This window comes from Clostridium sp. 'deep sea' (assembly GCF_014931565.1).
GTDB lineage: Bacteria > Bacillota > UBA994 > PWPR01 > PWPR01.
Genome location: NZ_CP063353.1, coordinates 3,171,930 through 3,402,615, shown reverse-complemented (window position 1 = coordinate 3,402,615; position 230,686 = coordinate 3,171,930). Strand labels below are relative to the sequence as shown.

172 protein-coding genes, 3 tRNA genes, 4 rRNA genes, 3 pseudogenes, 3 riboswitches and 1 other annotated feature (2 of these 186 only partly in view) are annotated in these 230,686 nt (G+C 32.3%); of the genes and pseudogenes, 38 read left to right on the top strand and 144 right to left on the bottom strand.

Annotated elements, in window-relative coordinates; genetic code table 11:
* Positions 1-76 carry the final stretch of a pyridoxamine 5'-phosphate oxidase family protein gene (locus tag IMX26_RS15680; RefSeq protein WP_195159297.1) on the top strand. The gene continues 398 nt to the left of window position 1, outside the view, so 76 of the gene's 474 nt are visible here — the last part of the coding sequence; the start codon falls outside the window, past its left edge; the stop codon is at positions 74-76.
* Positions 77-82: 6 nt separating this feature from the next.
* Here the strand turns inward: IMX26_RS15680 and IMX26_RS15675 are convergent, their stop codons facing one another.
* From IMX26_RS15675 to IMX26_RS15660, 4 genes are all read right to left on the bottom strand, one after another.
* Positions 83-508 (bottom strand): hypothetical protein, encoded by a 426-nt coding sequence (locus IMX26_RS15675; protein WP_195159296.1) that lies wholly within the window; start codon positions 506-508, stop codon positions 83-85.
* A gap of 103 nt (positions 509-611) precedes the next feature.
* On the bottom strand, positions 612-1,007 hold the full coding sequence (locus tag IMX26_RS15670) for a hypothetical protein (RefSeq protein WP_195159295.1): 396 nt from the start codon (positions 1,005-1,007) through the stop codon (positions 612-614).
* A gap of 209 nt (positions 1,008-1,216) precedes the next feature.
* Complete coding sequence (locus IMX26_RS15665; RefSeq protein ID WP_195159294.1) at positions 1,217-2,527, bottom strand: hypothetical protein; 1,311 nt, start codon at positions 2,525-2,527, stop codon at positions 1,217-1,219.
* Positions 2,520-3,029, bottom strand: a complete 510-nt coding sequence (locus IMX26_RS15660; protein ID WP_195159293.1) for a sigma-70 family RNA polymerase sigma factor — start codon at positions 3,027-3,029, stop codon at positions 2,520-2,522. The genes IMX26_RS15665 and IMX26_RS15660 overlap by 8 nt, the downstream gene beginning before the upstream one ends.
* A gap of 324 nt (positions 3,030-3,353) precedes the next feature.
* Here IMX26_RS15660 and IMX26_RS15655 point away from each other — a divergent pair, with 324 nt between their 5' ends.
* From IMX26_RS15655 to IMX26_RS15645, 3 genes are all read left to right on the top strand, one after another.
* Positions 3,354-4,601: a MerR family transcriptional regulator gene (locus IMX26_RS15655; RefSeq protein ID WP_195159292.1), complete on the top strand. Its 1,248-nt coding sequence runs from the start codon at positions 3,354-3,356 to the stop codon at positions 4,599-4,601.
* 332 nt (positions 4,602-4,933) lie between these two features.
* Complete coding sequence (locus IMX26_RS15650) at positions 4,934-5,425, top strand: flavodoxin family protein (RefSeq protein WP_195159291.1); 492 nt, start codon at positions 4,934-4,936, stop codon at positions 5,423-5,425.
* A complete protein-coding gene (locus IMX26_RS15645; RefSeq protein WP_195159290.1) occupies positions 5,406-6,047 on the top strand; it encodes an NAD(P)H-dependent oxidoreductase in 642 nt (213 codons plus the stop codon). The genes IMX26_RS15650 and IMX26_RS15645 overlap by 20 nt, the downstream gene beginning before the upstream one ends.
* A gap of 122 nt (positions 6,048-6,169) precedes the next feature.
* Here the strand turns inward: IMX26_RS15645 and IMX26_RS15640 are convergent, their stop codons facing one another.
* The 13 genes from IMX26_RS15640 to IMX26_RS15580 form a co-directional block, all read right to left on the bottom strand.
* Positions 6,170-6,802, bottom strand: a complete 633-nt coding sequence (locus tag IMX26_RS15640; RefSeq protein ID WP_195159289.1) for a hypothetical protein — start codon at positions 6,800-6,802, stop codon at positions 6,170-6,172.
* A gap of 139 nt (positions 6,803-6,941) precedes the next feature.
* Positions 6,942-24,089: a non-ribosomal peptide synthetase gene (locus tag IMX26_RS15635; RefSeq protein ID WP_195159288.1), complete on the bottom strand. Its 17,148-nt coding sequence runs from the start codon at positions 24,087-24,089 to the stop codon at positions 6,942-6,944.
* A gap of 444 nt (positions 24,090-24,533) precedes the next feature.
* The gene (locus IMX26_RS15630; RefSeq protein ID WP_195159287.1) at positions 24,534-35,384 is read right to left on the bottom strand and encodes a non-ribosomal peptide synthetase; all 10,851 of its coding nucleotides are present in this window, start codon (positions 35,382-35,384) and stop codon (positions 24,534-24,536) included.
* Between the two features lie 479 nt (positions 35,385-35,863).
* Entirely contained in the window at positions 35,864-36,553 is a 690-nt protein-coding gene (locus tag IMX26_RS15625) for a 4'-phosphopantetheinyl transferase superfamily protein (RefSeq protein ID WP_195159286.1), read from the bottom strand.
* A gap of 178 nt (positions 36,554-36,731) precedes the next feature.
* Positions 36,732-37,316 (bottom strand): DJ-1/PfpI family protein, encoded by a 585-nt coding sequence (locus IMX26_RS15620; protein ID WP_195159285.1) that lies wholly within the window; start codon positions 37,314-37,316, stop codon positions 36,732-36,734.
* A 472-nt stretch (positions 37,317-37,788) separates the two neighbouring features.
* Complete coding sequence (locus IMX26_RS15615) at positions 37,789-38,739, bottom strand: SAM-dependent methyltransferase (RefSeq protein ID WP_195159284.1); 951 nt, start codon at positions 38,737-38,739, stop codon at positions 37,789-37,791.
* Between the two features lie 381 nt (positions 38,740-39,120).
* Positions 39,121-40,302 carry an IS110 family transposase gene (locus IMX26_RS15610; protein WP_243259194.1) on the bottom strand — a complete coding sequence of 394 codons (1,182 nt, stop codon included), beginning with the start codon at positions 40,300-40,302 and terminating at the stop codon, positions 39,121-39,123.
* A 383-nt stretch (positions 40,303-40,685) separates the two neighbouring features.
* Positions 40,686-40,880, bottom strand: coding sequence for a YwbE family protein (locus IMX26_RS15605; protein WP_195159283.1), 195 nt, complete (start codon positions 40,878-40,880; stop codon positions 40,686-40,688).
* Positions 40,881-41,055: 175 nt separating this feature from the next.
* A complete protein-coding gene (locus IMX26_RS15600; RefSeq protein ID WP_195159282.1) occupies positions 41,056-42,315 on the bottom strand; it encodes a hypothetical protein in 1,260 nt (419 codons plus the stop codon).
* A gap of 482 nt (positions 42,316-42,797) precedes the next feature.
* Positions 42,798-44,390, bottom strand: a complete 1,593-nt coding sequence (locus IMX26_RS15595) for a M56 family metallopeptidase (RefSeq protein ID WP_195159281.1) — start codon at positions 44,388-44,390, stop codon at positions 42,798-42,800.
* A gap of 1 nt (position 44,391) precedes the next feature.
* Positions 44,392-44,769 carry a BlaI/MecI/CopY family transcriptional regulator gene (locus IMX26_RS15590; protein ID WP_195159280.1) on the bottom strand — a complete coding sequence of 126 codons (378 nt, stop codon included), beginning with the start codon at positions 44,767-44,769 and terminating at the stop codon, positions 44,392-44,394.
* A 161-nt stretch (positions 44,770-44,930) separates the two neighbouring features.
* Positions 44,931-45,677, bottom strand: a complete 747-nt coding sequence (locus tag IMX26_RS15585; RefSeq protein ID WP_195159279.1) for a hypothetical protein — start codon at positions 45,675-45,677, stop codon at positions 44,931-44,933.
* A gap of 114 nt (positions 45,678-45,791) precedes the next feature.
* Positions 45,792-46,517 carry a hypothetical protein gene (locus IMX26_RS15580; RefSeq protein WP_195159278.1) on the bottom strand — a complete coding sequence of 242 codons (726 nt, stop codon included), beginning with the start codon at positions 46,515-46,517 and terminating at the stop codon, positions 45,792-45,794.
* 416 nt (positions 46,518-46,933) lie between these two features.
* Between IMX26_RS15580 and IMX26_RS15575 the strand changes: the two genes are divergently transcribed.
* From IMX26_RS15575 to IMX26_RS15565, 3 genes are read left to right on the top strand one after another with little or no spacing between them, the layout of a single operon-like run.
* Positions 46,934-48,388 (top strand): spore germination protein, encoded by a 1,455-nt coding sequence (locus IMX26_RS15575; protein WP_195159277.1) that lies wholly within the window; start codon positions 46,934-46,936, stop codon positions 48,386-48,388.
* Positions 48,354-49,475 carry a GerAB/ArcD/ProY family transporter gene (locus IMX26_RS15570; protein ID WP_195159276.1) on the top strand — a complete coding sequence of 374 codons (1,122 nt, stop codon included), beginning with the start codon at positions 48,354-48,356 and terminating at the stop codon, positions 49,473-49,475. Before IMX26_RS15575 ends, IMX26_RS15570 begins: the two co-directional genes overlap by 35 nt.
* Before the next feature lie 9 nt (positions 49,476-49,484).
* Complete coding sequence (locus IMX26_RS15565) at positions 49,485-50,603, top strand: Ger(x)C family spore germination protein (protein WP_195159275.1); 1,119 nt, start codon at positions 49,485-49,487, stop codon at positions 50,601-50,603.
* A gap of 111 nt (positions 50,604-50,714) precedes the next feature.
* Here IMX26_RS15565 and IMX26_RS15560 read toward each other — a convergent pair whose 3' ends face one another.
* The 6 genes from IMX26_RS15560 to IMX26_RS15535 form a co-directional block, all read right to left on the bottom strand.
* Positions 50,715-51,752 (bottom strand): hypothetical protein, encoded by a 1,038-nt coding sequence (locus IMX26_RS15560; protein ID WP_195159274.1) that lies wholly within the window; start codon positions 51,750-51,752, stop codon positions 50,715-50,717.
* A gap of 360 nt (positions 51,753-52,112) precedes the next feature.
* Positions 52,113-52,718, bottom strand: a complete 606-nt coding sequence (locus IMX26_RS15555; protein ID WP_195159273.1) for a YidC/Oxa1 family membrane protein insertase — start codon at positions 52,716-52,718, stop codon at positions 52,113-52,115.
* 56 nt (positions 52,719-52,774) lie between these two features.
* Entirely contained in the window at positions 52,775-53,005 is a 231-nt protein-coding gene (locus IMX26_RS15550; protein ID WP_195159272.1) for a hypothetical protein, read from the bottom strand.
* Between the two features lie 245 nt (positions 53,006-53,250).
* Entirely contained in the window at positions 53,251-55,173 is a 1,923-nt protein-coding gene (metG, locus tag IMX26_RS15545) for a methionine--tRNA ligase (protein WP_195159271.1), read from the bottom strand.
* 39 nt (positions 55,174-55,212) lie between these two features.
* Positions 55,213-55,437: a binding site (T-box leader), on the bottom strand.
* 15 nt (positions 55,438-55,452) lie between these two features.
* Positions 55,453-56,103, bottom strand: coding sequence for a methyltransferase domain-containing protein (locus IMX26_RS15540; RefSeq protein ID WP_195159270.1), 651 nt, complete (start codon positions 56,101-56,103; stop codon positions 55,453-55,455).
* Between the two features lie 1,041 nt (positions 56,104-57,144).
* Positions 57,145-59,388, bottom strand: coding sequence for a papain-like cysteine protease family protein (locus IMX26_RS15535; RefSeq protein WP_195159269.1), 2,244 nt, complete (start codon positions 59,386-59,388; stop codon positions 57,145-57,147).
* Between the two features lie 236 nt (positions 59,389-59,624).
* Here IMX26_RS15535 and IMX26_RS15530 point away from each other — a divergent pair, with 236 nt between their 5' ends.
* Complete coding sequence (locus IMX26_RS15530) at positions 59,625-60,104, top strand: cupin domain-containing protein (protein WP_243259192.1); 480 nt, start codon at positions 59,625-59,627, stop codon at positions 60,102-60,104.
* Between the two features lie 50 nt (positions 60,105-60,154).
* Here IMX26_RS15530 and IMX26_RS15525 read toward each other — a convergent pair whose 3' ends face one another.
* The 6 genes from IMX26_RS15525 to IMX26_RS15500 all read right to left on the bottom strand — a co-directional run bounded on the left by IMX26_RS15525 (position 60,155) and on the right by IMX26_RS15500 (position 65,467).
* Positions 60,155-61,177, bottom strand: a complete 1,023-nt coding sequence (locus IMX26_RS15525) for a methyltransferase dimerization domain-containing protein (protein ID WP_195159267.1) — start codon at positions 61,175-61,177, stop codon at positions 60,155-60,157.
* A 299-nt stretch (positions 61,178-61,476) separates the two neighbouring features.
* Positions 61,477-62,136: a hypothetical protein gene (locus IMX26_RS15520; RefSeq protein ID WP_195159266.1), complete on the bottom strand. Its 660-nt coding sequence runs from the start codon at positions 62,134-62,136 to the stop codon at positions 61,477-61,479.
* Between the two features lie 149 nt (positions 62,137-62,285).
* On the bottom strand, positions 62,286-62,522 hold the full coding sequence (locus tag IMX26_RS15515) for a DUF6429 family protein (RefSeq protein ID WP_195159265.1): 237 nt from the start codon (positions 62,520-62,522) through the stop codon (positions 62,286-62,288).
* A 203-nt stretch (positions 62,523-62,725) separates the two neighbouring features.
* Positions 62,726-63,031, bottom strand: coding sequence for a hypothetical protein (locus tag IMX26_RS15510; protein WP_195159264.1), 306 nt, complete (start codon positions 63,029-63,031; stop codon positions 62,726-62,728).
* Between the two features lie 469 nt (positions 63,032-63,500).
* On the bottom strand, positions 63,501-65,102 hold the full coding sequence (locus tag IMX26_RS15505; RefSeq protein WP_195159263.1) for a M56 family metallopeptidase: 1,602 nt from the start codon (positions 65,100-65,102) through the stop codon (positions 63,501-63,503).
* A 2-nt stretch (positions 65,103-65,104) separates the two neighbouring features.
* Positions 65,105-65,467, bottom strand: coding sequence for a BlaI/MecI/CopY family transcriptional regulator (locus tag IMX26_RS15500; RefSeq protein WP_195159262.1), 363 nt, complete (start codon positions 65,465-65,467; stop codon positions 65,105-65,107).
* A 489-nt stretch (positions 65,468-65,956) separates the two neighbouring features.
* Between IMX26_RS15500 and IMX26_RS15495 the strand changes: the two genes are divergently transcribed.
* Positions 65,957-67,111 (top strand): M50 family metallopeptidase, encoded by a 1,155-nt coding sequence (locus IMX26_RS15495; protein ID WP_195159261.1) that lies wholly within the window; start codon positions 65,957-65,959, stop codon positions 67,109-67,111.
* A 307-nt stretch (positions 67,112-67,418) separates the two neighbouring features.
* On the opposite strand, the gene IMX26_RS15490 is transcribed toward IMX26_RS15495, so the two are convergent.
* Together IMX26_RS15490 and IMX26_RS15485 are read right to left on the bottom strand one after the other, a co-directional pair.
* On the bottom strand, positions 67,419-70,376 hold the full coding sequence (locus IMX26_RS15490) for a M56 family metallopeptidase (protein WP_195159260.1): 2,958 nt from the start codon (positions 70,374-70,376) through the stop codon (positions 67,419-67,421).
* On the bottom strand, positions 70,369-70,731 hold the full coding sequence (locus tag IMX26_RS15485; protein ID WP_195159259.1) for a BlaI/MecI/CopY family transcriptional regulator: 363 nt from the start codon (positions 70,729-70,731) through the stop codon (positions 70,369-70,371). Before IMX26_RS15485 ends, IMX26_RS15490 begins: the two co-directional genes overlap by 8 nt.
* Positions 70,732-71,030: 299 nt before the next feature.
* On the opposite strand from IMX26_RS15485, the gene IMX26_RS15480 reads away from it, so the two are divergent.
* Positions 71,031-71,399 (top strand): BlaI/MecI/CopY family transcriptional regulator, encoded by a 369-nt coding sequence (locus IMX26_RS15480; protein ID WP_347707870.1) that lies wholly within the window; start codon positions 71,031-71,033, stop codon positions 71,397-71,399.
* Positions 71,400-71,437: 38 nt separating this feature from the next.
* Complete coding sequence (locus tag IMX26_RS15475; RefSeq protein ID WP_243259369.1) at positions 71,438-74,182, top strand: M56 family metallopeptidase; 2,745 nt, start codon at positions 71,438-71,440, stop codon at positions 74,180-74,182.
* Positions 74,183-74,423: 241 nt separating this feature from the next.
* On the opposite strand, the gene IMX26_RS15470 is transcribed toward IMX26_RS15475, so the two are convergent.
* The 6 genes from IMX26_RS15470 to IMX26_RS15445 form a co-directional block, all read right to left on the bottom strand.
* Complete coding sequence (locus IMX26_RS15470) at positions 74,424-75,518, bottom strand: hypothetical protein (RefSeq protein ID WP_195159257.1); 1,095 nt, start codon at positions 75,516-75,518, stop codon at positions 74,424-74,426.
* A 333-nt stretch (positions 75,519-75,851) separates the two neighbouring features.
* Positions 75,852-77,168 carry an ABC transporter substrate-binding protein gene (locus tag IMX26_RS15465; RefSeq protein WP_195159256.1) on the bottom strand — a complete coding sequence of 439 codons (1,317 nt, stop codon included), beginning with the start codon at positions 77,166-77,168 and terminating at the stop codon, positions 75,852-75,854.
* A 23-nt stretch (positions 77,169-77,191) separates the two neighbouring features.
* Positions 77,192-78,028, bottom strand: coding sequence for a carbohydrate ABC transporter permease (locus IMX26_RS15460; protein WP_195159255.1), 837 nt, complete (start codon positions 78,026-78,028; stop codon positions 77,192-77,194).
* Between the two features lie 32 nt (positions 78,029-78,060).
* Positions 78,061-78,951: a sugar ABC transporter permease gene (locus IMX26_RS15455; RefSeq protein WP_195159254.1), complete on the bottom strand. Its 891-nt coding sequence runs from the start codon at positions 78,949-78,951 to the stop codon at positions 78,061-78,063.
* Entirely contained in the window at positions 78,952-80,010 is a 1,059-nt protein-coding gene (locus IMX26_RS15450) for an ABC transporter ATP-binding protein (protein ID WP_195159253.1), read from the bottom strand.
* 1 nt (position 80,011) lies between these two features.
* Positions 80,012-80,578 (bottom strand): CD3072 family TudS-related putative desulfidase, encoded by a 567-nt coding sequence (locus IMX26_RS15445; RefSeq protein ID WP_195159252.1) that lies wholly within the window; start codon positions 80,576-80,578, stop codon positions 80,012-80,014.
* A gap of 399 nt (positions 80,579-80,977) precedes the next feature.
* Between IMX26_RS15445 and IMX26_RS15440 the strand changes: the two genes are divergently transcribed.
* Positions 80,978-81,157, top strand: coding sequence for a CopG family transcriptional regulator (locus IMX26_RS15440; RefSeq protein WP_195159251.1), 180 nt, complete (start codon positions 80,978-80,980; stop codon positions 81,155-81,157).
* 120 nt (positions 81,158-81,277) lie between these two features.
* Complete coding sequence (locus IMX26_RS15435) at positions 81,278-81,574, top strand: hypothetical protein (protein ID WP_195159250.1); 297 nt, start codon at positions 81,278-81,280, stop codon at positions 81,572-81,574.
* Positions 81,575-81,822: 248 nt separating this feature from the next.
* On the opposite strand, the gene IMX26_RS15430 is transcribed toward IMX26_RS15435, so the two are convergent.
* From IMX26_RS15430 to IMX26_RS15420, 3 genes are read right to left on the bottom strand one after another with little or no spacing between them, the layout of a single operon-like run.
* Positions 81,823-82,371, bottom strand: coding sequence for a hypothetical protein (locus tag IMX26_RS15430; RefSeq protein ID WP_195159249.1), 549 nt, complete (start codon positions 82,369-82,371; stop codon positions 81,823-81,825).
* Positions 82,372-82,389: 18 nt separating this feature from the next.
* Positions 82,390-83,262 carry a hypothetical protein gene (locus IMX26_RS15425; RefSeq protein ID WP_195159248.1) on the bottom strand — a complete coding sequence of 291 codons (873 nt, stop codon included), beginning with the start codon at positions 83,260-83,262 and terminating at the stop codon, positions 82,390-82,392.
* A 59-nt stretch (positions 83,263-83,321) separates the two neighbouring features.
* Positions 83,322-83,942, bottom strand: a complete 621-nt coding sequence (locus tag IMX26_RS15420) for a hypothetical protein (protein ID WP_195159247.1) — start codon at positions 83,940-83,942, stop codon at positions 83,322-83,324.
* 127 nt (positions 83,943-84,069) lie between these two features.
* Here IMX26_RS15420 and IMX26_RS15415 point away from each other — a divergent pair, with 127 nt between their 5' ends.
* Entirely contained in the window at positions 84,070-85,848 is a 1,779-nt protein-coding gene (locus tag IMX26_RS15415; RefSeq protein ID WP_195159246.1) for an AAA family ATPase, read from the top strand.
* Positions 85,849-86,172: 324 nt separating this feature from the next.
* Here the strand turns inward: IMX26_RS15415 and rlmD are convergent, their stop codons facing one another.
* Positions 86,173-87,546 carry a 23S rRNA (uracil(1939)-C(5))-methyltransferase RlmD gene (rlmD, locus tag IMX26_RS15410; protein WP_195159245.1) on the bottom strand — a complete coding sequence of 458 codons (1,374 nt, stop codon included), beginning with the start codon at positions 87,544-87,546 and terminating at the stop codon, positions 86,173-86,175.
* A 315-nt stretch (positions 87,547-87,861) separates the two neighbouring features.
* On the opposite strand from rlmD, the gene IMX26_RS15405 reads away from it, so the two are divergent.
* Positions 87,862-88,536, top strand: a complete 675-nt coding sequence (locus tag IMX26_RS15405) for an HD domain-containing protein (RefSeq protein ID WP_195159244.1) — start codon at positions 87,862-87,864, stop codon at positions 88,534-88,536.
* 141 nt (positions 88,537-88,677) lie between these two features.
* Here IMX26_RS15405 and IMX26_RS15400 read toward each other — a convergent pair whose 3' ends face one another.
* Both IMX26_RS15400 and IMX26_RS15395 read right to left on the bottom strand, forming a co-directional pair.
* Positions 88,678-90,054, bottom strand: a complete 1,377-nt coding sequence (locus IMX26_RS15400) for an MATE family efflux transporter (RefSeq protein WP_195159243.1) — start codon at positions 90,052-90,054, stop codon at positions 88,678-88,680.
* A gap of 191 nt (positions 90,055-90,245) precedes the next feature.
* The gene (locus IMX26_RS15395) at positions 90,246-90,689 is read right to left on the bottom strand and encodes a MarR family transcriptional regulator (protein WP_195159242.1); all 444 of its coding nucleotides are present in this window, start codon (positions 90,687-90,689) and stop codon (positions 90,246-90,248) included.
* 438 nt (positions 90,690-91,127) lie between these two features.
* On the opposite strand from IMX26_RS15395, the gene IMX26_RS15390 reads away from it, so the two are divergent.
* Both IMX26_RS15390 and IMX26_RS15385 read left to right on the top strand, forming a co-directional pair.
* A complete protein-coding gene (locus IMX26_RS15390; RefSeq protein WP_195159241.1) occupies positions 91,128-91,853 on the top strand; it encodes a transposase in 726 nt (241 codons plus the stop codon).
* Positions 91,854-91,920: 67 nt separating this feature from the next.
* Positions 91,921-92,454: an IS110 family transposase gene (locus tag IMX26_RS15385; RefSeq protein ID WP_347707912.1), complete on the top strand. Its 534-nt coding sequence runs from the start codon at positions 91,921-91,923 to the stop codon at positions 92,452-92,454.
* A 158-nt stretch (positions 92,455-92,612) separates the two neighbouring features.
* Here IMX26_RS15385 and IMX26_RS15380 read toward each other — a convergent pair whose 3' ends face one another.
* The 3 genes from IMX26_RS15380 to IMX26_RS15370 are packed head-to-tail and all read right to left on the bottom strand — an operon-like array spanning position 92,613 to position 93,866.
* Complete coding sequence (locus IMX26_RS15380) at positions 92,613-93,014, bottom strand: FMN-binding protein (protein WP_195159240.1); 402 nt, start codon at positions 93,012-93,014, stop codon at positions 92,613-92,615.
* An 11-nt stretch (positions 93,015-93,025) separates the two neighbouring features.
* Positions 93,026-93,517 carry a metallophosphoesterase family protein gene (locus IMX26_RS15375; RefSeq protein WP_195159239.1) on the bottom strand — a complete coding sequence of 164 codons (492 nt, stop codon included), beginning with the start codon at positions 93,515-93,517 and terminating at the stop codon, positions 93,026-93,028.
* A 13-nt stretch (positions 93,518-93,530) separates the two neighbouring features.
* Positions 93,531-93,866, bottom strand: coding sequence for a DUF952 domain-containing protein (locus tag IMX26_RS15370; protein WP_195159238.1), 336 nt, complete (start codon positions 93,864-93,866; stop codon positions 93,531-93,533).
* Positions 93,867-94,068: 202 nt separating this feature from the next.
* On the opposite strand from IMX26_RS15370, the gene IMX26_RS15365 reads away from it, so the two are divergent.
* Complete coding sequence (locus IMX26_RS15365; RefSeq protein ID WP_195159237.1) at positions 94,069-95,313, top strand: MFS transporter; 1,245 nt, start codon at positions 94,069-94,071, stop codon at positions 95,311-95,313.
* 44 nt (positions 95,314-95,357) lie between these two features.
* On the top strand, positions 95,358-96,740 hold the full coding sequence (locus IMX26_RS15360) for an aminopeptidase (protein WP_195159236.1): 1,383 nt from the start codon (positions 95,358-95,360) through the stop codon (positions 96,738-96,740).
* A gap of 367 nt (positions 96,741-97,107) precedes the next feature.
* Here the strand turns inward: IMX26_RS15360 and IMX26_RS15355 are convergent, their stop codons facing one another.
* The 4 genes from IMX26_RS15355 to IMX26_RS15340 form a co-directional block, all read right to left on the bottom strand.
* Positions 97,108-98,292, bottom strand: coding sequence for an MFS transporter (locus IMX26_RS15355; RefSeq protein ID WP_195159235.1), 1,185 nt, complete (start codon positions 98,290-98,292; stop codon positions 97,108-97,110).
* Between the two features lie 12 nt (positions 98,293-98,304).
* Entirely contained in the window at positions 98,305-101,757 is a 3,453-nt protein-coding gene (gene uvrA, locus IMX26_RS15350; protein ID WP_195159234.1) for an excinuclease ABC subunit UvrA, read from the bottom strand.
* 373 nt (positions 101,758-102,130) lie between these two features.
* Positions 102,131-102,967 carry a MerR family transcriptional regulator gene (locus tag IMX26_RS15345; protein ID WP_195159233.1) on the bottom strand — a complete coding sequence of 279 codons (837 nt, stop codon included), beginning with the start codon at positions 102,965-102,967 and terminating at the stop codon, positions 102,131-102,133.
* Positions 102,968-103,560: 593 nt separating this feature from the next.
* Positions 103,561-107,265 (bottom strand): M14 family metallopeptidase, encoded by a 3,705-nt coding sequence (locus IMX26_RS15340; RefSeq protein WP_195159232.1) that lies wholly within the window; start codon positions 107,263-107,265, stop codon positions 103,561-103,563.
* Between the two features lie 401 nt (positions 107,266-107,666).
* Here IMX26_RS15340 and IMX26_RS15335 point away from each other — a divergent pair, with 401 nt between their 5' ends.
* Positions 107,667-108,461, top strand: coding sequence for an alpha/beta hydrolase (locus IMX26_RS15335; RefSeq protein ID WP_195159231.1), 795 nt, complete (start codon positions 107,667-107,669; stop codon positions 108,459-108,461).
* A 144-nt stretch (positions 108,462-108,605) separates the two neighbouring features.
* Entirely contained in the window at positions 108,606-109,469 is an 864-nt protein-coding gene (locus tag IMX26_RS15330; RefSeq protein ID WP_195159230.1) for a type II CAAX endopeptidase family protein, read from the top strand.
* 159 nt (positions 109,470-109,628) lie between these two features.
* On the opposite strand, the gene IMX26_RS15325 is transcribed toward IMX26_RS15330, so the two are convergent.
* From IMX26_RS15325 to IMX26_RS15195, 27 genes are all read right to left on the bottom strand, one after another.
* Positions 109,629-110,906 (bottom strand): aminotransferase class V-fold PLP-dependent enzyme, encoded by a 1,278-nt coding sequence (locus IMX26_RS15325; protein WP_195159229.1) that lies wholly within the window; start codon positions 110,904-110,906, stop codon positions 109,629-109,631.
* A 258-nt stretch (positions 110,907-111,164) separates the two neighbouring features.
* Complete coding sequence (locus IMX26_RS15320) at positions 111,165-111,974, bottom strand: type II CAAX endopeptidase family protein (protein WP_195159228.1); 810 nt, start codon at positions 111,972-111,974, stop codon at positions 111,165-111,167.
* A gap of 215 nt (positions 111,975-112,189) precedes the next feature.
* Positions 112,190-112,885, bottom strand: coding sequence for a DUF2812 domain-containing protein (locus IMX26_RS15315; RefSeq protein ID WP_195159227.1), 696 nt, complete (start codon positions 112,883-112,885; stop codon positions 112,190-112,192).
* A 5-nt stretch (positions 112,886-112,890) separates the two neighbouring features.
* Positions 112,891-113,202 (bottom strand): helix-turn-helix transcriptional regulator, encoded by a 312-nt coding sequence (locus IMX26_RS15310; protein WP_195159226.1) that lies wholly within the window; start codon positions 113,200-113,202, stop codon positions 112,891-112,893.
* A 200-nt stretch (positions 113,203-113,402) separates the two neighbouring features.
* The gene (locus tag IMX26_RS15305; protein WP_195159225.1) at positions 113,403-114,773 is read right to left on the bottom strand and encodes a hypothetical protein; all 1,371 of its coding nucleotides are present in this window, start codon (positions 114,771-114,773) and stop codon (positions 113,403-113,405) included.
* 39 nt (positions 114,774-114,812) lie between these two features.
* Positions 114,813-116,021 carry a S41 family peptidase gene (locus IMX26_RS15300; protein ID WP_195159224.1) on the bottom strand — a complete coding sequence of 403 codons (1,209 nt, stop codon included), beginning with the start codon at positions 116,019-116,021 and terminating at the stop codon, positions 114,813-114,815.
* Positions 116,022-116,176: 155 nt separating this feature from the next.
* Positions 116,177-117,379 carry a S41 family peptidase gene (locus tag IMX26_RS15295; protein ID WP_195159223.1) on the bottom strand — a complete coding sequence of 401 codons (1,203 nt, stop codon included), beginning with the start codon at positions 117,377-117,379 and terminating at the stop codon, positions 116,177-116,179.
* A gap of 157 nt (positions 117,380-117,536) precedes the next feature.
* Positions 117,537-118,361, bottom strand: a complete 825-nt coding sequence (locus IMX26_RS15290) for a type II CAAX endopeptidase family protein (protein ID WP_195159222.1) — start codon at positions 118,359-118,361, stop codon at positions 117,537-117,539.
* 177 nt (positions 118,362-118,538) lie between these two features.
* Positions 118,539-119,552 carry a type II CAAX endopeptidase family protein gene (locus tag IMX26_RS15285; RefSeq protein ID WP_195159221.1) on the bottom strand — a complete coding sequence of 338 codons (1,014 nt, stop codon included), beginning with the start codon at positions 119,550-119,552 and terminating at the stop codon, positions 118,539-118,541.
* 225 nt (positions 119,553-119,777) lie between these two features.
* A complete protein-coding gene (locus IMX26_RS15280) occupies positions 119,778-120,365 on the bottom strand; it encodes a hypothetical protein (protein ID WP_195159220.1) in 588 nt (195 codons plus the stop codon).
* A 6-nt stretch (positions 120,366-120,371) separates the two neighbouring features.
* The gene (locus IMX26_RS15275; protein ID WP_195159219.1) at positions 120,372-121,196 is read right to left on the bottom strand and encodes a hypothetical protein; all 825 of its coding nucleotides are present in this window, start codon (positions 121,194-121,196) and stop codon (positions 120,372-120,374) included.
* Positions 121,197-121,210: 14 nt separating this feature from the next.
* Positions 121,211-121,837, bottom strand: coding sequence for a hypothetical protein (locus IMX26_RS15270; RefSeq protein WP_195159218.1), 627 nt, complete (start codon positions 121,835-121,837; stop codon positions 121,211-121,213).
* 11 nt (positions 121,838-121,848) lie between these two features.
* Entirely contained in the window at positions 121,849-122,622 is a 774-nt protein-coding gene (locus IMX26_RS15265; RefSeq protein ID WP_195159217.1) for a DUF6754 domain-containing protein, read from the bottom strand.
* 1,228 nt (positions 122,623-123,850) lie between these two features.
* Complete coding sequence (locus tag IMX26_RS15260; protein WP_195159216.1) at positions 123,851-125,029, bottom strand: acetyl-CoA C-acetyltransferase; 1,179 nt, start codon at positions 125,027-125,029, stop codon at positions 123,851-123,853.
* A 117-nt stretch (positions 125,030-125,146) separates the two neighbouring features.
* Positions 125,147-125,800, bottom strand: a complete 654-nt coding sequence (locus IMX26_RS15255; RefSeq protein ID WP_195159215.1) for a CoA transferase subunit B — start codon at positions 125,798-125,800, stop codon at positions 125,147-125,149.
* 2 nt (positions 125,801-125,802) lie between these two features.
* The gene (gene atoD, locus IMX26_RS15250) at positions 125,803-126,456 is read right to left on the bottom strand and encodes an acetate CoA-transferase subunit alpha (protein ID WP_279324868.1); all 654 of its coding nucleotides are present in this window, start codon (positions 126,454-126,456) and stop codon (positions 125,803-125,805) included.
* A 19-nt stretch (positions 126,457-126,475) separates the two neighbouring features.
* The gene (locus IMX26_RS15245; protein WP_207729295.1) at positions 126,476-127,321 is read right to left on the bottom strand and encodes a 3-hydroxybutyryl-CoA dehydrogenase; all 846 of its coding nucleotides are present in this window, start codon (positions 127,319-127,321) and stop codon (positions 126,476-126,478) included.
* Positions 127,322-127,397: 76 nt separating this feature from the next.
* Positions 127,398-128,177 carry an enoyl-CoA hydratase-related protein gene (locus IMX26_RS15240; RefSeq protein WP_195159213.1) on the bottom strand — a complete coding sequence of 260 codons (780 nt, stop codon included), beginning with the start codon at positions 128,175-128,177 and terminating at the stop codon, positions 127,398-127,400.
* Positions 128,178-128,194: 17 nt separating this feature from the next.
* Positions 128,195-129,439, bottom strand: a complete 1,245-nt coding sequence (gene ablA / locus IMX26_RS15235; protein ID WP_195159212.1) for a lysine 2,3-aminomutase — start codon at positions 129,437-129,439, stop codon at positions 128,195-128,197.
* A 25-nt stretch (positions 129,440-129,464) separates the two neighbouring features.
* Positions 129,465-130,286: a 3-keto-5-aminohexanoate cleavage protein gene (locus tag IMX26_RS15230; protein ID WP_195159211.1), complete on the bottom strand. Its 822-nt coding sequence runs from the start codon at positions 130,284-130,286 to the stop codon at positions 129,465-129,467.
* Positions 130,287-130,292: 6 nt separating this feature from the next.
* Entirely contained in the window at positions 130,293-130,679 is a 387-nt protein-coding gene (locus tag IMX26_RS15225) for a hotdog fold domain-containing protein (protein ID WP_195159210.1), read from the bottom strand.
* Positions 130,680-130,696: 17 nt separating this feature from the next.
* A complete protein-coding gene (locus IMX26_RS15220; RefSeq protein WP_195159209.1) occupies positions 130,697-131,446 on the bottom strand; it encodes an OAM dimerization domain-containing protein in 750 nt (249 codons plus the stop codon).
* A gap of 1 nt (position 131,447) precedes the next feature.
* Positions 131,448-132,995, bottom strand: coding sequence for a lysine 5,6-aminomutase subunit alpha (locus IMX26_RS15215; RefSeq protein ID WP_195161430.1), 1,548 nt, complete (start codon positions 132,993-132,995; stop codon positions 131,448-131,450).
* Between the two features lie 46 nt (positions 132,996-133,041).
* On the bottom strand, positions 133,042-134,655 hold the full coding sequence (locus IMX26_RS15210; RefSeq protein ID WP_195159208.1) for a hypothetical protein: 1,614 nt from the start codon (positions 134,653-134,655) through the stop codon (positions 133,042-133,044).
* Positions 134,639-135,661: a hypothetical protein gene (locus tag IMX26_RS15205; protein WP_195159207.1), complete on the bottom strand. Its 1,023-nt coding sequence runs from the start codon at positions 135,659-135,661 to the stop codon at positions 134,639-134,641. The genes IMX26_RS15210 and IMX26_RS15205 overlap by 17 nt, the downstream gene beginning before the upstream one ends.
* Positions 135,661-136,695: an L-erythro-3,5-diaminohexanoate dehydrogenase gene (locus tag IMX26_RS15200; RefSeq protein WP_195159206.1), complete on the bottom strand. Its 1,035-nt coding sequence runs from the start codon at positions 136,693-136,695 to the stop codon at positions 135,661-135,663. The genes IMX26_RS15205 and IMX26_RS15200 overlap by 1 nt, the downstream gene beginning before the upstream one ends.
* Positions 136,696-136,859: 164 nt before the next feature.
* Positions 136,860-137,041: riboswitch (Lysine riboswitch) on the bottom strand.
* An 80-nt stretch (positions 137,042-137,121) separates the two neighbouring features.
* Positions 137,122-137,304: riboswitch (Lysine riboswitch) on the bottom strand.
* 100 nt (positions 137,305-137,404) lie between these two features.
* Positions 137,405-138,187, bottom strand: coding sequence for a sugar phosphate isomerase/epimerase family protein (locus IMX26_RS15195; RefSeq protein ID WP_195159205.1), 783 nt, complete (start codon positions 138,185-138,187; stop codon positions 137,405-137,407).
* Positions 138,188-138,386: 199 nt separating this feature from the next.
* On the opposite strand from IMX26_RS15195, the gene IMX26_RS15190 reads away from it, so the two are divergent.
* Both IMX26_RS15190 and IMX26_RS15185 read left to right on the top strand, forming a co-directional pair.
* The gene (locus IMX26_RS15190) at positions 138,387-138,944 is read left to right on the top strand and encodes a histidine phosphatase family protein (protein WP_195159204.1); all 558 of its coding nucleotides are present in this window, start codon (positions 138,387-138,389) and stop codon (positions 138,942-138,944) included.
* A 199-nt stretch (positions 138,945-139,143) separates the two neighbouring features.
* On the top strand, positions 139,144-139,977 hold the full coding sequence (locus tag IMX26_RS15185; protein ID WP_195159203.1) for a VanW family protein: 834 nt from the start codon (positions 139,144-139,146) through the stop codon (positions 139,975-139,977).
* Between the two features lie 34 nt (positions 139,978-140,011).
* On the opposite strand, the gene IMX26_RS15180 is transcribed toward IMX26_RS15185, so the two are convergent.
* The 10 genes from IMX26_RS15180 to IMX26_RS15135 all read right to left on the bottom strand — a co-directional run bounded on the left by IMX26_RS15180 (position 140,012) and on the right by IMX26_RS15135 (position 153,517).
* Complete coding sequence (locus IMX26_RS15180) at positions 140,012-140,548, bottom strand: hypothetical protein (RefSeq protein WP_195159202.1); 537 nt, start codon at positions 140,546-140,548, stop codon at positions 140,012-140,014.
* A gap of 8 nt (positions 140,549-140,556) precedes the next feature.
* The gene (locus IMX26_RS18215; RefSeq protein WP_195159201.1) at positions 140,557-142,539 is read right to left on the bottom strand and encodes an ABC transporter ATP-binding protein; all 1,983 of its coding nucleotides are present in this window, start codon (positions 142,537-142,539) and stop codon (positions 140,557-140,559) included.
* Between the two features lie 16 nt (positions 142,540-142,555).
* Positions 142,556-143,677, bottom strand: a complete 1,122-nt coding sequence (locus IMX26_RS15170; protein ID WP_195159200.1) for an ABC transporter permease — start codon at positions 143,675-143,677, stop codon at positions 142,556-142,558.
* Positions 143,677-144,624, bottom strand: a complete 948-nt coding sequence (locus IMX26_RS15165) for an ABC transporter permease (protein ID WP_195159199.1) — start codon at positions 144,622-144,624, stop codon at positions 143,677-143,679. Before IMX26_RS15165 ends, IMX26_RS15170 begins: the two co-directional genes overlap by 1 nt.
* Before the next feature lie 76 nt (positions 144,625-144,700).
* Positions 144,701-146,416 (bottom strand): peptide ABC transporter substrate-binding protein, encoded by a 1,716-nt coding sequence (locus tag IMX26_RS15160; RefSeq protein WP_195159198.1) that lies wholly within the window; start codon positions 146,414-146,416, stop codon positions 144,701-144,703.
* Positions 146,417-147,067: 651 nt separating this feature from the next.
* A complete protein-coding gene (locus IMX26_RS15155) occupies positions 147,068-147,601 on the bottom strand; it encodes a hypothetical protein (RefSeq protein ID WP_195159197.1) in 534 nt (177 codons plus the stop codon).
* Between the two features lie 18 nt (positions 147,602-147,619).
* Positions 147,620-149,611: an ABC transporter ATP-binding protein gene (locus IMX26_RS18210; RefSeq protein ID WP_195159196.1), complete on the bottom strand. Its 1,992-nt coding sequence runs from the start codon at positions 149,609-149,611 to the stop codon at positions 147,620-147,622.
* A 16-nt stretch (positions 149,612-149,627) separates the two neighbouring features.
* Positions 149,628-150,755, bottom strand: a complete 1,128-nt coding sequence (locus tag IMX26_RS15145; RefSeq protein WP_195159195.1) for an ABC transporter permease — start codon at positions 150,753-150,755, stop codon at positions 149,628-149,630.
* Positions 150,755-151,702: an ABC transporter permease gene (locus IMX26_RS15140; protein ID WP_195159194.1), complete on the bottom strand. Its 948-nt coding sequence runs from the start codon at positions 151,700-151,702 to the stop codon at positions 150,755-150,757. The genes IMX26_RS15145 and IMX26_RS15140 overlap by 1 nt, the downstream gene beginning before the upstream one ends.
* Before the next feature lie 72 nt (positions 151,703-151,774).
* Positions 151,775-153,517 carry an ABC transporter substrate-binding protein gene (locus IMX26_RS15135; RefSeq protein ID WP_195159193.1) on the bottom strand — a complete coding sequence of 581 codons (1,743 nt, stop codon included), beginning with the start codon at positions 153,515-153,517 and terminating at the stop codon, positions 151,775-151,777.
* Positions 153,518-153,677: 160 nt separating this feature from the next.
* Between IMX26_RS15135 and IMX26_RS15130 the strand changes: the two genes are divergently transcribed.
* Both IMX26_RS15130 and IMX26_RS15125 read left to right on the top strand, forming a co-directional pair.
* On the top strand, positions 153,678-154,040 hold the full coding sequence (locus IMX26_RS15130) for a DUF3899 domain-containing protein (RefSeq protein WP_195159192.1): 363 nt from the start codon (positions 153,678-153,680) through the stop codon (positions 154,038-154,040).
* Positions 154,041-154,679: 639 nt separating this feature from the next.
* Positions 154,680-155,504 carry a VanW family protein gene (locus IMX26_RS15125; RefSeq protein ID WP_195159191.1) on the top strand — a complete coding sequence of 275 codons (825 nt, stop codon included), beginning with the start codon at positions 154,680-154,682 and terminating at the stop codon, positions 155,502-155,504.
* Between the two features lie 224 nt (positions 155,505-155,728).
* Here the strand turns inward: IMX26_RS15125 and purD are convergent, their stop codons facing one another.
* The 29 genes and pseudogenes from purD to rrf (IMX26_RS14980) form a co-directional block, all read right to left on the bottom strand.
* Complete coding sequence (gene purD, locus IMX26_RS15120) at positions 155,729-156,988, bottom strand: phosphoribosylamine--glycine ligase (RefSeq protein WP_195159190.1); 1,260 nt, start codon at positions 156,986-156,988, stop codon at positions 155,729-155,731.
* Between the two features lie 11 nt (positions 156,989-156,999).
* Positions 157,000-158,526 (bottom strand): bifunctional phosphoribosylaminoimidazolecarboxamide formyltransferase/IMP cyclohydrolase, encoded by a 1,527-nt coding sequence (gene purH / locus IMX26_RS15115; RefSeq protein WP_195159189.1) that lies wholly within the window; start codon positions 158,524-158,526, stop codon positions 157,000-157,002.
* On the bottom strand, positions 158,519-159,175 hold the full coding sequence (gene purN, locus IMX26_RS15110) for a phosphoribosylglycinamide formyltransferase (RefSeq protein ID WP_195159188.1): 657 nt from the start codon (positions 159,173-159,175) through the stop codon (positions 158,519-158,521). Before purN ends, purH begins: the two co-directional genes overlap by 8 nt.
* Positions 159,168-160,211 carry a phosphoribosylformylglycinamidine cyclo-ligase gene (gene purM / locus IMX26_RS15105; RefSeq protein WP_195159187.1) on the bottom strand — a complete coding sequence of 348 codons (1,044 nt, stop codon included), beginning with the start codon at positions 160,209-160,211 and terminating at the stop codon, positions 159,168-159,170. Before purM ends, purN begins: the two co-directional genes overlap by 8 nt.
* Entirely contained in the window at positions 160,204-161,604 is a 1,401-nt protein-coding gene (gene purF / locus IMX26_RS15100) for an amidophosphoribosyltransferase (RefSeq protein ID WP_195159186.1), read from the bottom strand. The genes purM and purF overlap by 8 nt, the downstream gene beginning before the upstream one ends.
* Positions 161,574-163,805 carry a phosphoribosylformylglycinamidine synthase subunit PurL gene (gene purL / locus IMX26_RS15095; RefSeq protein ID WP_195159185.1) on the bottom strand — a complete coding sequence of 744 codons (2,232 nt, stop codon included), beginning with the start codon at positions 163,803-163,805 and terminating at the stop codon, positions 161,574-161,576. Before purL ends, purF begins: the two co-directional genes overlap by 31 nt.
* Complete coding sequence (purQ, locus tag IMX26_RS15090) at positions 163,805-164,503, bottom strand: phosphoribosylformylglycinamidine synthase subunit PurQ (RefSeq protein ID WP_195159184.1); 699 nt, start codon at positions 164,501-164,503, stop codon at positions 163,805-163,807. The genes purL and purQ overlap by 1 nt, the downstream gene beginning before the upstream one ends.
* 2 nt (positions 164,504-164,505) lie before the next feature.
* The gene (purS, locus tag IMX26_RS15085) at positions 164,506-164,754 is read right to left on the bottom strand and encodes a phosphoribosylformylglycinamidine synthase subunit PurS (protein WP_195159183.1); all 249 of its coding nucleotides are present in this window, start codon (positions 164,752-164,754) and stop codon (positions 164,506-164,508) included.
* Positions 164,754-165,467 (bottom strand): phosphoribosylaminoimidazolesuccinocarboxamide synthase, encoded by a 714-nt coding sequence (purC, locus tag IMX26_RS15080; RefSeq protein WP_195159182.1) that lies wholly within the window; start codon positions 165,465-165,467, stop codon positions 164,754-164,756. Before purC ends, purS begins: the two co-directional genes overlap by 1 nt.
* A gap of 20 nt (positions 165,468-165,487) precedes the next feature.
* Positions 165,488-166,795: pseudogene (gene purB / locus IMX26_RS15075) on the bottom strand (adenylosuccinate lyase).
* Position 166,796: 1 nt separating this feature from the next.
* Positions 166,797-167,315 carry a 5-(carboxyamino)imidazole ribonucleotide mutase gene (purE, locus tag IMX26_RS15070; RefSeq protein WP_195159181.1) on the bottom strand — a complete coding sequence of 173 codons (519 nt, stop codon included), beginning with the start codon at positions 167,313-167,315 and terminating at the stop codon, positions 166,797-166,799.
* Positions 167,316-167,659: 344 nt separating this feature from the next.
* Positions 167,660-168,307 carry a tRNA (guanosine(46)-N7)-methyltransferase TrmB gene (gene trmB, locus IMX26_RS15065; protein ID WP_195159180.1) on the bottom strand — a complete coding sequence of 216 codons (648 nt, stop codon included), beginning with the start codon at positions 168,305-168,307 and terminating at the stop codon, positions 167,660-167,662.
* Between the two features lie 79 nt (positions 168,308-168,386).
* The gene (locus IMX26_RS15060; protein ID WP_195159179.1) at positions 168,387-169,460 is read right to left on the bottom strand and encodes a hypothetical protein; all 1,074 of its coding nucleotides are present in this window, start codon (positions 169,458-169,460) and stop codon (positions 168,387-168,389) included.
* A 544-nt stretch (positions 169,461-170,004) separates the two neighbouring features.
* Entirely contained in the window at positions 170,005-170,574 is a 570-nt protein-coding gene (locus tag IMX26_RS15055) for a transposase (protein WP_195159178.1), read from the bottom strand.
* 131 nt (positions 170,575-170,705) lie between these two features.
* A complete protein-coding gene (locus tag IMX26_RS15050; protein ID WP_195159177.1) occupies positions 170,706-172,433 on the bottom strand; it encodes a serine hydrolase in 1,728 nt (575 codons plus the stop codon).
* Between the two features lie 639 nt (positions 172,434-173,072).
* The gene (locus IMX26_RS15045) at positions 173,073-173,357 is read right to left on the bottom strand and encodes a transposase (RefSeq protein ID WP_195159176.1); all 285 of its coding nucleotides are present in this window, start codon (positions 173,355-173,357) and stop codon (positions 173,073-173,075) included.
* 214 nt (positions 173,358-173,571) lie between these two features.
* On the bottom strand, positions 173,572-174,852 hold the full coding sequence (locus tag IMX26_RS15040; protein ID WP_195159175.1) for a HAMP domain-containing sensor histidine kinase: 1,281 nt from the start codon (positions 174,850-174,852) through the stop codon (positions 173,572-173,574).
* Positions 174,852-175,532, bottom strand: coding sequence for a response regulator transcription factor (locus tag IMX26_RS15035; RefSeq protein WP_195159174.1), 681 nt, complete (start codon positions 175,530-175,532; stop codon positions 174,852-174,854). The genes IMX26_RS15040 and IMX26_RS15035 overlap by 1 nt, the downstream gene beginning before the upstream one ends.
* A 17-nt stretch (positions 175,533-175,549) precedes the next feature.
* A complete protein-coding gene (locus tag IMX26_RS15030) occupies positions 175,550-176,314 on the bottom strand; it encodes an ABC transporter ATP-binding protein (RefSeq protein WP_195159173.1) in 765 nt (254 codons plus the stop codon).
* 13 nt (positions 176,315-176,327) lie between these two features.
* Positions 176,328-178,661, bottom strand: a complete 2,334-nt coding sequence (locus IMX26_RS15025; RefSeq protein WP_195159172.1) for an FtsX-like permease family protein — start codon at positions 178,659-178,661, stop codon at positions 176,328-176,330.
* Positions 178,662-179,160: 499 nt separating this feature from the next.
* The gene (locus IMX26_RS15020) at positions 179,161-179,637 is read right to left on the bottom strand and encodes a hypothetical protein (protein ID WP_195159171.1); all 477 of its coding nucleotides are present in this window, start codon (positions 179,635-179,637) and stop codon (positions 179,161-179,163) included.
* Between the two features lie 219 nt (positions 179,638-179,856).
* Complete coding sequence (locus IMX26_RS15015; RefSeq protein ID WP_195159170.1) at positions 179,857-180,249, bottom strand: hypothetical protein; 393 nt, start codon at positions 180,247-180,249, stop codon at positions 179,857-179,859.
* Positions 180,250-180,561: 312 nt separating this feature from the next.
* Positions 180,562-182,379 carry a DUF262 domain-containing protein gene (locus IMX26_RS15010; protein ID WP_195159169.1) on the bottom strand — a complete coding sequence of 606 codons (1,818 nt, stop codon included), beginning with the start codon at positions 182,377-182,379 and terminating at the stop codon, positions 180,562-180,564.
* Between the two features lie 739 nt (positions 182,380-183,118).
* Positions 183,119-185,683: a DEAD/DEAH box helicase gene (locus tag IMX26_RS15005; RefSeq protein WP_195159168.1), complete on the bottom strand. Its 2,565-nt coding sequence runs from the start codon at positions 185,681-185,683 to the stop codon at positions 183,119-183,121.
* Positions 185,684-186,589: a DUF1837 domain-containing protein gene (locus IMX26_RS15000; protein WP_195159167.1), complete on the bottom strand. Its 906-nt coding sequence runs from the start codon at positions 186,587-186,589 to the stop codon at positions 185,684-185,686. It lies immediately after the preceding gene.
* A gap of 606 nt (positions 186,590-187,195) precedes the next feature.
* On the bottom strand, positions 187,196-188,728 hold the full coding sequence (gene guaA, locus IMX26_RS14995; protein WP_195159166.1) for a glutamine-hydrolyzing GMP synthase: 1,533 nt from the start codon (positions 188,726-188,728) through the stop codon (positions 187,196-187,198).
* A gap of 591 nt (positions 188,729-189,319) precedes the next feature.
* Positions 189,320-191,680 (bottom strand): trans-4-hydroxy-L-proline dehydratase, encoded by a 2,361-nt coding sequence (hypD, locus tag IMX26_RS14990; RefSeq protein ID WP_195159165.1) that lies wholly within the window; start codon positions 191,678-191,680, stop codon positions 189,320-189,322.
* A gap of 3 nt (positions 191,681-191,683) precedes the next feature.
* Complete coding sequence (locus IMX26_RS14985; protein WP_195159164.1) at positions 191,684-192,547, bottom strand: glycyl-radical enzyme activating protein; 864 nt, start codon at positions 192,545-192,547, stop codon at positions 191,684-191,686.
* A 217-nt stretch (positions 192,548-192,764) separates the two neighbouring features.
* Positions 192,765-192,881 (bottom strand): 5S ribosomal RNA (rrf, locus tag IMX26_RS14980).
* A 141-nt stretch (positions 192,882-193,022) separates the two neighbouring features.
* Between rrf (IMX26_RS14980) and IMX26_RS14975 the strand changes: the two genes are divergently transcribed.
* The gene (locus tag IMX26_RS14975) at positions 193,023-193,184 is read left to right on the top strand and encodes a hypothetical protein (RefSeq protein ID WP_195159163.1); all 162 of its coding nucleotides are present in this window, start codon (positions 193,023-193,025) and stop codon (positions 193,182-193,184) included.
* A gap of 202 nt (positions 193,185-193,386) precedes the next feature.
* Here IMX26_RS14975 and IMX26_RS14970 read toward each other — a convergent pair whose 3' ends face one another.
* The 8 genes from IMX26_RS14970 to IMX26_RS14935 form a co-directional block, all read right to left on the bottom strand.
* Positions 193,387-193,875, bottom strand: a complete 489-nt coding sequence (locus tag IMX26_RS14970) for a hypothetical protein (RefSeq protein ID WP_195159162.1) — start codon at positions 193,873-193,875, stop codon at positions 193,387-193,389.
* Between the two features lie 384 nt (positions 193,876-194,259).
* Positions 194,260-194,745, bottom strand: coding sequence for a hypothetical protein (locus IMX26_RS14965; protein WP_195159161.1), 486 nt, complete (start codon positions 194,743-194,745; stop codon positions 194,260-194,262).
* 894 nt (positions 194,746-195,639) lie between these two features.
* A tRNA-Asn gene (locus IMX26_RS14960) sits at positions 195,640-195,714 on the bottom strand.
* A 43-nt stretch (positions 195,715-195,757) separates the two neighbouring features.
* Positions 195,758-195,874 (bottom strand): 5S ribosomal RNA (gene rrf, locus IMX26_RS14955).
* Between the two features lie 54 nt (positions 195,875-195,928).
* Positions 195,929-198,854, bottom strand: a 23S ribosomal RNA gene (locus IMX26_RS14950).
* 28 nt (positions 198,855-198,882) lie between these two features.
* Positions 198,883-198,958: transfer RNA gene (locus IMX26_RS14945), tRNA-Ala, on the bottom strand.
* 18 nt (positions 198,959-198,976) lie between these two features.
* Positions 198,977-199,053 (bottom strand) — tRNA-Ile (locus IMX26_RS14940).
* 63 nt (positions 199,054-199,116) lie between these two features.
* Positions 199,117-200,635, bottom strand: a 16S ribosomal RNA gene (locus IMX26_RS14935).
* Together the 16S, 23S and 5S rRNA genes with 3 tRNA genes alongside form the textbook arrangement of a ribosomal RNA operon.
* A gap of 221 nt (positions 200,636-200,856) precedes the next feature.
* Between IMX26_RS14935 and IMX26_RS14930 the strand changes: the two genes are divergently transcribed.
* Positions 200,857-201,045 (top strand): hypothetical protein, encoded by a 189-nt coding sequence (locus IMX26_RS14930; RefSeq protein WP_243259182.1) that lies wholly within the window; start codon positions 200,857-200,859, stop codon positions 201,043-201,045.
* Between the two features lie 231 nt (positions 201,046-201,276).
* Here the strand turns inward: IMX26_RS14930 and IMX26_RS14925 are convergent, their stop codons facing one another.
* Entirely contained in the window at positions 201,277-201,978 is a 702-nt protein-coding gene (locus IMX26_RS14925; protein WP_195159160.1) for an amino acid racemase, read from the bottom strand.
* Between the two features lie 122 nt (positions 201,979-202,100).
* Between IMX26_RS14925 and def the strand changes: the two genes are divergently transcribed.
* Together def and IMX26_RS14915 are read left to right on the top strand one after the other, a co-directional pair.
* Positions 202,101-202,607, top strand: a complete 507-nt coding sequence (gene def, locus IMX26_RS14920) for a peptide deformylase (RefSeq protein ID WP_195159159.1) — start codon at positions 202,101-202,103, stop codon at positions 202,605-202,607.
* 64 nt (positions 202,608-202,671) lie between these two features.
* A complete protein-coding gene (locus IMX26_RS14915) occupies positions 202,672-202,875 on the top strand; it encodes a DUF378 domain-containing protein (protein WP_195159158.1) in 204 nt (67 codons plus the stop codon).
* A 60-nt stretch (positions 202,876-202,935) separates the two neighbouring features.
* On the opposite strand, the gene IMX26_RS14910 is transcribed toward IMX26_RS14915, so the two are convergent.
* The 12 genes from IMX26_RS14910 to IMX26_RS14855 all read right to left on the bottom strand — a co-directional run bounded on the left by IMX26_RS14910 (position 202,936) and on the right by IMX26_RS14855 (position 213,494).
* Positions 202,936-203,493, bottom strand: a complete 558-nt coding sequence (locus IMX26_RS14910; protein WP_195159157.1) for a histidine phosphatase family protein — start codon at positions 203,491-203,493, stop codon at positions 202,936-202,938.
* On the bottom strand, positions 203,457-204,551 hold the full coding sequence (locus IMX26_RS14905) for a histidinol-phosphate transaminase (RefSeq protein ID WP_195159156.1): 1,095 nt from the start codon (positions 204,549-204,551) through the stop codon (positions 203,457-203,459). Before IMX26_RS14905 ends, IMX26_RS14910 begins: the two co-directional genes overlap by 37 nt.
* Positions 204,551-205,285, bottom strand: a complete 735-nt coding sequence (cobS, locus tag IMX26_RS14900) for an adenosylcobinamide-GDP ribazoletransferase (protein WP_195159155.1) — start codon at positions 205,283-205,285, stop codon at positions 204,551-204,553. Before cobS ends, IMX26_RS14905 begins: the two co-directional genes overlap by 1 nt.
* Positions 205,285-206,241: an adenosylcobinamide-phosphate synthase CbiB gene (gene cbiB, locus IMX26_RS14895; protein ID WP_195159154.1), complete on the bottom strand. Its 957-nt coding sequence runs from the start codon at positions 206,239-206,241 to the stop codon at positions 205,285-205,287. The genes cobS and cbiB overlap by 1 nt, the downstream gene beginning before the upstream one ends.
* Positions 206,219-207,745, bottom strand: a complete 1,527-nt coding sequence (locus IMX26_RS14890) for a cobyric acid synthase (protein WP_243259180.1) — start codon at positions 207,743-207,745, stop codon at positions 206,219-206,221. The genes cbiB and IMX26_RS14890 overlap by 23 nt, the downstream gene beginning before the upstream one ends.
* Positions 207,735-208,304, bottom strand: coding sequence for a bifunctional adenosylcobinamide kinase/adenosylcobinamide-phosphate guanylyltransferase (cobU, locus tag IMX26_RS14885; RefSeq protein WP_195159153.1), 570 nt, complete (start codon positions 208,302-208,304; stop codon positions 207,735-207,737). The genes IMX26_RS14890 and cobU overlap by 11 nt, the downstream gene beginning before the upstream one ends.
* An 11-nt stretch (positions 208,305-208,315) precedes the next feature.
* Positions 208,316-209,338, bottom strand: a complete 1,023-nt coding sequence (locus IMX26_RS14880; RefSeq protein ID WP_207729294.1) for an iron ABC transporter permease — start codon at positions 209,336-209,338, stop codon at positions 208,316-208,318.
* Positions 209,339-209,354: 16 nt separating this feature from the next.
* The gene (locus IMX26_RS14875) at positions 209,355-210,257 is read right to left on the bottom strand and encodes a cobalamin-binding protein (RefSeq protein ID WP_195159152.1); all 903 of its coding nucleotides are present in this window, start codon (positions 210,255-210,257) and stop codon (positions 209,355-209,357) included.
* Complete coding sequence (locus IMX26_RS14870; RefSeq protein ID WP_195159151.1) at positions 210,241-210,984, bottom strand: AIR synthase related protein; 744 nt, start codon at positions 210,982-210,984, stop codon at positions 210,241-210,243. Before IMX26_RS14870 ends, IMX26_RS14875 begins: the two co-directional genes overlap by 17 nt.
* Before the next feature lie 2 nt (positions 210,985-210,986).
* Positions 210,987-211,466: an ECF transporter S component gene (locus tag IMX26_RS14865; RefSeq protein WP_195159150.1), complete on the bottom strand. Its 480-nt coding sequence runs from the start codon at positions 211,464-211,466 to the stop codon at positions 210,987-210,989.
* A 101-nt stretch (positions 211,467-211,567) separates the two neighbouring features.
* Positions 211,568-211,700: riboswitch (cobalamin riboswitch) on the bottom strand.
* Between the two features lie 44 nt (positions 211,701-211,744).
* Positions 211,745-212,356: a methyltransferase domain-containing protein gene (locus IMX26_RS14860; protein ID WP_195159149.1), complete on the bottom strand. Its 612-nt coding sequence runs from the start codon at positions 212,354-212,356 to the stop codon at positions 211,745-211,747.
* Between the two features lie 247 nt (positions 212,357-212,603).
* On the bottom strand, positions 212,604-213,494 hold the full coding sequence (locus IMX26_RS14855; RefSeq protein ID WP_195159148.1) for a sugar phosphate isomerase/epimerase: 891 nt from the start codon (positions 213,492-213,494) through the stop codon (positions 212,604-212,606).
* 146 nt (positions 213,495-213,640) lie between these two features.
* On the opposite strand from IMX26_RS14855, the gene IMX26_RS14850 reads away from it, so the two are divergent.
* From IMX26_RS14850 to IMX26_RS14845, 3 genes and pseudogenes are all read left to right on the top strand, one after another.
* Positions 213,641-214,789 (top strand): aldo/keto reductase, encoded by a 1,149-nt coding sequence (locus IMX26_RS14850; RefSeq protein ID WP_195159147.1) that lies wholly within the window; start codon positions 213,641-213,643, stop codon positions 214,787-214,789.
* Between the two features lie 481 nt (positions 214,790-215,270).
* A pseudogene (locus IMX26_RS17705) lies at positions 215,271-215,762 on the top strand (peptidylprolyl isomerase); the annotation flags it as partial.
* A gap of 57 nt (positions 215,763-215,819) precedes the next feature.
* The gene (locus tag IMX26_RS14845; protein WP_207729356.1) at positions 215,820-216,326 is read left to right on the top strand and encodes a peptidylprolyl isomerase; all 507 of its coding nucleotides are present in this window, start codon (positions 215,820-215,822) and stop codon (positions 216,324-216,326) included.
* Positions 216,327-216,422: 96 nt separating this feature from the next.
* Here the strand turns inward: IMX26_RS14845 and IMX26_RS14840 are convergent, their stop codons facing one another.
* Both IMX26_RS14840 and IMX26_RS14835 read right to left on the bottom strand, forming a co-directional pair.
* Positions 216,423-217,481, bottom strand: coding sequence for a M20/M25/M40 family metallo-hydrolase (locus IMX26_RS14840; RefSeq protein ID WP_195159146.1), 1,059 nt, complete (start codon positions 217,479-217,481; stop codon positions 216,423-216,425).
* 130 nt (positions 217,482-217,611) lie between these two features.
* Positions 217,612-217,929: pseudogene (locus IMX26_RS14835) on the bottom strand (GxxExxY protein); the annotation flags it as partial.
* 265 nt (positions 217,930-218,194) lie between these two features.
* Between IMX26_RS14835 and IMX26_RS14830 the strand changes: the two are divergent.
* The 4 genes from IMX26_RS14830 (at position 218,195) to IMX26_RS18200 (ending at position 221,691) form a co-directional block, all read left to right on the top strand.
* On the top strand, positions 218,195-218,734 hold the full coding sequence (locus IMX26_RS14830; RefSeq protein WP_195159145.1) for a peptidylprolyl isomerase: 540 nt from the start codon (positions 218,195-218,197) through the stop codon (positions 218,732-218,734).
* A 623-nt stretch (positions 218,735-219,357) separates the two neighbouring features.
* Entirely contained in the window at positions 219,358-220,383 is a 1,026-nt protein-coding gene (locus tag IMX26_RS14825) for a metalloregulator ArsR/SmtB family transcription factor (RefSeq protein WP_195159144.1), read from the top strand.
* A 25-nt stretch (positions 220,384-220,408) separates the two neighbouring features.
* Entirely contained in the window at positions 220,409-221,053 is a 645-nt protein-coding gene (locus IMX26_RS18205; protein ID WP_195159143.1) for an MFS transporter, read from the top strand.
* Positions 221,041-221,691 carry an MFS transporter gene (locus tag IMX26_RS18200; RefSeq protein ID WP_195161425.1) on the top strand — a complete coding sequence of 217 codons (651 nt, stop codon included), beginning with the start codon at positions 221,041-221,043 and terminating at the stop codon, positions 221,689-221,691. The genes IMX26_RS18205 and IMX26_RS18200 overlap by 13 nt, the downstream gene beginning before the upstream one ends.
* A 106-nt stretch (positions 221,692-221,797) precedes the next feature.
* Here IMX26_RS18200 and IMX26_RS14810 read toward each other — a convergent pair whose 3' ends face one another.
* The 5 genes from IMX26_RS14810 to IMX26_RS14790 form a co-directional block, all read right to left on the bottom strand.
* Positions 221,798-222,118, bottom strand: a complete 321-nt coding sequence (locus tag IMX26_RS14810; protein ID WP_195159142.1) for a nucleoside triphosphate pyrophosphohydrolase — start codon at positions 222,116-222,118, stop codon at positions 221,798-221,800.
* An 89-nt stretch (positions 222,119-222,207) separates the two neighbouring features.
* A complete protein-coding gene (locus tag IMX26_RS14805) occupies positions 222,208-222,771 on the bottom strand; it encodes a nucleotidyltransferase family protein (protein WP_195159141.1) in 564 nt (187 codons plus the stop codon).
* A gap of 584 nt (positions 222,772-223,355) precedes the next feature.
* The gene (locus tag IMX26_RS14800) at positions 223,356-225,359 is read right to left on the bottom strand and encodes a helicase C-terminal domain-containing protein (RefSeq protein WP_195159140.1); all 2,004 of its coding nucleotides are present in this window, start codon (positions 225,357-225,359) and stop codon (positions 223,356-223,358) included.
* A gap of 928 nt (positions 225,360-226,287) precedes the next feature.
* The gene (locus IMX26_RS14795) at positions 226,288-226,659 is read right to left on the bottom strand and encodes a methylated-DNA--[protein]-cysteine S-methyltransferase (protein WP_207729293.1); all 372 of its coding nucleotides are present in this window, start codon (positions 226,657-226,659) and stop codon (positions 226,288-226,290) included.
* Positions 226,652-227,818 (bottom strand): aminotransferase class V-fold PLP-dependent enzyme, encoded by a 1,167-nt coding sequence (locus IMX26_RS14790; protein ID WP_195159139.1) that lies wholly within the window; start codon positions 227,816-227,818, stop codon positions 226,652-226,654. Before IMX26_RS14790 ends, IMX26_RS14795 begins: the two co-directional genes overlap by 8 nt.
* Before the next feature lie 152 nt (positions 227,819-227,970).
* Here IMX26_RS14790 and IMX26_RS14785 point away from each other — a divergent pair, with 152 nt between their 5' ends.
* Complete coding sequence (locus IMX26_RS14785; protein ID WP_207729292.1) at positions 227,971-230,055, top strand: ribonucleoside triphosphate reductase; 2,085 nt, start codon at positions 227,971-227,973, stop codon at positions 230,053-230,055.
* Between the two features lie 8 nt (positions 230,056-230,063).
* A protein-coding gene (locus tag IMX26_RS14780; protein ID WP_195159137.1) for an anaerobic ribonucleoside-triphosphate reductase activating protein crosses the window boundary here: on the top strand, positions 230,064-230,686 show its 5' portion. It continues 64 nt past the right edge of the window; only the first 623 of its 687 coding nucleotides appear in the window; the start codon lies at positions 230,064-230,066; its stop codon lies off the right edge, out of view.

Below are 230,686 nucleotides of genomic sequence, written 5' to 3'. Positions count from 1 at the left end.
AAAAGCAGTAAATAACATTCATGTACTTAAACTTGTAGTTAGTGATTTTACTGCCAAAAGCAAAAAAATAAATTAATAATAACTATCTTACAAATTTAGTTCTTAAGTGATATAACTTTTTTATGCATTTTTTAAAGACTATTTTTATATTTTTTTTGACAAATTTAATTACAAATAATACACAAATAAATTGGATTACTGAGTTTATTACTAAAAAAGCAATCCCAGAATTTCTTAAGTTTGAATAGCCCAATGACTTTACTACTAAAAATGCCAAAACATTATAAACACTAAATCCAGATATAAAGCCAAATACTATTCTGTATTTAAAATTATACTTTAAGGTAATTAACCAAATAACATCAAATGCAAATATAGTCCATAAAACTGCCCAAACAGGAGTAGCAAGTAATACAGCATGAAAAAAGATCATACTGCTAAACATCATAAAGGCATTAAAAGCAACTAAATCTACTAAACATATAACTGCGATTATTATTCTTTTCATATTATGTATATATCCTTAATATTTTGTAAATGGAGCAGTTCAGAAATACTCTATTTTACGACTTATAACCTTTACCATTTGTATTGTAAAGAAGGGTTAATTATTAACCCCATATCCTTGCTCTTTTTTTAAGCTTTTTAACTTTAGATTTAAGAAACATTACTATATAAACTATTAATATAATTTGAATGATATTATAAACAATAAGTTTTGTTGTTTTATTTGATGTTAAGTTACCTAAAGAAGATAATAACGATAAATTTGCTATTAAATTATAAACACTAAATCCCGAAATAAAACTAAAAATTATTCTATGTTTTAGGTTATACTTAAGAGTAATTAACCAAAGTACATCAAAAGCAAATATTGTCCATAATACTGCCCAAATTGGGGCTCCAAGTACTACCCCAGGTATTAAAAGAACAGTACAATAAAGCATAAATGCACAGATTGATATAAACTCTATTAAACATAATACTGCAATTGCAATCCTTTTCATTAGTTGTCCTCTCATGGTCATTACATGCTACCTTTATAATGTATAATTAATTTTTGAAATATCTTTATTTAAGTCAAAAACATTTTAACATATTTTGCTATTGCTTACTATTTTATTTTGCAAAACACTGCTAAAAACTTTGCTAAATTAAACAAGAGAACAAACATTATTATGCTTGTTCTCTTGTTTACAATTGATTTGCTTTAATATTAATTTAATGAAATCATTTTATTGTTAATACTAAGCTCTTTAATATTATTAATATTTATTGGCATTTTGAACAGGTACTTTTTATTAGTTAGCTTGTCTTCAATTGTTACGCTTGAAGAGTAACTTACAATTTCTCCATTATTCATTGTTATTTTTATATTTAAGTCTTCAGCGTTCTTTTGCTCTGTTGTTATATTTAGACCAATAGCAGATATAGATAATTTATTTATATTCATGTTGGCCAATTTAATATTATTAATTACTTTGGTGTGTTTGCTAGGCTCAATTTGAAAAGTAGTCTGCCACTTACCCTCTGTGTAGTGATTGTTTTTAACAAGGTCAGCAACTAGTTGATATTTAGTTAGTTCACTTTTATTAATATTAAAAACGTATTCTTGATATTTTTTACCATACTGAGGTTTACCTGTTTCATTTATATCAAAATATAAGCTACTTCCATATTTTTTATTGTTATTTTTATCTTGTAAATAAAATGTGCCATGGTTATCTATATTTTTATTCCATTTTACTTGAACATGTAAACGTTCATTAATATAACCTATGTTGCTTATGTTAGCAAAATCTATATTGGGAATTTCAGTAGTTAAGTTATTAGGTTTTAAGATGCTTATACTATCCTTTTCATGTAACTCACTTATTAAAAAACCACTGCCACCTGAACAACTATCATCATCTAAATTTATTGTTTTAACTTCATTGTCTATAACTTCATTAAGCTTAATTTCAGTGATAACACTCTTAAAATTCTCTTTTGCACTCAAAAAAGACTCTAATGCAAAAGTAATTTTTTTACTACTTAAGTCTTTACCATTGGCTATTAGCTGAATTGTAGCTGTTTGTGTTTTATAGTTATAGTCCACTAACTCCTGGCAAAAAGAGCTGTAACCAGTGAAATAAAAGTTATATAAATCTGTAGTATTATCTACTCTGTTTTTATCAGTTAAGTCAGTTAAATTTAAGTAGGCAATTGTTGTTTCATCATCACTTAAGGCAGCTATAATCTCCATTTTTATGCCATTATTAACTGCTACTAACTCTACTGGCTTTAACATTTGAGCTAATGGAACACTTACGACACTAAGCAAACGATTAAAGGCTGGTATTTTATTAGCCATAACAGGTACAAAGACTAAAACACATATACATATTATTGCTGCAACTTTTAAAGCCGGCTTAGCTTTAGTGTTATGACTTTTACTTTTATGTTTTATGTCACTCATCAAGTCTTTATTAACAGTTATACTTGCTAATCTTGCATCTATAATTGACGAAAGTTTTTTTTCATTCATTATATCTATTATCCTCCAAACTAATTTTTAGTTTTTCTCTAGCTCGCTTAAGTCGAATAGAAACTGTTGATTCGGGAATATTGAGAACTTTGGCTATTTCTCTTATTTTTAGTTCTTGATAATAATAAAGTAAAATTACCTCTTTGTATTTGTAAGATAACTTCATAATTTCTAATACTAAATCATCGTTTTCCTCCATATTTTCGGTAGCTGTTATGCTCTCTAAACTAACCTCTTCATTTTTTCTTTTCCACCATGAGCTACGTAAATAATTTTTACATACATTTATGGCTATACGCATAATCCAAGTCTTTTCGCTAGAATTACCTTTAAAACTTGAATAATTTTTATATACTTTTATATAAGTATCTTGCAAAGCGTCTTCTGCTAAGTGGATATCTTTAAGATAAATAAAACACATACGCAATATAGAATTGCCATATGTTGTTATTAATCTATTAATCTCTGTTTCAATATTTCTTTCTGGTACCAAAGAAAGCATTACTTAACACTCCTCTCTGTTTATTAGACACATAAAATGTTAATTTTCTTTCATAATTTAAAAATTTTTGAGCTTAATAACTTTATTTTTACTCATAAACTTACTATAAATTATAATGTAGTTAAGTTCTAAGTGTAATTATTGTTATACAAACAATATTATAGAAGGTAAAATTTTATCTCGAATTAGCATAAATAGAGAGGATATTTAACTTACATTAAACTCAAAAGAGTAGTCAAGCCCGTAAAATAACACTAAACATTTGCTTAAGGATACTATAATAACTAAAATATAAGTAATATAAAGTTGCAATGGGGTGTTTTTTTGAGAATAAGTGATTTTGCTAAAAAGAATAATATGAGTGTTGATACCATTAGGTATTATATAAAAGAGCATTTATTACATCCTCTAAAAAAGGGTAATTACTATTATTTTAATGAAAACAATCAAATGGAAATTAGCAAACTGCTAAAGCTAAAATCCTATAAGTTTAGTTTAAAAGAAATAAAGAATTTATTTTTTATAGATAGGCTTAGTGATATAAAGTACTTGGATACAAATACTTTTATAAAAAATATATATTTAAGCAAAAAAAAACAACTCGAATCTGAAATAGCTAGTTTAAATAATGTTAAAAATGACTTAGTTAAAGAAATAGCTAGCTTACCATTAGCAACAACTAAAAAATATAAGTGCTTGGGTTTACCCCTAAGCTTTGTTGAACACCTTAGTTGCCCTTTATGTAATAAGCAACTTATTTTAAACACAGCTGTTATAACGAATAACAGTATTCAACAAGGTGAATCACTCTGTGATTGTGGCTTTAAGCTAAACATCTGTGATGGAATAATAATACCCTATACCAAAAATGTAGAAATTTTAGATCCCTTAGAGAACACTTCAATCAGTAATGTGTTAGATAACTCACCAAGTTCATTTATGGAATTCATGTTCTCTAGTATAGAGCAATTAGTGCAATCATTACTCATAGAAGATTTAAAGCAAAAAATTATACTTGATATAAAAGCAAGTATGGGTATTTTACCTCTTCAGTTTTTAAAGCATAATAGCTCTTTTAAGTACTTTATTCTACTAGATGATGATATTAATAAACTAAGAGTGGCCAAAGATAGTGTTGAGAGTTTATACCAAAACCCTAATATTATATACATTTGCTGTGATTTATATAACTTGCCCATAAGCTACAAATTAATAGATATAGCTATAGACTTTTTAGGTAGTTTTGTTAACGGTTTTAGGTTAAAAGAAAATACCTATAGCTCACTAATGCCCTATTTAAAGCGCAGTTCTATTATTGTTGGTTTATATTTGTACTTTAAAAAATTTGATATGTTAAGCAGACTACCTAACCATTTAACAGGAAATTTTAATGATAAAGCAATTTGTCATTACTTAGAGAGTAACGGATATAGTAATAAATTACCTAAATCCGAAACTTGTTTAAAAGAGGGTAATAATGTTGGTGATTTTTTTAAACCTAATGATGAGGTTTTTGCTAGTATTCGGTTTTATGAAAGGAAAAATACGAGTTTAAAGCCTGACCCCAAATAAGTAATTTACAAGTTATTCGGAGAGACATAGTTAAAAGAAAATACTTTATACCCTATTTAAAGTATTGTTTTATTATTATATGTTTAAATTTATACCTTATTAAAGTTAGTATATCAATAGAGATACCTAGCTGTTTAGTTGATTAGTTGATTTTATTCAGCTTCATGAGAGGCAAAATACTAGTTTAAAGCCTGACCCCGAACAAGTAATTTACCTTAGAGTTAACTCTAGTTGTGCATGTTAATTTTAATTTATTTATGAATTTTAGGTCTTCACATAGACTATACTCCATTGTTTACAATATGGTTAATAACAAAAGGAGAATGGTTTAAGTGAAGACTATTTATATTTTAGATACTATGAACAAGTTTAATCATAACCATAAGATTTACAATCTTAATGAGTTAAAACAAAAAGATTGTTGTGGTTGTTTTAGTTGTTGGTTAAAAACACCAGGAGTGTGTATTTATAATGATTCTACTAGCCTATTGCAAGATTATGTTAGTAGTGATTTAGTTGTAATTATTGCTGATTTGAAATATGGTTTTGTTTCAGGAAAGCTAAAGACCTTTTTAGATAGGTTATTGCCTCTTTATCTGCCCCATAGCAGACCAGAGGAAAATGGCTATAATCATATTCCTCGCTATAGTAAATATCCTGATATTCATTTTTACTATATTGCTGATTTTGAGTTAAGTGAAGAGCAAGAAACCTTTGTAAATTATATTTTAAGAACCTTTACTCAATTTAGGTCAAAAAATATTGTGGTGAAACAAATTACATCTATAAATGAGGTAAAAGCTTATGAAAACTCTTTTGATTAATGGCTCACCTAAAGGAAAAAACTCTACTACCGAAAAATTTATTAGCTACTTTACTAGGTCTTTTAATGAAGCTAATTATGACATTTTACGCCTTAATCAATGTTTTACTTATGATCTTAATAAGCTAAAGAGTTACACTAATATTATTTTTGTAATGCCACTTTATATTCATGCCATGCCTGGACTAGTAATGAAATTTTTGGAGAGGTTACCCATTTTTAATGATAATGAGCTTAAGGTTGGTTTTATTATTCAGTATGGCTTTCCTGAGCAAATGCAAGCAAGTTACTTAATTAGGTATTTCAAAAATTTATCATTAAGACTCAATCTAAATTATATAGGAACTGTATTAAGAGGAGATGCGGCAGGAATTCAATTTATGCCCGATAAAAAAAATCAAAGGCTTTTTAATAGTCTTACTAGTTTAGGCAGTAAGTTTATTCAACATGGTAGTTTTGATGTAGCTCTTAGCAAAGAGATTGCTGAATCGGGTGAAATAATAGGTGTAAAAAAGGCTATTTTGAAGTTAATGTATGCTCTTAAATTGGATGATTTTTTAATAAAATCTGTTTTTAGTGATAAAGAGGCTTATAATATGAGATTTAATCAGCCATATAGTTAAAAGGTGATTAGTGTTTTTGATGCTTAATATCAATATAAACACATTATTATGCTTTACTATTTTAGGTGTAATATTAATAACTTATGGTATTTAATATTACACCCCTTTTGGGGTAAGAATTATTATAGTCTTAAATCAATATTTCCATTACTAAATAGTTTTTTAGTTGTACTAAGTTCTTTAGCTACCTTAGTATTTTGTTTAAATTTCTCAACAGCATTATCAAAGATTCTATTAAACTCATGTGATTTTTTTAGTTCTTCAGGTGTTAGAACACAAAGCCACTGTCCTTTTATACTAGATAACACTATATTTCCCTCAAACCTCACATTGTAATCATAACCACTTATGGTGTTTATAATTGGCTCAATAGTTGCAGTTAGCTTAGTGCTTTTATCTGATTTAGACGTTTTAGTTAAAAAAGATATTAAAGTTTTATATCCTAAGGGTTCTTTTTTCTCTGTTTTGTATCTTTTAAGTACTGTATTTACTTGTTTAAGCAGGGTTTTTCTTGGGGGTGATACTGTTGATATGTATTGCGAACGTAGTCTTTCTTCTTCATAGTTAACTTGGTTAAAGTTATCATTGCTTTTTAACTGAGCCCTTTTTTGAGCTACTTGCTCAATTTGTTTAAGTAGTTTATCTCTTTTAGGTGTTTTCATTGTTTTATGAGGTACAATACTCCAATTTAATTTTACATCAACCCCATAATTTCCATATATCTTTTTATTATTATTTTGAACTGTAAAACTCATAGATATCACCTCTTTCCTATTTTAATTAATTTCGGTATTTATATCTAGTTCTTTAGATAATTCCTCCTCCTACTGTGTTTCTATTAGATTATGTAGTAAAAGCTAAAAGAGGCACATTGCCCCTTTTAGTTGTATTATTCTATTTTTTTGTTAACATTTGTTCTTGCTGTTTATCAATCATTTCTTGTAATTTATCTTTATCTTTTACTACTATAGCTCCTTGACTAGCATCAGGCAGTATCTCATCCATATTACTTAATGGTTTGTACTTTAATCCCATTATTGTCCAAATAAACATCAGTATACCAGTTATTAATAGTGCAAGTCTCTCTGGGCGACTAGCCCCTTCACTTACTAATAGCTTAACAACAGGTATGTTAAAGAAGTCATGCTGTAATAACTTTGGAAAAACATTAACTGTTATATAACTACCTGATAAAAAGCTAATTGGTTGTAAACATTGAACTAACATTCTATTAACAGAGAATACACGTCCTTGTAAATCAAAACCTACCTTAACCTGAATTAAGAACCTCCAGTGTACCTCTAAACAAGCTAGGGAAAAGCATACCCCTAGTGCTCCAATTATTGCAAATATAGGTGTTGGCCTTATTCCAGTAATAAAGATAGCTACAGAGAATGGAGCTACAAATCCAACCATACCTATTGCTCTTCTTTTGAAACCTCCAGTAAATAACATCACTATTGCACCTAGTAACATACCAATTCCTGTAAAAGAGTTTACAATACCATACATATTAATATCTGCATATGATACAACTAGTGGCTGAAGTATAACAGTATATATTCCATATAAGAAGTTCATTACTAAGAAAAATACTACCATAGCTATCATGCTCTTTCTCTTAGCAATAAACCTTAATCCACCTGTTAGTTCTTTTAGAATAGGCTCTTCAGATTTATTAAACATAGTGTCTGGGAAACGCAACTTAAGCATTACCACTATTGCTACTATAAAGCTAACTATATCAATAGCAATTATTCCACTTAATCCGATTCTGCTCATTATTAAACCAATAGATAAACTACCAATTATTGTACCAAATGCCACTGAAAACTGAGCAACACTATTGGCTTGACCCAAATACATTTTTGGAGTTATTTGAGTTATTGCTGCCATATAAGCAGGTTGTCTAAAACATAATGCAATTGAACCTATTACTGTAAATATATAAATATGAGTTACATTCATATTATTCGTTAATATTAACATCAGTAATGCTATTGAGGCAATTGCTGACATTATATCAGTAATTACCATTATTAATCGCCTATCAAAACGATCTACTATCGCTCCTGAAAAGGGTAGTACTACTATTTGTGGAATAACTCTTATTAACATCATAAAAGCAAATCCTGAAATATTTGTTGCCTTAACTAACCAAAACGATGTGGCAAAGAAAGCTAAAGACGATCCCATTTCTGAAATTATTTGCATTATAGCAACTAGTAAGAATAATCGCATACTAGGTACAGGCTCTTTTTTCTTAAGTAGTTTTAGCTCTTTAGGCTTATGTTTTTTAACTTCGGTAATTTCTTCTTCACACACTGGCAAAGCTGCTGCTACCTCAGCTCGAGCCTCGGCTTGTTTCCAATACTTAACCTTTTCATCTATAATAACAGCTACATCATCGGCTTGATTTTTAAAGAAGAAGTGTCCACCATATTTAATAGTTTTTAAGTCAACATCCTCACTAAAAAACTGCCATTCTTTATAACGCTCTTGATAAAATTCAGTTATTCTATCTCCATCACCCACAATACAAGTAAATGGAACTTCAAGTTTTTGCTGATTTTTATTGTTATAAACCTCAGTGTACCACCTAATACACTGCTCGGAGTCATGCTTTAAATTTCGCAGGGTAAACTCGGCTTCTTCTGCGCTAATATCACTTGTTAGTCCGCCTATAGCTCTTAATAAATCTCTATTACCTTGGGTTGTTAGTTGAGATGGGAATATTTTATCCCATACTTTAAAGAACCAATTAGAGATACGTGGAGCTGGGAACATGGCAGCTACAATTACCCCCTGAACCTCCCTGCCTGCTTCTTTTAGTCTATAGGCCATATAGGCTGCCATAGTAGCACCTAAACAATGTCCATAAAGAACTATGGGACCCTTAACAGTCTCTAGTATCTCTTGTAAACATCGCTCTACACTTTCCTCAATTGAGACAAGATCTTCTTCTGGCCTACTAAAATCATGACCTGGTAATTCTACAGCGTATAACGAATAGTATTTAGGTAGTGCATTGGCCAGAGGCTGATAAGATATTGCGCTACCACCCCCGTATGGAAAACACACTAGTGATGCTATTCTTAATCTATCTTTAACAGGATTAGTTAGCTCATTTAGCATTGTTTTTTCTGCTGTTTCATCTTCAGCTTTAGCCAAATGGGCTACTAGTTCGCGAATAGTAGAGTTTTTAAATAATTCCATTACACTTAGTCTATTGCTTATTTTCCGTACTAGCTTTATTGCTTTAAATGAATCCCCACCAACATCAAAAAAGTCATCATCTATTCCAATTTTAGTTAGCTCAAGTATTTCAGCCCAAAGATTAGCCATCTGCTGTTCTTCTTCATTTCGGGGAGCAACAAAGTCCTCACTATTACCTAGTTGTAAGTTAGGTTCAGGTAATGCAAATCTATCTACTTTACCATTGGCGTTTAAAGGCATCTTAGCCAGTTTAACTAAAGCCGCAGGTACCATGTATTTTGGCAACTGATTTTTGAGGTGTTCTTTAAGCTCTGTTTCACTGTAATCTGTTGATTTTGGTACAACGTATGCTACTAGCTTTTTCTCACTAGTGTTATCTTCTTTGGCAATTACAATTGAGTCTTGTACAGTTGGGAAGTTTTTAATAACTGAATCTATCTCCCCAATTTCAATGCGATAACCTCTAATTTTCACCTGATAATCTATTCTACCTAAAAACTCTATATCTCCATTTTCAAGCCACTTCACTAAGTCACCTGTTCTGTACATTTTTTCACCGGCTACAAATGGATTATCAACAAACTTTTTATCGGTTAATTCTGGCCTATTTAGGTAACCTCTAGCTAAACCTACCCCACCAATACACAGTTCACCAGGCACACCAATAGGCTGTAATTTATTTGATTTATCGAGTACGTACACTAAGTAGTTAGCCAGTGGTTTACCAATTGGTATGCTAGTTGTTTGCTTTAACTGGTCTTCATTAACTAAAAATGCAGTGGTATCTACACAACACTCTGTTGGACCATATATATTTGTTATTTTAGGTTTATTAGTGTTAAAGAAAGCCAAAAATTCATTAACAATTTGTACTGGTAACGCTTCACCACCAATTATAAAGTGTTTAACTGGTATATCCTTTAGGGCATTAGTATCATCACCAAGTATTAGTTTAAAGTGCGAAGGTGTACCATCCGAAACATCAATATGATGTTCTATATAATAATCTACTAACATGCTACCCATATAACGACACTCTTCTGGTACTATGTGTAAACAGTGACCACCCAATAAACTGGCAAAAATCTGTTTAACCGAGGCATCAAAAACATATGGAGCAATAAGCGTTATATTTAAACCCTGTCCATATTGATTATAGATGTTTTTGTTTAAGGCTGTTACTAGGTTTATAACACTGCCATGCTGAATCATAACCCCTTTTGGTTTACCTGTAGAACCAGAGGTATATATTATATATGCTAAGTTATGTGGCTGTACTACCTGTTCAAGATTATTTATAGAACCCTCATAGATGTCGTCATTATCTATCTCAAATACTAAGCCCTCAAAAAAGTCGCTAGTAGCCTTTAACTCTTTTTCAGTTAAAATAATATTAGCATTACTATCTTGTAACATATACTTGATACGGTCTTCAGGATATTCTGGTGATATTGGTAAATAAGCACCTCCAGCCTTTAAAATCGCCATTATAGCAATCATCATCTCAGTAGATCTTTCTAGTAAAATTCCTACTATTGAATCTGGCTTAACCCCATTATGTCTTAATAGCCGAGCCAATTGATTGGCTTTTTCGTTTAATTGCTGATATGTTAATTGTTGACTTTCATATACTACAGCAAGTTGTTGAGCATTAGCCTTAGCTAGTTGCTCAAAACGTTCAACTATAGTTATATCACTATTGTAATCTGTTTTTGTATTATTAAATTCAGTTAAGATTTGCTCTTTTTCAGCCAAAGTGAGCATATTAATCTCACCAATAGTTAAATCAGCATTAGCTATTATAGTGTGTAAAATAGCTTTATAGTGCTGTAACATTCTTGATATAGTTTGTTGTTTAAACAGCATTGTTGAATAGTTTAAGTTAAAATAAAGCTCATTATTGTCTTCATATGCTGTTAAAGTCATATCAAATTTAGCTACATCTGCCTCAAATTCATAAGAGGTAACTTTTACAGAGTCCATCTGTAACTGAATATTATCTGTATTTTGTAAAATAAACATTACATCAAATAAGGCATTTCGGCTAAGTTCTCGTTTCACATCTAGTTTTTCAACCAGCTTATCAAATTGATAATCTTGATGTTCATAAGCATTTAAGGAGTTTTGATTAACCTCTTGTAAAAACTGTTTAAAGCTTTTATTAAAAGCCGGATAATTACGCATTGCTAAGGTGTTAATAAATACCCCAACCATATTATATAAATCGGCATGTTGTCTTCCTGCTATTGGCGAACCCACAACTATATCTTCTTGACCACTGTATTTAGCTAACAATACATTATAAGCAGCCAATAATAACATATACAGGGTTACATTATTTTCTTTACATAACTTCTTTAGCTTTAAAGTTAACTGGTTGTCTAGGTTAAAACCTAAGGTACTTCCTTTAAAGTTTTGAGAACTTGGTCTAGCATAATCTGTTGGCAGATTTAAAACTGGAATTTCATCGTTAAATTTACTTAGCCAAAACTCTTCATGCTTCTTCATAGCCTGTGACTCAAGTATTTTATTTTGCCATACTGAATAATCCTTGTACTGTAATTTTATTGCTGGTAATTCAACACCCTGATAATGTTTAGTTAGTTCGTTCATGATAATGCTTAAAGATACTCCATCAGATACAATGTGATGCATATCAAACATCAGCAGATACTTTTCATTAGCTAGCTTCACTAACTTTGCTCTAAACAGAGGTGCTTGTGATAAATCAAAAGGTTTAATAAAGTTATCTACTTTCGACTTTACTACATCTTTTGAATTACTACTAGTCTCTTCATACGCTAGCTTAAATGATGATTGAGGTGTAATTCGCTGAATAATATCGTCTTCTATCATCTCAAAGCTAGTTCTAAAGGCCTCATGGCGCTCTGCGAGCTTGTTAAAGCTATACTTTAGTTTTGCTACATCAACCTTACCCTCTAATAATAAAACTAAAGGTATATTGTAGTTGGTTTCGCTTTTTGAAAACTGATTTAAGGCAAACATTCTCTTTTGAGCCGCAGATACCTCATAGTACTCTTGTTTTTTAACAACTTCAATTTCTGCATAGTTACTCTTTTGAGTTTTACCAATATATAATGCTAGTTTTCTAATAGTAGAATTTCTAAATATTTCACTTACGGTTATTTCTGTTTTAAATTGCTTTTGAATAAAAGCAACAATTTTTATTGCCTTTAAAGAATGTCCTCCCAAAGCAAAGAAATCATCATCAATACCAACCGTATCAATATTAAGAATCTCGCTCCACATTTCAACTAGTCTTTTTTCTGTTTCATTACGAGCTTGCTCATAACTTGCTCCAGTTTCAATCTTGCCTTTAGGAACTGGTAAAGCTTTGCGATCTATTTTACCACTTTGGTTTAAAGGCATTTCGGTTAGAGCCATAAAGTACGAAGGAATCATGTAATCAGGTAAGCTATTTAATAATATCTCTCTTAAACTACCAGAGCTATACTCTTTACTTGCTACATAATAAGCACAGAGATACTTATTGGCATCATTTTCTCTAACCATTACTAAGGCTTCACTTATTCCAGGTATTTGAAGTAGGCTACTCTCAATCTCACCTAATTCAATTCTAAAGCCTCTTATTTTAACTTGATGGTCTACCCTACCTAAAAAATCAATATTGCCATTGGGTAACCAACGTACTAAATCTCCTGTACGATACATTAGTTGATCTTTTACATAAGGGTTAGCTATAAATTTTAAGGCTGTTAATTCTGGATTATTATAATAACCCTGAGCCAACCCATCACCACCTACACATAGCTCTCCATACACCCCAACTGGTACTAATTTTTGGTACTTGTCAAGTACATAAGCAGTTGAGTTTGCTATTGGTGCACCTATTGGAATTGTATTTTGGTTTTCTACAAGGTCATTTATTACATAACAAGTTGAAAATGTGGTGTTTTCTGTTGGACCATAACCGTTTATTATAATGGTATTAGGGTCGTGTTTTTGCACCAAAGCCACGTTTTTAGGAGACACTACATCTCCACCAACTAATAAACATCTCAAACCCTTAAACATTGCTGGGTTATCTTCGCAAAGTTTATTAAACAACGGTGAAGTTAACCACATTATACTTATTTTATTATTTACTAAGTAATCAGCTAGTTTTTCTGCTTGTAATAACACATCCTTAGTTGTAAGGTGCATTTCTAGGCCATTAAACAAAGCACCCCATATCTCAAAGGTAGCCACATCAAAGGTCATGGCACAGGTTTGCAGTAGCTTGTCCTCGGGTTTAAACTCTATATAGTTAGTGTACATTATTAATCTAATAACGCTCTGCTGTTTTACAGCTACACCTTTAGGTTGACCTGTTGTTCCCGATGTATAGATTATATAAGCTAGGTCTTGTGGCCCACTTATGCGTATAGGATTAGTGGTATTTACATGATAACTCTCTTCATTTAGGTTTATTACTGTACCACTAAATTCTACGTTATTTACATACTGCTTTTGTGTTAATAAAATGCAGGCATCACTATTTTTTAGCATGTAGTGAACTCGGGCTTGAGGATAGCTTGGATCTATTGGTAAATAGGCTGCCCCAGACTTCACAATAGCCAATATTCCTACGATTAACTCTAGTGATTTTTCTGCCATTATTGCCACAATGCTGTTTGCTGTAATACCTTGCTCACGTAAATGATGTGCTAAAGAATTGGCTTTATCATTTAACTGAGCGTAACTTAGTTTATTATCCTCAAATACTAAAGCCATTTGCTTTGGAGTTTTATCCACCTGTTCTTCAAAGAGTTGAGCAATTGTTTTATGTTTAGGATACTCTACAGCTGTATTATTAAAGTCAATTAATAATTGTTTTTGCTCTTGTTCACACAACATATTCATATCTGCAATTTTGGTATTACTATTCGCTACTATATCTTTAAGAATATTAATGTAATGAGTCATAAATCTTTGTATGCTCTCTTGTTTAAATAATTTAGTGCAATACTCAAAAGTTAAAGCAACTAAACCATCATACTCATGTGCATCAAGGCTTAAATCAAATTTAGAGATATTAAACTTATAGTTATATGGTTTAGCTTTAATTTGTGGTAGAGCTAATGGTGTAGACTCATTACTTTGAAAATTAAACATTGTATCAAACAAAGCATTCCGACTTAAGTCTCTTTGTATATTAAGTTTATCTACTAACATATCAAACTGATAATACTGGTTTTCAAAGGCATCTAATGAAGTGTATTTTACTTCCTCTAAAAACTGAGCAAAGGTTTTAGAGCCTTTAGGATAGTTGCGAAGAGCTAAAGTATTAACAAACATGCCTACCATTTTGTGCATATTTAACTCTGGCCTACCAGCACTTGCTGTACCAATTATGATATCCTCTTGGCCACTATACTTAGCTAAAAGAATATTATAAGCCGCTAATAAAACCATATTTAAAGTAGCTTTGTTATTTTTTGCTACCTGTTTTAGTTGTTTTGTTAAATGATATGTTAACTTAGTTTGTAAATGACTACCCTTAAAGCTTTGGGTTATCGGTCTCTTAAAATCTAATGGCAAATTTAGTACAGGGATTTCATCTTTAAACTTAGCTAACCAATATAACTCCTGTTGTTTTAAATTGTTAGAGTGTAAAAACTCTTTTTCCCATACAGCATAGTCTTTATATTGCTCTGTTAGTTCTGGTAATTGTATACCTTGATATAACTTACTAAACTCATCTAAAATTATGCCCATAGATGTTCCATCGGATATAATATGATGCATATCTACCATTAACATATGTTTAGTGCTGTTTAATTTAAGTAACTTTACTCTTATAAGAGGAGCTAAAGATAAGTTAAAGGGGCTAATAAACTCTTCAATAACCTCACTAATAGTGTTCTCATTAACCTCTTCAATTTTATCATGTACTACCTTAAAATTAACTTTTGGGTATATTTTTTGGCATACCTCACCATCAACAAGCTCAAAGGCTGTTCTAAATACTTCATGACGATCTATTAATGAGTTAAAGGCCTTTTCTAAGGATTGATAATTTAATTCGCCATTTAATTCAAGTATCATTGGAATATTATAGGTAATATCTTGTTTTGTTACTTGGTTTACAACATACATTCTTTTCTGTACAGAAGATACAGGGTGATATTCATATGTTATCTCGGAGTTTATGCTTTCTTGCACAGCAGCTTCAATTGTTTCATTTTCTTCTGCATTGTCTTGTTCTGGATTTAGGTATTTAGCTAGCTCTGCTATTGTTGTATATCTAAACATGCTACTCACTGACATCTTTAAGCCTAGCTTCGTTTCTATTAACGCAATAATTTTCACTGCTTTTAAGGAATCTCCACCGAGTGCAAAGAAGTCATCGTTAATACCTATTTTATTAACATTTAGTACCTCGCTCCAAATGTCTACTATGTGTTTTTCTGTGTTATTATGAGCCTGCTCATAGCTTGCTCCAGTCTCTATATTACCTTGGGGTGCTGGTAAGGCTTTACGATCTATTTTACCGCTTTCGTTTAAAGGCATTTCAGTTAGTGCCACAAAGTAAGAGGGTATCATGTAATCTGGTAAGCTACTCTTTAGTTTTTCTCTTAAGCTAGTAGCACTATATTCAGTATCAGCTACATAATAAGCACAGAGATACTTTGTTTCGTCTTTTTCTAAATCTATTACTAAGGCTTCGCTTATCCCTGCTATTTGCAGAAGTTGATTTGTAATCTCCCCTAATTCAATTCTAAAGCCTCTTATCTTCACTTGATGATCTTTTCTTCCTAAAAACTCTAAACTACCATTAGGTAACCAGCGTACCAAATCTCCTGTATGGTACATTAATTCACCTGGAACATATGGGTTAGATACAAATTTTTGGGATGTTAATTCTGGGTTATTAAAATAACCCTGAGCTAATCCATCACCGCCTACACATAACTCTGCAAAAACACCTATTGGTACTAGTTTCTTGTAGTTATCAAGAACATAGGCTGTTGAGTTGGCTATAGGTGCTCCTATTGGTATTGATTGCTGCTCATTTACCTGCTCTTCTATTACATAACAGGTTGAAAAAGTAGTATTTTCTGTAGGTCCATAACCATTAATGATGGTAACATTGGGGTCATGTTTTTGTACTAAAGCCACATTTTTAGGTGAAACCACATCTCCACCAATCAATAAACATCTTAATCCTTTAAATATTGCAGAGCTATCCTCACAAAGCTTATTAAATAGTGGCGAGGTTAACCACATAATACTTATGTTGTTTTCTGTTAAGTAATCACCTAATAAATCCCCCTGAAGTAACACATCTTTTGTTGTGAGGTGCATTTCTATACCATTAAATAAAGCCCCCCATATTTCAAAGGTTGCTACATCAAAGGTCATAGCACAGGTTTGTAGCAGCTTATCCTCGGGCTTAAACTCTATAAAGTTAGTGTTCATTATTAGTCTAACAACACTTTGCTGTTTAACAGCTACTCCCTTTGGTTTGCCAGTTGTGCCCGATGTATAAATTATATACGCCAAGTCTTCAGGACCACTTATTATTGGTGGATTTAGGTTATTAGCGTGATGATTTTCTTCATTAAGATTTATCACCGAGCCCTCAAAATCTTGTTCATACAAATATTGCTGCTGGGTTAAAATAATACGGGCTCCACTATTTGATAACATGTAATCTATTCGGGCTTTGGGGTAATCTGGTGCTATAGGTAAATAGGCTGCGCCAGCCTTAACTATAGCCAAAATGCCAACAATAAGCTCTAGTGATCTATCTGCCATTATTGCCACTATACTATTTGCTGATACCTCTTGCTCACGTAGTCTAAAAGCTAAAGCGTTAGCCTTTTCATTTAATTGAGCATAACTTAAGCTATTACCTTCAAATACTAAAGCAGTTTGGTGTGGCGTTTTTTCTACCTGCTCCTCAAAGAGCTGGGCTATTGTTTTGTGTTTAGGATACGGCACTGTAGTATTATTAAAGTCAATCAACAGTTGTTTTTGCTCTTGATTAGATAACATATTTATATCTGCTATTTTAACGTTTTGATTTTTTACTATACTCTTTAAAATATTAATGTAATGGCTCATAAAGCGCTGCATGTTTACTGGTTTAAACAGTTTAGTACAATACTCAAGGGCTAACTTAATTAATCCATCACGCTCTTGTGCTTCTAGAGTTATATCGAATTTTGAAATATTAAAATCAATATCTAAGGCTTTAACCTTAGCATTAGGTAATTCTAAAACATCGGTAGCTACACTCTGAAAAACAAACATAGTATCAAATAAAGCATTACGGCTTAAGTCTCTTTTAATATTTAGTTTGTCTACTAACATATCAAACTGATAATACTGGTTTTCAAAGGCGTCTAAAAATGTAAATTTTACATCTTGTAAAAACTGAGCAAAGGTTTTTGATCCCTTTGGGTAGTTACGAATAGCTAAGGTGTTAACAAACATACCCACCATTTTATGCATATCTAAATTTGGTCGACCAGAGCTTGCAGTACCCACTATAATATCCTCTTGACCACTATATTTAGCTAAAAGTATATTATAGGCTGCCAATAATACCATGTTTAAAGTGCTTCTTTGCTCTTTTGCTACTTGTTTAAGTTGTTTAGTTAATTGATATGTTAATTTTTGGTATATTACATCACCGGCAAAACTCTGTATCTTAGGGCGTTTATAGTCTGTTGGTAAGTTTAGTACAGGAATTTCATCACTAAGCTTATTTAGCCAGTAGTTCTCTTGCTGTTTTAAATAATCCGACTCTAAGAATTCGGCTTCCCATGCAGCGTAATCTCTATATTGCTGTTTAAGAGCTGGTAGTTCTTTACCGCTATATAATGAACTAAACTCATCTAAGATTATAGCCATAGATGTACCATCTGATATAATATGGTGCATGTCTAGTATTAAAATATGCTGGTTTGGTTTTACTTTTAGTAATTTAACTCTTATTAGAGGGCCTTGAGACAAATTAAAGGGCCTAATAAAGTCTTTTATTACCTTATTAACAGTAACATCAGTAGCCTCTTTTAATGTGTCATATACCACCTCAAACTCAGCTGTTGCGCTTATTTTTTGATATACCTCTCCCTCAATAAGCTTAAATGTAGTTCTAAAGGCTTCATGACGCCTTACTAACTCATAAAAAGCTTTATTTAAAGATTGATAATCTAAATCACCATCTATAACAAGTGTTGTTGGAATATTATAGGTAATATCCTGATCAGCCATTTGATACAAAGCAAACATTCTTTTTTGAACTGATGATACAGCATAATCTTGCTCTAAATCAGCATTTTCAACCTTATTAGTTACAATAACCTCTTGTTCTGTATATAAAAGTAGTTTTAGATACTCAGCAAGTTTACGTATGTTTGCATGTTTAAAAATATCACTAATAACAATATTGGTTTTGAGTTTATTGTTTATTAAAGTTACTATCTTTACTGCCTTTAATGAGTCACCACCTAAAACAAAAAAGTCGTTATCAATGCCTATATTGTTTATGTTAAGTACTTCTCTCCAAATCTCTACTAATATTTCTTCTGTAACATTACGTGCTGCTATGTAGCTTTCGACTGTTTTTAAATGATTTGTAGGCTCTGGAAGTGCTTTTCTATCAATTTTACCACTTTGATTTAAGGGTAATTGGGGTAATCTTATAAAATATGACGGTATCATATAATCTGGCAAGTCTTTTTTTAGACTCTCACGTAGCTCGGGTGTACTATATTCATAGTCGGATACTAAATACGCAATTAAGTATTTACTATCTGCTTCTTGCTTTGCTATCACAACGGCCTGCTTAATTGCAGGTAATTGAAGCAGGCTACTTTCAATTTCTCCTAATTCAATTCTAAAGCCTCTTATCTTCACTTGAAAATCTTTCCTCCCTAAAAATTCAATGTTACCATCAGGTAACCAACGTACTAAATCACCTGTATGGTACATTAGTTGACCTGGAACATATGGGTTTTCTACAAATTTTTGGGCTGTTAATTCTGGGTTATTAAAATAGCCCTGGGCTAGTCCATCACCACCTACACATAACTCTGCAAAGACACCTATGGGAACTAGTTTATTGTAGTTATCTAAAACATAGGCTGTTGAGTTGGCAATAGGTGCTCCTATTGGTATTGATTGCTGTTCATTTAATACTTCATCTATTACATAACAGGTTGAAAAAGTAGTATTCTCTGTTGGACCATAACCATTAATTACAGTTATATTAGGGTCATGGTTTTTTACTAAAGCTACGTTTTTAGCTAACACTACATCTCCACCAATTAATAAACATCTTAATCCTTTAAATATTGCGCTATTATCCTCACATAGTTTATTAAATAGCGGTGAGGTTAACCACATGATGCTTATATTAAACTCTGTTAGGTAATCACCTAGTTTATCTGCTTGAAGTAACACATCTTTAGTAGTTAGGTGCATTTCTAAACCGTTAAATAAAGCCCCCCATATCTCAAAGGTTGCTACATCAAAGGTCATGGCACAGGTTTGTAGTAGCTTATCTTGCGGTTTAAACTCTATAAAGTTAGTGTTCATTATTAATCTAACAACGCTCTGCTGTTTAACAGCTACTCCCTTGGGTTTGCCAGTTGTGCCAGATGTATAAATAATATATGCCAAGTCCTCAGGGCCACTTATTACTGCTGGATTTAGGTTATTATCATGGTAATTTTCTTCATTAAGATTTATGACCAAGCCCTCAAATTCTAGTACATGTAAATACTGCTGTTGGGTTAATAAAACATGTGAGCCACTATTTGATAACATGTAATCTATTCGGGCTTTTGGGCAATCTCCTGCTATTGGTAAATAGGCTGCGCCAGCCTTAACTATAGCTAAAATTCCCACAATTAACTCTAGTGATTTATCTGCCATTATAGCTACCACACTATTTGCTGTTATTTTTTGATCTCGTAGTTTATGGGCTAAAGAATTAGCCTTTTTGTTTAGTTGATCATAACTTAAACTACAGCTTTCAAATACTAAGGCAGTTTGATTGGGCGTTTTTTCTACCTGTTCCTCAAAAAGCTGGGCTATTGTTTTGTGTTTAGGGTATTCTACAGCTGTATCATTAAAGTCTATTAATAATTGCTGTTGCTCTTCACTAGTTAATATATTGATATCTGCTATTTGAACACTACTATTTTTAGCTATGTTTTTTAGAATATTAAAATAATGTGTTGCAAACCTTTGCATATTATCTTGTTTAAATAGCTTAGTACAATACTCTATATAGCAGGTTAACTGCTTCTTTTCTTCAGTAATATCTAGGGTAATATCAAACTTTGCTACCTTACCTCTATAGTCAATCTGCTGTGCCTTAACTCCATTAAAGTTTATCTTTTGCTCTCCAGTATTTTGCATTACAAACATAGTATTAATTAATGCACCATGGCTAAAATCTCTGGTTAACTCTAGCTTATTAATAAGGTCTTCTAACTGGTAGTCTTGATTTTCATAGGCGTTAAAGGCATTATTTTTTACTTCTTTTAAGAACTGTGTAAACTCTTTGTGCCCAACAGGTTGATTTCTTAAAGCCAGAGTATTAACAAACATACCCACCATATTTTGTAAATCGGCATGTGATCTACCTGCAGCGGCTGCCCCAACTATAATATCTTCCTGACCTGTGTATTTTGTTAGTAGTACATTATAGGCAGCTAATAACACCATGTATAGTGATGCATTATTACTGTATGCTACTTTTTTTAACTGTTTTTTTAACTGCTCAGGGATAATAAGCTTAATACTATCGCCCTCAAAGCTTTGCACCCTAGTACGAGTAAAATCTGTGGGCAAATTTAACACTGGTATATCTTTATAAGTATTTAACCAGTACTTTTCTTGTTCTTGATAAATACTTGAATGATGTAGTTCTTTTTCCCATGTTGTATAGTCTTTATACTGTACTTTTGCTTTTGTCAGCTCTATGCCGTTGTAAAGTTTGCTTAACTCTTCGGTTAAAATTGATAGTGACACTCCGTCACTAATAATATGGTGCATGTCTATTAAAAGCACCTGTTTTTGTTCATTAAATTTAATCAGTTTGGCTCTTAATAAAGGTGCCTGTGCTAAGTTAAAGGGTTTAATAAAGCTACAGGTTTCTTTTTTTAGCTGCTGTTCTGAGTAATCATTTAGCTCAATATAGTCGAGTTTAAACTCTATTGTTGGTTGTATTTCTTGTACTATTTTATTATCAATAACACTAAAGCTTGTTCTTAATGCCTCATGCCTAGCTATTAGCTTTTTAAAACTCTGTTCTAAATTTTGCTTATCTAAATCTCCCTGCAACTCTAAAACAAAGGGAATATTATAGTTTGTTTCTAAACTCATATTACTGGCAATATATATTCTTTTTTGGGCAGAAGATGCTTCATAGTATTTTTGTGTTTCAACCCTCTTAATATCTGCATAAATAGTACTCTTACAATGCTTTAAGTGATTAGCTAATTTGCAAATAGATGAACTACTAAATATCTCACCTACTGTTAGTGCTAATTTTAGTTCTTTTTTTATTAAATTTATTATTTTTATGGCTTTAAGAGAGTCTCCACCTAGGGTGAAAAAATCATCGTTTATGCCAATTTTGTTTACCTTTAATACCTTTTCAAAGATATTTATTAGGTTTTGCTGCATTGAATTTTCAGCCGCTTTATACTCTATTCCTGTTTCCATATACACATCTGGCTCGGGTAAAGCTTTTCTGTTAATTTTGCCGTTAGTATTAAGTGGCATCTGCTCTAGCTGCTTAAAATAAGTTGGAATCATGTAGTCTGGTAGCTGCTTTGCTAAAAATTCTCGTACTTGATAAATTTTCAACTTACCTTCGGCTTTATAATAACAAGCTAAGTATTTATTGTTGTTTTCATCTAACTTGGCTAATACTACTGTTTGTTTAACTTGAGGGTGTGTCAGTAAAGAGCTTTCTATTTCACCTAACTCAATCCTAAAACCCCTTATTTTAACTTGATAATCTATTCTACCTACGAACTCAATATTGCCATTGGGCAACCAGCGAGCTAAATCTCCAGTGCGGTACATTAGTTGATTTGGCAGCTGAGGATTTGCTACAAATTTTTTAGCTGTCAACTCAGGGTTATTAAGGTAACCCACTGCTAAACCATCGCCACCTACACAAAGCTCACCATTAACCCCAATTGCAACTATCTTGTTATGTTTATCAAAAATATAAGCCGTTGAGTTGGCTATGGGTTTTCCTATGGGGATAGATTGTGATTCATTTATTTTTTCTTTAATTTCATAACATGTAGAAAAGGTTGTGTTTTCTGTTGGTCCATATCCGTTTATAAATGTTAAGTTAGGGGCGTAATTCTGTACCAAAGCTACGTGTTTAGGAGATACAACATCACCCCCTATTAGTAAACATCTTAGGGGTTTAAATATTTTATGATTATCTTCACAAAGCTTATTAAAGAGTGGTGAGGTTAACCACATTAAGGTAATTTTATTGTTAAAAATATACTCACCTAAATCGTCTGCCTGTAGTAAGATATTTTTAGTAATTAAATGTAACTCTACTCCATTTAGTAGCGCACCCCAAATCTCAAAGGTAGCTACATCAAAAGTCATGGCGCAGGTTTGTAAGAGCCTATCTTGCTGTTTAAACTCAAGGTAGTTGCTGTTTTTGACAAGACGTACTACGCTTTGATGTTTAACTGCCACCCCTTTAGGGTTTCCTGTAGTTCCTGAGGTATAAATAACATAAGCCAAGTCATTCACTTTACAACAAGTCTCTAAGTTATGATTAAGTGAGCTATATGATTGGCTATCGTTAAGGTCAATAACTTCTCCTTCGTATTGTAGCTGTTTAAGAAATTTTTGCTGGCTTAATAGTATTTGGGCTTTACTATTTATAAGCATGTAGTTTATGCGTTGCCTAGGGTACTCAGCATCTATTGGCAGATAAGCAGCTCCCGCTTTTATTATTGCTACAATGCCTACCACTAACTCAATAGATCTCTCTGCCATAATTGCAACAATGTCATTATTAGTAACACCTTTATTCTGAAGGGTTAGGGCAAGGCTATTGGCACGCTGGTTTAGCTGTTTAAAAGTAAGCCTGTTGTTCCCCATAACTACAGCTGTATTATTAGGCGTAAGTAAAGCCTGTTGCTCAAATAATTCGGCAATTGTTTTATTTTTAGGGTATGGTTTAGTGCAGCTATTAAAGTCATGTAAAATTTGCTGTTTTTCTTTCGCCGATACCATCTTAAGATTAAAAATACTGAGACGCGGATTTTCTACTATTTCGGTTAGGATGTTTAAGTAGTGATTTGCAAAACTATTAATAGCGAGTGTGTCAAATAGCTCTGCGTTATAGTTAATTGTTATTTTTAAGCCCCTATCCGTTAATTGCGGATTAAATAAAATACCGTATTTTATTTTATTAGTAGCATTTATGTTATTAAAAACAAGATGATGATAACCATCACTACTTACATTTAAAGACTGTTGAAGTTGCTTATCTATCTGCAAACAGTTTTTTGTAAAGCCTTTATTAGTAAAACTATAGTTTAATTGTTTTAGAGATAAACAATTGCTTTTTTTATTTTTAGTTGCTACTTGAAAAGTAATTAATTCTTGATAAGTATATTTATACAATATTGCTGCAAAGGCTGTTAATAAGATATTGTGAGTTGTTATTTTCTCTTGTTCAGCAATTTTTAATATACTTCTACTTAATGTAACCTCTGACATTAACTCTATTGACTTGCTACAGAGCTGATGCGGAGTCTTGGACATAAGTCCTGCACTTAAACACTTTTTCAATTTTTATCACCTACCAATTCAAGTTGTTTTAATTTATATCAAAGACCTAATTAATAAGTCCTAAGATATAGAGCGCTATTTGGCTGTTTATAATGACTAAGTACGTGTACTCTATCTTTAATTTTTGCTGTAAATATTTTTCTTTTTTTAATATATACTGCTTTTTAAAGTAAATTATTATTACTATTAATATGTAAAAAAATTAAGATATATTTTAATTTTACAATTATGAACATATGTGCAATTAAAGAATAATTTGTAAATAGACATTATTATTTTACATATTTCTACATAATGTACATTTTTCCTTTGACGAATTTTGTCTTTTTTTGTTAAATATAAACTTTTATTTAAAATAAACCTAAATTTATGCCAAAAAATAATAAAAAGAATGTTATATTTTACATATAACATTCTTTTTGGTTATTTATGTTATTGGATATTTTATACAACTCGTTTTTCTGACTGCTTTTTATCTATTAGCTTTTGCAGTTTGTCTTTATCTTTTACTATAATTTGACCTTGACTAGCGTCCGCTAAAATATCATCCATATTGCTCAATGGCTTATAATTGAGTCCTAAAACAGCCCAAACCAAGAGTGTTATTCCTGCAATTATTAAAACAAGTCTCATATCTTTGCCAGCTCCCTCTCCCACTATAAAGTTAACTACTGAAGAGTTAAAGAAATTGGTTTGCAATAATGGTTTTAATTTATTTGTAAGCATGTTAGCGGTAAGATAACTAATAGGTGTTAAAATAGAAACCAACATTCTATTAACAGCAAATACTCGCCCTTGTAGCTCTAGTCCTACTTTAACTTGAATTAAGGAACGCCAGTGAACATCTACTATAGCTGTAGAGAAAAATACTCCAAAAAATGCTATTGCAGCAAAAACAGGGTTAGGCCTTAAGCCAGCTATACAAACAGATATGGCTAAAGGAACTACAAAACCAACCATACCTTTAGCTCTTTTTCTAATACCACCTGTTGCCAACATTATAATTGAACCAACTAAAATACCCACACCCATAAATGACCTTACAAAGCCCAGTGTTGTTTCACTGGCATAGCTACTAACTAAGGGTATTAATATTACATCGAATATGCCAAATACAAAGTTAACTAACAAGAAAAACACTACCATTGCTACCATGCTTTTGCGTTTTATTATAAAGTTCCAACCACCTAAAAGCTCTTTTAAAATAGGCTCTTCGGATCTGGTAAACATGGTATTTGGGAATCTTAGCAAACATAATACAGCTATTGCAACTATAAATGATACTAAGTCAATAATCACTAAACCCTTAAAGCCAATTGTTATCATCAGTAAACCACTAAAAATTGGTCCTACTATATTGCCTATTGCCCCCGAAAACTGAGCCACACTATTGGCTTGTGCCAGGTACATTTTAGGGGTAATTTGTGTTACTGCTGCTAAATATGCTGGCTGTCTAAAGCAAGTTGCAATAGATGATAGTACTGTAAAGACATAGATATGCCAGGTTTCTAATCCATTATTATATAAGAGTATTAATATGCTAATAGAGCTTAATGCGGCAATTATATCACCTAAAATTAATATTAAGCGCTTATTAAATCTATCAACAATTGTCCCCGCAAACGGCATTATTATTATTGTTGGTATAATTCTAAATAATAACATGGTGGCAAAAGCAGATAAAGTTCCGGTTTGCTGGAGTATCCACAGGCCTGCACCAAAGGTAGCTATGATAGAACCTACCTCAGAGATTATTTGAACTATTGCCACGGTTAAAAATAGTTGCATGCTGGGCACTACTCGTTTATGTTTTTTCATATTAACTACTTTTTCATTGGTAGCAGCTACCTGATCTTGAACATTAGTATCACAACTTTGCCATAAATTAACCTTATTTTCAATTATGTTAGCCAGCTCGGTAGCCTGACTCTTAAAGAAAAAATGGCCACCATTTTCTACTGTTTTTAAGTCTACATAATCGCTAAAGAATTCCCATTCGTGGTATCTCTCTTGATAAAATTCGGTCATTCTATCTCCATCACCTATAACACAGGTAATGGGTGCCTTAAACTTTGGCTTGTTTTTAGTGTTATAAACCTCACTATACCAGTCTATACACTCTTTTGAATCATGTTTAAGGTTTCTAATAATAAAGTCTGATTCAGCTGGGCTAATATCGCTGGTTAAACCACCAATTGTTCTTAAGAGGTCTTTATTTCCTTTATCTGTTAATAAGCTTGGAAAGATTTTATCCCATATTTTAAAGAACATGTTGGTAATACGCGGTGCAGGGAACATAGCGCCTACAAATACTCCCTGTACTTGCCTGCCTGCTTTTTCTAGCTCATAAGCCAAATAAACAGCCATAGTAGCTCCTAAACAATGTCCATATAATACTATTGGTCCGGTTACTTTTTCTTTTATTTCCTGTAAACAACGATTTGCACTATCTTTAATTGACATTAGTTCTTCGTTAGGTCGACTAAAATCATGGCCAGGTAATTCCACCGCATATAGAGAATAATTAGGGGGTAGGGCATTGGCTAAAGGTTGATAAGATATTGCACTACCACCCCCAAAAGGAAAGCAAATAAGAGATACTTCTTGGTCTTTAGCTGCAATGGCTTTAGTAAACTCAATTAACATGCCTCTCTCACCAGAATTGTCCTGAGAAAGGTAGTTAATTAACTCCCTAATTGTGGAGTTTTTAAATAAATCCATTACCCCTAAACCCTCGCTAACACTGCGTACCAATTTTATAGCCTTAAAGGAGTCTCCTCCTAAATCGAAAAAGTCATCATCAATACCTATTTTTTTAACTCCAAGTATCTCATTCCACTTGTTAGCCATTTCATTTTCAGCTTGATTACGTGGTGCAACATAGAGTTCATCTGCATCTCTTTGTAAGTTTGGCTCTGGTAAAGCAAAACGGTCTACTTTGCCATTAGCATTTAAGGGCATAAAATCTAGCTTTACAAAGGCTGTTGGAATCATATACTTTGGTAATTTATTTTTTAAGTACTCTTTAAGCTTTTTCTCACTATACTGCTGCTCATTTTTAGCAACAACATAGGCAACCAGTATTTTTTCATCATTTTGATCTCTAGCTAATACCACAGAGTCCTTAACTGTTTCATATGCTTTTATTAGTGAATCAATCTCACCTATCTCTATACGATAACCTCTTATTTTAACCTGGTAGTCTATTCTACCCAAAAACTCAAGATTGCCACTAGGTAACCACTTTACCAAGTCGCCTGTTTTGTACATTTTTTCGCCAACTGCAAAGGGATTGTTTACAAATTTTTGGTCAGTAAGCTCTGCACTATTTAAATAACCTCTGGCTAAACCCTCACCAGCTATGCATAACTCTCCAGCCACACCTACAGGCTGTAGTTTATGTGTTTTGTTTAGCACATAAACTTGATAGTTAGCTAATGGATGACCAATGGGAATACTATTCATCCTGCTTAATTGTTGATAATCTACTAAAAATGCAGTTGTATCTACACAGCACTCTGTTGGTCCATAGATATTTGTAATATTGGGTTTATTAGCTTTAAAAAATGCTAAAAAATCCTTAACTACTTGCACAGGAAGTGCTTCTCCACCAATAATAAAGTGTTTTACCGGAATGTTTTTTATATTTTCAGTATTGTCTTCTAAAATTAGTTTAAAATGTGACGGTGTACCGTCGGATACATCTATAGCATTATTAATGTAATACTCAACCAAGTCTGCGCCCATATACCGACACTCTTCGGGTATAATATGCAGACAATGACCCTGCAATAAACTAGCAAAGATTTGTTTTACGGAGGCATCAAACACGTACGGTGCAATTAGGCTTATGTTTAAGTAGTTATGATATTTGCTGTAAATGTTTTTATTTAAGGCTGTGACTAAGTTAATAACATTGCCATGCTCTATCATTACCCCCTTGGGTTTACCTGTTGAACCAGAGGTATAAATTATATAAGCCAAATCACTGGCCGTATTTACTAGGGGCAAATTACTTGAATCTGCCTCATAGATTTTGCTACTGTTTAAATCCAACACAGTTCCGTTAAAGCTTATGTTGTTTATTAAGTGATTTTGGGTTAGTAATACCGTAGCTTTACTATCCTTTAACATGTAGTTCACTCTATCTTTGGGGTACTCTGGCGATATTGGCATATAAGCAGCACCAGCCTTGAGTATTGCCATAATTGCTATCATCATTGTTAGTGAGCGATCTGCTAATAAAGCAACAACTGAATCTGGCTTAATATGCTCTGCTCTTAAAGCTCTAGCTAGCTGATTCGCTTTTTCATTTAGCTCTCGGTAGCTTAGCTTTTTACCCTCAAAAACAACCGCACAATTATTAGGTACCTTTTCAACCAATGCTTCAAAACATTCACAAATCGTTTGTTTTTTAGGGTATGTGGTTTTGGTATCATTAAATTCAATTAGTAGTTGTTGTTTCTCTTTTGCAGACAACATCTCTAATTCAGCCAACTTAATGTGTGGATTATTGGCAACTGCAATTAAGATGTTTTGGTAATGGTTAATAAGCTTTTTTATTGTTTGTTTACTAAATACCTTTGTGGCATACTCTAAATTAAAATAAATACTATTATTTAGCTCTCTTGCCTCTAAGGTTATATCAAACTTAGCTTTGCCTCGCTCAAATGGAAATGGTTTGAGCTTATTATCAGCAATTTCAAGCTCTTTGTTTTCAGTATTTTGGAGAATAAACATGGTATCGAATAAAGGATTTCTACTTAAATCTCGGTTAAGATCTAGCTTTTCAACTAGTTTATCAAATGGATAGTCTTGATTTTCATAGGCCTTTAAGCAGTTTTGTTTTACCTCTTGCAAAAACTCACTATAACTTTTATTGTTATTAGGGTAGTTTCTTATAGCTAGGGTATTTACAAACATACCTAATATTTTAGTTAAATCGGCATGCTGCCTACCTGCAATAGGTGTACCCACTACAATGTCTTCTTGCCCACTGTATTTGGCTAACAGGATATTGTAGGCTGCCAATAATGCCATAAAAATGGTTACTCCGTTTTGCTGACAGACTTGATAAAGGCTTTTACTTAGCTCTTTACTAATATTAAAGCCAATAGTATCTCCTTTAAAGCTCTGATAACTTGGTCGATTGTAATCAGTTGGCATATTAAGCACCGGGACTTCTGTAAACTGATTAAGCCAATATTGTTCATGTTTTTTCATGGCTGGAGAGCTAAGTTTTTTTTGCTCCCAAGCGCAGTAATCTTTGTATTGAAAAGCCAATTCTTCAAGACTTTCGCCTTTATATAAGCTAGTAAATTCATTCATTATAATATCCATAGAGCTACCATCGGAGATTATATGGTGCATATCAAACATTAAAATATGTTTTTCTTCAGCTACTTTTATAAGTTTTACTCTTAGTAATGGTGCTTCATTTAACTTAAAGGGTTTAACAAAATTAAATATTTCAGCTTTTATTAAGTCTTGGCTATTAAGATTTTGCTCTGTGTATTCAATCTTAAAGTTTATCTCACTGTGTATTTTTTGGCTGATTTGATTATTAATTAACTCAAAGCTAGTTCTAAAGGCCTCATGCCTTGTTACTAATTGTTTAAAGCAAAACTCAACCTGATTTTTGTTTAGTTTTCCTGTAAGAATTTTTACTGTGGTTACATTGTAATTAATATTATCTGTTGAAAATTGATTTAAGGCATACATTCTTCTTTGCGCTGATGAAACCGGATAATAATCTTGCACTTGTACGGGCTCTAACGCTATGTATTCACTTTTTACGCTTTTATTAAGATACTCTGCTAACTGCTTTATGTTTGGGTTTTTAAAGATATCACTTACAGTAATGGTTACTAATAGCTCTTTTTCAATAAGAGCTGCTACATTTATAGCCTTTAGGGAGTGACCTCCTAGGGTAAAGAAATCGTCGTTGATACCTATTTTATTTACCCCTAATATCTCACACCATATCTTAACTAATTTTTTTTCAAGCTCCGTATTTGCTTTAACATACTCTATGCCTGTTTTCATATCTGCGGTAGGGTGAGGAAAAAGTTCACGGTTTATTTTACCGTTTTGATTAAGAGGCATTTCAGCTAAGTTTATAAAGTAAGAGGGAATCATGTAATTAGGTAAATCCTGTTTAAGCTCTTGTCTTAACTTTTTGGGGCTATATTTGGTATCAGTCACAATATAAGCACATAGGTATTTGTTACTCTTTTCTCCTCTATCAATTACTAGAGCCTCTTTTATACCAGCTAGCTTTAACAAGCTATTTTCAATTTCAGCTGGCTCTATTCTAAAGCCTCTAATTTTAACTTGATGATCAACTCTACCTAAAAACTCAATATTTCCATCGGGTAACCAACGCGCTAAGTCTCCTGTACGGTACATTAACTGACCTTTTAAACTAGGGTTGTTAACAAATTTTTGAGATGTTAGTTGAGGTTTATTTAGGTAACCTGCTGCTAAACCATCTCCCCCCACACATAACTGACCATATACACCTATTGGTACTAACTTGTTATGTTTGTCAAAGATATAGGCAGTAGAGTTGGCTATGGGTTTGCCAATTGGCAGTGTTTTGTATTGATTAAAGTTATCTTTTATTACATAACAGGTAGAGAAGGTGGTGTTTTCTGTTGGTCCGTATCCATTTATCACTGTTAGCAGTGGGGCGTATTGTTTTACTAGGGCAACATTTTTAGGAGATACTACATCGCCACCTACTAAAAGATAGCTTAATCCCGTAAAGATATTTGGCTTTTCTTCACAAATTTTATTAAATAAAGGAGATGTAAGCCATAAAATATTTATGCTATTACTTAGTAAGTATTCTCCAAGTTTTTCAGCACTTAAAATTACATCTTTACTTGTAAGGTATAGGCTTAAGCCATTAAGTAAAGCCCCCCATATTTCAAAGGTTGAAGCATCAAAGGTAATTGAGCCTGTTTGTAGAATTTTATCCTCTGGTTTAAACCTGATATAGTTAGTATTTTTTACTAACCTTACAACATTTTTTTGCTTTACTGCAACACCTTTTGGTTTACCAGTTGTTCCAGAGGTATAAATAATATAAGCTAGGCTATCGGCAGTTGTTGTTTGCTGTGGATTACAACTACTTTGGCTATAAGATTTTTCATTATTTAAGTTAATTACTGTTCCTTTAAAGCTTTGCTGATTAAGGTATTTTTGCTCTGTTAATAAAACATTCACTTCACAGTCACTTAACATGTAAGCTACACGCTCAGCTGGGTAATCAGTATCTATTGGCAAGTATGCTGCCCCCGATTTTAAAATGGCCAATGTTGCAACTATCATTTCTAAAGAACGATCTGCCATAATTGCAACTATGTTATTTGGTAAAACGCCATGCTTTATTAATCTAAAAGCAAGTTTGTTGGCTCTTTCATTGAGCTCTTTATAGGTAACTTTTTTATGATTATGTACTACGGCTATTTTATTTGGGGTAAGCTGGGTTTGCTGTTCAAATAGCTCACAAAGTGTTTTATTATTAGGGTACTGGGTTTTTGTATTATTAAAGTCTTTTAGGATTTGAGTCTTTTCACTGTCGGAAAGCATTTCTATTTGTGATAACTCTATTGAACAGTCTTTAGCTATTACTTTAAGAATGTTTTTAAAGTGACTAATTAATCTGGTAATGGTTGTTCTTTTAAAAAGCTTTGTACAGTATTCAAAGTTAAATTCTATTACCTCATGTTGCTCATATGCTTCAAGGCTTAAATCAAACTTAGATACATGGTCTTTAAAATGATAGTTTGTTACTTTAACATCTGGCAATTCAAGTTCTTTATTATCTGTATTTTGCAAAACAAAAATTGTCTCTATTAAAGCAGCGCGACTTTGCTCTCTTTGCATATTAAGTTTTTCAACTAACATCTCAAACTGATAGTTTTGATTTTCGTATGCTTTTAAGGCATTTTGTTTTACTTCGTTTAAAAACTCACTAAATTTTTTATGACCATGAGGGTAGTTACGCAGTGCTAAAGTGTTTACAAACATCCCAATCATCTGTTGCAAATCGCTATGTTGTCTGCCTGCTGCTGCTACCCCTATTACAATATCTTCTTGAGCAGTATATTTTGCTAACAAGACATTATAGGCTGCCATTAAAAGCATATATAAAGTTGCCCCACTAGCTTTACAAATATTTTTTAGTTTACGGGTTAAAGATTTGTTAATTTTAAAGCTAACAGTATCTCCCTCAAAGCTTTGAACGTTAGGGCGTTTATAATCTGTAGGCAAGTTTAATACAGGAACTTCATTGTTAAAAATATTGCTCCAATATTCTTCACTTTTTTTTAGTAAGTCACTGTTAGTTACTTTATGCTGCCAAGCAGTGTAATCTTTATACTGAACCCTGGCTGTTGTAAGGTTTTCACCGTTATAAAGCTTGGAGAATTGCTCCATAAGAATTGCTACAGATGTTCCATCAGCTATTATATGGTGCATATCAATCATTAAAGCAAATTTATTTTGTTTAAGTTTTAGTAGCTTAAGCCTTAATAATGGGGCTTGAGCTAAGTTAAAGGGCCTAACAAACTTCTTAACCTCATTATGAACTTGCTGTGATGAATTTGAATTAATTTCAGCATATTGCATATTAAAAGCTACTTGGTCATGAATTCGTTGCATGATATTGTTATTAACAATCTCAAATGATGTTCTTAATACCTCATGTTTATTTATGAGCTGTTTAAAACATAGTTCAATTTTTTGTTTTTGCACATTACCCTCTAAAATCTTAACTAAGGGTAAGTTATAATTGGTATTGTTAGCTGTTTTACTTGCAGCATACATTCTTTTTTGAGCTGAAGATACCTCATAAAGCTCTTGTTTTGCTACCTGCTCTATTGTAAAATACTCACTCTTTTGGCAATTGGCAATGTGCAGGGCAAGCTTTTTAATGCTCGCATGCTTAAACATTGAACTTACAGTTATACTTACTTTAAGCTGTTCTTGTATTGCTGCTATAATTTTTATTGCCTTTAAGGAGTCTCCTCCCAGCACAAAAAAATTATCATTTATGCCTATTTTAGTTATAACTAAAACTTTACTCCATATCTCTGTAAGCTTTTGCTCTGTTAAATTTGTTGCAGATACATATTCTTGCCCAGTTTGAATATCTCCAGTTGGCTCTGGTAGAGCTTTACGGTTAATTTTGCCATTTAGAGTTAAAGGTAACTCAGCTAACTGTTTAAAGTATGATGGTATCATATAGTTTGGTAAGCTTAAAGCTAAGTTTTCTCTAAGAGCTGTTACAGTTATTGCTTTATTGGCAATGTAATAAGCACATAAATATTTAATACCCTCAGCATTTTTTTTAGCTAAAACTACTGCCTGTTTTATAGCCTCAATTTTAAGCAATTGACTCTCTATTTCACCAGGTTCTACCCTAAAACCTCGTATTTTAACCTGATAATCTATTCTACCTAAAAACTCAATTTTACCATTATAATGCCAGCGAGCAAGGTCACCTGTTTTATACATTTTTGTACCCTCAATAAAGGGATTATTAATAAACTTTTCGGCTGTTAACTCTGGCTTATGTAGGTAACCTTTAGCTAAGTTATCACCTGCAATGCAAAGCTCTCCAGCCACACCCATAGGCACTGGGTTTTGATTTTTATCTAAAATATATATTTGAGTATTTAATAATGGACTACCAATAGATACATTATTACCACTTGGTTTATGGCTAAGGTAGTTAAACATGGTGGCACAAATAGTTGTTTCAGTTGGCCCGTAGCCATTAATTATTTGCATGTTAGCATTTAACCTTAAGTATTGCTCTAAAACATAGTCTTTAATAGACTCTACACCTACTAACATTTTATTAAGTGCAATATCCTTATCTTTTATTAAATTATATACTTCCTGTAATATTGTTGGTGGTATATAGGTAAATGTTATTTTTTTATTGACTATAGTTTGGGCTATATTATTAATATTTAGCACAAGATCATTTTCAAATAATACAAGAGTTGCTCCATAACATAGCGGAAAAAAGATTTCAGCTACAGCCACATCAAAAGAGATATTAGTAAGGCTCAAACATTTATCACTGTAGCCTATATTTTTATTGAACCTAATATAAAATGAGTTTAAAAAGTTATGTAAGCTTTTATGGGATACCTCTACCCCTTTAGGTTTACCAGTTGAGCCCGATGTATATATAACGTAGGCTGTATTACTTGAGTTAAGAGGGTTTGGCTTATAAGAGTTAGTGCTATAAGCATTTTTATCGTTAATATCTATTATTTCTTGCTCTATTAATAAGTTATTCAGGAACTTATTCTGGGCTAATACTAGCTTTGTTTTGCTATCCCTTATCATATAATTTATTCTGTTTGAAGGATACAATGGATTAATAGGCATATAAGCTGCACCAACTTTTAGAATAGCTACTATAGCAACAACCGTTTCTAAAGATCTCTCTGCTAATAAGCCTACTATATCATTTGTCTTTACACCTTTTTGCTGTAAATAGCTAGCTAATAAGTTAGCTTTTTCATTTAACTGGGAATAGGTAAGTTGATTATTATGGAATTCAACAGCGATACTATGGGGATTATTGATTACTTGTTTTTCTATTAACTCACATATAGTTTTATCACTTTGGTACTTTTGTTTGTTATTATTAAAATCTTTTAATAAAACTTTTTTTTCTTTAGCAGACAATATATCTATATCACATTGAGCGATATCAGGTTTTTTTACAATTAAGTTAAGAGTATTTAAATACCTACTAATTAATTTTTGAACCTCAATTTTGCTTATCAGGCTCTCATTAAACTTTATTTTTGATTCTATTTGAGAACCATTTTCTGTGTAACTCATACATAAAGCAAACTTAGAGTTATGCCCTACTTCTTCTTTGCAAAAGCCAATATGATGATAATTTGATTCATTAAAACCATTAACAGCTTCTTTTATTTGTTTATTTATGTTAACACAAACACTCAAAAAACTGCTTCTATTAATATCATTTGTGACATTAACATAGTTATACTTATTATTCTTTTTAATGATATTTTCAATGACACACTTTTCTTCACTAGCATATTTACCTAATAAAATACTAAAAGCGGTAAGTAAAAAAACACTTGTTGATATTTTTTCTTTTTCTACAACAGCCTTTATTTTATTTGTAATAACATCATTAATTGTAAACTCGATGCTTGCTGGTGAGAATTCATTCTCGTTAGAATTCTTGATGTGGCTTTTTGCCAAAATAACATCACTCAAAAAATTGCTCACTGGTTTTCACCGTCCTATATTTTTTTAACAGATAGTTATACTACTCCTTATATTTACAATAAGGCTCTAGTCGAAAAAGCCTTAAATAAATATATATTGTGTTTAATTACTTTGAGGTAGCAAAAAATAACAACTGCATATTATATGAGTCTTTTATTATAAATGCTATTTTATTTATCTTTTTTTTGGTAATTATATTATTTAAATCACTTAAGTAACTTTAATAAATCTTTATATTTAGTTATTTAACATATTTTATTTTAATATGAAACTAAATGTATATTTGTTAGATATCTGTTTTAAAGTGTTCGACAAAAATATAATATTTTCCTTTGACGAAATATGTCTAATATTGCTAGATATTAGTTTTTTATATTACATTATCATTAAAATTTACAATTAAATTATTGTAAAAATAAATAATCTGTAATAAATATTTTATTACAGATTATTTTATTAACTTATATGGTATAATTTAACTAATTATTTACATTAATACTTAATTTTAATTTATTTGAATTAATATTATTTAATTGGTAATTATTATTTTGAACTGCACATAAAGCTACTATATGCTTTTTATCTATTAAAAACTGCTTAAAATAATGTTTAGTTTTAAACTGTTGGCTTTTAAATTCTATTATGTCTTTGTTTAAAGTAAATGAAAATGAATCTAAGGATATAGCTAACCCTTTACCTATGGCTTTAATATAACTCTCTTTAAGAGTCCAAATCTTAAAAAAGTACTCTAGTTGTTCACTCTCTTTAGTATTTAGCAATGTTAAATACTCTTCTTTAGCAAAAAATCTCTTAGCTATCTCAAAATCGACTGGTTTAATTTCTTCTACATCTATTCCTACACTATTGTTAGAAATAGCACTAACCACCCAGTTACCAGCATGTGATACGTTAAAATGAATATGGGGGTATTCCGTAAGATACGGTTTTCCATACTCATTTTTAGCAAAACTCTTTTGGTAATTAAGATGATATTGTTTTTTTAAACTATAGCGAACTAAATGCTCAGCTACTAAACTACGTAAAGCATCTTTATAAAATCTAAACTTATTAATCTTTTGCTGTTTTTCTTGGGGCAAAAAACTAAGTAGTTCATTATAAGTATCTTTATTTAAGTCTTCACTTATATTAAAGCTATAAATATTAATCATTTAATTTTCTACCCCTAATATCTCTATTTTCATAATTTTAAACCTGCTAAATAAATATTAACAGCTTTGTAGCTAATAATATAAACTTATAAATTGATTATGATTGCTTATTTGTATATTTTTAACAATTTCCTTGGCAATAATATGTTTTATTCTTTATGCCATAAAAATAGGTTTATTACTTAACTGCATACCAACCTGGTTCAAACTCTAATTGAAGCATTTTTCCGAATTGAATGCCGAATTCAATAAAGCCACAGCCAATAGCCGTTAATAGGTTACCATCAATATGATAAGTGTCTATAGAGCCATCTTCATTTTTTAGCTCTGTAATATCTCTCATATTTTTCATTTGCTGCATGGTAAATCCTTCTTCTAGGAGGCCAGCTTTTAAAACTCCAGCTATGTATTTTTTATTCTGTAACATTCCTGCTTTTAATAATAAGATTGGGGAACTTGAAATACTAGCAATTATTATATTTGGCGAGTCAAATTGTTGTAAAAAGCTTTGTATTTGTTGGTTATCAACTATATCACTAAGATCCATACAGCCTGGTATTAACAATGAATCATATTCACTAATGCAGAGTTGCTTTAATGACTTTGTTCTTTTAACATGTAAACCTTCTTCACTAATAGCATGCTCATTAAGACAAAACACTTCGTATTTTTTATTGCTTTGAGCTAAAACAGATAACGCTACGCTTATTTCATAATTACTAAAAAGATCAAATAATAAAACTGCTGTTTTTTTGTTGTGCATTTCTAACCTCTCCTTTCGTTATCTTATTATACTATATTTTGTTAATTAAATAATTTATTAGTTAAATATAATTTTTCTCTTCTAAAATAAATAAACTTAAAAATCTTATTCTATATGATATAAATAATTATGGCGTAAAACGCAAAGTCAATTTAATGCACGGCTTTCAGAATTGAATCTAAATCAAGGAATAGCCAGAATTATTCATAACATAATACGACCAGTATATGTTATGAATAATTATGGCGTATGACGCCGAGTTAGATTTAATTATGGAAGCGTCCGTGGAAAAAACCCCTAACAGGCTGAACGTATCATTTATCCGTGGCTTTCAGAATTGAATCTAAATCAAGGAATAGCCATAATTATTAAGAACATAATACGAGCCAGTATATGTTATGAATAATTTTGGCGTATGACGCCGAGTTAGATTTAATTATGGAAGCGTCCGTGGAAAAAACCTCTCCCCCCATTATTGACACACCCATACACTCCTGCTAAAACTCCTATTCTTGACTCCTTTACCAATAACACATGTATCTATTATTTCAAACCCTGCTTTTAAAATAGTAGCTGAGATATCTTCACAATGAACAAACACTACTTTTTTAGCAATTTTTTTAGCACTATTTATAATTGTTAGTTTAGTTTCATTATCTGAATAATAATATAGTCCATAAGGCATATCTATAATGGCCACGTCATACAACTCTGTGATATCTTTAATATCTCCACAGCTTACAACCTGTGGATAATTAAAATACTTTAGATTAACATTAGCATGTTTAGCTACCAAATAGTTAATATCTCGTCCCACAATATTGTAGCCAGCAAACAAAGCCTCTAACAACACTGTTCCTATACCACAGCAAGGATCTATTAGTTTTTTAGAAAAGTCTGCCTCACTAGCAATATTAACTAAAGCCTTAGCAGTGGTTATATTTAATGAAGCGGAATAATTATAGGGCTTGTGTTTATGATGTCGCCAAACACCTTTATCTTGATTTAAAACTCCAAAATACCAACTGCCTTGATACTCAGTTATTCCTAAAACTATATCTGGTTCAGTGAATTTTGGGTAACCAATAATATGTAAACCAATTTGTTTGCAATAGCTTTTTCTACTGTGATAACTTGGGCACAAAGTCGATAAAACAACATATTCAACTTTAAAATCATGGTAATTATACTTAGCGTTTTTAATAGTGGTTAGTAAATCGGAAAAAGAGTTAGCCTTATGTAGAATTATTAAACGGAGAGTTATAAATGGACTAATAGCTGGATCAACTTTTTTGATTGTTATAAATACTTGTTCTTTAGCATTTATGTTAAAGAGAGATTTAATCTCTAATTTACAAAGATCATGCTCATGGGCTTTATGTTTAACTTGGTAAAGATACTGTGTTGAACTTATCTCATTCATAAAATACCCCTTTATCCTAAATTGTTTAAAAATTAAACCTCATTATTTAAAATATAATAACAAACCTGTTTTACCCTTATTCAAAGTTTTAAGGGTTTAAACATTTAACAAACAGAAATAACCTAAGCTTTTATTAATCTACCACAAATGACACAAAGCACACGAAGAAAAGACTTTGCAGTAAATTTAATAAGTTAACACTATAGTACACATAAATATAGTTAAAGCTTTTAAAATTAAACTAATACTATTAATGTAACTTTATTTGGAAACCACAAAGACTAACTATGTTAAGTCAAGTGTTAAATTAAAATAATTTTGAACACACACTTAAATAAGAGTAGATTTCTACTCTTATTTTTTATACAGTATTTTAGTTTCCTAACTAGCTTTAAATATTACATTATTTCTAAGCAAGTGATATATTACTCTAATTAATTTTCTTGCAACATGAGATAGAGCAACGAAATAATGCTTACCCTCATTTAGTTTTTTATTGAGATAATCTTTAAACACTGAATCATACATAGCTACTGATCTAGCAGCACTAATTAAAGCTGCTCTAAGATAAGTTGAACCTCGCTTAACCATCTTGCCATTACCTTTGAATTTTCCAGATTGCTTAGTTGAAGGATCTAAACCAGCATAGGCCAAAAGTTTAGAAGGTGAACTAAAGTTATGAATTGAGCCTATCTCAGATAATATGATAGAGCCATACACAATTGAGATCCCTGGTATTGAGAGTATTGGTGAATCAAGCCCTGTCATCATGCCTTTAATTTCTTGCTCGATATTCTTGATTCTTTTCTGACATGCTTGTACTTCTTCTATGCTATATACTAAGTCCATCTCATGTGACTTACAAACTACACCAATAGAGTTTTGAGCTAGTTTTTTTATTTTTATAGCTGTATCTTTTGTATATTTCCCATTAGAATTTTTGGTTAATATATTGGTTAACTTAGTGAGGTGTGCGTTTTTTAGAGACTCAGCAGATGGGTATTCCTTTAGTGCTTCATACATTGATTTTTGATGTATTGAAGGGAAATTTTGCTTTAGTTCTGGAAAGGTACAGCTTAGGATTCTTGTAATAGATATTTTATGAGAACTGCATATTTTTACCCAGCGAGTTCTTATTCTTGTTAGAGATTTAATCTCGTTTATATGGTATGATATTGGGGTGTAGGGCTTGTGGTCTTCAGTGTGCAATATTTTGGCAATCATTTTTGCGTCTATCTTATCTGTTTTTGTTTTGCGAAGGGTCTGAGCTTTTCGATATAGGTTAGTGCTGAGTGGGTTTAGTACTACTAAGTTAAAGCCCTTTTCATACAGGTAGTTACGTATATTATTGCTATAATGCCCTGTAGACTCAAGTCCAATTTTTATCTTGCTCTTATTTACCTTTGGTATCTTGGATAATAGTTTTTCAAACCCTGCTTTATTATTGGCTATTGTAAATACTTCTTCTATTACTTCACCCTCAGAGTTAACAATAAAACAGTCATGTTTTGTACTCGCTACATCAATTCCTACATAGATCATTAATTGACCTTCTCCTTTCATTGATGCTGTTATTCCATCAGCTTTATGTTCTATATCCTTGCTAGAGATAAAACGTCTATGCGTTATCTAACTAATTAATAGTTGTAACATAAAGCTGTGGTTATGGTCTTTGTGAAATAGTCTAAGCTATAGAACACAAGTAATAATCCACAGCATCTGTTACTTTGATTATACGCTATATTTCTAATAGCTTAACCACTCTTTTATTATACAAGAACACTAAGAACACAAAGATGAAAACTTAATGGCTCGCTATAATTATTCTTACTTGATGTACTTCTACTAGCAATTATTATATATTATACTGCAATAATATCCTCTCTTAGAGTATCTCCTTGTGGTTTGTTGTAAAAAATTAAAAAAAATTATATTCAGTTATCAAGTTAGTTAAGTATTTCTTTCACTCTACCTACAATTCCACTTTCTAGTTTTACTTTTATGCCATGAGGATGTTTGGGTGATTTAGTAAGGATTTTTGCAACTACACCTTCGGTCAATTTACCAGATCGTTGATCTTGTTTTTGAACTAGCTTTACGGTTAGTCCTACTTTAATGTTTTCTCTTATAGTTCCACTCATATTGTTTATACCTGCTTATATTATTTTTTCAACATCTTTTTTTAAATAAATTCTACTTTATTATAACAATAGAAATAGCAAAATAACACTCTGTGAGTGTTATTTAAGTTAAATTTATAGTTTTTTGCTTATGTTATGTTTATTATTATATTAATGTAGAAATTATTAAACATCTTTAACTACACTGTTGAGAAAAAGCAGTGAATATATTATTTAGCTCTTTTTCAGTATACTGAACACGTAACTTTCTCTGTAGCTTTTGGTAGTATGGTAATCTTACATGAGAATACTGTTCAATTTTTTTTAAATATGTTTTTGTATACAGTTCTTTATTTTTAGATATGGCTTCGATTATCATCATTTTACAGCTATATTGAATGATTTCTTTTAGTTTTAAAGTCTCGCTAGTATATATTATTTTAGCTTGACTAAATACTACCTCAATATACCTTAATAATTTATTAGTTATTTCATTTAAATTACCTTTTGTTACTCTGTGTGAAAATATCGTTAAATTGTCACTAGCTAAATCCTCTTTAACATCTTGTAAGTCATCTATAAGCTGTAATAATAATCCATAAGAAAATAAAAACTCTTGCTCAGCTACACTTAAATTACCCTTTACTAAATAACCATCAGCCATCACTGATGTACCGCCTTTTTCAAAACTAATATTTAAAATTTCATTTTCACTTGGGGTATTCACAGCTTGCTGAAACATGCTTTTTTCTTGAGCAGCGTGAATTGCGATTAAGCTTTGAGAAACCTGAGGATATTTATGACTTGGAAATTCCTTTTTTATTCTTTGCACTAGTTTATAAATACACTCTTCAAGTTGGCTTTTAGGTTGAATCTTATCATCATATAACCATGCCTTAAACCTGTTATTAAACTCTTTTTTCTCTAGGCTAGTAATATTAACATCATCCAGATAATTATCACTATAAGGATATAACATGCTATATGAAAAAATAGAATCGGTCATCTTTACATCAATATTAAATAGTAACTGTATGCTGTTCATTATCCAAACATTTCTAATTGCCTGAAATATATCATAAAAATGCATATTAGAATCAAATTTTTTGACCTCTGCTATAAATTGCTCAGTGATATTAGCATAACCTTTACCCGAAAAAAACCTAATTAAGCTTTTATTTTTACCAATGATTTTGCTTTCTAGCTTTTCAATTAATGTAAAAATATTTGCACTCAATAAGTCTTTTTCACTTTGGCATTGGGGAATAATTTTAATTTTTTTAGCAAGTTTTTTACTACATTTTTCAATTTCACGCTCGTTTAAAAGCTTATTAAAATAGTTTATTTTGTAATTAAAATCAGGAAAATCACAGCTAGTATTATGCCATAGTGTTATATATGAAGATTTAAGATCCGTTAATTTCGAATTATCTGTTTTAATATTTTTTAAGCCCATTCTTATCGCACCCCAATATTAGCTTAGTAATTTATTACAAGCTCATTTTAAATATATTATTTAGTTAAAATCACCATTAATATAAAATTATCTATTAATATAAATATTACAATAACAACTGTATAAAATAAAAAATTATAGGTAGTAACATTATTTGAATTTTAACATAATAGAGTTTTATTATAGTTAGAATTTGATTAAAATAACATTAAAGAAATTTATAAAAAAGCAAAAGTTACACAATAACAAGAAAATTTTTTAAATAACTAATTAAGTACACTCTATAAATTATTACTCCGCAGCACCTTTATTAATTGTGATTTATATTTTAAAAGAGTGTAAAAACCCATAACAAAAAAACCCTTCTAAAAATTGAAGGGTTACCTAAATATTATTTATTCTATTTTAACCTAAGTAAGTAGCTAAGTTAAATGTGCACTAAGATAAATAATTTACTAAGTTGAGGTTCAGTACAATAAAATTTACTTAGTAATTTTTTTTATAATTTTATCGGCTTCCGATTGCGCTATAGTACCGTCTGCTATTTGCCTGTGATAGTATGATTTAACAGTATCAAGTAAATCTTGCTCTGATTCACAAGGACCAAAAACTTTTTCATTTCCTTTTTCATCTACCACTGTAATAATATAACTTGGGGCTGTTGTAATTTTAGCTTTATTAATTGGAGTAGAAACCATAGCTATATTTTGTTTGCCATTTACGGTTTTAGATACTTTTATACCCACTTTAATATCCTGTAAAGTTTTTTCATAACGCTGTAGAGCTTTATCAACACGCTGTTGAGTCCACACATACCAACCCTCAGTTGGATTCCAGCCTTTTTCACCAATTATCTGCTGTAGGTTTATTTTTTCTTGCTTTAACCATGTTTTGTATTCATCGTAAGTCCACCATACAATATTTGGTATTGTTCGAGCTCTTTTAGGGTCTTGGTTATACATAAATGTATCTCCATCATCTATACTTATTATAACTTGTGATACATCGGTGTTATATAAATCAGTAGCTAAACCATTTTTTTCAGCAAACTGAACACTTTTATTTGCTGTATTGACTGCTTTTTCTGAGACTGCAAAAACACTACCTGTTGCCATTGTGCCTATTAAAATCATAACCAAAACAATAGCTCCACATTTTTTCTTTGTTATATCCATAATAGAGAATATTCTTTTTTTCATGCCTTTAATTCCACCGTAAAAATTTGTGGCAAAAACAGTTTGCATTTTTGATTGATTTTTAATTACCCCAATAATAGTTTCACTATACTGCTGCCTATTAAGGAGATTGCTACCTTTTACTACTTCTGCATCACAAGAAATCTCACATTGATCAGCAATTGCCTTTGCCATTAAATAAACTACAGGATTAAACCAGTGAATGGCAGTTGCCATAAATACAAGACACTTATACCATAAATCCTTTCGTTTAAAGTGTACCAGCTCATGCCTTAAAATAAGCTGTAACTCATCTAAACTAAAGTTAGCTACTGGAAGTAAAATTACAGGCTTAACAAAGCCAATCATCATAGGACTTGTTATACAAGAACATATTTGAATTTCTATATTTTTAGATATTGCCATATCTTGCTTTATATTATGTAATAAACTAAGCAGTTGTGGATCTTTTACCTGCTCACTCCATCTGTTTGCCATTTTAATAAACTTGTAGTGTTTAAATATTTTAGATGTAACAAATAGTAGTGCCCCAACAATCCAAATAAATGCCACTATAGCAGACCAGTTAATAGTTGTAGTTTTTGGATATAACATATCAGAATAAGTATATAAACTTGCATTAGGCTCAGCAACTGTACGTGTGATAGTTATACCCTGCTGTACCTTAGTTGCAACAGGTATGGGATCTATTGTAAATATTGCGGTATTAAAATTAACTCGAAAGGGTATGATAAGCCCTACTATTATCACCAGCCAAGCGTAATAAATCCACTTTGCATCATATTTTTTTGATAGCCACGGAGTTGTAATAATGTAAATAAGAATAAGCACCGACATAGATATAGAGCAAGTTATTAATAAATTTATAAAGTACTGCATATCAGTTTCGCTGCTCTTTCACCCATTTCATTAGTTCCTCTATATCGCAATCACTAAGTTGTTTTCCATCATAAAAAGTATTAACAAAACTAAGAAATGAGTTTTCGTGATAAAGTTTCATAAAGTTTCCAGTTTCGAAGTTAAGATACTCTTCTTTGGAAACCACAGGAAAATATACTCTGTTTTTTCCTCTTTTTTCTGTGCTTAAATACCCTCTCTCTACTAACCTAAGCATTAGAGAAATAATTGTAGGGGCTTTCCACTTACGTTTTTGACCCAATTGCTCCATAACTATATTTGTAGTAATAGGGGGTTCATTAGCCCATACAACCTTCATAATTTCGAATTCTGTATTAGGCAGTTTTTTTAAATTACTCATTATTTAATCTCCTTTTAGACAAGTGACTATAATAACATTTTACACTTGTCAAAAATACATGTCAATAGTTTACAACTAAAAACCTATAAAGCTAATATTACAGTGTCTAAACCCCTCACTTTGCAGGTGAAGGGCTTTAATTTTGCAGATTGCTCTGTATGTTATACTGTTTTAGCTTTATTAACTTCTATTACTAAACCAAATTCTTTTAAATTCTCATTGGCCTCTTCTAATGTTAAAGAGCCATTTGCCACTTGTTCTTCACAGTATTTTTTAACTTCTTCACCTAAGGCTTCCTTAGTATCATAGGGTCCAAACTCAACAGTTTTACCACTATTTAAAATAAGGATACAAGCAAAGGATGATCTAGCTTTTATATGTTCTTTATCTGGCCAATATTCACCAACCATAGCAATAACACAATCATTATCACCAGCTACACATAACGGTTTTGATACTAGTTTACCATTTTTTATATCTTCTAATGTTTGCTCATACATACTAATAGCTTCATTTATCTTTTCTTGAGTCCATGTATACCAGCCATCAGTTGGATTCCAGCCTTTTTCACCAACTATATTTTGTAAATCAATCTTTTCCTGCTCAAGCCATGCTTTGTATTCCTCATAGCTGTAATACTCTAACTCAACAAGGGGATTATCTTTGTAATATTCAGCTTCATTTATCCATGTTTCTCCGTAATCTAAACTGACTTCTTCTTCACCATGTTTATTTAAGCGAGACATTATGATATTAGAATTTTCATCAATATTGTTTTTATCTTTTTCAAAACTATTAGCTGCAAATACTTCATTTGTTCCTATGGCACATATTAAAATTAAACTTAACAGCAATACTGCTGCTTTACTTATTGTTACATATTTAGTTGTTAAGTTTGTATGTTTCATTATTTTTTTTACCTCCAATAACTTAAATGCTAATAATGACTTGTACTACTGTTTGCTCTACAGGTTTACCCCCCCCACTCTTAGGTGAAGGGATTTTTGTTTCACATGTAAATGTTAAATAGTTTTAGAGTCTAGTGTTATATTATGATCTTTTAAAATTTCATTGGCCTCTTCTATTGTTAAAAAGCCATTTGCTACTTGTTCTTCACAATATTTTTTAACTTCTTCAGCCAAGGCCTCTGCAGAATCACAGGGGCCAAATTCAATCACTTCACCATTCTCTAAAGTAAGATAACTACCAAAGCTTGTTCCATAGTTGTCATTCTCACTAATAGAATGTCCATGCATAGATACAATACAGCTATCATCATCACCTTCAATTAAGGGCTTTGATAATAACATTCCATTTTTAATTTTTTCTAATAAGTCTTCATACAGTTTAATGGCTTCATCTGTATGCTCTTGGGTCCAGATAAACCAGCCATCAGTTTGATTCCAGCATCTTTCACCAAGCAGCTTTGGAAATTCTATCTTTTGCTGCTCTATCCATGCTTTATACTCCTCATAGCTATAATACTCAAAATCCATAAGTGGCATATCTTTAAGATAGTCGTCTCCATCAATCCAGGTTTCACCATTATCTAAACTGACTTCTGTTTTACCATCTTTTCCTGTACTGAATATACATGTACTTTGTTCGCCATTGTTTCTATCTTCATGTAAAGCATTAGCTGTAAATACTTCTCCAGCTGCAATGGCACATATTAAAATTAAGCTTAATAGCAATACAGCGGCTTTACTTATTGTTACATTTTTCATAAACAAGTTTTTTTGATTCATTATTTTACTTACCTCCAATAACTTAATGTTATTAATAATTTGCAATTTTAATCAGTTATTCAGTTTTGCATAAATATTTACTGTCTTTAATATATGTAACACTTTAAACCTCTAAGGCATTTATTTTCATCACCACCATTTTAGACAGCTGCCTATATTGATATTTTACATTTGCCTAATATTAATGTCAATAGTTATTGTTACTATTTTTTACTTTTGCCTAAAATAGCCCTTATTGTATTAAATAAAATAAGAGAGTTTACAGTTTTAACAGCTAATTACATACTAAATTCTTGAATTTAAATAATATTTATTCAATATTCACTAATATTATTTATGTGTATAATTACACTGCTTGGTAGCGATACTTATTACTAGAGAAAAACTATACTATATTGGTGTAAATGGTGATAATAATGAAAACAAAGCTTGATAAAAATATAGATTTTATTGTTAATGAACTAGGGGTCAAGAGCCCTGTAATTGTTAAAAACTTTTTTATCGGAAATAAAAATATCTTGAATGCAGCAATAATATATGTAAATGGCTTGATTAATAAAGACATTATAGATAGAGATATCTTAAATCCATTAATGCTTCACGTAAATGAAGATATCTTAAGAGAAACTACTGCAGAATATATCTGTAATAAATATGTACCAATGTCTAATACTGAAATAACAAATGATATATTACAAGTAATAGATTCTATAAAATCAGGAAAGACAGTTATATTAATAGAAGGAATAGAAGACTTTATTTTAGCTGGTACTATAGGTGGAAATTTTCGTTCTATAACTGATCCCCCATCGGAATCAGCTATTAGGGGTTCGAGAGAGGGTTTTGTAGAAAACTTAAAAACCAATATTAGCATAATGAGAAGAAGAATTAAGGATAATAAATTAGCAATAGAGAAGTTTAAGGTTGGAAAACGCTCTCAAACCGATTTAGCTCTTTTATACATAGAAGATATAGTAGATAAGGATGTATTAAATGAAGTCCGAAATAGAATAAACAGTATAGATGTTGATTATGTTAATGGAACACTAGAGCAATTTATAGAAGATAGTACTTATTCTATATTTCCACAAGTATATGGAACAGAACGACCTGATATAGTAAATGCCAATTTAATGGAAGGTAGAATTGCTATTTTACTAAACGGCAATTCTTATGTCCTTACAGTTCCAGCTGTCTTTATAGAGTTTTTTCAAGCAGTTGAAGATTATCATCAAAGAACAATAGTAGCTTCGTTTGCCCGCTTTCTTAGAATAATAGCAGTTATTATTGTAATAACATTACCATCTATCTATCTGTCTCTTTTAAGCTTTAATGTTGAGCTTATTCCAGTAAAATTTGTTAATCCAATTGTAATGTCAAGAGAAGGTATAGCATTATCACCTTTTCTTGAAATATTGTTAATGGAAGTAGTTGTAGAGTTTTTAAGAGAAGGAGGGCTCAGATTACCTCCTAAAGTAGCTACTACCTTAAGCATTGTTGGAGGTATTATCATAGGAGATGCTGTTGTTACATCTAAAATCGCTAGTCCTACTACTTTACTGATAATTGGAGTATCTGTGGTGGCTTCATTTTTAATACCTAATTATGACATGTCACTTAGCATAAGATTTTTAAGATTTCCTATGTTAATACTTGCTAATACATTGGGTTTTTTAGGTATAGCTACTGGTTGCTTTTTCTTAATAGTTCATCTTTTTTCCCTTGAGAGTTTTAAAGTGCCGTATCTTTCATTTAGTCGTAGTGATTTAAAGGATGTATTTATAAGAGCTCCGTTATGGATGATGAATAAAAGGCCTAAGGCTATTCCAAATAATAATGAAAATAGACAGGGAACGAAAAAGCATGAATAATCAAAAAAAACAGCTTTTAACTGCAAATCAACTATTTTTTTTGTTAATAGGTTTTTCTGTTGGACCTGCTTTTTTAAGGTTTCCTAATGCTGTTGTAGAAACAGCAGGCCAGGATGGCTGGATTGCTGCAATAATAGGACAATTATATCCGACATTTGTTGTTCTTATAGGCATCTATTTTATGAAAAAACACCCCAAGGAAAATATACTTGTCTTAAGTGAAAAATACTTTGGTCGTATATTAGGAAGCATATTAAATTTTATTTTTATGTTACAGTTTTTGCTCATTACTTTAACTGTTACCTCAGATTTTGTTAATCTCGTTAGAACTTATATTGTAGATTTTTTATCTCCAATTAAGGTTATTATTATTGGGATTTCTTTAGCAGCGTTTACAGCTTATAAGGGATTAAAGGTTTTAGGAAAAACAAATGAACTAATTGGTTATAGCTTTTTAGTAATATTATTTTCATTAGCAGCTTTAAACGATGGAGAGATAATAAATATTAAACCTGTTTTTGGCTCGGGTTTTTCAAATATTATAAGTACTGCTAGAGAAACTACTTATTTTTATACAGGCTGGGAATCCTTGCTTTTATTTTATCCCTATGTAAAAGACACTAAGTCCTCAATAAAAGCCTCGATAAAGGCCTTAGCAGTAGGTGCAGTAATATGGGTGTGGATTGTTTTTATAACAATAGTATATTTAGGTATTGATTTAGTACCTAAAAGTTATTGGTCTTTTATAATGGTTTATGAAAGCATACACATACCAATTATTAATAATTTTAGATACGTATTAATGTTTGTATGGATTTTAATAATTTTTAAATGTATCGCTAATTTTTATTTTGCTTCTGCTTTTAGCATAAAGCAATTCGTTAAAATAGAAACAAAAAAAATATGCATATATATTTATCCTCTAATGATTTATTTATCATTACAACTCTCAAATAATCTATTAAAGGAAAAAATATTGGAATTTGCATCTCCGGCTTTTATCATTTTTAATTTTATATTTCTTAGTTTAACAGCTTTGTTAATATTAATAAAATCCAAATTAAAACCAAATTCAAAAACAAATTAGGAGGCATTTATGAATAAAAAAATAAAAAAATATGGTGTCATTCTCATTATTTTAGCAGTTATCTACCTCTATTTTGGTTTTGAAAAAGATTTTTTGCCTATTGAGGAGTTGGATATTCCTTCGGGGGTTGGAATTGATTTAGTTTTAGATGAGTTAGGTAATATTGAGTATAGTGTACCTATTTCTTTTTATAATTACGGTGAAGAAGAAAAAATAAGTAGTTTAACACACACAGGATATGGTAGTACTATTCCCGAAACCAGAGAAACAAGACAGCTGATTTCTAGTAAAAAAATGATATTAGGTATTGAAAGAGTTTTAATGTTTAGTGAAGATGCCTCAAGGGCTGGTATAAAAAGCTATTTGGAAATATTTTTTAAGAATCCCAATATAAATGATACCGCACTTGTATCGATATGTAAGGGTAAGTGTGAAGATATTTTAAATTATAAAGTACCAGAGTATCCTAGTGCTGCTGATTATATAGCAGGTATATTAGAGCATTCTACTGAATTTAATTTTTTTTCACATAAATATATTCTTAGTGATGTATTTATTTGTATCGCTTCTGAAGGAAAAAATATTGCTTTACCATATATTGAAGTAAAAGATGACAAACTTCAAATTACGGGTATGGCATTATTTAAGGAAGACAAAATGGTTAAAAAATTAGATATGGATCAGGTAAAAGTAATGAATATCCTAAGAGAAAATAATGTTAAAGGTATGCTTACATTGCAATCAAATCTCAAAGAGTATATCGGCTATTTTGCAAAAACAAAACGAAAGGTAAAATGCGAAAAAAAAGATGAAACATATACTTTTTTCATTGATTTATCTTTTAATGGAGACATAATAGATAATTCTTTGTTTGATGGTATTCATAAAGACGAAGATACTATGAAAAAATTTGAGAAGAATATGAAAGAACATGTAGAAAAAATCTGTAATGATTTTATAACAGATATGCAACAAAATTTAAAGTTTGATTGTCTTAGATTAGGCCACGTTGCTGCAGCTAAATATGGACGACATACAGGTGTTGATTGGAATGAAATAGTTTGTAAATCCACTATAAAAGTTAATGTTAAGATTAAGGTAGATAAAATGGGAAGAGGCGATTATTAGTATCCTCTCCAACATCATTAAATTAACTAAAGGTATATTTTATATAATTTATTTATTAGGGGCTGTAACTTTATATGTTAAAAACAGCTCCTATAATTAATAGTGATTGTTTTAATTATTAACTTCGTGAGCTATCAATAAATAACGAAATGTTAGGTCACATTTTCTTCTTTTACCTTTCCAGTTCTCTTCTAGCATTAATCCACTATAGGCTCCCCAAACCTTAAAAACTTTATGTTTAACAGGTAAATCTAGTATTCCATTATTGTTTAAAACTTTATTGGTAAGCTGATTAAATAAAACATTTAGCCTATTTATTTTTGATACTACCCCTAATTTGCTAAATAATATCATAATAGATATGAATTGATACCACTCAAAATCGGTATAAGCTGTTAAGTCTTTTGAAAAATCAAGCTTAGACATTGTGGCAGGGGCTATGCGCTGACTTTTGTGTTTAATATATATGGTTGGTAGAGGAGAAAGTAAAATTAAGTTTTTTATAGCTTTTGTTACAATATTAATATTTTCACTACTTCTCCAGGAGTTTGTATAAGCCAAAAGTCTTAATTGATATAAATCTGGTAATGCCTTACTCTCTTGTACAAAATATTGACCTTTTTTTAAATCTGAGAATTCTTTGATGTCTTTAACAACTGCTAGATATTTCATACGTTCTAAAGCAATAGCTATTGAGGAATTTTGAATATTATCATTAGCTCTATTAAAAAGTGCTAATAATCCATCTCTTTCATAATCAGAGCCATATAATCCTTTATTGGGGCAAAATATGTCCCAACTGCTATAAGATCTATTATAGTCTTCTCTGTTTAAAGATGCTAATGCTTTAAAAATAAAAGGCTCCGATATTTTTAAGCCAGTTTCTGCTAAAAATCTTAAGGCAACTTCCATAGCTTTTGAGCTTTGAATCTTCACATTTACAGGCAACCAACCACCATGAAAAGCGTTGCCAAAATAGCCATCTTCTTGTTGCCAACTTATTAACTCTAAAACCCGAGGGTCATTTAAAATTAATTTACGATACTGCTCGTAATTATCTTTTTTAAGAATTTCTTTTTCTACTCTATATTTTATAATACAGCCGGCATTATTCATTAAATAGTCAATACTATTCTGAGATAAGTGCATTTTAATACTCCTTATAACTAGTTAACAAGCCTGTTAATGGTTCTTATTTATTAAGCTAAAATTAGGACTTATGCTAATTATTATATCAAAAATTAATCAATTAGTGGTATAATTTTCTAATATTTACTTTTGCTTAATTGATATAGTTGTTTTTTAATCACAATGATACCTCAGTTTTTGTTGGTAACTCAATATCTAAAAAACTTGTTCAAAATAACACCACCCGTTAAACGAGTGGTGTTGTTTTGTAACGTATCTTGAGTTCAACTCTAAAGCCTATAAGTGTAGGGAATCACCACTGTGTGATTCCGTTTTCTTATAAACACTCTTATTTTATGTGGCTGTGTTTACAAAAAATAGCTATTTAATTAACTGCTGCAAACTCCTTATTACTGCTGATGTAATAAAATAAATACCCATAGCTGAGGGCATTTTAGCAACTAACAGTAAAGACATTACAACAGGCATAGCGACTGTTTGGATAGATAGTTTTGCAACATTAACACTTTTTAAGATATTGAACTGCGCTAAAATATTAGGTAGCAGCTGAACTATAATATACAAAATAGGTAATATAAAATACGGATCGGGTAATGTTAATGAACTAACCCATGGTAATAGTTTGGTGCTTGTATCTACAATATTTTTAGTAAATAGCCTATACATAACTATAAATATAGGTAGCTGTAAAAACATTATTAAACAGCCTGAATAAGAGCTAGTACTTGTTTGATAAAGCTTTTGCAGTTCTTCATTCATTTTTACTTCATCATTTTTATATTTTTCTTTAATTTTATTGGCTTTATCTGATAAATCCTTCATGGAATTCATAGATTTCTGCTGTTTTATTGTTAGTGGCAATAAGAGCAGGTTTATTGTTATGGTTACTAATACAATAGTTAAACCATAATCGTGGGTAAGGTTATTAACAGTATCAATTACTGTTTGAAATAAATTTGTTATCATTAAGTTTGTCTCCTTTTAATATTAATTTTAGTTTGTTACTCTAACTAAAATTAATATTAAAATTCAACACAGTATCTCCAAATGTAGTATTTGTTATAACTATTATAATTAACTATATATAAATTATTTAAAATTACATATTTTACAATATTAACAGGCTTAATAAAACTAATTACTGCAATTTTTAGCTTATTAAAACAACCTATGTTAACAAACATATAGGCCAAAATAAAACTAATTGCTATTAATGATGTTATTAAAAACATAAAGTCACAGTTTAAAAACATAAATATCACCTAAGTTTATATACCCATTCATCAATGGTTATTAACATATGTTTATAGTTAGTTACTTAAATACTAGTGTAAAATTACGTAAATGAATGGCACAGAGGCACATTCACTACATGTGTTTTACTGATACTTGAATAATAACAAAGGGGTAGTCAGTTACATAAAAATGACTTCCCCTTTAATAAGTTAAATAATTAGGCATATTTTAAGACTAATAATTATACTACCAAGACCAAATACTACGAAACTACGGTACCACTCTCAATATCTGCTGATACTAATTTTAACTCATCTTTATTAGAGGCAGCCAAGACCATACCTTGAGACTCTACACCTCTTAAGATAACTGGCTTTAAGTTGGCCACTAACACAATTTTTTTACCAACTAAATCTTCGGGTTTATAAAACTTAGCAATGCCTGAGACAACTTGTCTTGTTTCGGGACCTACTTGTAGTTGTAAAACAAGCAATCTATCGGCCTTGGGGTGTTTTTCAGCTTTAATAATTTCTGCTACTCTTAAATCTAGTTTAGTAAAATCATCAAACACTATCTCGGGCTTCAGCTCTAGTTTAGGCTGTTGTACAGCTTTGTATTTAGCTTTAACAGCTTCAACTTCTTTCATTTTTTTGGCTTCATCTATACGTGCAAATAGTACCTCTGCATTACCAACAGAGTTACCTACAACTGTACCATTAAAACTCTTTAGAGACTCTAGCTCGGTAGTTTGAGCATTTATTTGTTTAAGAATACGTTCTGCTGTTTGTGGAATAAAGGCCTTTAACATTACCCCTGCAAACCTAATGCACTCTAATAAATTATAAAGCACAGTACCTAAACGTTCGTGGTTTTCTTCGTCTTTGGCAAGGATCCATGGCATTGTTTCATCTATATACTTATTTGAACGTCTTAACATAACCCAAATTTCTTGTAAAGCATCTGCTACTCTGTAGCAATCCATTAGCTCTTCTACCTTTTTAGGTGTTTGAAGGGCTATGTTAATTAATTCATCATCAAACTCTCCGCTAGCTGTTGGGGCTTGAATTACACCCCCAAAATACTTATTAACCATGGCTACGGTACGTTTTACCAAGTTTCCTAAAATATTAGCTAAGTCGGTGTTAACTCTAGAAATCATCATTTCATAGGTAATTGTGCCATCTATAGCGAAGGGCATTTCTCTTAAAACATAATAACGTACAGCATCTACCCCAAACAAGTTAATTAAGTCATCTGTATAAATAACATTACCTCGTGACTTACTCATTTTTTCTTTGCCTGTCATTAACCAAGGGTGTCCAAACACCTGTTTAGGTAATTCTTCACCCAGAGCCATGAGTATAATTGGCCAATAAATTGAGTGAAAACGCACTATGTCTTTACCAATTATATGCACGTTTGCTGGCCACAACTTTTTATACTGATCCGAAGGTTGCTCTGGATCATAACCAATTGCAGAGATATAGTTAGAAAGGGCATCAATCCATACATAAGTAACATGATTGGGGTCAAACTCAACTGGTATTCCCCAGTTAAATGAGGTTCTGGATACACATAAATCTTGTAACCCCGGTTTAATAAAGTTATTAAGCATTTCATTTTTACGTGTTTCGGGCCAAATAAACTGAGGGTTATTTTCAATATGTTGTTCTAACTGTTTCTGGTACTTAGATAGCTTTAAAAAATACGCCTCTTCACTGGCCTTTTTTACTTCTCTGCCACAGTCAGGACATTTTCCATCTTCAAGCTGCAACTCTGTCCAAAATGATTCACAAGGTGTGCAATACCAGCCTTCATATTTACCTTTATATATATCGCCTTTTTCATAAAGCTTTTTAAATATCTTTTGCACTACAGCCTTGTGTTTAGGGTTAGTTGTTCTAATAAATTGATCATAACTCACATTTACACTATCCCAAATTCGCTGAATTTCACCTGATATTTCATCAACATGTTGTTGAGGTGTTTTACCTGTATCTTCAGCTTGTTGCTGTATTTTTTGACCATGTTCATCTGTGCCTGTTAAAAAGTAAGTATCATAACCCTGTTCACGTTTAAAACGCACCAAAGAATCTGATAAAATTGCCTCATAAACATTACCTATATGAGGAATTTTAGAGGCATATGCTATAGCAGTTGTTAAAAAAAATTTTCCTTTGCTCATATATTACACTCCTTTAAAAAATAAAAAAACCACCATCCCAATAGGGACGGAAGTTTATCCGCGGTACCACCCTAGTTCTGCATAAATGCAGCACTCATTGTGCCTAAACACTGTGTTATATCGCACACAACGTCTTTACCTAACAATAAATGTGTAGTAAAGAGGCTCCAGGGCCATCTTCAGTTTATTTTAATCATTGCCTTTCACCAAACGACAACTCTCTAAAGATTAAGCAAAACCTACTCTTCCTATCAACGCCTTTATATTGAAATTAGTGTATCATTGGCTGGTATGAGTGTCAAGTTTTGAGATTGATTGTTGTTTACACTCTACATAACTTATAGGAAAAGATGCCTTAATAACTGAACTATTTATAATTTCAAAACCATTATTTTTAATAAAACTATGATAACTATGCTCTGACCATTTATTATAAGCTTTAAACCCTATTAAACCAGTTACTTTAGAAAAAATACTAGCCTTTAAGTTGTTGGCATGTACAAATGTTGGGGCATATAGTATGCCATTTGGTGTTAACACTCTATGTACTTCCTGAAGGGCTTTTTGGGGATTAGGCATAATGTGTAAAACATTTGAGATAATAATTTTATTAAATGAATTATCCTTATAGCTTAACTTACAGGCATCTTGTACCATAAAATTAATATTTTTTATTTGTTGAACCTGTGCTTTTTGTTCACAAACATTTATCATTTGTAAAGAAAAGTCAGTGGCTTCTATTTTTTTTAGGTAATTGGCTAAGCCAAATGCAATAATACCAGTAGCTGTACCCAGCTCAAGAACCTTATCTGTTGGTAGGCTTGATTGTTTTATTAACTCAACAATTTTTTTATAGGCAACCTTATCTTTTTTCATGAATTTATCATATATTTTTGCTACCCTATTCCAAACTCTTTTTTCATTACCCATTTTTTCAGCTCATTTCTTATGTTAAGTTTAGTATTATTGATTATCATTATTATATTAACACCATGACTTTAGTAAATCAATCTTAAAAATCATTTCAACTAATTGGGGAGTATGATTTTTAAAGATTGATGTAAAAATATTTGAGGTTTAAAAATCAAGCTTTTAGGAAATAGTTAAGGGATTAGTACCACAAAGGGCACGAAGGGAAAATAAGATGGTATTGCTAAATGGTAATCCTTACGCTTCAGCATCTTAATTTATAGTCAATCCATTTTTTAAGTTTTATTATTAAGCTTCATTTTTATACCACCAGTTAAGTTAAATCAAGAGACTTCTTCGTACCCTTTGTGTTTAAAAACCATTTTATTTAGTTGGGAAGTATGATTTTTAAAGCTTTTATTTAATTACTAATATTTGAGGTTTAAAAATCAGGGTTTTAGGAAATAGTTAAGGGATTAGTACCACAAAGGGCACGAAGGGAAAATAAGATGGTATTGCTAAATGGTAATCCTTACGCTTCAGTATCTTAATTTATAGTCAATCCATTTTTTAAGTTTTATTATTAAGCTTTATTTTCAAACCACCAGTTAAGTTAAATCCAGAGACTTCTTCGTGCACTTTGTGCCCTTTGTGTTTAAAAACCATTGTAATTAATTGGGAAGTGTGATTTTTAAAGCTTTTATTTAATTACTAATATTTGAGGTTTAAAAATCAAGCTTTTAGGAAAGAATTAATGTTTTTATACCACAAAACTCACTAAGGGAAAATAAGGTGTGGCAGGTAAATGTAATCCTTACGTCTCAGCATCTTAATTTATAGTCAATTTAATTTTAGTGATTTAAACAAAAAATTTTATTTATCCTTTTGAAGAGTATGATATTTAAAGATAATGTAGTTTAAAAGGAGCTGTTACTCGTAGTGGCGAACCTCGTGTTCGCCTGAGTAATACCTCAAACAATCAAAATAAAGGCGAAGATCAGCTTCGCCTCTACGATGAGTAACTTGGTACTATTACGCTGTTAATTTATTATACATAACTTACTATTCAAGATCTTCATCTTTTAGTATTTGATCAAAAGTAGGGTCGCTTTGTAAGCTATAAAAGACTTCTCTTGCATCTTGTTTTTGATAGTTATTTAAATTATCATTTAACAACTGTATGAGGCTTAAATTCTCTCCTTCTTTAATGCCTAAAAATACTTTATGTAAACTAGGTATGGTCACAAGCATGTATGTACTTTCATTTTCACACTGTTTTAAGGCAGTAGCTATGTCTTTGCTTAGGTGTGAATCTCCAAGGCTTTTTACCTGCCAACAGTCATTTATTAGTTGAGTTGTAACTGCAGTGACAACTTTGCTTTGATGTTTAACCAAATATATATGCTCATTCATATTAAGAAGTAATTTTGTTGCCTTATCACCTCTACCAAAATCTCTTAGGTGATCATGCCTTACAAAGAAAATATCTAATTTATCAGCTAACTCCAACTCTTCTCTATTTTTGATTAATTGATTAAATCCCATTTCATGATAATTATGTTCATTAACTAATACCATAAACCTATTTAAACCATTAAGAGCCGCTTCTTGAGAGCTATCATATGTAGCGGTTGTTATTACTATTTTATTATTCATAGTTTGGGGTCTCTCCTTGAGTTCATCTTGAGAAATATTATAAGTATCTACGCCATGTAGATGTTTACCTCCACTGACATAATCACCATAAGATATCCATTTAATATTTCCTTTGTTAGGTGGCCAAGGATCATTAACTAAAACCATTTGAGAAAGCTTAGAGTAGCCTTTTGAAACCATTAAATGGCCTCCACCACCAGTCCATTTCCATGAAAATAAAATAGGCTTTTCAGAATTAATTTGCTGTTGAAGTTGTTCAAAACTTAAAGCAGTTCCATACTTAGTTTTTTCATAATGAAAACCCCAATGATGAAGATTTGGATTACCAGGACGTATACACTCTACTGGTCTTGCAAATGTTATACAGCAATCATTACGGTCAAATCGATAGTTTGCCTGTTCACACTGACTAATATCTTTACCTAAATATCTCATGACCATTTGACCACTGGCCGCCCAGCACCACTGATTTGTTTCTTGTGCAATTAAATCTACATCTAAATTTTCAATTATCTCAGGAGCCGCCAAATAACCATTTGTGCCTATATACATTTGATGATTGTGAATATCGAATCTAATCTCATGAAAACTTAGCCCCGGAAGCCCATAACAAACCAATACATGTCCTGTTCGGGCAGCTATTTCATAAGCATAACCATTAGAACCAGCATAAATTTTATTTTCATCGAGTGCTACTGAAACAATTTCATGACCACAATTTGGTAAAGATACGTTAACATTAGCAGATGTACTTGAGAAGTTATTTAAATCTACCAACACAACATAACCCTTTGTACCTGCTATTAAGTGACTTTCACTTATAGCTAATCTTACTTCTTCATTGCCCCTATCTGGTAAGTTATTAGTTTGAACATCACCACCATTGGCATTCATTTTGTATACATATCCGTTAGATCCAGCATAAATATAATTATTATAAAATAATACAGATACAATTTCATGGCCACATCCTGGTAAAGAAATGTTTTTATTGCTATTAATTTGAGAAAAATCGTTTAAACCTATTAAAACTACATAACCATTTGTACCTGCAACTAAATGATTACTAGTTAATGCTAATCTAACCTCTTCGTGGCCCCTATCTGGCATCCAGTTACTTGAGAGAACAATACCTATGTTATTTAATCTATAAACATATCCATTTGAGCCTGCATAAATGAAATTACTATTAATATCATATAAAACAGAAACCTTTTCATGTCCACAACCAGGCAAAGAAACATTAATATTGCAGCTAGTATTACCGAAATTATTTAAATTTACCAATACCACGTATCCGTTTGTACCCACTACCAAGTGTTCATTAGTAATAGCTAAATTTATGTCACAATGCCCTCTATGAGGTAATCCATTAGTAGCAAGGATATTTCCATTTAAATCTAACTTATAAACATAACCGTTTGTTCCTGCGTATAGGCAACCATCTTTTTCTAAAACAGATACAGGCTCATATCCACAACCGGGTAACGATACATTCCACATATATCTTTGTTCATAATCAGTGCTTTGTAATTTTATTGCTTGTACACTTTGTTTCAAAACCAGTTTATTAGGGTCTCTTACCTCCGTTTTTTTAACTAACAGTTTATCTTGTTCAGGCTTCATTTTTTGCTTCTCAATAACTTTCATAATACATCTCCTTATCTGTAATATGTGTGAATACCTTATGTGCAATTCCGTTTTTAGGAATTAAAGATAATTTAAGGCATGTGATTACTTATGTATTCTATATTAGATGATAATATCCTTTGAATTTACAAAAGATAATTGATTTACATCTTTTATATTATTGTTACTGCTTAAGTACAGGCACATTACTCTAAATAAACCATATACTTTAATAGGCTATGAAAGGAAATTATAATATGTACAAGAGTAAACGAAGACGTAAAAAACCTAAGGTAACAAAACGTTGTGAAGTTAAACCACTTGATTTAAAAGATTATGGACCAGAGCCATATGTAGTTGATATAGAAAAAGCTACTAAACAAAATAATAACTTTCGTACTGCTTTATGGACAGGAGATAATTTACAACTTACGCTAATGAGTATACAGCCGGGAGATGACATAGGTATAGAGATTCACCCTGATGTTGATCAATTTATTAGAATAGAAGAAGGAAAAGGTCTTGTAAAAATGGGAGATTGCGAGGATAACTTAGATTTTCAAGAAAAAGTCTACGATGATTACGCTATACTGATACCAGCAGGAAAATATCATAATTTAATTAATACAGGCGATAAACCACTTAAATTATATAGCCTCTACGCCCCACCAGAACATCCTTATGGTACAGTACATAAAACAAAAGCAGACGCAGAAGCTGCTGAGCATAACCATTAAAAAAGCCTCTAAAAAAGCCAAAGGGGACAGTCCCCCTTGGCTTTTTTACTTTATTTTCTAAACACCTCTACATCAAATATTCCTCTTGTAAAGTTTATTGTTTCTCTAGTGAAACTTTTAAATCCACTTTTCAAAGCTGCTTCACTTACTTCTCCTTGGTGTAAATGAAAATTAACACCTTTTAAACAACTTGGCAGCCATGATAAAACCATTGATTCTGGTTTAGTTCCTTCCTCTACAATTCCATCAGAAATAGACATAAATACTCCATTATCATTTAAACTATTATATATTTTTTTAGTTACAACATCTAAATTATCTTTAGCAAAATTAAGGGTTCCAATAGCTAATACAAAATCGTATCGACTTCCAATATCATCATTTAGATAATCTCCTGAAATGGTACTATATCTATCTTCCATGTGATACTCTCTTATACATTCTTTAGCAATCACGATAGTTTCAGGTGTATCAAATATAATTCCTTTAATATCTTGCTTTTCTTGTCCTATGGCTATTCCTATAAGCCCAGGTCCACCACCTAAATCAAGTATTTTTTTAAACCCATTAAATTCTGGTAATTTCTTTATTACTTCACAAATTTCTTTAGAGCGACCTATCCTCTGGCTTTTTTTTAGTGTTGAAGCATAATCACCATAAATTTTATGTGCTTCAAGTCCATTTTTATCTTTATATAAACTCTCAGCACCTTTTTCTACAGCCTTTACAATATCTATATCATCAAATCCTGATAAAGAGTCGTATACAATTATCATATCTCCAGCAAACTCATTTGAATTTCTTGAAAGATATAAATTTGAGATTTCTCTATTTTTATATTTTCCTGATTTTTTTTCAAGTAAATCTATGCTTGTTAAAGCATTTAAGACATGTTCTGTGTTACTAATATCATATTTCATTTTCTCTGCAACTTCTTTTGCTGTTTTAAATTTTTCTAGCTGAGTAAATAAATCAAGCTGAATGGATGAAATAATTACTTTTCTTTTTACTTCGTTTAACCCCATACTAAACAAAAATTCATGTTTTTTATCTATTTTTGTGAAAGGTTTCATATATATTTATTCCTCCTATATGTCAATTATTATAAAAGAGGTTTTTATGTATATGCATACTTGTTTTTTTCTATCCAACAATAATACAGTTAATAAATAATTGGATCTGCAATTCCTATAAATTTAAACTCTATCTTTTACATTTTTGACTTATTTTTAGTATATCAAAAATAGCATTAATTGTAAATGATAATCATTATCAATATTTTATTGTAAGAATGGCTGTAGATTTAAGTTAGTAAAAAAACCAAAGGGGACAGTCCCCCTTGGCTTTTTTCGTTAATTAATATAATCAGTAGTTACAACTGAAAATGTTGAGCAAGTATTTTTAGAGTTTCCTCTTGGCTCGCCCATAATCCTGCTTTTCTTTCAATTGTGAAAAAACTACTTTCTTTAAACTTCATATAATCAGTTCTATTAATCTGCTCAATACACTTAGCAAAATTATCATATGTTTTGCTTGGATTGTCACATTTATTTATTTGATCTAATAGAAACAATTTTTCAGGGTCTTCCCTGTCAAAGAATCTTTGTGCTGATATCTTAGGATGTGACAACATTACAGCTACTTGATGATAATCTGCTATTTCATTTAATATTTCAATGGGCAAATTTGTATCAACAATTACTTTTTGCTTTTGCGAAACTCTAATCAGTTCTGCAATCTCAAATCCAACCAATTCTTCAGAATTACCACGAACCCAGCGTTCATATTCATCTGGGGTACGATTAAGATACTGCTGCCAGCTAGTTTTAGTGTTAAAATAGCTTAAGTTTGGTTGATCTTTTATATTAATAATCTTAAAAATAACATTTGAATTATAGTTTTCTTCACAATGATGAAGCTTATATTTTTCTGATAACATTTTACACATTGTTGACTTTCCTGCGTACGCTGTACCCACAATAAAATATACATTTGAAAGATAGTGTTTTATAATATTTTCTTTTATATTCATTATTTCCTCCTTTATTAAACAACAAAAAGACTTAAAATGACCTAAAGCAATAAAGATTTTATTAACGTAAACGATTGTTATTAAATAATAGAAAAAACATAATATTACTCCTTACAAATATTACCCTAATTTATCAGTATACTTATTTGCTATTCTTCAATGCCATATTTTTTTAACAGCTGTCTTGCTTTTTCAATACCTTCTTCTGTAATGCCAACCGATTTTGCTCTCTTGCTACCAGCAATATAGTCTTGTTCATATAATTTATCTAAAATATTAAAATTATAGCCTTTCCAACTGCGAGTATATTTAAACCCGTATTCATTTTCTTGCCATGAGGTAAGATATAAAAGCATAAGGGTAAGTTCTTTAACTTTATCTTCCATTGCATTTCACCTCCCTAAAATTTTTTATATCTTTGCTTCAACTGCAAACGCTACTTAAATACTCAGAATATTTATCTTGAAACTTTATTAAATCTTTATACTCAGTTATCCAAATAATTATGTAATACTGCTTATAATTACATCTAGTTAATGCTTCATATCTATGATTACCATCATTTAACTCAAATTTACCATCTGCATAATTAATAATTAATAATTAATGGTGGAACATCCCATCCATTCTTTATTGCACTTATCATAGTATTTACATTAGTTTCGAATCCTTTTTTAGAAATTGCAAACTTCATTTTTTCTTCAAAACCACAGCATCTTTCAAACATATTTAAGGGCATTTTTATTGGTCCTATATAGTGCCTATCAAATAACTTTAATCCATCTGAAAATGGCTTATTATTACCTTCTCCACACAAAAAATTATGAATCCAGTTTTCGATATCCTTATCTTTACAAGCTAAAGCACTAATAAGTGTATACTGCTTAAGATTCATTATAACAGCTTCTTTCTGTAATATGTAAGAAAAGAATAGCAATGACTTCGAACAAGTATGGTAGGTTGTTACGTTATATATGGCTGTGAATATCTTATGATGTTATAGTAGTAAAAATCTCACTACCCTCCACAACACCAATTATATATTACTCTCACATAAATAACCATATATAATTTTTAGTACTAGGTAATGTGTTAGTTGATATTTTTTATCTGTAGACCCCATAGAGGTTTGAAAATAAGAAAGTTATTCCCAGCAGTTCATTTCAAAAATTTCAACACGAAGTTGCAGACCTTGAATAAAAACCAATAACCAAAGGGGACAGTCCCCTTTGGTTTATTTTGATATACAACTTAAACAATTTTCGTGGTGTCTTTGTATATTAATTCTCTAAAATACGAAAATGATACATCTTTCGATATGCCATTTTTAACTATTTACTCATTTAGAACACAACCTTTTTGGTCTAATTACTAAACGTTTGTGGTGCTAAGTAATTATCATCCAATATATAATGAGTTGTACCAATTGAATACTCATAAATTGCCAAAAAACCATTGTTAATATTTATAGGTCTGTATAACTTAATTTTTATTTCCTCCCCATTAGTTTTCTTGAAAACAACATTATTACTTGATGAAGAAATAATTTCTCCGCCCTCCACTCCCAAATCTCTGTGAACAAATTCTAACACTACCGATTCGGAACTTAAATGCCAAGTCTGATGCCCTTCCTCAACTTGTTTTTGAATCTTAATTGCCTCTTCATATAAATCTTTTCGCAAATATGATACTATAACATTACACTTGTTTACAAAAGTTTTTCCTCCTTGATTATCAAAAAATAATTGCTCTTGATAGATATATTCTTTAGGCTCAGATGTCTCTGTAATATAAGTAATAACTGCACTTGTACCACTTGCTTTTATTTCATAACTTACCACATATGGACTTGAACATCCTATAACCCACGGATATTCTTCACCATTAATATCAACAAGTGAATTGTAATAATCAGCTTTAGATTCAGGTGACATAAGCTCGTATCTTGCTTTACCGTCACGATTTTTAAGTTCCTCAGCCCATTTTTCAGATATCTCTAGAATATCTCTAGTATCAGAGATTTTTGTAGTATTTATTGGGTTTGTTATAAGCCCAATCCCAATTGCTATTGTAATAATGATCGAGAAAAAAATGACCATAAAACTTGGTTTTTTGTAGTTTAAGACGTTTTTAATCCTCCTTTTTACATTCCCTTCGCTAAAGGCAAGAGGAGTAGCATTTAAAATATGACTTCCCGTAGCTAATGATAATAGCAAATTAGCATACGTTTTTTTATTATCTTCATTCATTTTTTTTAGTACTCGTTCGTCACAAGAAAGCTCCATATCTCTGCCCATTAATATAAATGCAACCCATACAAGAGGATTAAACCAATATATAGCTAATATAAAGAATGATAGTATTTTTATTACGTTGTCTTTTCTCTGAATATGAGTCTGCTCGTGTAATAAAATATAGTTTCTCTCTTCATCGTTCAATCCAGCTGGCAAATAAATCTTCGGTTTTATTAATCCTAATACAAATGGAGTTTTCAAATTCTTAGCTTCTAAAATATTGTTTTCTACTAACTCTGCACTTTTAAGCTGTCTTTTTAAGATCAAAATGGATATGTAGCTATAAGCAAGTATGACTACAATTCCAAAAACCCAAATATATGTCCCTATTTCTGCATAGAATTTTAATGGATTAATACTAGCACCTGTAGCCGATTTAGGTATCAATTGACTTACAAATGAATCAACTGCTTCTATCCCACTATTAATCTGTGAACTTTGCTGATAGATGATATCATGGGGGATTGGCACAGCTTTTGCATTCCACGGCATAAGGCTAAACATACTCTCAAATGAGAATGGAATTATAAGTCGAAAAGCAACCACCGCCCACAAAGCATAGGAAATAACCTTTGGAGCTTTTTTAAGTAGTAACCTAATAAATATAACAAAGAGAATTACATAGCTTCCAGTAAGGCTCATATTTAAAACAGAAAAAAACAAATCACTCATTGTTATACCTCCTTATGTTCATCAATTAACTTTTTCAACTCTTCAGCTTGGCGATTACTTAATTTTTTTGTTCTAATAAAAGCTGTTAGAAATTTCGGTAAGGATCCTCCAAAGGTATCCTCAACAAAACGTATGCCTTGCTTGGCATTATATTCATCCTTATTAATTAAAGATGTAACGGTAGCCTTCTCATTTTGAAAAATGCCCTTTTCACATAACTTCTTCAGTACTGTATATGTTGTGGATTTTTTCCATTTCATATCTTTTTCAGATAACTTCACAAGGTCACCTGAAACAATTGGCTCATTCTCCCAGATTAAGTTCGCAAATTTTTTTTCACTTTCTGTAAGTTTATAATCCATCATGTTATACCCCCTTGGTCTATAAGTTATAGACCCGCAGCTATAAGTCTATATCTTATAGACCAAAATGTCAATATAATTTTACATAAAGTTTGTAACCGTTAAATGTTTGAATACAGAAACACCAATATTGATTTAATAAAACTTTACTTAAATTTAAAGAAACCATGCATTTTGTCATAATTGCTTTCTTAACTAACAATATATACAATCACTAATTGCTGTTTTTATTGTTCTTGTATTTCCGTCACATTCTTAAGTGCAATAAAATACCACAGAACAAATGGGATAATTATTCATTAATGTTTACAATTGTACTCTTGAAGATATTGCTTTACTATTGTAAAATTCATATATTACCAGCGAACTTAGATTTGACACAATATCATAAACTAGGATCCTGTATAAATGTTATAATACTGCATGCAGTCTTAAAATTATTTAACATATAGTTCAAAAATCGTTATAAGGATTTTGAAAGGGATAATAAAAATGAGTAAACAACCAAAAAAGAAAAAGATTGTATGGCAGAAGTACATCGGAATGGCTTTTTTTATAATTATAGGTGCTATATGTGGCTTATTAATAGCAACCTATATGGATTCCAATGCAGCAGAAAATATATCACTTGGAGAAAAGCTACTATCCTATTTCTCTTTAATAGTTGTAATGTTTATTGCAATCTTTCTTCATTTAATCATTCATGAGGCAGGACATCTTGTATTTGGATTGTTGACCGGATACAGTTTTAGTTCTTTCCGCATTATGAGTTTTATGTGGGTTAAAGAAAAGAAGCAAATTAAATTTAAAAGACTTACTATTGCTGGAACAGGTGGACAATGCCTTATGGCTCCGCCCAATCTAGTTGATGGCAAAATACCTGTGGTGCTCTATAATCTTGGTGGCTCATTTATGAACATTATCACAGGGTTAATTTTTCTTAGCCTTTACTTTATTTTTCAAAATGTACCGCTTATTTCTACAGTTATGTTAATGATGACTGCTATTGGCTTTATTTTTGCAATTATGAATGGCGTTCCGATACGAATGGGGCTAGTTGATAATGATGGCTACAACGCTTTTGCATTGAGTCGCAACCCTGATGCCCAACGTTCCTTTTGGGTGCAAATGAAAGTAAATGAAAAACTCACAAAAGCAGTACGACTTAAAGATATGCCTGATGAATGGTTTGCTGTTCCATCAGACGAAAAAATGAAAAACAGCATGGTTGCTGTAATGGGTGTATTTGCTTGTAACCGTATGATAGATAGCCAAAACTTTGCACAAGCATATAAACTCATAAACCATCTTCTTGAAATTGAAAGTGGTATTGTAGAGCTTCATCGTAATTTAATGGTTTGTGACTGTGTCTACTGCGAACTGATTGGCGAAAACCGATCAGATGTTTTGGCACAGCTATTTACCCCAAAAATAAAAAAATTCATGAGGTCAATGAAAACATTTCCTTCTGTGTTGCGAACTGAGTATTCATATGCCCTACTATCAGAAAAGAATATTGTAAAAGCAGAACGTGTTAAAGTAAAGTTTGAAGAATGTGCAAAAACCTATCCGTATGCAAGTGATATTCAGGCGGAACGAGAATTGATGGATATTTCAGACCAAACAAGCAAGGAAGTAAAAATCTAAGGTTCCATTTTTTTAATCACAAATCTACGTATTATAGACATGTTCATTTTTTAATCTACTTTTTATTATTAAGTAGATTTAGCAAGGAAATTGTTTATATCTGGATAAAAGAAGGAGAATTTAATGTTTCTAATAAATTCTCCTTCTCTAAGTTACCACACACTTACACGGTAGTCTCATGTAAGTGATTGGTTCAACTAAATTACTGTATAAGTTTTCTTTAATACACAAAAAGCGTAAGCTACTGTAATAGCTAAACAGTTTGTAGAAGCTTACACCAATCATTTAATATTCTTTATTCATATTACTAGTCGATTATAAATTCTGCTGAAAGATAATATTTAGAATAATCTTCTGATTCTCTAAAATCATGAAATAATTTAATAATTCTATATTTCCCTTGTGTCAATTGTCCATAAACTCCAAACCACTCTACCCTTTCAGTTCTAGGTTCATTCTTACCTACTTCATAGGCAATAGAATCCCATGTCATTTCTTCATCATCTGTCAAAGGAATTTTACACCATGTATTGTCAACTAACTTTTCTAATTCATACCATTGTCCATATTCACCAATATCATCTCCATAATAAGAAAACTCTAAAGACAAACCAAAAGCAGTCACAGAATCTTCTATAACTTTCATGGATGCATCGTTATATGAATTAGTATCATACTGATTTATCTTCATATTTTCTTTAGCAGTCATTCCAAGTATATTCATCACAACTTTTTGATCCCAAGAGAGATTGACTAACCAAAGGGAATCACTAAATAATGCAAAATAACTACCAGTAGCTTCTCCACTGTCATTTAACACTTGAATGAAGGCTTTAAACTCACGATTATCTACATTTATAGACCATCCAAGAGTTTTTTCTTCTATCATTTCTATATTAACATAACGATACTTTGGATTAATTATTGTAACACTACTACCAACTTTAGCAGAATTTATTTCAAATAAATCTTTAGTAATATTAACAGTTGTTCCAACCATTCTATTTCTAAAATAGTCTATAGTTGAAGATGAAAATCCTGCTAAATGGATTACTTCATCAAACAATCCCGTAAAATCTTTTTTTAGAATAACTTCATTTACTATTGCATCATCAATAATATTATAGGGGCTAGTAGCTATGTCACTTTGACTATAACTAAACACATATGGTTTACGATCCATAAACACAAATCCTTTACCCTCGTCACCATTTGTAATTCTATCATAAGCAGGTTCAAGTAACTCATTACCTTCTAAATTAATATACCCGTATTTATTATTCTTTTTACAGAAAGCTATTTGACTATTTTCGTCTGCAAAGCTACCTATGTAATCATATTCTGTCTTGATTATAATATCACCAGCATCATCAATAAGGATAGCACCTTTGTCATTTGTGAATCCTAAAGCAAATCTAGCAACCCCTAATGAACTGACTTTTGATGGATCAATATCTGAATACCTTTCTGTTAAATTAACAATTTTTTTTCCTAATTCATTGATAATATAAAAGATGTTATCTTGTGTCACTACAATAGCCTTATTATTACTAAATTTACTCAATGGATAGAAAAAAGGGTTTTCTATAACTTTCATACTACTTGTATCCATCAAACCAAAAACTTCTCCGTCCAAAGTATAAAAGCATGTATCCCCGTCACCAATTCCATAAAACCTTGCTTTACCTTCATAAATTATATTTCCATAAATATCTACAACACCAATTAAATCATTCGTTACAGTGGATGTTGCATTTTGAAAATATCCATTACCAAGATTAGTATATTGATATTTCACTTCTGTTGGCTCTAAAATGACTTGACCCATTGTATCTATCACATAAGAACCTTCTTCCGTTCGTACCGTTGCATAACCATCTATAAACATATCTCCCTTATAAAATGGTTTACCCTTAACTTTATCGATAACAACTTTCCCTTTGCTATCAATATATTTTGCTTGTCTATTTTCAGTAATCACATAAGCTAAACCTTCACTAAATCCACCAAGCGTAGATAAATAAATAGGCTTTATGACAACCTCACCTTTTGTATTCGCAAAGCCAAATAATCTATCATTATTATCTTTACCATTGGTTATTGTTATTAACCCATCCGATATCGATGTTCCATAAAATTTATAATCAGTATTCTCTAGTGCTACAAATCTTAATTGAGCTTTCTGTGATTTCATACCTTCAATACTCTCTATAACATCATCACCAAAACTATTAGATCCACTTTGAGTCATAAACCCAAGACTAACAAGAGCAACAATAATAATTGCAGCAATAACTGAAGGCAATTTCCATGACTTATATGCTAATATTGCTTTTATACGTTTTTTTGTATTTTTCTTACCAAATGCCAACATATATAACGGCGATAATTTATGCTCATTTTTAGCAAATTGAATAATAGCTTCTGCATAATTTGTTTTATTACCCTCGCCAATTTGAGCAATAACACGTTCATCGCAAAAACCTTCTATGTCAAGTTTAAAATAATAATAAGATAACCAAACCAAAGGGTTAAACCAATGAATCAGTACTATAAATAGCAGTATAGCATTTATAGTGTTATCATAAAATTTTAAATGTTGTCTTTCATGGATTAAAGCATATTGAATAAGTTTATTATCTTGATTAAGATTATACGGCAATATAATCTTTGAGTTAAAAATACCAATAACCATTGGTCCATTAACACACCCTCGATATAACTTGATATTTGAACCCTGCACTAAACGATATATTTCATTGTCACTCTCAATAAGTTGTATATTTAATTTTGAATACCCTTTAATGTAAGAAAAAACAAAAATGCCAATGAGCAATATAACTCCACTTAACCAAATATATGTAATAACCTGCAACAAAGAATAGGAGCTACTCGTTGGTATAGCCTTAACAACTGTTTCATCGTAATGATTCATATTATTTTTAACTGGTTGATTCTTTAATATCTCTTTTAAACCTGCATTATCCTCTGCTTTTGAATCAATACTCAGTACTTCTTCATTAATAAATGCATTGTTATCAGTACCTTGTAATCCAAACGTGGTATTATATTCAAATAAATCCACCTTCATTGGTACACCAAATTCTATAGGGCATATCAATTTTACAAATACAATAATCCACAAGAGATAAAATACACTTTTTTTAATATTTTTATAAAATAAGCTTCTAAAAATTAATACTGCCAATGCAAGAAAACTACCTAATATACTTAAATTAAGTATTTTAATAAAAATCTCACTCATTCTTTTTTACCTCATCAATCATCTTTAATATCTCTTCAATATCATCTTTACTTAAATCTTCATTTTGTATGAAATTCTGAACGAGTAATTTAAAAGAACCATTATATATTTTATCTAATAATTGTCTTGTTTCCTTAATTCTAGCTTCCTCAACTTGTATTAATGGCCTACATAAAAATCCTGGATTCACTTTTTCAATAGCACCTTTTTTAACTAATCTATTAATCAAAGTGTATGTTGTATTTTTCTTCCATCCCTTCTCATCGATCATATATTCTGAAATTTGATTAGCTCTTAATTGACCGTTATTCCATAATAAATTCATTATAAGCATTTCTGCATTTGTTAAATTCATTTTTCATCATTCTTTCTACAATTGTCGTATGTGCTTATACTACAAATGTAGAAAGAATTTGTCAAGTTTTTCAACTCAAAAGGTTTGGTATTATTGCTATTTGACTGCTGGAACTATTTCTACACCTATCAAATCAGCCAAAGGGGACAGTCCCCTTTGGCTGATTTGATATAAATTTCTAAGGTTTGAGAACATTTTATTGACACGCTAGGTCTAATAGAATAGACTTGAACTTAGGTCTAATTAATTAGACCTTAGTTTCCTAGAATTTTATGACACTCAATCAGTAGGGGGTTATTATGAATATCAAGGTCTTTGATGCAGAATACAAGTTTATGGAAATAGTATGGAATTGTAGCCATATTAATTCAACAGCATTAGTTAAACTATGTGAATCAAAATTAGGATGGAAAAAATCTACAACTTACACAACAATAAAACGCTTATCAAAACGTGGCATTGTCAAAAACGAAAATGCAATTGTTACTTATTTAGTATCAAAAAATGAAGTTTGCCTAAAAGAAAGTCGAGATCATCTAAATAAATTATATAATGGTTCTGTTAAAATGTTTTTAACTAATTTCTTAAGTAAGGAAACTTTATCAAAAAAAGAAATTTTAGAATTAAAATCAATTATTGATGAGGAAATAGAAAAAGTATCAGAATAAACACAAGTATATATTAAGGAGGTAACACAGTGTCTAAGATGTTTCAAATTATATTAACAATGAGCTTTTCTGCTTCTATTGTTATTATCATCATTTTGGCGATAAGACAATTATTAAAACATCACTTATCAAAAACTTTTATTTACAGTTTATGGGCACTAGTTTTATTAAGACTCTTATTGCCTGTTAGTATTGAAAGTAATTTTAGTATATTTAATATAATTAATCTTAAAAACAGTGTAAATTTAACCATAAACAACAATGATTTAGCGCTAGAAAATGATCCAATTATCTTAAGCAATAATGCTATCTACAATGAATCGCCTATAATTAAAGATTCACAGATTAATTCTAATAATATAGCAACTGATAGATTTAATCATAAACAAAACATCGCTGAAGATACTCAAGTTAGTGTTACTAACAAACTTTTTCACATAGTTAAAATTATCTGGCTATTTGTTATGTGTGCTTTATTCTTGTTTTTCCTAATAAATTATATTCATTTTTATAGATTACTTATTGATGCTACAAAATTTAAAGACGATTTAAAGACTCCTATTTATATGTCTGATAAAGTAGATTCTCCAATCATTCATGGATTGATTAATCCTAAAATTATTATTCCAAGCTATTTTAAGTTTAATGAAGAAGAACTAGGCTATATCATAGCTCATGAACAAACTCATTTAAAAAGACTTGACCATCTAGCAAAACCAGTGTCATTACTACTGGTCTGCATACATTGGTTTAATCCGCTTGTTTGGCTAGCTTTTTTTGTTGCCATGAAGGATATGGAGCTCTCTTGTGACGAAAAGGCTCTTCGGAAATATGATAAGAAACATCAAACAGATTATGCCAAAACTTTACTAAAGATGTCCATTCATCAAAATCATTGGAGCATAAATCCGCTAGTTGCCTTTGGCGAGAAAAATATAAAGTCACGAGTTAAATCTGCACTAAACTTTAAACATTTATCAGGGAAGCTTAGACTTGTAGGACTTACTGTTATTGTAGTTCTTACTATTGTTTTAATATCAGATGCTAATAAAAATAACAAAATAGATAGAGAAAATATAGCAATGGAAAAGCATGTTAATGATGCTAACGATATTCTAAACTCGAAAGCAATTAACAAAACTAATAGTAAAGATTCAAACCAACCTCTTCAATCAACATATAGACAAATACAGAAGATTGGTGAAGATTACGGCTATGAAAATACAATATTTTACAGTGAAGGTGAAGAAGAGATTACCTTACTAGCATATAATACTGAGTTTACTAAAGGACTACTCATTTATCTGACTAAAGATTTAGAGCTTATTTATACTAAAGAATTTAAAACAAACGAAGCGCTGTCTGGCTTTGATTGTTTAATTAAATACGGTGACTTTAGAAATCAAGACTATTTACTAGCTACTATATTTAAAAAAAATGAAAGAACAACTGGTTCTACTAAAATCATTGGGGATTCTAAAATTGTTGCAATTCCTAAGGATGATTTATCTGCTCTTTATGTTTTAGGTGAGTATGTTGCTTATTATCAAGCGCAGGGAGAGATTCCAACAAGTATTGATTTTACATTAACTATTTCAGGAGACTATATCGCCTATTGTGATGTAGATTCATATTTTAAAGTTCAACATATTAAAACAGGTGATGTCTACGTAAGCAATGAAAATACAACTCGTGTTGCACAAGCTATGCCTGTTGATTTAACAAGCCTCCCTGTTCAATCATTTATGCCAATTGTTGAGTACCAAGACAATTCTAGTTATTTATTTTTTAATCGAGATACTAAGGAATTTGTTATAGGAACATTATTAAGTGGATCGCTTTTACAATCTAATACTATTGACTTAATGGATTTAAGTACTCAACTGGCACCACTAAATAATTATTTATGTGATCAAGATTTGCATGTTGAAGAATTCTATATATTTAAACAAAGTATTATTGTTTTTTACGACTCCTCAAAAGTATTGTGTTACGATTTAATAAAAGAAAAGGTACATGACCTTAACATCAAAGGTACTGCTAGTACAGGCCCACACAATGTAAAAAGGTTAAACAACGACTTATTAGCAGTAATCACTGCTGATAAATTATTACTCTATGATGAAGTAGAAAAAACAGTGAAAATTGTTAAAGACTATGACTCAAATACAATGTATGATTATGATATTTCCTCAAATGGAACTAAGCTTGTGTACACAACAGCTAGTGACGAACTTTTTGTACATGATTTAATTACTAATGAAACAATACAAGTTAATTATAAAAAAGATTTTGAAACTAATATAAGGGGTATTAAACCTGTTTTTTCAATGTATGACAATAAAATTGCTTTTATTGTCATCGGTAATCAAGAAGGTCAAACCTTAGGAATTATTGAACCTGATTATTCCATTAGTTATACCCACATTCACAACTCCTTAGAAAGTTCATTAAGTATTAAATGGCTTAGAGATGGTTCGATTAGTTATATAAGTGACTATTCAATTGCTTTTCTAAGTAATAATTTTACAAACGTCGATAAATGGCAAGTATATAAAGAAATCGAGTTATATGAAAATAACGAGATTTTACCAACTGTTAGTGTAAGTGGACGATATATTCTCTATCAAAATCAAGACAGAAAACTTGAACGTTATGATTGTATAACCGGTGAAATCTTCATTAGCAGTGAACAACCTCAAAAAGGTTATTACCAATTTGCTGAATTACTACAAGTTATTGTCGGAAGCAAAGATGGTCAAAAAATAGAGCTTATTGACTAAAAAAATTAAGTAAGCTTACATAAGTTCTTACCCAATACAAATAACGAATGGCCCTAAATGAAAATAGTCTTATTCTTTAAATCTCTAATATTACTATGTCTGGCACAAGTTTTTTTCGACCAAATTAGTGTTGCTTGTTGGGTTTTTCTTGACATAATCAACCAAAGGGGACTGTCCCCAATGGTTGATTATTTTTTTCTATCACAAGTCACTAATCACACCCTAGTACCTAGGGTACTTTCTAACCTTTCTTCTTTCTTTGCATACATGCCAGCTCACTATCTAACCACATTTTTAATTCTTGACTTATATTAAGCAATGATTCATTCAAAGAAAATTTAAACCCTTCACAACCTTTTTGGCAATTGCCATGGCCGGTGCCTGATTTTCTATCACATCCATATCCTTTTGAGATTTTTTCCTGTAAAGACTTAGGGAACTTCTGTATTACTTCAGGATATTTTGAGGTATTTTTTGTTTTAAGGATGATACGGTAACCGTTATGCAAAGAGGTGGAAAACCTCCATATTGCTTTACGTTTATATGAGTAGAAAAAATGAATACAGAAACTACCTAGTTCAACATTACATTTCATGCCCGAATTTAGAAAATGTTGATGGAAATTTAAGACGAATTCTTGCAAAGGTTCAGACAACGGATAAACAAAGTCTTTCATTATAGAGTCGACTTCTGTATCTTGGTTTTTCAGCATCCTGTAATCGCATCGCAGTAAAATATCGTCATTTTTACGGGAAGATAACTCATTCTGGGCAATGCCCAAGGCCTTTAAGCCTAGTAGCATAATTGAATCATCAGGATATGTAATTTTTACTGCTTCAATTTTTGATATATCAGGCTTTTTAATGCTCAAATCAATACCATTAAAATTAATACCACATTCAGTCATAAATTTTATGCTTTTAATCATTTGCGGAACAGAAATTTTTGTAGTTGAGTTTTTATTTAAAGATCTTTTAAGACTAAGCGTATCCCAGCCTTTAACCAACAGTGAATCACCCTTCTCGGATAAGATACCCTGCTGACCTATATTTAGTAATATACTCCTGAGGTTGTTCATAAATGGAAATTCTACTGTTAAAGTTGTTTCGTCTGAAAACTTTTCCTTGCCTTTTTTAGGTATGTCACATAATCTGTTGTCAGCAATTATACAATCGCAAAGTCGATATAGAAAATCTCTGAAAGCAAAGACACCTTTTCGTATGTGCTCTTCGTCTGAAATATTTCTAAACATAGAATTGATTGTATATGTTTCAGGAATATTCACTGGTATTAGTTGTTTCAAGAATTTTGCCATGTCCCCCATTGTTTTTTGCATAAAATTTCTCCTTTTAGTTTTTTCTTCCCTTAAATTGGATTATACATAATAATTAAGCACTTTGACAACTTCTTTGTAAGTAAAGTAAATAATCAAAAACTGAATACTCAATTTTGGGATCGAGGGGGGGTCTACTACTACTATATTGGGTTTTAGTGCTTTTTTTACTAGCTGGGGGATGATTTTTTCGGCTTTGTCTACGTGAAATTCGGCATTAGTAATGTTATTTTGTTTGGCGTCTTTATTTTTTAACCACATAATTTATGTTTTTAAATGAAAAAAAGCTGCCTCACTAGCATTTTGATTTTATGCTAATGAGACAGCTTGCTTTTTCTATTTTCCAAAGTTTTTCTTTGCTTCATCAAGTTCTTTTCTGGCTTGATCTTTGGCATCATCTAGTGCTTCTTTACTTGTTTTTACTCCTTGTAAAACTTCTTCTAAAGCCTTTTGCATATTGCTATGAATTGAATATCCGTTTAATACTTTAGGATCTCTAAATCCATATTCAAAGCTTTTTACAGCTACAGCCTTACTGGGATTTTCTTTCATGAATTCTTTGAAAGCCTCTGAATCAAGAGCAGAATATCTTAAAGGTAAATATCCTGAGTTCATACCCCACTTCACAGTTTGCTCCTTGCTCATGAAGTATTTCATAAACTTCCATGCTGCTAGTTTTTCTTCATCAGTGTGGGTATTGAACATTGCCATATCAGTTCCTGTAAATAATACCGCTTTATTCTTATGTGAGGGAAGTTCTGCTGCATTCCATTTTAAATCACTATCTCCAATTGCGTCTTGTAAAGCTGGAACTTTTGATGTAGAAGTAATTATCATAGCAGCTTCTTTTCTTGCAAACGGTGCGTAAGCATATTTATCTTCATTTACAATTTTAAGTATACCATCGTTAGCCATACCAGATACAAAGTTAAAAGCCTCAATACCAGCATCTGAGTTAAATAATAATGTTGACTCATCTTCACTTAATAAGTGTCCACCTGCTTGTTCAACCCAAAAACTAAAATCGATACCTGCAGATCTATTAAGAGCAAGTCCAACTATATCATTAACTCCATCTTTATCAGTATCTACTGTTAATTTTTTAGAAGCATCTCTTAATTCTTTCCAAGTAGTTGGTACTTCAATATCTTTTTCTGCTAACATATTTTCATTGTAGAATAATTCATAGGCACTTTTATTACATGGTAGTGTATATGTTTTACCATCCCAAATACCTTTCATAAATACTGAAGGGATGTCAGCTATATCCTCTTTTGTAAATCCAATTTCTGGATTATTAATGTAATTAGTAAGATCCTCCGCAAAGCCATTCATTATATAGGCAGTCATTCTATTTGGAAAAATCATTGTTAACTCTGGTAATTGATCAGCCTGAGCTGCACCATCTAGTTTTTGGAATAATTCTTTGTAATGACCTTGGTAAACTAGTTTAACATTTACATCTTCATTCTCAGAGTTAAAATTATTTACTATTGATGTAAGAGCTTCTTCATTTCCTCCAGTTAATGCATGCCAAAATTCGATTTCTAATGGTTTTACTTCTGGAGCACTTGTATTTCCAGTACATGCAGACATACATACCATCATGCATAGTACAGAAATTAATACAATTAGTTTTTTAGTTGCTTTCATATTACTTCCTCCGTTCATATAATTTATCCCTTAATACCACTCTTTACAGCTCCGTTTATGATATGTTTGCTGAGTGCAAAATACAGAATCAATATTGGCAAAATTATCATAGCTGCTGCTGCCATAAGAAGATGATATAAAGTACCTGCTTCAGTAGAGAACACAGCTAATCCTACTGGAAGTGTTCTCATTTCAGGAGTATTTGTCACTAAAAGCGGCCATAAAAATTCATTCCAACTATATATAACCTTTAAAAGTGCAATAGTAAGAATTGCTGGCTTAGCCAAAGGAACCATAATTCTCCATAGATAAGTAAAGTCATTACACCCATCTATTTTTGCTGAATAATAATAAGACTCAGGAATTCCTAAGAAATATTGCCTCATAAGAAAAATAGCAAAAACACTTACCATCCACGGTGCAATAAGGGCAAGTCTTGTATTTATCCAGCCTAGTTTTGCTAAGGTAACATAATTTGGTATTACCAGCACCTCGCCTGGAACCATCATAGTTGCTAAAAATATTGAAAAAATAACATCTCTTCCGAAAAACTTTATTCTTGAAAAAGCAAAAGCTGCCAGAATTGAAGTCACTAAGGTCCCAATAGTAACCATAAGTGATACAAACACACTATTCCAAAAATACTTTTCAAAGGGAACTCTTTTTAAAACCTCCAAATAGTTTGAGAATTGCGGAGTTGTAGTGATTAGTTTAGGTGGCATTTCATATACTTGTTGACCAGTTTTTAGAGAAGTACTTATCATCCATATAAATGGAAATAAAGTAATAACTGCACCAATCAAAATCAGTACTTTACCTAAAATACTATTTTGTTCATTATTTTTACGACAAAACTTCATAATCTTTACCTGCCTCAACCTATTTCTATCAACTAATAATGGACCTTCTTTTTACCAAGATACATTTGAAAAAGTGTAAAAATTAATACTATGGCAAATAATATATATACTGCCGCTGCTGCGATTCCATACATATATTTGTTTGCAAATTTATCATATATATAATAAACCATAGTCATACATGAATTTAGCGGCCCCGGCATCTTGTCAAAAAGAATATATACTTCATCAAAAACCTTAAACGAACTAATCATAGTCATAATTGATACGAAAAAAATTGATGGTGATAACAATGGTATAGTTATATGAATCATTCGCTTCCACCAACTTGCTCCATCAATAAGGGCTGCATTGTTATATTGCTGATCAATGTTTTTCAGACCACCCAAAAGAATGACTATGTTATATCCTAGTCCTTTCCATACACAAAGTATTATAAGACTAACAAGAGCCCACTTAGGATCAGTAAGCCATTTAACCTTATCAAATCCTACTAAGCCAATAAGATAATTTAAAATACCAAACTCTGAGTGAAATATCCATCTCCAAACTGCAGATATTGCAACTGTTGATGTTACAAAAGGTATAAAGTAAACACTTCTTAAAATTTTATTCATAACACTGTTTTTGCTCAAAAGCAAAGCAATAATTAGAGATAATGCTATCGACAAAGGTACAACTCCTATTACAAACATAAGAGTATTTTTTAAAGCTATCCAGAACTCACTATCATTAATAAGATATTGATAGTTGTCAAGCCCACGTTCGAATACAATATTCTTGTAGTAATTAAACTTAGTATAAAAACTCATATCTAAAGTCTTAACAACCGGATAAATATGAAATACAAGAATAATTAGTAATGCGGGGAATAAATAAAGTAGTGCCCGTAATAATTCTTTTACTTTACTATTATTATTCATTTAAGTTACCTTCAATCCAGTATCATGTTTAAAATATTTCATTTTCGAAATATCAAAATCTAACTTTAGCTTCTGTCCTATTTTTATTTTATTTTCTCCGTTGTAATAACATCTAAAGCAGTTACCAGCTATGTCCACATGAAGTAAATAATCTCTTCCTCGTCTTTCATATTCAGATAAAGTAGCACATACTCCATGCCCTTCATATGTTGAAACCCTTATGTTTTCAGGTCTAATACCAGCTACGTAATTTCCATCTTTTGTTATACTTTCATCTCTATAATTAATAGTTTCTACATCTTTAAAAGTAACATTTTGCTCTTTAACATTTACATCAAAAATATTTATCTTAGGATTGCCTAAGAATTTTGCCACAAATAAATTTTTTGGTTTATAGTATATATCTTCAACAGTTCCAAACTGCTGTAGTTTTCCGTCTTTCATCAAGATAATCTTATCGGATATGCTAACAGCCTCTTCCTGATCATGGGTTACAAACAAAGTAGTAATTCCTAAAGTTTTTTGAATACGTCTAATTTCACGTCTCAATTCAATCCTAAGATCTGCATCTAAATTAGACAAAGGCTCATCTAAAAGTAATATTTCTGGCTCTTTAACCAGAGCCCTGGCAATGGCAACTCTCTGCTTTTGCCCACCAGAAAGTTGACTTGGCTTTCTGTCTAGCAAGTCATCTACCCTAACAAGTTTTGCTATATCCATTACTTTTTCATTAATTATACTTTTATTCATTTTTTTCATTTTTAGAGGAAATTCAATGTTCTTCTTTACAGTCATATGGGGATATAGTCCATAATCCTGAAATACCATACCAATACCTCTTTTGTCTGCTGAAATACTATTTACAACGTTGCCTCTAAATGATATTTCACCGGCAGTAACTCTATATAGTCCTGCAATAGCAAATAGGGTAGTACTCTTGCCACAACCACTAGGTCCAAGAATACTCACAAGCTGCCCCTCAGCTATATTTACACTTAATTTATCTACAGCTTTAACATTTTTAAAATGAACAGATAGATTATTAATAGCTATATGCATATTAATTATCCTCTACATTTAATAATTTAAAAATGTCTTCTTCAAATTTGCCTAATTCTTTTCTATTATATTCAATCATGGGGATTTTAATATTATTTTCATCAAGTATGCTCTGGATGACATCTATAAAAACACCTTTTCCTTGAACTCTGCTAACATCGGATATAGTTTTGGCTATATCTTTCTTACTGCCAAGTTCCCCTCCCCATAAGTCACTACTACACGTACTCTCTACTCCACAAGAAGGACTACCTGCAATACCTGCTAAACATACTATTTTATCACCCACAGCAATGTGGTTCTTTATCATATTTAATGTTGTATCAAAAAGCTTTTCACAAGTCTCACGATAATAAGGATTATCAAACTGCTCTACAGTATGACCCCAACGCTTTAGTCCATAACAATAAGTTTCAGGACACGGAAGCTGTATGAATCCTACCTTTTCTTCGATTAATCTATTAATTAAGTTTCCCACACTATCGTATTCTTTTTTCACTTCAGACCTAACCTTAGATAATTCATTAAAAACACAGTGAGAAATTATAATTATCCTATTATCATTCATATTGAGTCACCTTTTTAATATATTTTTAAATTACTAAACTAGTATACTGGTATCCGAAATATTTAACCAATAGTATATTTTAATAGTTATAGTTAAGACTATAAAAATAATTTATCTTTTCGATAAGATTTTTCGATGTTAAAGTATACCAGTATTCTGTTTTAAACACAATACTCTGCTTTATGTTTAACCCCTATTCCAGTATAGGTATTAAGTAATAGTAAAAAAATACCAAAAAAATAATATGAGATAATATATCTTTTGGCATTTGTTTGCGTACAACACAGAGCTAGGCTTGATTATTGGAGCTTCATAGAACTAAACATTTCCTATTGATTTTTGACCCCACATAAGTTAAACTATAATAAGTCCCCACAATAAAGGTAGGTGAGAATAATAGTGGAGAAAAGAAAACGTGGTCGTCCTACTAATTCGCCTAAAAACAAAACTATTAAGTTTAGAATTGATGAAGATACAGAGCATAAGCTTATTTATTGTAGTGAAGAGTTGAAGATTAGTAAATCTCAAATACTTAGAGAAGGTGTAACTAGAATATACGATGACCTAACAAAAAAATAAGAGTTCTGCTCCCCTCAAAGAAGACAAAACTCTTATTTTTAACACCAACTATCCTAAGATAGAGGTAAATTTATTATACCCTGTTGTAGGTAGTTATACAAGATACGGAGGTATAACACAATGAAATCGTTAACAGATTTTGGTTATTATTTTGAAGACTTTACAGCCAATATGTTGAAACACGTAAAAAATGACTTTTTGAAAACAGATTTAGAAAGCCAAGAGCTAAAATGCTTTTTGGAGACTAATAAAGATAAATACAATATAATAATTAATAACTTAAATAATAAAGACAAAGAATTTATAAATGAATACATAAATAAGCAACAACAATTAATACAAAATGCCCAAGATGCTCTTTACCTAGCAGGCTACAAAAACTGTGTGAAATTGCTTCGGGTAATGGGGGTATTGTAAAAGAGTGGTGTACTTGCTTCGCTTCGTGTGGTGTGTAATTGATAAATTAATTACGTAGTGTGCTCACTTAGTTCGCGTAGTGTGTATACCTTTGGTATCCGTTTGAAATACTAGAGAAGTAAAAAACTCACTTGTATATAAGAGTGAGTTTTTTTAGTTACCGGTTAAAATACCCGAGTGATTTTAAGTGTCTTCAATGTAACCTGACAGACGGGACTGTCCCCACTGTCTGTCATAATTTTTGCAATTTATTTACTTTTAATGTTAAGTATCTCTTTAAGATTAAATCCAAAACCAAAAAAATTTGGCTCTAATATCATACTATCAAAAAATCTAGTTAAAAAACCTTTTTTCTTACTGAACCTATTTATTATATTAGTATTAATTTTTTTAGCTAGATCAACTAGATCTTTTATCAACTCATTATTCGATGTATATTCATTATTTAATGTATCAAATGTAATAAATAGTAACAATGATTTATCATTAATATTATCTGGATGACAGTCTAATATTAGTAGTCCAGGATAGCTACTTTCAAGTGATGAAATAAGATTATTATAATGATGGTTTTTATCATTAATTATTTTCTCAAATGCTTTATAAACTTCTTCATCAAGTGATCTGTTGCTTACACTTTTTACAATAGCTGAAGTCTCTAGTCTATCAGCAATCTTATCGAAATCTTGATTGAATAAATTATTAATCTTGTCACAATTACTGTAATCTCCAATCAGAATAAAATAAAAGTTAAAATGTTTTGGTAAATTTTTAAAAGTTCGTATTCTATAACCCATTAGTCTGCTCCCTTTCATTTAATTATAAAGACTAACGCCATCAAACTCATCTTCATTTTTTTGAAAAATTGCTAACTGGGTGATATCTCTATTGAACTGCACCATACTTATATAGTCATTCTTAAGTAGTTTGCTAACTACTTTTTTATCATAACTCTCATATTTTTGTATTGCATTTAATGCTTTCAACTCTTCTGACCCAAAACTACTCAAAAAGTTCTGTAAACTACTTTTGCATATATTTTCTATATTATCAATATCCTCAATGCTTAATTCAAAGATATATAATTGATCTTTATATGAACTACCTAGCATATATTTAATTTCTTCTATACTATATTTTTCTCCAAATAATTGCTCAACACTAGCTGGTAAAAAAGTTTCTCCTCTTACCTTATCTAAAACTACATTTAAAACCTTCTTTGCTCCTTTACCTATCCAGTTCATAATTAAAGTTTTAATGCTATCAGAGAAAAACTCCCTCATCAAACTACTAACATCCGGTCCACCACCGACGGGAACTCTACGTAATGAGTTATAACTGTGAGCTCTATCACTAAAATACCATGACTTTATATTATCACATGCTAGTTTATACTTATCTACAGAAAATTCTGCATTCATTAATGAATATATAAACAAACCATTGTATCCACCATACTTAGTGATAAACATAGAAAAATCTTTATATGTTTGCTCGATTATCTCATTAAAAATACTTTTAAAATCTTCGTCTCTATCATATAGGTTAAGTAAATCTTTCTTATTGTCTATTGTTACTAATTTTTTGTTACAATGTTCGTCATTTTGCAAATCATGTACTAGTCTGTCAAATAATACACATCTTACAGATATCACATCATTCTCTATTTCTGAACGTGGCCAATACATGTTTAATACTGCTTTAATATTACTTAGATAGTTACTAATCGGAATCTCCTCCTAGATACTTATTTTGATATGCTTTTAACAATTTCGTTTTTGATCTTATTTGCTATATCTGAAAACTCATCTTTATATTTCTTTTCAATATACTCCTTTAACTTATCATAAAACTCGCCACCATCTGTAATATCAATTGATAGCTCTTTACATTTTTTTTCTATTAGAGATTCATCATAACCATAGGAATCACCCAAAGCGTTTATACTCTCATCTATAAGTGTCTTATCTATATCATTATAGTATTTTGGTATAACTTGTAAAAGAGAGTAAACTTCAGCACCTAAAATTATGTATTTACTATCATATTTTTCATTAATTTTCCTATCTATCTTCTCAATTAAATGCATTTTTGAAGTTAGCTCATCATAGTAATTATTCTCAAAAAGCAAACTGCGTAATTCTAACCTAAAATACTCCATATAGTATTGTCTTCTTATAATCTCGAATTGTTTTGCCTTGCTGATGAATTCTCTTCCTATTTCATACTTATTTTGAAGGAATACAGTTTTTTCTGCAGCTTTATTTTGATAGAATGCAATACCAAAACTACCCAATATAGATATTAGTATTGTTGCAAGAGCAATGAATAATTCAAAGACCTGTTTTTTATTAAGCTTATAGTTCATATAACCCATCACCTTCTTATTTATAATTATTACTATAACTATTTGATTGTCTCTACCAAGTATTGTAATATAGTTGGTAGTAAATGTTAATACCATCAATTAAAAATTATTAATTTGGAGTATTTATATGAGTAAAATAAGAATCAATGGTATTCAAGTAAAAAATTATAGATCTTTTGGAGATATAAAAAGTATTATTTTCCCAGATGACAATTATAAAAAACCAATTTCCATTGTAGGATATAATAACTCTGGTAAAACGAACTTACTTAATGCAATATTATATGGGATAACAGCTAAACATATAAATAAAAATACATTCACAATAGATGATTTTCACAATAGAGATTATAGTAGAATACCTTACATAGTAACTGGAATAAGTAGTAGTAAAGAAACAAAAGAAAACGGTAAATTTGCTAATTTAGCTGGTTATCATTATCTTATAATAAAACTTGATGGTAGTGAAATTGAAAGTGCTAAAATAGAATCATATAATTCAAAAAAAGAAATTAACTATACAGCTTATGGAGCATCAAAATATTACAAAATATTCTACATCAATTTTCATGAAATTAAAAATGAAATGAATACTAAGAAAACTAGTTGGGGTAATCTCAGTTCATTCCTAGCAAAACATATTAAGTATATAGTAGATACAGATCAAGAAATGATAAGCAAGAAAAATGACTTTCAAGAAGAAATTAAAAAATCAACAAAGAACATCCTGAAAGACTCTTTACTAAAATCCTTTATTGACAAAGTTCAAACTAATTATTCAAAAAATCTTAGAAACAATAATTGTAATATTGATTTTAGTCTACCTGCTTATGAGGATATCTTCCTAGATATGATCTTTAAAATAGGACTAAATGGAGACACTGAAAATTTGATACCTATAAGTCACTTTGGAGATGGATATATTTCAATGTTTGTAATGGCTATTATACAAGCTATTGCAGAAACAAGTAAAGACGATAAATGTCTCTTTCTCTTTGAAGAACCAGAGAGTTTTCTTCATGAAAATCATCAAGAGTACTTCTATAAAACAGTCCTTTGTGGTTTATCTGAAAATGGACACCAAGTTATTTATACAACCCATTCAGATAAGATGATTGATATATTTGATACAAAAGGCCTTATTCGACTTGAGTTTGATGAGGGAAAAAGGCAAACTGAGGTTACTTATAATAATGCAAAGGGCAATTTTGATGATCTTCATGAAAAAGATGAGTTTCTTAATGAAATAAATGACTTCAATAATTATATAAAGATTATTAAACCAAGTTTAAATAAAATCATTTTCAGTAGAAAAGTGTTATTAGTAGAAGGACCTAATGATATTATGGTGTACAATCATATAATCCAGAGCAAAGTATTGTCTATTACAAAAGATAAAAAATACGCTGAAACGTATTTAAACTTTAATAATATATCTATAATACCTCATTACGGGAAAATAACAGCTTTAGTGCTTATTAGACTTTGTAAACACTTAGGTATAGACTACTTTGTAGTTAATGACCTAGATTTTAGTAATAATATTATTAATAAATTAAATTTCAAAACAGAAGAAGAATTAAAAGCAAGTAATTTTTATATTAATAAAATTGAGGAACTAGAAGAATACAATAATAAAGGTGCTAAACGTAGTCCAACGACTAATAAAGGTATGATTACAACTAACTGGAAGCTTATAAATGAAGCAGGCAAGGATAATATTCATTTCAATATTCCAAAGTTAGAAGATGTGATTGGTTATGAGTCAAATGATAAAAACAGTGTAGGTGTATGGAATACTATCAATAAACTAACTAGTTTCGGTATTGAGATCTTTCCTAAAAATTTAGAAAATTTTCTCGAGCTTGATAACATTAAGATTAACGAACCTAATGATAAAAAATAGCATAAGAAAAATCATGGTTACAAGACTAGTTCGCAAATTAGATAAAATCTATCTTTGCGAGGATTTTGTGTATGACAGTGATTTTTACGGTAGTAAAATATCTTACCTTATAAAAATATTTAAAATCAGCAGTAATAGGATTAATTATGGGAGCCTCAACCCTAACCACCTCAACGTATCATTCTACCGTGGCTTTCAGAATTGTTTCAGATTTAGGAGTAAAAAAAATATCCACAAACATAATATGAGCTAATATATGTTTTTGGATATTTTTTTGTTCGACGAAGAGCTGGAACAATTGTGGAAGCGACCGTGGATTGAAAGTTAATCCCTAACCAACCCCACAACACTCTCAACATGCCCCGAATGTGGAAACATATCAACAACTCCAACCTCGCCCTCAACCTCATAGCCGTGCTCAATTAAATATTTTAAATCTCGAGCTAAGGTAGAGGGATTACAAGAGACATAGACTATTTTTTTAACTTCTGCTTCACAGATAGCCTGTAGTAGTGCTTCACCACAGCCTTTACGTGGAGGGTCTACTACTACTATATCTGGCTCTAGTCCTTTTTCAACTAGTTTAGGTATTTTTTGCTCGGCTTTTCCTACATAAAATTTAGCATTAGTTATGCCGTTAAGTTTTGCGTTGAATTTTGCGTCTTTAATAGCTGCTGGAACTATTTCTACACCTATTATTTTTTGGGCTTTTTCGGCTAACATTAAACCAATTGTGCCTGTTCCACAGTAGGCGTCTACGACTATTTCATTACCTTGTAAATTAGCTTTACTAATAGCCTGTTGATATAAAACTGGGGTTTGTACAGCGTTTACTTGGTAAAAGGATTTAGCAGAAATTATAAATGTTTTGCCTAACAATTTATCCATAATATACTTTCTTCCGAAAAGTAATATTTCTACATCACTCATAATTACATTTGTGCGTTTATTATTAATATTTAACATTACGCCCTTAATATCCGACATTTCCTGGGAAATGTTTGTTGCTAATTGTCGAAATGGTTGCCCTATATCTTTTGTTGCTACTAATACTACCAATATTTCTTTGGTGCCTGGAGCAACTCTAACTACAACATGACGAATTATACCTTTATGGCTTTCTTCATTATAGGGTGCTATGTTGAGCTGATTTAACTGCTCTTTTATTATAACTAAGGCTTTATCTATTAAGGGATGTTGTATAGCACAATTAGTAATATCTATAATGTTATGAGTACGATTTTGGTAGAAACCCATGGTAACATCACCAGTTTGTCCACCTACTGGAAAACTAGATTTATTTCTACATTGCCAAGGGTCATTCATACCTGTAACTGGAGCAACAGAAATATCATCTAAACCACCCACTCTTGTAAGTGTTTCTTTAACAAGTTTTTGTTTTAGGGTTAATTGTTCTTGATATTTTAAATGCTGTAATTGACATCCTCCACAGTTTTCGTACACCTCACATTTTGCAGAAATACGATTAGACGAGGGTTTTATTATTTTAGTGATAAGGGCTCGGGCATAGTTCTTTTTGGTTGAGATTATTGTTACCTCTACCTCATCACCTGGTATGGCATTGGGTACAAATATTGTGAATCCATCATACCGTGCTACTCCTTCAGCGCTATGGCTTAAGCTATCTATTATTACTGTGTATTTTTCATTAATGTTTACAGGTATTTGTTTTTTCATATTTTTCCTTTCGCTTGAAAAACAAGGCGCTTAGTATTCTAGTTAATTGTAGTGCAAATGTGTTTTATCTGCAAGTAAAGCCTTGATTCCTGCTCGTGTTTAGCAACTAATTTAAGAAGTTGGTTAATTAATTCTATCTTATGTGTAGAATCCTCAACTTTTGAGGTATGAGTTTCTTCTTGAAGTTTTAAGTTGTCCGTTTCTAAACCCAAACCTGCCCTAAATAATTATTGCAATAATGTAAGTAAAAATTGACGACAGAACATATGTTTGTTATTGTTAATATACTCATTTAAACAAACGGGGGTAATGTAAATGAATAGTGACATGAAACATAAAAAAATTTTAGAAATTGTTCAACACAGATTAAGTTGTTCCGCACATAATTTAGACCATGTACTTAGGGTTTATAATCTTTGTTTATTACTCGCAAAATATGAATCTACTGTTGATTTAGAAGTGCTTATTCCTTCTGCATTATTGCATGATATTGCGAGGGTTGAAGAGAGTCAAGATAAATCGGGAAAAATTGACCATGCTGTTTTAGGTAGTGTAATTGCAGAGGATATATTAAAAAATTTAGAGTATGAAGAAGATAAAATTGAGAAGATAAAGCACTGTGTTGTAGCACATAGATATAGAACTGGAAATGAACCTAAAACAATAGAAGCAAAAATACTTTTTGATTCGGATAAACTTGATATTATCGGTGCAACTGGAATTGCTCGTACTTTTATGTTAGCGGGGCAATTTGGACAAAAACTAACAATAAATCAGTCACTTAATGATTATTTAAAAAACAATACTGTTGATAACGGAAGATTAAAAGACGTTTCTAAGCATACACCTTTTATTGAATATGAAATAAAGTTTAAAAAAATACCTGAAAAATTATACACAGAGAAAGCAAAAGAGATTGGTAGAGAAAGACTTAAATTTATGGAAGAATATTTTAATAGATTAAATTTAGAAATAGAAGGTGTCAAATAAAGTAAATCCTTAACTATTATTTTATGATTACATACATAATATTTCTGTGGCAGTCGAAGATAGAGACCATAATTAATGCCAAACTCGGGACGCATACAATGCGTCCCCTACTGCAATGTTATAGTTATATAACAAAATTTACTAATCTAAACTACTTGCAGTTAAGCTAGGTTCTATTTGTTGTGTAAGGTATTTATTTAATTTAATAGATAGTAGCCAAGTAAATATTACTGTTAATAGATCTGCTATTGCTTGTGAAAATATAATGCCGTTAAGACCAATTAATCTTGGTAAAAGGAATACAATAGGTATAAAAAATATTCCTTGTCTACTTATACTAAGAATACCGCCCTCTTTGGCTTTGCCCATAGATAAGAATAACGTTTTGTAAAGGGTTTGGTATCCAAACAATGGAAACATAATACTATACGCTCTTAAAGCTTTGATACCTAACTCAATTACTTGAGTGTCGTTACTAAACATTGCTACTATTTGTTTGGCAAATACAATTTGAACAAGTGCCACCAAAAAACACAATATGGTTGTCCATTTTAGAGCAGTATTTTTTATTTCTTTTAATCTACTATAGTTCTTTGCACCATAGTTATAACCAGCAAGGGGCTGAAATCCTTTAAAGAAACCAAATATTATAAAGCTACCAATTGCAAAGATTCTATTAACTATTCCCATTGAGGCTACTGCTGCATCACCATAGGGAGCAGCTGCAGTATTAATTAACCCCATTGAAGCACTTGATAATAACTGAAATACTAAATCGGGTGTACCAACTTTTAAAATTTGCCCTAAGATTATTTTAGTAGCAGTAAAATTCTTTAATGAAATTTTTACAATGCTTTTGGGGCTTGCAAAGTACTTAAATAGTAATAAAGTACTGGCAGCCTGTGAAATAACCGTTGCAATTGCTGCACCTTTAATCCCAAAATTAAAGGTATAAATGAATATTGGATCCAAAATAATATTAAGAACCGAACCTAGTACTAAGGCTTTCATACTTGTTTTGGCTGCCCCTTCAGCTCTTATTATATTGTTCATAGTTACATTAATAACATTTAATATTGATCCACTTATAAAGATATAAGCATAATCCTTTGCATAAGGAAGTATTGTTGCAGTAGCACCAAAAAGCTTTAATAATGGCTCTAAAAATATTATTGACGGCACAATGACTATTGTGCCTAATAATAAGCTACTAAAAAATGCAGTAGACGCAGCTTTACTAGCTTGCTCAATGTTTTTTTTACCTAACAATCTTGAAATATATGAAGCTACTCCACTACCCAGTGTTAATCCTAACCCTATAATAACCATTGATATAGGAAACGATATTGAAGCTGCACCCATTGCACTTGTTCCTAAACCACCCACAAAAATAGCATCTACAAAGTTGTATAAAGCGGTAACAAGCAATCCTATAGTTGCTGGCAATCCAAACTTTAACAGTGCTGTAGATACCTTAGCTTCACCCATAATTTTAGTTTTGCTATTCACTATTCTCATCTCCTCTTTTTTCTTAGCTTATTAATAATAATTATTATTATCAATAACTAGTGGTAAATTAAACGATTTGTTTTTACAAATCGTTACCTTAATATACTGACAATATCTAAAAATCTACATAAGGTATTGAAAAAAATAGATTACTCATAATGTATACATGGTATACATTTCTGGCAAAAAAATAACGGACTTTATAAATGTCTGTCCGCCATCTTATTTGCTTTTTTTAAAAACGTATTTAAAATCTCCAACTCATCTTCGTTTAATTCATTAATATATGTAAACATATCACTATCATATTCATTATGGTATTTTTCATGACTATTATATGCTATTACACCTTTTTCAGTTAAACTAACTAATATTCTTGTTTGATTTTGATTATCCAATACTTTTTTTACTAATCCCTTTTTAACAAGCCTTTTAATCGTGGCTGAAATAGCACCTCTTGTAACTGAAAATTTTCGAGCTAATTCAGAAAGATGAATATTGTTATTATCACCGATTAAGTTAATTACATGAATTTCAGTTCTAAATATCTCTACATCTGTTCCAAAGTAATTTGATTTGTTAGTATTATTAGCCAACTTTTCAGTAAGAGTCATAAATCTTTCAATAACTTTACGTTTTTTCATAAACACATTGTATACCATGTATACATCGTAGTCAACTATTCAATAAATTTAAAATACATTTCTATTTATTGCTTTATCAGTAACAATCCTATTTAAGATAATATAAGGATTTACGTATGACGCCCAAAAGCCGCCCCTTGTATAATTAAGATATAAAAAATGAATAAGGATTAAAACGAATAATAGTTAGGTATTCAGAAGTATTGTTTGTGATTGAATAGAAGTTCAACCACTTAACCTTACTCTAAATTCATAGTAACATAATGCTATGAGAGATATACGTACGCCCCTTGAATGACTCTTAAGAGTTTATATTCGTGACGTAGTCTGTAATTATGTGAGTTTCATTGGTTTAGCTGGTTGAATTTCTCTTGATCATAAGCAAGAGAACTATTCGGGTAACGAACAAGGTTAATGACTCACAATATTACTCTCATTTTGGATAGAAAGGAACTTACTATGGCTAATTATTATAACGTACCTGTTGCTGGAATTGATGTTGCTGCAAACTTCTCAGTTGTTACAATTCTATCTCCTAATGGAGATATTTATAAAAAAAATTTGAAGTTTCATCATAATCTTGATGGACTAACCAAGCTTGTAAATCTTATTAATAAAATAGAAGAAGAGTTTGGTGATAGTCCCAAGTTATTTTGTGAAAGCACGGGAATATATCACTTAACTCTTCTTCATTTCCTTAGAAAAAACCAGAAGGATATATCTGTGATAAATCCTCTGATATCTAATTCTAACAGGAATTTTAATATTAGAAAAGTGAAAAATGATAAAAGAGACTCTCTTTCTCTTGCAAAGCTTGGTAAATTCGACAATGTTAAAACTTCAATGGATATTCCAGAAGATTTTTTGCACCTTAAATTTTTAGTTAGAGAATATTATAACCGGATAGATGATAGGGCTAATGTTAAAAAAGAGTTTTCTAATTCCTTGAATGTTTATTACCCTGGGTTAAAGAAAGCTTTCTCTAATATATGTTCTAAGACAGCTCTCGCTTTTTTTGAAAACTATCCTACTCCTCAAAGTTTTATTGATGCAGTGCAAGATGATGTAATTCATTTACTAAGAACAACTGCAAAATGTGGCTTAGAATGGTCTAACAAAAAGTATCTAGAACTACTTCAAATAGCTAATGAGGCTCTTTTTTAGGCATTAACTCAATTTTTTTGCTCGTAAGGTTACACGTTTTCTTGCTAGTTATAAGTTCCATACTGAACTGATTGATGATCTTTATGCTGAAATTAATGTTTATATTAATGATGCTGATTTTGGAGCTAAATTCCATGAGGATTTAGACCTATTATCTTCTTTTAAAGGTCTAGGTTCAATGACTGCTATTACCTTACTTTCGGCTATAGGCTCTATTGATAATTTTTCTAAACCACAGCAATTAGTTGCCTTTTTTGGTGTTGATCCTAGTGTTAATGAATCTGGTAAGTTTAAAGGTGACAAAAATAAGATGTCTAAAAGAGGTACTTCTATTGGTAGAAAGGTATTATATTCTTTTGCTCTACACTGTATTAGAAAAAGCCCTAACCAAAAACCTGTAAACTCTACTCTTCATCATTATTACCATGAGCAATTAAAGCATAAGAAAAAGAAAGTTCGCGTTGTTGCTGTTATGAATAAGTTACTTAGATATGTTTTTTCTGTTCTTAAGAATAGAAATCCTTATGTTGTTAGAGACCCTAAAATTCATAAAAGGATGTTTGTTGAAAACAATTCTAAGAAAAATATCTTAGCTGCCTAATACTATACTTCATTTTTTATTGTTCGGCTTTTTCGGAAGCCTTATTAAGTGTACTCTTATACCTACTCTTATTTTTTTTATTTCTTATTGACTAATGCTAGCTGGACTACGATTTATAAAATAGCTATTGCAGTGATATATTCCTTACTTTTCACTTACTAAAACTTAGGGGGTAACCTAACTCCATGTTTAAGGGCATCCTCTACAGCTTTCATATAAGCATTAGATGTTACAGTTGCTCCTGCCACTGCATCTACTGGCAATTGATCTTGCTCTTGTAATCGTTTTATCATTTCATTTCTTACATCATCGTTTTTTATTAACTGGTCTTTAGAAAAGGTTATTTCAACTATTTTACCTTGATAAACTCTTAAAACTACTTTATTTCTCCATCTACCAATTTTACATTGCCCATGATATAAACCGTTTTCTATAGTTGATAAATCTATTTTCTCAAGCTGAAGGTTTTGCAGTTCATCTAAACCCATATTTAATAAAGTATAACTTAACCAAATTACTGCAAGTATTATTATTAAAATAAGTAGTATTTTCTTTTTCATTTATATCTCCGTTATAATTTTATATGTTTATATTCTATTTTGTTATTTTCTATCTTTAGTAATGCTACAGTAGGTTTACGGTCTTTTGATCTTGGTCGTGAAACAGAGCCAGGATTAACTAACAATACATTATCTATTACTTCTGCAAATGGAATATGGGAATGACCAAAAACTATAATATCTACTTGCTTATCAGCAAAAGTATTATAGGCTCGTTTAGGGGTTGTTGCACCTTTACCTAAATGACCATGGGTTATACCAATTTTTTTATTTGCTACTGTTATTATTTTGTGATTCTCTAAAATTTCTGCCACTGTTTCGGTATCATTGTTTCCTGCTACTGCCTCAACAGGCGCTATTTCTGCTAAAGCAGCTAAATAAGATAAATCACCAATGTCTCCCGCATGGATAATCAAGTCGACTTTTTCGAAGCTCTTTATTACTGGATTGGGTATTTTAGTAAACCATCGACAATGGGTATCTGATATTAAGCCAACTAACATTATCTGTTGCTCCTTAAACATATTTTGGTAATTTAAAGTTACCGTCTACATTTGGTGAAAAATCATGAGTAGCTATTACAGAGGTAAGGTTAACTGGTCCATATATATGAGGGTATTTTTCACCTAAATTATATAGGTCCTCATATTTTACTTCACTTTTAAGCATAGTTTCGTCTATCACTAATAATACTAAACCCTTTTGGTTTTTAAAGTTATAGTTGGCTACCCTAATAAGTTGATTACGTAACGAGCAATGAATAAATCCCTCTGTTTTTAAGCTATCTGCAATGTATTTACCAACACTTTTAGCATTCTGCCATTGTTTTTTTGAAGTTATATGTAATAACATTTTTATCTCCTAAATCTCAAATTGAGTTAGTTTTGTTAATGTAAATATATTGTTAATTAAATTTTATCACTAAACTGCTTTTATTTACAATACATAAAGCTATTTAGTTATTTTATATCAACACCAAGTATTTACCTAACGTCAAATTTAAATTTGACGTTAGGTAAATACTTGTGTATGATAACTGTGGAGGTGTTTTTTTTTGAAGTTATTAGGTGATTTTAAGGCAGTAATGAAAAACAAGGTTTTTATGCGGATGTGGCTAGCACAGGCAATATCTAATTTTGGTGATGCCATTGTAAAAATTGCTTTAATTATTTTAATTACAAATAAAACTAAGTCAGTAACAGCGGTAAGTACGATTATGGCTATTCAAATTATTCCTATTATTTTTGTTGGTCCTTTTGCAGGGGTAATTATAGATAGGGCTAGCAGAAAGCTAATTTTGATTGCTAGTGATATAGCACGTGCTATGCTAATTATGGGTATTGTTTATGCTCCTAATTTAGCCATTATATATTTGTGTAGCTTTTTTATTGGTTTAGCAGGCTGTTTTTATACCCCTGCACGCATGTCACTTACCCCAGATATTGTTGGTAAAGAACAATTTATGTCTGCCCAAAGTTTAACAACCAGTACCTATCACGCTTTGGCTTTAGCTGGTCCAGCTTTAGGCGGTATTATAGTAGCATGTTTAGGAGTTGAACTCGCCTTCATTATTGATAGTTTAACGTTTGTAATATCTGCTTTTATTTTATTATTAACTACTATACCTCAGCGTGTTAAGAGTAGTGTTAAAGAGAGTTATTTATCAGGTTTTAAAAGTGGTTTACAGTATATTAAGGGCAGTAAGCAGTTGCTTTTTTTGCTGAGCTTTTCGGGTTTGATTTTGTTAATAGCAGGCGGCTACTCTGTTTTATTTATTGATTATATTAATAATGTTTTAAAGGCTAGTCCTACTCATTTTGGTTTTATACAAAGCATGTTAGCTACTGGTTTATTGCTTGCTAGTTTACTGGTAGGTTATTTTAGTAAAAAAATTAAACGAGGCAGTGTTATTGTTAACTCTATGCTTTTATCGGGCATGGTGTCTTGTTTTATGTTTACAAAACCTGGGGTAGCTGTAATGTATATTTGGGCCTTTGTTATAGGAAGCTCAGATGGCTTAATGGATATTCCTTTATCATCTTTATTAATAGATAATACCAATGCAAATGTTAGAGGTAGGGTTATGAGTGTTTATAGCTCCTTAATAAAAGTCTGTTCACTTTTAGGTTTATCTTTATGTGGTATAATTGCCAAAAAATTAGGTACCGCTAATACCATGGGTTTAATGGGTTTACTTATGATGAGTATTGCTTTTTTTGCAAGGTTTATACCCTCCTTTAAGCTGTTAAATGAACCCCAAGCTAAAACAGAAAATAAGATAGTGGCTAACGTAGACTAAGCTATTATGGTAAAATTAATATTGTACAGGAAAGGGTGTTATTTATGAAAGAGTGGATGTCACTTGAAGATCCCTTGGCTTTTAAGGCCTTGGCTCACCCCACAAGAGTTACAATATTACATATTCTAACCCAAAAACAAGCCAGTGTTAATGAGTTAGCACATGAGCTTAATATGGTTCATGCTAAGGTTCACTACCATGTTATGGCTTTGCTTAAAAGTGAGCTTATTGAGCAAGTAGATTCTGCCATTAAAAATGGTATTGTTGAGAAGTTCTATAGAACAGTAGCGAAAACATTTTTTATAGGACACTCCATTGGTGAAAATACCGAGCTTACTAATACAGCGTTATCTGCAGTTGAGAATAATGTGTTACAACACAGACGTAATGAGCTACTAAATATGAGTTTATTGGATTTAGCAAAGGTTATTATTAAAGACAGTTTGTTTATTGGAAAAAATGCTAAGGTTTTAATTGAGGGAAATGAATCACATCAAGAGTTACTTAAAGCCTTAGCTTTAGAGTGCCGCAAAACCGGTGCTGAAGCCATAATGCGATACATTACTTTTGAGCAATATTATAATGAGGTTCAAAATGTAGATATTGATATTTTAGAAAAAGAGCCTGCATTTAGCAGTATGTTATATAAAAATGTTGATTATTGGATTACTATTGGTACTTTAACAGGCAGAAGTTTGTTTGCTCAAGCAGATAAACATAAACTTAACGCTTGGAAAACAGGTATGATAAAGGCTATTAATAGTTCGCATAAGGGGCTTAGAAGTATTGTTATAGATTTTCCTAATAAACAGTGGGCAAATGAGTTAGGTTTAAACTATGCTCAAGTTCATGATAGTTTTTGGAAAGCACTAAATTGCCCCTTAAATGAGCTTAATACCTTGGGTACTAGTTTAATACACACGCTTAAGGCTCAAAAAAAGGTAAAACTTAAAGGTGCTAATAATAGCTTTATTGAATTTGAGCTTTGTAATAAAAGAGCTATATTACTTAATAACGGTCAGCTTACTAGCAATTTAAAAGAAGATTTTGACACTAATTTATTTTTACCTGGTGGTAAAATTAGCTTTGCACCAATTGAATCGAGTATAAATGGCCAGGTAGTTGTTGCCAAATATCTTTTTAGAGGAACAGTTATTACTAATATAAATATAACTATTAAAGATGGAGAGATAACTGAGTTTAAAGCAAACGAAAATGTGGCAGATTTAATTAATGCTTTACAACAAAAGTGCGGCTTATATGCCGGTAGCATTAGTATAGGTTTTAATCCTAACGTAACTGGCAATGGTTATTTTAACTCTATTAAACCCAACTCTGTTACCTTAGGTTTAGGCTGCAACACTTACTTAGATGGTAATATCAAAGATAAGATTCCTGTATTTTTAGATATTGGTGAAATGAAATAATGCTTAGTTAATTTTAGTATTATTTACGGGCAGTCGGGTATGTTTTTTTTAATTTACTGGATGATGCTCTTGTATGTACTATTCAATATACGGAGGTTATCCTTGGGAGTACCAAGCCTATCTAGGTTTTGTGTAAAGTTTGCTCTTTTTCCATTGTTTCCAATAGCACATTTTTATGCTTCTTCTTACTTTATCTAAGTTTCATATTCTAACTTTAATCTTGCACTGAAATAGTTAAACTTGCTTTAGTTTCTTGTAGGTTATTTTTATTTTATAGCTTTATGAAAATATGAAAAAGCACACTCACTAAGAGTGTACTTTATAAATTTGTAGCATTTTGTTTTTAATAATACCTTTTATTGAGGCTTTATGCTATTTTTTTTGATTTTAGTCCGAGTAAAACTAATAGAATGCCCGGAATTACAAATGGTAAAGCAATACTTATTTTTGAAATTGGACCCAATATTATCATTCCAAAAGGTGTAGCTAATGAGGAAAATAAATCCACGAACGAAAAGGTGCGTCCAAGATATGCTTCCTCCGTAATTTCTTGAATATGTGTTGTTAATGGAGTGTAATATAATGGGCTTCCTATTCCCATAACAAACATAAGCATAACGAATAGAATGAAATTTTTGCTTGGAATCAGAAGTATCATCACTAAACCGAATAACATTGCAGAAAAACCTATTAGTTTGAAAGGTGCAATTGACAATGTCTTGTAGGATAAAAAGAGACTGATTAGTAGTGCACCAATTGAAAAAGCTGTTTCGATTATACTCAATATCCAAATTTCATCTCCAAATTTTTGCGAAGCTAAAAGTGGAATTAGTTGTGAAGCTGGAACAACCAAAACAGAAAAAATACTGTAGAAAAGAATACTGTTTTTCAACGAACGATTGGATAAGATATAGCGTATTCCCAATTTTAAATCCTCTACTGGCTTATATTTGTACTCACTGCGTTCTTGTGCTGGCATAGATATGGTTGAGAGCAGGAAAACTCCAATTACAGCAGTAATCACGTCAATAAAGAATATTCCAGACATTGACATAAAACTCATAATGACACCGCTTAAACCAGGTGAAATAAGCTGAATAACACACCAAATACTTGTGTATATACTGTTTGCTCGCATCAATTCTTTTTCAGGAACGATGAGTGGTAACATGCTTTTAATCGCAGGCATCTGAAATCCACAGCCGAAGGATCGTAAGCAGTTAAATAGATATATCCAGCCAATGTTATCAATTCCATTCAAAAAAAGCACAGCTAAAACAAGTGTAGACATGGCAATGGCGGAATCTGCTATCATTATAATTTTCTTAGGTGAATAGCGATCTGCCAAAACACCTCCAAATAACATAACTAGTGCTTGAGGTAAATAGGTAGTGATTGTGACTACTGTAACTGCAATTGGTGAGCCTGTTTTTAAGGTAACATACCACATAACTGCAAAGGAAACGATAGTGGAGCCAAGTAAAGATATTCCTTGGCTCGTCATATAGGCAAATAATTTAAAATGCCAATTATTGATTTTTGTTTTTAGCATATTTCATCCTCTTTAAATGTATTTGCCAGTAATGCTTCTGCTGTTATTTCGAAGATTATTTGGTGTACCAGTTGCAACTACAGTTCCACCATGATTACCACCCTCTGGTCCTATTTCAATAATCCAATCCGATTCTCTGATAATATCTGTGTTATGTTCAATGATTAGTACCGTGTGATTAGAAGAAACCAGCTTCTTAAAGATAGTAATTAGTTTTTCAATATCATTAAAATGCAGACCAGTTGAGGGCTCATCCAGAATATAAAGCATATGCTTCTTTTGTCTGCGACTCAGTTCCTTTGCCAGTTTTAATCGCTGTGACTCACCACCACTAAGGGTTGTTGTGTTTTGACCTAATTTAATATAAGACAAACCTACCTCTTCTAATACTAACAGCTTATTGTAAATTTCCGCTTTATCTTTCCAAAATATTGTAGCTTGCGATACATCCATGTTTAAAATATCTGCAATGTTCTTATTTTTGTAGGTTATTTGTAGTACTTGATTTTTATATCGTCTTCCTTTGCAATCTGGGCAGGTAACATAATAATCAGCCATGTATTGAAAAGCTACTTTAATCTGCCCATGTCCCTCACAGGTTGCACACTGTCCCTCTTTAGAGTTGAAACTAAAGTGTTTTTCAGTTAAGCCAAGCTTCTTAGAATCCTGTAATGAAGCAAATACTTTGCGTATTTCATTAAATGCTCCAATATATGTTACTGGTGTAGAGCGAGTTGATTTGCCAATAGGGCTTTGATCCATATGAACAAAACCATCAATTTCTTCGAAACATTTTAGTTGTTCAAAATTTCGATTTATTAGGCGTTTCTTATTTATGGCTTCATCTAAGGCAGGAATAAGCGTATCAAACACTAGCGTGCTTTTCCCAGAACCGCTCACTCCTGTAGTACAACACATTTTGTGTAGAGGGAAGTCAATCGTTATATTTTTTAGATTATTCGCCGTACAGCCTGATAGAGTAAGCCATTTCTCAGGTTTTTGCAACTCTGGTAATGGTTGAAGTTTATCGTTTTTTAGATATTTTCCAGTTAGAGACAAAGGATTATTAATGATATCATTCACAGTGCCAGCTGCAACAATTTCGCCCCCATGAATCCCAGCACCAGGACCCACATCAATTATATAATCTGCTACAAGCATTGTATCTTTATCATGTTCAACAACTATAACGGTGTTCCCCTTATCACGAAGTTTTTTAATGGTGTCTATCATTAAATGATGATCTCTAGGGTGTAGTCCTATGGATGGTTCATCCAGAATATAGGTTAATCCCACAAGGTCACTGCCTAACTGGCAGGAAAGACGAACCCTTTGAAGCTCACCACCGGATAGAGAGGGTGCCGTTCTGTCTAGAGTTAAATAAGATAGTCCAACCTGTATTAAATTTGTAATTCTATTTTTAATTTCTGGAAAAATATCCTTTGTTTTTTCTTTTTGGGTTTCAGGTAAATTATTTACCATGGTAGTAAACCAATTGTATAGTTGAGCTATAGGCATTTTTGTTAACTCAGGCAGCCGCCATCCTAATATCGTTGTATATCGAGCTTCTGTGCAAAGTAGTTCTTGTTTACAAGTAGTACATGGGATTTCCTTCATATATTGCTTGTAAGTATTGTTAGCTGATTTTGATTCTCTAAAGAGACGAAGAATATGAGAAAATGCTCCTGACGCGGGTCTTGAAATAACAGTTTCTCTACCACGAGAATTGTAGGTGAAGTTATGAATTTTATCACCTGTTCCATATAGTATGGCTTTTTTAAAGTCTTGCGGCATATTTTTCCACGGTAGATTTAAATCTACTTTCATATACTCTGCAACTGCATATAGTTCACCTACACACCAGTTGCCAGTAAGTTTCTTTCCTCTCAAAACTCCCCACCAGTGAGTAGCTCCGTCTAAAACAGATAACTCGTCATTTATTATAATTGCATCAGGATTTATTTCGTATTTAAATCCAATACCATTACATTCATGGCAGGCTCCACTATGGGTATTAGGATTAAATGAGGATGTAGTGAGGCTTGGGAAAAGAAGATTACAATTTGAACAAATATTCTTATTTTTATTTTTTTTCACTAAAGGTTTTCCACAATAAGGACAATGTGAAATACCTATTGCTACATATAGCATCCTTAAATAATCAAGAATACTTGTTAATGTACCGACTGTAGAACGTGGATTTTGACTGCCCTTTTTTTGTTCGATTGCGATAGTAGGAGTAAGACCTTGTAAAGAGTCAAATTCTGGTTTTTCGGTCTGATCCTGCATTCTCGCGGCACTCGATAAATTATCAAGATAACGTCGCTTTCCCTCCGCATAGATTGTGTCAAAAGCCAGTGAGGATTTGCCGCTTCCGCTAACTCCGGTAACTACTGTTAGCTTTGATTTAGGAATATCAACATTAATATCTTTAAGGTTGTTTTGTCGACCTCCTCTCAGAAGTATTTGATTTGCAGTAGTTAATTTGACATCAGAAGTAATATATTTCTGCTGTTTTTCAACATCTTCTATTTCAATTTTGTCACTTAACGAATTGGGGGCAATCATATTTGATCGGCTGATTACATCTAAAACAACGAGTTTAGATCGAATTGATTGCAAATATTCATTCGGTAAACGGGCAAATAGATTTTTGAAGTCATCAGTCGAAGCATTACAATTTGAAGTAAGGTCTGCCATTTCGTCAAGAAATTGCTTTTCGCTTTGAGAAAGCTGGCTAAATTTTTTAGTGCTCAGCTCTGTCCATAAATCCCATGGCAGCAACTCAAATCCCTGCAGACAATTGAGGTCATGTAACAAGTTTCCTTTGACAGAGAACCAACCCTTCCAGTTTTTATTGTAGCCAAAATCTTCGGGGTGGTGTTTACCTAATCTGCTTTTTATCCATGCCTCTCCTCCAAGAAGAAAGTTGCGATTTGCACCCATATCTGAGGTATTAAAGGTAATGTTATAATATTTCCTTTGAACCTCATCTATCTGTGCATCTACACGAATCCAACGATTTTGTTTAATATCATAATACTCTACTACCCAATGATCCTCATACATTACCTCACTATCAAAATAGTTGGCAAATCCAACTCTTAGCCTAGCTGGAATTTTCTTATGGCGCATAAAGGAGATTAGCAGCAAGGCGTAGTCTCTACACATGCCCACAAGGCGTTGTTTAGGTTCCCTTGCCTCCTTCAAAGAACGGTGATCTAGTCTAAAAATAACTTCTAGCATTTGAGGTACTGTACGAAGTAACTCTTCGTCCGATTGTTTCTTACTAAATTTAAAACCATATAACTTGCCAAGGGCACCATGTATGACAAGCCCTTGCACGATATTTAAAAGTTGTTCTGGATTTTCTGGAAGAGCATCTAATTCTTTCTCATACTGCTTGGGATCAGTAATTACACTTTGTTGTACGTAATAATTTAAGTCATTCCTATTTATTTTCATTTCAATCCCTCCTACGGAATTTGATATTAAACCCTCACACGGTGTCAGTGTAAAGCGACTTTTTTTATTTTATTTATTTGTTACCGCAAAGATTATGTATAGGTTAAAATTTGTATGAGAATTGTAAATTAGCTCTTAAAAATAAGAAAGGATGTTCAAAACTACACAGGAAAGCAGAAAGCAGACTTTGAAAGAAAAGGAATATGATGTATATGATTATTGATGTAATAATTGTAAAAATTAGGGAATGAGCAACAGGATATGAGTGTACCTAAATTTAAAATAAAACTGGTGCCGTTTGCACTGCGGCACCAGTTTGTCAAATTAAAGTATTTACAATTGAGTCATTCTTGTTCTGTATACACATGTTTGGTCAGGTCAAATGTGATACTATTTGTACTGGAATTTGAATTTCCGTCAAGTAATTATTTGGATCTGAAGCATTTGCTTCACCTATTATACTAATTTGTCTGCTTAGTCCTTTCATTTTATATTGGCTATGTTCATCTAACCAATAGATAAAGCTCTGGTAAGCAACCGCCAATTTTTCGTAAGAGCCATATACCATCATGCAAGCCATTTTATCAATACCCTCTAGTTCTCTGAATACAAAACTATCTCTATTCTTTGAAAGTTTTTTTACAATAAAGGCTACTTCAACATCAACATAAGCATCCATATGTCCTTCATCATGATATATTGCGATATTGTTATAACTATGTTTTTCAATATTAATATGTTCTTTATTTATAAAATCTGTCAGTTCACACCATAATTCTCCCTCATACAAGTAATCTGGAATTTTTCTACGTAATGAAATGATATTATACTTGGGTATAGATTTTATTGTAACATTGTAATGCATATCAATTTGATTTTTGTGTATATCATTTATTGCGGCTTTGATTTTATTAACTCTTTCTTTTTCTGTTTCTATAATCTGTTCTGTTTCATAAATTTTATTATTTAATTGTTCAATAATAAATTTATCATTCCAATTTTTAATCAATTTACTTATATCAGAAACAGAAAAATTTAAATCACGTAATAGTACTATTTTCTGTAAATCAGGTACCTGCTTAACAGAATACATACGATAGCCAGAATATTTATCTATATGATCAGGTTTTAACAATCCATGTTCATCGTAGTAACGTAACATACGAACTGAAACATGTGTTAGTTTCGAAAAATTACCTATATTAAGCATAAATATACCTCCATTTTTTTCAGTATACATACACTTTAATTATACTTCAAGTAGTTTGAAAATAACCTATTGCCTCTAACACGGTGTGAGGATATGGAATAGTAACCATAACTGTATTAAGATACGTTGCTTAAGTAATTTACAACGGAATTACACAGAGGTAATTCCCTACTAACTTTTTACTTTATGTTTAGGTAACAGCACATTTCAATTGTAGTGAACTGCCTCCGTGCCGTTCATTATCTTATTATTAACTTAAACCATGTCAAACAATGCCCTATTTGATATTTAGGACATCGTTTATAAACCATTTTAATACACGTTATCTATTATCCATAACGGAATTACACAGAGGTAATTCCCTACTGACTTTTTACTTTATACTTAGGTAACAGCAAAAACGAAGCTATCATTTTTAAACCTACTATTGTAGTGAACGCGCCGTTCATTACCTTGTTGTTAGCTTAAACCATGTTAAACAATACCCTATTTGTTATTTAGTACATCGTTTATAAACTGTATTAAGATACGCTATCTAAGTATCCACAAAGGAATCACACAGAGGTGATTCCCTACTGGTGGACAGTCTGTATCTAAAACTTTATTGGTCTTTTTCGTATATTACTTCTTTTAACTTTGCTTTTATTTGATATTAGATGTTTATTAAACTCTATTGGTATTTCGCTTAAGACCTTCATTGTAGCAAAATCTGAAATAACTAAGGCCCTGCTACATTGCTCTAGGTATTCACCTTGGGCTGTTTCATCAGATACCTCGGTAGTCCAATCTAATACAGTATACTCTGGAAACCTTGCTGCAAAGTGACGCGCTTTTTTGTCTTTGTTAAACGGTATCCAGTAGTATATAAGGTTTTCACGATAGTCTGCCGGAAATAGTTTTGGAAGCCATTGATTTGCATACTTTACAAATCTATTCTGCCAGTCTTTATTAAGCTCTGTTATATCGTGGTCTTCATTTAATCCTTTGGCAACCTCAATAGCTACCTGCTCACTTATAGCTCTATGTTCTACAAACTCTTGATTATTTATTTGCCAAAAATAGCCGTAAAATAAGGCTCTTGGTAGCCAAAATCCTCTAAACCAAGGGGCTACATATCCGGCAAATTGTTGATCCCATTCATGTGATGGCACACCATGGTTATCTACAAAGGCATCTGGTATCCACTTACAATAAAGTGACGGTAAAGCGTGGCACTCTCCATAGGGTGAATCATTGTTAAAGTAATCGTTGGCTATTTCTTTGCCCACGGAGTTGTAGCGTGATACGTGTAGTTTCCACTCAGGGTTATCTTGCATTAATTCGTAATGAACTGCGGCACCGTCGGCGTTTTCAAATGGCATTAAAGCTATATTGAGTGCGCTACGATATTTTTTACCTTGTTCAGTTGTTAATAGCTGTTTTAACATGCTATAGGCTGAGTTTGTGGCCGATATTTCGTTAGCATGATGTCTATGATTTAAAACAAAACAGGGCTTACTATTAAGTAATTTAGTATGAGATATTATATCTGATTTAAAATTAGGCTTTACTTCTATTGCATGTATTTTTCTACCCTGATATGACTTACTTATTTCATACACTGTTAAGTCTGGTACACGCTCTAACTCACTTAGTATTCTGTTATTTTGTTCTACTCCAATAACCTCTTGCAACGGAATATTAATATTCTCTATCTCCAGAGGTTTATGTTTAGTTAGGTTTAAGTTGGCTAAGCATAAACTCCACTGCTTATTCATAAAATCATCATTTCGGTAGTTAATACGCACATAATTTAATTTATTAGCTAACTCTACAGGTATTAAAGGGTCTCCAGGCTGGGCTAAATAAAGCCAATTATCTAAGATGTTTTCTAATACTGCGATATTGCCATCAACATCGTACTCTAGGTTTATTCCTTCGGTTGTATATTCAATAGATTGAAGTGCTAAATCTATGTTTTTGGTTTTAACTAACTCAAGATGTTGGTTATCGGTAAAAACGCAGGCTTTTTTTTGCTTTTCGGCAAACAAAGTAGCTTTTAGTTTTGGTCCTTGTCCTAATACCTTGTTTATTTTAGGAAGAATTAAGCCTGGTTCACTAATTTTTTGGCCACTACTACGCAAACCTAAGGTTCGGAAAAAGTCTAGTCCTACAAAGTATATGTCTTCATGCAAGGCATCTAAGGTAGATATTAAGTCTTTACGTATTGGTAATTTGTAATCTATATCGCTTACTGTTATTTCTAAATTAAGCTCCCTAAAAAAAGGTTGTTTTTGGGCTGTTATATCATTATGACACTCTATTTCAACATACTGTCTAACGTCATGCAATATGTTGTTTTGATAAATATCCCATAACTTCTCAAGGTCTGTTTCTAGTCGCTCATCTATAACTATTTCATCGTTTACTTTCGCCAATACCCAGCCTGTGTTGGGGTGCACTTTACCAATTGCTGGCCACGCATCTAAATAGGCTCTTTCATTAAACTTTACATCTGTTGAGTCTGTGTAAATAAGTTCATTATATTCATTATAAAAATCAATTTTGTAGTCATGTTCAACTTGCTCTAGAGCATAAAATTCTATTTTTTCGCGACTTAAGGCTAGCTCTAATGACAAAATATCGTCTATAGGGTACAGCTCTTGTAATAACCTCGTGGGCAAATCAAAGTATTTGTTTGGGTCATCGCTACGCTCAGGAGTAAGAGTTGGAGTTGCCCCCTCTTCGTTAGTCCACTCTGTTTTATTACATGGTAAAAATGGTTTAAATCCTATTTTAAGTTTAGCTATATCAAGATGCAGATTATTTTGTTTAATATCAGGCAAAACTTCTTCAAGTATCCAGCACATGCCTTGTTTATAGGCTCTGTTTACCTTAACTGAACTTATATTTACACCTAAATCTCTTAAATCTGCCATAACTTGATGTTTTACATTATCTCTTATTGTTTTTTCTTCACTTACTAATAGCCTTATTTCTACTTTATCTTTTGCCTTTAAATTAGGATATAGCTTTTCAGCTAATAATTCTTTAGCTCTTGTAACCTCCCATTTAGGCTCACATTGCCAGCTCATTACCTCTCGTGGCTCGCGCATAGAGTGCAATTTCACTTTTTCTTGTGCCAATGCTTTTTTATATTTTTTTAAATTATCATCTAGTGGACCTATATTTACATAAGCAGTTAAATTGTCTTCGGTATATTTAGCATGTTGTAGTATCCTCAACACTTCCCCAAAGGCTGATTCACCTTTTAAGGCCTTAGAAATCCAGTCTGTTAAATCCGCATAAATTGCACTATCGCTTAACTTAGGATAGTTAATAAATATTTCTTTAACGGCTTGGTGTATATTTTTAGTAGAACCTTCAACAATTAAAGTTCTATCATAAATACTAAATTTGGCATGTTTATAACCCTCTTCAATTTTTATTTTCAGAACATTTTGACCCATTTTTAGTTCTTCTTTTAAACAAACTAATGGAGTAACTAGTTCAGTTGACTCTAAGGCAAACCTAGCTGCTAAATTAGCAAAAGCTATCGTTTCATCTATACATGGCATCTCGTTTAATACTATAACGGGAGCACTATATTTTGCTGGTAGTGTTTTTGCTTTTTTAGAGATGTAGTGATTACTAAAGGGGTTATCTAGTTTTATTTGATTTGTGTTGTATTGATCTTCTTCTGGAAGTTGACTAGCTGGGTTTAGAGTAAAATTCAAGTTAAGCTCGGTTTCATTTAAACAGATTGACTCAATAATATTTGGCACTGTTAATATTAGGTCGTTACTTTCATTTAAATAACTACCCAATTTTATTAATGATATTGTGTTACTAGCAGCATTAAAGGTAATACTCTCTATATAAGCAGTTGTCTTAAGCTCACTTTTAATATCTTGTAGTAACTGGATTAAGGAATATTTTGAGTTTATATTAGGAAATAAACCGCATACAAAGTGTCTTAAACAAGACCATGCAGTTTGAGAGTTGGCTGAAATAATAACGTTATTATTACGTTGCTCAATTAAGGCAGTATCGGCGTTTAAGTTAACATTTGAAGTTACTATTATGCTACCCTCTTTAATTTCGGTAGGAAGGTTATCACCATACACTTTAACTATTGGATAATCAAGAGCTACTGACTCGTATCCTAAACGAGCACTCAACTCTATTATAAATGCTGACAACTGGTAGTTTACTTTACTAGGTATATAAATTACACCCTTTAAACCCTCTGCAATGTTATCCTCATTTTTGTCTATTAGAACTCCATTTGTAGTAAAAAGTTGCTCTAAACTATTCATTTCATCACCCCATATTTTAGTTTTATTTTAAACTATATACAAAATTAAACCGCCAGCTAAACGGTTAAGTTTTTACTGTAAATTACGAATTTATATTATCAAGATTATCTTAACATACAATTTAATAGGTGTACATAAATGCTATACATATGGTGATATTACGCTAAAATAATAGTTATTTTTAACTAATTTTTTAGTTATATTAATTTAGATACCATAATATAAGTGGTTCTTTTAGCTAAAGCGTATTTTGATTTATTATTTTAGTTTAGCTTTTGCTTTGTAATATTTATTGCTATGTTAAAAATTTATTTTTAATTAACATTAAAGTATGTAGTTTTTGAATTACTAACAAGAACTATGGTATGATTAGACATCTTATATTTTTCAGGAGAACAATTATGGAAAGAAAGTTTTTTTATAACAGAGAACGCAAATTATCTTATCTAGATTTTGGAGGAAAAGATAATAATATAATTGCCTTACATGGTCACTTTGCATGTGCTGCTTCATACGCAAAATTACAGCAAAGTTTGCCCAACTGTTTTAGGTTTATTGCCTTAGACCAACAGGGTCATGGTTCTAGTGATTTTGGAACTAACTATACACGCGAGGAATATATAAGTGATATATTAGCTTTATATAATGAATTAAATATTAATAGTGCAATTATTATTGGCTTTTCTTTGGGTGCTGTTAATGCGTATCAGTTCGCCGCCCAATACCCCCATAAAGTAAAGGCTTTGGTTATTGAAGATACAGGAGTAATTATAAATAATGATATAAGTTTCACAAGTTTATGGCCCACAGAATTTGCTTCTTTAGAGCTTGTTTACGATTTTTTACATAAACAAGGAATTAATAATTACCTGTATTTTACGCAAGGAATGCAAAGCTCCGATACAGGTTATAAGTTTAGCTGTGATATTAATAATTTAGGTATCTCTCAGCAAAATTTAAACGGTAACTGGATAGAAGATTGGCATAAGTTAAGCTGCCCAACACTCTTAATGAGGGGTGAAAATTCTAATGTTTTAGATGCTAAGCAAGCCCTTGAAATTACCAAAGATAGGGATAATATCGCCTATATTGAGTTTGCTAACTGTGGTCACTATATAAAAGATGACAATTTTGAGGAATATCTAAATAGTATTATTGATTTTTTTATTGCCTTAAATATTAACTGTGAAAACTAATTATCTATTTAATATCTGTACTACAACAAGGGTAATGTTATTTATATTATTTTATAATGTTTAGGTTAATGTTTTTTAGTTTAAGTATTTATTTATTGTTTAACTAATAAATATAGTTATAACATATATTTAGAGAGGGAGGAAATGATTATAGAAGATCGAAAGTTTAGCTTGTCTTTTATTAAGGCGTTATTACTCTGCGTAATGTGGGTTCTATTTCCAGTAGCACTCATTCTAACATTAACCTTATTAACAATACCATTTATAAAAATAATCCCTAATTTTAATATACTTGATTTTTTCTCTAACTCGTATTTAGAAATGCTAATAAGCTATATGTCAGTATACCTTTGCATTTTAATTATTACTAAAAACAAATGGTCGAGGTTAAAGATTAGGTTAAAAGGCAATAGTAATTTATTTTGGGTATTAGGAACTATTGTTTTTGCAGTAGGTTTAAATATAGTTGTTTCTGAAATAGATAATATTGTTCAATTGATTTTTCCATTAACAGATATCTGGCTAGAGACCTTTAATAGCATTGGTGAGTTACCTGTAATTACTTATATTTTAACAGTAGTAGTAACAGCCCCTGTCGTTGAGGAGTTATTTTTAAGGGGAGTAATTTTAAGGGGTTTAGGGAATAAGTACTCTAAAACCAAAGCTATTATCTTAACAGCATTTTTATTTGGTTTAGTTCATTTAAACATTTGGCAATTTGTTGCAGCATTTTTGGGTGGATTATTTTTATCTTGGCTTTATGTTAATTCTAAAGCTTTGTTATTATCTATCTTAGCTCACGCGGTTCATAATGGCATGAGCTTAGTGGTAGATTTTTTAGGCATTAAAGTTAATGGTTATAATGTTTTAACAGCTAATGGATCAGCTCATCAACCTTTATGGTTTACTTTATTAGGTTTTATTATTATGGCTGGTGGTGCTTTGCTTTTTATTAAAGCTAAACGAAAAAATGCTTTGCAAATTACCACCGATACAAATTCGTTTTAAACTGGTTACTATTTTTCTATAATACTAAGTGTTAAATAAATATATGTAGGCTCTCCTGTACAGGAGAGCCTTTTTGTTAAGTTAAGGTAAAGCTATAGGAAACTGCTAAAGCAGTATATAATCTTTAGAATAAAGCAAAACAGCAATGCCTACAAAGTATTATTTTCCACTATGTTTAATTATAAACTTTAGCGCCTCTACAAATCGATCTATCTCACTCTTGGTATTATAAAAAGCCAAACTTACTCTACATACCGATTGATACTCCGCTTTAAGGTATAGTTTGTAAGCTTCTTGGGGGCTCAATCCTTGTAAATATTGAATATAAATATCCGAACTTAGATTACCTGAGCCTATAATAATGCCATATTTATAACCTAAATCAGAAGCTACTTTGCGATTATTACTGCCTTTTACGTTAAAACTTATAATGGGTATATTCACTTCATTTGAGGCTAGACCATAGATAAATACTCTATCTATTTCCTGTAGTTTATTAATGGTATAGTCATATAGTTTTTTTTCGTACTGCATTATTTTATTTAGTCCTATAAAATTAAGGCTATTTAATGCTTCACCCATGGCAATTACCGCTAAGACATTTGCATAGCCTGTTTCGTACTTAAAAGGAGAATCTTTATAAATTATTTTTTCTGTGCTAACAAAATTAGTTATATAGGAACCTGTATTGGGGGGACAAAACATCTCTAAATAACTCGCAGGCCCTATTAGTACACCACTATTATAGGGGCTATAATACTTGTGAGCACTAAAAGCAATAAAATCTATATGATTATCTGCAGAATTGGGTTTTATGGTAAATGGTTTATGTTGTAAATATTGAGTAGTATCTACAAAAATTTTTGCACCATATTTATGTGCTAATTTTGCCGCCTCATATATTGCAGGAGTTATACCGGTTATATTCGATGCTGCTGTAATTGTTACTAACTTAACTTTACCAGCGTATGAAATAAGCTTTTGCTCTAGCTCGTTTAAATTTACATTACCAGTGGCTGTAAATCCTATAAAGTCAGTTTGAAACCTATTTTTAAATGGTAAATAGCTTGGCAAACCATTTATAGCTGCCGATAAAACAACTGAATTTGGATTATTTTGTAGCATTATTTCTGCTAAAAGATTTATAGCATACGTTGAGCTTTTTACAAAAATTGCGGTATTCTCTAGCTTATTTGCTTTAACATAATCTAAAGCAATATTTCTGACATGTTCGTACTCATCAGTTAGTTTTAAACCTGCGTAACTGTCTGTCTCATAAAAAGTATAATAAGGTAGTAATTTATTTATTTTATTTACTACATTTCGTAAAGGTAGACCTGTGGCAGCACTATTTAAATAAACTCTCTCACGGTAGATATTATTCTCTGTACGAATAGGACTATTAACACCAATAAAATAGTTCCTTATGTGTTTCATTTTTTTCTCCTAGCTCTTAATAGGCTACTTTATTGTATGCTTTAGGGACAGGTTTGGTGATACAAGCATGACAAGCAACTAGAGTCGCTGAGCAACCCTAGGGTGGATTTACCTATGGTTACGTGGTTTGGGTATTAAGTAGCATTTAATACGGGGTGGGTGAGTATTCTAACCTTACAGTTTTGCTTGGTATGTTGTGGTGTTTATATTAACTATGATGTGTAAAATAATTAGGAGAGAGATCCCCCCCTACAATAACTACATCTCAATTGTTTTTATGGGGCTTTGGTTTTGCTTTTTTAGTAATATAATACCAGCTATTAATAAACACACTGAAAAAGCATGAACTATTAAGAATTTTGCACTAAATATATCTGTTAAAGTATTGATCTCAAACTTTATTGGTAAAATCTCCAAAACTACATAAAAACCATTCCAAACTGTATGTACTAAAACCGGAAGTAAGATATTTTTTGTTTTTAAATAAACATAACAGGCTAAAGAACCTAATAATAAAGCAGAAACAAACTGATAAATATTACCATGAACTATTGCAAATATTAGGGTTGAGTAAATAATTGTTTTAGTTTGGCTATAATTAGCCGTTAATCCCTCTGCTAATACTACTCTAAAAAATAGTTCTTCTAATATTGGGATTAAAACAGCAAAAAAAATAAATCTTAAACAGGGAATTGTAAACATTAAGCTATTAAAGATATTATTTAATGATTCGCTCATAGGTACAAAAATAACTAATAATTGAACTAGGGTATTTGCAATAAGTCTTAAAGCAACTACAGTTAATAAGGTAGGCAAAATATAGCCTTTATTTAGTCCTTTTAAAACATTTATCTTTAGTTTAGTTTTTGATATTTTGCAAATATACATTATAACTAAGCCATAAACTATAGCCCGAACACAAATACCTAAAGACAATTTTAGGTCACTAGATATACTAAGATTTCCTATTACAGCATAAAATATTGAGCTTGCAATGCTATCAGCTAATAAAAATAAGATTGTATAGCCTACTGCTGACCAAAAAGAAAATGACAGTTTTTTATTCAATATTATCCCTCCTTAAATGTTATAGGGCAATCAGGATATATTTACCTAATATTTTATTATCCATATAGTTTTACCAGTAAAGTTGTATTTTTATTAACAGATTGAGTTATTTTATGTTTTAGTTATGTAGATTATTATCTATATAAGGTATGAAAGCAGTATAAAACTGCTTTTTTGCAATATATTATTTATGCTTTTATATCAATAGTTAATAATTAAGAGACAAGGTACTTGTAATTTATTGCATAGTTTAAGATTTTTATTGCTATATAAATAGAAATTAATGATATATGTTTAATTACTACACCCTTAAGTGACAAAAACTGCAGCGGTTTATTACTAGTGAGGTTTATTTTGTTTAGTGTAAACCAAACTATAGCATTTATAACAAGTGTTATACAAATAAATATAAATAAATCATTAGCTAAATAAACAGATAAGTGCAATACAGATGGAAGTTTTAGAGATCTATATTTTACTATAGCTGAAACATTTATAAATGTAAGCAATGAAATAAATATTATATAAATAAATTGTGTTTTAAAAAACATGTTTCTTACCATTCGATATTCTTCACGGCTATCGGTATGCATGGCAATAGCATTATCGGTTTCATAGGCACAATATATTTGATATATATGATTACTGGCACATAAATTCCAACCTGCTGCTTCACAAATATCGGCTAGTTCCTGATCTGTTTTGTTGTTAGGATAACAGTTCTCTGATTCATAATGAAATAAATGAATACTAAATTTGAGTTTTGTAGGTTCAGTTTTATAAAATTCAAAGCTATACCTATTGGCTTTAATCAACATCCAACCTTTGTTAGCCATTTTTTCAAAAAAGCTCTCTAAAGCTTTGTACTCAGTTATAGAGGTAAAATTAATCACTTTCTTTTGTGTTTTCATGTATTTTATTCTCCTAATAAAATGTCTCCGTGGTATACCAATTTTTTTAATCTGTTATGCTCATCTTTGAGAATTTTATAGCCTTTATCTGTAAGGGCATAAAACTTTTTATTGTCTACAACAGTTGTTTTTTTAACTATATCCTCTTTTTCAAATCTAGATAACAAGGCATATAGAGTTCCTGGGCCAACATTAACTCTTCCATCAGTTAGTTCTAAAATAGTTTTCATAACTCCATAACCATGAGCAGGGGTTAATAAACTTAACAAAATATAGTACATTGGCTCTGTAAGGGTTTGTAATTGTTTTCTGGCCATTGTTATCCTCCATCATATCGAATATTGATATATCATATCGATTATCAATATACTATATCAATAATCGATACATGTCAAGAAATAATTGTCATTTTTTGCTTAGTAGATGCTTTTAGCTATTAACTATAAAAACTAGCCTACATATTTTAGGCTAGTTCTTATTTTTCTTAAATTCAGCACTTTTTGATATTATAAATAATTTATTCTGTTTTTACTTGATCAAACTCAATTATTCCCTCTTTATTTATGCTATAAGCAACTTCTACTTTTGTTAGCTGTCTTTCATATTTTGTTAGTCGTCTTTCATATTTTATTTTTCCGTCTTCTATTTTTAAATCAGTAAAGTATTGAAACTTATTATTTGCTGAATGCTCCACTACTAACTCTTTTTCTGCTACGGTATCATAAATAAATATTCCAAAGAGGCTATTGTTTAAATCATAATCAACCATTTGGGAATAGGCTATATAACGTTCATTAATCCACTTGAACTCATTAGCACCCCACAGCTCTTTAATACCCAAAAGGTTATTAATTTTTCCATCAGCTTCTTTTTTTATTAGTCTTACTCGTGAACCTGTTTCAAGATCAAATTTTTCATATAAAATAATGTTTTTATTGGGTGAACTAACTGCTTTTTCTGCTATTTTATTTTTGTACTCAATAAGTTCATTATGCCTTTCAACTTCACTTGCATAAACAGGGTCTATGTCTAAAGATAATTTTATGCCCTTTGTTAGTAACTCTTCTTTTTGGGCTAGTATTTTAGTTTTATCTTCTGGCATGGTTAATGTATTAGTAACTTTACCTTTATAGTTTTGGTAAATAGTAACACTATAAGGCTCTTTATTAGGCTCATTTAAATACCTACCTACTGTTAATACTAACTTAATGCCAACACTATCTAAGTGATATTTATAAGTAGGGTGAATTCCTTTACTATAATCAAAATATAAATCAAAATCATCAAAAGCCTGTAAGTGATCTTGATTGGCTTCATAGTTAGCTATGCTAGTTATTAATGCATCTTCGTTCATTGTAGATACAGGATATATCGCTATTTGATCAATATCATCTGTGCCCGAAAAAAACATATAAAACTCTGGATTTTCTTGGGGGTACTTATAGCCTATAAACTCGTTTTTTTCATCTTCAAAAGTGGGTTTACCATAGCTATTAATTACATCTTTAATTTTAGAGCTCATAGTTATATCTTTTGTTACATTATTTGAGTAGCTATTATTAAAAACAATACAATAAATATCTCTATTTTTTTGACCATTAATTTTATACTGAATCATTACATTTTTATTTTGATATGTTAAATAATATAAAAGCTCATCACCTTCATCAAAATCATCATTAGGGCGAGATAAAAAATCCTCTTGTACTGCAAATACCTCTTCTACACTACTTTGTTTCCAATTGTTTTGGTATATTGAATACAAATCTGTTCCAACTAAAATATGTTCATTTGTATTATTAGGGTCAAGTGTTTGATTAGCTTGCTGAACTTCACAGCCTATCAATACTAGACTTAATAATACGAAAGTAGCAATTAACTTTTTCATATTGAGTCTCCTCTTTTTATTCTAAGCTATTTAATCATACTATTTATTGGTTTTTTGTTCAATTATTTTTAAGGTTTCTGTTAAAGCTTCTGCTGCTTTTACCTCAATATCTGGTGCTGTTCCGTATTCTGCATTGGCTGAACCATCGCGGTTAAGGACCATTTGCAAACGCATTCTTAATAATAAACCGCTATTAGGTAACTTTACTAAAATAGGTGAAAAACCTCCACCATCTCCTTTTGTTCGTTCACCTACTAAAGTTGCAAAACCAGTATTTTTACAAAAAAGTGCCAAACTTTCTGCAGATGAATATACTTTATTATTTATAAGCACATATATTTTTCCAATAAAATCAATGGGATCTTTCGGGCTAATTTTTTCTTCTCTATTTAAGATGAATTTAAAATTAGTTGTTAATTCAGGTGGATAGTTTGGTAAAATTGGACGCTGAGACATTTCTACTTTGTATTTTGTGCCAAATATCTTAGCAAATTTTTCGCTTAACTTACCACCACGTAAAGCATAATACATGTTATGTTTTTGAGATTTAGTATTTAAAGGAAAAACAATATTATAAAGCCATTGACCACTATTGCCTCCTTTATTATCTCTAATATCTATAATAATAGAAGAACAATCTTTATTGTTTATTATGTAATCATATACTTGTTGACATTCTTTATGTGACATTTTAAAAGATTTTATTTTAAGATAAATAGTTTCTCCATTGTGGTATTTCTGAAAAATATAATTTTTTTTGTTTACGTTGTTGCTCTCTTGCTCAAAAGATTTTGGTGTGTAACCAAATTTTTTAGTCCAAAATTCATAATGCCTTTGGGCACTATTTAATGGCTTTACTAAAAATTCATTATTGTATTTATCAGAATCTAACTCTAAATCATTAGCTAGTTCTTTTAAATAGTGATAAAATTTTGGAGAAACAATATGAGTGTGTCCATCATATAACTCACATAAAATATTCTTTAACTCAGTGTAAAATTGAGTATCATTTTTAGTAGCTTTTATTCTCTCAAGATATGTATCTTTATTAGCCAGCCACTTTATGTTGTATTTACGTTCTAACATTGAAAAAAAAGGATATTCTTTGGCTAGTAAGTTGTATACAAATAAAAAATCTTCTTGCTTTTGTTGAGAGCTATAATTACCTATAGGCTGTACTGTTGTGGATAAAATAAGTAAAAATATTAGTATTGCAGTAGGAACTAGTAATTTTATTTTTTTAATCATACAATTTTCTCCTTAAACTTGCTACAAATTTAGCAGAAACATATAAATCAACTATAGTAATATACCACCATAATTGTTGTTTGAAACAAATATGGAATAAAAAAACTATTACTTAAAGTAAAAGCAATAGCTTTAGTATATTATAATAATAGGTATTATTCAGTTTTACCCTCAATTATTTTTAAGGTTTCTGTGAGCGCATGCTCTGCTTTTACCTCAATATCTGGTGCTGTTCCGTATTCTGCATTGGCTGAACCATCGGGGTTAAGGGTCATTTGCAAACGCATTCTTAGTAATAAACCGCTATTAGGTAGCTTAACAAAAATAGGAGATGTACTACCACCATCACCACCAGTTCTTTCTCCTACTAATGTTGCAAAGCCTGTTCGTTTGCAAAATGTAGCAAACCCTTCACCAGCTGAAAAAACTTTTTTGTTAGTAAGTACATATATATCTCCGGTAAAGCCAATAGGTTTTTGGGGTACAATTTTTTGCTCTGTTTTAAGTAAATACTTAAAATCTGTTGATATTTCTGGGGGGTAATTTGGTAACTCTGGGCGTTCGCAGATAGCTATTTTATTTCCACCAAGAATTTTTGTGTATTTTTCACTAATCTCTCCCCCACGTAAAGCCATATATTTATTATTTTGATATGTATTATTATTTAGTGGTGATACTATATTGTTTATCCATTGCAAATCACTGCCACCAGAGTTATCTCTTATATCTATAATTATATTTGAGCAATTTTTGTTTTCTACAATATAATCATATACTTGCTGACAGCCTTCTTCTGAGACTGAAAAGGAACTAAACTTAATATATATTGTGTCTCCATTATGGTAACTACTAAAATCTACGCTTTTTTTGGTATTGTTTTTAATGTCTTTTTGAGTTACTTTTTTGGGGTTGCCAAAAACTTCATTCCAGTATTTATAGTCTTCTTGGGAGTCATTTAATGGCTCTACTAAAAATTCATTAACAAATTTATCACTATTTACTTCTGAATTTTTTAATAAATCTTGTACATAGTAATAAAAAGTAGGCGAAACGACATTGGTATGTCCATCTTTTATTTCAGCTATAATTAAAGCTAATTCTTTATAAAACTGTTTATCATTTTTGGTCTCTGTTATTCTCTTAAGATATGTGTCTTTATTAGCTAACCATTGTACTTTATGCTGGCGCTGTTTAACTGCAAATAAGGGGTACTCATTTGCTAACACGTTATATGCAAATAAAAAGTCTTCTTGTTTTTGCTCGGTAGTATATTTTAGAGCAGTAGTAGTTGTAGAACAAGCTGTTAACATAGTTAGCAATGTTACAACCATTATTAGTGATATGTATTTTTTCTTCATTAGTTCTCCTTTTATGATATAAATTATGTATTAAAAAAATATGTAAATACATTACTGTTATATACCACTATAAATGTAATTTTAAACAATGTCTAACATAAAAGAACTACCGTTTAAGTATTACTACAAAATACGATAGTTCTTTTTTGTTAGCATTTTATAAGTTTGTGTTTATTTCAGCATTATTAATTTTATTATTACAATTTCTGTATAATATAACACCTAAAACTAAACACACAATTCCGACCATATCCCACCACCAAACATGATAGGATGGTACAGCAAAGTTTACATTAGTATATCCTTCTATATGTATGCCCAATAGACTTATAAAAGGCAGTAAACCATTCATTGCCATATGTACACCTATAGTTAATAGTAATGATTCAGTTTTAAGATAAAGCCAAGCTAAAAATATACCTGTAATAAAAGCAAGTGCAATTTGATGGGCAGTTCCATGCGAAATTGCAAATAAAACAGCTGTAAGGATGAATGTTGTTTTTTTAGAATATAACTTACTTAAACCATTCACAAATATACCTCTATATATTAGCTCTTCGGTTATTGGTGCTATTAAAATTAATCTAAGTATTATTGTTACTAATGATGAATTACTATCGTAATGCTCAGCTAATCTTATTAATTTATCTGATAAAGGAAATATATGTAAAAAGAAGTTCGTTAGTTGGGTGTTTAAAATATGTAATCCAAAAGTAAATACTGCTGTTGCCAATATCCATTTTTTATTAATATAACCAACTAATTTAATACCTAAAAATCCTTCATTTTTTTTAACAAGCAATACTATAATGACTGCGACCGCTAACCTGATAGCTATATCTATTAATAAAATTAAATTTCCATTTTGCGGATGACCTTTTAGTACTGAAAAGGTTATTATACTAAAACCTTGTAATAAAAAAATCATCAGTAAAAAATAGCCCAATGTTTTTTTGACATTTAAACTAAACTGTTTATTCATAATCAAATCCTTTCGTAATTTTTAGAAAACAATTTTTACTAAGGGTATTATATAATTTAAATTATGTCAATTATACATTACATAAATAAGCATATAATTATCATAGTTATTTATATGTGCTAAAAGAATTAGTTACTTTACTAAAACACTTTTATGTTTTAGATACTGCTTGTAATTTTATAACGAAGCATTATGATTAGTTGTATTATTGGCTTTATATTCTTTTGCAAATATAAATGAAGCGTATATAATTGCGTTTGATATTAATAAAATAACAACGTCTTTTAGCTGGAGAGTGTATTTAAAATCAACATTTCCAACTAGTACTGCTATAAAATTATTATTAAAGAAATGCATAAAAATAGGCACCCATATGTTTTTGGTTTTCATGTAAGCATAACCAAAAAATATTGCTAAGCTAATGCAAGTACTAAGTTGACCAATTATACCTAAACACCATGTTTCGGTACTATACAAAAACATAATAATTGGCAGATGCCATAATCCCCAAATAACACCTAAAGTAATTATACCTAAACGTTTACCCATTCTCTTTTGCAGAAAAGGTTGTAAAAAGTACCTCCAGCCATATTCCTCACCAAAAAACATGATAAAGCTAAACACAAAAGCAATAGTTAAATTTAAAGTACCTAACAATGTTTGAATACTAAATAGCGTGTTTATGGATTCTAAGTCACCATCAAATACTGCTATAAAAACAATTCTTGTAATATATAATAATACAAATAACAACATGTATATCCAAGGTTTTTTATGGACATGACCCCTAAAATTAAGATTATATTTCTTTTTTATTTCTGGATTTTCATGATGAACAAATATTAAAAATAGTGCACTAGCTACTAAAATAATTACTTGGCTAAGTGAATCTAAATTTGCTGAAGGTTTAAAAATATTCACTATGGTTATTACGGTAAGTAATACTGTTGTTACTAAATGAGTTGCATATGCTTTTTGGGGAATAACGGCGTCTTTATCTTTGGTAAAATAAATAGCTAATATTACACCAGCTGCGGGATATAACATAAAGGTTAATGCAAAAAGATGTACTTTATTTCCTTGATAATAGCTGTAGCCCATTAGCACCCCTAATAACATAGGAACTAAAAAGGCTACTATAAAAAATATCTTTAATTGTTTTTTTTCAATAGTACTAAATTTACATTTCATTTATTTTCTCCAGTCTTTAGTTTATAACTACTTATAACTAATCACTTACTACAAAACAAATACTTTAGTTCACAATTGCATTAAATGTAATATATATGTAATTATATAATGTTATATACCACTATTTAGGTAGTTTATAACAATTAAAGACTAAACTTTAAGAAAGTTTATAGAGTCAAAAAAGACTATGCTAAAAATTGAGCATAGTCTCTTATACAATAATTATTAAAGTAAGCCTAACCAATCTCCTAATAAAAACTGAACTCTACCTATCATTAAGCTCATTCTACCCATAACAGCATTACCAAATAAAGCGCCAAAAGCTATCATCATAACATAACGACCAACTTTGCTACTGGCATTAAATATTTTATTGTCGTTTTTACGAGTAAAGTAAAAGAACATTAACACTGTTATCACACCAAATACAATAATAACATTATTAATACTATTTAATGGCAGTATGGTTGCTTGTATTTGATTTATTATTTGAGCCCCAATTGTACCCTTTATAGTTAAACCTGTACCAATACCAACTAGTATAGCTAGGGGATAACGTGACATCCATATTGCTCCCTTTGCAAATCTAGTATAAAGCAGCAGTCCAATAATAACAGGTATCAGTTTAAGATAGTTACCTGTAGCAATAGGAGTAAAAGCAGTTGTTTTTAAAGACTCCCAGCCCATAACAAGTGAATGTGCTGCACCTATCCCTACATAAACATGTTCAACAAATCTGTAAAAAGGATTTTCTTTAATTGTAAATGACATAAGCCCTAATGTACCTATGGCAGCTAACCATGTTCCAAGCATATACTTTTACCCCCTTATTTTTCTTTGTGGATTAGTAAAGTAAGCAATATTGCCCAGTATAATAAATACTATAACTATCATGTGGGCAAAAGATAATGAATCCATTGCTGAAGTAGCTGCCCCAGGCTCTTTTAAAAGAGTCTCATACTCAGCGGCACCCCTTAAACCATTTAAGTAACCTTTAATTTGTCCGGCATTATAGTATGGTAAATAACCTGCAACTGAAACAGAGCTCATACCTGCCACCATTTTTGTTCCATAAACACTTTGAACTTGGCGTATATGTTCAGCAAGACCTGGTGTACCTGAGCCAAAGGTTATAAATAGAGAAATATCTTTGGCACTATTGATATTTTTTAGCATGGCTAAGCTACTAGTTTTGTTTCCTAATCTGTCTACAGAAAAGCACTTTTTAATGTCTTTTGCAAAAGAAGATATTGCAGTTTCTCCACCCGCTATATAACCCAAGGACACATAGTCTTCGCCATACTCTTTATTATGAGATCCTTGCATTTCTTTAAGATACTTATCTGTAAATAGAGGACCAGATGGCCAAAATGCCAGGTTAATAATTTTAATACCTTCTTTATTATACAGATGTTTTAATACTGCTTTAGCCTGTGGCTCAATTTGAGCCTGAGAACTTGGGTCGTAATCATATGACACAACAACAACGTCTCCTGGCTTTAACGCATCTACTTCATTAAAGAAATTTTGAGTAGATTCGTTTATGGAAAAAGGCAAACCAACTGGCTTTAACATTGGAATAGCTATTGCTAAAAATACTAAGATATATATAATTCTTCTATCTATATTCATTAAAAATTTCATAATATATAATCCCCCTACTCTTCTCCGCCACCAAGGTGGCCTCGTTCTATACCCATTAATATACGGATGCCTAATGCTATAGCACCAATACCTCCACCTATCATTATTCCACGTTGGGCAGCCATATTAGGTACGTCCATAATCCAAGACTTAATCACTGCAAATCCCGACCACAGTGTTTCACCTATGGGGGCATTGCCTAACATAACAATTGTGGCAGCTACAAGTAATATAGCTGAGTCAATAGAACGAGCTGTAAAAGCGCGATAGGCAGCAGAGGCAATCCAAAAAGCCAATAAGGCAAACATTGTAGAGCCTAAGGGTGTCATTATATTATTAAAACCAAAGTTATAAATTTTGCCAGCAGAGGTATCTACAAATCCAATTATTGATTGAGCTATCATTACTAAGAGTAATGCTATAGAGTTGTACCACTCCCCCCTGTGAAGCATAACACGGCGAATATGCACACGAATAAGGTTAACGGCAGCTAATCCTAATGAGAATGAAGCAATAATTGTTCCCCAGTTTTGAATTTCAGTTGAGGCTTTGCTAATAAAGCCTATCGAGAAAAAACCATCAATTATTATTATTAAAGCAAATACAAAAGTAACCGCTATCATTACTGCCTGAGATTTCATAGTTTTTCCCCCTATATATTTAATAAGTTAGCTATTAGATTACTGCCAAAAGTTATGCTTAAACTACCGACTACTAAAATAGCAATTACAAAAAACTTACAGACATCTTGTCCTGCTATACTACCTACTTTTACAGGGTTGCCAGAGGCAATTGCTCCTGCAGCGTAGAGTTCTTCACCAATTAAAACATAGTCACAAGAGGCTACAAAAAACGGAATTTGGTGAATATTAGCTGAGCCAGCTACTTGTATAGCACCAGCATGAAAACCTGCTTCAGCAATCATGAGAGATTCAGCCCAAAACGCACCTAGTAAAATACTGGCTGCAGCTTTTTCACGCTGAATGATTCCCATTACAGCCGCAGCATAAGCGAACTGCTCACTAGATAAATACTGCACACAATCTTCGTTAAAGCTCTCAAGTGAACCTTCTGACATATAAGCTTGTTTAACAACCTCTTCAGCAAATGGCAATATTACTGGCCTACAAATAGACACAAATAACTTTGCACCATAACGGGCAGTTAGTTTAGCAATCATGCCAAGGGTTTCTAATCCAGCAAAGGTTTGAGATGCGGTAACTCCCGAGAGATCTGCAATTCCTGGTGAAAAGTGAATCATTCTTCCCATCTCGGTTGCCCTGCCAACAGCCTCTTCAATTGCATCTAAGCCAGAAATATTACGAATGTTATATACAAGGCCATTTTGAGCTCTTTGTATTTTATAAATAATGATAGTAGCAATAACTATTAAAGATAGAAACTGAAATACAACACCTGTTTTCATAAGTAAGCTCCTTCCCAAAAACTTATTTATTTAATAATTAGAGAATTTTATTTATAACTCAGTTAAATTTTTATCACTCCTTTTGATGTTAAATTGTAAAAATATATTTTAATCTTGAACATTCAATATCACATTGTGTAAATTATCTATAAATATTTAAATTGAGCTAATTTTATACATTATGCTATTACAAAAAAACCAGACTCTGTAGCCCGCTCTTTAAATCTTTATTTATAATGTATTAAAAAATAAACAGCACAATAATAAAGTGAATTATACTTTAGCGTGTTAAAGAATTTTCAATATTAAGTAGGCATTATACGGACTTATTTTAGGATTGTCAACACTTATTTTGCATAAATATTAATTCGTTAATAGAAGTATATTAGTATAATATTATTGTAATAACAATAAACTGTATTGTTACAGATTATATAAAGCTCATATACTAGCCATATACATACTGTATATATGCATTATATATACATAACAATTGTGTAAAGGTATTATTTCATTTTGTTTTTTTTGGTAAGTTAGATGCCATATGCAGGACGACACGTTGGGGATGTGGTGGATTTGTAATTATATTATAAAAGTAAACGAACGCTGGGGACGGGTGCATTTGTGTTAATTTATATATTTACTAGGCACTATACAACGGGATGGCACAGAGGCACATCCCCTACCAGTTTTGCTTTTTAGGTGATTTATTTTTTCTATTGGATTGGTAAGGTTTTTTGTTTTTATGGTTATTTTATTTTATATGCCATATACAGGACGACACAAGGTCGTCCCCTACGAAAAACATTGGTAGTATGGATACATTTGTGTTAATTTATATATTTACTAGGCACTATACAATAGGATGGCACAGAGGCACATCCCCTACAAATTTTGTTTTTTAGATAATTTATTTTTTCTATTGGATTGGTAGGGTATTTTGTTTTTTGGTTGTTTGAATTTGATGTCACACGAGGTCGTGCCCTACGATTATATCAAAAAAAATAGTATGGATGTTTTTCACCCACACTATTTATTATAGAGCCTAAATATTGGCATATAACCTTAACTAACTGAAAGTATCTTATTTCCGTGGCTCACAAAATTGAGCCTAGATTAAGGAATAGCTAAAATCTTTACAAAGATAATATGTATAATATATCTTTGTGAAGATTTTTGCGTATGACGCAAAGATAGGTTTAATTATGGGAGCGTCCTTTTTAACTCATTATCTTTCTACTATTACGGTAACACCCATACCACCACCAACACATAAAGTGGCTAAGCCGCGTTTTGAGTCGCGTTTTTCCATTTCATGTAGTAATGATACTAAAATTCTTGTGCCACTGGCGCCGATTGGGTGACCCAAGGCAATAGCACCACCGTTAACGTTTACAATATTCATATCTAGGTTTAAATCTTTAGCTACTGCTAATGATTGAGCTGCAAAAGCCTCGTTGGCTTCAATTAAATCCATATCACTTAACTCTAAGCCTGCTTTTTTAAGGGCTTTTTGTACAGCTGGAACTGGTCCGTAACCCATTATTGATGGATCTACACCAGCTGAGGCATATGCCTTAATTGTTGCTAATGGAGTTATTCCTAATTCGTCTGCTTTTTCTTTACTCATAACAACTACTGCTGCCGCACCATCATTAATACCAGAGGCGTTAGCTGCTGTTACACTACCATCTTTTTTAAATGCTGGTCGTAGTTTTGTTAATTTATCAGCAGTAACCCCTGCCCTTGGGAATTCATCTTTATTAAATACAATAGGATCGCCTTTACGTTGTGGGATTACAACATCTACTATTTCAGCTGCAAAGCGGTTTTCGGCTAGGGCTTTTTCAGCTTTTTGTTGACTATTAGCAGCAAACATATCTTGTTCTTCTCTAGTTAAGTTGTGTTTTTGTGCTAGATTTTCAGCTGTAATACCCATATGGTAGTCATTCATTGCACACCATAAACCATCATTAATCATGCTATCTACTAATTTTCCATTACCCATTTTATAGCCAAAGCGAGCTTTAGGTAATAGGTAAGGGGCTAGACTCATGTTTTCTGTTCCGCCAGCTACTACTATGTCAGCATCACCTAACATGATAGATCTAGCAGCTAATATTACTGCTTGTAAACCAGAGCCACATACTTTGTTAACTGTCATGGCAGGTACTTCTACAGGAATACCGGCTTTAATAGCAGCCTGACGAGCTACGTTTTGACCTAAGCCAGCTTGGATAACATTACCTAAAACTACGTCTTCAACATCAGTAGCTTGAATCCCCGCACGCTTTATGGCTTCTTCTATAACAATTTTAGCTAATTCTACAGCTGATACATTTGCTAAAGTTCCATTAAATTTACCAATAGCTGTTCTGGTTGCACTTGCAATTACAACTTGTTTCATGGTTTGTTCTCCTTTTTTGTTTATCCGCAGACGACCAAAAGTCGCCCCTACAATATGGTTTTAATTTTCAATGATATATCAATATTTCGCTTACAACAAAAGTTATAAATAAATATGTTAAAGTTTCATTTTTTTAAGGTCATCAGAAATTATTAATTTCGCTTCTGTTAACTCTTGAACCTGTTCTACTGTATAGTTTGGATTTATTTCTGTTAAAACTAGTCCCTCTTTTGTTACTTCAATTACAGCTAACTCTGTTACTATAAGATTAACCTGATTAGCTGCCGTTAATGGAAGTTTACAGTTTTTTAGTACTTTAGCTCCACCTTTTTTTGTGTTATGAGTCATGGCAATAATTACTCGCTTAGCACCAGTAACTAAATCCATTGCGCCTCCCATACCTGGCACCATTTTGCCTGGTATCATCCAGTTTGCTAAATTACCTTGCTCATCTACCTGTAAGGCCCCCAATACAGTTACATCAACATGTCCACCTCTTATGAGGGTAAAAGAGGTTGCACTATCAAAAAAACAGCCACCGGGAAGTATTGTAACAGGCTGTGCACCGGCATTAGTTAAGTCTTTATCTTCTTTTCCTTCTGCTGGTTTACCACCTAAACCTAAAAAGCCATTTTCGGATTGAAAGATTACATTTACACCCTCTGGTATATAGTCTGCAACCATTGTTGGCAAACCTATTCCTAGATTAACTACATCTCCACTTGCTAATTCTTTGGCAACTCTTTGAGCAATTATTTCTTTAACACTCATTATTATTGCTCCTCTCTAACAAGGTAATCAACTAAAATTCCGGGAGTCATTACTTGATCTGGGTCTATCTCTCCCACCTCTACAATCTCACTTACTTCAGCAATTACGATATCTGCTGCTGTAGCCATAAGTGGGTTAAAGTTACGAGCTGATTTACGATAAACTAAGTTGCCATTTTTATCTGCTTTATGGGCTTTTATTAGTGCCACATTGGCTCTTAAAGGTAACTCTAATAAATAATCGATACCTGCTATTGTCATTTTTTGTTTACCTTGCTCTACTACGGTGCCTACTCCAGTTGGGGTTAAAAAGCCACCTAAACCCGCTCCACCAGCACGTATCTGCTCGGCAAGTGTTCCTTGGGGAGTTAGGATTACTGTTGTTTCACCACTGTTTAGTTGAACCCCTGTCTCTGGATTAGTTCCTATATGACTTGTGTATATTTTTTCAACTTGTTTATTTAAAACCAATTTGCCTACACCTTTATCAGGAAAACCGGTGTCATTACATACAAGAGTTATATTTTTTACGTCTTTTTGGGCGATTCCATCTATTAATGTTTCAGGTGTTCCAACTGCCAAAAATCCACCCACCATAATTGTCATTTCATCTTTTATATGTTTTAAGGCTTGCTCAGCTGATATTATTTTACTCAAAGTATTTACCCACCTTTTCTTAATAAGCGTAGAAACCATGTTTTGTTTTGCGCCCTAATAATCCACCCCGAACCATCTTTTTAAGAAGTGGATGAGGCCTGTATTTATCTTCACCAAACTCAGTGTGTAGTACTTCCATAATAGCTAAACATACATCTAAACCAATTAAATCACCTAAAGCTAAAGGGCCTATAGGATGATTTGCACCTAATTTTAGAGCTGTATCTATATCTTGGGCACTAGCAACCCCATCGGCATAGATGCCAATAGCTTCGTTAATCATTGGTATTAATACTCTATTAACAACAAAACCGGGTGCCTCAGCTACTGGTACTGGTGTTTTTCCTAGTTTATTAGCTAACTCAATAATGCTATTATTTACATCTTGTGATGTTGCTAATCCTTTAATTACTTCTACTAATTTCATTACAGGAACAGGATTAAAAAAGTGCATGCCTATTACTTTATCTGGTCTATTAGTAGCTTGTGAAATTTCGGTAATAGACAATGATGAGGTATTTGTAGCCAAAATGGTCTCTGGTTTGCAAATTTCATCAAGCTCTTTAAATATTACTTTTTTAATATCCATCTGCTCAGAGGCCGCCTCTATAACTAAGTCACAGTCACTTAGTTCTTTTAAGTTTGATTTAGTTTCTAGTAATGCCAGTGCTTTATTTTTATCCTCTTCTGTCATTCTTGCTTTAGCAACACTCTTATCAAAACGTTTAGCTATGTAAGCCTTGCCAGCCTCCGCATACTCAATTTTTATATCACATAAAAGGGTGTTAATTCCACTGGCAATAAGGATTTGAGCAATGCCTCTACCCATTGTTCCTGCACCAATTACAGCAATTTTATTAATCATACTTCTCCTCCAATTAATTTTATTATTACAGTTATACACCTCTGCTACCTAGCAGGCGGTATATAACTGTTCTGTTTTATTTACTCTTAAACTTTGGTGAGCGTTTTTCAGTGAAGGCTAACATTCCTTCTTTTTGATCTTCTGTTGAAAAACATAAAGCAAATGTGGATGATTCAATTTGACTAGCAGTGTTATTTTCAACATAAAGGCTTTTGTCAATTGCCATTTTTGCATATCGTACTGCTAACTGGGCTTTATTAGTGATATTGTGGGCTAATTTCATTGTTTCAGGCATGAGTTGATCTGGCTGATATACCTGATTAACTAAACCAATTTTTAAGGCCTCATCTGCCTTGATATATTCTCCTGTAAATATTAATTCTTTTGCTTTAGCAGCCCCTACAATAGCTGGTAATCTGTTTGTGCCACCAAAGCCAGGTATTATTCCTAAACCAACCTCTGGCTGACCAAATTTTGCTTTAGCTGAAGAGATTCTTATATCACAGGCCAGCGCTAACTCGCAACCACCGCCTAAAGCATAACCATTTATGGCTGCTATACTAGGTTTACATAAAGATGCTATTCTATTAAATACTCGGTGACCTAGTTTTGCGAATCGTCGGGCTTCTTCAGAACTAAACTCTTTCATTTCACTAATGTCTGCTCCGGCTACAAATGCTTTTCCTGCTCCGGTTATAACAAAAACAAAGATATTGTCATCTGCAGCAATTACTTCTACAGCATCTTCTAGTTCAACTATAGTTGTAGAGTTAAGGGCGTTTAAAGCTTTGGGTCTGTTGATAGTTACAAGTGCAACATGATCCTCAATTTCGAGCTTAATATTTTGATAATCCAAATACTACTCCTCCTTTATTAGTGTCGTTTATGTCGTTCAAGATTTGATGGCTCTAGGCTCAATGCTTCATCTTCAAAGAGCTTTTGAATACCTATTCTAGACTCATTAAAGTGCTGTTTATGATCACATGATGTACATGGATTCACATAATCTGTTGGTTGGCTATAGGCACTAATTACTCCTTCATAGTTACGTAAAATTACTTTATTTCCTACGCGTGATATTAAATATTGTGGTCCTACAGGAATCTTGCCACCACCACCTGGAGCATCTACTACAAATACAGGTACAGCGTAACCTGAAGTATGTCCTCGTAACATTTCGATTATTTCAATGCCTTTATCTACCGAGGTACGAAAATGGCTTATGCCAGCAGACAAATCACACTGATAAATATAGTATGGACGAACTCTATTTTTAACAAGTAAATGAACTAGTTCTTTCATGATATATGGGCAATCATTTATGCCCCTAAGTAATACAGATTGATTACCAAGTGGAATACCAGCATTAGCTAATAATGCTAAGGCCTCTGCCGCTGGTTTGGTTATTTCTGTTGGATGATTAAAGTGGGTATTTAACCACACAGGGTGATACTTTTTTAGCATATTAACTAAGTCTGGTGTTATTCTTTGAGGCAACACTACTGGCGCTCTTGTACCAATTCTAATGATTTCAACGTGAGGAATGCTTCTTAACTCACTAATAATGTACTCTAAATAATCATCACTAACTAATAAGGCATCTCCACCAGATAATAGTACATCACGTACCTTTGTATTTGAGCGAATATAATTAAAAGCCTTTTGTAAATCTTTTTTAGGACGAGCTTTATCTAATCCACCAGCATACCTTCTACGGGTACAGTGCCTACAGTACATAGAGCACTGATCTGTTATTAAAAATAAAACTCGGTCCGGATAACGATGGGTTAATCCTGGAGCTGGGGAGTCTGCATCTTCATGTAACGGATCCAACATATCATGGTCACTAATATTAAGTTCTTTAGCTGTAGGAACAGCCTGCATGCGTACTGGGCATTTTACATTTTCGGGATCCATAAGTGTTGCATAATAGGGTGTTATAGCCATTCGTAGTGTTTTTAAACACTGTTTTATACCTTTAATTTCGTTATCTGATAGGTTAATTATTTGCTTTAAAGTATCTATGTCCGTAATTCTGTTACGAACCTGCCACTGCCAATCATTCCACTCTTCGGCTGTAACATTTTTAAAAAGTTCTATATTTTTGTAATCACGCATTCTCGTACCTCCTAAATACTATACGTTAGTTGTGTGTTATGCCCAAAATTTTTCGTGCTTCTTTAGGTGTAGCTATCTCTCTATCTAATTCATTAGCTATCCGCACAATTCTCTCTACTAGTTCAGCATTACTGGTAGCAAGTTGTTTATATCTGTAGTATAAGTTGTCTTCAAATCCAACCCTTACATTTCCACCTAAAACAATAGCCATAGTAGCTAAAGGAAGCTCTGCTCTACCTATTCCAGCCACAGTCCATGTGCAATCTTTAGGAATTGACTCTACTAAGTGCAGCAGGTTTTTAGCTGTACCTGGAATAGCACCAGGTACACCCATTACAAAATCAAAATGAAGTGGCATTTTTAGCAACCCTTTTTTTACTAAACGTAAAGCGTTTTGAATCATACCTACTTCAAAGACCTCTATTTCAGGCTTAATAGCTCGCTCTTTCATGACAGTAGCAAATTGTTCTATATACTGAGGGGAGTTATAAAAAACTCCATCTCCAAAGTTAACTGTTCCTCCAGTTAATGTTGCCATTTCTACATCTAACTCAAGGGGCTGCATACGCTCTTTTGCAGTCATGCCTACGGCTCCTCCGGTTGATGGCTGAACAATTATATCTGGACATTTTTCTTTTATTAGTTTTATTGTTTCTGCAAATATTTCTTTACTTTGAGTTGGTTCACCATTTTCATCACGTACATGTAAATGAATTATTGAGGCACCTGCTTTATAACATCCATAAGCAGCATCTGCTAACTCTAGTGGTGATAAAGGCATGTTTGCATTGTCTTTTTTATAGGCTTCTGCCCCACAAATAGCAGCAGTTATAATTAGTTTCTCCATTGTAATTTAACCCCTTTGTAAGTCTTTAGGAACAACACATGTTCCACTTGCTTTACATACTACAATAGGCTCTTTTAAAACATTACAGGCTGATGGTTGCTCTACAATATTGGCAGAGCTTATTACTTTTTTAGCAACAAACTCCATCTTTCTAGAGCTATTTCCTTGTTTAGTAATTGTGCCAGTTGCTTCAATATAGTCTCCTGCATAAACAGGGGCTTTAAACTCAACATTATCGTAGGCCACAAATAATCCTTCATCGCCATCATTTCTAATTAGTAATTCGGTTGCTACATCACCAAATAGCTGTAGCATTTTGGCTCCATCTACTAAATCACCAGCATAGTGGGCATCATGAGAACTCATTCTCATTCTAATCATTACATCTTTCATAATTGACCTCCCCATTTTTAGTAAGTATTTAATCTTTTATCTAGTTCAACTGCAATATAAGCAGCTACATCAGGTGGTAACGAGCCAGGACCAAATCCTGCATCATAACCAAGCTCTGCGGCCAATTCATGTGAAATACGAGGGCCTCCAATGATTAAGATAGTTGAGTCATCTAATCCTTCGGCTTGTGCCATTTCAATAAACTCTGTTAGGTTATGAATATGAACATCTTTTTGAGTAACAACTTGGGATATTAGTATTACATCTGCATCTATTTCTTTGGCTTTTTTAATTAAGTCATGGTTTTGAACCTGACTTCCTAAGTTATAGGCTTCCATCATGGGGTAACGTTCTAAACCATACTCCCCGGCATATCCCTTCATATTCATTATGGCATCTAAACCAACAGTGTGCGCATCTGTTCCAGTACATGCTCCTACTACTACTACTTTTCTGTTTAATCGTTCTTTAATAAAGTTATTGATTTCGTAGTAGCTCATTTTTTTAACATTAACTTTGGGTACTTTAATTTGGGTATAATCAACAGTAGCTTTTGCTGAGCCATATACAACATAAAAACTGTAGTTTTCGCCTAAATCATGATAATGGGTAACCTGAACTTCTTCCATGCCCATCTTTTGTACTATTTGTTTAGCAGCCTCTTTGCCTTCATCTCCAGCTGGTACAGGCAGGGTAAAAGATAGTTGAACTTTTCCATCATTTAAGGTATCGCCATAGGGCATTACTTTGCTTAAATCTAGTTTCATTTTAGTATTCCCCCTTAAGCTGTAACTCTTCTTGCAGTAGCTTTATAAATGGATTACAATAGTTGTTAGCTCTTTTAATAACACCAGATAATCCTTTACCACCCTCTGGGGTGCGTTTAACATTTGCAAACATACCACGAGATAAAGCCTCTTCTATACCTATACTCTCAATATCCTCAAGCATTTCACAGGCCTCAAAAATAACCTGTTTTGCTCTTGTTTGAATAATGCCACCATCTTTAAAGCTAATTTCATCTCCCAGATCTCTTGCAGTATTCATTACATACTTTGAGTTCTGCAGAGCTATAGCTCGGTCTTGCATAAATGGTGTATGAATAGCCTCTGTTAACATTCCCAATAAATGTATTCCTTGACCTGTTAAAACTGAAACTAGGTTAAATAAGGCATCTTGCACTTGACCTTTAAAGATGTCTCCTGTCATATATTTTGTGGGAGGCATATACTTTAAGGGACAGTTAGGAAAGAGTTCACGTGATAGCTGAGCCTGGGCTATTTCGTAAAGCAAACCATTCTCGATGTTTGGATTCATTTCAAAGGCATGACCTAGTCCCATTTGCTCATGGGGTAAACCCGATAATAAGGCTAACTGTTCATTAATTAACTGAGACGCTGTAACAGTATGGCCCTCTTCAAAGGCATCAGCAGTTGTTAAATAGTTATCTTCACCTGTATTAATAACTACCCCAGCATAGGCGTTAATCATACGTGAAAAGTATTGATCAACAAAGGTTCTTTTCATATTGATATCACGGAATAAAATGCCATACATGCTATCGTTAAGCATCATATCTAAACGCTCAAAAGCCCCCATAACAGCTATCTCTGGCATACATAAACCAGAGCAATAATTTACTAATTGGATATACCTACCAACCTCTGCTCCAACTTCATCTAGGGCTTCACGCATAATTGCAAAATTAGCTTGGGTTGCGTAGGTTCCACCAAAACCCTCTGTTGTTGGACCATAGGGAACGTAATCTAATAAACTTTGTCCTGTTGTTCTGATAACTGCAATAATATCTGCACCTTGACGTACCGCAGAACGTGCCTGAGTAATATCTTCATAGATATTTCCGGTTGCTACTATTACATATTGCTGTGGGGTTTTTCCTGGTGGATATATTTTGCAAAGTTCATCTCTCTTATTGCGATTTTCTTTAATCTTTTGCATAGCCATACAAGTGTTTAAATCTAGTGCTTGATCGATTTCAGCTTCGTCTTGCAGTGGCACTTTGACTAAATCTATTTCACCAAGCGCAACTTTTTCTGCTACTTGTTGCGGAGTTAATCCGTAGTAAACCATTGCATTTCCAATCCACCAAGCAATACCTCTACTTATTTTATTCTGCTGGTGTACATGATCTACTACCACATTTGGTAGCGGAACATCAAAAGAATCAATACCATCTATACCCATTAGGCGAGCTACTGTTCTTTCTACAGTAATTGTTGTATGTTGGTCTACCATTTCTTGAACGCTACCTGCAATTTTTTCAGCAGCATTACGAGCTCTCTCAACTAAGCTCATGTCTAAATTTAATTTATTCACTACGATCCTCCCTTTATTAGCGACTTTATTTCCTGCTATCTAAAATAAGCTGCTCCGCTCGTTTTAGTATATCTTTATCCATACCTAGTAACTCTGCAATTTTTAAAGCTTTGCTAAACTCCTGTTGTTTTTTATCTACTCTCACAAGGCTATAATCAATACAATTGCTTAAAGCTTTAACATCAGTATTGTAAGCGCCTTTTTTATACCATTTTTCATAGTTTAGACCCTTTGTTTGCCACTCATATACCGGTATTTTTTCACCTATTGCGGTATAGTGGGTAGTTACAATTACAATATTATTGCTATCATGTAATTTCTCTAAGACAGCAATTGCTAAACTCTCCCCCGCTATTGGCGCAGTTCCGTGGGCAATTTCATCTATTAACACTAAACCATATTCATTTTGATGAGTTAATATCTCATTAATTTGGTTTATTTCTTGACCAAAATGACTCAAGCCAGTTAGAATAGAGTCTTCATCACTTTTAGAAAAATGAACATAATCCCTCAGACTTAATTGCATGTTATCCACTGGCACAGGCATGCCTGCATGAACCATAGTTGTAAGTAATTGCACTAACCTTAAAGTAACAGTTTTACCGCCCATATTAATTCCTGTTATAAGGTTAACACCTGCTTTTAGTTCAATTGATCGGGGTGTGAATTTGGCTTTTTTAACTGCTAATTTTTCTTCTAAAACAGGATGCCGACCGTTTGTAATTTTAATTACGTTGTAATTCACTAATTGTGGTAAGGTACATTTTAACTCGTTTGCTACTACAGCCCTGGCAATAAATACATCAATCTGGCCAATACATTTTAATAGATCTTTTAAGCCTTGAATGTGAGGACATATTTGTTTTCTGAGCTTTTGTTTAATAAATAGAAGCTCAGATTGTAAAGTGTATTCAATGGCTTGTTTTTGAGCTTTAAGCTTTAGTAAAGTATCGTTATCCCGAATAGAGTATTTTATGGTGTATTCATTCTCAGAAACAATATAAACATCATTTATGTTTTTTAGTTTTTCAATTAAATCAGCCTCATGTTTACTAATAGTAAATGTTGATGATACCGTTCTAGCTAAAAGGTCTTGCACAAAGTAGTTGTTACTTTGGGTTTCTTTTATAAGACTTCGCTCACAGTTTCTTAAATTATGTCTTACTTCAGCTAAACGTGGGCTAAATGAATCTGCTAAATAAAATGTACCATCTACTTTATTTCCACCTTTAAGTATTTCAATAATACTATTTAGTGATTCAAGATTTAGCTTAAACAACTGCGCTAAATAACTATTACTGATTATTTTGGTAATTCTATTTAGGGTACTACAGCACCTATTTATGTTAAAAAGTGCTATATCTGTAACTACACCAATTTCCATTTGCTCAAGATTATTATCTATATTATTTAACTGTTTTAATAATCTTTTTATGTCTATAGCATTTTTGGTGTTTATTTTAAGAAACTGGCTTACCAAATTAACTTTGTTTAAGAATTTAATAAGTTTAGCTTCTTCACCTCTCTTAAAAACCTCAAAATTTCTATGCAGTTCTTTGCCATATGGCGATAAGGGTTTTATAAGTGAATAAACATAATTAAAGTCTTGGGTTACTAAGTTTTTAGTCCAATTTTCCAAAAAGCGCACCTCCTTTAAAATATAGAGATGTTACTACATCTACAACTGGTAAGGTAGGACATACAGCACTTACTCTACAACCCAGTTTAAGAATATCTAAGGGACTTTGTTTAGTGTTTTGAGGATTTAAGGTAATTGCCGTTAGTGGCATTTTATTACCTACATATAGTTTAAGACCCTTATTTGTTAAACTATGAAGTAATTTAGGTGGTACAAATACATTGCTTGTATCTGGAATAATTATTGCTTTGTATTTGCTATTAAGCGCTTTTAATACCGAAAAGGTAATTGCCCCATTATAAAAAACATAGTGATTCTTATTAACACCCTTATTAAGTACATCTTGATTTTCTATTTTTGTAACAACATTTTTTTGTGATATTAAAGCACATTGATTTTCTTTTATTAACTCATAAACTATATTTTTTATGTCATGAGACACTTTTGGAATATTAAATAGTTTAAATTGGTCTCTGACTTTTGTTACTAAGTTACCAATATTATCGTTACCACCAACAGCAAAAAATGCTGCATCACAAAGCTTGGGTGACATTTGTGAGATTCTATTTAAAGCACCATCCACAATTACAATATCTGCGTATTTACACATGATATCTTTGGCTTTAATTAACCCGTTTAAGGATGAGGGACCTACAATTTCACAATAACCGTGTTGATGATAACGCACAATATACACCTCACCTAACGGTGTATATTGTCCTGTAGCTGCTATAATTTCTAAATCTAAATTTGTTTTTTCTATTAAAGAGGATGCGGTTGCCACAATAGTACCTGATGGTACATATATCTGAGGTTTTTGGTGGCCATCCAACATGTCAGTTTTTTCACCATCATAGCCTATTGAGGTAATGGCAAGTGTTTTACCTATGGCAACCGCGTCGTCAATTAACTTATTAAGAACTACCGTTTTTCCTGCATTTTTATTAAGCCCTGATATTGCTATTGTTATATTGTTTGTGCGAGGTAAAAGGTCAATAAATTTCATTAGGCATAACGCTTTTCGTAAAGTTTACGTAGCTCTTTATTTTCTCGTAATACTTGAATAGCAATGTCAGCATGGTTTTTACAATAACCATTTCCAATAATCATTTGTACATCTCTACCTACACCCTCAGCTCCCAAAGCGGCAGCTGTAAAAGATGTAGCCATACTAAAGAAATAAATTGTGCCATCTTCTTTAGTCGCCATAATTGAACCCATTTCTGTATTGGGTACATTTACGCAATTTATAGTAACGTCAATCATTTCGTTATTGGTAACTCTAGCAACTTCATTCATCATAGCTACTGCATTGGTAGCATCACAAATGATGATTTCATCTGCTAAATTAAGTTTAGCTACTTCATCAGCACCAGCTTGGCTATAACACAAAGCTACTACTTTACCTGCAATACCAACTCTTTTTTTAGCTTCGTGTAAACATAACAAACCAGATTTGCCTGCTGCTCCAACTACTAATACGCTTTGATTAGACTGTACTAATCGAGCAACCTGAGCAGGTGCACCAGCAACATCTAATACTGATAAAGCTAGTTTTTCAGGCATATCGGTAGGTAATTTGGCATATATTCCACTCTCAAAAAGAATAGCTTTGCCTTCGATATCTACTTGATCTGTATCTACTTTTATTTTCTTTATTTTAGTAATTTGTAATGGAGTTAAAGATAATGAAACTAATGTTGCAAGTTTGTCTCCAATCTTTAGGTCGGTTTTACCCTGTAGCTTATTACCAATCTTCTCGACAGTACCAATTAACATACCACCAGAGCCTGTTACTGGGTTATGGTGTTTTCCTCTTTTAGCTACAGTATCTAACATAATTTTGGCAATTTCTTGTTCGTTGCCATTGGCTTGTTGTTTTATTTGAGTAAAACTAGCTGAATCAATATTTAGGGTCTTTACATTTATTAATATTTCATTATCATAAAGATCCATAGTATTATCGATTTTCCAAGCCGGTTGTGGCAAAACTCCCTTAGGTTCTAATACTCGATGAGTTCCAAATTTGCATGCTTTCATTCTTACCCCTCCATTTAATAGCTAAATTAAGCAATCTGCTAAAGCAAATTGTTGCCTCATAACTTAACAATACATAAAGAAACAAGCGCTATTCAGTATTATTTCACTGAATAGCGCTTCATATCATAGTTTAGTAAAAAACGCTATTCAGCATGAAAAAATACACACCGAATAGCGCATCATATACTTTGATATGACAGTAGTTATGTTATGTAGGCATAACTACCAAGATAGTATTAAGAAAACTAATGGTATCTTTCGGCAACTTTCCCCTTTATTAGTAATACGAGTGTTTCTACTCTTAACAGTTACTAACTACCATGAAAATTGCACCTCTATGTACATTATTAAATTATTTAGCGATGTTTTTATTTTTATGTAAGCTACCATTGTAACTTTAAAACAAAAAGCACCATTCAGCTGAAATTACTGAATAGCGCCTCATATCATTTGGATATGACAGTAGTTAAATTATGTGCACCTAACTCCCAAGTGTATTACTCCGTAATAAATAATACCTTTCGGCAATTTATACCTTCATTTAAGATATTGGCATTACGTACCTTTCCACTCTTAAACTACCTAATAAACTGCTCCTCTATATACGCAATATTAAGTTTTTACCTACTATAAATTCTACAGTATTTACCTGAATCCTGCAAGTTTTTTTTATTATTTTTAGCAGTTCGTTTAATTTATTGTGAGCTACTTAATTATATGGATATATTTTGTTTTTAGTTAAATATTTTAATGATTTATTAATCTCTGCACAACCACTTACTTCCAAAACAACTCTGGGTTTATGGCTTAGTTTTTTTATACAATTGTTTACTATATGCCAGTCTATATCTCCTTCGCCAATGGCTAAGTGGGCATCATAATCACTTTTATTATCGCTATAGTGTATATAGGTTATTTTATCTCCTAACACGTTAAACCAGTTTTCAATTGTCTCTTGAGAAAAGACATTTATATGAGCAATATCAAGGCATATATTAACATTGTCTAAATTAATATTCGTTAACAATTCTGAAAGATTTTGCGGATTTAAATCCCAAACATTTTCTAGCAAAATTTCTAGCTCATATTCATTGGCCATTTGGCTCCAAAACAAAGCAGCTTGTAACCAATTATCTTTATATTTTGGATTTTTAATAATTGAGTTAAAACCAGAGTGAAAAACAATAGAACTTGCGCCTAATTCTTTGGCGGTTTCTAAACCAATACGAACCTTTTCACGCGAAGCTCTTTTAATAGCTAAATCAGTACTGGCAACAATAATATCAAAAAAGGCTCCATGTAAACTAATATTGCTGCTAAATTGTTTTAAATGATGTTTATAAAAATCTTTTCGGTAATTATATTCTGTTATATCATTTAACACAGCAGGAGATGCAAAGTCACCGAGTTCAAATGACAACCCGCTAGTGTTGGCTAAGTTTAAGTACTCTGTATAAGTTTCTACACGTGGTTGAATAAAAATGTTATTCACTTTATCCTCCTCGATTCTTTTATTTTATATGTTTAGCTTATCACATATTATATAATCATTCTATGAATAATAATTTTCATTTAATAAATGTTTTAGAGATTTTTAGCAACTAAAATTTTCAGCTAATATTTTAGGTATTTCTCTCAATATATTTATGCAAATATGTTAGAATTAAAGCAAAATAAATAAGAGGTGAACTATGAAAAAATTATATTTTGTTCGACATGGCCAATCTATATATAACGCTCAAAAAAGATATGCTGGAAGCTTAGATGTTGAGTTGAGTGAACTTGGAAAACAGCAAGCACAACAAGTTGGTGAAATTCTAAAAAATTTAGATATTGATATTATTGTAGCTTCATCTCAAAAAAGAGCCCAGCAAACTGCTAATATTATAAACAAGTACTTAAATTTACCCCTTGAAACCGATAGTGATTTGCGTGAAATATGTGTTGGTTTATATGAAGGACTTACAAGAGAAGAAAGCCAAGCTAAATACCCTGAACGTTGGAAACAGGGCCTTAATTCATCGTTTACCCAAGCCATTCATGAGGGAGAATCTGCTCAAGAGGTTCAAGATAGGGTATTTGCAGCATTAGATAGAATAAGTGAAAAACATAAAGAAAAAAAGGTATTAATTGTTGCTCATGGCTTTGTAAGTAAAGCTGTTAATAGGTACTTTAATAGAGAAATTACTGACGAAGAGTTTTTTAGTTATATTATAGATAATTGTACGGTAGTAGAGTTTAGTAAGTAATAATCAGCTAAATTTCTTTAACTTGTAAAGCACGGCATACTCAAAAATGGGTTCGCTCGTGTTTTTTTGTCTCTATACACTGACTATATAAGCTTTGTATGCTAATTGCTAAAAGAAATTCTAGCGTATAATCAATTATAATGTTACAATTTAAGTATATTTTGCTAATTATTAATAACTATAAGAGGTTAGTATAACTATGCCACGAAAATTATTTTGTCAATTACATCCTATCACCTATAAAATATCACAGTATAAAGGTATCTTTTTAAGAAAACTGCTTTGGTTATCCAAAAGCAAACTGTATGCTAACAATTATAACACTGAAAAATTACCACAAATTGTTTATAAACATAAATCACTTATAAGGCGAAAATTAGGTAATGTGGATATGCAACTGCAAGAAAATAAAGCAGTTAATTTAGCTTTAGCCACTCCAAGCATAACTGGCATTGTTATAAAACCAAATCAAATATTTTCTTTTTGGAAACTAGTAGGTAACTGTACAGCTAAAAAAGGTTATAAAGAAGGCTTAATTATTAAAGGCAATAATATTAGTAAAGGCATTGCTGGAGGTATGTGTCAATTTACAAACTTAATTCACTGGATGATTCTACATAGCCCCTTACAAATAATAGAACATCATCACCATAACCAGCTAGATATGTTTCCGGATTATGGCAGACAAATACCCTTTGGCACAGGCACCTCCATTATGTATAACTATAAAGACTATCAGTTTATAAATAATACCGATAAAAGCTTTCAGTTAATAACCTACACTACAGATAAGCATTTATGTGGAGAGCTACGCAGTGATCAAGAGTTAAATTTAAGTTATCATGTTGTAGAAAAAGAGCATTACTTTATGAAGTTAAAAAATAAGTATTACAGACACAATAAGATTTTTAAAAAAGCCATTAACAAAACTACCGGCAATATAGTAAGCGAAGAGTTTATTTTAGAGAATAACTCGTTAGTTATGTATGATAGCAAGTTTATAGCAAAAGATAAAATTAAGATTATAGAGTAATTTAAACAGGACTCGAAAGATCGAGTCCTGTTTTTTATCTTTTTTTATTTAGTATTGCTTTTAATACATTATAACGTTCATTATCAATTGAGATATTTTCTCTTTGTTTAAGGTTTCTTTTTTTTATGAAATAGTTTATTCCCATTAAGAGTATAACAACTGCAACAGGTCCCATAAGTTTATTAAAGCCAATAACATATTCGGCTGTTTTGCCTGTTATAGACTGAGCTAGGGCAATCACATAATAACCTTTAAATAAATATACAGCTGCTACTGCATAAGTTGCTATCATCAATAAAAATCTTGAAGTTTTGTAGTAGGAGTGAACTCCTACAAAAAGCTCAAATATAGAGTATCCAACATAGCCTATTAAGGCTAGTAACATAGTATAAAGCGGTAAAAATAGCCTTTCTTTTTGCTTGACTATTTCACCCTTACCCATTCTTAATTCATAGGATGACCAAGTTCTTAGGTTATCACCTTTGTAAAGATTTAATTGCATATATAGTGCCGCAAAAATCCCTAAAAGAATAAGTACTATAAGTATTACTAAACCTCTTTTTTTAAACACTTTAGGCATTAGTATTTTTGTCTCTCTGCTTTTGAACATCTAACAAAGTGTCCTTTAGAAACTTCTACTAAGCTAACTTCCTCATTTTTACCATACTTATGCATAGATGCACTATAATTAATGTGTTTACGCTTTTTCTCATACTCTGGATTAGGATGAGGTATAGCTGATAATAATGATTTTGTGTATGGATGTAAAGGATTTTTATAGAGCTCATTAGCATCAGCAACCTCTACTAATTTTCCATAATACATTACCCCAATTCTATCCGAAAAATACTTTACTACAGATAAGTCATGGGCAATAAATAAGATTGATAAACCTAGCTTTTTCTTAATACGATTCATTAGATTTAAAACCTGAGCTTGCACCGATACATCAAGAGCAGAAACTGGCTCGTCTGCAATAACTACCTCTGGATTAGTTATTAAAGCTCTGGCAACACCAATACGCTGTCTTTGCCCACCCGAGAATTCATGTGGATATCTTGAGGCATGCTCTTTTGTTAAACCTACTACATCAAGCATTTTATAAATCATGTCCATCATCTCTTCTTCAGAAGTACATAATCTATTAATTCGTAAACCTTCGCCTATAATCTCTTTTACAGTCATACGAGGGTTTAATGATGCTACGGGGTCTTGAAAAATCATCTCAATACCACGGGTAGCGTTTCTGCGCTCTTTGTCCGACATTTTAGCTGCAATATTTTTACCTCTAAAAATAACCTCTCCAGCTGTAGGCTGGTAAAGTCTAATTATCCCTCTACCTGTGGTAGTTTTACCACAACCAGATTCGCCTACTAAACCAAATGTTTCGCCTTTAAAAATATCAAAGCTAACATCATCTACTGCTTTAACTGTAATTTTGCGTTTACCTGTACCACTAGTAAAGTATTGTTTTAATCCCTTTACCTCAAGAACCTTATTATTGTAATCAATTGTTGATCCTTTTCCAAACTCACCACTTTGATAACTCTCATTATTATTTATAAAGTCTTTTTTAGTTACACTTGGCGCCTTAGGATGCATTAACCAAGTGCTAGCAACATGGGTATTAGAAACTTTAAATTCAGGTGGTTGCTCCTCAAAGTCTAGTTTTAAGGCAAACTGGTTTCGGGCTGCAAAAGCATCACCTTTAGGAGGAAACAACATATTAGGTGGCGTACCCGGTATAGCATATAGCTCACGCTGAGTGTCAGTCTCTAAATCTGGCATTGAAGCCATTAAAGCCATGGCATATGGCGTTTTAGCATTATAGAATATATCTTCTACTGTACCTTTTTCTACAATCTTTCCGGCATACATTACAGCTACTGTATCTGCAACATTGGCAACAACACCAAGGTCGTGGGTAATAAATATTACTGCTATATTTCTTTTTCGTTGAATTTCTTTTATTAACTCAAGAATTTTAGATTGTACAGTTACATCTAAAGCCGTAGTAGGCTCATCACAGATTAAGACTTTAGGATCCATAGCTAATGTTGTAGCTATAACAATACGTTGACGCATACCCCCCGAAAACTGAAATGGATATTGTTCATATCTTTTTTCTGCATAAGGAATACCTACGTCTTTCATAAGTTGAATGGCTATTTCTTTAGCCTCATCTTTGGCAATTCTTTGTTTTATTCTTAAGGCCTCCGTAATCTGTTTACCTATTTTCATTACTGGATTTAAAGACGCTAGTGGATCTTGAAAGATCATGCCAATCTCAGAGCCCCTAATGTTACACATCTCTTTTTCGGTTTGCTCTAAAAGATTTTTTCCTTCATATAAAACTGAGCCACTTTCAATATTAGCATTTTTGGTTAGTAGCCCCATTATTGTTTTAGCTGTAACTGATTTGCCTGAACCAGATTCACCTACTATGGCTAATGTTTCACCATTTTTCACATTAAACGAAACGTCTCGAACAGCATGCACTTTGCCACTAAATGTATTAAATGTTACATATAAGTTCTTTACTTCTATAGCATAATTACTCATTATTTTCACCTCTTTTCTACTCTATACCACGTTGGGTAGGATCAAACGCATCACGTAATCCATTACCAAAGAGGTTAAACGAAATCATGAGCAATGATATTACTAGTGCAGGGAACAATGTTAAATGTGGAAATTGAACTAAAACCTTTTGCCCCTCCGCTAACAATACCCCAATTGATGGCTCAGGAGCCTGTACACCTAAACCCAAATAAGCCAAAAACGACTCACTAAAAATAGCTGAAGGAATAGCTAAAGCCGCTTTAGTAATTAAAATACCAATTGCATTAGGCAAAATATGTCTAAATATTAAGGTCATATCTTTAGCACCCAAAGTTCTTGATGCTAATACATATTCCATTCGTTTATATCTGTAAAACTGAGCACGAATCATGCGGCTCATGCCAATCCATCCCTTTAGACATAGTGCTAAAGCTATTGGCAAAATACCAGCACCAAAATAAAGGATAAATAAAATCATTACTACTGTTCGTGGTACACCGTTTAACACCTCCGTAAAACGTTGCATAACAAGGTCAACTGTACCACCATAGTAGCCTGATATAGCACCATATACTACACCAATGAAAATATTAACCAGCATTGAAATTAAAGCAATTAGCAATGACACACGTGTTCCACGCCAAATTCTGGTCCATTGGTCTCGTCCAACATAATCTGTACCAAATAAAAAATATTTATCTTTAACGCCACGGTAGGCATAATCATCGAATTTAATATCTGCCATTTTTACGCCGTACATCTCATACTCTTTTACAACTTTAATAATACTATCTTTATATTCTGTATCAATTTTCGAAGCTCTAACTCGCTTTTCTCTTGTACCATCAAATATACCAAGTTTCTCTATCCCAGGTATTCGGGCTGGTAAATAAGCTAAGTCTATTCTCTGTTCTCTAAAGCTGTATTTAGTCATACTTGGTCCTATTAAAGCCATCATAACAATGACAATTATAATTCCCGCTGCTATAATTGAAGCTTTATTTTTTCTAAACCTGATACCAGCATCCTTAAAAAAACCTACTGGCTCTGTTTCGAACTTATCGTCTTTGAGCTCTTGTTGAGCAGAGTGGGCAAAGGTAAATTGGTCATCTGTATATTTCTTGAGGTCTTTACTCATTAGCGTTTACCTCCCATTCTAATTCTTGGGTCTATAACTCCATACGATAAATCTACTACCAAAATTGTAACTAAACTAATGATCGAATAGAATAATAGCACAGCCATAGATACTGGATAATCTTGGGTAAAAATTGAGCTAACCAATAATGGCCCTGTACCAGGTATAGCGAAAATATTCTCTATTACCAAAGAACCACCTAATATTCCCATAAATAAAGGAATAACCATATTGGCAAGAGGTATAAATGAGTTTCTCATAGCGTGTCTAAAAATAGCCTGGTACTTATTTAATCCTTTTGCTTTTGCTAACTGCATATAGTCTGCATTCATGCTCTCAGCCAACTCAGCACGTACATAACGAGTTAAACTAGCAATACTACCTAAAGATAAGGCAATTATAGGTAATATCATAGAGTGAAACTTCTTTAAGGTTAAAACAGTACTTTTATCTAAAACTATTGGAAACCAGCCCAGTTTAAATGCCAATGTATACTTCATTAATGAAGCAAATACAAAGCTCGGAACAGAAATTGCAATTACAATCAGTACATTCATTATATGATCATATAAGGTATTCTTTTTTAACGCTGTTGTTACTCCAAAAAGAGTAGCAAACGGTAGAATAATAAAAAGTGAAAATACATTTAACTGTAATGTTATAGGCAGTTTTTCTGATACCATATCAACTACCGGTCTTTGGGGTTGCATTGCTAAACTAACTCCAAAATCTCCTCTAAGCATGTCTTTTAAATAATAACCATACTGCACAATAAGGGGTTCATGCAAGTGGTATTTTTCCTCTACTATTTTTACCATGCCATCAGGCATTTCATCTGTGTTCATAAAAGATCCGGGCATCATTCTAATAGTAAGAAATGATATAGTAACAATTAGAAATAAAGTAATAAAAATAAGTACGATTCTTTGCATAGCATATCTAAGCATTTTCTATCCTCCTATTTTTACAAATTGAATCAAGTTAGAGTGTTTATCTTACGATAAACACTCTATTATTTATTACTTATTCCCCTATGTCCATTGGATCTAAATTTGCTTCATATTCTGCAAATCCAACCCCTGGAACATACTCATCTACCAGTAAGTGAACTCTATCTGAGAATAGATATGGAGTTCTACTTTCATAAAGTGGAATGTGAGTGCAACTATCTAACATGATTTTTTCCATTTGAGCTAGTTTATCTAAACGAGTTTCTGCATCGATTGTGGGTTCCATGATTTCTTCATATAATTTGTCATACTCAGCATTTGCAAATGTACCGTGTTTACGTGCATAACTAGATGTATAAACTTTCATACCACTGTATGGATTTAGTCTACTGCCAGCCCAGCCACCAAAGCCCATATCAAAGTTTTTGGCTCTTAATTGCTCGTAACATACTCTCCAAGGCATACCTTTTAACTTAATATCTAGTCTGTCTGAACCAAAGAGTACTTCAAATTCTTCTTCAATTACTTCTGCCATAACCTTCATATTATTAGAGTCTTCGAAGTATAAAATTTCAACTTCCATCTTTTTGTTTCCGTTAGCAGCATATGCTTTATCAAAACAGCTTTTAGCGTAATCTAAATCAAGGCTATAGTTTTCAGAGATATTAGCCTTAGCCTGTTTTGTATCGCGATAAAAAACTTTAGTCTCTAGGTTTGCTACCTTAGCTGAAGAAATATAGTAGTTTGCTGGAATATGTGTTTTATAAATATCCTTAGCAATTTTTTCTCTAGGCATAGCATAGAACATAGCTCTTCTAAAGTTAATGTCATCTAAGAATTTTTTATCTGATTTAGTATTTATATACATGTTTCTAATAGAGGTTGAACTAGCGTAAATTAACCCTGGGTGATCTTCATATTTATCAAAATCACTACCAGATATAGTACAATAATCAGTCTCTCCAGTTTCGAATAATTGAACTATGGTATTATTGTCTTCACTTACTTGCTCAGTAATTATTTCTGGAACAAAGTGTTGAGCTCCACCGTAGTTTTCATTTTTAACATATTCTCTGTACTTATCACGTGTCCACTCAACTAATTTATAAGGACCAGATGAAGGTGTAGTCTCTACAGAAGTTCCATATGTATTTTCTGTTCTATCTGAATTAAAACATTGCTCATATAATTCTTCTTTAATTGGAGAAGTAGCACCACCACCAGCAAAAGCAGACATAAAGTCAAAATCAGTAACTTTTTGCTCAATTGTAACTACGAGTGTATTGTCATCAGTAGCTTTAACTCCAACCTCAGACCATTCACATTCACCAGCTAAGTACTTTTCACCATTTATAACCTTAAACTCGTCAATTAAGACATCACCACGACGGTTAGCTAGTTTTGGATCCATTAGAACTTTGTAAGTATACTCATAAGTGTGCGCAGTAATTGGTGTTCCATCACTCCACTCATTGTTGTTTCTGAGTTTAAAAGTCCATACTGTACCATCATCATTTCTTGTTGGCAAAGCCTCTGCATGCATAGGAGCAAACTTATATGTTTTGTTTTCTGCATCTAATACTAAGTCAAGTAAATTACCATTTATTAAGGTTAATACACGACTCTCAGCTGTATTGTTATACACTTGTTGATTGAGTGTACCAATACTGCTATTTGTTTTTCTAAAAATTAACTTACCCTTTACATCAGTGTTGGCGCTACTAGTACAACCTGTAACTGCAACCATCAACACTAAAGCAATTAACAATAACGAACATACCTTTTTCAAGATAACTGCCTCCTCAAATTTTTTTTATTTCAATATCAAGCAGAGCTTAATATTAAACTACTAATAAATAATTTTATTTATTATATTTTTAAACAATTATGTTTTTATTTAACATCCAAAATGTATAAAAAAATTATATATATTTTGTTAATTACTTGAGTAAAGTAGTTGTTTAATTTGATTATTATATTTAATTAATATGATATATGTAATTTTATGTAGTTCAAATTGATTGAAAATAATTATACTACACTAAAAACCTTTGTATATACTGTAATTATAATAATTTTGCTGGCAAGATATTTATTAATTATATAACCATATTATACTTTTTTAATATAACAAATAAGAATATAAGCTTAAAAACGATATAAAATACTATATTTAGGTATATATATAGGTAGTTTACTAATTAGTCACGCTGTTAACTAAACTAACTCAATATGTATACATGTATACAAAATACATCCATATAATTTCTTTTTATTGTTAAATTAATAACTATATACTAAAAAATTACCATTTAAAAACTAGTGCAATTGTTAACTATTTAAGTGCTTTAAACACAAAAAAAGACGTTAAATCAAACGTCTTTTTTTATTATTTAAATTACTATATAACAAAAGCTAAAAGATTTTAACAGTAGCTCTTTTAATTTTTATTCTTTAAAATGTTTTTTAAAACGTTAAAGCGTTGTCGATCTTGGCAATCATCAATTTTTTTATAATGTAGGTTATAAAACTTAATTATTTCATTTATGCCACACAGCAAAAATATGAAAATAAAAGGCCCCATTATCTCAAAGAATCCCATTAAAAACTCGCCTGTTTTGCTCGTTAGGATCATTGCTTGACCTATTACATAATAGGCTTTAAACAGGGCAATTATTGATATCATATACAGCAAAACCATTAACAGATAAAGTGGTGTGCTATAGTATGAATGGGTACCAATTAAAACCTTAAACAAGTTATATCCTAACATAAGGCCAACTGCTAATAACATACACCATATTGGTGAGTAAAACATATCATTTTGGTTAATTCGTTTTAGCACTTCACCTTTAAACTCATGAGGGGCATAAAAGTAGGGCTCCCCCTTATATAGCTTAGTTTGCATGTAGAGAGCTGAAAACACAGCCAATGTTATTACTATTACAAGGGTAATCAGTCCTATTTTTTTCATACCAATTTTCATTCCAATCTACTTTAGTTTTGCTAAATATCTTTTCATTTCGTCTTGGCAACAGCGTACAAAATGTCCTTGTTTGATTTCAACTAGTTCTACTTTTTTATCCTTATAATTATGCATTGAAGGATGATATTTAATTAGTTTTCTTGTTTTTTCATACTCTGGATTAGGATGAGGTATTGCTGATAATAATGATACAGTATAAGGATGTAAGGGGTTTCTGTATAGCTCCTCTGACTCAGCAACCTCTACCAATTTACCATAATACATTACGCCAATTCTATCTGAAAAGTATTTTACAACAGATAGGTCATGGGCAATAAACAAAATTGTTAATCCTAATCTCTTTTTTATGCTATTCATTAGGTTTAAAACCTGAGCCTGTACTGATACATCAAGTGCTGAAACAGGTTCATCAGCAATTACTAGTTCGGGATTTGTTATTAAAGCTCTAGCTACTCCTATTCTTTGGCGTTGACCTCCGGAGAACTCATGGGGATATCGTGAGGCATGTTCTCTTGTTAAACCTACAACATCCAGCATTTCATAAATAATATCCATCATTTCAGCCTCTGACTTGCAGAGTTTATTAATACGTAAACCTTCACCAATAATCTCTTTAACAGTCATTCTGGGGTTAAGTGAGGTAATTGGGTCTTGAAATATCATTTCAATACCTCTAGTAGAATCTCTACGTTCTTTATCTCGCATTTTTTGAGCAATATTTTTGCCTCTAAAGATAACTTTACCAGCGGTAGGCTCGTATAATCTAATTATTGCTCTGCCAGTAGTAGTTTTACCACAACCAGACTCACCTACTAAACCAAAGGTTTCACCTTTATAAATATCAAAGCTAATATCATCTACTGCTTTAACTACTAGTTTTCTTTTACCCCAGCCACTAGTAAAATGCTGTTTAAGACCTTTAACCTGTAAAACTTTATTTTTATAATCAATATGAGAGGCTTTGCTATAAGAGGCTTCTTCTTTCTCTTTATGGGCAATAACAAAGTCTTGTGGTTTAACCTCTGGAGCATCTGGATGTAACAACCAAGTGCTTGCTACATGAGTATCGCTAATCTTAAACTCTGGTGGTTGCTCTTCAAAGTCTACGTTTAAGGCAAATTGATTTCTGTTAGCAAAAGCATCACCTTTAGGTGGAAACAACATGTTAGGGGGGGTACCCGGTATGGCGTATAACTCCCGCTCCGTATCAGTTTCTAGGTCTGGCATTGAAGCCAATAAAGCCATTGCATATGGAGATTTAGGGTTATAAAAAATGTCCCTAACAGAACCCTTTTCAACAATTCTTCCAGCATACATAACTGCTACATTATCTGCTACATTCGCTACTACTCCAAGGTCATGGGTAATAAATATTACCGCAATATTGCGTTTTCTTTGTAGTTCCTTAATTAAGTCTAAAATTTTTGACTGTACAGTTACATCTAAAGCAGTTGTTGGTTCATCACAAATTAAAACTTTGGGATCACAAGCTAAGGTAGCTGCTATTACTATTCTTTGCCTCATACCTCCCGAAAACTGAAATGGATACTGATTATATCGTTTTTCAACTTGGTCAATTCCAACATCTGTCATCAGTTTTAAGGCTTTTTCTTTGGCCTCAGCTTTACTCATTTTTGATTTAAGTCTTAAAGCCTCAGTGATTTGTTTACCAATTTTCATAACCGGATTAAGCGAAGACATGGGGTCTTGAAATATCATACCTATTTCTGAACCACGAATATTACTCATTTCATTATCCGTATATTCTAAGATATTTTTACCTTCATAGATAATTGATCCTGCTTCTATATTAGAGTTTTTACTTAATATACCCATTATAGTTTTAGCTGTTACAGACTTTCCGGAGCCAGATTCACCTACAATTGCTAAAGTTTCACCCTGTTTCACCTTAAAAGATACATCTCGTACAGCATGCACCTTACCACCGTAAGTGTTAAACGTTACATATATATTATTTACTTCTATTGCATAACTCATTTTACCACCTCATTTCCTATTCAATTCCACGTAACGTTGGATCAAACGCGTCTCTTAAACCATTACCCAACAGGTTAAAGGAAACCATTAACACCGATATTAAAATGGCAGGAAACAAAGTTAAGTGAGGGTGATCCATTAAAACTTTTTGGCCGTCTGCTAATAATACACCAATTGAGGGCTCTGGAGCCTGAATTCCTAATCCTAAATAAGCTAAAATAGCCTCATTAAAGATTGCACCGGGTATTGCTAAAGCAGCCATGGTTATTAAAATACCAATAGCATTTGGCAGTATATGCCTAAATATTAAGGTCATATCTTTAGCACCCAAAGTCCTTGATGCCAATACATATTCCATTCTTTTATATTTATAAAACTGGGCACGAATCATTCTACTCATGCCGATCCAACCCTTCAAACAAAGCGCTATTGCTATGGGAACAATGCCCGAGCCATAGTATAAAATAAACAAAATAATAACTACTATTGTAGGAACACCACCAAGTATTTCAATAAAACGTTGCATTACTAAATCTACAGTGCCACCATAATAACCAGATATTGCTCCATACACTACCCCAATAAAAATATTTACACCCATTGCTATTACAGCAATTAAGAGAGATACTCTAACCCCTCTCCATAGTCGAGTCCATTGGTCTCTGCCTAAATAATCTGTGCCAAAGAGATAGTATCGGTCTTTAGCATTTCTGTAAGCATAGACATCGTATTTTATGTCCGCCATTTTTATACCACTTAGTTCATATATCTTTACTACTTCAACTAAGGACTCTTTATACTTTTCTTCAATACTGGTAAATCTGACACGTTGAATTTTAGTTCCATTAAAAATTCCTAAGTTTTCTAAACCGGGAATTCTGGCTGGCATATAGGTTAATTTAACGTTTTGCTCTTTAAAACTAAACTCATTCATGTATGGACCTACAAAAGACATTATTATAATAAAAGAGATTATAAAAAAAGCTACTACAGAGGCCTTGTTTTTTACAAAACGGATCATGGCATCTTTAAAGAAGCCAATTGGTTCAGTCTCAAATTTGTCATCTTTTAATTGCTGTTTTTTATCGTAGGCAAATTTAAACGGATTATTTAAATTTGGAGGAAGTTGATTATAGGTGCTCATTATCTCTTTCCTCCTATTCGTATTCTAGGATCAATTATGCCGTATGATAAGTCCACCAGTAAGATAGAGATTAAACCTATCCCTGAGTAAAATAGTAATACAGCTATGGCAACTGGATGATCATGGGCATTAATAGCAGATATCATTAAAGGCCCTGTTCCTGGTATTCCAAAGATCTTTTCAATAACCAAAGAGCCTCCTAAAATACCCATAAATAAAGGAATGATCATATTTGCTAAAGGAATAAATGAGTTTCTAATAGCATGACGAAATACTGCTTGTATCTGTTTTAAACCTTTTGCTTTCGCTAAAAGCATAAATTCCGAATTTAAATTCTCAGCTAGCTCAGCTCTAATATAACGGGTTAACCCTGCTATTGCACCAAAAGAGAGTGCTAATATAGGTAATATCATGGAATGTAATTTACTTAGAGTTAGTGTTTTTTCTGTTGTTATTAAAATTGGAAACCAGCCAAGTTTAAACGCCAAATTGTATTGCAACAAAGATGCAAATACAAAAGATGGTACTGAAATCATTACTACTACTAATACATTTATAAAGTGGTCATAGAATTGGTTTTTTTTCAGCGCCGTCGTTATCCCAAACAATGTTGCAAACGGTATTATTATTGCTAATGAAAATAAGTTTAGCTGTAAAGTAATAGGTATTTTGCTTCTTAAGATATCGAAAACGGGTACCTTAGGCTGTATTCCTAAACTAACTCCGAAATCTCCTTTTAATACATTTGTTAAAAAGTACTTGTATTGAACAATTAGTGGATCATTTATATGATATTTGTCTTCAATGATTTTGCGTATTTCTGCTGGCATCATTCTGTTTTTGATAAAACTACCTGGCATCATTCTTATTGTAACAAAGGCAATGGATACAACAAGAAATAAAGTTATTACTATGAGTAGTAATCTCTGTAGTGTATACCTAACCATTTTTACTGTTCCTCCAATATGATGTTTTCAATATTAAGAGTGTTCATCTTACGATGAACACTCTTATTGAATTTATTCGCCTTCAACTAGCGGATCTAACTCAGATTGATAAATAGCAAATCCTACTGCAGGATCATATTTACCACCTGTAATTAAATGAACCCTATTAGAGAATATCCACGCTGTTTTACTTTGGAATGTAGGAACAAATGGAATATTTTCGAACAACATTTGCTCCATTTCAGCTAAAGCGTTAAGTCTTTCTGTTGGCTTAAATATTAAATCACCTTTAACAGTTCTCTCATATAAAGCATCAAACTCGTCACTCATAAATTGATCCATTTTAATAGGCCAGTCTTTTGTATAAACAATCATATTAGACCAAGGGTTAAATCTACTTCCACCCCAAGCACCAAATGCAATATCATAATTTGCATTTTCCATGTCTTCATATTTTGTCTGCCATGGAACAGCCTTTAATACAACATCAATTACATCGGTACCAAACACCTGCTCTAATTCAAGCTCTAAAAACTCAACAATTCGTTTCATATTATCAGATGAATCTGAGTAGGAAAGTTCTACTTCCATTTTTCCATGCTCTGCAAATGCCTGTTGCATACATTCTTTCGCAAATGCTACATCATATCCGTTGTTTTTAGGCATAACTGCTTTGCCTTGCTCTGTATCACGATATAAAATACCGTTATCAGCATCAGCAATGATTGAAGTAGAAACAACATAAGGAGCGGGTACCGCAGTTTTTAAAATATCATTGGCAATTGTTTCACGAGGCATAGCAAAATACATAGCTTTTCTAAAGTTTATATCTGTTAAAAATGGTTTATCCTCTGACTTCATGTTAATAAATAAACTCCACACAGTAGATGAAGTACTAAACTTAATGCGTGGATCTTCAGCATATTTATCGTAGTCATCACCAGTTAAGCTTAAATAGTCTGTTTCGCCATTTTCGAATAATTGTAATCTTGTAGAAGCATCTTCTACTACTCGCTCTTCAACAGTAGTAGGAACATAATATTGGGCTACTGGGTAGTTTTCACGCTTTTCATATCTTCGGTATTGGTCTCTAACCCACTCAACTAGCTCGTAAGGTCCTGATGAAGGGGTAGTTTCAAATGTTGTTCCATAGTTATTTTCAGTTTTTTCTTCATTTAAGTAACATTGATTAAAGAGTTCTGTATGTATAGGAGATGTAGGACCTCCAGCCCAGAAATTCATGTAAAAATCTATTTCTGGAATAGCAAACTCTAGTTTTAGCTCTAGGGTATTTTTATCAAGAGCTTTAATACCTACTTCAGACCAATCAGCAATTTCACCTTTGAAGTATTTTAAGGCATTTAAGATGCTAACATCTTCAGTAAAGCTGGCAGTTCTGGTATTTGCTAATTTAGGATCTAATAAAATTTTATATGATTGCTCATAAGTTTCAGCAGTAATTGGGGTACCATCATCCCATGTTAAACCATCTCTAACCTTAAAGGTCCAGGTTAAGCCATCTTCACTTCTTGTTGGAAGATCCACAGCATGGTTTCCAATAATTTTGTAAGTTTCGTTTGGCTTATCGTAAATTGCCTCTAACAAGTTACCATAGATTTTACCCATAACAGCACTTTCAGCATTAGTTTCATAAATGTGCTGATTAAGAGTTGTTATTTTTGCACCTGTAATTCTTAAAACACGTGGCCCGTCATTATTTGGATCGTCTGGATCAGTTGCAACATCTTTTACACAGCCTGTTACAATCAATGTAAACATTAATACAATCAACAATAGTGGATAAAGTTTTTTCAAGAATAAACCTCCTTAAAGTTCTACATATTTCAATCGAGTTTACTCGATTAAACCAAAATAAATATCCATAGTAGTCTTTATTTTTATGTACTTTGGATTAATGTTGAGCTACTTATGTAATTCTGTTATATTAAATACAAAGCTAATAAAGGAGAATATAATGAAATACACACTTCCCTCGTCTACCATTCTTGCTGCTTTATATGTCTTATCTAATCCAGCTGCCAATTTTTTTAGCAATTTATCTAATATTTTTTTTATAGTTGGATTAATACATTTATTTATTGGACTTGCTATTGCTGTCAAAAACGGTGGACTATTTAAAGGTCTAAATTATTTCTGGTACAAAAACTTTATTCATAAAAGAAAACAATCTGGAGATACTGACGACCCAGAACTAGTTAAACCTATGAATATCTATGAGTTTACTCAAGAAAGATACAGTAAAAAGTATCAATACAAACACTTTTTAGTAATTGGCATAAGTGGCTTTGTGTTTGCTATTTTTATGGCAGTTATATAAAAAGTTACAACTTGTACATAACTATCACCTATATATATGCTAAGTTTAGGCTATTTATTAACTAGACGCCTGCGATATTTAATAATCTAAATTTACTAAATTGTCATACATAACAAAATATTCTGACAATTTAATTTAAAAAAAATAAAAGGATTATAATGCAAAACAGTTGCTTTTTTAAAGTGACTGTTTTTTGCTTAAATTTATTAAAATTATCTTTAAATATATATTATATAGTGCATATGAACAATATATATATTATACAACAAAATTCGAGGTATATAAAGATTCTTTTTACAGTTAGTTACATTTTAAGAGTAAAAAAGTTTAATTTTACACTTTATTTCTAATAATGTTGATATTTATTACAATTATATTTCACTATATATTGTAAATTAGTATTTTATATGTAAAAATATTAAACAATGAATAATATATTATTGCTACTATATTTTAAGTTTTTTATTGGATATTATGCATAGTATCAGCTATTATATTAACATTCTTTATTTTCATTAATATTGCGTATAAGTGAATAGTAATTTAAAAGAGTATTTTATTAAATTTTTACATTTTGTGATATAATTTATAGCAATAAATGAATAAATATCTGGATAGTTTTAGTTAGGAGATATAATCATGAAGAAAAAATTATTTTGTGAACTACACCCCATAACGTATAATATTTCGGTTTTTAAAGGGGTTTTGGTGAGAAGAATAAAGTGGGTTTTCAGCTGTAGAAAATACTCTCATATATATTTAAAAGAACACCTGCCTACAGTTGTTTACCAGCATAAGTCTCTTATTCGTAGACAATTAGGAGATGTTGATATGCAGCTTCAAGAGAATAAAGCTCATAATTTAGCTATATCTACTCCTAAAGTTAATGGAATATTAATAAAACCTAAAGAGGTATTTTCGTTTTGGCGTTTGGTAGGCAAATGCTCCAAATCAAAGGGTTATAAAGAAGGTCTGTTTATAAAGTTTAACAAAATCACTAAGGGTACTGGTGGTGGCATATGTCAGTTTTCCAATTTAATTCATTGGCTAGTTTTACACAGTCCTTTACAAATAGTAGAAAAACATCGCCATTTTCATGCTGATATATTTCCAGATAGTGGCAGAAAAGTTCCATTTGGTACGGGTACTTCAATTATGTATAACTATCTTGACTACCAATTTGTTAACAATACAAGTCAAACATTTCAGTTAGTTACATATATTAATAACGGTTATTTAGTAGGCGAACTTAGGAGTGAATCTGCAATAGTATATAATTATGAAGTAGTTGAGGAAGAACATTATTTTGAGAAACTAGGCAACGATTATTATAGACATAATAAGGTTTATAAAATAACTAAAGATAGCCATAATAATATTATCTCAAGAGAATTAATAGTGGAGAACTATGCCAAGGTGTTATATGACCATAAGTTTATACCAAGAGAGAAAATTTTAAACTAGTAGTTAAAGTTAATTACAAATTGTTTGACAGTAAAACTTTACATAACTGTCCATAGCGGAATCACACAAAGGTGATTCCCTACTGACGTACAATATTTACGAATCAATAACAACTAAAATAAAACTAGGTTTTGATATCCCAAAAGGTAAGCCCTTTTACTTTTAAACAAAAATTCCAAACTTGCAAAATGCAAATTTGGAACTTATTAATTTTATATAAATAATTAACTCTTTCTTTGAGCAATATCTGTACGATAAAACACACCTTCAAAATGTATTTTTTCAACTGCTTTATAGGCTTTTTTAATAGCCTCATCTTTGTTATCTGCTAAGGCAGTAATACCCAATACTCTACCACCGTTAGTTACCACTTTTGTGCCTGCTAATTTTGTACCAGCATGTAGTATTAAGGTGTCTTTTAAGTCTTGGTTTAAACCACTAATAACAAAACCCTTTTCATATTTGGTAGGATAGCCCCCAGATGCTAAAATTACACATACAGCCGTTTTTTTGGACCAAGTAAGGTTAATACTACCAAGCTCGTTATTAAGGCTTGCTAACATAATTTCTACAATATCAGTTTTTAATCGCGGTATAACTACTTGAGCCTCTGGGTCACCAAAACGGCAGTTAAATTCAATGACTTTAACTCCATCTTTTGTTAACATTAATCCGCCATATAATACCCCATTATAGGTTATGCCTTCGCTCTTAAGTGCTTGTACAGTTTTTACCATAATATTTTCTACAACATCATTGTATTGCTCTGCTGTTAAAAGCTTTGCAGGTGAAAAAGTACCCATACCACCTGTATTTGGCCCTTTATCGTTATCATAGGCTTGTTTATGGTCTTGGGCTGTTACCATAGGCAGTACTGTTTCACCATCTGTAAAGGCTAATAAAGATAACTCCTGTCCTTGTAAAAACTGCTCTATTACAACCTCACATCCAGCACTGCCAAAGGCCTTGTTCTGCATTATTTCTTTTAAGCTAGCTAACGCTTCATTGAGAGTTTTTGCTATAATAACACCCTTGCCTGCTGCCAGTCCATCTGCTTTAATTACTATAGGGAACTCTTGATTTATTAGATATTTTTTTGCTTCACAATAGTTTGTAAAAGCTCTGTAATCAGCCGTTGGAATACTATATTTTCTCATGAGATTTTTTGCAAAAGTCTTGCTCGCCTCAATCTGGGCTGCCTGTTTATTGGGCCCATATACTTTAAGCCCTTGGCTTTTAAAAATATCTACTATACCATCAGCCAATGGCTGCTCGGGACCAACTACAGTTAGGTCAATTTTATGCTGTAAAGCAAACTCTAATAAAGCCTCTTTATTAGTCGCTTTAATGTCAACATTGGTGGCTATTTGAGCCGTGCCAGCATTGCCTGGTGCTACATAGAGTTTTTTTACTAGTGGAGACTGAACAATTTTCCACGCTAGGGTATGCTCTCTACCACCACTACCAATTAGTAATATCTTCATACTTTCACCCCTTAGTGTTTAAAGTGACGAATACCTGTAAAGATCATCGGAATGTTATTTTCGTTAGCCTTTTCAATAGATAATTTATCTCTTATAGAACCACCTGGCTGAATAATTGCTGCTATTTCATGTTTAGCAGATTCCTCTACTACATCAGGAAATGGAAATAAACCATCTGAGGCTAAGATAGCACCTTTGCAATTTTCTCCAGCACGTTTAAAGGCATATTTTGCGGCATCAATTCGGTTAACCTGACCACAGCCCACACCCAAAGTTTGTCCATTTTTAACTACCACTATAGAGTTAGATTTAACGTGTTTAATAAGTTTCCAGGCAAATATAAAATCTTGATAGTGTTGATCGGTAGGTTTACTATTTGTAACTACCTGCCAGTCTTCATCTTCTGTTTTAAGGTAGTCACCATCTTGTACTAAATATCCGCCTAAAATTCTGCGAACCTCGGGTGCTTGGTCGGCACCTTTAGCCATGTTTTGCACCTCTAAAATTCGTAGATTTTTTTTCTTTTTAAATACTTTTAAAGCCTCTTCACTAAACTCTGGAGCTATAACTATATCTAAAAATAATTTAGTTAATTCTTTTGCTAAGTTCTCTTCTACTTTTCTATTAAGGGCCACTATTCCACCATATATTGAAACAGGGTCGGCATCATGGGCTCTTTTATAGGCAGTTAATATATCATCTGCCACTGCGGCACCGCATGGATTTGTGTGTTTTACTGCCACTGCAGCAGGTTTATTAAACTCAAGCACCATTCTTAATGCAGCATCAGCATCATTAATATTGTTATAGGATAAGGCTTTGCCTTGGTGTTGTTTACAGTTTAAAATACTGGCATTTTGGGAGTTTGTTGTATATACTGCCGCCTGCTGATGAGAGTTTTCGCCATAACGTAATTCTGCTTGTTTAGTGGCTGCAAAATTAATCTCCAGGGGAAATTTTACCTCACCTAAGTAATTTGTTATTAAAGAATCATAGTGAGCGGTATGGGCAAAGGCTTTAGCCGCTAAAGCCTTACGATCACTAAAACTTAAGCCAGCATCTTTAGCTAAAGCCTCTGCTATATTGTTATAGTCATTGGGGTCTATAATTACGATTACATCTGCAAAATTCTTGGCAGCTGACCTTAACATTGAAGGTCCACCTATATCTATGTTTTCAATAGCTAAGTCTAAAGTTACATTAGGCTTAGCTATGGTTTCGGCAAATGGATATAGATTACAAACAACCATATCAATTTGTTCAATATTATGTTGATTAATAGTACTCATGTGTTGTTTATTATCTCGTTTAGCTAAAATTCCACCGTGAATACTTGGGTGAAGTGTTTTAACTCTACCATCTAACATTTCAGGAGATTTTGTTACATCTTCAACTGCTAAAACTGGTATTCCTGCACCACTAATTTTGCGGTATGTTCCACCTGAAGATATTAGTTCAACACCCATATCATGTAGTTTTTTAGCGAACTCAATAATGTTTGTTTTATCATAAACACTTAGTAACGCTCTCTTAATCATTGTTACAATCCCCCTCATTTTTAGGTAAAATCTTTACTACTCTACCCTCAATTTTCAACCTATTATCAGCAAACAAGCCAATGGCCTTTTTGTACAAGTTATGTTCAAGCTTTAAAACTCGTTGCTGTAATGACTCCGCACTATCATCATTTAATACAGGAATAGCTTCTTGTAAAATTATAGGTCCTGTATCTACATTCTCGTTAATAAACATAATTGTAGCACCAGTACATTTAACACCATACTCTAATACCCTTTGGTGTACCCTAATTCCATAACAGCCTTTACCACCAAACGATGGCAGTAGTGATGGATGGGTATTCATTATTCTGTTAGCGTATTTTTTAATAAAATCTGGGCTTAAAATACTCATAAACCCAGCTAATACAACTAGGTCTATGTTATGTTTTTGTAGCTCAGCCATGATAGCCTCACTAAACTCTTGGCTACTATTATATTTTTTAGGAGAATACACTGCATAATTAATGCCTGCCTTTTTTGCACGCTCAATGGCAAAGGCTTTTTTTCGGGAGCTTAATACAAAGGCAACCTCAGCGTTTATCTCGTTGGCAGCACAGGCATCTATTATTGTTTGTAAATTAGTACCTCCACCAGATACAAATACAGCTAAACGAATTTTTTTACTCACTATACTGAACTCCTAATGTTCCAGTACTGACATTACCAATTACATATGCTTGCTGTTTTTCTTTATTGAGTTCAGCAAGAACAGTGTCTACCTGATTTTTGTTTACTGCTAATACTAAACCAATGCCCATATTATATGTTCTGTACATTTCTTGTTCAGCAATATTACCTGTTTGCTGTAGGTAATTAAATATTGGTAAAACTGGCCAACTACCTTTTGTGATATTTGCTTGTAAATTGTTAGGCAACATACGGGGGGTATTTTCGGTAACTCCACCACCGGTAATATGGGCCAAGCCATCTATTAAGTTACGCTCAAGTAACGGGAGTATATCTTTAACGTAAATTCTGGTAGGTTCTAATAAAGCCTCTCCTATGCTTTTACCAAGTTCAGGTACATAGGAATCAACTTTAAGCTCAGCTACATCAAAAACTACCTTACGCACCAAAGAAAATCCATTACTATGAACACCACTGCTTGCTAAACCTATTAACACATGTCCATCTGCTATTTGATTATTTGGTAACATGTTTTCTTTGTCAACAACTCCAACAACAAAACCGGCCATGTCGTATTCGTCTTTACCATAAAAGCCAGGCATTTCGGCAGTCTCTCCACCTACTAAAGCACAACCTGCTTGTTTACAACCCTCGGCAATACCAGTTACTAAATCTGTAACTTTATTAGGATTTAATTTTCCGGTGGCAATGTAATCTAGGAAAAACAATGGCTCTGCACCCTGTGCCAAGATATCATTGACACACATGGCAACTAAATCTATGCCAACTGTATCGTGTTTGTTGCAGGCAAAGGCTAGCTTTAATTTAGTGCCCACTCCATCAGTGCCAGAGACCAATACTGGGGTTTTATGTTTGGCAATATTTAAGGCAAAAGTACCACCAAAACCACCTAACTCAGTTAACACCTCAGGTCTAAAAGTTTGTTTTACAATATCCTTAATTTGATTTACTGCTTGATTACCAGCATCTACATCTACACCTGCATCTTTATACGACAGCTTTTTATTATTAATCATCGCCTATCCTCCCTGCAAAATAGTTTCCTGTAAAGCAGGCAGTACAATAATCAGTAGCTTGCCCTTTTACAGCCTTCATTAAACCCTCAATATTGATATAATTGAGGCTATCTGCTCCAATGTACTCACAAATTTGTTCTGGGGTATAACTAGCTGCTATTAAATCTTCATCATTAGGTATATCAATACCATAAAAACATGGACTAATATATGGTGGTGAAGAAACTCTAACATGAACCTCTTTAGCCCCTGCAGATTTAATTATATTAATTAATGATTTTATTGTTGTACCACGCACAATTGAGTCGTCTACCAAAACCACTCTTTTACCCTCAAACACCTCAGGTATAGGGCTTAGCTTTAGCCTTACTTTTAACTCTCTTTGCTCTTGGTCTGGAGCAATAAAAGTACGAGCAACATACCTGTTTTTAATTAAACCTTCGGTAAACTTAATTCCAGATTCTTCGGCAAACCCTACGGCTGCTGAACGCCCTGAGTCTGGTACAGGGGTAACAATATCGGCCTCAACAGGGTACTGTTTTGCTAAAACTCTGCCCATTTCTTCTCGTGTTTTATAAACACTTTTACCATTAATAGTTGAGTCTGGGCGAGCGAAATAAATATACTCAAATATGCAAAGGCCGCCTTTATTCTTTTTTTGAGCTATTTTTTTACTAGTAATGCCGTTTTCATCTATAATAACTAATTCACCAGGCTCAACATCTCGGATAAGCTCAGCACCTATGGTTGTTAAAGCACAACTCTCGGAGGCTAATACATAAGCCTCTCCTAATTTACCTAAACATAATGGCCTAATGCCATCGGGGTCACGTAAACCTATTAGTTTATTATCAAATATCATGGTAACACTATAGGCACCTTTTACTCTATTAACCACCTGTTGTAAAGCATATTCGGGACCTTTACAACGGTATCTGGCAACAATATTTAAGATGCACTCGGTATCGCTGTCTGTTTGAAAAAAATATCCCTCTTGCTCTAGCTCTCTTCTTATGGAGCCTGCATTTACTAAATTACCATTATGCGCTAAAGCCATTCCACCATTTAAATACCTAGCTACTAGGGGCTGGGCATTAATAATGCCTTTACCCCCAGCAGTTGAATAGCGCGAGTGTGCTACTGCTACAATATCTTTTTTTCGTCTTAAACTTGCTAAAACATCCTCTGTAAAAACATCTGAAACTAAGCCTTGTCCTTTAAAAGAAATTAAATCTTCTCCATCACTTACTGCAATTCCGGCACTCTCTTGACCACGATGTTGTAATGAAAAAATACCAAAGTAAGCCTTGCTTGCTAAATCAATGTTTTTACCATAAATGCCAAATACACCACACTCTTCAGCTAGTTTGTCTGTGTTTGGTTCATATAGCATGCAATAGCCTCCCTCCAACTACGTGTAACATCGCTAAGGGGTAAACTAATTTGGGCGTTATTTACGGTGAGCTTAAATGTCTCTCCACCTACAGTACCTAGGTTATAAACTGGCATACCATATTTGGCAGCTAAAGCCTTAACTTCGTTTAGCTTTGCTGGATCACAGCTTACAACTACCCGGGAGTGGCTTTCATTAAAGAGAATTACGTCATTACGTTTTCCTGTTAATTCAATGTTAACATTAACTCCTAATTTACCGGCAATTGCCTTTTCAGCTATACAACAAGCTAATCCACCATCGGAAATATCATGAGCAGAATTTAATAAGTTTAACTCTGCCGCTTTAATTAGGAGCTGTTGTAACTTCTGTTCGGTGTTTAAATCAACAACGGGTGGCATACCTGTTGTTAAATCAAAGACAGTCTTTAAATACTCACTGCCACCTAATTCGTGACCGTAATCACCTATTAACAAAATAACATCATTTTCATTTTTGAACTTTGCTGTTACAACATTTTTAACATCTTTTATTAAACCAACCATTCCAATTGAAGGGGTTGGGAATACTGCGTTACCATTTATCTCATTATAAAAGCTTACATTACCACCGGTTACAGGAGTATTTAAAACCTTACAAGCATCTCCCATACCACGTAAAGACTCTTTAAATGTGTAGAAAATTTCTGGTTTTTCTGGGTTTCCAAAGTTTAAGCAGTTAGTTATGGCTAAAGGCAATGCACCTGTACAAGCTACATTTCGGGCAGCCTCTACAACCGCAGCTTTTCCACCCTCATAAGGGTCAAGGTAAACATGACGAGGATTACAATCTGCTGTTAAGGCAACGCCTTTATTTGTACCCTTTATTCTAATTACCGCAGCATCCGAGCCAGGTAATACAATAGTGTTAGTTCTTACCATATGGTCATACTGACGATAAACCCATTCTTTACTGGCAACATTAGGGCTTTGTAAGACCTCTAAAAAGGCCTGTTGTAAGTCACTTGGCTCTTTTATTTCTTCAACACTCCACTTTTGCTTTTCATCGAGGTAGGCAGGTCTTTTATATTCAGCATTAATACTAGGAGCTTCATCTGCTAACAATGTAGCAGGAATATCTGCAACTACCTTATCTTCATAACGTACTCGTAAATGACCGTCATCGGTAACCTGACCAACAACTGTTGCATCTAAACCCCATTTTGTTAATATAGCTTCAACCTCTGCAATACGGTGAGGTTCAACAATAACTAACATGCGCTCCTGTGACTCAGATAACATTATTTCGTAAGGAGTCATTCCTGTTTCACGTAGTGGTACTTTACTTACATCTAAGTCTATTCCATTATTCTCTCTGCTAGCCATTTCACTGGCAGATGAGGTTAGTCCGGCAGCACCTAAGTCTTGCATTCCTACCACAACCCCAGCCGCTATCAGCTCTAAACAAGCTTCGATTAAAAGCTTCTCCATAAAGGGGTCGCCAACTTGAACTGATGGACGTTTATCTTCTGATTCATCACTAAGTTCCTCAGAAGCGAAGGTTGCACCATGGATTCCATCGCGACCAGTTTTAGCACCAATAAGCATAACAGCATTGCCAACACCAGAGGCAGCACCTAACCGAATATCTTCATGGTTAACTAAACCAACTGCCATAGCGTTAACAAGGGGGTTTCCTTGGTAGCTATCGTCAAAAAATACCTCGCCAGCTACAGTTGGAATACCTAAACAATTGCCATAACCAGCAATACCAGCTACAACTCCACTTAATAAAAATCGTACATGGGCATCTGCTATATTACCAAACCTTAGGCTATTTAAGGAGGCTATAGGACGTGCACCCATGGTAAATACATCTCTAACAATTCCGCCTACCCCTGTTGCTGCTCCCTGATAGGGTTCGATTGCAGATGGGTGATTATGACTCTCCATCTTAAATACAATAGCTTGGTTATCACCAATATCTACAATACCGGCGTTTTCACCTGGTCCTTGAATAACCTGCTCACCTTTAGTTGGCAGCTTTTTTAGCTCTGGTCGAGAGTGTTTGTAACTACAATGCTCAGACCACATTACAGAGAATATACCCACCTCTTCATAGGTTGGTTTACGACCTAATAAATCGCAAATACGTTTATAATCTGCATCATTTAAACCCATATCACGCCAAACTTTTTTGGCCTCTATATCTATTGTTTTCATTATCTTTCACCCCAGTGCTTTAAGATTGAGTCAAATATTACTTTGCCATCAGCTGAGCCTAAAGCTATTTCAGAAGCTCGCTCTGGGTGAGGCATCATTCCGCAAACATTGCCTTTTTTATTGCAAATACCAGCAATATTGTAGATAGCGCCATTTGGGTTTGCCTCTTTAGTAACTTCACCATTTTTATTTACATAACGTAATAGAATTTGACCGTTTTTCTCAAGCTCTTTAACTGTACTTTCATCTGCATAGTAGTTACCATCCATATGAGCAATAGGTACATTGATAAGTTGGCCTTCTTCTGCGGCACAGGTAAATGGTGAATTGTTATTTTCAATTTTTAACCAAACATGTTCACATCTAAACTGCAAGTGATTATTACGCAATAAAGCACCTGGTAATAAATTGGCTTCTGTTAAAATTTGAAAACCATTACAGATTCCTAATACGTAACCACCACGAGCAGCATGATCAGCAACCTCTTGCATAATATTAGCAAAACGAGCAATAGCACCCGAGCGCAGATAATCACCGTATGAAAATCCACCTGGAATAACTATTAAATCGTATTTTTTGGAAAACTCTTTATCTGCGTGCCAAATATAATCTGTTTCCCAGCCCATAACCTCTTTGCAAACATGCATTGCGTCCGAATCACAGTTAGAGCCTGGAAATACTACTATTCCTGCCTTCATAATTACGCTCCAACAAACTCTATTTTATAGTCTTCAATTACAGGGTTAGCTAAAAGCTTATCACACATTTCATTAACTTTAGCTTTGGCAACATTAATATCTTTAGCCTCTAATGAAACCACTAAATATTTTCCTACTCGGATATCTGTTACGGTGTTGTATCCCATAGTGTGCAAAGAGTTTTTAACAGCTGTTCCTTGGGCGTCTAATACCCCCTGCTTAAGTGTTACAAATATTCTTGCTGTAAACATTAGTTCTTTCCTCCTGTAACTCTAGCTAATACCTCTTGATAAGCCTCTTCAACTCCACCTAAATCTCTACGGAAACGATCTTTATCTAATTTTTTTTGAGTTGTTGCATCCCAAAAACGACAAGTATCTGGCGAGATTTCATCTGCTAAAATAATTTCGCCATTAAAGCGACCAAACTCTAGTTTAAAATCTACTAAAGTTATATTAGATTTTAATAGTTCTGCTTTTAAAATTTCATTAATCTGTAAAGCGTATTGAGAAATAGTTTCAATCTCTTTATCTGTTGCTAAATTCATTATGTGAATGTGATCACGATTTATAATTGGATCACCTAGTTCATCGGATTTATAACAAAACTCTAATACGGGCTGACTTAGTTTTGTTCCTTCTGTTATACCAAGTCTGCGGCTCATACTACCGGCAGCAATATTGCGAACAATAACCTCAGTTTTAACAATTTCAACAGCCTTAACTAACATTTCACTGTCATTAATTAACTCATTAAAATGAGTAGGGATACCCTTTTCTTCGAGTAATAAGAACCAGTATGCAGACATTTTATTATTTACGACACCTTTACCAGCAATAGTTCCACGCTTTTGAGCATTAAATGCTGTTGCATCATCTTTATACTGAATCCAATATACGTCTGGTGAATCTGTTTTAAAAACCTTTTTTGCTTTACCTTCATATAATTGCTCTAATTTGTTCATAAATTTATCCTCCGATTCCTTTAGTTTAATCCTACACGTTCAAAAATTGTATCTACATTTTTTAAGTGATAAGCATCTTCAAAAAATGCGTTTAACTCAGCAGTTGTAAAGTGTTTCATAATATCTTCATCTTTTTCAAGTAACTGCTTAAACGGTATTTGCTCTTGCCAAGAAACCATGGCATTACGCTGAACCATATCATAAGCCTCTTCACGACTTAAACCTTTATTAATTAGGTTTAATAGAATTCTTTGTGATGAGGTTAAACCCTGACTAATGGCAATATTGCGACGCATATTTTCTGGATAAACATGAAGATCCTTAACGATTGTGGTAAATAGGTTTACCATATAGTTAACTAAAGCAGTTGCGTCTGGAATAATGATGCGCTCTACTGATGAATGAGATATATCTCTTTCATGCCAAAGGGCCATGTTTTCAATAGCTGATGAGGCGTAACCCCTTAAAATTCGAGCCATTCCTGTTATACGCTCACAACGAATGGGGTTACGTTTGTGAGGCATTGCTGATGAGCCTTTTTGGTTTTTACGGAAAGGCTCTTCTACTTCTCGGCACTCGGTTTTTTGCAAACTACGCACTTCGGTAGCAAATTTCTCCAGTGAACCACCAATTATTGCTAAGGTAGTCATCAACTCTGCATGTCGATCTCTTTGCAATGTTTGGGTAGAAATAGGGGCAGGTTTTAAACCCATTTTTTCACACACATATTCCTCTACAAAGGGAGGTATATTGGCAAAGGTGCCAACTGCACCAGACATTTTGCCATAGGCTATTGTTTCACGAGCGTTTTCTAAACGTTTAATATTACGCTTAAGTTCGGCATACCATAAGGCAAATTTTAAACCTAAGGTAGTTAGTTCAGCATGTACACCATGTGTTCTGCCCATCATAACAGTTTTTTTATGCTTTTTGGCTTGTACAGCTACAACCTCAGTTAAATTATTTAAGTCATTAATAATAATATCTACTGCCTCAACAATTCTACTAGATAAAGCCATATCTACAACATCTGTTGAAGTTAGTCCATAGTGAACCCAATTTTTTTCTTCACCTAACGACTCAGATACACAGCGGGTAAAAGCTCAGATAACAGCGGGTACGTCGTGACGAGTCTGTTGTTCTATCTCTAAAATTCTAGCTACTGTAAAAGTAGCTTTTTCTCTTATTTTGTTTACATCTTCTTGGGGTATATGTCCTAATTCAGACCATGCCTCACAGGCATAAATTTCAATATCTAACCATGTTTTAAACTTATTTTGAAGAGTCCAAATTTGCTTGATCTCTGGTCTGGTATATCTTTCTATCATCTTAGTTCATTCCTTCTACGTAGGCTTCAACACCTATTCGTTGTAGTTTTTCATTTTTTTCCATAGCTTTTGTTGCTGTATCTAACTTATGCTGTTTTACTTTTTTAGATATCTCTGGATACTTAATAGCTAAAATCTGCATTGCTAAGTAAGCTGCATTCCTAGAACCACCAATAGCAACTGTAGCAACTGGAACCCCAGGTGGCATTTGCACTATAGAATACAGAGCATCAACACCATCTAAAACTTTAGATTTTAATGGAACTCCAATAACTGGTAAGTGGGTGTGAGCAGCAACAACACCTGGTAAATGAGCAGCCATACCTGCAGCTGCAATAATAACATCGATACCACGATCAGCGGCAGACTGTGCCCACTGAGCAGTGTTATGGGGTAATCTGTGGGCTGAAGAAACTAAAATTTCATAACTTATATCATGTTTACTTAGGACATCACAACATTTCTTCATTTCTGGCAAATCGGAATCACTACCTAAAATAATGCCAATTTTATTACTCATTTATTGCCCTCCTACAACATTTAATAATTACATGTTAATTATAAAAAACTTAAATTTCATAGTCAATAAAAAACACGAACTTTATTTTTTTATATTTTTGTAATGTTCGTGTTTTGCTGTGTTCCAAGGCTTTAAAGCGCTATAATAACCCTTAATTATTCGATTTATGTTTTTTACTCATTATAGTTACTATTCTCTTTTTAATCTTTTAATAAACATACTAAGTTAAGCTAGCTGAATATTAAGTATTAACTTGCTTTTGCTAACTAAAAAAACAACCAAAGGAATCTTGGTTGTTTTAGCTAGCTATAATTAATATTTGCTTTGTTAAATATTTTTAATAGTTATTTTACATTGTTGCGCTTAGCAATTAACTTACAAATAGTTTGACCTTTTTCGGAAAATTTTTGTTCATACTCGGTCTTTACATTATCTGCTGCTTGCTCGCTATGGTGTAAATCATAGGTTTTAAATATAACCTGCCAGTTATGCTCTGTCATTTCTTCTATAGTAAAATCAAATAAAGCTACGTTATCTGTTTTAAAGTGTATTTCACCATTTGGCTTAAGTATTTTATCATATAGCTCTAAAAAAGTATGGTAAGTTAAACGACGTTTAGCATAGCGTTTTTTAGGCCAAGGGTCCGAAAAGTTCAGAAAGAGTCTATCTATTTCATGTTCTTCAAAAATATCTAATAATTTAACGGCATCCTCTCTTACTAAAGCAACATTGTTTATGCCCTCGTCATTAAAACGTTTAATAGCCCTAACAACCACCTTGCTGTATTTTTCAAAGCCAATAAAATTAACATTAGCATATTTGTGCATCATGCCTGCAATAAAACCTCCAAAACCCATGCCAATTTCGAGCCATAGGGGGTTATCGTTATTGAAATACTGTTGCCACTGACCCTTCATATCTGTGGGGTTATCTATAACTAATGGGTGTTTTCCTATTTTTTCTTGCTGATTTTTTATACCACGTAAACGCATTTTGTGACCCACCTTATTTCATTTTCCTTTTTATTTTAACAGAAAAATGTAGTGAGTGCATGTGCTACTTGTTACTATTCTATTTATTGTTTATAACAAATTGAGTTATGTCTTTAAGTAACTGTTCACTACATTCATACATGCCATCTACTTCAACTTTATACAGCCATTCTTTCCACAAATCTGTTTTTCTTAGTTTTTGATAAATATCGAAGTGTATAGTTTTAGATACCCTAAGATACTTTTCTCCTATTTCTAGGATAAAAGGATTATTTCTATTACCATCTTGATTTTGAAAGATGTTTATATAAAACTTTGGTTTAAAATTTTCTTGTTCACTCACTCTCTTAAAGTTATGGTTTCGCATGAGCTCTGTAAAATTATTTACACTTTCACCACTATAAAATTTATCTGGTAAAACATCTTCTGAGATATTTATTTCGGATATTTTGCCTCTTCTGCCTAAAAAACTCGTTAAAGTACGTGGCAGGCTTATTAAATCTTTAACTAAACTGTGGGCATGTTGTGCTAATAAATCAGCATTTGGGTTATCTAACTCAATATCTTTAATCCAGGGGCCACTATTAATTTTTCCGTAAAAAGTTGTACTATGCGATGTATAACTTAAATTAGTGTAATCAAGCTCATTCTCATTAATGTTTTTGTCAGCTTTTTGCCAAACTTGGTAATAGGATTTTAACCACTGTTTTTCGGTTGCAGTTAATTCAACTTTATTTTTAAGAAAAGTTAAATAGCTATTTGTGCTTTTTACAATAACCTCATGTTTGTCTGTTAACAGTGAAGCTAAGTTATACTGTTTAAAGCTAAAGAGCTTTTTCCACTTACGGCTCATATCCTTTGAGCGAATAAATAATCGGGTTTTAAACGCTAATTGAGTATTATAAAGCTCACTGTTTAACGAATCTAACAAACTTAACTGCTCATTATTAATAACTTCATTAAATAAAGCACTACGAATCTGTGGATTATATTGACGGGCTAAATACTCTTCTGCAACACCATTTTCAATTAAAACATTTTGATTATTTGAATAAACTAATGCAACAATAGTGATAATTATTACAAAAACTAAAATTGCTAATATTGCCTTGGGATATGCTAGTTTGTTTTTTAAGTTGTTTATTATCTGCATACTTTTTTTCCTCATTTCCTTTTAAACTGAACTATTAATATTATTGAACTCTGCGCTATAGCGGCGGTACGCATGCAATGCGTACCCTACATGAGGTGATTTTCTTTTACATTAACATAGGGGACGTGTACCGTTTTGTTATAAGGTAATACTCTGGCAATGGGTTTTCTTTGTTATGTAATCTTGATATCAATGATTAAATTATAATTTATAATCGTAATTCTATACTATACCGGCGGTACACATGCAATGCGTACCCTACATAAGGTGATTTTCTTATATTTAAATTAGTTATAAGACCTTAATGTGGCAATGGGCTTTTTTTGTTATCTAATCTTGATATCATGATTAAATTATACGTAATTCTATACTATACCGACGGTACGCATGCAATGCGTACCCTACATGAGGTGATTTTCTTATATTTAAATTAGTTATAAGACCTTAATGTGGCAATGGGCTTTTTTTGTTATCTAATCTTGATATCATGATTAAATTATACGTAATTCTATACTATACCGGCGGTACGCATGCAATGCATACCCTACATGGGGTGCTTCTTATCATTAGGTTTTAAATTACTTGGATTGTAACAATCTAATAACCACTTTTGTTGATTAGTATCTATGTAGTTCCAAATTTTTTGGTACTGTTTTTCATTAAGAATAATGTGATCATGAAACGATTTCTGCCATATGGTATGTAGGGCAGAATTTTTATGCATCCCGTTTTGTTTTAAGGTATTACTCTGGTAATAAGCCCATATCTCTTTTGTAATAGCAGATTTAAAGGATTGAATTATTTTTGATATTTGTGACTTTGTACTGTCTACCTGCGGAACGCATACAATGCTTTCCCTACACAAGGCAAGTATCATATGTATGTGATTAGGCATGATAATATACTTAACTATCTTTACACTGTTAGATAGTTTGTCTATTCTATTGATGTGTTTCGCTACAATCATTCCATATTTGTTAAGTATTAAATTATTATCTGTTACATTACTGAAAATACATTGATGATTTTTTGCGCAGATTGTAATAAAATAATAGCCATTTCTATTATAATTATAATTGTTCAATCTATTCTTTTTTCTTTTTGGTAATGTCATTTACTCAACCTTAAGTTATCTTTTTACATTTAGTGATATTATATCATGATGATGTATTCATTACACATAAAATAATAATTTAAAAGCTGAGAACATTATTGTTCTCAGCTGATATTTTCGTTAACTATTTTTTAATTTGCAATTTTCTGCTTTGCGTCTTCTATGATTTTTTTTGCATTGTTATTTTTGGGGTCATATTTTAATGATTTCTGCATGGCTTGAATAGCTAATTCAAACTGATTAGTTTCAAAATAGAAGTCACCAAGTATATCCCAACAAATTGCTGACTGAGGAGATAGTTCAAGTGCAACTTTTAATATGACTATTGCAGTGTCCCGATCTCCTCTTTCACCTAAATCTAGTGCTAAGTTCACCAATTTTTTTTCTAAAGATAGTTTAACTTCTGGACTTTTAGCTATGATTTCTTTATAACAGTGAATTGCTTCTTTTATGCTTCCAAGCTTTATTAAATCAAGTGCCAAGTTTTCATTACTATTCATCACTGTAATTTTTTTATCATTCATAAAAAATTGCTTTTTAAGATGATCATACTTAATTAGCACTTTTCGATGTTTATCGATTAAGGTATTATTACCTACAAAATTAAGTTCACATTTATCTTGTTTAAAAGATTGGTAGTATAAGCTATTTTCTTCTGAAAAGATATTAAGGCTTTTATCTATATCTATTTTATACTTATGACAAAACAATGTTGTTATATCTTTAGGCATATCCTGTATTTCTAGCTCTGGACGCAATAGGCTCTGCCAATTATTTAAAGCTGCAATGCTTCGTAATAGTGGCAATTTTATTTTGTGGCCTAAATCTGAGTTAGTCATCATGATTACACCGTATCCAGCTTCTTTATGAAATAACATACTGCATTTATAGCCAATATTACTGCCAGTATGACCCAGCAAGTGCTCATTAAGAATATTAATATTTGCTAATCCAATGTTATATTCTCCATGCAGTACTGGGGTTACCATTAAATCAATAAAATCTTTACTTAGTATTTTATTAGATTGATTTTTTAACGATTTTTGCACTTCAATCACATACTTCGCTAAATCTTCTACAGTAGTCCATAAACCTGCTGCTGCCATTTCAGGGTATACATGATATTTTCCCAGTACTTGATTACCATCACTATCGTGACCAGCTGCAATATGTTTAGCTTCTTCATCACTCAACAGTGAGTTCTTATAAAAACTATGTGTCATACCTAATGGTTTTAATACCAGTGTTTTCATTATTTCTGCAAATGGTTGATTCAATAAATCAATTAAGACTTGTTGAACAATAGTTGTACCCCCACCAGAATAGCGGTATTTAGTGTTAGGTTTCATATTCACTTCTATCTTTGCTGAGTTTGCATCTCCTGCACCATTAAGTACATCTATAAGCGGTGGAATATGCGAAGTATTATTGTAGCCTATAAATCCCGATACGCTAGTTCCTGCTGTATGTGATAATAAGTTTCTTAGAGTCACTGGTGCATTTATAGTATATTCATTTTCAGGCAATTTCCAAGACTTTAAATAGCTGTTGACATTAACATCTAAATCCAGTTTACCTTCTTCAACCAACTTCATAACAGCTAGTGCTGTTATCGGTTTACTAATAGATGCCGCTTGAAAAACAGTGTTTGCATTCACCGGTGACTTTGACACTTTATCGGTAATACCATAACCTTTACTCCATGTTAATTCTGAGTTTTCTATTACTGCAACTGATAATGCAGTTGTATGGGTTTCTTCCATCATGCTTTCTATCGTACTAAGTTGATCGCCTTTTACAATATACTCACCTTGCAGACTAGTTTCTATTTTGTGGATCATTTCATTATTATATTTCATAAGTCCTCCATTTTTAGCTTTTCAATTTTCACTTTAAAGTAGTAGATACATTTAAAATCTCAGTTTATTAGGTTATTGATATAGGTCAAATATTCTAATTAAAACTTTATATTATTATTATACCATTAATATATTAACTACAAGATAATAGTAAAAAAATACTGTTTCTAAACTGGATTTACTTTAAACAATATTCATTCAGGCAAGCATATAAGGTGGGTGTAGAACCATAACGTAAAGTAAGCGTTTTATGAGTTTCGGTTTGCTTTTAGGTAAACCTCTGGTGTAATGGTCTTTTTTGGTTATCGATGATTAAATTATTATTGTATTTGGAACTCTGTACTATACCGACGGTACGCATGCAATGCGTACCCTACACAAGGCCATTTTCATATGTATTATAATCTTTATACTATGTACCTTTAATAACATTGCTAGCACAAGATATTTTTTAACAATCTAGTAATTACTTTTGTTGATTTGTGTTTATGTAGTTCCAAATTTTTTGATATTGCAGGGGAGGCATTTTATGCATCCCGTTCTGTTTTAAGGTATTACTCTGGTAATAAGCTCGTATCTCTTTTGTAATAGCAGATTTAAAGAATTGAATTATTTTTGATATTTGTGACTTTGTACTGTCTACTGCTGAACGCATACAATGCGTTCCCTACACAAGATAAGTATCATATGTATATGGTTAGGCATTATTATATAGTTATCTATTTTTACACTGACATATAGTTTGTTTATTTTATTTATGTGTTTCTCTACAACCATTCCATACTCATTAAGTATTAAATTATTATCTGATACATCACTAAAAATACATTTATGGTTTTTAGTGCAGATTGTAATAAAATAATAGCCATTTCTATTATAATTATAATTGTTCAGTCTATTCTTTTTTCTTTTTGGTAATGTCATACTAATATACCCTTTAATAAAAGTTATTATTTTACAGTTAGTGATATTATATTGTTAAAATGTGGCTAATTAATTTCTTATTTAGAATTTCTTCACATCTTTAAATTATTAAAAATATGCTAAGGCGTTAGAAATTTTATTGTTATATTTTAAATCTCACCAAATAAATCCTATTTATAATTAGGTTATTTAATTCACTTTATTGATCCCAAAATTATCTTACTTGCTTAATAACAATGATAAAGCTTACACCATCTGTTCTGTTTTTTGCATATATATCTCCTTGCATATTTTTCATAACTTGTTTAGATATATATAGCCCTAGTCCATAACCTGGTTTATCACTTATATTAGACCCCCTATAATAGCTATTAAAAATATATTTTATTTCTGTTTTAGGTACAGGAGATCCAGTATTATAAATCTCTATTAATTGATGATTTTCTTCAGTACTATAACTAACTTTAATAGTTTCTAAGTCTCCATATTTTATGGCATTTTCAATAATGTTATCAAATACTTCCTGTAATCGTTCTAGGTCAACTATTAGCAATAAGTTCTCTTTTAGTTTAGGCTTAACGTAATCTATATGTAGTAAATCTGTTTTTTGTGTGATAATTTTATCTAATCTTTTATGTACTTCAAGCATGTATATTTCTTTTGTTTTTACTTCAATGTTTCTTATCTCCTTTGATGAGGTATTCAATAATTTATTTGTGAGTTTTTCTATTACTTCTGCTTTGTCCAGTATTATTTCCAAAGCTTTATTTCTGTCTTTCTTTTCTTCATAAATATTTTCTTTTAAGGCTATGGCATAATTCTTTATTGAAGATAAGGGTGTCTTAATATCATGGGATAAACCAGCTACTAATGTTTTTTGATTCTTTTCTAGCTCTGCATTTTTAACTCTTTCATATGATAGTTGTACTCTAAACATATCTAATCCCCATATAAAATCTTTTAGATACCTATTCTTGTATTGAAGATTTACCTCGCCTAAATAACCTCTTGCTAGTTGTTCTGTTATACCAGATATTTTTTTCATAGGCTCAATTATATTTTTATGAAGCATTAAAGTATAGATCATCAAGTATAGATATGCTCCAGTTATAACTAAAGAAAACCAAAGAACCTCAAGGTTATTACAGTTATGATCTTCAATATAATACTTGACTATATAATCTGTTCCTTCAATCGGTTTAAAAACTACTTTATTATCAATAGCTCCATCATAAAAAAATTTATTTATTTCATTATAAGTCTTATGCTGATAGTCAATGATTTCTACACTTACCAATGAATATAAATCTTCTTCTGTTAAATCATTAATGAATTTAATATTTTTTTCTAAGTCATCTGTTAAGTTTTGATGTATTCTGTTTATGGTTACTTTATTAATACCATCAATATTATCAGGAGCTCTCATAGTAAAAAAAATAACAATCAATAAAGCAATTAACCAAAGTAATGTTATAACTAAAAGTTTCCTTTTCATTAAACTCCCTCATAACGATATCCAACACCCCATACTGTCACAATAGATTTAGGATCTTTAGAATTCTTTTCAATCTTTTCTCTTAATTTATTAATATGAACTGTTAAGGTAGAAAACTCACTAAAACTGTCAGTTCCCCATACCATGTTAAAAAGTTTTTCTTTTTTTATAACACGCCCTTTGTTTTTAACCAATACTTTAAGTAGATTGTATTCCTTTGTAGTTAGTAAGAATCTCTCCCCTTTTAAAAACGCTTGCCTTGCATTTATATCAATAATCAAGTCTCCATCAACTAATTTGTCCATTTCTATATTCATCTCATATGCTCTCTTAAACTGAGATTTTACTCTAACAAAAAGTTCCTTAACCGAATATGGCTTTTCAATGTAATCATCAGCACCTAGCTCCAGACCGATAATTCTTGCATCCTCTCCTGTTTTAGCACTTATGATAATTATAGGGATATTGGACTTCTTTCTAACTTCTTCACAAATAGTTAATCCATCTACCCCTGGTAACATTATGTCTAATATAAGTAGTTTAACATTGTTTAGCATTAAGTAGTCTAGAGCTTCTTTACCATCGTTTATTACTTTTACTTCGTACCCCGCTTTTTTAAAATAATCTTTAGTAACTAAGGCTAATTCCTTCTCATCTTCAACTAATAATATTTGCTCCACTCTGTACCCCCTATTATTTACCAACCCATATCCAACAGCCATTGGGATATTTTGGACTCCCTATATTTACTATCATTCTTTTCCTTATCATACTTACCTAAAACACATTCATTTTCAATCTTACCATCTATCATATATAATACACGTTCTGTTTTTGATGCAACTTTTACATTATGAGTAACCAACATAACCGTTGTTCCACTTTCATTAATTCCATTAAGAATATCCATAATTTCCTCAGAAGATTTTGAATTTAATGCTCCTGTAGGTTCATCTCCAAAAACTATCTTTGGTTCATTTATTAAAGCTCTACAAATAGCTACTCTTTGTAATTGTCCTCCTGATGCTTGAGTAATATCATTATCAGCTAACTCAATAATAGCTGTTTTCTTCATTAATTCTATTGCATTATAATTAATTTCCTTCTTTTTCCGCTCTCTAGCCATATATGCTGATACTATTATATTATCAATTAAGCTTAAGTTTTTTAATAGATTATTTTGTTGAAATATGAATCCCATCTTATGCAATCGTAATTTAGATAGTTCTTTTTCTGATAAATCATCTATATTTTTACCATCAAAAACAACACTTCCTGATGTCATTTTATCCATTCCACTTATATTATATAGTAATGTAGATTTTCCTGAACCTGAGGGACCCATAATTGCTACAAATTCCCCTTCTTTTATCTCTAGATTAACATTTTTAAGTACATGCTTCTGTCTTTTATTAATCACATAGGTTTTACATAGATTTCTTACTTTTAATATATCACTCATTTTATCTCCTCCGTTATTCATGACTAATGTCAGACATCGAAATACGTTTTATATTACCAATACTAATAAGTGTTGTAATTGTTACAATAACCATTAAAATTATTGGAGTAAACACATAAGCTTCAAGCGGATTGATAACAAATTTTATGTTAGATGCACCTACAATAGAAAGTACCATGCTTAATATTCTTTCACCTAAGATGTTTGATACTATTGTTCCAATAATAACTCCTAAGTTTAAGACTATTAATGATCTAGTTATATATTGTATTTTAATATCATTTGAGGCTAGCCCTATAGCCCTCATAATAGCTATTTGAGCTGAGTCCTTGGCAATAAGCATTTTTAAAAATAGTGAAGTGATTAATATTGAAACAAGAATTGCTAACACAATAGCTAATACGGTTACTAATTTGAGTTGGTCAATCGTATTACCAAAGGTCTGTTGTAAATAACTCATTACGTCATTAATCTTTGCTTCAGGAAAAAGTTCTTTATATTCATTAATCTTTTCAATGATATCTCCGTCGAACTCAATGTTTATAATATACCATACTGCCTTATTGTGATTTGGAGTAATACTGGCCTTTGCTGTTTTGCCACCATTGGTTATGTCTTGATATATGCCACTAACAATCATGGTTTTATAGCTACCATTAACCATTAATTGAATTTCATCTCCTAATCCTTTTTTCAACTCTTTTGCACTTAAATGTGAAAGAGCAATTTCGTTATCTAGCTTAGGTGCTAATCCATGAGTATATTCTATTGGGAATACTGAAAAGTCTCCCGTTTCAACAGTTAAGCTCTCTTCATAACTATCCTTATTTAATACCTTATATTTACAGGTTATAAATGGTGCAAAATTCATAACCTCTGGGTCATTCTTAATATAATCAATCATTTCATTATATGTCTCAATTGTATTATCAGATTGACGTAGAAAAATTAACATATCACATTTTCCTAATCCCATATATTTAACAATATCAGGAGACTGAATCGTGTTAATAAAATTTAAAGGTACAATAATAACAGATGTACATACAATAAAAACAAAAAATAATAGCATATATAATTTAAATCGTTGAATAACATCCCTTAATCCTAAAAATATATTAGCATTAACAAACGAATACCTATATAGTGATAATCCTTTTTTACTTCTATAGGTCTCTCCTGTACTACCTATTCTAATGGCATCAATAGCTGATATTTTATCAAAGCGTCTAAGGATAATAATACAAATAATTATTACCATAGTAAAAATAATAAAGGTAGCTAATAATGGTAAAATTATCTTAAACAAAGACTTAGGTGCAGTTCCTATATATAACATTATATTTTTAGAAAAATGCTTATTAAGAAGTATCGATATAATAAAGCCTACTATAGATGCACTAAATGAAATAATGAAATACTTTGCTATGTAAATTCTCTTTATATCGTAGGGTCGTATTCCGATGGCTTTCATAACACCAATTTCACGATAATCTTCTTCTATTGTAGATAGAATTGTAAATCTTAAACATAAGAGGGCAATAATATTTAGCAATAAAGATATCAAAATTATTACTGCAGCTACTAGACCATCTGTTATACTGTTTGCAATTTTTATTAACTGATAATCAACAGCAGGTCCTTTTTGAGGAAGATTTGATGAACCATAATGATTTGCAAATTTGGATATCTTAGTTAAGTCATTTATCTTGAAGCTAATAATATATTCTATTTCACCAAATGCTTTTTTAAGGGTTTGAAAATCTGATTCACTAATAACAAACCTCTTAGAACTGAGAATTGAGGGATTCATTTGTACATCCCTAACAAAATCAGTTATAGTAAATGTTATTTCTGTATTTTTATCCTTTATATAAAGAGTATCTCCTATTTCTAAATCATATCTTTGCATATAAAATATTGGTACTGCAATTTCACCATTATTAACAGTTACCATCTTATTATCTAAATCTAATAAAAAATCGAAGTGTTCATTTTGAGTTACAAAAGCATTATCCATAACTGAATTATCCTGAGAATACTCTACTTGATTAAAAAAGATTTTTTTTCCTTCGATATTAATCATTTCACTAGTTTGATATACCTTAACCATAGGATTAGCTTTACTCCAACGATCAATAGCTTCTTGGTCGATTATACCTGAATGATACTGAGAAAAATGTGGAGCATCAGCCTTTCCCATGAAATAATCAAGGGAATTATTTAAATCTATAAACATGCTAGTTCCACAAGATATAAGAATAGCAGATAACATAATAAAAATAAAAATAGCTACAGTTATAACTTTGTTATTTAAAAAATCCTTATTGAGTATTTTAAGTATCATACATTCACCTCCTAGAATCATTTAATGTTAATACAATAACATTATAATTATTAAGAAATCCTTAAGTTATAAAAACTTTTTTAAAAACCAAAGTACTAGGTCAATATGATAGATATAAAAAACTGATTTTATTATACAATTTTTTAGCTTATCCATAATTAAGGAGTTATTGTCTTTGTACATAGATTTATAGCAGAAGCTAGATAAGCTAAAAAAGATTAAAGTTTAAAGGTTCTATCACAGTGTTTACATAAATATCTTGTTTATCTAATACCAGATATGTATTTAACCAGAGCTGTTTTTAATAGTTTTATTTTTGTAGATTTATATCCATGTTTTATTATTTCTTTTCCATAATTTATTCCACAGTGATAACAGTACTTGAGTTCATAACTCAGTTCTGAGGTTATGTCTTCTTAATTTTAAATAAAAAATAGTATGGATGCTTTTCACCCACACTATTTATTATAGAGCCTTTTAAATTGGAGATTATAAACCATTAATGATTAAACTCTAAACATTTTAAATAGCGACCTTGCCCTTCATAAAACATAGGTTCTTTCACAATAGCTCGTTTAACTAATTGCTCGTTAACTTCACCAAAGACTAAATGCCAAACTTCATTGGCAATATCCTCTCGTGTACATGAAAAATTCACTAATTGTGTATCACTTAAATTTTGATTCATATTTTGTACAAAATCCCCATAGGTTGTAACAATTTTACCCAGAAAAGGTTTAGAGATTGAAGCAATTGTTTTATGAATATTATCATAAACAGGAACAATAATCTGTGAATCTTTAACATAATTAAAAATCTCTAACAACTGCTCTGCATGGGGATTAATTGCTAACCCTTTACGCATTCTCTCAATTGCTTCATTAAGATGATCTGCCAAAGTACGAGGCTGCCAATGTGCTTCTTGGCATATTGCCTGAATGTTTGCAAATTGAGGTGGAATATTTCCAGCAACCATTCTTTGCCGAGCCCGATAAACATCTAAACGAGTTCCTGCACCACTGCCAAAAGAAACAAAGTGGCCACAACGGTTCCAAGAGCAAAGTAAGTTGACACTTTCCTCTGTTATTTTAGGGTGATCTTCATTACCAATAATTAAATAATCAAGACCATTATTATGTATTTTAGATGTAGTAACTATCTTTTCTTTTTCAAACTCATCAAAAATCTTACCATCTCATAAACCTGCACATATTGTAAAGTAGGCATGATGCTGTGGTGAAAATCGTGAATCCAAATGCCTAAGACCTTGGTAAATACTCTCTTTATGATTTTCAATAATACTAATAATTTTTGCAATTGTAGGTTTAAGTGCAAGCTGAATCTTTTCAAAATCATCAACTAAAAATAGCGGAAATGCTATTTGTAGTTTATCTTTTAGTATTAAAGCATCAACAGCAAGTAACTGATCCAATAACTCTTGATTCTTTATATCCTTACTATCCGCACCCTCTAATACCTGATTAATAATCTCATCAACCCCCTGCTGATTCATAACAACTCTGGGGTCAATTTTTAATTCTTTACTATAATCAATACAATCAAAAAAACCATACTGAAATTTTCTCATATTCTAATCTCCCTTATCTAACTAGTTGTGTGTAATGCAATAGATTGGGATGCTCTGCAGAAAACACTTAGTATTAAACTTCACTGAGCTTGTCTGCAAAGCTATGAGAATTTTTTTAGAAGATCTTCCTTTTTATAGTATGTAATTCGATAAGAATTTTCATATCTTTAAATGTAACTTGATAACTCTTAAATGCCTTAAAATTCTTAATTTTCATTTTTATTAGTTTTATATATTCTCCACTCCCAATGATTAATCATATTAAAAGGAACATTATTGTAAGTACTCAATTAAAACAAAAAAAAGAATCGACTATTTATAAAACGCCTTCATAAAGTCATCAAGTATCTTATACTTTCTTAAATTAATAAATTTTTCGTAATCTTTTGCATTTAATTTCTTATTGTGAATAAACTCCAACTTATTTCTTCTAGGATAATTATATTTATCCAACTCTTCAATACTATATCTCTTTAATACTCCATTGTGCACTTCCTCATACTCATAGTAAGTCTTATCTTTCTTCATCCTATTATCATACTCAGGGATAATAGTTATATTACAAGGTGATGATATTGGAATCTTTATATTTCTCTTGTTCTTAAGTTCTTCGAACCTTTTTTTAGGAATTATATGTTCAAAATCTTTCCCTGAATTATTGTACCTTACATCCCTATCTTTAAATATACAATTGTGGAATAACTTCACTTCCTTCGATATACTTGTCGTATCTTTAGAATTTTGCTCATTTATCCAACTCGATATAACATTCTTAAACTCACTCTTATCAATAGCATACAAATATCTTGAACTATTAATACTTGTATTATATACTTGTTCACTATCATCTATTACTAAATCATCCAGTTTAGTATCTCCTGATCCACTCCATGCTTTTCTATAAATATCATACACATAATGATTAGGTAAATACTTAGTAAACTTCTTTATTTTATCATTATTACTCTTAACCCTTTTTACACCAGTATTTGTTATCTTATACTGTAACCTATGATACGTAATTATGTATGACGCTAATTGCAATTCAGAATGACAAGCATAATTCTTCTTATACATTGAAATATATTGAATAAGTATCTCTTCAATCTTTTTTGCTGACTTAACTAAGGAATCCTTTAATTGATTAAAATCGAAGTTGCCACTCTGCATAGCGTCTGGCAACTTAACCATTTCCTTATTAGAAACATTATATACTCCAGCAAGCAGAGAAAACCCTAAGGAATCTACTAAATCATCGCTTTTAGATTTAAATATTCTTTTAGTTTTTTCACCTATCAGTTTTCCAATGGAATATGCATACTCAAATAAAGTTATCTCTTTATTTTCCTTAAACTCTACTGATGAAAAATTATGTATTTCAATTCCTGATTTACTCATTGAAGTTTCATACTTAGACAAAACCGCATCTAAAACATCATCATCAACATTCCTTAATATCACATCATTCCAGCTTGCAGAGAATACATCATATTTTGATAATGATGTTCCTGTAGAGTTAAGTAATTTAAATACATCAACAAGTTCTTTATCACTCCCAGTAAATATGATTGCTGGAATTTCATAGTTATCAATTGTAAAAATATTATTTACCTTATCAAGTAACTCGTATATTTTCTCATGTATTTTTTTCTCTGAGTCCCGGCATAAAATACTAGTTTTATTTATTAAATTATTAGTTATTATATTTGCTTTTTTATAAGTTTCAAGCTCGGAATTCTTCTTAATCCCTTCTATTATCAACTCTTTAGTAGTGTTTCTTATTGCTTTTTTACTTTTAGGTGAGTAATTATTATACAATTCTTCAGATACATCAGAAGATGTGAGTACATTAACAACATCATCATCGGATATTTCGGTTTCTTCTAGGTATTTATATGGATCTTTTTCAAAATCCTTAAATGTGGCTATTCTTTGTAAACCATCTACAATTAAATATTCTCCATCTCTCTTGGACAGCAACACCGTTCCCACTGGTAATCCTCTTTTGATTGTATTTATCAGTTTCAATTTTTTAGACTCTTGCCATACATAACTTCTTTGGTATTTTGGCAGACTTACTTTACTTTTTAACTTACTAAACTTAAAAACTGTTGTCTCATATTTATTCATTTTATACTCCTTAGTAACTAAAAAAATAATTTATTATAATTTTGTTAAATTCTATTACATCTATTAAATGTCCTTTATAATATTTTCAAAATTGGTTTAATATTAATATTTGTCGTTAACAAACATAATACTCCTTTACTTACTCTAATCTAATATAGGTTTGGTCTTTAGCTTATTTTTAATAATAATTAAAACTGAGCAAGAAACTTGGTTTTACTGTATATATTTTATCCTATATGGATTAAAAACAGTATTTAAATCATATACTAACCCCATAGATTCATAAAAATGTTCTCTATCAAGCACTAGCTTTTTTATAATCTGAGATGTACACGTAGTACAATACTACAATAGTATACTACTACACTTATATCTATTTACTATTTATTTCATTTTATAAAATGTAAAAACCTTAGTTAAAACTTAACTCAAGTTTTCTTGTATTTATTTTAACCAAGAAAAATTGGCAATATTTTAATAATCTATTAACCAGTAATGGTCTCAGAAATGTTTGTGTAATTCTAAGTTTGACGAATTTTTAATATCAGGATAGTAGCAAAATTTCGTTACTACTTTGTATATGTGAAGTATTATAAGTAAATTATGCTATATATAGTATATATAATTACTCTATATTACAATATCATTCTATCTAGTCAGTTCTCAAAATAATATACAATAATTATCATTTTAATACCCAATTACTATAATCTCAAAAGTCACTATCTCTTATCTACTACTATAATCTAAAAATCGTTTTTAACTCTATTAATTGAGGATCATTTTCTTCCATTAAATTAATAATTCCCTCTATGTCGAAATATGTTAATTCATCATCAATAAATTCGATGTAATTATTATATTCTTCAAGGATAGATGTTGCTAAATATCGTGGCAACCCAATATTCTGAAGTTCGATAATTCTTCTATTTGAAGTTCCATATTCAAGAAAGTCTCCCCAATTAGCTCCAGCATCATTTTCGCCATATTTTTCTCTAAGCAACAGATGATAATTAGAGAAGTAATTCTTTATTTTAAACCTAAGATTAGTTTCAATATCACGCATTAATTCATTGATAATCATGTTTATAATGTTCTTTTCTTTACCTGTAAATTTAAGTTTATCCGGTTGATCATAAAACTCCCCTACGTCTTTATAATAATCTATCACATTAGTTATCATTAAACTTAATGGGGTAGAATTCATCCAATCCTTCATCAATCTTGCGTAGTATTTAAGCCTAGTACGTTTTTTAACAAGTGGTGATCTTCCTTTAGATTCTTCTATACTCCAATTATAAATATCATAAAAATTATTAAGTATGTTTAGACATGCTTCATATGTAATCTCTTCTGGTAACTTGTGAAAAATAGTTTTGTCTCCATTATAAATATAATTTTGGTATTTGGCTTTAATCATAGATGATGTAGAAAGTACTCTTGTAGGCACTTGATTATTTTTTCTAAGGGTACTTAACACTTTCTTACCATCAGAAACTTTACTAACAAAATTAGTTTTTAACACAGATGGTTCATCATTTAGCTCATGAATAAACGCAATATTGGCATAATGATTCCATATTTCAACCTCATTAGCTGTAGGTTTTTTTTTTGTAAATTTCATTCCTTTCAGTGCATTCCCAACATTTTTATAGAAATTCTTTTGACCTTTAATTACTAAAGGCTTGATTGGTTCAATCGTTTTGTTCCTTACTATATCAAGGTCACCTTCAATATTTCCCCAATTACTTTGCTTAGTTGTTACTTTTGTGCAAATAATATTTCCTGATAACTCTTTTGTTAAGCGACCTGCTCTTCCAGCTAAATTCCAAAAATCTATATCCTTAAATTTAGACAGACCCAGATAATTACTTAAAATAAAAATATTTTTCGCAGGTAAGTTTACCCCTTCAAGGAGTGTTGATGTGCAAAAAATAAAGTCAATTACTTTATTTTTGAACAAGACTTCTATTTTTTCTCTAATTCTCTGAGGCAGTCGACCAAAATGGTATGCCACACCTTTTTTAAGACAATCTATCAAGTAATAATCCTTATGAACATGTACTTTGACTAGATTAATTAACTCATTAATTTGGCTATGATTTTTAATAGGTAAATCTCTTGAAAACTCAGAAGCATATCGTATAGTATCTTTCGTTGAATTGCAATATACAATACTCTTGCTGTCGCTACTCAATTTATACAACCAACTATTGAAACTATTTGTCTCATCAACAATGTCCATTTTCAAATCGTTTCCAAATTCAGAAAACATAGTAATCTCATTATTAATTAAATCTAAAAAGTAACGATTCTGTGATACAGGAGATTCATTCACTTGAGTAGCCTCTTCAGTACTCTTCTCAAACAATGACAAAAACACATCAACATTTGGCACATTTGGAGAAGAGAAAAAAAGTTTTACACTTTTCCTCTCAGCTTGTAAAATTGCATGATAGAATAGAGGGCCTCTTGAATCATTTATTGCAACAACTTTATGTGCTTCATCTATAAACATATAGTCAATTTTGGGATTATCTGAGTTCGAAAGATATGAAATCAACCTTTCTGGTGTGAATACAAACAAATATCTATTATTGGTGTTATCTAACAATTTAGGTATCACTGGATGAGATAATACTTTATACTTAATTTTAGCCTTATTTTGTGCTTCGAGTATCTCTAATTCCTGTTTCATTTTACTCGAAACTTGATTTATTAATGCACGGGTAGGAACAAGAATAGCAATATTTTCTCTAAATCCATGTTCATAAATCAAATATTTTATAAATGACTCCATAATGAATGATTTTCCAAGAGAAGTTGGTCCGGAAAAACTAAAGTGATTATTCTTCTTTAGTGACTCATATATATTGTATTGTGGATCCGTAAAAACATTTATACTATATGGATCCTTTTGAAATGTCTTCTTTATAATTTTCTCCATTTCAATCTCATTGCTAGTTTGTATATTTTTCCTACCTTTTGTAACTAAATCAAGGGCAGGAAAATTTCCTAACCTGACAAGAATCTCATTTGCATAACTAATATAATATTGATCATTTAAATAAGAACTATAAAGTAACGATAAAATTTTGTAGGATTTATTTCTATCTTCTGGCTCATCAGAAAATGACAAAATTTCTGAATATCTTAATAAGTCAAAATACTCTTTTTCATCATATCTAACATCTAAATTCAAACCAAAAAAATTACTAAAATTAATAATCTCCATTTTTCTATACAGTTCTATAAAATACTCATCTTTATTAACCTCTTTGGAGAAGTCTTTTAATATCCCCATTTATGTAATCTCCTCTAGTATCTTTTTTCTACTTGTATCTAAATCCGTGAAAGGTAAAACATAAAAATAAAAACTATGACCATATAAATCATGCTCTGCGATTTTGTCATTAATGTATTTAATTCGATCTGAAACATCTTTATCTATTATATTCTTGATCTTTTCACGAAAATCTTTATTTGATAATTTCCTATCCTCATTAGTTATCTCTATTTCATATCCAATAAAAATACCGAAAGCATCATCAACATCAAAATGCCTTGTCTTACTAGGATAGATAATTTTTCTCAGTAAATCTCTTTCTTCTTCTGTGAAAGTTTCCCTATCAATGTTTGAGTTGAGCAATGTTTTCTCATAGCTTATACCACTTTTTGATTTACCTCCTTTGCTACTTTCATCCTTAAACTCTTTTATAGATTTAAATGCTTGATAAAGCGAATCTCTTAAATTATTAACAGTTTTAGATTCACCAAAGATAAGCTGATAATTATTATCATCAACTTTGTACATATGAATTCCATCTGCACCATGAACATACATTTCTGTTGATGTTTTTAATTCTAATTTTGATAAGATTTTTGGTGCATCAAGATGTGTCTCTAAGAAGCAATATAAAAGCAATTCACCCAACTCACCATTATTATTAATATAATTTTTGAATTTCTCCTGAGCTATATGAACCAATTTTGCAGGTTTTTCATTATACAATTCTCTAGTTTTTCTGGAAACCGAATAATTTACTAATGGATCTCGTAGATTCTCAATAAGGGTTGGGTAGTCGAAGCTATTTGCATTTATGTTTAGCATAAACAAGTTTAACTTACTAGACTTATACTCATCAACATCTTTTTCCCACAAGTGAACAAAAGAATCTAAAAAATCTTTATCCCCTATGCTAAGTTTCATATTATTTTCTCCCTATAATGGAATATCTCAAACAATTAAGTTATTTTAATTATATTTCATATGTTATTATTTTACAATATTTCATATTGTTTTTACTTTGTATTAAGCATATAATTTTATTGTTAAAACACACCAGCGTTATCTAGTAAGTAAGATTTTATAAAGTTTCTAGCATGAATATCTTAAGTGTATCCTCAGGTTATTGAGTATTTATGTTATTCCTTGTCACTAACATCATGTTAAGAATTTCAAAAATGTCTGCTGTCAAGGCTGGTCGCTTTGCTCCAATTAAGAATTAATAATGAACAGGTCTAATTAAGAATTAACAATTAATAATGAATAATTGTCGTGGATTTGATTCTGAAATCTTTTTATTATGATAAAAAAGTTGAGCTAATTTTAGCTCAACTTTTTTTGTATATATTTTATCAATTGAATTTGAGGACTCAATTATCTTTTATTTCTACTTTTGCTCTACTTAGGGTAATGGTTTCAAAAATGTTCGCTGTCAAGGCACCATGAAAACTAATGGCTGAAGCTATACGAGTAGTATGCTGAAGTCAGTAGTTTTTATGGTAACGCCGAGAGCGTTCATTTTTGGAAGCATTACTCCCATTCTATTGTGGCAGGTGGCTTACTGGTTATATCATAACAAACCCGATTAACACCCTCTACTTCATTTACTATTCTGCTTGAGATTTTTGCTAATACATCGTAGGGGATTCTGGCCCAGTCGGCTGTCATGGCATCTGTTGAGGCTACGGCTCTTAATGCTACAAGGTGAGCATAGGTTCGTTCATCACCCATTACCCCTACTGTTCTTACACCTGGTAATACGGCAAAAGCTTGCCATATTTCATCATAAAGGCCTTCTTCTCTAATAACTTCTCTAAAGATGGCATCAGCATTTTGGAGTACTGTTATTTTTTCTTTGGTTATGTCACCCATTATTCTTATAGCTAGGCCTGGTCCGGGGAAGGGTTGTCTACCAACTATTGCCTCTGGTATACCTAGTTCTCTTCCTACCTCACGAACTTCGTCTTTAAACAGCTCCCGAAGTGGTTCTATTAAATCAAACTGGAGGTCTTCTGGTAATCCACCTACATTATGATGAGATTTAATTTTAGCAGCTGTTGCTGTACCACTTTCTATTACATCTGGATATATGGTACCCTGAACTAAAAAGTCTATTTCACCTAGCTTTTTAGATTCATCTTCGAATACTCTTATAAACTCTTCACCAATAATTTTACGTTTGCGCTCGGGATCTATTACTCCTGCAAGCTTGTTTAAAAATCTATCTACTTCATTGGCATATACAAGTTTTAAACCTAAATTTTTATCGAAGGTATCAATGACCTGCTCTGCTTCATTTTTTCTTAGTAAACCGTGATTAACAAAAACACATGTTAATTGATTACCAATGGCTTTATGCACTAATACAGCAGCAACAGAAGAATCAACTCCACCACTTAAAGCACACACAACCTTTTTGTCGCCAACTTTTTCTCTTATTTTTTGCACTTGAGTGTCAATAAAGCTATCCATTCGCCAATCACCTTTTAGGTTAGCTACATTAAATAAAAAGTTAGCTATAAACTGACTACCTTGCTCAGTATGCTGTACCTCGGGATGAAATTGCACTCCATAAAAAGGTTTATTTAGATGTTTCATAACTGCAAATGGGGTATTACCTGTATGTGCAATACATTCAAAACCATTACCCAATTTTTTAATGCTATCACCATGACTCATCCATGACATATTGCCATTATTAATATCTTCGAATAATACGTCTTTTTTATCTATTTGTAAGGCAGCCATACCATACTCTCTTTTACTTGAGCGAGCTACCTCTCCGCCAAACTCATGAGTCATTAACTGCATACCATAACAAATACCTAATACAGGTATTCCTAATTCAAATACAGCCATATCAATTCTTGGAGCACTCTCAGCATAAATGCTGTTTGGACCACCTGAGAATATGATTGCTTTAGGGTTTTTTGCTTTAATTTCATTTAAGGTAATAAAGTAAGGAACTATTTCACAATAAACGTGTTGCTCTCTCACTCTACGGGCAATTAACTTTGCTGTTTGTCCGCCAAAATCATATATTAATACTAGTTCTGCACTCATTTTATTCACCCCTATGTCAACATTGCCGTAATTATATCAGAAGAGAAAAAAAAGTCAATAAAATCGAACAATATTTAATATATATAATTTATTATTCGTATATAATACAATACAGACGGAAAAGGTAAGATAAATGATTTCTTGTAGGAGCTAGATCAACAAGAAATCTTTTTACAATAAATGTAAATTTACCTTTACTACTTTAATAATAGTGGCAATACAGCTAATTAAAATTTAGCTCAATTAAAGTAGTTTTACTTTTCCGTCTGATATTAAGTTTATACTAACACACATATTTAATTTTGTGTAAATTATTTAATAATTGGTCATTATAACTAGTTAATTGGTTGAAGATGGACAATGTTCACTATTATAAGAATAGATTATATATGATATAATTTATGTCGAATTAAGTCTGTACAATATAATTATCTAAAATGTTTATTATTATAAGCTATTCTTTGTTTTGCTTATTTATTTTAAGGGCTATGCATAGCAGTTAATTATTTCTATAATATAAATATTTTCTTTTATATTTTTTTATTCATTAAAAAAAGCACTCAGATTTTTCTGTGTGCTTTTTAGGTATATCTATATATGATTAATAGAAGTTCTTGTTATTATTTCATTCTGCAAATCTGTTCCTAAATCTACAAAATAATCGCTATAACCTGCTACCCTAACTAGTAAATCTCTGTATTGCTCAGGGTGTTTTTGAGCTTCGATGAGTATTTCTTTGTCAACAACATTAAATTGAATATGATGAGCACCCATTCTAAAATACGAACGTATTAGCTTTGTTAGTTTATTAATGCCCTCTTCATCTTTAACGATAGCTGGCATAAGGCTCATATTTAGCAAGGTTCCACCAGTTCGTACATGATCCATTTTTCCTGCAGATTTTATCACAGCTGTTGGTCCATTTCTATCTGCTCCTTGTACTGGTGAAATACCTTCAGACAGTGGTTTCCCGGCTAATCTACCATCTGGCAAGGCACCTATTACTGAACCAAAATATATATGACAAGTTGTTGGCAACATGTCTATATGGTACTCTCCACCTTTAGTGTTTAACCTACCCTCAACCTCTTGATAAAAAGCCTCAAAAACATCTCTCATTATATCATCGGCATATGCGTTGTCGTTACCATATTTAGGGGTTCGATTTAAGAGCATTTGCCTTATTGGCTCATTGTTTGCAAAGTTGTTGTGTAATAAAGCTGTTAGCTTGGGTAAATCAATAGTTTTGTTATCAAAGACATGAGTCTTAATGGCAGATAAACTATCGGTAATTGAACCAATGCCCACACCTTGAATAAAGGTTGTATTGTATCTTGGACCACCATCATTGTAGTCTTTTCCTTTTTTTATACAGTCATCCATAATTACAGACATAAAAGTAGCAGGATAAAGAGTAGCAAACATTTGCTCAATATACTGATTTCCACGAACTTTTATTTCAACTATATGATGTAATTGTTTTTTAAATGCCTCGAAAAACTCAGCATAGCTTTTAAAGCTACTTAATTCTCCAGTTTTAATTCCTAGTTGTTTTTTTGATTGGGGGTCATAACCATTGTTTAAAGTTAGTTCTAACACCTTAGGTATATTTAAATAACCCGTTAGTACATAGGCCTCTTTTCCAAAACAACCTGTTTCAACGCAGCCACTCACTCCACCTGTACGGGCATCTTCAATAGATTTACCCATTCTAACCATTTCTTCAACAACAGTATCGGCATTAAATACTGATGGATATCCATAACCATTACGTATAACTCGACAGGCCGCTTTTATAAAAAAGTCACTATTATGCCTACTTACTTGTATATTGGTGCCAGGCTGTAGTAAGTGAATATCCTCTATAACCTCTAACAGTAAAAATGATACTTCATTAACTCCATCTCTTCCATCTTTATTAATACCGCCAATATTAATATTAGTGAAGTCATTATAAGTGCCACTTTCTTGAGCTGTTACTCCTACTTTAGGAGGTGCTGGATGGTTATTAAATTTAATAAAAAAGCACTCTATTAACTCTTTAGCCTGATCACGAGTTAGGCTATTAGCTTGTAATTCATTGTTATAAAATGGATAAAGATGCTGATCTAAATGACCAGGACTAAAGGCATCCCAACCGTTAAGCTCTGTAATACAGCCCAAATGAATAAACCAGTACATTTGTAACGCCTCCCAAAGATTACGTGGGGCATTTGCTGGTACATGGCTGCAAACCTCAGCTATTCTTAATAGCTCTTGTTTGCGCTCTTCATTCTCTTCATTTTCAGCCATTCTTTTAGCAAGCTCTGCATGACGCTGAGCAAACCTAATTGTAGCATCACAAGAGATATGCATAGCCTTTAATTGATGCAACTTTTTAGTTGCTTGGGGATCATCGTAAAAATCTAAATTTGCTATTGATTGTTTGATGTCTTTTTTAAAATCTATTAGCCCTTTGTTATAAATCTTACCATCCATAGCCGTATGACCAGGGGCACGTTGCTCCATAAACTCTGTAAACATACCTGCAGCATAACAGTCTTGCCAGCTTTGTGATAAATCTACAAAAAGTTTATCGCGCATAGATCTGCCTCGCCAATAAGGAATAACTTTATCTTTATATATTTTTATAACTTTGTTAGTAACAATATAAGGTGTTTTATCTCTATTATTTAGTATTTTTAGGTCTTCTATACTGTGGCAAGTAAGCTCTGGGTAAGTTGATACTGCTTTAGGGGATGAACCCCGCTCCCCTACAATGAGTTCATCTTCACCTATATAAATTGTTTTATTATCACATAAGTAGTAATAGGCCATTGCTCTCATCACAGGAATTGGATATTTCCCATCATTCTTAACATAAAAATCAGTCATTAAGGCTGCTCTTTCAGCACATATTGTTGGCTTAGCATTGTAACTTTGCTGGCGTAATTTTTTTACTCTGTCATTCATTCTTTAACCTCCTATTATTACATTAAGACCATAACTCTCTAAAGTGTTTTTGATAGATTTCATATATTCTTCGCTGGGTTCATTAAGGTGTTTGAGCTTATACTGCATAGAAAAACGTGAGTGTTTATCCTCAGCTAATGTATGATATGGCAAAATATTAACATTAAAAAGTCCTATAGTAGCTAGATAGCTACCAAGAGCTTTTATATTTTCTAACTGATCATTATAGGTTGGAATAATTGGCACCCTAACCTTTATACTGCTTCCTAAAGATACTAATGTCTTTAGATTATTTAGGATTATTTTATTTGAAACACCTGTTAAGTGTTTGTGTTTATCTTCGTTTAAATGTTTAATATCATAAAGCCATAAATCTGTATAATTAGCAACTTCTTTAATTATATTCGTATCACAATAACCCGATGTATCAACTGCTGTATGTATTTCATTATGTTTACATAACTTTAGTATGTTTATTAAAAACTCATGCTGAGATAACGGCTCTCCTCCCGAAAAGGTAACTCCCCCACCTGATTCTTCATAAAATAGTCGATCCTTAATTATTTCCTCATACAGGTACTGTACAGTCATTTCTTTGCCTACCATTTGCAAAGCCTCAGTAGGACAGATTTTAGCACAGGCTCCACAAAAATGACAATCATTAGGATACTCACAAATTGTAATACAACGATTACACTGGATGCATTTATGAGGATATTTAATTAAATTTATTTTATAGGATTGACTCTCGGGGTTATGGCACCACCAACATTGCAGTGGACATCCTTTAAAGAAAACCGTAGTTCTTATACCAGGACCATCATTAAGTGAATAACGTTGAATATTAAATACTGTGGCTTTAGTCATATGATATCTCCATATTTTATTATGAATATCTATAATTATATCACTTAAAACTTGATTATTAGTCTATTATAATAAAGAACTGAGATAATGTTAAAATTAAGTGTATTTAGGCTAAAAATATAAGTCAATGATATAATAACTTTGAAAATTACAATATAATTAAAAAAATCTCAAAACACATTAAGATATGCTTTGAGATTTTTCTTTTATAAAATTAATATGGCAGCGTCCTACTCTCCCAGGCCGTCACCAGCCAAGTACCATCGGCGCTAAAGGGCTTAACTTCTGTGTTCGGTAAGGGTACAGGTGTATCCCCTCTGCCATCGCCACCATAAAATTAACTTATTTAGACTCATTCTATTATACTGATATTTAAGAAAAAAGCAAGCGTTAATTTTTTAGTATTAATAGTACTATCGACATAAGTTATATTATGCTATTATTGTATTATTATTATAGAGATAGGGTGTAATTTATGACTGCTATTGCGATTGGTGTTTTATTTGGTTTTACATGTTATTGTACATTTAATATTGCAGTTAAAATAAAGAAAAATGAAGATGTAAGTAACGATGTTATAACTGCAAGTATACTATGGGGAATAGTACTTGCAGTCATCTTAAGTTATTTTATTTAGGTAAATAATTACTATTAAAAGTAACTGTACAGTATAATTGTATTATTAATTTCTTTTCATGAGTTTTTTCCTACATACTAATAAAACATAGTAAATAAAAACCCTAGAAATATTATCTAGGGTTTTTGATAGTTAAGTTTATGATTAAAACTAAATAGTTTATGAGGAACATTAAAAATAAGGTATTTGGATTGTTATTACTCTAATATGGTCCGGTAGTACTATACTCTACAAAATTATCTATTGTTTCTGGTTTCCATATATAGTGATATGAATACCATGATTCAATTATAGTATTAGAATTGATATGAATATCATGTCGTATTTTAATTAAGTATTTACTCTCATGAGATATCGCTACTAAACGTGCCCACGGTGTTGGGTTAACATATTTAGTTACCCCAACTTCATTAGTCCATTGATAAGATGTTGTCACTCCAAATGATAACTTTATAATGCCGAGAAAACTTGCTGTTGCAGTTTTTGTAATTGAAATACCTTTAGACTTGGAGTTGCTTACATAAAAAGATCCCCCATCAGGAAACTGCTGCCAATTATGTAAGACCCCTAAGTTTACTTCTCGTGTATCCCCTGTATATTCTTTACTCTCAACCGTTGTTACTTCATATGGGTCATGTATTTGCTCCTGTGCTAATGCTACTTTATTAGTAAATCCTAACGAGCAAATCATAATAAAAGCTAATAGAAAACAATATATCCTTTTACTTTTCAATTTATTACATTCCCTTATACTTTTTATCCAAATACCTTATGTTATATTATAACATATTATAGCTATTTATGTATTTATGTTTAAAAATATTATTTAATTTAATAAAAAAGTATAAACAAGTACTATGATTTCCATAATGCTTACACTTCTTCGTTATATATAATAAGAATTGTGTTTTAGTTTTTTTCACAACGCCACAACAAAAATTAATTCTGAAGTGTCGTAGTTTTACGTAATGCCTAACAGCGGTACGCATGCAATGCGTACCCTACAACAGTTCTGAAATGCACGGTAATAGTAAAAATATAACATTAAAAATAAGGTATTTGGATTGTTATTACTTTAATATGGTCCGGTAGTACTATATTCTACAAAATTATCTATTACAGTTGGTTTCCATACATAGTGATCTGAATACCATGTTTCAATTATATTTTCGGAATTTATACGTAGTTCGTGTCTTATAGTTATTAAGTACTCTTTCTCGTGAGATATTGCTACTAAACGTGCCCATGGAGTCGGTGTAACATTTTTAGTTACTCCAACGGTATTAGACATAGACCAAGATCTTGATACTCCAAATGATGCACTAATAATACCAAAAAAATTTGCTGAAGCAGTTTTGGTAATTGTAATACCTTTAGACTTTGAGTTGCTGACATTAAAGGCTCCACCATCAGGAAACTGTTGCCAATCATGTAATACCCCTAGACTTACTTGACGTGTGTTGCCTGTATATACATTACTCTCAACTGTTGCTACTTCATATGGTTTTTCTATGGGAGGCATTGCTAATGCTACTTCATTAACACCTAACGAACAAATCATAATAAAAGCTAATAAAAAACAATATATCCTTTTACTTTTCAATTTATTACATTCCTTTTTACTTTTTATCCAAACACCTTATGTTATATTATAACATATTTTAGTTATTGTGTATTTTTATTAATTTTATTACTTGAATTAGTATATTATCTATGATCACATTCTATGATTTGAACAATTGCCTCCTCTTATATACTTGGGGAGAGTAAAAGTAGATATTACTCAGCAGAGGTTTTTATTTATGGTAATTTTTTGTAATTCCTAACAGCGGTACGCATGCAATGCGTACCTACAAAAAAATTAAGCTAACGCATACTCATGTATTGCGCTAGCCTAATTTTTTCTTGTGCCTTGACAGGAAATAATTCTGAAATCCATATATTATAATTTAAAAGTACTATTACCCTTGGTTAAAAAATATAAAAAATTCACAGTATCATTATAGTATTGTTAACCTTCCGCTAAAATTATAAAAGGCTCACAGTATCATTATGCCGTAATATTGTTGTTTTATTTCTATAGGTAAGATATTTTGCTCCTCAAAAATCTATGCTTTGAAAATTGAATTTAGATTAAGACGTAGAAAAATCTGTGGAAAAAGTAATACATTAGTATGCTTTTGTAGCAGATATGTTCGTACAACGCAGATATAAATTTAATTTTCGAAGCGTCCGTGGAAAAAACCTTTAAAAATAAAATGGCTCCACAGGTAAAGTACTCAAACCTACAACCCTCCGCTGTGGATTCCACAATTTCTTCCTCTCTTCGTTATACATAAAAAAATCTGTGGAAAAGGTAATACATTAGTATGCCTTTGTAGCAGATATTTTCGTACAACGAAGATATCAATTTAATTTTCGAAGCGTCCGTGGAAAAAACCTTTAAAAATAAAAATGGCTCCACAGGTAGGACTCGAACCTACAACCCTCCGGTTAACAGCCGGATGCTCTACCATTGAGCCACTGTGGAACGCATTGTGTGCGTTTTACAAGCCTAAGCTTGCAAAAATTTAATATGGCAGCGTCCTACTCTCCCAGGCCGTCACCAGCCAAGTACCATCGGCGCTAAAGGGCTTAACTTCTGTGTTCGGTAAGGGAACAGGTGTGACCCCTTTGCCATCGCCGCCATAAACTTTATTCATACTCTGTTTATCAACAGAGCATTCAAAACTACATAGAAATTTGAGGTCAAGTCCTCGGCTTATTAGTACCAGTCAGCTGAATGTGTCGCCACACTTACACCTCTGGCCTATCTACCACGTCTTCTTCATGGTGCCTTACCCTTTCGGTGGGAAAACTAGTCTTAAAGGAGGCTTCACGCTTAGATGCTTTCAGCGTTTATCCCTTCCGAACTTAGCTACTCAGCGGTGCCTCTGGCGAGACAACTGATACACCAGCGGTTCGTCCATCCCGGTCCTCTCGTACTAGGGACAGCTCTCTTCAATTTTCCTACGCCCGCGACGGATATGGACCGAACTGTCTCACGACGTTCTGAACCCAGCTCACGTACCACTTTAATGGGCGAACAGCCCAACCCTTGGAACCTGCTTCAGCTCCAGGATGTGATGAGCCGACATCGAGGTGCCAAACCTCGCCGTCGATATGGACTCTTGGGCGAGATAAGCCTGTTATCCCCGGAGTAGCTTTTATCCGTTTAGCGACGGCCCTTCCACTCGGTACCGCCGGATCACTAAGTCCAACTTTCGTTCCTGCTCGACCTGTATGTCTTACAGTCAAGCTCCCTTATGCCTTTGCACTCTTCGCGCGATTTCCATCCGCGCTGAGGGAACCTTGGAGCGCCTCCGTTACTCTTTAGGAGGCGACCGCCCCAGTCAAACTACCCACCTGACACTGTCCCCTGCCCGGCTTACGGACACGGGTTAGAATTTCAGCACTACAAGGGTGGTATCCCAACATTGACTCCACTAAGACTGACGTCCTAGCTTCACAGTCTCCCACCTATCCTGTACATGTAGTACCGAAACCCAATATCAAGCTGTAGTAAAGCTTCACGGGGTCTTTCTGTCCAGTCGCGGGTAGCACGCATCTTCACGTGCATTGCAATTTCACCAGGCCCCCTGTTGAGACAGCGCTCAAACCGTTACGCCTTTCGTGCGGGTCGGAACTTACCCGACAAGGAATTTCGCTACCTTAGGACCGTTATAGTTACGGCCGCCGTTCACTGGGGCTTCAGTTCTGTGCTTCGCTTACGCTAACACTTCCCCTTAACCTTCCAGCACCGGGCAGGCGTCAGCCCCTATACTTCAGCTTTCGCTTTAGCAGAGACCTGTGTTTTTGGTAAACAGTCGCTTGAGCCTCTCATCTGCAACTCTTTCTTGCTCCATTCGCAAGGAACTTCACAATATTAGAGCACTCCTTCTCCCGAAGTTACGGAGTCATTTTGCCGAGTTCCTTAACAGGGGTTCTCCTGCGCGTCTTAGGATTCTCTCCTTGCCTACCTGTGTCGGTTTACGGTACGGGCACCTTCTATCTCGCTAGCAACTTTTCTCGACAGCGTAGGATCAGGCCGTTCGCTACTTCATTTCGCTCCCCATCATGCCTCAGCATATGTAACTGCGGACTTACCTGCAATCACTGCCTACACATTTGGACGCACCTCCAACAGTGCGCGGTCCCTACCTTCCTGTGTCATTGCTTCACTCAAGCAATATTAGGTGGTACTAGAATCTCAACTAGTTATCCATCGCCTACGCCTTTCGGCCTCGGCTTAGGCCCCGACTTACCCTGAGTGGACGAGCCTTCCTCAGGAAACCTTGGGCTTTCGACGGGAAAGATTCTCACTTTCCTTCTCGCTACTCATACCGGCATTCTCTCTTCCATGCGCTCCACCATGCCTTACAGCACAGCTTCTCCGCCCATGCAATGCTCTCCTACCCCAGATATTACTATCTAGCCACTGCTTCGGTGCATAACTTTAGCCCCGTTCATTTTCGGCGCAGGATCACTTGACCAGTGAGCTATTACGCACTCTTTAAATGTATGGCTGCTTCTAAGCCAACATCCTGGTTGTCTATGCAATCCCACCTCCTTCTCCACTTAGTTATGACTTGGGGACCTTAGCAGGTGGTCTGGGTTGTTTCCCTCTCGACTACGGATCTTATCATTCGCAGTCTGACTCCCAATCTAAAGTCAGTTGGACTTCGGAGTTTGACAGAAGTTGGTAGACGGTGAAGTCCCCTTATTCCATCAGTGCTCTACGCCCCTGACTCACCGATTGAGGCTAGCCCTAAAGCTATTTCGGAGAGTACCAGCTATCTCCGCGTTCGATTGGCATTTCACCCCTACACACAACTCATCCCCTGAATTTTCAACTTCAGTGGGTTCGAGCCTCCACGTACTCTTACATACGCTTCACTCTGGCCATGCGTAGATCACGCGGTTTCGGGTCTACCACCAATAACTCTATTCGCCCTATTCAGACTCGCTTTCGCTGCGGCTCCAGAACTTTATTCCTTAACCTTGCTATTCATGGTAACTCGCCGGTCCGTTCTACAAAAAGTACACTCTCACACCGTAGTGCTCGAATTCATTGTAAGCATATGGTTTCAGGTTCTATTTCACTCCCCTCCCGGGGTGCTTTTCACCTTTCCCTCACGGTACTGCTTCACTATCGGTCGCCAAGGAGTATTTAGCCTTGGGGGGTGGTCCCCCTGCTTCATACAGGGTTTCACGTGTCCTGCACTACTCTGGATACTCCACTCTTGCTTCCTCTTTCATTTACGCGGCTATCACGCTCTACGGCTGGGCTTCCCTTCCCATTCAATTAGATTCCACTCGATTATTGGAGTCCTCAACCCCAAGTACAAGTACTTGGTTTGGGCTCTTCCCCTTCCGCTCGCCGCTACTCAGGGAATCGATGTTTCTTTCTCTTCCTCAGGATACTTAGATGGTTCAGTTCTCCTGGTTGCCTCCTACTAAGCTATTTTGTTCACTTAGCGGTAGTGGGCCTTCTACCCACTGGGTTTCCCCATTCGGAAATCTGTGGATTTAACGCTTGCTTGCAGCTCCCCACAGCTTATCGTTGCTGGCTACGTCCTTCTTCGACTCTTGGCGCCTAGGCATCCGCCATATGCTCTTTTTTACTTGACCTCTCTATGCAGTTTTCAATGTTCTGTAGTGGTGGAGATGAACGGAATCGAACCGTTGACCTCCTGCTTGCAAGGCAGGCGCTCTCCCAACTGAGCTACACCCCCACGTTATTTTGTTGTTAATGGTGGGCCTAGATAGACTCGAACTATCGACCTCACGCTTATCAGGCGTGCGCTCTAACCTGCTGAGCTACAGGCCCCCATTATATTGAGGAAAACCCTCAGAATTAAATAGTGTAGAATAGTTTTCTTAGTCTCCTTAGAAAGGAGGTGATCCAGCCGCACCTTCCGATACGGCTACCTTGTTACGACTTCACCCCAATCGCTGATCCCACCTTAGACAGCTCCTTCCTTACGGTTAGGTCACCGGCTTCGGGTGTTACCAACTCTCGTGGTGTGACGGGCGGTGTGTACAAGGCCCGGGAACGCATTCACCGTAGTATTGCTGACCTACGATTACTAGCAACTCCAACTTCATGTAGGCGAGTTTCAGCCTACAATCCGAACTGAGATCTGCTTTATGAGATCCGCTCCACCTCGCGGTTTCGCTTCTCTTTGTACAGACCATTGTAGCACGTGTGTAGCCCAAGGCATAAAGGGCATGCTGATTTGACGTCATCCCCACCTTCCTCCGGTTTGTCACCGGCAGTCTGTCTAGAGTCCCCAACTTAATGATGGCAACTAAACACAAGGGTTGCGCTCGTTGCGGGACTTAACCCAACATCTCACGACACGAGCTGACGACAACCGTGCACCACCTGTCTCTCTGCCCCGTAGGGAAACCTATCTCTAGGTACATCAGAGGATGTCAAGCCTTGGTAAGGTTCTTCGCGTTGCGTCGAATTAAACCACATGCTCCGCTGCTTGTGCGGGCCCCCGTCAATTCCTTTGAGTTTCAATCTTGCGATCGTACTCCCCAGGCGGAATGCTTATTGCGTTAACTGCAGCACCGAAGGTATCTAAACCCCCGACACCTAGCATTCATCGTTTACAGCGTGGACTACCAGGGTATCTAATCCTGTTTGCTCCCCACGCTTTCGAGCCTCAGTGTCAGTTACAGCCCAGTAAGCCGCCTTCGCCACTGGTGTTCCTCCTAATATCTACGCATTTCACCGCTACACTAGGAATTCCGCTTACCTCTACTGCACTCAAGTTATACAGTTTATCTAGCTTACATCGGTTAAGCCCATGCCTTTTACTAAATACTTGTATAACCACCTACGCTCCCTTTACGCCCAGTGATTCCGGACAACGCTTGCACCCTACGTATTACCGCGGCTGCTGGCACGTAGTTAGCCGGTGCTTGCTGGTGAGATACCGTCACTTTCTTCGTCTCTCACATCAGAATTTTACGACCCGAAGGCCTTCATCATTCACGCGGCGTCGCTGCATCAGAGTTTCCTCCATTGTGCAATATCCCCGACTGCTGCCCCCCGTAGGAGTCAGGACCGTGTCTCAGTTCCTGTGTGGCCGTTCACCCTCTCAGGCCGGCTATTCATCGTCGCCTTGGTAAGCCGTTACCTTACCAACTAGCTAATGAAGCGCGAGTTCATCCTTCAGCACATTGCTTTTCATCTGTCCGCCATGTGACAGTCAGATAATATCTGGTATTAGCAGCAGTTTCCCGCTGTTATCCCAGTCTGAAGGGCAGATTACTCACGTGTTACTCACCCGTTCGCCGCTAAGTCATTTGGTAGCAAGCTACCAAATCCTTCGCTCGACTTGCATGTATGAGGCACGCCGCCAGCGTTCGTCCTGAGCCAGGATCAAACTCTCCGTTAAAACTTTTTAACGTTACTGACTTTGTTACTTTTTTAAGAGCCCTATTCTACTACTATTTAATTCTCAATGTTCTCTCTTGTTTTGCGCCGTGTTCTCTAGCGCCTGTATATAATAGCACGTGGTTTTTATAGAGTCAACACTTTTTTTATCTTTTTTTAAAATTATTTTTCACTCATAGCTTTTTTCCTTTTATAACATACTAAGTGATGGAGGTGATAACTATGAAGATGAAAATTGACTCTTCTGTTGTAAAAGATCATACTGGTTTAGTTGTAGCAGGCATTGGTGCTGCTGTAGCTGGTGTTGGCGCTGTTTTAACTGGTGTAAAAAAATACTCCTTTGGTGCTGGCATACTTGGTTTTGGATTAGCTCACATTGCTTTGGGTTTACTAGATACCAAGCGAAATTAGTATCCTCCCGCAAAAAAGAGATGAGTTTGTAAATAAACTCATCTCTTTTATTATACACAGTAATTGCCTTGTTAAAACTCTATTTAGTGTATTATCTTATCTTCTTAATAGTACGTAATATAAGTTGTACCATTTTCTCTCTAACCAAATACCTACTCTATAAGTCAATATCCAATATTTATTAGCTATATAATGTATACATTAAAGAAATTAAAGTCTACAAATTTGAGTTTAGCTAAATGCAGCTTTAACTGCAGCCTCTGCTAACACCTGGGTTGCATCTACAATGGGCAATTCTAAATCATCTTCTTTAATTACTAATGGAATCTCTGTGCAACCTAATATTAAAGCTTGAGCACCCTGTTCTATTAATTGCTGAGCTACCTCTATTAGGTATTGTTTTGATTTTGTATAATTACCTGCTTTAATACCCCATGAGGCATAAATAGCATCCATTACTTTAGTTTGATCTTTTTCACTTGGCTCTAAAGGTATTAAATCATTAGCTTTGAGTGCTTTATGATACATTTGAGATTGTATTGTACCACTTGTTGCTAAAATACCTATTTTTTTAGCCTGGGGATACTGTTCTTTAATGTAGCTTGAGGTTTCTTTCATCATATGAAGAAATGTTAACTCTTTATCTGTAGCTATATCGTTGTAAAAGTAGTGAGCTGTATTACAAGGCATTACCAGTATTTCTGCTCCTGCTTGTTTAAGTTTGCATACAGTATCCTTCATTGCGGTTAAAGGGCTATCCCCTTCACCTAAAATGGCTTTTGTTCTATCCGGAATATTTGTATTGTTATCAATAAATACTCTAATATGGTCTTGATCTTTTTTTGCTGGTGTAGCTTTTATTATTTTTAAAAACAAATCAGCAGTTGCTTCTGGTCCCATTCCGCCTACTATTCCTATTATTTTTTTAGGCATTGTTAACTCCCTCACCGTTTTTAGTTTTTTTAGCTATGCATCTCCTAAAAGACCCTTGTAGTATATCATAATTTATCTTAAAGTATAGTTATGTATATAAAAGTTTCTTAAGGGGTGATGTTATGGCAATTAAAAGCTTAGCGCTTTTAGGAAATAATATTTTAAGAAAAAAATGTAAGATAGTTGATTTTCCGTTAAATAATGCAAATGAGCAGTTATTAATTGATTTAAACGATACCTTAATTAATTTTAAAAAAAATAATGGCTTTGGTCGAGGAATTGCAGCTCCTCAAATTAATGTTCTTAAAAAAATTATATGTATTAATACTGATACACCTCAGTACTTTATAAACCCAGAGATTATTGAGTATAGCAAAAATAGCTTTTATATGTTTGATGATTGTTTTAGTATGCCTGAAATTATGGTATATATTGAAAGAAGTGAAAGTATAAAAGTGAAATTCTATGATAAAACTGGTCGTTTAATTATAAAGCAATACAGTGGAGCTATGAGTGAATTATTACAGCATGAAATTGACCATCTTAATGGCATCATGGCAATAGACCGAGTTAAGGCAATTAAGGATATTTATTCTAAAGAAGAATGGAAAAATAAGCTAAAAGGCTAAGCCAGTGTATATCTTTTCTTTGTTTAACAAAAAATAAAGTTAATCTGGAAAAGGAGATGACAATATGAATATCGTAGCATTAGTACTCGTAATTGTCGGAGCTATAAATTGGGGCTTAATTGGTTTGTTGGACTTTGACCTTGTTGCAACATTATTTGGTCAAATGACAACCTTTAGTAGAATAGTCTACGCATTAGTTGGATTAGCTGGACTGTGGAGTATTACTTTTCTGTTTAGAGACAGAGACAGAAGAAAAACTGTTGATTAGTAAATATTACATAAAAGATCGCTTTTGGCGATCTTTTTGTATATATGGGTATTAAACTTCTTAAATATCTATACTCTCTATTTGTTTAGTTAACCAGTCTATTGTAATGCATTGATTATTTTTAGGTAATAACTTCCAATAAGGTTTATTATTTATTAGCTGTTGAAATAAAGCTATTACCCCACCATGACTAACTATTAACAGATTTGTTTCTTTGTATTTTTTATAAAGCTCTGTACATCTATTTTTTAGTTCAGTTAGGGTTTCTCCATTTAACGGAGCATTAGTCCAAGGGTCGTCAACCCATTTTTTCATTATATTAGGGTATTTTTTTGTTAGTTCATTATAGCTATAACCATGCCATTCACCAAAATTAAGTTCTCTTAATAACTTAGTTGATACAGGTTGAAGCTTTTTCACTAATGCTATTTGCTCAGCAGCCTCTTGGCATCTGGGTAAGTCTGAACATAGAATTTGGTTTACTGGTAACTGTTTGCTAAACTCAACCATATTTTTAAGTTGTTTTTCGCCTAAATGACTATAGGGGGCATAACTCCAACCATGATATTTTTGTTGTTCGTTTAAGATTGTTTGGGGGTGTCGAAATAGGTACCACATTTTATAACCTCTTTTAGACTATTAATTAGGTAATTGTTTTGCTCAATTTTTTTAACAGCTACCCTGATATAGTTATTATTTAGTCCTACAAAGTTAGAGCAATCTCTAACCATTACTTTATAGTTTATTAATCCGTGATTAATTTGGCTACTTGTTAAGCCTAGTTGTGTAGTTTGCAATAATAAATAGTTTGTTAAGGAGTTGTATACCTTAAATCCTAACTTAGTAAGCTCTTTTACCATTAAAGCCTTTGCTTTTGCATTTTTCTTAACAGAAATTTGCTCAAACTGTTTTATTTGGGGTAAGTTTAGAGCCTTTACTATCTCTTGAGCAAAGATATTGACACTCCAGGGTAAGTACTGTTGCTCTATTCTTTTAAGTATGTGTTTATTTGCAACTATATATCCTGCCCTAATGCCAGGTATAGAATATATTTTAGTTAATGAACCCACTATTATTAAATTATTAAAGCTATTAATTTGGCTTACTTTTGTTTTTTCGATACAGTAATGAATAAAAGCTTCATCTAAAACTAGGGTCACGTTATTTTGCTCACATAGGGTAAATAGCTGTTGTAAAGTGTTTTCATTAAGCGTTAATCCAACTGGATTTGAGGGATGACATAAAAATAATAAATCTGCTTTTTTTAGTTTATTCTCTATATTAGCTATATTTACGCTGTAGCCTTTTTCTGTAAAGGCCACAATATTTTCAAAACTTGTGCTATAAATACTGCTTAGTCTTTCATATTCTACAAAGCCAGGCTGAATTATTAAGCTATGTTGAGGTTTAATAGTTCTTATTACCAACTCCATAGCACTTATTCCACCGCTAGTAAGTAATACCTCATTAAAATCTACGTTTAAATAACGAGCAAGCTCTACTCTAGCTAACCTAGCCAAAGGCTCTGGATAAGCGTTTATTTGATTTATTTTATTTTGAATTATTTGTTTTATTACTTGGGGAGGCCCATAAGGGTTAATATTTGCACTAAAATCTAACCATTCTTGAGGGTTATTTTTTACCCAAATATTTCCTCCATGTTCGTATTTATTCATTAAATTAACGCTCCTATACAAATTAGATATAATATTTGTGAAATCTCATGCAAAGCTCCATAACAATCACCAGTTAAACCTTTATAACGTTTATTTATTAAATATGCAATAAAAAGGGTTAAGGTTATAGCTATAATAATTGCATAAATTAACATTAGTTTTGCACTATATATAATGTAAATAATTAACGGCAAATAAAGTAAACATAGCAAAAGGTGTTTGTAAGATGCAGCTTTAAACAAAGCCCCAGTGCCTTTTTTTCGGGCATAAGGAAATAGTACAATAGTAATTACTAAAATTAGTTTTCCTATAAAGCCATAACACAGCATGGCTAACAAATTGTTCTTGATAACAATTAATAGAGAGGTTTTAAGTAATAAATTCAGTATTAAAGCTGTTATACCCATTACTCCTGACCTACTATCTCTCATTATCTCAAGCTGTCTTGTTACCTCTCTTCCAGAAAACCAACCATCGGCTAAATCACTTAAACCATCATAGTGCAAACCACCAGATAATAAGAATTCGCATACTACTAATAGTATACCTATGGTTATTAGAGGTAACTTGCTAGGTAGTAAAAAGGCAATGAAATACAATACAGCACCATAAAAAGCCCCCACCACAGGATAAAAAATTATGCTATTCGCTAGGTCTTTATCACTTACCTGCGGATAGTTTTTAATAAAAGATAATTTAGTTAAAAATTGAAATGCTAAATTTAAAGGTTTCACTATAGTACCACCCTTATTATTAAACCTAGTACTGCAAATAATAGGCTTGTTATTTTCATTAGGTTTATCGACATTTTTAAATGTTGTTTAGTTAGAGGCTGTAGTTTATCTCCCATTTTTCCTCTGTGTGATACTAATCCTTGATAATAGTTAGTGCCACCTAGCTGAATTTTTAAAGATCCTGCAAAAGCAGATTCGGATAAACCGCTATTAGGACTTGGGTGTTTATATCTATCTCTTAAGACTATTTTAAGTGACTGTTTACCACTATAACTGGGTAATATAAAGCTGACAACCACAATTAATATCGCTGTTAAACGAGCAGGTATAAAGTTTGCTATGTCATCTAATCTGGCAGCAACTTTGCCAAATTTAATAAATCGGTCGTTTTTATGCCCCCACATTGAGTCAAGGGTATTGATGGCTTTATAGATTAAACCTCCAGGTAAACCAAAACACAGCAAATAAAATAGGGGTGCTGTTACTCCATCTACAGTGTTTTCTGCCACTGTTTCAACTACTGCCCTTGTTAGCTCAGCTTCATTAAGGTTTTGAGTATCTCTACCTACTATATAAGATGTATATAGTCTTGCCTGTTTAATGTTATTGTTATTTAATTCTTTAAATACTGCAAAAGCGTGGTCAGCTAAGCTCTTAATAGCTAAACAAGATGCCATTAACCAAATACTAATAACGGTTATGGTTATAGGTAAATAGCCTTTAAATATAGTTAGCAGGTAGTTAAATATATAAACAAGTAAAATAAAGACACTTACTGCTAAGGCACCCTTAATTATTTTATAATTATTTTTATTAAGTTTTTTCTCGAGCACCTTTAAAAAATTACCATAATAAATTACTAAATGAGGCATCTTTGGAGGATCACCAATTATTAAATCTATGATAATAGCAAAAACCAGTTGCAGCTCTATACTACTGTAGATCCAAGATTTCATAGATTTTCTCCATATTTAAATGGCTTCTAAAATGCTCTGCTAATCTGTTAAAAGCCTTTTCACGTGCCTCAATATGGTCATAAATAGGTTCAGTTAGCTCAGCTAAACCTTTGTTTTTTCTTATATTATTAATTAGGCTTCTTCTTAATAAGCCATTATCAAAAATACCATGAAAATAGGTGCCAAATATCTTGCCATCGTTAGAAATTGCACCATCAGTATCTTGAACTTTTTGACCTGCTCTTTCTGTTACCAATAGCAAACAGTCATTTTTCAATAAATTGCTTTTACCCATATGAATTTCATATCCATCTATAGTAATATCTTGCTTTATATAAGGTAGCGTATTAGCAGGTAATACCGCTTTGGTACGAGTTGTTACTTTATGCTGTTCAAAAATAGTTGTAACAGCTAAAAGCCCAATTCCATTAACTTGGTTTAAAGCTGATTCAATAGCCTTTGAATCTATTATTTTTTCACCAAGCATTTGATAACCACCACAGATACCAATTACTGTGCCGCCGCTGTTTGCAAAGGCTTTAATGCGTTGGGCTAAACCCGTTTTATTTAAAAAATTCATATCTGCTAATGTATTTTTACTACCCGGTATTACTACTATATCGGGAGAACCAAATTGACCCAAATTAGATACAAAGTAAACATTGCAATCGGGCTCTTTTTTTAGTGAATCTATATCTGTAAAGTTGCTTATTAAAGGCAAATGCATAACGGCAATTTGCACTGAGGCATACTCACCATAGCCATGTTTGGTAGAATCAAGCACTACAGAGTCTTCGGCATCAATATCTAAATCTCTTACGTATGGTATAACACCTAAAACTGGTTTTTGGGTATACTGCTCAATCCAATCTAGGCCTGGTTTAAGTAAACTTACATCTCCCCTAAACTTGTTTATAACTAATCCTTTTACTCTCGCTCTCTCTTCTTCATTTAAGAGCGTTAACGTACCCACAATAGAAGCAAATACTCCACCTCTATCTATATCTGAGACTAGTATTACGGGGGCATCTGCCATTTCGGCGGCTTTCATGTTAACGATATCTTTATCTTTGAGGTTTATTTCTACGGGTGAGCCTGCACCTTCCATCACCATTATGTCATTATTTTGTTTATTATGGTTAATAGCTATTTGCACAATTTCACGAGCATTTGTTAAAAACTGTGCTCTATATTCTCTAGCGCTCATATTACTAAGGGGTTTACCAAGCAAAACAACTTGCGAATTCATTTCGCCTGAGGGTTTGAGCAAAATGGGATTCATGTACTCATTGGCCTCCACCCCTGCTGCTTCGGCTTGAATGCCTTGGCTACGACCTATCTCTTTACCATTATTTGTTATATATGAGTTGAGTGCCATGTTTTGACTTTTAAATGGACTAACTTTATATCCATCTTGTTTAAACACACGACACAGCCCTGTGCAAAGTATGCTTTTACCTACATCAGAAGCTGTGCCTAATATCATAAGTGCTTTATTTTTCATTTTTCTCTCCCTTAATAAGTGTTGGTATGCCACTTACACACCAATATACCTTATTGGCAACCTTTGCTATTTTTTGGTTGCACAAACCTAAACAATCACGATAATATCTTGCCAATGTAGACATTGGTACTATGCCACTACCAACCTCATTAGATACAATGATTAGCGTTTTATTGTATTTTTGGGCGGCCAATACAAGCTGTTCTATTTCTACTAGAACTAAATCTATTAAGTCATTTTTAGCACAGGTAAAGCCTGACTCGTCATCATTCCAGTACTGAAGCATTAAGTTAGAGACCCATACCGATAAACAGTCGAGTAAAATTGCTTCTTCTTGAACACAGGCATTAATATAAGTATAAGGTTTTAGTTGTTCTTCAATTGTGTGCCACGTTTTTGGCCTTTGCTGTTGATGCCTTAAAATTCTGTACTGCATTTCTTCATCTAAACAGGCAGCTGTAGCTATATATAAAACGCTATTATGTTTTTTGGCTTGTTCTTCAGCAAAAGAGGATTTTCCACTACGGGCTCCCCCTGTAACATATATTATATTTGCCATGTTGCTCTCCTTTATTGCCAGTACTTACCCTGTTGTTTTTTTAATAGATAAATAAAAAACGGACCCCCACATAATGAGGTTATTATACCCACTGGTAACTCTGTAGGGCTAAGTATTGTTCTGGCTATGGTATCGGCAATTATTAAAAAGTTTCCACCCCAAATAAACGATCTCCAGACTAGTTGTTTGTTGTTTGGACCGTGAATTAGCCTGATAATATGGGGTATTAATAGACCTACAAAGCCAATAACTCCACACAAAGATACGGCAGCGGCTGTTAAGAATGCTGATACTATTAATAGTAGTTTTTTTTCTTTTTCTACATTAACACCAAGCTGTTTGGCTTTGCTTTCACCCATTGTAAAAATATCTAAGATAACTGCCTTTTTATAGATAATTAAAAACCCGATTATAGGATAAGGCAGTATTGTTATAACATGAATCCAAGTACGGGCATTAAAACTGCCCATTAACCAGTAAACTAGCGGTTGTACTATATCATCACTAAAATATAACATTAAAGACATTACGGCACTAAGTATTGTACTTGTGGCAATGCCTGCTAATAGTAAGGTAACAATAGGAACTGTATTGCCTACCTTAGAAACACGATACACCAATAAAACCGTAAGTATTGCACCAATAAAAGCGAATATTGGCGTTAATCCTAAACCAAAAAGATTATTAAATCCAATATTTAGCTCTGATAATAGTATAATTGAAAAGCCTGCTCCTACTGAAGCCCCCGATGAGGCGCCAATTATGTAGGGATCAGCTAAGGGGTTACGTAAAATGGCCTGCAATACACAGCCAGCCATTGATAAACAGCCCCCTACTAAAAATGCTAATATTATTCGAGGTAGCCTTAACTTAAGCACAATAGTTATAGTGGATGAAGGCAAACCCTCACCACCTAAAAATATTGCTTTAAATATGTCTTGCACACTTACCTTTACAGAACCAATGTGCAAAGCAAGAACTATGCAAACTGCTGTTATTATAAGTGTTAGCATTAAATTCTTAGCAGTTCGCATAATTTCACCTCATGTTCTATTTAAATAGTTCTGGATACATGTATTCAGCTAAAAATTCGATAGCCTCCGTAATTCTTGGCCCTGGTCTGCTAAATACATCTACATCTACAGCCTTTACTTTTTTGTTTTGCACTGCTTTTATGTCTTTAAAGCCAGTTCGTAATTCTGTTTCTTCGGCTTTTTGTCCACCATGTCCTAATAAAATTATATCTGGGTTTCTTTCAACTATTTGCTCAGTACTTAAACTGGGCCAATCTGTTTTAGAATCTTCTGCTAGGTTTTTACCACCAGCAGCCACAATAACTTCGTGTAAGAAGGTATTTGGACCAACGGTCATTGGTGGCTCATGCCATACTTCGTAATAAACTAATTTTTTATCTTCGTCTTTAATATTGGCCACTTTTTCTTTTACAGCATTTACGCGAGCAGTTATATCATTTACTAATTGATCTGCGTTTTCGGCACTATTACATACTTTACCCATTAACTCTATTGCTTGATAAATGCTCTCAATATTTTGAGGATTTAAGACAACTACTGGTATACCAGCTTGGTCTAAAGCCTCTACTGTTTCTTGAGAGACTGTTGAAGAGAATACTACGTTTGGCTCTGCTGCAACTATTTTTTCAAGATTAGGGCCTTTAAAGCCACCAACTTTTTCTATGCTCTGGGATTCTTCAGGATAGTTACAAGAATCTGTTACACCTACAACTCTTTCTCCTAATCCTAAGGCAAAGAGCATTTCGGTAGCACTAGGTGCTAATGAAACAATTTTAGTTACCTCACCTTTAATAGTTATTTCTCGATTCATTTGATCAGTTATTTTTAGGTCGTTTGCTCTTGCTTTATTTGTATTACATGCAGCTAATAAAGCTATGCTAAGCATAAGTATTAGTAATACTCTAATATTCTTTTTCATTTTTACTCCTTACATAACCGATTAAGGTTATTTTATTATTTATTGCTGATTGAAGATGTTGTAATTCAATATCTCCAACTACAATTAAACACGTTGCTGGACCAGCTGATTTGTTTAAGTCTAGTTCGGTATTTACTAACTCAATATGGCAGTCATTATTAAGTGTAGCCTGTTTTAACTCAGAGTTAACTCCTCCGGAGCCACAAGGAATAATTTCATGGATATTTTTTAAACTTTGTAATTTCTTTATGGTGTTTACAGTAGGTAAGAGGCTTTTATGCTGTACTACCTCTGGACCTACTAAGGGTTTTCCTATTACAAAAATCTTGTCATTTAACTTTGTTTTATTTATTAAGGGTTCATTTAACAGCTCGCTAATTACAGTGATACCAATTGCTGTTACAGTTGCAGGAAAATTGCTTTCACAGCTTCCTGTAAGCTGTTGTTCTGTTAAGCTATAGTTTAACATTTCGCTCTTAATACCAGTCATTATATTTTGCGCATCTGCACTATCAAAAGGAAAAGATAAAGTACAGGATACAGCTATTGGCTGAGCATTTAAACATACCGCCTCTAGTAAAGCAACTCTAGCTGTTAAGGCACCCACTAATTTGGGGTCAACTTTAATATAGTCATGTTCTTTGTTACCAATAGATACACTATTATCGGCAGTTATTATTAAAGTTTTACTACTTGATTCTGTAACTAATGCGTCTCGATACTTCACAGTTATATCTTCTTTATTTTTTTAGGCATTGCTAGGGTTAAACCAGCTGCAGCCACTATATTTGCCACTGATGCAAATACTAATACAGGAACCATAGCCCACAATACTTTAAGGCTTAAATGGGGAAAAACTACCAAGCTTAAAGGCGAGGCTACGCCATTTAGTAAAGAAGCAAGAATAATAGCTGCAATTTTAGATTTTCTCCAAATAAACCCAAACACATAACATATTAAACCCATTTCAACAGCTAACACTAAGTGAACTGGTATAGTTAAATAAAAGCCTTGTAACATTGCCGTAAATAGATGTCCTATTGCACCCACAATACAGCCATCAAGGGGTGAAATCCAGGCAGCAGCAAAAAATCCAGGCATTGAGTCAAAAGCTGCAGTAGCAACTAGTCCAGAAAAGGGTTTGATATACGCCCCGATATAAGACATAGCAATTAACAGTGCCATTCTTACTAATCTCTTTGTTTTCATTTCTTTATCTCCTCTCCTAATTCAAACACAAAAAAACCCCTGAATTATCAGAGGAAATAAAATACATACTTTATCAATGCATCACCTCATTCCCCGAAGGTAACTAGCAACTATGGATAGGCAGGTCTCCTGACTTACAGCTTATGCTGCTTACAGTGGCGGGTCCGCTCAGGTTTTGCACCTGATTCCCTATTCTCCTTAAAATACTAAGGCACCTAAACATGCTAATATTCAATTTTCACCACTAATTATAGCTTAGTTTATAAAAAATTCAAGGCTTATTTTTTTATAGATAACCATAACCCATCATTCATAGGCAATAAGGCTGAGCTTAAGTTTTGTTGTTTAGTTAATAAGGTATTAAACTCACTCATATCATTAGCTAATTGTGGTGGAGCATTTAGTATTTCTACTAAAGCATCATGGGTTATTAAGGCTTTGCCTTTGTTTAAAATATTAATACAGTTACTAAGCATCTTGCTATACAGCTGTGGATAGGTATCTTGAAGTATTAAATCGAATTTTAGTTCACACGTTTGCACATATTGCTCTGCATTAGCTAAACATAAAGTAACGTTATCTTCACATTTTGCTTTACTAACATTTTTTTTAGCAACAGCCAGTACGTTTGAATTATTTTCAATAGAGATTATTTTACCACCATATGTTTTAGCTGCTAAGGCCATATAGATTGTGGCATAACCACAGCCTGTACCTAACTCTAAAATTTGTTTTGGTTTATGGGCTAAGATATAGCAGTATAAAAATCTACCTGCTTCTGCTCCTAAAGTTGGGTAAATTATCTTGCCTGTTACATTATTTTGCTCTATCTCAGCTAAAACACTGGGGCTTTTTCCATGCAAGCTATTAATATATTGGTTTATGTTCATGTTATTACCTCTCGCTAAATTATTAATAATAATTCGCTACGCTGGTTTTATTTAATAGAAGGTTTAAAAATCCTACATTACATTTAACCACTCTTTTATTATACAAGAACACAAAGGAAAATGAAGATGTTATTGCTTAATAAAAGTTCTTACGCCTCAGCACTATAATCTGGAGTCATTCCATGTTGTATTAATGATAATTTATTTTATAATGATAAGTAATTTAATTGTATTAGTAACACATGTTCTAGCTTAAAATACCCTCTATCCAGTCGTAACATTCTTGTAGTTGTTTGGCATTAACTGCATTTGACCAGTGCTCGTATAAAAGCTTAAAGCTATTATTGTGTTCTTTTATTTTATTTAAATAGGTCTCAACATCCGCCCAACCCTCTTTTGGGCTTAGGCTAGGTAAGGCTGGATAGTGGTTTAGTCCTTTTTCAATGCTAAGATTAGATAAATGAACTAAATAGGTATGTTTTGCGTACTGATTAATAAAGCTATCTACCTTAAAGTATTTATCTAGCTGTGTTTGTAAATGAAGCCTTGGGATATCTAAACAGATTTTAATTAATGGATAACTGGTAATTAGCTCATAAAATTTTTTGTTATCATAGATATACTTATTTACTAAGTCGAACTCTAAAACAGGAGTAAAACCATACGCTTTTGCTTGCTTTGTAAGCCAAATAAAAAACTCCTCACTTTTTTGCATAAACATTTCATACGGATAGTCTGTTTCGTTATAAAACTCACTGGTATCTGCAAATCTCCAGCTACTCCAGTCTACTCTTTCATCTAGGAGCATGGGTTTTGGAAAATGTATTAATATATAGTTAGGTTTATACTGTGAAATATACTCTATTTCTCTCTCTAAATAATTATAAGACTCCTTCTGACAGTTTTTGTTTTTGGATAAAAACTGGGCATCTCTTAGCTTCCACTGCCCTGCTCTCATTGGCATATGAACACCATAACTAAAATTATTCTTTTTAGCTTCTTTCATTAACTCAGCTATATCGTTACTATCACTTATTGAGCATATCTCAACACCAAAAAAATACTCTCTAAAATCTCTATCTTGTTTACTTAAGTCATATTTTCCATAATGTCCTATTAAAAATCTATTTTTAACCATTATTTTTCCTCATTTAATTATTATAATGTTATATATTAATTTACCACATAAGTTTGTACAGTTGTATTACTTGTCAGAAATAATTGGATAATGATATAATTGTTTAGGTACTCTAAATTAATTTATGGTATTTAGGAGGTTGGATTATGCATTATAGAAGTTTTCCATGTGCACCAGATAAAAAGATTTCAGTTTTAGGTTTTGGTTGTATGCGTTTGCCTCACCTAAATAACGACAGTGGTCAAATTAACGATGAAGAAGCTCTAAAAATGGTTCGCTATGCTATAGATAATGGAGTTAATTATATTGACACAGCTTACCCTTACCACAAAGGAACTAGTGAAAAGTTTGTTGCTAGAGCCCTAAAGAATGGTTACAGGGAAAAGGTTTATTTGGCAACAAAACACCCTGTGTGGTTAGTAGAAGAATATGCTGATTTTGAAAAGTATTTAAATGAACAGCTTGCTAATCTTGAGACTGATTATATAGACTTTTACATGTTACACGCTTTAAGTGCTGAGCGTTGGCAAAAAATTAGAGATTTAGGGGTTATTAAATTTTTAGAAGAGGCTCGTGCCAAAGGCAAAATTAACCACTTTGGGTTTTCATTTCATGACGAGCTTGCTGTATTTAAAGAGATTATTAATTCTTACCCTTGGGATTTTGCCCAAATTCAGTTAAACTTTATGGATACCGAGTATCAGGCTGGCTTAGAGGGTCTAAACTACGCAGCTGATAGAGGCATTGGAGTTATTGTAATGGAGCCACTACGTGGTGGTAGTTTAACTCGCAGTGTTCCTAATGATATTAAAGATATTTGGGAGAAGGCCGAAACCAAAAGAACACCTGCTGAATGGTGCTTTAAATGGGTTGCCAACCACCCTAGTGTTGTTACCATATTAAGCGGTATGAGTACAATAGAACAGGTTGAAGAAAATGTTACTAAAGCAGATGACTTTTTAGCTAACTCCTTAACTGATTTTGAATTAGAGCTTATAACACAGGTACGCAATATTTATATTGAGAGAACAAAAGTTAACTGTACAGCTTGTGAGTATTGTTTGCCATGTCCTGCAGGGGTTGCTATTCCAAAGGTATTTACTTTGTACAATAACGCTAATATTTATAACGATTTAGAGGGTGCCTCTCGTTCTTATAAAGCCTTTATGATTGAAAAAGAGATTGATGCTAGTAAGTGTGTAGAGTGTAATAAATGCCTTAGTGCCTGTCCCCAAAACATAAAAATTCCTACTGTACTAAAAGAGGCCCATAGTTATTTAACTAAAGCAAAGTAGCTAAGCCTAATAATAGACCAAAGTGGCTGGCCTTGTGTCAGCCTTTCTTATTATTTGGCAACTACTTAAAGGGTTGAAATATTTTCATTACAATTTTGGTGATAATCTTAGTTTTTAGTAATAATAAGGCAAATTTATTTATTGATTAAATCTAAATTACTTGTTACGTAATGATTAAAGTATGATATTATTTTTATAGTTATTAGTGAAACAATTATACTAATGCTACAGTCTTTAATTAAAGCCTTGTGCTTACAATAATAATATAAGGTAGTTTTAAGATAATAAGGTGGTGTTGCTTTTTACAATTTAACTCAATTATTAAATAACAATATATTAGGAGATAAATATGAAAAATAAAATGCTAGTAGTTTTAGCTACTATTTTAGTCTTTTCGCTGTTTTTAACTGCATGTCAGCCACAGGATAACAATAGCCAACCGCCAACTGATACTTCTAACAATCCTGTAGTTACTTTTACCATGAAAAGTGGAGATGTGTTTAAGGTTGAGCTTTATCCTGAAATTGCCCCCAATACTGTAAATAATTTCATTTATTTAGTTAAGGAAAAGTTTTATGATGGTTTAACTTTTCACCGCATTATGCCAGGCTTTATGGCTCAAGGTGGTTGCCCTAATGGAAACGGAACTGGTGATAATGGTTATAGTATAAGAGGTGAATTTAGTGGTAATGGCTTTGAAAACACCCTTAAACATGAAGAGGGTGTTTTCTCAATGGCTCGTAGCAAACTACCAAATTCGGCTGGCACTCAGTTTTTTATTATAGATAAAACTGCAGCTCATTTAGATGGTCAGTATGCTGCCTTTGGTAAGGTTATTGAGGGATTAGAGAAGTTTAAAAATATTATGAAGGTTGAGCTCAAATCAAATAATGAAACACCTGTTGAGCCACCTGTTATAGAGTCTATAACTGTGGATACTAAAGGTAAGGAATACTCTGAGCCCGAAAAGCTTATTTTTACCACCGAGGTTCCCTCTTATGATAAAGAGCTACCTGTTGTAACAATTGAAATGGAAGATGGTAAAAAAATTGAAATAGAGCTTTATCCACAGCTTGCACCTAATACTGTTAATAACTTTATTAGTTTAATTAATGAAGGCTTTTATGATGGTTTAAGCTTCCATCAAATTTACTCTGAATTACTCATTGCCGGTGGAGCTCCTGAAGTCGGTGGTGCTGGAGACCCTGGTTATAGTATAAAATCAGAATTTAATAATCTTTCACAAACTGCGGGTGTTTTATCTATGGCAAGATCTAGTTACACAGAATCAGCTGGTTCTCAATTTTTAATAGCTGATATGGACATAAGTGAAACTAATACTAATTATTTAAATGACTTTTTATTCACAGCATTTGGCAAGGTAATAAACGGTGCAGAAAACGTAAGAGCATTATCTAAAACTAAAATAGTTAATGAGCAATACGGTGCTCCTGAAAATCCACCTAAAATGAAAAAAGTTACAGTTGATACTAAAGGTGTAGAGTATCCTGAGCCTGAAAAGATAACAAAAGAATAACTTATTATTTAATTAGATTTTATATAAAGCACGATATTCTAAACGTAATAGTTAGAATATCGTGCTTTTATTATGAGTATAAAATTGTCTTTACTTCTATGCTTTTAATAATCTAAAATCCTCTTCACCTGTTAAACTTAAAATAAACTGGGTTAATATCTCTATTTCTTGTTCTATATCGTTTGTATTGGCAAGCTCTACGGGTGAATGCATGTATCTTATTGGTAATGATACTAAAGCAACAGGTACCCCTTTACAGCTCACTCTTATTTTATCGGCATCTGTTCCTGTGCTTCGTGGGGTTAATTCGTATTGTACTGGTATATTATTTTTGCTTGCTACTTCTGCTAACAAGCTATTGGCTACTGGGTTTATGGGGGCACCTTTGGCTAATACTGGACCACCTGCTATTTTAACAGTTCCATGTTTTTTATTATTGACATTAGGGTAATCGGTAGCAAAGGTTACGTCACAGGCTATTCCTAGGGTTGGATTTATGGAACTACTAGCAAAGTAAGCACCACCCATATTGGTTTCTTCATTAACTGTGCTTACAGCATAAACTCCTACTTTAGGCTCAGCTTTCGCTACTCTTTTTAATACCTCTGCCACTATAAAAGCACCTGTTTTATTATCTAAACCTCTACCCACAATATTGTCATTTAACATATAGCTATAATTGGTGTCGTATATAACATAGTCACCTATGTTAACATGCTTCAACATATCCTCTTTATCTATAGCACCACAATCAATATAAATATCTTCAAGTTTTAGGTTGTCACCTACCCCACCGTGGTGTTCTGCTGGCACCCCAACAACACCATAAATTGGTCCATTTTTACCTAGTACTTTAACTCTCATGCCTAAAGCTATTTTATGGCTTATGCCTCCAGCTTTTATGACGGATAAAAATCCATTGTCATCTATGTAACTTACTACAAAAGCTATTTCATCACAGTGTCCTGCCAACATTACCTTAAACTCATTATTAGGGTTTAAACAAGCAATAACATTGCCAACTGCATCGGTTTGTATTTTGTGGGCAAATTGTTTTGTGTAGTTTATCCACTTTTGTTGTATGGCATATTCTGCACCAGATGGTGAGGGGGTAGTTATTAAATCTTGCAAAAATTGTTTTGATTCTTGATTCATTTTTATTCCTCCGTATCTTTAAATATTACCTTACTTATCAGTATAGCAAAATTAAACCGCAAAGAGCGCAAAGATAATGAAGAGATACAGCTTATTGAAATGGAAGCTTATTTACCAAAACCTATAGATATTATATTTTGTATCTATTCACAACTCTTTTAATGCCATTCTTTAAATATTTTACATTAAAATTAGCCAATAATCCCAGCATTTTGTTGGATAATTTTAAATACGTCATAATTTGAGCTAAATGCACATCATTAATTTGCTTAGTAGATTTTATTTCAACTATAATACAGTCTTCTGCCAAGATATCTATCCTATATCCACATTTCAATTTTATGTTCTTGTATATTACTGGTATTTCCATTTCAACCTCTACCTTTAGACCTCTTAATGATATTTCATGTGCTAAACATTGCTTATATGTATTTTCTAACAATCCAGGGCCAAGTGTATTTCAAAAGCACAATCTAAAACAGTTTTAAAGTGTTCTTCCAAAATTTCATTCTCCTTAAGCAACCTTTACGTGAAACTACTTAGAACATTTACACGTTCACACTAATTAATAATAAGCCCTTCTTATATCTTAGCGAACTTTGCGGTTATTAATAAATATATATATAATTAACATATTTTGCAAACTAATTTTAAAATATTAGCATTTAATGTTACTATATCTATGACAAAACTACATTTAGGAGATTTATATTATGAGTAATCAAAACCCTATTGTTACTATAACAATGCAAGATGATTCTGTAATTAAAGCAGAATTATATCCAGAAGTTGCCCCAAACACAGTTAACAATTTTATAAGCTTAATAAACAAAGGTTTTTATAATGGTTTAACATTTCATAGAATTATTCCTGGTTTTGTAATTCAAGGTGGTTGCCCAACAGGTAACGGTACTGGTGGACCAGGTTATGGAATTAAAGGTGAGTTTAATAATAACGGTGTAAAAAATGATTTAAAACATGTTGAGGGCGTTTTATCTATGGCTAGAGCTCAGCATCCAGACTCTGCAGGATCACAGTTTTTTATTATGGATAAACCTGCTCCACATTTAGATAATAACTATGCAGGATTTGGTAAGGTTATTGAGGGAATGGATGCCGTTAAAGCTATTGTTGATAGCCCATTAATTAACCCACGTATGGGAAACCCTGTAGAGGCACCAATCATTAAGGAAATGACTGTGGATACTTTTGCAGTAGAGTACCCAGAACCAGAAACAAATAACATGAGATAATTATTTGAGAGTCGCCTTAGGGCGACTCTGTTATTTTAAACTTAATATAGCATTATTAAACTTATTAATAAACCATTAATTCTCTTTTTATTTTATATTATGCTTTAATTACTAATATTTTACATGTTATAATGTATATATGATAATGAGGGAGGTTTCAGTAATGAAATTTTTAGTTAATCCAAAAGACTCTATCTTAGCTTTAGGTTGTAGAAATTATTTAAACTGCACATCCTATGGTGGCTGTAGAAGTTACCACTGTTATAATTTTAGTTATTAACAATTTGCTACTTAAATAATTTTAATAATTTATATTCTAAAAGTGAGGTTTTAAGATGATTTTTTTAGTTAATCCATGTAAGCTTCAAGTTGAAGAGCCAGTTTATCCATGTAGTAAGTATTTTCATTGCTCAAATGTGTGGGGATGTGTTGACTTTACCTGTATCTCTTATCTATAAATAATTACTCTATTTTATTAAAAACAAGGCCAGCAAGGTTTTAGCCTTGTTTTTTTATTTTAAAGCAATAATCGATTTAGTGATATTGATTATCATTATTGACATATAACTAGAGCTATTTTATAATTACATTAGATATTCATCTAACACAAAGGAGTTTAATTAATGTCTAATAATATTATAATGTATAACCTTAACTATGAATTTTTTAGCTCTATTTTAAGCCTAGTTAAAACTAAACAAGGTATTACTCCTACAAAAAGCAATTATGCTGAAGTTAAAGTAATAAATAATTTCTACCATAATTTAGAGACAAACATGGACTTAATAATGAAACAAGATTTTGACTTAGTGTTTTTAAACTTTTCAGGAATATTTATTGCGCTTTATGAGATTGCCAATGAGTTTAAAAGCATTGAAGATTGTTTGCTAGAATTAGAGAATATATCTACACATGACTTGCTTAACAGGTATTTACGTAGAATACATGTTGACCTAACTGTTTTAGACAATGACAATGTCCTAAAATTAGCAATTGATAAAAACCCTATTACAGATATAAAATCTACTGATGCTGAAAGCTTTCTTTTATACAAACATAATCCAGTGGAAATTAAAAGAAGGTACTGTTCTATTTTTAAAAATTATTACCATAAATACTTTAAAGAGTTTGTTCCTCATGTTAAGGAGTATTTAAATAAAACTGTTAAGAAACATCAAGAAATTTATGATATAGATCAAGATCGTTTTTTTAACGAGATAATTTGGTATAAATCTGAGAATGAGTATAAAACTGATAAACCTATATACCTATATACAATGTATTTTTCTTATGCTGGTCAGGCGTTATGGAATTTTGAAGATGCTTATTACCATCATTACGGCTTTACGCTAATTGAGAGGCTAAACGTTCAAGCAAATGAAAAACACGTTGCAAGGCTTTTTAAAACTCTAGCAGACCCAAAAAGATTACAAGTTCTTAAACTCTTAGCTAAAGCAACTCGCTATAGCAAAGAGCTAGCCGAAAAATGTGAGTTAACTGCAGCAACCACCAGCTATCATATGAAAAAATTAGTGGAAGTTGGATTAGTAAAAATAGAATGGCATCATGATAATAAGGTGCATTATTCTCTAAATAAAAAAGCATTAGAATCAAAGCTTTATGAAGCAGTTAAGATAATTATAAATTAATGAACATGATAGAAAGGCTAAAAGAATGAATCTTAAAGATATTAAAGGTAAAAACCCTATACTTCTGCTTTTAGGTCAACTAGTATCTACCTTAGGAAGCAGCATGCAGTTATTTGCTTTATCTCTTTATGTGCTTGATACAACTCAGTCTGCTACTATGTTTTCTAATGTAATACTGCTTAGTATGATTCCACGCATTGTTTTGGGACCGTTTGCAGGGGTGCTAGCAGACAGAGTAAGTAGAAAAAAGTTAATTGTAATACTCGATGCTATAGCAGGATTTCTTACTTTTTTGTTTGTAGCTCTCCTGTATTGTAATAACGGCTTGAGCCTTACTCAAATATATATTTTCACTTTACTGTTAGGCATGATTACTGTTTTATTTGAGCCGGCTACAGCTGCCATTATTCCAGATATTGTTGAAAAAGAACAGCTTGCTACTATAAACTCTGTGAGACGTTTAATACTGTCTTTTACAACCATTTTAGCACCATTGTTAGGTGGAATTCTGTACTCACAACTAGGTCTTTTAATTGTAATGGTATTGAATGGGATTAGTTTTTTTCTTTCATCAATCTCTGAAATGTTTATAAGTGTTCACAAAGAGAGTGTTCACAAAGCTAAAAAGAATCATTTTTTAAATCTTTTGCTGAGGGCATTAGTTTTTTAAGACAAAAACCAGTATTACAAATCCTAACAATGGGATCAGTTATAATAAACTTTACTATAGCTCCAGTATCAATGATAGCTTTTCCTTATGTACTACGACAAAATTTACAAGTAGGAGATAATTTATATGGTATAGCTCGCTCTCTAATGATGACTGGACCAATTATAGGATCTTTACTGGTTAGTAAATTCATGAAAAAATATGACTTTAAAAAGTCGATTCCTGCGCTCTATTGCATATGTGGAATTTCATTTATTTTTGCTGGCATTACTGTAATTCCAAATATGTTTCCATTTGGCTTTTGGGTAGCTTATATAGGAGTTATTATTTCTTCTTTTATACTAGGGGCTCTAATTACAATGGCATCAGTAATATCTATTACTGCTCGTCAAAAAATTATTCCAGGACATATGATGGGTAGAATATCTGCGGTTATGAGTACTTTTATATTATCATCTATTCCACTAGGTCAAGCAATTATGGGTAGAATGTTAGATAAAATACCAGCTTATTTTTGTATATTAATTTTTTCAGTCTTAGTGCTGATGGCCAGCCTGATATCTCGACTTTTATTTAAAAAAATGATTAATCAAAACAATATACTGCAGCAAACTCAGTTTGAGAGTGTATCCTCTTAGTATTTTTAAGATTTTCACAAAAAGAAGCTTAGATGGATAATTATTGTATAGCACTATGTAAATAGAAAAATCAATATTATACAATAATTATCCATACCCTATTTAATCAACCTTTTTTCGAGGAAACTTCTAGCAGTAAAAGTCGTTTATTAAAACCACCATTAGTTTTTAGCTTTGTTTTTCTAATAGTTTCAAACTCTTCTATACTTATGCCTTGATACTTTAATAAAGCATAGATTACCTCAACCACATCGGCTAGTTCATCTGGATTTTGGCTTTCATAATATTCATTAATCTCTTCGTTGAGTTTTAGGTTTAAATAGCGTAGATATTCGGTATCATTTAACTCTTTGGTATTGCATTTTTTACCTTGTTGTTTTATTATTTGGGGTATTTTATCTCTTATAAGCTTATTATAAATAATCATAAATTACTCTCCTTAGTTTAACTTCTGTAATTATGATTAGCCTATATTGATTTTTTATGCTAAAGACTTTTCATTTAATCACTTAAACGTTAGCTTCTTATTACTGTAAGGTTCGGCCATTTTTTCACCATATCTTTGCTTTTTAAACGCTCTTCAAAGATTTTTTGACTTATTCTTTTTTTATTTCTGCGTAAAGTAATATTAAACAAATCGTCTAATCCTAAAGGTGCTATTACCTGCATTTGATTATTTGGGTTTAAATAAACTGCCACGCTAGTTGCGGGCTCGGGCCATGTTGAAATGGCATCTTCTATACTAGTATAGGGTTTAACCTTTATGCCAAATTTCTGCTCATACCATTCATGTACTAAAGCTTGGTTTTTAACATCCCATTCTACATTTAAACCTAATTTATTTAGTTGTTGTTCATACTCTTCTTCTTTAATTCTATCTTCTTGTTTATTGAAGTAAGCTAGATCTATATCCTTGTATTTAACTGTATTAATATTATGTAAATAAGACCAGACAGTATCTCTTATAGACCCCGCTCCTACACAATAGTTTTTTAAACCTAACCTGTGAGCAGTTTCAAGGTACATCATAAATTTAGGGTTTGAGTTTAGTATTTTGATTAAGTCTTGTTTGTATTTCATTTTTTCTCCTTGGTAATTATTATGGGTTTTACTCATTAACCTACAGCGGTACGCATGCAATGCGTACCCTACATGGGTACAATTTTCATAAAAATAATTGCTATTTTTGTAATGGGTTTAGGTACTATTATAGATATTATTATGGTAATATTACTCATTAACCTACGGCGATACGCATGCAATGCGTACCCTACATGGGTACAATTTTCATGAAAATAGTTGCTGTTTTTGTAATGGGTTTAGGTATTATTATGGGTTTTACTCATTAACCTACGGCGGTACGCATGCAATGCGTACCCTACATGGGTACAATTTTCATGAAAATAGTTGCTGTTTTTGTAATGGGTTTAGGTATTATTATAGATATTATTATGGTAATATTACTCATCAACCTACAGCGGTACGCATGCAATGCGTACCCTACATGGGTACAATTTTCATGAAAATAGTTGCTGTTTTTGTAATGGGTTTAGGTATTATTATAGATATTATTATGGTAATATTACTCATTAACCTACGGCGGTACGCATGCAATTCTTACCCTACATAGGTACAATTATTTGTAACGTTTTGCATGTTTACCCCTACAGGGGCTTAATATCTTTAATTTCATTATCTAGTGATATTTGAGGTAATGCTTTTATAAAATTACTGCCATAACGTTTTGAAACAAGTCGTTTATCAGTAACAATAACTAGGCCGCTATCACTTTTGCTTCTTATCAGTCTGCCAAAACCTTGTTTAAAATGTAGTACTGCTTGAGGTAACATATATTTGCCAAAGGGATTGCCGCCAGTTGCTTTTATTTTATCCATTCGGGCTTCAGCCAAAGGATCATCTGGAACTGGAAATGGTAATTTAGTGATAATAACGCACCTTAAGCTATCACCAGCTACATCTACACCCTCCCAAAAAGATGAAGTACCAAACAAAATGGCGTCACCATCACTTTTAAATTTTCTTATTAGCTCGCTTCGTGATGTTTCACCCTGCTTTAAAATAGTTTTATTGTCTACTAAAAGTTTGCTTGCAACTAAATTATGAACACTATCTAACATTTTATAAGATGTAAATAATACGAAAATTCCACCTTTAATTTTGTTGCGTGCCTCTAACACAGTGTTAGCTATATAGTTTTCATACTTATTTATATTATTAAAGTCTGGTTCCAAAGCATCATTGGGTACTATTAGTTTTGCTTGTTTTTCATAATTAAATGGTGAATATATTATATTGGAGTTATAGTTTTCGACACCCATTCGGTAAGCAAAGTAGTTCATATCTGGCACAGCTAGGGTAGCTGAAGTACATACAATTGGGGTTTCATGGGTGAATATTCTTTCATTCATCATTTCAGCAATATTTAAGGGAGCAGCAAAGGCCGCTGGATAATTGCGTGATTCAACCCAATATACATAGTCACTACCTTTGGCATTTAATACAAAATCAATATTATCAGCTATGCCCTGAAAATTAAGGCGCAACCTTTCTATTTCTGCTGCAGTAGTTTCATCTATTGCCATGTTATTACTCATTTTATCTGTAATTTCTATAAGCTCTGTTAGCGTATCATTTAAACTATTTTCAACCTCTTTAATTTGTAATGGTGACACTCTTTTACTCATTGAGCTACCATTTAATTTCTCTATATTCTGCATCAGCTCATTTGATTTGGCAAAATACTGCTGATTTAACTGTGCGGCATGATTTAAGGTATAGCCACATTCAGTTAAGGCTGTGCGTACAACTTCACGCTTTAACATGTTTTGTAGCCATGCTGCTGGCTGATTAACGCTTTTTGAGTCTACCGTTATAGAAAAGGCACTTGTTGCTGCATCTTCTACATGGTGAGCCTCATCAAACACTACGTAGTCGTAGGTAGGTAGTATTCCGCCTTCTTCTTGAGTTGTATCTCCTCTTAACATTAAATCTACAAAAAACAAGGCGTGATTAGCAATTACTATATCTGCTTTATGAAGCTCTTTACGTGCTTTTTTAAACTGACATTTAAACTCATAAGGACAGCTATCTTCTAAACAGGTTTCTCTACTAGAGCATACTTCATTCCAAACACTAGGCATTACTGAGGTAGTTAAATCTGCACGATCCCCAACCCTAAGTCCAGAGCCATCATATACTTCATCTAATAACTCCCGATAGTTTAGGGCTTCCTCAGCGGTACTAAATAATCCTGCTATACTATTTAGTACATTCATCACTCTATTTTGACACAAATAATTACTTCTACCTTTAGCTATAGCTACTTTAAAATCTTCATCTAGTATTTTTTGCAGTAAAGGTATATCTTTTTCTATAAGCTGTTGTTGAAGGTTAATAGTATAAGTAGATATAATCGCTTTTTCTTTTAATTCATTAGCTTTAATGATAGATAATAAAGCCAGAATATATGCTAAGGATTTGCCTGTTCCTGTTCCTGCTTCAATTAATATATGCTTTTTTTTATATATTCCATTTAATATTGCCCTTATCATTTCGTACTGTTGAGGGCGATCCTCATAGTTTGGAAAAAAAGATTTTATTTGATTTAAGTAACTTTCTAGTTTTTGTTTTACAGCCTTAACATGCATGTTATCGCTCCAGTGTTAACGATTTTTTGATACAGTTGCAAACAGGGTTCACATTTATGTGCCCCCTTTACTATGATTATATTTTACCAGAATATTGACCTAAATTGCATAAAAAAGGCGAAAATATTTTCGCCTTTTTTAATGAACCATTTAGATAATAAATGTTTTATTTATTTTTAATACAGTATTTTAGATGTCATTATTTGACATTATTCACAGAAAAATTGGCAATAAAAACCATATGTTTATATTTGGCAAATTAAGCATTGTATAGAAATTATTAATATGCTACTATTAAAGTACCGCAGGGTTGGTCTAGCGCTCCTTATTTTATAGGGAGGTGATTCTAATGACAGATTATCAAATTTTGATGCTGGTCATTGGTATCATTGGCTTGGTAATTGCAGCTCGTAAGAGATAATATTACTTTTTACATAAAAAGAGACCGCCCTGACTGCAACAGGACGGTCTTTTGCATTTGTAAAGTCTAACTGGTGCGTAGGGATTAACCCTCGGTATGGGTTACTATGTTACAGCATAGTAACCCTTTTTTACAAATATGCTTAATTTTACAATATTATATATTATTTTCTTATTGGTATATTAAACAAGTTATCTCAAAATTCCTCTTTTTATTTTAAGTTTTTTTTAGTTTCGAAATTTTGACCACACTATATATTATATGGCTAAATCTAAATTATAAAACTATTTTTTTGCTTTATTTTAATGGTTTTTAAATGATTTTAAAATATTGTTTTCAATTTCATGCCAATTACATGATAATCTATATCTTATTTTAGTATTATGTTAGTTTTAATTGGGATTATAAATGCAAACTATAACCCTCTAATTTAAGCATTTGCTGTTTTAATGTTAAGCCACCTTTAGCTGAAAATCCCCCAGCACCCGTGCTAGCCAATACCCGATGTCAGGGTACAAATAGTGGTAGTTGATTTCTGGCCATCACTTGACCTACAGCTCTTGCTGATTTTGGTTTACCTAAAGCTTTAGCAATGTCTCCATAGGTAACTGTTTCACCATATCTACAGTTTTGCTGCAACCATAGTAAAACATTGCGAGTAAAATTAGGTAAGTGATTTATTTTTAAACGCTCTAAAAACTCAACTGGTTCTCCATTTGCATATTTCTGTAGCTTTATTGATAACTCTAACCAAGTTGCTTTAATTACATTCTGGGGCAAATCTCCACAAAGTGAAACGTATTCAATTTGTTTAGTATCATTAAAAACTATAGCTATCTCTCCCCAAGGCATTTGCTGCTTGAGGTAATACTTATTCACTTGGTGCTCCTTGGGCTAAATCCTTAAGAGATTTTATTACATATGTTATTTCTTCGGCTGTATTAAAGTAGCCTATACTTAAACGGATAGTACCTGTCTTTAAGGTTCCTACTGAGTTATGAGATAAAGGAGAACAATGTACCCCTGAGCGAGTCATTATGCCATACTTTTCGTCTAAAACAATGCTCATCTCGCCCATCTCTAGATTATTTATAGTTATGGATATTGTAGGAACTTGCTGTTTCACATCCCCAGAATAGTATATTTTAATATTATCTATTTGCTTTAAACCCGTTAAAAGCTGCTGTAAAAGCTGTTGCTCATGTTTTCTAATGATCTCTGTTTTAGTATCTAGGATAAATTGTACACCAGCGCCTAAACCAGCTATTCCAGCAGTATTTTGGGTACCACTCTCAAATTTTTCAGGCATATGATCTGGTTGGAATTGTTTTGTTGAACTACTTCCTGTACCACCTACTATTAGTGGTCTCATTTCTTTTGCTGCTCTTTTACTCAATACCATACCACCTGTTCCTGGTGGTCCATATAAAGCTTTATGTCCTGTAAAAGCTAATACATCTAAACCTAACTGCGTAAAGTTTATGTCACAGTAACCTGCAGTTTGAGCACAATCAGCAATAGTGTATATATTATGTTTTTTTGCAATAGCTGTTATTTCTGCCAGAGGCAAGATTGTGCCAATTATATTAGAAGCATGGTTAACAACCATAAGCTTAGTATTTGGCAATATTGCTTTTTCTACATCACTTATATTTATATGGCCATTAGTGTCCGCAGGGATCCATGTTATATCTATGTTTTTTTGCTGTTTTAGGGTTCTTAATGGTCTGCTTACAGCATTATGCTCCATACAGGTTGTTATAACATGGTCACCTTCATTAAGTAAACCCCTTAAGGCAGTATTTATAGAGTAAGTTATACCAGGTGTAAATACTATATATCGACTATCTTCTACATTAAAAAGTTTTGCTAACTTATTTCTTGTTTTAAACACTAAACGACCAGCCTGTAGTGAGCAATAATAGCTACCCCGGCTTGGACTGCAGCCAATGTTTCTTAATGTATTATTTATTGCATCATAAACAGTTTCGGGCTTAGTTTTAGTGGTTGAAGCGTTATCTAAATAATATTTTTTCATTTTTTATCCCTCTGAAGTTAAGCGTTCTTACAACATATTATAACATTAAAATACAATTTCAAAAAATATATTTAATACTATATATTGTGGCTTAGCATCATATAAGGTACAATATATAGTACACTAATCAATTATTTAGGGAGACGATGCCGATGATAACAAAAATTATTAAAAGAGATGGAAGAGAAGTAGACTTTAATATTAATAAAATTGCAGAAGCAATTTTTAAAGCCGCAAGGGCTGTGGGAGGTCATAACCGAGAGCTTTCAATAAGGCTTGCTCGCCAGGTTGTAGACACGTACGAAAGGTCTAACCAATTTAATGATATTCCAACTGTTGAAGAAATTCAAGACATTGTTGAAAAAACTTTAATAGAATTAGGACATGCTCGTACTGCTAAGGCATTTATTCTCTACAGAAAGCAACGTAAAGAGATTAGGAATTTAAAAGAATCAATCTTAAGTATTGGAAGTTTAATAGATGACTACATTCAAGACAATGATTGGCATGTAAGAGAAAACTCAAATATGGGATACTCTTTGCAGGGTTTAAATAATCATATAGCCACTACAATTACTAAACGTTATTGGCTTGAAAAGGTATATCCTAATGAGGTTAGTCGAGCTCATTTAGAAGGAGATATTCATATTCATGACCTCGGTTTATTATCTGTTTATTGTTGTGGTTGGGATATAGGTGACTTACTTAAAAATGGTTTTACAGGAGTAGAAGGAAAAATTCAAAGCAAACCACCACGCCATTTTAGAACTGCTTTAGGACAAATTGTTAACTTCTTTTATACCCTACAAGGAGAAGCTGCTGGAGCCCAAGCGTTAAGTAATTTTGATACCTATTTAGCCCCTTATGTTTTTTATGATAAATTAAGTTATAAAGAAGTAAAACAAGCTATGCAGGAGTTTATTTTTAATTTAAACGTACCAACACGAGTTGGTTTTCAAACTCCCTTTGTAAACATTACTATGGATTTGCAGTGCCCTAAATCTTTAGCTTCACTACCTGCTATTGTTGGGGGAACTGAACAAGATAAAAAGCTGGGTGAGTTTCAAGATGAGATTGACTTAATTAATAAAGCATTTTGTGAGATTATGACTGAAGGAGATGCCAGTGGAAGAATTTTTACCTTCCCTATTCCTACATATAATATTACGAGTGATTTAAATTGGGAAAACCCTATGATAAATAGAGTTATGGAAATGACTATGAAATACGGATTACCTTACTTCTCTAACTTTATTAATAGTGACCTTGATCCTGATGATGTTAGAAGCATGTGTTGTCGCTTAAGACTAGACAATAGAGAACTAAGAAGACGTGGTGGTGGTTTATTTGGAGCTGCTCCATTAACTGGTTCTATTGGTGTTGTTACAATTAACATGCCTCGCATAGGATATATGGCAACTACAAAAAGTGAGTTTTTAAACAGAATAAATGAGTTAATGAATATAGCGTGTACTAGTTTAGAAATTAAACGAAAAATATTAGAGAATATGACCAATAATGGTTTATATCCTTATGCTAAGTTTTATTTAAGAAATATAAAAGAACAGAACAACGAGTATTGGTCTAATCACTTTAATACCATTGGTTTAATAGGAATGCACGAGGCACTACTTAACTTTATGGGCAAAGGTATTGATACCACTGAGGGAAAAGACTTTGCCATTGAAGTACTAGACTTTATGCGTAATAAACTTCAAGATATGCAAGAACAATCTGGCATGATGTATAATCTTGAGGCGACTCCTGGAGAAGGTACAACCTATAGATTAGCTAAGCTAGATAAAAAGAGATATCCTAGCATTATAACATCTGGTAATGATGAACCTTACTATACTAATTCAACCCAGCTGCCAGTGGACTATACCGAAGATATTTTCACTGCTTTTGAAATGCAAGAGGAATTACAATCTCGTTATACGGGAGGAACTGTTCTGCACGGATTTTTGGGCGAAGCTATGAGCGATATAGCTGTTACTAAGGAACTAATTAAATCATTGGCAACTAATTTTAGAACTCCGTATTTCACTTTATCTCCAACTTTCTCTATTTGTCCTGAGCATGGTCATTTAAAGGGTGAACATTTTGAGTGTCCTCACTGTGGTTTAACTTGTGAGGTTTGGAGCAGAGTTGTAGGCTATTATAGACCAGTTCAATGTTGGAACAATGGTAAACGTGAAGAGTTTAAAGACCGAGTAGAGTTTGTAGTTGCTCAGTAGGTAGTATTATGATTATTGATTTTATGCCAGTATCATTTGTCGATTTCCCAGGAAATATAGCGACAACTGTCTTTATAGGTGGATGTAATCTTAACTGTTGTTACTGCCATAATTCCACATTATTAACTGCTAAAGAGGCCAATAAAACAGAAGAAGAGTTTTTAAACTATTTATTAAATCGCAAACACCTTATTAAAGGTGTTTGCATTACTGGTGGAGAACCTACTCTATGGCCCAACTTAATAAACTTTATCATGTTGTTAAAATCAAATAATTTTTTAGTAAAATTAGATACCAATGGTACAAATCCAAAAGTTTTGGAGACATTATTGCAACAAAACCTCTTAGATTACGTAGCAATGGATATAAAAACTACTCTAGCTAAATATAATGAGTTTGGAGCTAGTGAGAGTGATAAAGTAAAAATCACTAGTAGCGTTAACTTATTAAAAGCTAGTAACATTAAATATGAGTTTAGAACCACTATAATGGAAAGCCTGTATACAGACGCAGATGCACAGATTATTGGAGAGTGGTTAAGGGGTGCCCAAAAATATGTTTTGCAGGGTTATAAGTATAATGAGAATGTTTTAAATCCACAGCTGTGCTCAACAAAAAACTGTGAACTAAG

What these genes read in the sequence shown, in the direction of transcription:
- IMX26_RS15675 (WP_195159296.1), bottom strand. Translation starts at nt 508, where the DNA reads ATGAAAAGAATAATAATCGCAGTTATATGTTTAGTAGATTTAGTTGCT.
- IMX26_RS15670 (WP_195159295.1), bottom strand. Translation starts at nt 1,007, where the DNA reads ATGAAAAGGATTGCAATTGCAGTATTATGTTTAATAGAGTTTATATCA.
- IMX26_RS15665 (WP_195159294.1), bottom strand. Translation starts at nt 2,527, where the DNA reads ATGAATGAAAAAAAACTTTCGTCAATTATAGATGCAAGATTAGCAAGT.
- IMX26_RS15660 (WP_195159293.1), bottom strand. Translation starts at nt 3,029, where the DNA reads ATGCTTTCTTTGGTACCAGAAAGAAATATTGAAACAGAGATTAATAGA.
- IMX26_RS15645 (WP_195159290.1), top strand. Translation starts at nt 5,406, where the DNA reads ATGAAAACTCTTTTGATTAATGGCTCACCTAAAGGAAAAAACTCTACT.
- IMX26_RS15640 (WP_195159289.1), bottom strand. Translation starts at nt 6,802, where the DNA reads ATGAGTTTTACAGTTCAAAATAATAATAAAAAGATATATGGAAATTAT.
- IMX26_RS15625 (WP_195159286.1), bottom strand. Translation starts at nt 36,553, where the DNA reads ATGATTAATATTTATAGCTTTAATATAAGTGAAGACTTAAATAAAGAT.
- IMX26_RS15620 (WP_195159285.1), bottom strand. Translation starts at nt 37,316, where the DNA reads ATGCACAACAAAAAAACAGCAGTTTTATTATTTGATCTTTTTAGTAAT.
- IMX26_RS15615 (WP_195159284.1), bottom strand. Translation starts at nt 38,739, where the DNA reads ATGAATGAGATAAGTTCAACACAGTATCTTTACCAAGTTAAACATAAA.
- IMX26_RS15610 (WP_243259194.1), bottom strand. Translation starts at nt 40,302, where the DNA reads ATGAAAGGAGAAGGTCAATTAATGATCTATGTAGGAATTGATGTAGCG.
- IMX26_RS15605 (WP_195159283.1), bottom strand. Translation starts at nt 40,880, where the DNA reads ATGAGTGGAACTATAAGAGAAAACATTAAAGTAGGACTAACCGTAAAG.
- IMX26_RS15600 (WP_195159282.1), bottom strand. Translation starts at nt 42,315, where the DNA reads ATGGGCTTAAAAAATATTAAAACAGATAATTCGAAATTAACGGATCTT.
- IMX26_RS15595 (WP_195159281.1), bottom strand. Translation starts at nt 44,390, where the DNA reads ATGCAGTACTTTATAAATTTATTAATAACTTGCTCTATATCTATGTCG.
- IMX26_RS15590 (WP_195159280.1), bottom strand. Translation starts at nt 44,769, where the DNA reads ATGAGTAATTTAAAAAAACTGCCTAATACAGAATTCGAAATTATGAAG.
- IMX26_RS15585 (WP_195159279.1), bottom strand. Translation starts at nt 45,677, where the DNA reads ATGAAACATACAAACTTAACAACTAAATATGTAACAATAAGTAAAGCA.
- IMX26_RS15580 (WP_195159278.1), bottom strand. Translation starts at nt 46,517, where the DNA reads ATGAATCAAAAAAACTTGTTTATGAAAAATGTAACAATAAGTAAAGCC.
- IMX26_RS15575 (WP_195159277.1), top strand. Translation starts at nt 46,934, where the DNA reads ATGAAAACAAAGCTTGATAAAAATATAGATTTTATTGTTAATGAACTA.
- IMX26_RS15570 (WP_195159276.1), top strand. Translation starts at nt 48,354, where the DNA reads ATGAAAATAGACAGGGAACGAAAAAGCATGAATAATCAAAAAAAACAG.
- IMX26_RS15565 (WP_195159275.1), top strand. Translation starts at nt 49,485, where the DNA reads ATGAATAAAAAAATAAAAAAATATGGTGTCATTCTCATTATTTTAGCA.
- IMX26_RS15560 (WP_195159274.1), bottom strand. Translation starts at nt 51,752, where the DNA reads ATGCACTTATCTCAGAATAGTATTGACTATTTAATGAATAATGCCGGC.
- IMX26_RS15555 (WP_195159273.1), bottom strand. Translation starts at nt 52,718, where the DNA reads ATGATAACAAATTTATTTCAAACAGTAATTGATACTGTTAATAACCTT.
- IMX26_RS15550 (WP_195159272.1), bottom strand. Translation starts at nt 53,005, where the DNA reads ATGTTTTTAAACTGTGACTTTATGTTTTTAATAACATCATTAATAGCA.
- metG (WP_195159271.1), bottom strand. Translation starts at nt 55,173, where the DNA reads ATGAGCAAAGGAAAATTTTTTTTAACAACTGCTATAGCATATGCCTCT.
- IMX26_RS15540 (WP_195159270.1), bottom strand. Translation starts at nt 56,103, where the DNA reads ATGGGTAATGAAAAAAGAGTTTGGAATAGGGTAGCAAAAATATATGAT.
- IMX26_RS15535 (WP_195159269.1), bottom strand. Translation starts at nt 59,388, where the DNA reads ATGAAAGTTATTGAGAAGCAAAAAATGAAGCCTGAACAAGATAAACTG.
- IMX26_RS15530 (WP_243259192.1), top strand. Translation starts at nt 59,625, where the DNA reads ATGTACAAGAGTAAACGAAGACGTAAAAAACCTAAGGTAACAAAACGT.
- IMX26_RS15525 (WP_195159267.1), bottom strand. Translation starts at nt 61,177, where the DNA reads ATGAAACCTTTCACAAAAATAGATAAAAAACATGAATTTTTGTTTAGT.
- IMX26_RS15520 (WP_195159266.1), bottom strand. Translation starts at nt 62,136, where the DNA reads ATGAATATAAAAGAAAATATTATAAAACACTATCTTTCAAATGTATAT.
- IMX26_RS15515 (WP_195159265.1), bottom strand. Translation starts at nt 62,522, where the DNA reads ATGGAAGATAAAGTTAAAGAACTTACCCTTATGCTTTTATATCTTACC.
- IMX26_RS15510 (WP_195159264.1), bottom strand. Translation starts at nt 63,031, where the DNA reads ATGAATCTTAAGCAGTATACACTTATTAGTGCTTTAGCTTGTAAAGAT.
- IMX26_RS15505 (WP_195159263.1), bottom strand. Translation starts at nt 65,102, where the DNA reads ATGAGTGATTTGTTTTTTTCTGTTTTAAATATGAGCCTTACTGGAAGC.
- IMX26_RS15500 (WP_195159262.1), bottom strand. Translation starts at nt 65,467, where the DNA reads ATGATGGATTATAAACTTACAGAAAGTGAAAAAAAATTTGCGAACTTA.
- IMX26_RS15495 (WP_195159261.1), top strand. Translation starts at nt 65,957, where the DNA reads ATGAGTAAACAACCAAAAAAGAAAAAGATTGTATGGCAGAAGTACATC.
- IMX26_RS15490 (WP_195159260.1), bottom strand. Translation starts at nt 70,376, where the DNA reads ATGAGTGAGATTTTTATTAAAATACTTAATTTAAGTATATTAGGTAGT.
- IMX26_RS15485 (WP_195159259.1), bottom strand. Translation starts at nt 70,731, where the DNA reads ATGAATTTAACAAATGCAGAAATGCTTATAATGAATTTATTATGGAAT.
- IMX26_RS15480 (WP_347707870.1), top strand. Translation starts at nt 71,031, where the DNA reads ATGAATATCAAGGTCTTTGATGCAGAATACAAGTTTATGGAAATAGTA.
- IMX26_RS15475 (WP_243259369.1), top strand. Translation starts at nt 71,438, where the DNA reads ATGTTTCAAATTATATTAACAATGAGCTTTTCTGCTTCTATTGTTATT.
- IMX26_RS15470 (WP_195159257.1), bottom strand. Translation starts at nt 75,518, where the DNA reads ATGCAAAAAACAATGGGGGACATGGCAAAATTCTTGAAACAACTAATA.
- IMX26_RS15465 (WP_195159256.1), bottom strand. Translation starts at nt 77,168, where the DNA reads ATGAAAGCAACTAAAAAACTAATTGTATTAATTTCTGTACTATGCATG.
- IMX26_RS15460 (WP_195159255.1), bottom strand. Translation starts at nt 78,028, where the DNA reads ATGAAGTTTTGTCGTAAAAATAATGAACAAAATAGTATTTTAGGTAAA.
- IMX26_RS15455 (WP_195159254.1), bottom strand. Translation starts at nt 78,951, where the DNA reads ATGAATAATAATAGTAAAGTAAAAGAATTATTACGGGCACTACTTTAT.
- IMX26_RS15450 (WP_195159253.1), bottom strand. Translation starts at nt 80,010, where the DNA reads ATGCATATAGCTATTAATAATCTATCTGTTCATTTTAAAAATGTTAAA.
- IMX26_RS15445 (WP_195159252.1), bottom strand. Translation starts at nt 80,578, where the DNA reads ATGAATGATAATAGGATAATTATAATTTCTCACTGTGTTTTTAATGAA.
- IMX26_RS15435 (WP_195159250.1), top strand. Translation starts at nt 81,278, where the DNA reads ATGAAATCGTTAACAGATTTTGGTTATTATTTTGAAGACTTTACAGCC.
- IMX26_RS15430 (WP_195159249.1), bottom strand. Translation starts at nt 82,371, where the DNA reads ATGGGTTATAGAATACGAACTTTTAAAAATTTACCAAAACATTTTAAC.
- IMX26_RS15425 (WP_195159248.1), bottom strand. Translation starts at nt 83,262, where the DNA reads ATGTATTGGCCACGTTCAGAAATAGAGAATGATGTGATATCTGTAAGA.
- IMX26_RS15420 (WP_195159247.1), bottom strand. Translation starts at nt 83,942, where the DNA reads ATGAACTATAAGCTTAATAAAAAACAGGTCTTTGAATTATTCATTGCT.
- IMX26_RS15415 (WP_195159246.1), top strand. Translation starts at nt 84,070, where the DNA reads ATGAGTAAAATAAGAATCAATGGTATTCAAGTAAAAAATTATAGATCT.
- rlmD (WP_195159245.1), bottom strand. Translation starts at nt 87,546, where the DNA reads ATGAAAAAACAAATACCTGTAAACATTAATGAAAAATACACAGTAATA.
- IMX26_RS15405 (WP_195159244.1), top strand. Translation starts at nt 87,862, where the DNA reads ATGAATAGTGACATGAAACATAAAAAAATTTTAGAAATTGTTCAACAC.
- IMX26_RS15400 (WP_195159243.1), bottom strand. Translation starts at nt 90,054, where the DNA reads ATGAGAATAGTGAATAGCAAAACTAAAATTATGGGTGAAGCTAAGGTA.
- IMX26_RS15395 (WP_195159242.1), bottom strand. Translation starts at nt 90,689, where the DNA reads ATGAAAAAACGTAAAGTTATTGAAAGATTTATGACTCTTACTGAAAAG.
- IMX26_RS15380 (WP_195159240.1), bottom strand. Translation starts at nt 93,014, where the DNA reads ATGAAAAAGAAAATACTACTTATTTTAATAATAATACTTGCAGTAATT.
- IMX26_RS15375 (WP_195159239.1), bottom strand. Translation starts at nt 93,517, where the DNA reads ATGTTAGTTGGCTTAATATCAGATACCCATTGTCGATGGTTTACTAAA.
- IMX26_RS15370 (WP_195159238.1), bottom strand. Translation starts at nt 93,866, where the DNA reads ATGTTATTACATATAACTTCAAAAAAACAATGGCAGAATGCTAAAAGT.
- IMX26_RS15360 (WP_195159236.1), top strand. Translation starts at nt 95,358, where the DNA reads ATGAAAGAGTGGATGTCACTTGAAGATCCCTTGGCTTTTAAGGCCTTG.
- IMX26_RS15355 (WP_195159235.1), bottom strand. Translation starts at nt 98,292, where the DNA reads ATGCTAAAAACAAAAATCAATAATTGGCATTTTAAATTATTTGCCTAT.
- uvrA (WP_195159234.1), bottom strand. Translation starts at nt 101,757, where the DNA reads ATGAAAATAAATAGGAATGACTTAAATTATTACGTACAACAAAGTGTA.
- IMX26_RS15345 (WP_195159233.1), bottom strand. Translation starts at nt 102,967, where the DNA reads ATGCTTAATATAGGTAATTTTTCGAAACTAACACATGTTTCAGTTCGT.
- IMX26_RS15340 (WP_195159232.1), bottom strand. Translation starts at nt 107,265, where the DNA reads ATGAATAGTTTAGAGCAACTTTTTACTACAAATGGAGTTCTAATAGAC.
- IMX26_RS15335 (WP_195159231.1), top strand. Translation starts at nt 107,667, where the DNA reads ATGGAAAGAAAGTTTTTTTATAACAGAGAACGCAAATTATCTTATCTA.
- IMX26_RS15330 (WP_195159230.1), top strand. Translation starts at nt 108,606, where the DNA reads ATGATTATAGAAGATCGAAAGTTTAGCTTGTCTTTTATTAAGGCGTTA.
- IMX26_RS15325 (WP_195159229.1), bottom strand. Translation starts at nt 110,906, where the DNA reads ATGAAACACATAAGGAACTATTTTATTGGTGTTAATAGTCCTATTCGT.
- IMX26_RS15315 (WP_195159227.1), bottom strand. Translation starts at nt 112,885, where the DNA reads ATGAAAACACAAAAGAAAGTGATTAATTTTACCTCTATAACTGAGTAC.
- IMX26_RS15310 (WP_195159226.1), bottom strand. Translation starts at nt 113,202, where the DNA reads ATGGCCAGAAAACAATTACAAACCCTTACAGAGCCAATGTACTATATT.
- IMX26_RS15305 (WP_195159225.1), bottom strand. Translation starts at nt 114,773, where the DNA reads ATGAAAAAGTTAATTGCTACTTTCGTATTATTAAGTCTAGTATTGATA.
- IMX26_RS15300 (WP_195159224.1), bottom strand. Translation starts at nt 116,021, where the DNA reads ATGATTAAAAAAATAAAATTACTAGTTCCTACTGCAATACTAATATTT.
- IMX26_RS15295 (WP_195159223.1), bottom strand. Translation starts at nt 117,379, where the DNA reads ATGAAGAAAAAATACATATCACTAATAATGGTTGTAACATTGCTAACT.
- IMX26_RS15290 (WP_195159222.1), bottom strand. Translation starts at nt 118,361, where the DNA reads ATGAATAAACAGTTTAGTTTAAATGTCAAAAAAACATTGGGCTATTTT.
- IMX26_RS15285 (WP_195159221.1), bottom strand. Translation starts at nt 119,552, where the DNA reads ATGAAATGTAAATTTAGTACTATTGAAAAAAAACAATTAAAGATATTT.
- IMX26_RS15280 (WP_195159220.1), bottom strand. Translation starts at nt 120,365, where the DNA reads ATGCTTGGAACATGGTTAGCTGCCATAGGTACATTAGGGCTTATGTCA.
- IMX26_RS15275 (WP_195159219.1), bottom strand. Translation starts at nt 121,196, where the DNA reads ATGAAATTTTTAATGAATATAGATAGAAGAATTATATATATCTTAGTA.
- IMX26_RS15270 (WP_195159218.1), bottom strand. Translation starts at nt 121,837, where the DNA reads ATGAAATCTCAGGCAGTAATGATAGCGGTTACTTTTGTATTTGCTTTA.
- IMX26_RS15265 (WP_195159217.1), bottom strand. Translation starts at nt 122,622, where the DNA reads ATGAAAACAGGTGTTGTATTTCAGTTTCTATCTTTAATAGTTATTGCT.
- IMX26_RS15260 (WP_195159216.1), bottom strand. Translation starts at nt 125,029, where the DNA reads ATGAAACAAGTTGTAATTGCAAGTGCAACCAGAACAGCTATTGGTAAA.
- IMX26_RS15255 (WP_195159215.1), bottom strand. Translation starts at nt 125,800, where the DNA reads ATGAGTGTTAAAGAAATAATTGCTCAAAGAGTTGCCAAAGAATTAGCA.
- IMX26_RS15245 (WP_207729295.1), bottom strand. Translation starts at nt 127,321, where the DNA reads ATGATTAATAAAATTGCTGTAATTGGTGCAGGAACAATGGGTAGAGGC.
- ablA (WP_195159212.1), bottom strand. Translation starts at nt 129,439, where the DNA reads ATGCGTGATTACAAAAATATAGAACTTTTTAAAAATGTTACAGCCGAA.
- IMX26_RS15230 (WP_195159211.1), bottom strand. Translation starts at nt 130,286, where the DNA reads ATGGAGAAACTAATTATAACTGCTGCTATTTGTGGGGCAGAAGCCTAT.
- IMX26_RS15225 (WP_195159210.1), bottom strand. Translation starts at nt 130,679, where the DNA reads ATGAAAGATGTAATGATTAGAATGAGAATGAGTTCTCATGATGCCCAC.
- IMX26_RS15220 (WP_195159209.1), bottom strand. Translation starts at nt 131,446, where the DNA reads ATGAAACTAGATTTAAGCAAAGTAATGCCCTATGGCGATACCTTAAAT.
- IMX26_RS15215 (WP_195161430.1), bottom strand. Translation starts at nt 132,995, where the DNA reads ATGAGCTTAGTTGAGAGAGCTCGTAATGCTGCTGAAAAAATTGCAGGT.
- IMX26_RS15205 (WP_195159207.1), bottom strand. Translation starts at nt 135,661, where the DNA reads ATGAAATTTATTGACCTTTTACCTCGCACAAACAATATAACAATAGCA.
- IMX26_RS15200 (WP_195159206.1), bottom strand. Translation starts at nt 136,695, where the DNA reads ATGAAAGCATGCAAATTTGGAACTCATCGAGTATTAGAACCTAAGGGA.
- IMX26_RS15190 (WP_195159204.1), top strand. Translation starts at nt 138,387, where the DNA reads ATGAAAAAATTATATTTTGTTCGACATGGCCAATCTATATATAACGCT.
- IMX26_RS15185 (WP_195159203.1), top strand. Translation starts at nt 139,144, where the DNA reads ATGCCACGAAAATTATTTTGTCAATTACATCCTATCACCTATAAAATA.
- IMX26_RS18215 (WP_195159201.1), bottom strand. Translation starts at nt 142,539, where the DNA reads ATGAGTAATTATGCTATAGAAGTAAAGAACTTATATGTAACATTTAAT.
- IMX26_RS15170 (WP_195159200.1), bottom strand. Translation starts at nt 143,677, where the DNA reads ATGAGTAAAGACCTCAAGAAATATACAGATGACCAATTTACCTTTGCC.
- IMX26_RS15165 (WP_195159199.1), bottom strand. Translation starts at nt 144,624, where the DNA reads ATGCTTAGATATGCTATGCAAAGAATCGTACTTATTTTTATTACTTTA.
- IMX26_RS15155 (WP_195159197.1), bottom strand. Translation starts at nt 147,601, where the DNA reads ATGAAAAAAATAGGACTGATTACCCTTGTAATAGTAATAACATTGGCT.
- IMX26_RS18210 (WP_195159196.1), bottom strand. Translation starts at nt 149,611, where the DNA reads ATGAGTTATGCAATAGAAGTAAATAATATATATGTAACGTTTAACACT.
- IMX26_RS15145 (WP_195159195.1), bottom strand. Translation starts at nt 150,755, where the DNA reads ATGAGCACCTATAATCAACTTCCTCCAAATTTAAATAATCCGTTTAAA.
- IMX26_RS15140 (WP_195159194.1), bottom strand. Translation starts at nt 151,702, where the DNA reads ATGGTTAGGTATACACTACAGAGATTACTACTCATAGTAATAACTTTA.
- IMX26_RS15130 (WP_195159192.1), top strand. Translation starts at nt 153,678, where the DNA reads ATGAAATACACACTTCCCTCGTCTACCATTCTTGCTGCTTTATATGTC.
- IMX26_RS15125 (WP_195159191.1), top strand. Translation starts at nt 154,680, where the DNA reads ATGAAGAAAAAATTATTTTGTGAACTACACCCCATAACGTATAATATT.
- purD (WP_195159190.1), bottom strand. Translation starts at nt 156,988, where the DNA reads ATGAAGATATTACTAATTGGTAGTGGTGGTAGAGAGCATACCCTAGCG.
- purH (WP_195159189.1), bottom strand. Translation starts at nt 158,526, where the DNA reads ATGATTAAGAGAGCGTTACTAAGTGTTTATGATAAAACAAACATTATT.
- purM (WP_195159187.1), bottom strand. Translation starts at nt 160,211, where the DNA reads ATGATTAATAATAAAAAGCTGTCGTATAAAGATGCAGGTGTAGATGTA.
- purF (WP_195159186.1), bottom strand. Translation starts at nt 161,604, where the DNA reads ATGCTATATGAACCAAACACAGACAAACTAGCTGAAGAGTGTGGTGTA.
- purL (WP_195159185.1), bottom strand. Translation starts at nt 163,805, where the DNA reads ATGAAAACAATAGATATAGAGGCCAAAAAAGTTTGGCGTGATATGGGT.
- purQ (WP_195159184.1), bottom strand. Translation starts at nt 164,503, where the DNA reads ATGAAGGCAGGAATAGTAGTATTTCCAGGCTCTAACTGTGATTCGGAC.
- purS (WP_195159183.1), bottom strand. Translation starts at nt 164,754, where the DNA reads ATGTTTACAGCAAGAATATTTGTAACACTTAAGCAGGGGGTATTAGAC.
- purC (WP_195159182.1), bottom strand. Translation starts at nt 165,467, where the DNA reads ATGAACAAATTAGAGCAATTATATGAAGGTAAAGCAAAAAAGGTTTTT.
- purE (WP_195159181.1), bottom strand. Translation starts at nt 167,315, where the DNA reads ATGAGTAATAAAATTGGCATTATTTTAGGTAGTGATTCCGATTTGCCA.
- trmB (WP_195159180.1), bottom strand. Translation starts at nt 168,307, where the DNA reads ATGCGTTTACGTGGTATAAAAAATCAGCAAGAAAAAATAGGAAAACAC.
- IMX26_RS15060 (WP_195159179.1), bottom strand. Translation starts at nt 169,460, where the DNA reads ATGCAGATAATAAACAACTTAAAAAACAAACTAGCATATCCCAAGGCA.
- IMX26_RS15055 (WP_195159178.1), bottom strand. Translation starts at nt 170,574, where the DNA reads ATGACATTACCAAAAAGAAAAAAGAATAGATTGAACAATTATAATTAT.
- IMX26_RS15050 (WP_195159177.1), bottom strand. Translation starts at nt 172,433, where the DNA reads ATGAAATATAATAATGAAATGATCCACAAAATAGAAACTAGTCTGCAA.
- IMX26_RS15045 (WP_195159176.1), bottom strand. Translation starts at nt 173,357, where the DNA reads ATGACATTACCAAAAAGAAAAAAGAATAGACTGAACAATTATAATTAT.
- IMX26_RS15040 (WP_195159175.1), bottom strand. Translation starts at nt 174,852, where the DNA reads ATGAAAAGGAAACTTTTAGTTATAACATTACTTTGGTTAATTGCTTTA.
- IMX26_RS15030 (WP_195159173.1), bottom strand. Translation starts at nt 176,314, where the DNA reads ATGAGTGATATATTAAAAGTAAGAAATCTATGTAAAACCTATGTGATT.
- IMX26_RS15025 (WP_195159172.1), bottom strand. Translation starts at nt 178,661, where the DNA reads ATGATACTTAAAATACTCAATAAGGATTTTTTAAATAACAAAGTTATA.
- IMX26_RS15020 (WP_195159171.1), bottom strand. Translation starts at nt 179,637, where the DNA reads ATGGTTGCTGGAAATATTCCACCTCAATTTGCAAACATTCAGGCAATA.
- IMX26_RS15015 (WP_195159170.1), bottom strand. Translation starts at nt 180,249, where the DNA reads ATGAGAAAATTTCAGTATGGTTTTTTTGATTGTATTGATTATAGTAAA.
- IMX26_RS15010 (WP_195159169.1), bottom strand. Translation starts at nt 182,379, where the DNA reads ATGAATAAATATGAGACAACAGTTTTTAAGTTTAGTAAGTTAAAAAGT.
- IMX26_RS15005 (WP_195159168.1), bottom strand. Translation starts at nt 185,683, where the DNA reads ATGGGGATATTAAAAGACTTCTCCAAAGAGGTTAATAAAGATGAGTAT.
- IMX26_RS15000 (WP_195159167.1), bottom strand. Translation starts at nt 186,589, where the DNA reads ATGAAACTTAGCATAGGGGATAAAGATTTTTTAGATTCTTTTGTTCAC.
- guaA (WP_195159166.1), bottom strand. Translation starts at nt 188,728, where the DNA reads ATGAGTGCAGAACTAGTATTAATATATGATTTTGGCGGACAAACAGCA.
- hypD (WP_195159165.1), bottom strand. Translation starts at nt 191,680, where the DNA reads ATGAATGACAGAGTAAAAAAATTACGCCAGCAAAGTTACAATGCTAAG.
- IMX26_RS14985 (WP_195159164.1), bottom strand. Translation starts at nt 192,547, where the DNA reads ATGACTAAAGCCACAGTATTTAATATTCAACGTTATTCACTTAATGAT.
- IMX26_RS14975 (WP_195159163.1), top strand. Translation starts at nt 193,023, where the DNA reads ATGACTGCTATTGCGATTGGTGTTTTATTTGGTTTTACATGTTATTGT.
- IMX26_RS14970 (WP_195159162.1), bottom strand. Translation starts at nt 193,875, where the DNA reads ATGATTTGCTCGTTAGGATTTACTAATAAAGTAGCATTAGCACAGGAG.
- IMX26_RS14965 (WP_195159161.1), bottom strand. Translation starts at nt 194,745, where the DNA reads ATGATTTGTTCGTTAGGTGTTAATGAAGTAGCATTAGCAATGCCTCCC.
- IMX26_RS14930 (WP_243259182.1), top strand. Translation starts at nt 200,857, where the DNA reads ATGAAGATGAAAATTGACTCTTCTGTTGTAAAAGATCATACTGGTTTA.
- IMX26_RS14925 (WP_195159160.1), bottom strand. Translation starts at nt 201,978, where the DNA reads ATGCCTAAAAAAATAATAGGAATAGTAGGCGGAATGGGACCAGAAGCA.
- def (WP_195159159.1), top strand. Translation starts at nt 202,101, where the DNA reads ATGGCAATTAAAAGCTTAGCGCTTTTAGGAAATAATATTTTAAGAAAA.
- IMX26_RS14915 (WP_195159158.1), top strand. Translation starts at nt 202,672, where the DNA reads ATGAATATCGTAGCATTAGTACTCGTAATTGTCGGAGCTATAAATTGG.
- IMX26_RS14910 (WP_195159157.1), bottom strand. Translation starts at nt 203,493, where the DNA reads ATGTGGTACCTATTTCGACACCCCCAAACAATCTTAAACGAACAACAA.
- IMX26_RS14905 (WP_195159156.1), bottom strand. Translation starts at nt 204,551, where the DNA reads ATGAATAAATACGAACATGGAGGAAATATTTGGGTAAAAAATAACCCT.
- cbiB (WP_195159154.1), bottom strand. Translation starts at nt 206,241, where the DNA reads ATGAAATCTTGGATCTACAGTAGTATAGAGCTGCAACTGGTTTTTGCT.
- IMX26_RS14890 (WP_243259180.1), bottom strand. Translation starts at nt 207,745, where the DNA reads ATGAAAAATAAAGCACTTATGATATTAGGCACAGCTTCTGATGTAGGT.
- cobU (WP_195159153.1), bottom strand. Translation starts at nt 208,304, where the DNA reads ATGGCAAATATAATATATGTTACAGGGGGAGCCCGTAGTGGAAAATCC.
- IMX26_RS14880 (WP_207729294.1), bottom strand. Translation starts at nt 209,338, where the DNA reads ATGCGAACTGCTAAGAATTTAATGCTAACACTTATAATAACAGCAGTT.
- IMX26_RS14875 (WP_195159152.1), bottom strand. Translation starts at nt 210,257, where the DNA reads ATGAAAAAGAATATTAGAGTATTACTAATACTTATGCTTAGCATAGCT.
- IMX26_RS14865 (WP_195159150.1), bottom strand. Translation starts at nt 211,466, where the DNA reads ATGAAAACAAAGAGATTAGTAAGAATGGCACTGTTAATTGCTATGTCT.
- IMX26_RS14860 (WP_195159149.1), bottom strand. Translation starts at nt 212,356, where the DNA reads ATGAACATAAACCAATATATTAATAGCTTGCATGGAAAAAGCCCCAGT.
- IMX26_RS14855 (WP_195159148.1), bottom strand. Translation starts at nt 213,494, where the DNA reads ATGGTTAAAAATAGATTTTTAATAGGACATTATGGAAAATATGACTTA.
- IMX26_RS14850 (WP_195159147.1), top strand. Translation starts at nt 213,641, where the DNA reads ATGCATTATAGAAGTTTTCCATGTGCACCAGATAAAAAGATTTCAGTT.
- IMX26_RS14845 (WP_207729356.1), top strand. Translation starts at nt 215,820, where the DNA reads ATGGAAGATGGTAAAAAAATTGAAATAGAGCTTTATCCACAGCTTGCA.
- IMX26_RS14840 (WP_195159146.1), bottom strand. Translation starts at nt 217,481, where the DNA reads ATGAATCAAGAATCAAAACAATTTTTGCAAGATTTAATAACTACCCCC.
- IMX26_RS14830 (WP_195159145.1), top strand. Translation starts at nt 218,195, where the DNA reads ATGAGTAATCAAAACCCTATTGTTACTATAACAATGCAAGATGATTCT.
- IMX26_RS14825 (WP_195159144.1), top strand. Translation starts at nt 219,358, where the DNA reads ATGTCTAATAATATTATAATGTATAACCTTAACTATGAATTTTTTAGC.
- IMX26_RS18205 (WP_195159143.1), top strand. Translation starts at nt 220,409, where the DNA reads ATGAATCTTAAAGATATTAAAGGTAAAAACCCTATACTTCTGCTTTTA.
- IMX26_RS14810 (WP_195159142.1), bottom strand. Translation starts at nt 222,118, where the DNA reads ATGATTATTTATAATAAGCTTATAAGAGATAAAATACCCCAAATAATA.
- IMX26_RS14805 (WP_195159141.1), bottom strand. Translation starts at nt 222,771, where the DNA reads ATGAAATACAAACAAGACTTAATCAAAATACTAAACTCAAACCCTAAA.
- IMX26_RS14800 (WP_195159140.1), bottom strand. Translation starts at nt 225,359, where the DNA reads ATGCATGTTAAGGCTGTAAAACAAAAACTAGAAAGTTACTTAAATCAA.
- IMX26_RS14790 (WP_195159139.1), bottom strand. Translation starts at nt 227,818, where the DNA reads ATGAAAAAATATTATTTAGATAACGCTTCAACCACTAAAACTAAGCCC.
- IMX26_RS14785 (WP_207729292.1), top strand. Translation starts at nt 227,971, where the DNA reads ATGATAACAAAAATTATTAAAAGAGATGGAAGAGAAGTAGACTTTAAT.